Source organism: Paenibacillus sp. FSL W8-0919 (assembly GCF_038003785.1).
Classification (GTDB): domain Bacteria; phylum Bacillota; class Bacilli; order Paenibacillales; family Paenibacillaceae; genus Paenibacillus_AQ; species Paenibacillus_AQ lactis.
In genome coordinates this window covers 3,371,834-3,602,519 of record NZ_JBBOPV010000001.1, presented here as the reverse complement: position 1 = coordinate 3,602,519, position 230,686 = coordinate 3,371,834, and the positions used below count along the sequence as shown (strand labels likewise).

243 protein-coding genes, 4 pseudogenes and 1 riboswitch (2 of these 248 cut by a window edge) are annotated in these 230,686 nt (G+C 51.5%); of the genes and pseudogenes, 53 read left to right on the top strand and 194 right to left on the bottom strand.

Translation table 11 applies throughout. The annotated features are described in order from the left end of the window. The 31 genes from flhA to sucC all read right to left on the bottom strand — a co-directional run. On the bottom strand, positions 1-240 hold the 5' portion of the coding sequence (gene flhA / locus NST44_RS16440) for a flagellar biosynthesis protein FlhA (protein WP_007128738.1). The gene continues 1,794 nt to the left of window position 1, outside the view; the window shows 240 of its 2,034 coding nt (coding positions 1-240); its start codon is at positions 238-240; its stop codon lies beyond the left edge, outside the window. Between the two features lie 24 nt (positions 241-264). Next, positions 265-1,374, bottom strand: a complete 1,110-nt coding sequence (gene flhB, locus NST44_RS16435; protein WP_373872061.1) for a flagellar biosynthesis protein FlhB — start codon at positions 1,372-1,374, stop codon at positions 265-267. After that, positions 1,371-2,168, bottom strand: coding sequence for a flagellar biosynthetic protein FliR (fliR, locus tag NST44_RS16430; RefSeq protein WP_028405675.1), 798 nt, complete (start codon positions 2,166-2,168; stop codon positions 1,371-1,373). Before fliR ends, flhB begins: the two co-directional genes overlap by 4 nt. 11 nt (positions 2,169-2,179) lie before the next feature. Next, the gene (gene fliQ, locus NST44_RS16425; RefSeq protein WP_007128741.1) at positions 2,180-2,449 is read right to left on the bottom strand and encodes a flagellar biosynthesis protein FliQ; all 270 of its coding nucleotides are present in this window, start codon (positions 2,447-2,449) and stop codon (positions 2,180-2,182) included. Between the two features lie 41 nt (positions 2,450-2,490). Further along, positions 2,491-3,243, bottom strand: coding sequence for a flagellar type III secretion system pore protein FliP (gene fliP / locus NST44_RS16420; protein ID WP_007128742.1), 753 nt, complete (start codon positions 3,241-3,243; stop codon positions 2,491-2,493). Continuing rightward, positions 3,240-3,764, bottom strand: coding sequence for a flagellar biosynthetic protein FliO (locus NST44_RS16415; protein ID WP_007128743.1), 525 nt, complete (start codon positions 3,762-3,764; stop codon positions 3,240-3,242). Before NST44_RS16415 ends, fliP begins: the two co-directional genes overlap by 4 nt. 12 nt (positions 3,765-3,776) lie before the next feature. Further along, entirely contained in the window at positions 3,777-4,142 is a 366-nt protein-coding gene (locus NST44_RS16410) for a response regulator (RefSeq protein ID WP_007128744.1), read from the bottom strand. Between the two features lie 28 nt (positions 4,143-4,170). After that, positions 4,171-5,439, bottom strand: coding sequence for a flagellar motor switch phosphatase FliY (gene fliY / locus NST44_RS16405; protein WP_007128745.1), 1,269 nt, complete (start codon positions 5,437-5,439; stop codon positions 4,171-4,173). Continuing rightward, positions 5,429-6,427 (bottom strand): flagellar motor switch protein FliM, encoded by a 999-nt coding sequence (gene fliM, locus NST44_RS16400; RefSeq protein ID WP_007128746.1) that lies wholly within the window; start codon positions 6,425-6,427, stop codon positions 5,429-5,431. The genes fliY and fliM overlap by 11 nt, the downstream gene beginning before the upstream one ends. A 35-nt stretch (positions 6,428-6,462) precedes the next feature. Next, the gene (locus tag NST44_RS16395) at positions 6,463-6,924 is read right to left on the bottom strand and encodes a flagellar basal body-associated FliL family protein (RefSeq protein ID WP_007128747.1); all 462 of its coding nucleotides are present in this window, start codon (positions 6,922-6,924) and stop codon (positions 6,463-6,465) included. Next, entirely contained in the window at positions 6,921-7,145 is a 225-nt protein-coding gene (locus NST44_RS16390) for a flagellar FlbD family protein (RefSeq protein WP_007128748.1), read from the bottom strand. The genes NST44_RS16395 and NST44_RS16390 overlap by 4 nt, the downstream gene beginning before the upstream one ends. A 52-nt stretch (positions 7,146-7,197) precedes the next feature. Then, complete coding sequence (gene flgG / locus NST44_RS16385; RefSeq protein ID WP_007128749.1) at positions 7,198-8,022, bottom strand: flagellar basal body rod protein FlgG; 825 nt, start codon at positions 8,020-8,022, stop codon at positions 7,198-7,200. Between the two features lie 79 nt (positions 8,023-8,101). Further along, complete coding sequence (locus tag NST44_RS16380) at positions 8,102-8,491, bottom strand: TIGR02530 family flagellar biosynthesis protein (RefSeq protein WP_007128750.1); 390 nt, start codon at positions 8,489-8,491, stop codon at positions 8,102-8,104. Continuing rightward, the gene (locus NST44_RS16375) at positions 8,488-9,108 is read right to left on the bottom strand and encodes a flagellar hook capping FlgD N-terminal domain-containing protein (protein ID WP_007128751.1); all 621 of its coding nucleotides are present in this window, start codon (positions 9,106-9,108) and stop codon (positions 8,488-8,490) included. Before NST44_RS16375 ends, NST44_RS16380 begins: the two co-directional genes overlap by 4 nt. A gap of 20 nt (positions 9,109-9,128) precedes the next feature. Then, positions 9,129-10,490 carry a flagellar hook-length control protein FliK gene (locus NST44_RS16370; protein WP_007128752.1) on the bottom strand — a complete coding sequence of 454 codons (1,362 nt, stop codon included), beginning with the start codon at positions 10,488-10,490 and terminating at the stop codon, positions 9,129-9,131. Positions 10,491-10,552: 62 nt separating this feature from the next. Next, complete coding sequence (locus tag NST44_RS16365) at positions 10,553-11,488, bottom strand: MotE family protein (RefSeq protein ID WP_100085182.1); 936 nt, start codon at positions 11,486-11,488, stop codon at positions 10,553-10,555. Between the two features lie 39 nt (positions 11,489-11,527). Further along, positions 11,528-11,971 (bottom strand): flagellar export protein FliJ, encoded by a 444-nt coding sequence (fliJ, locus tag NST44_RS16360; protein WP_007128754.1) that lies wholly within the window; start codon positions 11,969-11,971, stop codon positions 11,528-11,530. Positions 11,972-11,980: 9 nt separating this feature from the next. Further along, the gene (gene fliI / locus NST44_RS16355; protein ID WP_007128755.1) at positions 11,981-13,300 is read right to left on the bottom strand and encodes a flagellar protein export ATPase FliI; all 1,320 of its coding nucleotides are present in this window, start codon (positions 13,298-13,300) and stop codon (positions 11,981-11,983) included. After that, positions 13,284-14,138, bottom strand: a complete 855-nt coding sequence (locus NST44_RS16350) for a FliH/SctL family protein (RefSeq protein WP_040738187.1) — start codon at positions 14,136-14,138, stop codon at positions 13,284-13,286. The genes fliI and NST44_RS16350 overlap by 17 nt, the downstream gene beginning before the upstream one ends. Then, positions 14,131-15,147 carry a flagellar motor switch protein FliG gene (fliG, locus tag NST44_RS16345; protein ID WP_007128757.1) on the bottom strand — a complete coding sequence of 339 codons (1,017 nt, stop codon included), beginning with the start codon at positions 15,145-15,147 and terminating at the stop codon, positions 14,131-14,133. The genes NST44_RS16350 and fliG overlap by 8 nt, the downstream gene beginning before the upstream one ends. A gap of 11 nt (positions 15,148-15,158) precedes the next feature. Further along, positions 15,159-16,739 carry a flagellar basal-body MS-ring/collar protein FliF gene (fliF, locus tag NST44_RS16340; protein WP_007128758.1) on the bottom strand — a complete coding sequence of 527 codons (1,581 nt, stop codon included), beginning with the start codon at positions 16,737-16,739 and terminating at the stop codon, positions 15,159-15,161. Positions 16,740-16,773: 34 nt separating this feature from the next. Then, positions 16,774-17,085 carry a flagellar hook-basal body complex protein FliE gene (gene fliE / locus NST44_RS16335; RefSeq protein ID WP_007128759.1) on the bottom strand — a complete coding sequence of 104 codons (312 nt, stop codon included), beginning with the start codon at positions 17,083-17,085 and terminating at the stop codon, positions 16,774-16,776. Positions 17,086-17,129: 44 nt separating this feature from the next. Next, positions 17,130-17,579 (bottom strand): flagellar basal body rod protein FlgC, encoded by a 450-nt coding sequence (gene flgC, locus NST44_RS16330; RefSeq protein ID WP_007128760.1) that lies wholly within the window; start codon positions 17,577-17,579, stop codon positions 17,130-17,132. Between the two features lie 5 nt (positions 17,580-17,584). Then, positions 17,585-17,992, bottom strand: coding sequence for a flagellar basal body rod protein FlgB (flgB, locus tag NST44_RS16325; protein WP_007128761.1), 408 nt, complete (start codon positions 17,990-17,992; stop codon positions 17,585-17,587). A gap of 434 nt (positions 17,993-18,426) precedes the next feature. After that, a complete protein-coding gene (gene hslU / locus NST44_RS16320) occupies positions 18,427-19,830 on the bottom strand; it encodes an ATP-dependent protease ATPase subunit HslU (RefSeq protein WP_007128762.1) in 1,404 nt (467 codons plus the stop codon). Between the two features lie 49 nt (positions 19,831-19,879). Continuing rightward, a complete protein-coding gene (gene hslV / locus NST44_RS16315; RefSeq protein WP_007128763.1) occupies positions 19,880-20,422 on the bottom strand; it encodes an ATP-dependent protease subunit HslV in 543 nt (180 codons plus the stop codon). 28 nt (positions 20,423-20,450) lie between these two features. Beyond that, a complete protein-coding gene (gene trmFO, locus NST44_RS16310) occupies positions 20,451-21,785 on the bottom strand; it encodes an FADH(2)-oxidizing methylenetetrahydrofolate--tRNA-(uracil(54)-C(5))-methyltransferase TrmFO (protein WP_373872060.1) in 1,335 nt (444 codons plus the stop codon). Between the two features lie 14 nt (positions 21,786-21,799). Beyond that, positions 21,800-23,899 (bottom strand): type I DNA topoisomerase, encoded by a 2,100-nt coding sequence (topA, locus tag NST44_RS16305; RefSeq protein ID WP_007128765.1) that lies wholly within the window; start codon positions 23,897-23,899, stop codon positions 21,800-21,802. Positions 23,900-23,934: 35 nt separating this feature from the next. Further along, positions 23,935-25,110, bottom strand: a complete 1,176-nt coding sequence (dprA, locus tag NST44_RS16300; protein ID WP_007128766.1) for a DNA-processing protein DprA — start codon at positions 25,108-25,110, stop codon at positions 23,935-23,937. A gap of 134 nt (positions 25,111-25,244) precedes the next feature. Next, entirely contained in the window at positions 25,245-26,174 is a 930-nt protein-coding gene (gene sucD, locus NST44_RS16295; RefSeq protein WP_007128767.1) for a succinate--CoA ligase subunit alpha, read from the bottom strand. Positions 26,175-26,273: 99 nt separating this feature from the next. Further along, complete coding sequence (gene sucC, locus NST44_RS16290) at positions 26,274-27,434, bottom strand: ADP-forming succinate--CoA ligase subunit beta (protein ID WP_028405690.1); 1,161 nt, start codon at positions 27,432-27,434, stop codon at positions 26,274-26,276. Positions 27,435-28,455: 1,021 nt separating this feature from the next. On the opposite strand from sucC, the gene NST44_RS16285 reads away from it, so the two are divergent. The 3 genes from NST44_RS16285 (at position 28,456) to NST44_RS16275 (ending at position 32,084) form a co-directional block, all read left to right on the top strand. Beyond that, on the top strand, positions 28,456-28,752 hold the full coding sequence (locus tag NST44_RS16285; RefSeq protein WP_007131733.1) for a transposase: 297 nt from the start codon (positions 28,456-28,458) through the stop codon (positions 28,750-28,752). 11 nt (positions 28,753-28,763) lie between these two features. After that, positions 28,764-29,624, top strand: a complete 861-nt coding sequence (locus tag NST44_RS16280; RefSeq protein WP_244152709.1) for an IS3 family transposase — start codon at positions 28,764-28,766, stop codon at positions 29,622-29,624. Positions 29,625-29,837: 213 nt separating this feature from the next. Continuing rightward, the gene (locus NST44_RS16275; protein WP_213617076.1) at positions 29,838-32,084 is read left to right on the top strand and encodes a helix-turn-helix domain-containing protein; all 2,247 of its coding nucleotides are present in this window, start codon (positions 29,838-29,840) and stop codon (positions 32,082-32,084) included. Positions 32,085-32,104: 20 nt separating this feature from the next. Here NST44_RS16275 and NST44_RS16270 read toward each other — a convergent pair whose 3' ends face one another. The 3 genes from NST44_RS16270 to NST44_RS16260 form a co-directional block, all read right to left on the bottom strand. Next, positions 32,105-32,968: a carbohydrate ABC transporter permease gene (locus tag NST44_RS16270; RefSeq protein ID WP_099479209.1), complete on the bottom strand. Its 864-nt coding sequence runs from the start codon at positions 32,966-32,968 to the stop codon at positions 32,105-32,107. A gap of 15 nt (positions 32,969-32,983) precedes the next feature. Next, the gene (locus tag NST44_RS16265; protein ID WP_099479208.1) at positions 32,984-33,907 is read right to left on the bottom strand and encodes an ABC transporter permease; all 924 of its coding nucleotides are present in this window, start codon (positions 33,905-33,907) and stop codon (positions 32,984-32,986) included. 154 nt (positions 33,908-34,061) lie between these two features. Continuing rightward, entirely contained in the window at positions 34,062-35,594 is a 1,533-nt protein-coding gene (locus tag NST44_RS16260) for an ABC transporter substrate-binding protein (protein ID WP_213617077.1), read from the bottom strand. A 397-nt stretch (positions 35,595-35,991) separates the two neighbouring features. On the opposite strand from NST44_RS16260, the pseudogene NST44_RS16255 reads away from it, so the two are divergent. The 3 genes and pseudogenes from NST44_RS16255 to NST44_RS16245 all read left to right on the top strand — a co-directional run. Further along, positions 35,992-37,113 (top strand): annotated as a pseudogene (locus tag NST44_RS16255) (YifB family Mg chelatase-like AAA ATPase); the annotation flags it as partial. Continuing rightward, complete coding sequence (locus tag NST44_RS16250) at positions 37,100-37,579, top strand: helix-turn-helix transcriptional regulator (protein WP_340901446.1); 480 nt, start codon at positions 37,100-37,102, stop codon at positions 37,577-37,579. The pseudogene NST44_RS16255 and the gene NST44_RS16250, both read left to right, overlap by 14 nt. A 651-nt stretch (positions 37,580-38,230) precedes the next feature. Continuing rightward, entirely contained in the window at positions 38,231-38,605 is a 375-nt protein-coding gene (locus tag NST44_RS16245) for a hypothetical protein (RefSeq protein ID WP_244152798.1), read from the top strand. An 80-nt stretch (positions 38,606-38,685) separates the two neighbouring features. Here the strand turns inward: NST44_RS16245 and NST44_RS16240 are convergent, their stop codons facing one another. Beyond that, positions 38,686-38,964: a hypothetical protein gene (locus tag NST44_RS16240; protein ID WP_007132840.1), complete on the bottom strand. Its 279-nt coding sequence runs from the start codon at positions 38,962-38,964 to the stop codon at positions 38,686-38,688. Between the two features lie 356 nt (positions 38,965-39,320). After that, positions 39,321-39,527: a hypothetical protein gene (locus NST44_RS16235; RefSeq protein ID WP_007132838.1), complete on the bottom strand. Its 207-nt coding sequence runs from the start codon at positions 39,525-39,527 to the stop codon at positions 39,321-39,323. 499 nt (positions 39,528-40,026) lie between these two features. On the opposite strand from NST44_RS16235, the gene NST44_RS16230 reads away from it, so the two are divergent. After that, the gene (locus NST44_RS16230; protein WP_007132837.1) at positions 40,027-40,881 is read left to right on the top strand and encodes an ATP-dependent DNA ligase; all 855 of its coding nucleotides are present in this window, start codon (positions 40,027-40,029) and stop codon (positions 40,879-40,881) included. A 127-nt stretch (positions 40,882-41,008) separates the two neighbouring features. Here the strand turns inward: NST44_RS16230 and NST44_RS16225 are convergent, their stop codons facing one another. The 40 genes from NST44_RS16225 to NST44_RS16030 all read right to left on the bottom strand — a co-directional run bounded on the left by NST44_RS16225 (position 41,009) and on the right by NST44_RS16030 (position 74,608). Continuing rightward, the gene (locus NST44_RS16225) at positions 41,009-41,773 is read right to left on the bottom strand and encodes an HNH endonuclease (RefSeq protein ID WP_007132836.1); all 765 of its coding nucleotides are present in this window, start codon (positions 41,771-41,773) and stop codon (positions 41,009-41,011) included. A 9-nt stretch (positions 41,774-41,782) separates the two neighbouring features. Further along, entirely contained in the window at positions 41,783-42,937 is a 1,155-nt protein-coding gene (locus NST44_RS16220; protein ID WP_007132835.1) for an AAA family ATPase, read from the bottom strand. 84 nt (positions 42,938-43,021) lie between these two features. Next, on the bottom strand, positions 43,022-43,231 hold the full coding sequence (locus tag NST44_RS16215; protein WP_007132834.1) for a hypothetical protein: 210 nt from the start codon (positions 43,229-43,231) through the stop codon (positions 43,022-43,024). A 191-nt stretch (positions 43,232-43,422) separates the two neighbouring features. After that, positions 43,423-43,644 carry a phage holin gene (locus NST44_RS16210; protein ID WP_007132833.1) on the bottom strand — a complete coding sequence of 74 codons (222 nt, stop codon included), beginning with the start codon at positions 43,642-43,644 and terminating at the stop codon, positions 43,423-43,425. A gap of 2 nt (positions 43,645-43,646) precedes the next feature. Beyond that, positions 43,647-44,438, bottom strand: a complete 792-nt coding sequence (locus NST44_RS16205) for a peptidoglycan recognition protein family protein (protein ID WP_007132832.1) — start codon at positions 44,436-44,438, stop codon at positions 43,647-43,649. After that, on the bottom strand, positions 44,383-44,844 hold the full coding sequence (locus tag NST44_RS16200; protein WP_007132831.1) for a phage holin family protein: 462 nt from the start codon (positions 44,842-44,844) through the stop codon (positions 44,383-44,385). Before NST44_RS16200 ends, NST44_RS16205 begins: the two co-directional genes overlap by 56 nt. An 18-nt stretch (positions 44,845-44,862) precedes the next feature. After that, positions 44,863-45,057: a hypothetical protein gene (locus NST44_RS16195; protein ID WP_340900131.1), complete on the bottom strand. Its 195-nt coding sequence runs from the start codon at positions 45,055-45,057 to the stop codon at positions 44,863-44,865. Positions 45,058-45,119: 62 nt separating this feature from the next. Next, entirely contained in the window at positions 45,120-45,653 is a 534-nt protein-coding gene (locus NST44_RS16190) for a stalk domain-containing protein (RefSeq protein WP_340900130.1), read from the bottom strand. A gap of 38 nt (positions 45,654-45,691) precedes the next feature. Continuing rightward, positions 45,692-47,908 (bottom strand): phage tail protein, encoded by a 2,217-nt coding sequence (locus NST44_RS16185; RefSeq protein WP_340900129.1) that lies wholly within the window; start codon positions 47,906-47,908, stop codon positions 45,692-45,694. Positions 47,909-47,920: 12 nt separating this feature from the next. Further along, on the bottom strand, positions 47,921-48,439 hold the full coding sequence (locus NST44_RS16180; RefSeq protein WP_007132827.1) for a phage distal tail protein: 519 nt from the start codon (positions 48,437-48,439) through the stop codon (positions 47,921-47,923). A 25-nt stretch (positions 48,440-48,464) separates the two neighbouring features. Beyond that, positions 48,465-48,608, bottom strand: a complete 144-nt coding sequence (locus NST44_RS16175) for an XkdX family protein (RefSeq protein WP_007132826.1) — start codon at positions 48,606-48,608, stop codon at positions 48,465-48,467. Then, on the bottom strand, positions 48,598-49,389 hold the full coding sequence (locus tag NST44_RS16170; protein ID WP_007132825.1) for a hypothetical protein: 792 nt from the start codon (positions 49,387-49,389) through the stop codon (positions 48,598-48,600). Before NST44_RS16170 ends, NST44_RS16175 begins: the two co-directional genes overlap by 11 nt. A 12-nt stretch (positions 49,390-49,401) precedes the next feature. After that, positions 49,402-52,218 (bottom strand): hypothetical protein, encoded by a 2,817-nt coding sequence (locus NST44_RS16165; protein WP_007132824.1) that lies wholly within the window; start codon positions 52,216-52,218, stop codon positions 49,402-49,404. A gap of 13 nt (positions 52,219-52,231) precedes the next feature. After that, on the bottom strand, positions 52,232-52,669 hold the full coding sequence (locus NST44_RS16160; RefSeq protein WP_007132823.1) for a phage tail fiber protein: 438 nt from the start codon (positions 52,667-52,669) through the stop codon (positions 52,232-52,234). Between the two features lie 7 nt (positions 52,670-52,676). Then, on the bottom strand, positions 52,677-53,213 hold the full coding sequence (locus NST44_RS16155; protein WP_007132822.1) for a phage tail domain-containing protein: 537 nt from the start codon (positions 53,211-53,213) through the stop codon (positions 52,677-52,679). Further along, positions 53,214-57,704: a hypothetical protein gene (locus tag NST44_RS16150; protein WP_340900128.1), complete on the bottom strand. Its 4,491-nt coding sequence runs from the start codon at positions 57,702-57,704 to the stop codon at positions 53,214-53,216. It lies immediately after the preceding gene. Position 57,705: 1 nt separating this feature from the next. After that, positions 57,706-57,987 carry a hypothetical protein gene (locus NST44_RS16145; RefSeq protein ID WP_340900127.1) on the bottom strand — a complete coding sequence of 94 codons (282 nt, stop codon included), beginning with the start codon at positions 57,985-57,987 and terminating at the stop codon, positions 57,706-57,708. A gap of 20 nt (positions 57,988-58,007) precedes the next feature. Beyond that, positions 58,008-58,415, bottom strand: a complete 408-nt coding sequence (locus tag NST44_RS16140; RefSeq protein WP_210094638.1) for a hypothetical protein — start codon at positions 58,413-58,415, stop codon at positions 58,008-58,010. Positions 58,416-58,493: 78 nt separating this feature from the next. Next, positions 58,494-59,045, bottom strand: coding sequence for a hypothetical protein (locus NST44_RS16135; RefSeq protein ID WP_144866263.1), 552 nt, complete (start codon positions 59,043-59,045; stop codon positions 58,494-58,496). Then, positions 59,042-59,455, bottom strand: a complete 414-nt coding sequence (locus tag NST44_RS16130; RefSeq protein ID WP_340900125.1) for a minor capsid protein — start codon at positions 59,453-59,455, stop codon at positions 59,042-59,044. Before NST44_RS16130 ends, NST44_RS16135 begins: the two co-directional genes overlap by 4 nt. 2 nt (positions 59,456-59,457) lie before the next feature. Continuing rightward, positions 59,458-59,910 (bottom strand): HK97 gp10 family phage protein, encoded by a 453-nt coding sequence (locus NST44_RS16125; RefSeq protein ID WP_340900124.1) that lies wholly within the window; start codon positions 59,908-59,910, stop codon positions 59,458-59,460. Further along, on the bottom strand, positions 59,897-60,223 hold the full coding sequence (locus tag NST44_RS16120) for a hypothetical protein (RefSeq protein WP_210094642.1): 327 nt from the start codon (positions 60,221-60,223) through the stop codon (positions 59,897-59,899). The genes NST44_RS16125 and NST44_RS16120 overlap by 14 nt, the downstream gene beginning before the upstream one ends. Then, positions 60,220-60,609, bottom strand: a complete 390-nt coding sequence (locus NST44_RS16115; RefSeq protein WP_340900123.1) for a hypothetical protein — start codon at positions 60,607-60,609, stop codon at positions 60,220-60,222. Before NST44_RS16115 ends, NST44_RS16120 begins: the two co-directional genes overlap by 4 nt. A 9-nt stretch (positions 60,610-60,618) precedes the next feature. After that, the gene (locus NST44_RS16110; protein WP_340900122.1) at positions 60,619-60,987 is read right to left on the bottom strand and encodes a hypothetical protein; all 369 of its coding nucleotides are present in this window, start codon (positions 60,985-60,987) and stop codon (positions 60,619-60,621) included. A 62-nt stretch (positions 60,988-61,049) separates the two neighbouring features. Beyond that, positions 61,050-62,189 carry a major capsid protein gene (locus NST44_RS16105; protein ID WP_340900120.1) on the bottom strand — a complete coding sequence of 380 codons (1,140 nt, stop codon included), beginning with the start codon at positions 62,187-62,189 and terminating at the stop codon, positions 61,050-61,052. Positions 62,190-62,218: 29 nt separating this feature from the next. Next, the gene (locus NST44_RS16100; protein WP_340900119.1) at positions 62,219-62,596 is read right to left on the bottom strand and encodes a head decoration protein; all 378 of its coding nucleotides are present in this window, start codon (positions 62,594-62,596) and stop codon (positions 62,219-62,221) included. A 15-nt stretch (positions 62,597-62,611) separates the two neighbouring features. Next, the gene (locus NST44_RS16095; protein ID WP_340900118.1) at positions 62,612-63,337 is read right to left on the bottom strand and encodes a scaffolding protein; all 726 of its coding nucleotides are present in this window, start codon (positions 63,335-63,337) and stop codon (positions 62,612-62,614) included. Positions 63,338-63,446: 109 nt separating this feature from the next. Beyond that, positions 63,447-63,800, bottom strand: a complete 354-nt coding sequence (locus NST44_RS16090) for a hypothetical protein (RefSeq protein ID WP_340900117.1) — start codon at positions 63,798-63,800, stop codon at positions 63,447-63,449. A gap of 82 nt (positions 63,801-63,882) precedes the next feature. Then, the gene (locus tag NST44_RS16085) at positions 63,883-64,935 is read right to left on the bottom strand and encodes a phage minor capsid protein (RefSeq protein WP_340900115.1); all 1,053 of its coding nucleotides are present in this window, start codon (positions 64,933-64,935) and stop codon (positions 63,883-63,885) included. Beyond that, the gene (locus tag NST44_RS16080; protein ID WP_340900113.1) at positions 64,935-66,434 is read right to left on the bottom strand and encodes a hypothetical protein; all 1,500 of its coding nucleotides are present in this window, start codon (positions 66,432-66,434) and stop codon (positions 64,935-64,937) included. Before NST44_RS16080 ends, NST44_RS16085 begins: the two co-directional genes overlap by 1 nt. A 17-nt stretch (positions 66,435-66,451) precedes the next feature. Beyond that, positions 66,452-67,879: a DEAD/DEAH box helicase family protein gene (locus NST44_RS16075; protein WP_340900111.1), complete on the bottom strand. Its 1,428-nt coding sequence runs from the start codon at positions 67,877-67,879 to the stop codon at positions 66,452-66,454. Then, positions 67,872-68,750 (bottom strand): phage terminase small subunit, encoded by an 879-nt coding sequence (gene terS / locus NST44_RS16070; protein ID WP_340900109.1) that lies wholly within the window; start codon positions 68,748-68,750, stop codon positions 67,872-67,874. The genes NST44_RS16075 and terS overlap by 8 nt, the downstream gene beginning before the upstream one ends. Before the next feature lie 89 nt (positions 68,751-68,839). Next, the gene (locus tag NST44_RS16065; RefSeq protein ID WP_340900107.1) at positions 68,840-69,232 is read right to left on the bottom strand and encodes a YmaF family protein; all 393 of its coding nucleotides are present in this window, start codon (positions 69,230-69,232) and stop codon (positions 68,840-68,842) included. Positions 69,233-69,393: 161 nt separating this feature from the next. Beyond that, positions 69,394-69,609, bottom strand: coding sequence for a hypothetical protein (locus NST44_RS16060; protein ID WP_340900106.1), 216 nt, complete (start codon positions 69,607-69,609; stop codon positions 69,394-69,396). 183 nt (positions 69,610-69,792) lie between these two features. Beyond that, positions 69,793-70,185: a hypothetical protein gene (locus NST44_RS16055; protein ID WP_340900105.1), complete on the bottom strand. Its 393-nt coding sequence runs from the start codon at positions 70,183-70,185 to the stop codon at positions 69,793-69,795. A gap of 64 nt (positions 70,186-70,249) precedes the next feature. Beyond that, positions 70,250-70,681, bottom strand: coding sequence for a DUF3888 domain-containing protein (locus tag NST44_RS16050; RefSeq protein WP_340900104.1), 432 nt, complete (start codon positions 70,679-70,681; stop codon positions 70,250-70,252). A 57-nt stretch (positions 70,682-70,738) separates the two neighbouring features. Next, the gene (locus NST44_RS16045) at positions 70,739-72,028 is read right to left on the bottom strand and encodes a site-specific DNA-methyltransferase (RefSeq protein WP_340900103.1); all 1,290 of its coding nucleotides are present in this window, start codon (positions 72,026-72,028) and stop codon (positions 70,739-70,741) included. Between the two features lie 363 nt (positions 72,029-72,391). Next, positions 72,392-72,943, bottom strand: coding sequence for a hypothetical protein (locus NST44_RS16040; protein WP_340900102.1), 552 nt, complete (start codon positions 72,941-72,943; stop codon positions 72,392-72,394). Positions 72,944-73,208: 265 nt separating this feature from the next. After that, a complete protein-coding gene (locus NST44_RS16035) occupies positions 73,209-74,003 on the bottom strand; it encodes a phage holin family protein (RefSeq protein WP_340900101.1) in 795 nt (264 codons plus the stop codon). Continuing rightward, the gene (locus NST44_RS16030) at positions 74,000-74,608 is read right to left on the bottom strand and encodes a hypothetical protein (protein WP_340900100.1); all 609 of its coding nucleotides are present in this window, start codon (positions 74,606-74,608) and stop codon (positions 74,000-74,002) included. The genes NST44_RS16035 and NST44_RS16030 overlap by 4 nt, the downstream gene beginning before the upstream one ends. Before the next feature lie 444 nt (positions 74,609-75,052). Here NST44_RS16030 and NST44_RS16025 point away from each other — a divergent pair, with 444 nt between their 5' ends. After that, complete coding sequence (locus NST44_RS16025; protein WP_340900099.1) at positions 75,053-75,784, top strand: hypothetical protein; 732 nt, start codon at positions 75,053-75,055, stop codon at positions 75,782-75,784. A 104-nt stretch (positions 75,785-75,888) separates the two neighbouring features. On the opposite strand, the gene NST44_RS16020 is transcribed toward NST44_RS16025, so the two are convergent. Together NST44_RS16020 and NST44_RS16015 are read right to left on the bottom strand one after the other, a co-directional pair. Further along, positions 75,889-76,380, bottom strand: coding sequence for a hypothetical protein (locus NST44_RS16020; RefSeq protein ID WP_340900098.1), 492 nt, complete (start codon positions 76,378-76,380; stop codon positions 75,889-75,891). A gap of 337 nt (positions 76,381-76,717) precedes the next feature. Beyond that, positions 76,718-77,764 carry a DNA-methyltransferase gene (locus tag NST44_RS16015; protein ID WP_340900097.1) on the bottom strand — a complete coding sequence of 349 codons (1,047 nt, stop codon included), beginning with the start codon at positions 77,762-77,764 and terminating at the stop codon, positions 76,718-76,720. A gap of 135 nt (positions 77,765-77,899) precedes the next feature. Between NST44_RS16015 and NST44_RS16010 the strand changes: the two genes are divergently transcribed. Next, complete coding sequence (locus NST44_RS16010) at positions 77,900-78,781, top strand: HNH endonuclease (RefSeq protein ID WP_340900096.1); 882 nt, start codon at positions 77,900-77,902, stop codon at positions 78,779-78,781. Between the two features lie 48 nt (positions 78,782-78,829). Then, on the top strand, positions 78,830-79,126 hold the full coding sequence (locus tag NST44_RS16005) for a hypothetical protein (protein ID WP_340900095.1): 297 nt from the start codon (positions 78,830-78,832) through the stop codon (positions 79,124-79,126). 14 nt (positions 79,127-79,140) lie between these two features. Here the strand turns inward: NST44_RS16005 and NST44_RS16000 are convergent, their stop codons facing one another. The 18 genes from NST44_RS16000 to NST44_RS15920 form a co-directional block, all read right to left on the bottom strand. Continuing rightward, positions 79,141-79,965 carry a hypothetical protein gene (locus tag NST44_RS16000; RefSeq protein ID WP_340900094.1) on the bottom strand — a complete coding sequence of 275 codons (825 nt, stop codon included), beginning with the start codon at positions 79,963-79,965 and terminating at the stop codon, positions 79,141-79,143. A gap of 24 nt (positions 79,966-79,989) precedes the next feature. After that, complete coding sequence (locus NST44_RS15995; protein WP_340900093.1) at positions 79,990-80,403, bottom strand: RusA family crossover junction endodeoxyribonuclease; 414 nt, start codon at positions 80,401-80,403, stop codon at positions 79,990-79,992. A gap of 119 nt (positions 80,404-80,522) precedes the next feature. Then, positions 80,523-80,708 carry a hypothetical protein gene (locus tag NST44_RS15990; RefSeq protein ID WP_340900092.1) on the bottom strand — a complete coding sequence of 62 codons (186 nt, stop codon included), beginning with the start codon at positions 80,706-80,708 and terminating at the stop codon, positions 80,523-80,525. Then, a complete protein-coding gene (locus NST44_RS31085; RefSeq protein WP_445670719.1) occupies positions 80,708-80,866 on the bottom strand; it encodes a DUF6906 family protein in 159 nt (52 codons plus the stop codon). The genes NST44_RS15990 and NST44_RS31085 overlap by 1 nt, the downstream gene beginning before the upstream one ends. A gap of 21 nt (positions 80,867-80,887) precedes the next feature. Next, complete coding sequence (dnaB, locus tag NST44_RS15985) at positions 80,888-82,312, bottom strand: replicative DNA helicase (RefSeq protein WP_340900091.1); 1,425 nt, start codon at positions 82,310-82,312, stop codon at positions 80,888-80,890. Beyond that, positions 82,290-82,625 carry a replicative helicase loader/inhibitor gene (locus NST44_RS15980; RefSeq protein WP_340900089.1) on the bottom strand — a complete coding sequence of 112 codons (336 nt, stop codon included), beginning with the start codon at positions 82,623-82,625 and terminating at the stop codon, positions 82,290-82,292. The genes dnaB and NST44_RS15980 overlap by 23 nt, the downstream gene beginning before the upstream one ends. Continuing rightward, positions 82,612-83,580 (bottom strand): hypothetical protein, encoded by a 969-nt coding sequence (locus tag NST44_RS15975; protein ID WP_340900088.1) that lies wholly within the window; start codon positions 83,578-83,580, stop codon positions 82,612-82,614. Before NST44_RS15975 ends, NST44_RS15980 begins: the two co-directional genes overlap by 14 nt. A 22-nt stretch (positions 83,581-83,602) precedes the next feature. Next, positions 83,603-83,893: a hypothetical protein gene (locus tag NST44_RS15970; RefSeq protein WP_340900087.1), complete on the bottom strand. Its 291-nt coding sequence runs from the start codon at positions 83,891-83,893 to the stop codon at positions 83,603-83,605. Continuing rightward, entirely contained in the window at positions 83,890-84,093 is a 204-nt protein-coding gene (locus tag NST44_RS15965) for a hypothetical protein (RefSeq protein ID WP_340900086.1), read from the bottom strand. Before NST44_RS15965 ends, NST44_RS15970 begins: the two co-directional genes overlap by 4 nt. 190 nt (positions 84,094-84,283) lie before the next feature. Next, a complete protein-coding gene (locus NST44_RS15960) occupies positions 84,284-85,105 on the bottom strand; it encodes a recombinase RecT (protein WP_340900084.1) in 822 nt (273 codons plus the stop codon). Between the two features lie 11 nt (positions 85,106-85,116). Then, positions 85,117-86,061, bottom strand: coding sequence for a YqaJ viral recombinase family nuclease (locus tag NST44_RS15955; protein WP_340900082.1), 945 nt, complete (start codon positions 86,059-86,061; stop codon positions 85,117-85,119). A gap of 191 nt (positions 86,062-86,252) precedes the next feature. Next, positions 86,253-86,528 (bottom strand): hypothetical protein, encoded by a 276-nt coding sequence (locus tag NST44_RS15950; protein ID WP_340900081.1) that lies wholly within the window; start codon positions 86,526-86,528, stop codon positions 86,253-86,255. Positions 86,529-86,668: 140 nt separating this feature from the next. Beyond that, a complete protein-coding gene (locus NST44_RS15945) occupies positions 86,669-86,917 on the bottom strand; it encodes a hypothetical protein (RefSeq protein ID WP_340900080.1) in 249 nt (82 codons plus the stop codon). Continuing rightward, entirely contained in the window at positions 86,914-87,195 is a 282-nt protein-coding gene (locus tag NST44_RS15940) for a hypothetical protein (protein WP_340900079.1), read from the bottom strand. Before NST44_RS15940 ends, NST44_RS15945 begins: the two co-directional genes overlap by 4 nt. A 10-nt stretch (positions 87,196-87,205) precedes the next feature. Then, positions 87,206-87,721, bottom strand: a complete 516-nt coding sequence (locus NST44_RS15935) for an XRE family transcriptional regulator (protein ID WP_340900077.1) — start codon at positions 87,719-87,721, stop codon at positions 87,206-87,208. A 339-nt stretch (positions 87,722-88,060) separates the two neighbouring features. After that, positions 88,061-88,192, bottom strand: a complete 132-nt coding sequence (locus tag NST44_RS15930) for a hypothetical protein (RefSeq protein WP_340900076.1) — start codon at positions 88,190-88,192, stop codon at positions 88,061-88,063. A 15-nt stretch (positions 88,193-88,207) separates the two neighbouring features. Further along, a complete protein-coding gene (locus NST44_RS15925; RefSeq protein ID WP_340900075.1) occupies positions 88,208-88,354 on the bottom strand; it encodes a hypothetical protein in 147 nt (48 codons plus the stop codon). After that, positions 88,355-88,582 carry a helix-turn-helix transcriptional regulator gene (locus NST44_RS15920; protein WP_340900074.1) on the bottom strand — a complete coding sequence of 76 codons (228 nt, stop codon included), beginning with the start codon at positions 88,580-88,582 and terminating at the stop codon, positions 88,355-88,357. A 162-nt stretch (positions 88,583-88,744) separates the two neighbouring features. Here NST44_RS15920 and NST44_RS15915 point away from each other — a divergent pair, with 162 nt between their 5' ends. The 5 genes and pseudogenes from NST44_RS15915 (at position 88,745) to NST44_RS15895 (ending at position 92,671) form a co-directional block, all read left to right on the top strand. Next, a complete protein-coding gene (locus NST44_RS15915) occupies positions 88,745-89,116 on the top strand; it encodes a helix-turn-helix domain-containing protein (protein ID WP_340900073.1) in 372 nt (123 codons plus the stop codon). Positions 89,117-89,189: 73 nt separating this feature from the next. Then, the gene (locus tag NST44_RS15910; RefSeq protein WP_340900071.1) at positions 89,190-90,050 is read left to right on the top strand and encodes an ImmA/IrrE family metallo-endopeptidase; all 861 of its coding nucleotides are present in this window, start codon (positions 89,190-89,192) and stop codon (positions 90,048-90,050) included. A gap of 11 nt (positions 90,051-90,061) precedes the next feature. Then, positions 90,062-91,810, top strand: coding sequence for a recombinase family protein (locus tag NST44_RS15905; RefSeq protein ID WP_340900069.1), 1,749 nt, complete (start codon positions 90,062-90,064; stop codon positions 91,808-91,810). Then, positions 91,711-92,205, top strand: a pseudogene (locus NST44_RS15900) (magnesium chelatase subunit ChlI family protein); the annotation flags it as partial. The gene NST44_RS15905 and the pseudogene NST44_RS15900, both read left to right, overlap by 100 nt. A gap of 109 nt (positions 92,206-92,314) precedes the next feature. Continuing rightward, positions 92,315-92,671, top strand: a complete 357-nt coding sequence (locus NST44_RS15895; protein WP_007132768.1) for a hypothetical protein — start codon at positions 92,315-92,317, stop codon at positions 92,669-92,671. A 470-nt stretch (positions 92,672-93,141) separates the two neighbouring features. Here NST44_RS15895 and NST44_RS15890 read toward each other — a convergent pair whose 3' ends face one another. From NST44_RS15890 to NST44_RS15880, 3 genes are read right to left on the bottom strand one after another with little or no spacing between them, the layout of a single operon-like run. Further along, positions 93,142-93,687, bottom strand: a complete 546-nt coding sequence (locus tag NST44_RS15890) for a hypothetical protein (protein ID WP_007132767.1) — start codon at positions 93,685-93,687, stop codon at positions 93,142-93,144. Positions 93,688-93,689: 2 nt separating this feature from the next. Further along, positions 93,690-94,067: a YpjP family protein gene (locus NST44_RS15885; protein WP_340900068.1), complete on the bottom strand. Its 378-nt coding sequence runs from the start codon at positions 94,065-94,067 to the stop codon at positions 93,690-93,692. After that, on the bottom strand, positions 93,995-94,447 hold the full coding sequence (locus tag NST44_RS15880; protein ID WP_340900067.1) for a hypothetical protein: 453 nt from the start codon (positions 94,445-94,447) through the stop codon (positions 93,995-93,997). The genes NST44_RS15885 and NST44_RS15880 overlap by 73 nt, the downstream gene beginning before the upstream one ends. Positions 94,448-95,164: 717 nt before the next feature. Between NST44_RS15880 and NST44_RS15875 the strand changes: the two genes are divergently transcribed. From NST44_RS15875 to NST44_RS15865, 3 genes and pseudogenes are all read left to right on the top strand, one after another. Next, entirely contained in the window at positions 95,165-96,391 is a 1,227-nt protein-coding gene (locus tag NST44_RS15875) for an AAA family ATPase (RefSeq protein ID WP_340900066.1), read from the top strand. A gap of 332 nt (positions 96,392-96,723) precedes the next feature. Further along, positions 96,724-97,308 (top strand): annotated as a pseudogene (locus NST44_RS31080) (LuxR C-terminal-related transcriptional regulator); the annotation flags it as partial. A 66-nt stretch (positions 97,309-97,374) separates the two neighbouring features. Next, complete coding sequence (locus tag NST44_RS15865; RefSeq protein ID WP_213617081.1) at positions 97,375-98,031, top strand: DUF4386 domain-containing protein; 657 nt, start codon at positions 97,375-97,377, stop codon at positions 98,029-98,031. Between the two features lie 218 nt (positions 98,032-98,249). Here NST44_RS15865 and NST44_RS15860 read toward each other — a convergent pair whose 3' ends face one another. The 6 genes from NST44_RS15860 to NST44_RS15835 all read right to left on the bottom strand — a co-directional run bounded on the left by NST44_RS15860 (position 98,250) and on the right by NST44_RS15835 (position 102,646). Continuing rightward, positions 98,250-98,798 carry a hypothetical protein gene (locus tag NST44_RS15860; RefSeq protein WP_213617105.1) on the bottom strand — a complete coding sequence of 183 codons (549 nt, stop codon included), beginning with the start codon at positions 98,796-98,798 and terminating at the stop codon, positions 98,250-98,252. A 395-nt stretch (positions 98,799-99,193) separates the two neighbouring features. Further along, positions 99,194-99,571: a YraN family protein gene (locus NST44_RS15855; RefSeq protein ID WP_213617083.1), complete on the bottom strand. Its 378-nt coding sequence runs from the start codon at positions 99,569-99,571 to the stop codon at positions 99,194-99,196. Beyond that, positions 99,571-99,873 (bottom strand): EscU/YscU/HrcU family type III secretion system export apparatus switch protein, encoded by a 303-nt coding sequence (locus NST44_RS15850; protein ID WP_213617085.1) that lies wholly within the window; start codon positions 99,871-99,873, stop codon positions 99,571-99,573. Before NST44_RS15850 ends, NST44_RS15855 begins: the two co-directional genes overlap by 1 nt. Then, on the bottom strand, positions 99,870-100,574 hold the full coding sequence (locus tag NST44_RS15845) for a hypothetical protein (protein WP_340900061.1): 705 nt from the start codon (positions 100,572-100,574) through the stop codon (positions 99,870-99,872). The genes NST44_RS15850 and NST44_RS15845 overlap by 4 nt, the downstream gene beginning before the upstream one ends. Then, positions 100,523-101,914: a hypothetical protein gene (locus NST44_RS15840; protein WP_340900060.1), complete on the bottom strand. Its 1,392-nt coding sequence runs from the start codon at positions 101,912-101,914 to the stop codon at positions 100,523-100,525. Before NST44_RS15840 ends, NST44_RS15845 begins: the two co-directional genes overlap by 52 nt. 84 nt (positions 101,915-101,998) lie before the next feature. After that, entirely contained in the window at positions 101,999-102,646 is a 648-nt protein-coding gene (locus NST44_RS15835; protein WP_083832665.1) for a ribonuclease HII, read from the bottom strand. 303 nt (positions 102,647-102,949) lie between these two features. Between NST44_RS15835 and NST44_RS15830 the strand changes: the two genes are divergently transcribed. Beyond that, positions 102,950-103,831 carry an RNA polymerase sigma factor gene (locus NST44_RS15830; protein ID WP_244869302.1) on the top strand — a complete coding sequence of 294 codons (882 nt, stop codon included), beginning with the start codon at positions 102,950-102,952 and terminating at the stop codon, positions 103,829-103,831. 305 nt (positions 103,832-104,136) lie between these two features. On the opposite strand, the gene NST44_RS15825 is transcribed toward NST44_RS15830, so the two are convergent. From NST44_RS15825 to NST44_RS15795, 7 genes are all read right to left on the bottom strand, one after another. Next, entirely contained in the window at positions 104,137-104,706 is a 570-nt protein-coding gene (locus NST44_RS15825; protein ID WP_340901445.1) for a YdcF family protein, read from the bottom strand. A 164-nt stretch (positions 104,707-104,870) separates the two neighbouring features. After that, positions 104,871-108,683 carry a GH32 C-terminal domain-containing protein gene (locus NST44_RS15820; protein ID WP_213617089.1) on the bottom strand — a complete coding sequence of 1,271 codons (3,813 nt, stop codon included), beginning with the start codon at positions 108,681-108,683 and terminating at the stop codon, positions 104,871-104,873. Between the two features lie 144 nt (positions 108,684-108,827). Continuing rightward, on the bottom strand, positions 108,828-109,718 hold the full coding sequence (locus tag NST44_RS15815) for an ROK family protein (protein ID WP_007132087.1): 891 nt from the start codon (positions 109,716-109,718) through the stop codon (positions 108,828-108,830). Between the two features lie 38 nt (positions 109,719-109,756). Then, positions 109,757-111,220, bottom strand: coding sequence for a glycoside hydrolase family 32 protein (locus NST44_RS15810; protein WP_213617091.1), 1,464 nt, complete (start codon positions 111,218-111,220; stop codon positions 109,757-109,759). A gap of 78 nt (positions 111,221-111,298) precedes the next feature. Further along, entirely contained in the window at positions 111,299-112,897 is a 1,599-nt protein-coding gene (locus NST44_RS15805) for an ABC transporter substrate-binding protein (protein ID WP_028406846.1), read from the bottom strand. Between the two features lie 43 nt (positions 112,898-112,940). Beyond that, positions 112,941-113,822 carry a carbohydrate ABC transporter permease gene (locus NST44_RS15800; RefSeq protein ID WP_007132090.1) on the bottom strand — a complete coding sequence of 294 codons (882 nt, stop codon included), beginning with the start codon at positions 113,820-113,822 and terminating at the stop codon, positions 112,941-112,943. A 16-nt stretch (positions 113,823-113,838) separates the two neighbouring features. Further along, a complete protein-coding gene (locus NST44_RS15795; RefSeq protein WP_050954082.1) occupies positions 113,839-114,768 on the bottom strand; it encodes an ABC transporter permease in 930 nt (309 codons plus the stop codon). A 485-nt stretch (positions 114,769-115,253) separates the two neighbouring features. Here NST44_RS15795 and NST44_RS15790 point away from each other — a divergent pair, with 485 nt between their 5' ends. Then, positions 115,254-116,288: a LacI family DNA-binding transcriptional regulator gene (locus tag NST44_RS15790; protein ID WP_007132092.1), complete on the top strand. Its 1,035-nt coding sequence runs from the start codon at positions 115,254-115,256 to the stop codon at positions 116,286-116,288. 126 nt (positions 116,289-116,414) lie between these two features. Here NST44_RS15790 and ylqF read toward each other — a convergent pair whose 3' ends face one another. From ylqF to wecB, 13 genes are all read right to left on the bottom strand, one after another. After that, positions 116,415-117,281 (bottom strand): ribosome biogenesis GTPase YlqF, encoded by an 867-nt coding sequence (gene ylqF / locus NST44_RS15785; RefSeq protein ID WP_007132093.1) that lies wholly within the window; start codon positions 117,279-117,281, stop codon positions 116,415-116,417. 58 nt (positions 117,282-117,339) lie between these two features. Continuing rightward, the gene (gene lepB, locus NST44_RS15780) at positions 117,340-117,951 is read right to left on the bottom strand and encodes a signal peptidase I (protein WP_007132094.1); all 612 of its coding nucleotides are present in this window, start codon (positions 117,949-117,951) and stop codon (positions 117,340-117,342) included. A 101-nt stretch (positions 117,952-118,052) separates the two neighbouring features. Then, positions 118,053-118,397: a 50S ribosomal protein L19 gene (rplS, locus tag NST44_RS15775; RefSeq protein ID WP_007132095.1), complete on the bottom strand. Its 345-nt coding sequence runs from the start codon at positions 118,395-118,397 to the stop codon at positions 118,053-118,055. Positions 118,398-118,625: 228 nt separating this feature from the next. Beyond that, on the bottom strand, positions 118,626-118,769 hold the full coding sequence (locus tag NST44_RS15770; protein ID WP_007132096.1) for a hypothetical protein: 144 nt from the start codon (positions 118,767-118,769) through the stop codon (positions 118,626-118,628). 75 nt (positions 118,770-118,844) lie between these two features. Beyond that, the gene (locus NST44_RS15765) at positions 118,845-120,470 is read right to left on the bottom strand and encodes a collagen-like repeat preface domain-containing protein (RefSeq protein ID WP_007132097.1); all 1,626 of its coding nucleotides are present in this window, start codon (positions 120,468-120,470) and stop codon (positions 118,845-118,847) included. Between the two features lie 229 nt (positions 120,471-120,699). Further along, a complete protein-coding gene (trmD, locus tag NST44_RS15760; protein ID WP_007132098.1) occupies positions 120,700-121,515 on the bottom strand; it encodes a tRNA (guanosine(37)-N1)-methyltransferase TrmD in 816 nt (271 codons plus the stop codon). 3 nt (positions 121,516-121,518) lie between these two features. Then, a complete protein-coding gene (gene rimM, locus NST44_RS15755; RefSeq protein ID WP_007132099.1) occupies positions 121,519-122,040 on the bottom strand; it encodes a ribosome maturation factor RimM in 522 nt (173 codons plus the stop codon). Between the two features lie 112 nt (positions 122,041-122,152). Beyond that, positions 122,153-122,383, bottom strand: a complete 231-nt coding sequence (locus NST44_RS15750; RefSeq protein ID WP_007132100.1) for a KH domain-containing protein — start codon at positions 122,381-122,383, stop codon at positions 122,153-122,155. A gap of 21 nt (positions 122,384-122,404) precedes the next feature. Beyond that, complete coding sequence (gene rpsP / locus NST44_RS15745) at positions 122,405-122,677, bottom strand: 30S ribosomal protein S16 (protein ID WP_007132101.1); 273 nt, start codon at positions 122,675-122,677, stop codon at positions 122,405-122,407. Between the two features lie 45 nt (positions 122,678-122,722). Further along, complete coding sequence (gene ffh, locus NST44_RS15740; protein WP_007132102.1) at positions 122,723-124,102, bottom strand: signal recognition particle protein; 1,380 nt, start codon at positions 124,100-124,102, stop codon at positions 122,723-122,725. A 21-nt stretch (positions 124,103-124,123) separates the two neighbouring features. Then, positions 124,124-124,480 (bottom strand): putative DNA-binding protein, encoded by a 357-nt coding sequence (locus NST44_RS15735; protein WP_007132103.1) that lies wholly within the window; start codon positions 124,478-124,480, stop codon positions 124,124-124,126. A gap of 135 nt (positions 124,481-124,615) precedes the next feature. Then, complete coding sequence (gene trhA / locus NST44_RS15730) at positions 124,616-125,263, bottom strand: PAQR family membrane homeostasis protein TrhA (protein WP_340900058.1); 648 nt, start codon at positions 125,261-125,263, stop codon at positions 124,616-124,618. Between the two features lie 82 nt (positions 125,264-125,345). Continuing rightward, complete coding sequence (wecB, locus tag NST44_RS15725) at positions 125,346-126,461, bottom strand: non-hydrolyzing UDP-N-acetylglucosamine 2-epimerase (protein WP_213617093.1); 1,116 nt, start codon at positions 126,459-126,461, stop codon at positions 125,346-125,348. Positions 126,462-126,653: 192 nt separating this feature from the next. Here wecB and NST44_RS15720 point away from each other — a divergent pair, with 192 nt between their 5' ends. The 5 genes from NST44_RS15720 (at position 126,654) to NST44_RS15700 (ending at position 130,554) form a co-directional block, all read left to right on the top strand. Continuing rightward, the gene (locus NST44_RS15720; protein ID WP_213617095.1) at positions 126,654-127,682 is read left to right on the top strand and encodes a glycosyltransferase; all 1,029 of its coding nucleotides are present in this window, start codon (positions 126,654-126,656) and stop codon (positions 127,680-127,682) included. Continuing rightward, complete coding sequence (locus NST44_RS15715; protein ID WP_213617096.1) at positions 127,679-128,896, top strand: glycosyltransferase family 2 protein; 1,218 nt, start codon at positions 127,679-127,681, stop codon at positions 128,894-128,896. The genes NST44_RS15720 and NST44_RS15715 overlap by 4 nt, the downstream gene beginning before the upstream one ends. 42 nt (positions 128,897-128,938) lie before the next feature. Further along, the gene (locus NST44_RS15710; protein ID WP_213617098.1) at positions 128,939-129,946 is read left to right on the top strand and encodes a polysaccharide pyruvyl transferase family protein; all 1,008 of its coding nucleotides are present in this window, start codon (positions 128,939-128,941) and stop codon (positions 129,944-129,946) included. An 18-nt stretch (positions 129,947-129,964) separates the two neighbouring features. After that, positions 129,965-130,285, top strand: coding sequence for a hypothetical protein (locus NST44_RS15705; RefSeq protein WP_213617100.1), 321 nt, complete (start codon positions 129,965-129,967; stop codon positions 130,283-130,285). A 65-nt stretch (positions 130,286-130,350) separates the two neighbouring features. Beyond that, on the top strand, positions 130,351-130,554 hold the full coding sequence (locus tag NST44_RS15700) for a hypothetical protein (protein WP_340900054.1): 204 nt from the start codon (positions 130,351-130,353) through the stop codon (positions 130,552-130,554). Between the two features lie 157 nt (positions 130,555-130,711). Here the strand turns inward: NST44_RS15700 and ftsY are convergent, their stop codons facing one another. The 12 genes and pseudogenes from ftsY to NST44_RS15640 form a co-directional block, all read right to left on the bottom strand. Next, positions 130,712-131,710 carry a signal recognition particle-docking protein FtsY gene (gene ftsY / locus NST44_RS15695; protein WP_007132112.1) on the bottom strand — a complete coding sequence of 333 codons (999 nt, stop codon included), beginning with the start codon at positions 131,708-131,710 and terminating at the stop codon, positions 130,712-130,714. A gap of 29 nt (positions 131,711-131,739) precedes the next feature. After that, positions 131,740-135,309, bottom strand: coding sequence for a chromosome segregation protein SMC (gene smc / locus NST44_RS15690; protein WP_007132113.1), 3,570 nt, complete (start codon positions 135,307-135,309; stop codon positions 131,740-131,742). Positions 135,310-135,519: 210 nt separating this feature from the next. Continuing rightward, positions 135,520-136,218: a ribonuclease III gene (gene rnc / locus NST44_RS15685; protein ID WP_028406687.1), complete on the bottom strand. Its 699-nt coding sequence runs from the start codon at positions 136,216-136,218 to the stop codon at positions 135,520-135,522. Between the two features lie 12 nt (positions 136,219-136,230). Continuing rightward, the gene (fabF, locus tag NST44_RS15680) at positions 136,231-137,469 is read right to left on the bottom strand and encodes a beta-ketoacyl-ACP synthase II (protein ID WP_007132115.1); all 1,239 of its coding nucleotides are present in this window, start codon (positions 137,467-137,469) and stop codon (positions 136,231-136,233) included. 161 nt (positions 137,470-137,630) lie between these two features. Continuing rightward, on the bottom strand, positions 137,631-137,864 hold the full coding sequence (gene acpP, locus NST44_RS15675; RefSeq protein WP_007132116.1) for an acyl carrier protein: 234 nt from the start codon (positions 137,862-137,864) through the stop codon (positions 137,631-137,633). 113 nt (positions 137,865-137,977) lie between these two features. Next, positions 137,978-138,727, bottom strand: coding sequence for a 3-oxoacyl-[acyl-carrier-protein] reductase (gene fabG / locus NST44_RS15670; RefSeq protein ID WP_007132117.1), 750 nt, complete (start codon positions 138,725-138,727; stop codon positions 137,978-137,980). A 41-nt stretch (positions 138,728-138,768) separates the two neighbouring features. Next, a complete protein-coding gene (gene fabD / locus NST44_RS15665) occupies positions 138,769-139,701 on the bottom strand; it encodes an ACP S-malonyltransferase (RefSeq protein WP_007132118.1) in 933 nt (310 codons plus the stop codon). 52 nt (positions 139,702-139,753) lie between these two features. Continuing rightward, positions 139,754-140,743 (bottom strand): beta-ketoacyl-ACP synthase III, encoded by a 990-nt coding sequence (locus NST44_RS15660; protein ID WP_007132119.1) that lies wholly within the window; start codon positions 140,741-140,743, stop codon positions 139,754-139,756. A gap of 8 nt (positions 140,744-140,751) precedes the next feature. After that, a complete protein-coding gene (gene plsX / locus NST44_RS15655) occupies positions 140,752-141,738 on the bottom strand; it encodes a phosphate acyltransferase PlsX (protein WP_007132120.1) in 987 nt (328 codons plus the stop codon). Then, positions 141,722-142,322: pseudogene (gene fapR, locus NST44_RS15650) on the bottom strand (transcription factor FapR). Before fapR ends, plsX begins: the two are co-directional and overlap by 17 nt. 181 nt (positions 142,323-142,503) lie before the next feature. After that, complete coding sequence (rpmF, locus tag NST44_RS15645) at positions 142,504-142,677, bottom strand: 50S ribosomal protein L32 (RefSeq protein ID WP_006211382.1); 174 nt, start codon at positions 142,675-142,677, stop codon at positions 142,504-142,506. A gap of 52 nt (positions 142,678-142,729) precedes the next feature. Continuing rightward, a complete protein-coding gene (locus tag NST44_RS15640) occupies positions 142,730-143,239 on the bottom strand; it encodes a YceD family protein (protein WP_007132122.1) in 510 nt (169 codons plus the stop codon). A gap of 199 nt (positions 143,240-143,438) precedes the next feature. On the opposite strand from NST44_RS15640, the gene NST44_RS15635 reads away from it, so the two are divergent. Further along, positions 143,439-144,674: a nucleotidyltransferase gene (locus NST44_RS15635; protein WP_007132123.1), complete on the top strand. Its 1,236-nt coding sequence runs from the start codon at positions 143,439-143,441 to the stop codon at positions 144,672-144,674. Here the strand turns inward: NST44_RS15635 and NST44_RS15630 are convergent. Further along, positions 144,664-145,704 carry a SepM family pheromone-processing serine protease gene (locus NST44_RS15630; protein ID WP_007132124.1) on the bottom strand — a complete coding sequence of 347 codons (1,041 nt, stop codon included), beginning with the start codon at positions 145,702-145,704 and terminating at the stop codon, positions 144,664-144,666. The genes NST44_RS15635 and NST44_RS15630 overlap by 11 nt on opposite strands. 110 nt (positions 145,705-145,814) lie before the next feature. On the opposite strand from NST44_RS15630, the gene NST44_RS15625 reads away from it, so the two are divergent. Further along, positions 145,815-147,026, top strand: a complete 1,212-nt coding sequence (locus NST44_RS15625) for a nucleoside recognition domain-containing protein (RefSeq protein ID WP_213617103.1) — start codon at positions 145,815-145,817, stop codon at positions 147,024-147,026. Here the strand turns inward: NST44_RS15625 and coaD are convergent. From coaD to NST44_RS15605, 4 genes are all read right to left on the bottom strand, one after another. Beyond that, a complete protein-coding gene (gene coaD, locus NST44_RS15620) occupies positions 147,004-147,519 on the bottom strand; it encodes a pantetheine-phosphate adenylyltransferase (protein WP_007132126.1) in 516 nt (171 codons plus the stop codon). The genes NST44_RS15625 and coaD overlap by 23 nt on opposite strands. Continuing rightward, positions 147,503-148,114: a 16S rRNA (guanine(966)-N(2))-methyltransferase RsmD gene (gene rsmD, locus NST44_RS15615; protein WP_028406694.1), complete on the bottom strand. Its 612-nt coding sequence runs from the start codon at positions 148,112-148,114 to the stop codon at positions 147,503-147,505. Before rsmD ends, coaD begins: the two co-directional genes overlap by 17 nt. A gap of 478 nt (positions 148,115-148,592) precedes the next feature. Beyond that, positions 148,593-149,953 (bottom strand): IS1182 family transposase gene (locus NST44_RS15610; RefSeq protein WP_213617301.1). Its coding sequence is split into 2 segments (ribosomal slippage): positions 148,593-149,386 and positions 149,386-149,953, totalling 1,362 coding nucleotides; the frame shifts between segments, so codons are not numbered across the junction. A 317-nt stretch (positions 149,954-150,270) separates the two neighbouring features. After that, positions 150,271-150,870: a short chain dehydrogenase gene (locus NST44_RS15605; RefSeq protein ID WP_007132128.1), complete on the bottom strand. Its 600-nt coding sequence runs from the start codon at positions 150,868-150,870 to the stop codon at positions 150,271-150,273. 177 nt (positions 150,871-151,047) lie between these two features. Here NST44_RS15605 and NST44_RS15600 point away from each other — a divergent pair, with 177 nt between their 5' ends. Continuing rightward, positions 151,048-151,731 (top strand): stalk domain-containing protein, encoded by a 684-nt coding sequence (locus NST44_RS15600; protein WP_007132129.1) that lies wholly within the window; start codon positions 151,048-151,050, stop codon positions 151,729-151,731. Between the two features lie 92 nt (positions 151,732-151,823). Here NST44_RS15600 and NST44_RS15595 read toward each other — a convergent pair whose 3' ends face one another. Both NST44_RS15595 and NST44_RS15590 read right to left on the bottom strand, forming a co-directional pair. Then, positions 151,824-151,955 (bottom strand): sporulation protein YjcZ, encoded by a 132-nt coding sequence (locus NST44_RS15595; protein WP_077567186.1) that lies wholly within the window; start codon positions 151,953-151,955, stop codon positions 151,824-151,826. Positions 151,956-152,125: 170 nt separating this feature from the next. Next, positions 152,126-152,368, bottom strand: coding sequence for a helix-turn-helix domain-containing protein (locus NST44_RS15590; protein WP_007132130.1), 243 nt, complete (start codon positions 152,366-152,368; stop codon positions 152,126-152,128). 177 nt (positions 152,369-152,545) lie between these two features. Here NST44_RS15590 and NST44_RS15585 point away from each other — a divergent pair, with 177 nt between their 5' ends. Further along, positions 152,546-153,217, top strand: coding sequence for a tetratricopeptide repeat protein (locus tag NST44_RS15585; RefSeq protein ID WP_007132131.1), 672 nt, complete (start codon positions 152,546-152,548; stop codon positions 153,215-153,217). A gap of 104 nt (positions 153,218-153,321) precedes the next feature. On the opposite strand, the gene NST44_RS15580 is transcribed toward NST44_RS15585, so the two are convergent. The 4 genes from NST44_RS15580 to rpiA form a co-directional block, all read right to left on the bottom strand. Further along, the gene (locus NST44_RS15580; RefSeq protein WP_210094705.1) at positions 153,322-153,957 is read right to left on the bottom strand and encodes a GDSL-type esterase/lipase family protein; all 636 of its coding nucleotides are present in this window, start codon (positions 153,955-153,957) and stop codon (positions 153,322-153,324) included. A 120-nt stretch (positions 153,958-154,077) separates the two neighbouring features. Continuing rightward, positions 154,078-154,515, bottom strand: a complete 438-nt coding sequence (locus NST44_RS15575; protein ID WP_007132133.1) for a GNAT family N-acetyltransferase — start codon at positions 154,513-154,515, stop codon at positions 154,078-154,080. Between the two features lie 51 nt (positions 154,516-154,566). Continuing rightward, positions 154,567-155,016: a MarR family winged helix-turn-helix transcriptional regulator gene (locus NST44_RS15570; RefSeq protein WP_007132134.1), complete on the bottom strand. Its 450-nt coding sequence runs from the start codon at positions 155,014-155,016 to the stop codon at positions 154,567-154,569. A gap of 65 nt (positions 155,017-155,081) precedes the next feature. Continuing rightward, positions 155,082-155,780, bottom strand: coding sequence for a ribose-5-phosphate isomerase RpiA (rpiA, locus tag NST44_RS15565; protein WP_144869081.1), 699 nt, complete (start codon positions 155,778-155,780; stop codon positions 155,082-155,084). A gap of 89 nt (positions 155,781-155,869) precedes the next feature. Here rpiA and NST44_RS15560 point away from each other — a divergent pair, with 89 nt between their 5' ends. Then, a complete protein-coding gene (locus NST44_RS15560; protein ID WP_007132136.1) occupies positions 155,870-156,067 on the top strand; it encodes a hypothetical protein in 198 nt (65 codons plus the stop codon). A gap of 46 nt (positions 156,068-156,113) precedes the next feature. On the opposite strand, the gene NST44_RS15555 is transcribed toward NST44_RS15560, so the two are convergent. From NST44_RS15555 to NST44_RS15535, 5 genes are all read right to left on the bottom strand, one after another. After that, positions 156,114-156,689, bottom strand: a complete 576-nt coding sequence (locus tag NST44_RS15555; RefSeq protein WP_007132137.1) for a macro domain-containing protein — start codon at positions 156,687-156,689, stop codon at positions 156,114-156,116. Between the two features lie 80 nt (positions 156,690-156,769). After that, positions 156,770-157,189 carry a hypothetical protein gene (locus tag NST44_RS15550; RefSeq protein WP_007132138.1) on the bottom strand — a complete coding sequence of 140 codons (420 nt, stop codon included), beginning with the start codon at positions 157,187-157,189 and terminating at the stop codon, positions 156,770-156,772. 64 nt (positions 157,190-157,253) lie between these two features. After that, positions 157,254-157,877 carry a TraX family protein gene (locus tag NST44_RS15545; RefSeq protein WP_007132139.1) on the bottom strand — a complete coding sequence of 208 codons (624 nt, stop codon included), beginning with the start codon at positions 157,875-157,877 and terminating at the stop codon, positions 157,254-157,256. A 302-nt stretch (positions 157,878-158,179) separates the two neighbouring features. Continuing rightward, complete coding sequence (locus NST44_RS15540; RefSeq protein ID WP_007132140.1) at positions 158,180-159,388, bottom strand: SLC45 family MFS transporter; 1,209 nt, start codon at positions 159,386-159,388, stop codon at positions 158,180-158,182. Positions 159,389-159,392: 4 nt separating this feature from the next. Then, a complete protein-coding gene (locus tag NST44_RS15535; RefSeq protein WP_028405334.1) occupies positions 159,393-160,130 on the bottom strand; it encodes a glycerophosphodiester phosphodiesterase in 738 nt (245 codons plus the stop codon). A 222-nt stretch (positions 160,131-160,352) separates the two neighbouring features. Here NST44_RS15535 and NST44_RS15530 point away from each other — a divergent pair, with 222 nt between their 5' ends. Beyond that, complete coding sequence (locus tag NST44_RS15530; RefSeq protein ID WP_276825350.1) at positions 160,353-160,823, top strand: MarR family winged helix-turn-helix transcriptional regulator; 471 nt, start codon at positions 160,353-160,355, stop codon at positions 160,821-160,823. After that, positions 160,810-162,036: an MFS transporter gene (locus NST44_RS15525; protein ID WP_340900041.1), complete on the top strand. Its 1,227-nt coding sequence runs from the start codon at positions 160,810-160,812 to the stop codon at positions 162,034-162,036. The genes NST44_RS15530 and NST44_RS15525 overlap by 14 nt, the downstream gene beginning before the upstream one ends. Before the next feature lie 51 nt (positions 162,037-162,087). Here NST44_RS15525 and NST44_RS15520 read toward each other — a convergent pair whose 3' ends face one another. The 8 genes from NST44_RS15520 to selD all read right to left on the bottom strand — a co-directional run bounded on the left by NST44_RS15520 (position 162,088) and on the right by selD (position 172,409). Next, positions 162,088-163,368, bottom strand: a complete 1,281-nt coding sequence (locus NST44_RS15520; RefSeq protein WP_210094708.1) for an MFS transporter — start codon at positions 163,366-163,368, stop codon at positions 162,088-162,090. Between the two features lie 106 nt (positions 163,369-163,474). Then, positions 163,475-165,178: a methyl-accepting chemotaxis protein gene (locus NST44_RS15515; RefSeq protein WP_340900038.1), complete on the bottom strand. Its 1,704-nt coding sequence runs from the start codon at positions 165,176-165,178 to the stop codon at positions 163,475-163,477. A gap of 220 nt (positions 165,179-165,398) precedes the next feature. Beyond that, positions 165,399-167,732, bottom strand: coding sequence for an RNA polymerase recycling motor HelD (gene helD / locus NST44_RS15510; RefSeq protein ID WP_213614424.1), 2,334 nt, complete (start codon positions 167,730-167,732; stop codon positions 165,399-165,401). A gap of 245 nt (positions 167,733-167,977) precedes the next feature. Continuing rightward, positions 167,978-169,036 carry an FUSC family protein gene (locus NST44_RS15505; protein ID WP_007132147.1) on the bottom strand — a complete coding sequence of 353 codons (1,059 nt, stop codon included), beginning with the start codon at positions 169,034-169,036 and terminating at the stop codon, positions 167,978-167,980. 155 nt (positions 169,037-169,191) lie between these two features. Beyond that, on the bottom strand, positions 169,192-169,749 hold the full coding sequence (locus NST44_RS15500; protein WP_251537487.1) for a phosphatase PAP2 family protein: 558 nt from the start codon (positions 169,747-169,749) through the stop codon (positions 169,192-169,194). 10 nt (positions 169,750-169,759) lie between these two features. After that, positions 169,760-170,044 (bottom strand): hypothetical protein, encoded by a 285-nt coding sequence (locus NST44_RS15495; protein WP_186375702.1) that lies wholly within the window; start codon positions 170,042-170,044, stop codon positions 169,760-169,762. A 211-nt stretch (positions 170,045-170,255) separates the two neighbouring features. Further along, positions 170,256-171,308, bottom strand: coding sequence for a tRNA 2-selenouridine(34) synthase MnmH (gene mnmH / locus NST44_RS15490; RefSeq protein WP_210094711.1), 1,053 nt, complete (start codon positions 171,306-171,308; stop codon positions 170,256-170,258). 48 nt (positions 171,309-171,356) lie between these two features. Next, positions 171,357-172,409, bottom strand: a complete 1,053-nt coding sequence (gene selD, locus NST44_RS15485) for a selenide, water dikinase SelD (protein ID WP_210094712.1) — start codon at positions 172,407-172,409, stop codon at positions 171,357-171,359. A gap of 317 nt (positions 172,410-172,726) precedes the next feature. Here selD and NST44_RS15480 point away from each other — a divergent pair, with 317 nt between their 5' ends. From NST44_RS15480 to NST44_RS15470, 3 genes are all read left to right on the top strand, one after another. Further along, the gene (locus tag NST44_RS15480) at positions 172,727-173,797 is read left to right on the top strand and encodes a permease (RefSeq protein ID WP_007132151.1); all 1,071 of its coding nucleotides are present in this window, start codon (positions 172,727-172,729) and stop codon (positions 173,795-173,797) included. Positions 173,798-173,926: 129 nt separating this feature from the next. Further along, complete coding sequence (locus NST44_RS15475) at positions 173,927-175,084, top strand: peptidylprolyl isomerase (RefSeq protein ID WP_210094713.1); 1,158 nt, start codon at positions 173,927-173,929, stop codon at positions 175,082-175,084. Positions 175,085-175,264: 180 nt separating this feature from the next. Beyond that, positions 175,265-175,612 carry a hypothetical protein gene (locus NST44_RS15470; protein WP_007132153.1) on the top strand — a complete coding sequence of 116 codons (348 nt, stop codon included), beginning with the start codon at positions 175,265-175,267 and terminating at the stop codon, positions 175,610-175,612. A 96-nt stretch (positions 175,613-175,708) separates the two neighbouring features. Here the strand turns inward: NST44_RS15470 and NST44_RS15465 are convergent, their stop codons facing one another. After that, on the bottom strand, positions 175,709-176,644 hold the full coding sequence (locus NST44_RS15465) for a hypothetical protein (protein WP_245255955.1): 936 nt from the start codon (positions 176,642-176,644) through the stop codon (positions 175,709-175,711). Positions 176,645-176,695: 51 nt separating this feature from the next. On the opposite strand from NST44_RS15465, the gene NST44_RS15460 reads away from it, so the two are divergent. Continuing rightward, positions 176,696-177,490, top strand: coding sequence for a YwaF family protein (locus NST44_RS15460; RefSeq protein WP_338112076.1), 795 nt, complete (start codon positions 176,696-176,698; stop codon positions 177,488-177,490). Positions 177,491-177,644: 154 nt separating this feature from the next. Here the strand turns inward: NST44_RS15460 and NST44_RS15455 are convergent, their stop codons facing one another. The 4 genes from NST44_RS15455 to NST44_RS15440 all read right to left on the bottom strand — a co-directional run bounded on the left by NST44_RS15455 (position 177,645) and on the right by NST44_RS15440 (position 183,485). Further along, the gene (locus tag NST44_RS15455; protein WP_007132156.1) at positions 177,645-178,637 is read right to left on the bottom strand and encodes an aldose 1-epimerase; all 993 of its coding nucleotides are present in this window, start codon (positions 178,635-178,637) and stop codon (positions 177,645-177,647) included. Between the two features lie 138 nt (positions 178,638-178,775). After that, a complete protein-coding gene (locus NST44_RS15450; RefSeq protein WP_083832668.1) occupies positions 178,776-180,458 on the bottom strand; it encodes a glycerol-3-phosphate dehydrogenase/oxidase in 1,683 nt (560 codons plus the stop codon). A 260-nt stretch (positions 180,459-180,718) separates the two neighbouring features. Next, entirely contained in the window at positions 180,719-182,209 is a 1,491-nt protein-coding gene (glpK, locus tag NST44_RS15445) for a glycerol kinase GlpK (RefSeq protein WP_210094715.1), read from the bottom strand. A 64-nt stretch (positions 182,210-182,273) separates the two neighbouring features. Further along, positions 182,274-183,485: an ROK family transcriptional regulator gene (locus NST44_RS15440; protein WP_245255968.1), complete on the bottom strand. Its 1,212-nt coding sequence runs from the start codon at positions 183,483-183,485 to the stop codon at positions 182,274-182,276. Between the two features lie 440 nt (positions 183,486-183,925). Here NST44_RS15440 and NST44_RS15435 point away from each other — a divergent pair, with 440 nt between their 5' ends. The 6 genes from NST44_RS15435 (at position 183,926) to NST44_RS15410 (ending at position 190,640) form a co-directional block, all read left to right on the top strand. Further along, on the top strand, positions 183,926-185,185 hold the full coding sequence (locus NST44_RS15435) for an ABC transporter substrate-binding protein (RefSeq protein ID WP_028405352.1): 1,260 nt from the start codon (positions 183,926-183,928) through the stop codon (positions 185,183-185,185). A 100-nt stretch (positions 185,186-185,285) separates the two neighbouring features. Continuing rightward, positions 185,286-186,227 (top strand): carbohydrate ABC transporter permease, encoded by a 942-nt coding sequence (locus tag NST44_RS15430; RefSeq protein ID WP_210094717.1) that lies wholly within the window; start codon positions 185,286-185,288, stop codon positions 186,225-186,227. A gap of 20 nt (positions 186,228-186,247) precedes the next feature. Continuing rightward, on the top strand, positions 186,248-187,084 hold the full coding sequence (locus tag NST44_RS15425; protein WP_007132162.1) for a carbohydrate ABC transporter permease: 837 nt from the start codon (positions 186,248-186,250) through the stop codon (positions 187,082-187,084). 104 nt (positions 187,085-187,188) lie between these two features. Next, positions 187,189-188,235 carry a Gfo/Idh/MocA family protein gene (locus NST44_RS15420; protein ID WP_007132163.1) on the top strand — a complete coding sequence of 349 codons (1,047 nt, stop codon included), beginning with the start codon at positions 187,189-187,191 and terminating at the stop codon, positions 188,233-188,235. After that, positions 188,232-189,218, top strand: coding sequence for a Gfo/Idh/MocA family protein (locus NST44_RS15415; protein WP_144869130.1), 987 nt, complete (start codon positions 188,232-188,234; stop codon positions 189,216-189,218). The genes NST44_RS15420 and NST44_RS15415 overlap by 4 nt, the downstream gene beginning before the upstream one ends. Positions 189,219-189,671: 453 nt before the next feature. After that, positions 189,672-190,640 (top strand): Gfo/Idh/MocA family protein, encoded by a 969-nt coding sequence (locus tag NST44_RS15410; RefSeq protein ID WP_144869142.1) that lies wholly within the window; start codon positions 189,672-189,674, stop codon positions 190,638-190,640. 127 nt (positions 190,641-190,767) lie between these two features. Here NST44_RS15410 and NST44_RS15405 read toward each other — a convergent pair whose 3' ends face one another. From NST44_RS15405 to NST44_RS15385, 5 genes are all read right to left on the bottom strand, one after another. Then, entirely contained in the window at positions 190,768-192,192 is a 1,425-nt protein-coding gene (locus NST44_RS15405; RefSeq protein WP_144869133.1) for an NAD-dependent succinate-semialdehyde dehydrogenase, read from the bottom strand. 413 nt (positions 192,193-192,605) lie between these two features. Continuing rightward, entirely contained in the window at positions 192,606-193,568 is a 963-nt protein-coding gene (locus NST44_RS15400; protein WP_144869136.1) for a siderophore ABC transporter substrate-binding protein, read from the bottom strand. A gap of 364 nt (positions 193,569-193,932) precedes the next feature. Continuing rightward, positions 193,933-194,691, bottom strand: coding sequence for an iron ABC transporter ATP-binding protein (locus NST44_RS15395; protein ID WP_340900036.1), 759 nt, complete (start codon positions 194,689-194,691; stop codon positions 193,933-193,935). Next, entirely contained in the window at positions 194,688-195,635 is a 948-nt protein-coding gene (locus tag NST44_RS15390) for an iron chelate uptake ABC transporter family permease subunit (RefSeq protein WP_007132169.1), read from the bottom strand. The genes NST44_RS15395 and NST44_RS15390 overlap by 4 nt, the downstream gene beginning before the upstream one ends. Then, positions 195,625-196,578: an ABC transporter permease gene (locus NST44_RS15385; protein ID WP_007132170.1), complete on the bottom strand. Its 954-nt coding sequence runs from the start codon at positions 196,576-196,578 to the stop codon at positions 195,625-195,627. Before NST44_RS15385 ends, NST44_RS15390 begins: the two co-directional genes overlap by 11 nt. A 532-nt stretch (positions 196,579-197,110) precedes the next feature. On the opposite strand from NST44_RS15385, the gene NST44_RS15380 reads away from it, so the two are divergent. Together NST44_RS15380 and NST44_RS15375 are read left to right on the top strand one after the other, a co-directional pair. Then, entirely contained in the window at positions 197,111-197,713 is a 603-nt protein-coding gene (locus tag NST44_RS15380) for a nitroreductase family protein (RefSeq protein ID WP_028405360.1), read from the top strand. A gap of 174 nt (positions 197,714-197,887) precedes the next feature. After that, positions 197,888-197,991: riboswitch (TPP riboswitch) on the top strand. 99 nt (positions 197,992-198,090) lie between these two features. Further along, positions 198,091-198,696: a YkoF family thiamine/hydroxymethylpyrimidine-binding protein gene (locus tag NST44_RS15375; RefSeq protein ID WP_028405361.1), complete on the top strand. Its 606-nt coding sequence runs from the start codon at positions 198,091-198,093 to the stop codon at positions 198,694-198,696. A gap of 74 nt (positions 198,697-198,770) precedes the next feature. Here NST44_RS15375 and NST44_RS15370 read toward each other — a convergent pair whose 3' ends face one another. Further along, complete coding sequence (locus NST44_RS15370; RefSeq protein WP_007132173.1) at positions 198,771-198,869, bottom strand: sporulation protein YjcZ; 99 nt, start codon at positions 198,867-198,869, stop codon at positions 198,771-198,773. Positions 198,870-198,985: 116 nt separating this feature from the next. Further along, a complete protein-coding gene (locus tag NST44_RS15365) occupies positions 198,986-199,684 on the bottom strand; it encodes a nucleotidyltransferase domain-containing protein (RefSeq protein WP_028405362.1) in 699 nt (232 codons plus the stop codon). A gap of 139 nt (positions 199,685-199,823) precedes the next feature. Here NST44_RS15365 and NST44_RS15360 point away from each other — a divergent pair, with 139 nt between their 5' ends. Both NST44_RS15360 and NST44_RS15355 read left to right on the top strand, forming a co-directional pair. Beyond that, entirely contained in the window at positions 199,824-200,546 is a 723-nt protein-coding gene (locus NST44_RS15360) for a class I SAM-dependent methyltransferase (protein WP_007132175.1), read from the top strand. A gap of 223 nt (positions 200,547-200,769) precedes the next feature. Continuing rightward, positions 200,770-202,020, top strand: coding sequence for a methyl-accepting chemotaxis protein (locus tag NST44_RS15355; RefSeq protein ID WP_007132176.1), 1,251 nt, complete (start codon positions 200,770-200,772; stop codon positions 202,018-202,020). A 148-nt stretch (positions 202,021-202,168) separates the two neighbouring features. On the opposite strand, the gene NST44_RS15350 is transcribed toward NST44_RS15355, so the two are convergent. The 18 genes from NST44_RS15350 to NST44_RS15265 form a co-directional block, all read right to left on the bottom strand. Further along, positions 202,169-202,654, bottom strand: coding sequence for an NUDIX hydrolase (locus NST44_RS15350; RefSeq protein WP_144870805.1), 486 nt, complete (start codon positions 202,652-202,654; stop codon positions 202,169-202,171). A gap of 2 nt (positions 202,655-202,656) precedes the next feature. Further along, a complete protein-coding gene (locus NST44_RS15345) occupies positions 202,657-203,364 on the bottom strand; it encodes a class I SAM-dependent methyltransferase (protein WP_210094718.1) in 708 nt (235 codons plus the stop codon). A 78-nt stretch (positions 203,365-203,442) separates the two neighbouring features. Continuing rightward, complete coding sequence (locus NST44_RS15340; protein ID WP_210094719.1) at positions 203,443-203,991, bottom strand: nucleotidyltransferase family protein; 549 nt, start codon at positions 203,989-203,991, stop codon at positions 203,443-203,445. 371 nt (positions 203,992-204,362) lie between these two features. Next, on the bottom strand, positions 204,363-204,548 hold the full coding sequence (locus NST44_RS15335) for a hypothetical protein (protein WP_007132180.1): 186 nt from the start codon (positions 204,546-204,548) through the stop codon (positions 204,363-204,365). A gap of 239 nt (positions 204,549-204,787) precedes the next feature. Then, a complete protein-coding gene (gene rbsK, locus NST44_RS15330; RefSeq protein ID WP_210094720.1) occupies positions 204,788-205,717 on the bottom strand; it encodes a ribokinase in 930 nt (309 codons plus the stop codon). A gap of 27 nt (positions 205,718-205,744) precedes the next feature. Further along, positions 205,745-207,856, bottom strand: coding sequence for an ADP-ribosylglycohydrolase family protein (locus NST44_RS15325; RefSeq protein ID WP_210094721.1), 2,112 nt, complete (start codon positions 207,854-207,856; stop codon positions 205,745-205,747). Positions 207,857-208,143: 287 nt separating this feature from the next. After that, positions 208,144-209,307, bottom strand: a complete 1,164-nt coding sequence (locus NST44_RS15320) for an ADP-ribosylglycohydrolase family protein (protein WP_007132183.1) — start codon at positions 209,305-209,307, stop codon at positions 208,144-208,146. 14 nt (positions 209,308-209,321) lie between these two features. Next, positions 209,322-210,821, bottom strand: a complete 1,500-nt coding sequence (locus tag NST44_RS15315; protein ID WP_007132184.1) for an extracellular solute-binding protein — start codon at positions 210,819-210,821, stop codon at positions 209,322-209,324. Between the two features lie 62 nt (positions 210,822-210,883). Further along, entirely contained in the window at positions 210,884-211,756 is an 873-nt protein-coding gene (locus NST44_RS15310) for a carbohydrate ABC transporter permease (RefSeq protein ID WP_007132185.1), read from the bottom strand. A 12-nt stretch (positions 211,757-211,768) separates the two neighbouring features. After that, positions 211,769-212,662 (bottom strand): ABC transporter permease, encoded by an 894-nt coding sequence (locus tag NST44_RS15305; protein WP_007132186.1) that lies wholly within the window; start codon positions 212,660-212,662, stop codon positions 211,769-211,771. 3 nt (positions 212,663-212,665) lie between these two features. After that, entirely contained in the window at positions 212,666-212,992 is a 327-nt protein-coding gene (locus NST44_RS15300) for a DUF4387 domain-containing protein (protein WP_007132187.1), read from the bottom strand. Next, complete coding sequence (locus NST44_RS15295; protein WP_034273300.1) at positions 212,976-214,355, bottom strand: acyclic terpene utilization AtuA family protein; 1,380 nt, start codon at positions 214,353-214,355, stop codon at positions 212,976-212,978. Before NST44_RS15295 ends, NST44_RS15300 begins: the two co-directional genes overlap by 17 nt. 91 nt (positions 214,356-214,446) lie before the next feature. After that, positions 214,447-215,145, bottom strand: a complete 699-nt coding sequence (locus NST44_RS15290) for a FadR/GntR family transcriptional regulator (protein WP_007132189.1) — start codon at positions 215,143-215,145, stop codon at positions 214,447-214,449. 440 nt (positions 215,146-215,585) lie between these two features. After that, entirely contained in the window at positions 215,586-215,870 is a 285-nt protein-coding gene (locus NST44_RS15285; protein WP_007132190.1) for a hypothetical protein, read from the bottom strand. 54 nt (positions 215,871-215,924) lie between these two features. Next, on the bottom strand, positions 215,925-216,716 hold the full coding sequence (locus tag NST44_RS15280; RefSeq protein ID WP_007132191.1) for a lipid II flippase Amj family protein: 792 nt from the start codon (positions 216,714-216,716) through the stop codon (positions 215,925-215,927). Continuing rightward, on the bottom strand, positions 216,713-217,426 hold the full coding sequence (locus NST44_RS15275; protein WP_210094722.1) for a GNAT family N-acetyltransferase: 714 nt from the start codon (positions 217,424-217,426) through the stop codon (positions 216,713-216,715). The genes NST44_RS15280 and NST44_RS15275 overlap by 4 nt, the downstream gene beginning before the upstream one ends. Before the next feature lie 121 nt (positions 217,427-217,547). Then, positions 217,548-218,450 (bottom strand): hypothetical protein, encoded by a 903-nt coding sequence (locus NST44_RS15270; protein ID WP_007132194.1) that lies wholly within the window; start codon positions 218,448-218,450, stop codon positions 217,548-217,550. 1 nt (position 218,451) lies between these two features. Then, the gene (locus tag NST44_RS15265) at positions 218,452-219,558 is read right to left on the bottom strand and encodes a Gfo/Idh/MocA family protein (protein WP_007132195.1); all 1,107 of its coding nucleotides are present in this window, start codon (positions 219,556-219,558) and stop codon (positions 218,452-218,454) included. A gap of 687 nt (positions 219,559-220,245) precedes the next feature. Between NST44_RS15265 and NST44_RS15260 the strand changes: the two genes are divergently transcribed. Both NST44_RS15260 and sstT read left to right on the top strand, forming a co-directional pair. Next, a complete protein-coding gene (locus NST44_RS15260) occupies positions 220,246-220,518 on the top strand; it encodes a hypothetical protein (RefSeq protein ID WP_007132196.1) in 273 nt (90 codons plus the stop codon). 663 nt (positions 220,519-221,181) lie between these two features. Next, the gene (sstT, locus tag NST44_RS15255; RefSeq protein ID WP_007132198.1) at positions 221,182-222,411 is read left to right on the top strand and encodes a serine/threonine transporter SstT; all 1,230 of its coding nucleotides are present in this window, start codon (positions 221,182-221,184) and stop codon (positions 222,409-222,411) included. Positions 222,412-222,857: 446 nt separating this feature from the next. On the opposite strand, the gene NST44_RS15250 is transcribed toward sstT, so the two are convergent. The 3 genes from NST44_RS15250 to NST44_RS15240 form a co-directional block, all read right to left on the bottom strand. Continuing rightward, entirely contained in the window at positions 222,858-223,274 is a 417-nt protein-coding gene (locus tag NST44_RS15250; RefSeq protein ID WP_007132199.1) for a GNAT family N-acetyltransferase, read from the bottom strand. Further along, positions 223,271-223,651: a sensory rhodopsin transducer gene (locus NST44_RS15245; RefSeq protein ID WP_007132200.1), complete on the bottom strand. Its 381-nt coding sequence runs from the start codon at positions 223,649-223,651 to the stop codon at positions 223,271-223,273. Before NST44_RS15245 ends, NST44_RS15250 begins: the two co-directional genes overlap by 4 nt. 162 nt (positions 223,652-223,813) lie before the next feature. Continuing rightward, complete coding sequence (locus NST44_RS15240; RefSeq protein ID WP_007132201.1) at positions 223,814-224,941, bottom strand: rhamnogalacturonan acetylesterase; 1,128 nt, start codon at positions 224,939-224,941, stop codon at positions 223,814-223,816. A 228-nt stretch (positions 224,942-225,169) separates the two neighbouring features. Here NST44_RS15240 and NST44_RS15235 point away from each other — a divergent pair, with 228 nt between their 5' ends. The 5 genes from NST44_RS15235 to NST44_RS15215 form a co-directional block, all read left to right on the top strand. Next, complete coding sequence (locus NST44_RS15235; protein ID WP_007132202.1) at positions 225,170-226,903, top strand: cache domain-containing sensor histidine kinase; 1,734 nt, start codon at positions 225,170-225,172, stop codon at positions 226,901-226,903. A gap of 13 nt (positions 226,904-226,916) precedes the next feature. After that, positions 226,917-228,461 carry a response regulator transcription factor gene (locus NST44_RS15230; protein ID WP_210094723.1) on the top strand — a complete coding sequence of 515 codons (1,545 nt, stop codon included), beginning with the start codon at positions 226,917-226,919 and terminating at the stop codon, positions 228,459-228,461. A 141-nt stretch (positions 228,462-228,602) separates the two neighbouring features. Further along, a complete protein-coding gene (locus NST44_RS15225) occupies positions 228,603-229,940 on the top strand; it encodes an ABC transporter substrate-binding protein (protein ID WP_028405384.1) in 1,338 nt (445 codons plus the stop codon). Positions 229,941-230,009: 69 nt separating this feature from the next. Beyond that, complete coding sequence (locus NST44_RS15220) at positions 230,010-230,177, top strand: hypothetical protein (RefSeq protein WP_186332934.1); 168 nt, start codon at positions 230,010-230,012, stop codon at positions 230,175-230,177. Continuing rightward, positions 230,170-230,686: the 5' portion of a carbohydrate ABC transporter permease gene (locus NST44_RS15215; RefSeq protein WP_028405385.1), read on the top strand. The gene runs 383 nt beyond the window's last position; 517 of the gene's 900 nt are visible here — the first part of the coding sequence; the start codon lies at positions 230,170-230,172; its stop codon lies beyond the right edge, outside the window. Before NST44_RS15220 ends, NST44_RS15215 begins: the two co-directional genes overlap by 8 nt.

The window sequence follows — 230,686 nt, the reverse complement described above, 5'->3', positions numbered from 1 at the left end:
AATCAGCTTGGTTGTCGATATGTTCAGCGCAACCCGAAACAAGGTCGTGATGAGAAGCAGGGAAGGAAATATCGAAAAGTCCAGCGCTTCTTTCGTGTTCATGGCCACCAGCAGGATGATCAGTGCCACCGATATATTGATGATAAGCAGTAAATCCAGCAGCCAGATCGGGATCGGAAGAATCATCATAAGTACGATGCCAATGACACCCGCAAGGACAGATAGATCTTTTATTTTCACTGCACTTAGGCCTCCGGTCCCTAATTATTTCGCTTTACCTTTAAGTTTATATACATAGGCCAGCACTTCCGCTACGGCCTGGAACAGGTCTCCGGGAATGGAATCCCCGATCTCGGACCGTTGGTACAACGCTCGTGCCAGCGGCTTGTTTTCCATCGTTATAATGCCGTGTTCCTTGGCAATTTCCTTAATGCGCAGGGCCATATAGTCCTGGCCTTTCGCGATGATCTGCGGAGCTTCCATAGTAGAACCGTCATATTTGAGCGCAACCGCAAAGTGGGTCGGGTTCGTAATAATGACGTCTGCGTTCGGTACTTCCTGCATCATTCGTTGCAGCGCCATCCGGCGCTGGCGTTCCCTGATTTTTCCTTTGATCAGCGGATCGCCTTCCATTTTCTTAAACTCATCCTTAATGTCCTGCTTTGACATGCGGATGTTTTTTTCGTATTCGTACTTCTGGTACAAATAGTCCAGGACGGACAGGATCAGCAGGCCAGCCCCGATCTTAAAGCCAAGCGACATCGTAACATTCGCTACAAATTGAAAAATAGTATCCGGACTCTTCGTCGACAAGGAGGAGAATTCCCCTCTGGCTCCCCAAAGAGTGGTGTATACGAGGTAGCCAATGATCGTTAATTTAAATATGGATTTAAAAAATTCGATCAAGGACCTCATGGAAAAAATATTTTTAAATCCTTTGATCGGATCGATCTTGCTGAGCTTCATTTTCAAGGGCTCTCCCGTCAGGAGAAAACCGACCTGAATATAATTTACGACCAGCGAGATCACAAACACAGCAACAAACAGCGGTGCGAGCAGCAGCAATATTTGAATGGCATTCTCGCCCAAGAGCTGCATGACATTCTCATTCGTTACGTCCATGGAGAGCCGGTTAAGGTATACGTCCGTAAACAGCCGGACCGTATGGTCTCTCATGTAACCGCCGAACATCAGCATGCACAGGAAAGCGGATAGTAACACCGAGGCGCCCGATACTTCCATACTTTTGGCCACTTGACCCTTTTTACGCGTATCCTGGCGTTTCTTCGGCGTCGCTTTTTCCGTCTTCTCCCCAGCAAACAGCTGCAAATCCACCGGATAACGGTAGGGGGATCGGTTCCGCATCCTCTTCATCCTCCTTGCGCCGTTCCCTCGTGTAAGACGCCGAGCAGCTGCCGGAGCGCCTCGAACATTTGGGCGAACAAATGATCAAATAATGACACAAGTCCCGGCATAAGCAGCATCAGCAGCACTAACCCGACCAGAATCTTAAGAATAATGCCGATGACAAATACGTTGAACTGCGGTGCCGTTCTCGCCAAGAAGCCGAGGCCGACATCGGTCAGAAACAAGGCCGCCACAAGCGGAGCCGCCATTTGAAGGGCAAGCACGAACGAGTGGGCAAAGGTTCTGACAAGAATATCCGTAACGCTGCCGTCTAGAATCTTTGAAAATACGTTGCCCGTTATAGGCACCCAATCATAGCTGTACATAATGGCATCGAGCAGATAATGATGGCCGTTCATGCCAAGGAATACGAGCAATGCGAGATAGTACTTAAAGTTGCCGATCAGCGGCATGGATGCGCCCGTAAACGGATCGATGACGTTGGCCATGCTAAAGCCGATCTGGATATCGATCAGCGCGCCGGCCGTTTGGACGACGGCCATGATCAGATAGGCGGTGAAGCCGAGCAGCAGTCCTACCAGCACTTCCTGGACAATCAGCAGAGCATAGGATAGATCCTGCGGCACCGTTTCTCCTATTCCGAACGTAAGATAAACGATGACTGTAAGCAGAAAGGAAAACCCGATTTTAAATGAAGTCGGGATGCCCCGCGATGTAAATACGGGAGCTATTACAAAAAAAGATGTTATTCGACAAAAAACAAGCATAAAGACAGGTATACTTTGCTGCAACCATTCCATGGACACTCAGCCTATCCGATATATTTGTAGAGATTGTCCAAAATTCCGTGGGTGAAATCCACCAACGTTGTCAATATCCAAGGACCGAACAGCAGGAGCGCGATAAGAACAATTATGATCTTTGGAACGAATGCCAGCGTCTGCTCCTGTATCTGCGTCGTCGCTTGGAAAATACTTATGATAAGTCCCACTACCAGAGCGAGAACCAGCATGGGCGCGCTCACTTGAAGCACAATGTAAACGGCCTGCCCTGCAAGGCCGATAATAAATTCAGAGCTCACGGCGAGTCCCCCTGTATTCGAATTACTTGCCGTTTCAAACGTTACGGATTAAAGCTCATCAGCATGGATTTGACCACCAGATACCAGCCGTCCACAAGGACAAAGAGCAATATTTTGAACGGCAGCGAGATCATGACCGGCGGAAGCATCATCATCCCCATCGCCATCAGAACGCTGGCAACGACAATATCGATGACCAGAAACGGAATGAAGATCATAAAGCCCATCTGAAAGCCTGTCTTCAGCTCACTGATGGCAAAGGCCGGCACCATGACGGTCAACGGGATGTCCTCGTACGACTCCGGCTTCTCTGTTCCCGTGTAATTCATGAACAGCAGCAGATCCTTCTCCCGCGTATGGGAGAACATGAATTTCTTGATCGGATCCTGGGCCTTCTGCAGCGCCTCGGTTTGGCTGATTTCACCCTTGAGATACGGCTGCAGCGCAACCTCGTTCATGGTTGAAAACGTCGGAGCCATAACGAACAAGGTAAGGAAGAGGGCTAACCCGATCAACACTTGGTTCGGCGGAGTTTGCTGTGTTCCAAGAGATGTGCGGACAAACCCGAGTACAATGACGATCCGCGTAAAGCTTGTCATCAGCACGAGCAAGGCCGGTGCAATGCTAAGAACGGTAATCAGGAGGATCAAGGACAACGAGCTTGTCCCCGGAGTCTCCCCTTCCCCGCCGATTTGAATATCGATGTTCGGAATCGGATCTGCAAATGCCGTACGGGATAGCAGCATCCCGGCCAGCATAAACATCGTGATAGCAATCGTAATCTTTTTATTCATGAATCCTTATGATCCTCCCGCAGCAATTCTTCGACCTTTTGTTTCCGGTTCGGTACGCTGCGCAGTTTAGATTCGAACACCTCGTGAAAAGAGGAGCTGTCATCCCATTCGATTTCTTCCGGTTGCTTGTTTTTACGGAGTTTTGCCGCCAATTTGCTTACAAAAGGCGGCAGCGCCCCGCTGTACATTCCTGAATCCTGTTCAAATGCCGCCTGAATCAGCGCGACCTCCGCGGGATCGGAAATTTTGTCCAAGAGCCGAACGTCTTCGCCAACCCCGATCACATAGATGTTGCCCCCGATTTCAACGAGCTGAAGGGATTTGTTAGGGCCCATCCCAACCGCACCGAGCGTACGAATGGAGCGGCCCTGCATCCAGCTCTGATTCTTTTTGCCTAAGAAGCGAATCAGGAGAACGATCAATGCGATGATGATGGCAAGAACGACAAAGACATAAAATAACTGTAAATAATATCCGCCAGTACCACCTGTGCCGATTTCATCGGAAGCCGCCATCATCATAAGAAACAATCCTTATACGCCAAGCGTTTTGTTGATGGCTTCAATGACGCGGTCCGATTGGAACGGCTTAACGATAAAGTCCTTCGCTCCGGCTTGGATGGCATCGATAACCATCGCTTGTTGACCCATCGCGGAACACATGATGACTTTTGCGTTAGGATCAATCTTTTTAATTTCCTTGAGCGCAGCGATCCCATCCATTTCAGGCATCGTAATATCCATCGTAATCAGATCCGGACGAAGCTCTTTAAATTTCTCGATCGCCTGCGAGCCGTCCTGAGCCTCGCCTACAACCTCGAATCCGTTCTTGACCAGAATGTCACGGATCATCATTCTCATAAATGCAGCGTCGTCCACAATCAGAATTCGGTTAGCCATTGATAAAAATCCTCCCTAAATGTTTGTGCTATTGTAATTTTTGAATTCGGTCCCATTGGCTCACGATATCCGTCACACGTACGCCAAAGTTCTCATCGATGACGACAACCTCGCCTTTGGCAATCAGCTTATGATTGACCAGGATGTCTACCGGTTCACCCGCCAGCTTGTCCAGCTCGATAATCGAACCTTGGGACATTTCCAGGATATCCTTAATTTGCTTCTGAGTCCTTCCTAATTCTACGGTGACCTTAAGAGGAATGTCCATCAGCAAGTTCAGATTGTTTTCATCCACCTGCGGGTAAGGCGCCGATTGAAAATTGGCGAACTGCACCGGCTGCACGTTCACATTCCGGCCGTGCATGCCGCCGTAATGCTGCGGCCCCGTCTGCGGAGGCATTTGCGGCTGTCCATACGGCATCGCATTCGGAGCCTGTCCTCCTTGGGGTTGCATGGCCGCATTGTAACCATAATGAGCTTCTTCTTGCGCATTCCCTGCATCCTGTGCATAAGCGGGCGGCTGGGTAGGCTGAGCTGCCGGTTCTTGCGCCGGAGCCGGGGCCGGTGTCTCTACCGCCGCTGCAGTCTCTTGTTTCACAGGCTGAGGCTCATCCGTGCCGTTAATCAGCATGCGAACCATGTCTTTGGAAAATTGAACAGGGAGCAGCTGCATGATGGTCGAATCAATCAAGTCGCCGATAATCAGACGGAACGAAATTTTGATCAAGGTTTCGTCCTGCGGCAGATTGTTGACGCCTTCTCCGCTCACCATGTTCAAAATATCGATGCCCGGCGGCGAAATATTGACAAACCGGTTGAATATCGTGGACATGCTCGTTGCGGAAGAGCCCATCATCTGGTTCATCGCTTCCTGGACGGCACTGATATGGATTTCGTTTAACTCCCCTTCTTCGGGGTTGCCTTCTCCGCCCAGCATCAAGTCTGCGATCACCTGGGCGTCGCGAGTCTTGATCACGAGAGAGTTGATGCCTTCGAAGCCGTCGACATACGTAACATGAACGGCAACATGCGGCTTTGGAAACTCCTCCTCGAACTGGCTTCGCTTGATGATGGACACTCTCGGCGTCGTAATATCTACTTTCTTGCCGAGGAGCGTGGATAAGGCCGTAGCGGCGCTGCCAAAGGTAATGTTACCGATCTCCCCTAGCGCATCCTGCTCCAGAGGCGTCAATACATCATCTACGGTAGCCGCCGAAGAAGAAGGATCCGATGCCATTTCCGACTGCTTCAGCAAGGCGTCGATTTCTTCCTGGGATAAATAATCTTTACTCGTCAAGTTCTTCAGCTCCTTCGATGACAATTTCATCGATTTGTACAGCAACCCGGTCTTTTACCGTTCCGGGACTGCCAATAAACTTCAGTCTGTCGCCGACCTTGATGGATAACCCGTCATGCACCGGCTTGTTCAGTGAAATAACGTCCCCGACCGAGAGTCCTAAAAATTCGGAGACGGTCAGCTGTGAAACGCCAAGCTCGGCAACGATCGGAAGCTGAGCTTTGCTTACCCGCTGCTTAAGCGCGTCCACTTCCTCGGGGATTCTGGCTTTTTTCTCAGAGATGAACCACTGATGCGCGGACAGCTTGGACATGATCGGTTCCAGCACGACATGGGGAATACAGAGATTGATCATTCCCGTGGTATCGCCGATTTTAGTGCTCAGCGAGATCAGCGCAATGGTTTCGTTCGGGGAAACGATCTGCATAAACTGAGGATTCGTTTCCAGCGCCTCAAGCCGCGGAGAAATATCCAGCACCGTTTTCCAGGCCTCCTTGAGGCTGTCGAAAGCCCGGCTGAAAATCCGTTCCATGATAATGGTCTCGATTTCGGTCATCGAGTTGATCGTGGACGGCGCGACCCCGGTTCCTCCCAGCAGGCGGTCCAGCATCGCATAGGCGATGTTTGGATGAACCTCAAGCACCATTCGCCCTTCGAGCGGCTCAGCTTCAAAAATGTTGAGCACCGTCATTTTCGGTATGGAACGTATGAATTCATCGTATGGGAGCTGTTCAACCTGCACCACATTGATTTGCACAAAAGTACGCAGCTGTGCCGAGAAATATGTTGTAAGATAACGTGCGAAATTTTCATGGATACGTGTCAAGCTGCGAATATGGTCCTTTGAGAAGCGAAGCGCTCTTTTGAAATCATAAGAACGAATCTTCTTCTGCGTTTCCTCTTTCTTCAGCTCCTCCGCATCCATCTCACCGGAAGAGAGCGCGGCCAATAGGGCGTCGATCTCATTCTGCGATAATACATCAACCATCTACTCACCCCCTTACAGGTCATCCGACGAACAGTCTAGATTCCGGCGATCAGCACATCGGTCATATCGATTTGAATCAATCTGCCGGACGTTAACGACTTGTTGATCAGATTCTGCAGCTTGGCAGTAAACTGTTCACGGCCCTTCGAATCGTTTAACAGCTCGGGCTCCGTGTCGGCTAACGTCTTGATAATGATCGGTTTGATCTTGATTTCCTTGATTTTGTCGAATTCCGCCTTAGCTTTCTTGTCGCTTAACTGAAATGCAAAAGCCATCTGGGCAATGTACTGTGGATCCGCCAGATTTGTCTTAATGCCGGTAATTTCCGATGTCATCTCCACGATCTCGTCTGCCGACAGATTCGCAGCGGCAGGCTTGTCGCTGGCCGAAGCGGTTTTCGGTTCCTCCGTCAGCTTGTCGGACAACAAGAATATCGCAAGCACGATCAATGTGATGGACAACAAAATCGTAATTAACCAGGGTAGCATCTTTTTCATGAAGGTTCCTCCATTTGCTGCACTTTAATGGTTGCTTGATGAATGCCAACCTCGTGATGATACGCTTTAATGGAAGCTACGATGTCATTTGCACTTTCCAACACAATCAATCGTTTTCCATTAATCAATGTGATATAGGTGTCCGGAGTCTCTTCAACCATTTCGATCAGCAGTGCGTTAAGCCACATCTGCGACCCGTTTAACCTCGTTACCGATATCATGGGCTGCCTCCTTGTTCATAAAAGGGAGGGAGGATCCCCCCCTGATCCAACCTTATCGTTTCAGATTAACGACTTCCTGGAGCACTTCATCGGAGGTGGTGATGATCCGTGAATTGGCCTGGAAGCCGCGCTGTGCCACGATCATCTCGGAGAACTCGCCCGTCAGGTCCACATTGGACATTTCCAGCTGCCCCGAAATGATTGCACCGGTGCCTTCCTCTGCGTTATTGCCTTCGAACATGACAGCCTCGAGGTCTCCGTCCGGCACTGCGTTCAATGTCACGCGATACAGATTGCCGCCAATCTTCTCCAAACCTTCAGGGTTCGGCACCTTCGCTACCCCGATAATCGCGCCTTCAGCCGTTGTTCCGTCACTCATCTTCTGGATGATGGCACCGTTCTGAGCGATCGTGAACGCAGTTACGTCGTCTTCCAGCGTGATCGGCTCGCCACCGGAGTCGAGCACTAGGAAACCGTCAGACGTTACAAGGTTTCGCGCAACGTCGACATGGAAATCGCCGGCACGGGTCAGGAAAGGAACTTCCTGGTCATCGCTCAGCTTGACCATGAAAAATCCGTCCCCGTCGATGCGTAAATCCGTCGGGTTGTTGGTGACCATGGCGCTTCCCGGCGTATGCAGGGTATCGATCGAGCCGATCGTTACACCAAGGCCGATCTGCTTGGCATTAACGCCGCCTGTCGGATCGTCCGTTCCCGGCGTCACGCCGGACACCGTCTGGCTAAGAATATCTTTAAACATTACCCGTCCAGCCTTAAATCCAACGGTATTGACATTGGCAATATTGTTGCCGATTACGTCCAGCTTGGTCTGAAAGCCTCTCATCCCGGAAATACCGGAGTACATGGATCTTAACACAGGGATTCATCCTCCTTCTTATATGGGCCGCTTCTGTCGGTCGGCGGCCGCCTGGCTTCCTGACGGGCCAGCCAGTAAATCATGAAATTATGACTGCGCTGTCGATCTGGGTGAACACATTGTCCTTCATGGCGTTGCCATCCATCGCCGTGACCACCGTCCGGTTCGGAATATTGACAATGAGCGCCATATCCTTCATCAGAATCAGTGATTCCTTACTGCCTTTCGCTGCGGCTTTATCGATCGCGCTCTGGATTTGAACGAGCTGGTCACCCTTGATTTCAATCCCCCGCTGCTCCAGTCGCTTCGCGGCATGGTTGCTGATGCGGAGCAGATTTTCATTTAACAGCTCCTTGAAATTGCCCCTTGGCGCATCGGATGAAGCCGATACCGTTCGCCGCTCGGGCGATAGCGCGGCCGGATGCAATTTTCCGGGGTATAAATGGCCGATCATCATTCGATCACTCATGGCGCATTCCCTCCGGCCGAAGGTTCGCCCTGATCCGATTGCCCGGAATCCGGATCTCCTACGTCGGCAGGTGCCGGTTCAGAAGCAAGCGCGTCAGCCGCACCGGCCTCAGCTCCTCCTTGACTAGGCTCCTCGGGCTCGGCAGCCGGGTTCTCAACCCTCAATATATCGCTGAGCAGCACTTCGCTGCTGCCAACCTTGGCGTAATGAACGCCGTCCCGTACAATAATCGACTCCACGATTCCGGTCTTCATGACTAGGGAATCCGTACCGTCCTTCGGCGTTTCCGTCCAGGTGAGATCATCGGTATTGACCGATTTTTCCATCCAGCTGATCTCTTTGCCGATCAGACTTGAAGCCGAGCCTAGGGATTGACTCATTGCCGTTAACTGCGTGTTGATGTTCATCAGCTGTTCAAGGGAGGTGAATTGGGCCATCTGAGCGATAAATTCCCGGTCCTGCATCGGCTGAAGCGGATCTTGGTGCCGCAGCTGTGTAATCAGGATGCTTAGAAACTGATCCTTTCCCAGCTCTTGCCCTTTACCGCCTTTGTTACTGACATTTCCTTTCGAATAGTTCGGCCACATGTTGCTTGTGGATACTGGATTCGTTGCCATTCGTGTTCACCTCCTCGCAATTAAGCTTTCGCGGTAAATGTTCCGGCTTGAACAGCTTGTCCTTCATCGGCCTGCATCTCGGAAATCCAATCATGCCATTCTTCCGTCAAGCTGGCAGCCAGTACGGCATCATCCGAAGGGGTATCTTTCCCTTTCGAGCGCTGCTGGGACTGCTGCTGACCTGAGCCCGACTGTCGTCCGTCCTGATACATATTGGCTGTGGAAGGCTGACTGCTTTGCGTAACCTCGATTTTCTCCACTTGAAGACCTTGAGCAACGAGCGCTGTGCGAAGCTGCGCCATTTGCTGGTCGATCAGCTCTCTTGCATCCGCCTTAGCGGTCATGAATTGAGCGATCAGCTGTCCGTTTTGCATCGTTAATTTGATATCTACCTGACCTAAATGCTCTGGATTAAGCGATATTCTCGCTTCCGTGAAGCCTTGCTGCTTTACGATTTCGAGCTTGTTTATAATGAAGGAAGTCATTTCACTAGCAAACCGCTCGACCGGTACCGGAGGGGCTGCAGGTTTTACCGCTACCTGAGTTCCTGAACGAAGCGCTAGCTGTCCGGCGGTTACGGTGCCGTGTTCAGGCATCCATGGTTCGCCGCTTCCATTCGAGTCAGCCGCTTTAGCGGAGACTTCTCCGCCTTGGCCAGCATTCGGCAGAAGGCCAGCATTCGGACCAGCTGACGGCGCTGCGTTGGTGGACTGTGTTCTTCCAGCCGTCGCGGTTGCCGCTGCATTGGCCTCAGTCGCAGGTGCAGAACCATTTGCCGCCTGATGTGAAGGTTTCACATGCTCGGCTGCCTGCTTCACATTGCCTGCGCTGTTGCCCATCAAGCTGTGGAACGACTGGACCAGCTGGTGTACCGCGGTCTCCGTTCCCGGACTCACCTTTCCGGCACTGCTAATCAAGGCCTTTATCTGAGTGAGTGTGTCCTGGATTACAAAACGTACCGTGTCCGTATGCTGGGCTAGCGGGGACATTGCCGCGCTGCCATCGGATCCTTGGGCCTGGACGCCGGCGCCGTTTAGCACCATGCTTGCTTGAGCAAGCCAGCTCTGCAGCTCTTCAAGCAAGGCAGGGTCTTCCGCCAATGCCTGGTCCAGTTTATCCAGCTCCCCAAGCAGGCTTTGCAGCATTTCGAGCAATCCCTCAATCGCCTCATTTGTTTCAGCCGGCAAGCCTTGTACCAAACCTTCCAGCTTGACCGTTGTCTCCGAAGCAGCTGTAGAGGAGCCGCCGCCTGCGCTCGACATCTGATATGTCAACGTCGCATCAAATGAAGCGCCCGCTGGTGAGCTGCCTTGTGCGCTCGTCTTGCCGCTTGCCGAAGAGCTGCTGATTGTGGAGGACATGCCTTGCACTGTCATCGTCATCGTCTTATTCACCTCCTCTCCCGTGCGACCGGAAAAGTTCAGACCGTAAGCGGATCTGATGTTTATTTGGAGCCCATAAGTCGATTCAGTATTCTTGCTGCAAGCTCCGGGTCTTTCGAGGACATCGCGTTCATAATTCTGGAACGCGTCGCGTCATCGACCGTATTCAAGATGGTCATGGTCTTGGCCGGGCTGATTTTGTAAGTCTGCATCAGCAGCTCCGCCGCATTGGTCGGCGTCATGCCTGCAAACGTCTGATTCAGCTGATTTTTGTCCAGGTTGCTGCTGCTCGTCTTGCTGCTTGCCGCTTCCGTATCATTTTTCTTGATTCGGGATTGCAGCGCCGCGATCGCCAAGTCCTCGGAGGGCTTGGCATCCTTCAGCATCATCGTGGCTTCCGCCGCTGTCTTTGGGTCCATCTTCTCCAGGATCGCCACCCGGTTGCTGCTCTTCATCTGGCTCAGCATCAGCACCATTTCCTCAAGGGTCAAATTTTGCATGATCGGCGCAGCCTTGCTTGGACTCATGTCCGCATACAGCTTGGCGAGCTCACGGATTTGTTTCGTATACGGATCTTCCTCCTGCTCCGGGCTTCCGGTGTTCTGGTTCTGCAGCGAATCAATCTGGCTCTCCAGCTCTTTCACTTTGTTCTCCTGGGCGGCTTTCTGCTCGGTGACCTCGCTTAGCGTCTCCTCGCGCTCCGCCAGCTGCTTCTTCAGCTCAACGATCGTCGCTTCGGCGCTTTCTTCCTGCTCCTTCGCTTCTTTCAGCTTCTGCTCTTCCGGCGTCAGCACCGGATCGGGAACCCAATCCTTCACAATCGGAATTTTGTTCGCCAGATCGATCATGCCGTCCCGAACATCCGCTCTAAAGAAGATCGCAAGCGCCCCTAGAAGAACGATCGTAAAAATGGCCGGTACGAGAATCAGCAAAATCCGTTCAAATCCACCGCTTGATTCTTCCTTATCGAGCGGCATGTCTTTTCTTGCCACGTTCATTCCTCCTTCGCGGTCTTAACCCGGCTGCCAACGGATTCATTATCGGGCTTTGATCGCAAAACGTACCGTCGCCAGCTCGTCCAGCTCGTTTTGTTCCCGAAGGAGACTTTCATGCCGAAATTTCTCGTGCGATTTGTCTCTTGCTTTTAACCACACTTTTTCATCCAGCATTTTTTCCGATAAAATCTCCTGCTTCTTCGTAACATTTACATGGGCGAGCCGAATATCATTCCGTTTCCGCTCAATACACTGCTCCAAGTACTGAGCATAGCTCTGAATATTGCGGATTTCGGCGATTGCCGCGCACCGCGTAACGGCTTCCTGCTCGGCCGCATACATTTGCTCTCGCATCCGGTACAGCTCGGTCAGGCTTTTCTCCTCCGCCTGCAGCTTCCCGATGGCGCTCGACAGCATCCATTCGGCCTGGGTCTTCTCGTTACTCTTCAGGTCTACGATTTTCTGGAATGCGTATTGAAATTTCATTCTTCAAAGTCATCTCCTTGAAAATTCGGAAATCAGACGTTCCTGAACCTCGGCGAGCGTCGTTTTTTCATTTACTTTCTGCTTCGTATAATCCCATATCCGATGAATGTACTCGATGGATTCGTCGATGTCGGCGTTAGATCCCTGTTGGTAAGCCCCGATGTTAATTAAATCCTCGGAGTCCTTATATATGGCCATCAAGCGTTTTACGTTTTCCGAAGCCTCAATCTGCTCCTCCGGAGCGATGTCCTTCATCACGCGGCTGATACTGGCCAGCACGTCGATCGCAGGGAAATGTCCCTTATTGGCGATGCTCCGGTTCAGCACGATATGACCGTCCAGAATCCCCCGCACCGCATCGGCGATCGGCTCATTCATGTCATCGCCGTCCACCAATACCGTATAGAAGGCCGTAATGGAACCGTTCGGTCCGGTACCAGCGCGTTCAAGCAGCTTTGGAAGGCTTGCAAAGACCGAAGGGGTGTAACCTCTCATTGCCGGCGGCTCCCCGATGGCTAGTCCGACCTCGCGCTGTGCCATTGCATAGCGGGTCACGGAGTCCATCATTAGCATCACATTCAGCCCGCGGTCCCGAAAATATTCGGCAATCGTCGTCGCAATCAAAGCTCCCTTGATCCGGATCAGAGCCGGCTGGTCCGAGGTGGCTACGATGACGACGGAACGCTTCAGACCTTCGGGTCCGAGGTCCCGTTCGATGAAGTCCAGCACCTCGCGCCCGCGTTCTCCGATTAAAGCGATCACGTTCACGTCGGCCGACGTATTACGGGCGATCATTCCCATCAGCGTACTCTTCCCGACGCCCGAACCGGCAAATATGCCGACCCGTTGTCCTTTCCCGATCGAGAGAAGGCCGTCGATGGCTCTCACCCCGATGCTGATCGGCTCCTTCACTCTGGGACGATTCAGCGGATTTTGCGGAACGTTATGGGTTGAATAGTGCGGCATACGGGCCGGGATCAACGAGCCGTCTAACGGCTGCCCCAATCCGTCAAGCACTTTGCCCAGCAGTTCCGAACCGACCTGAACGCTGAGCGGCTTCCCGGTTCCCACCACATCGCATCCCGGTCCTACAGAATGAAGCTCACCGAGCGGCATTAGCAGTACCTTGTTGTCTCTGAAGCCGACAACCTCGGCTTTCAGCGGCTTGGATTGCTTCGTCGGATAGATATAGCACACGTCCCCGATGCTCGCATCCGGGCCTTCGGACTCTACCATCAAGCCGATGACTTGGGTCACTTTTCCGTTGATGCGGACCGGGTCCAAATGTTTTAAATGCTCGATATACCGGGCGCTATTCAGCTTCTTCATCCTGATTTCTCCGTTCTTCGTCATCGAGGGCGACGCGCACCAGTTCCTTCTTGATTTCCGCCAGCTGCGTATCGATTCGTGCATCCACGCTTCCGAAAGACGAGCGGATCACGCAGCCTCGGTCCTTCACCGTAGCATCCGGCAGGATTTGGAGCTCCGCCTGGGAATCGATCGCCAATGATAACTCTTCTCTTGCCGCGTACACAAACTCAAAATGCTCAGGGGCAACGCAGAGCGAAATCAAACCTTTCTCCCGTTTGCGCGCAAGATTCTTCCGAATCAGCTCCAAGGTGAACTCCGGTTCAATCGTCAGCTGATGATCGAGTATTTTCTCGGCAATGCTGCAGCTTAGCTCGACCAGAAACGGTTCAGCCTCCTGGATCAAATCTTCCTTTGCCCGGTGGGCAAGCTGCAGAAGCTCGCTGGCTTCGGCCGTTGCCTTCTCCAGCAGCTCCTTCATTTCCAGCTCGGCTTTGGCAGCTCCCTCGGAGTAGCCTTGGTTGAAGCCCTCTATCTTCAATGTCTCGGACAAATCCTCATCCTGCAGCCTTCGTTCCTTCCACCAAGCATCGATCTGCTGCTCGGCTTCAGCCAGCAGACGCTGGGCTTCCTCGGAGGCCTCGCGTATTTGCCGTTCGGCAAATTCCTGGGCATCGCGCAGCATCTCGCTCTTGATCCGCTCGGCCTCGGCCAGCGTGTGCATGACCGCCGGCGCAGCGGCGGGCGGTGCCGGCTCCGCTTGCGCTTCTTCGGCAGGAGCGGCGTACCGATGCGCTACATCCAACTCTTTCAAGACATCCATCGTTGTATAGTGGGACGGTTTGATCAAGTTAGACAATAATGTCATCTCCTCCGCCGCGGGCAATGATAACCTCGCCCGCTTCTTCGAGTCTTCGGATCGTGCTTACGATCCGTGTCTGAGCTTCCTCCACGTCACGCAGCCGCACAGGGCCCATGTACTCCATCTCTTCGCGGAAGGTTTCCGCCATCCGCTTGGACATATTGCGGAAAATAACATCCCGGACTTCCTCGCTTGCCACCTTAAGCGCAAGCTGCAAATCCGCATTCTCGACATCGCGAATGATGCGCTGGATCGAACGATTGTCGACATTGACGATATCCTCGAATACAAACATCCGCTTCTTGATTTCTTCGGCAAGCTCGGGATCCTGTATTTCGAGCGAATCCAGGATCGTCCGCTCCGTGCCTCGGTCGACTCCGTTCAATATTTGAACGATCGACTCGATGCCGCCTGCGTTGGTGTAATCTTGGGTCACCGTTGCCGACAGCTTCTGCTCCAGCACGCGCTCGACCTGAGCGATAACTTCCGGAGACGTGCTGTCCATGACCGCAACCCGCCGGGCAACCTCGGCCTGCTTCTCTTGAGGAAGCGAGGATAATATCGCCGATGCTTGGTCGTATTGCAGGTAGGAGAGCACAAGCGCGATGGTTTGGGCGTTTTCATTCTGAATGAAATTCAGGATCTGGCTCGGATCAGCCTTGCGGGCAAAATCAAACGGCCTTACCTGAAGCGTTGCGGTCAGGCGATTGATAACCTCCATCGCCTTCTGCTGCCCGAGCGCTTTCTCCAAAATTTCTTTAGCGTAATTAATGCCGCCTTGCGATATATATTCCTGTGCAAGACAAATTTGGTGAAACTCCTGAATGATGCTATCTTTCTCGCCGCTGTCGACCTTGCGCACATTCGCAATCTCCAGCGTCAGCTGCTCGATTTCGTCTTCGCGCAAATGCTTGAATATTTGTGCAGAGACTTCCGGCCCCAGCGTAATCAGCAGTATAGCGGCTTTCTGGCGCCCGGATAATTGTTGGTTGTTTCCCTTAACCAATGCTTCCACCTCTATTCCTCAGCCAGCCATGTACGCAGCAGATTCACGAATTCATCCGGCTTTTTCTTCGCCAACGTTTCGAGCTGCTTTCGGACCTGACTCTCGTTCGTTACACTCTCAAGATTGATCGATGGGAATTCGGTCACCGGCGGAAGCGGAATATCTTCCTCGAATTCTTCCTGCTGTCTTCTGCGTTTGCGAATGAAGAAATACGTGCCTCCCGCGATCAAAGCCAATGCAGCTATGCCGATTCCCCACAGTACCGGCTGGGACAGAACGGTTTTCGAATTTACATCCGGATTTACATTAAATACCTGCGAATTAACCGAAACTTTTTGAAGCAATTGTGCGTCTGTATAGGTAGTACCTGAATCGGCAAGCGAAGCTCTCACAATGTTGATGAGAATGTTCTGGATCGCCGTTCGGGTGTCTTCGTCCAGCGTTTGCTGGCCCGCAGGTGGTTCAACTGCGACATTAATGGTTAAGTCTTTAACAGTATATGGACTCGCAATGATGTCCTTTGTAATGCGATTCACTTCATAGTTGATGGTTGACGACGTCTCTTCCGACGTTGTCTGTCCGCTCTCGGAATCGCTCGGATACCCGGGAACCGCTTCTTCGCCCACACCGGCAACTCCGCCGGCAGGACTGCTGGTTCCGGTATAATTCTTCTGAATTTCCTGTACGCTGAGCTCGATCCCCTTCATCTCTTCTTCATCAACGGGGGTTACGAGATTTTCCTTGCTCTGTACCTGATCGAAATTCAGCTTGGAAGCAACGAGTACGTTCACTTTGCTTGACCCCATGTACTGGGACAGGAACTGTTGCACATTCTGTCGTACTTCGCTTTCAAATTTTTTCTGCAGTGCAAAGTTCTCTTCAACCCTGCCGATCAGTCCGCCCTGACCACCCTTGGCCGTGGCAAGAAGTTCAACTTCATCATTGGTTATGGTTATATTCTCGATCGGAAGGCTGGGTATGGCCGTCTTCACCAGGTTGTAGTAACCGTCGATCACTTCCTGATTCGGCCGGTATCCCGGTTTAAAATGCAGGACAACGGAGGCGCTGGCCTGATCTTCATTGTTGGTCTTGGCAAACACGCTTTCTTTCGGCAGATTGAGCAGCACGGTGGCATCTTGGACGCCCTGCATCTTCTCAAGCAGACGCTCAACCTCGCCGTTCAGTGCATTTACATATTTCACTTCGAACTCATTATCGGTCATGCCGATCGCGGATGCATTTTGCTCGAACGTTTCGAAGCCGATCGTTCCGTTTTGCACCAGGCCCTGTGAGCCGACGTCAATCTGTACTCTGGCCGCCTCGGTGCTCGGTACGGAGATGCTTCGTCCGTCCGGGCTCAGCTTGTAGGAAATACTCTGCGATTCCAGGTGGCTGATAATGCCGGCAGCATCACTGGAATTCAAATCCCGGAAAGCCACCTCGTACTTTGTCTTGGAGAACTGCATCGTCAGTACAACAAGTGCAATCAGTACGAAGACTACAGTAGCGGTCAACATTATTTTTTGCTTATTGCTAAATTGATTCCAATATTGGGTCACTCGATCCCGATATTGGGCGATTCTCTCGTTCACATCGTCACCCCATCCGAAACTTTGCTAGAAACATTTAGATTTGCGTGCGCATGATCTCTTGATAGGCTTCTACCACTTTGTTTCGGACCTGTGTTGTGAGCTGTATGCTCAACAGTGCCTGCTGGGCGGATATCATCGCCTGATCCACGTTGACTTGTCCAATCATCATTTTGTCGCTCATGACATGAGCCTGTTGTTCCTGTGCGGAAACAGAGTTCAACGCATCACTCAAATACGAACCGAAGCTGCGGATGGATTCGGCAGGAGTCTTCTCTGCCACCGTGGCTTGCTCTCGCATTTGAAGGGGCGAAACGCCCGAGGCTTGGAACATTGTGTTTTGAATCATCGATTTCCCCTCCTAATTTTCTGTATCTAAACGCCTACCCTACACTATCTGCCGATCTCCAGCGCCTTCATGATCATGGCTTTCGATGCATTAATGGCAGTCACATTGGCTTCATAGGACCGGGTAGCCGCGATCATATCCACCATCTCTTTTGTGACGTCGACATTAGGCATATAGACATATCCCTCGGCATTCGCGTCCGGATGAGTCGGGTTGTATACCTGCTTAAGCGGAGATGAATCCTCCTTCACGGCAGCCACCCTTACCCCTTGGCCCGCGGTTTCCCCGTTCATCTGGGCTCTAAGCATCCCTTCGAACGACTCGCTCTGCGGCGAAAGAACTACGGTCTTGCGGCGGTATGGTACCGCTTGTCCATTCTCGATCCGGGCTCTTGTCGTTTCCGCATTGGCAAGGTTCGAAGAAATGACGTCCATGCGAAGACGTTGGGCCGTAAGGGCCGATGCATTGATCGAAAAGCCGTTGCTAATATTCATGAACCTTATCTCCCCTCAATCGCTGTACGCATCATGCGAATTTGCTCATTCACCGCTTGTATGTACGAATGGTATCGGAGCTGGTTCTCCGCGAGCAGCACCATTTCCCGATCCGCATCGACATTATTCTCGTTGTTGTTCATAGAGCTGCTGCTGTCATTCGTAATCGAAGCGCTTGGAATGCTGCCGGTTGGACCGATCGGTATATGTCTTGGATCCGTCCTTCTCCCTTGCAGCGTAAGATGAGCTCCCTCCATCTCCTGTTTCAAAAGACTCTCGAAGGATACTTCGGATCTCTTAAAATGAGGCGTATCCGCGTTGGCGATATTGTTGGCAATGACGCTGTTTCTCAGATTCGCTGCGTCCAAACCGCCTTGAAGCCGCTGAAAGGAACTATTGTTCAACAGATTCACTAGCTCATTCCTCCTGACTGGACCTGCAGAAAAGTATTCCACTCTTCCTAGCTAAATCCTCTTTTTTCGACAAAAAACATAATCCGTACGCCCTAATCTAGGTCTTAAGTAGAAAAAGACAGCATGATGTCACATAAACTAAGTTTCTTAAAGATTGGGACTTTTTACAATAAGAAAAAAGCCCTATCTTTTTCCAAGAATAAGGGCTTTTTATTCATTTTCGTTTCGTTTTTTTCTAAAATATTGCAAATCTCAATACTGATTTTGTAAAATTTAAAGTTTTCTTCCCAAGGTATAGGTCCAGGTGCAGGTCCGCTTGTTCACAAAAAATTACGAATTCGGTCCTGATCGCTTCCAACATACGCAAATATTTCGACATCTTGGACTTCATTTGCATCGACAAACATTTACACCTGAGCGCCTTCTTTGCCGAATTACAAAATATATTGGCTCAAATCCCGATCCTGGGCGATGCCGGCCAGCTTTTCTCTCACATATTGGGGCGTAATGACCATGCGCTCCAGCGTGAGCTCAGGCGCCTCAAACGACAGATCCTCCAGCAGCTTCTCCAGTATGGTATGGAGCCTGCGGGCGCCGATATTTTCAGTGTTTTGGTTTACTGAGGCAGCAATCTGGGCAATCTCCCGAATGGCCTCCGGGGAAAATTCCACTTCGAGCTCTTCGGTGCGCAGCAAATTGATATATTGCTTGGTCAGCGCATTCTTCGGTTCGGTCAAAATGGACACAAAATCATCCAGCGTCAAGCTGTTCAGCTCCACGCGGATCGGGAAGCGGCCCTGCAGCTCCGGAATCAGATCTGACGGCTTCGCAATATGGAAAGCGCCTGCGGCGATAAACAGCACGAAATCCGTCTTCACCGGCCCGTACTTCGTCATGATGGTAGAGCCTTCCACGATCGGCAGGATGTCGCGCTGAACGCCTTCCCTGGATACATCCGGTCCCGATTGGCGGCCTTGGCTGGCAACCTTGTCGATCTCATCGATGAAAATAATGCCCGATTGTTCGGCACGCCGGATGGACTCCTGGATGACATCATCCATATCTATCAGCTTGGCCGCCTCCTCTTGCGTAAGCACCTTTCTCGCTTCCTTAACGGACAGCTTGCGCCGCTTCGTCCGCTTCGGCATCAGGCTGCCGAACATCTCCTGCATATTCATGCCCATCTGATCATTCCCCTGCCCCGCGAACATATCAAACATATTCGGAGCGGTGTCCTCGACATCGATTTCGATCGTCTCATCCTCAAGCTTTCCGGACAGCAGATTGAAACGGATCTGTCTCCGTTTCTCCTTCAGGCTTTCGTCTTTATCCTCCGCATCATCCTCTACGGCCTGAGACGGATTGTTGCCTCCGAACAGCATCTCAAACGGATTGCGCTGGCTCTTCTGGCTTTTGGTTGATGGGGCCAGCAGCTGCACGATCCGCTCGTTCGCCATCTCTTCCGCTTTATCCTTGACCTTCTCCGTGCGCTCCAGCTTCACCATGCGAATTGCTGTTTCCACAAGGTCGCGAACCATCGATTCCACGTCGCGTCCCACATACCCGACCTCGGTAAACTTCGTAGCCTCCACCTTCACAAAAGGAGCGTTCACCAGTTTTGCAAGCCTCCGGGCAATTTCCGTTTTGCCGACGCCCGTAGGACCGATCATCAGGATGTTTTTCGGAACGATCTCATCGCGCTCCTCATCGGACAGCAAGCTGCGCCGATAGCGATTGCGAAGCGCAACCGCAACAGATTTCTTCGCTTCCTTCTGGCCGACAATATATTTATCCAACTCGGAAACAATTTGTCTTGGAGTCATAGATTCTTTATTCACCGTGAATACCTCCCGCCCTGATATGGCTATACGCTGCCGTAAAGCATGATTACAGCTCTTCTACAATAATATTGCTGTTCGTATATACGCAAACCTCTGAAGCAATCTGAAGCGCCTCTCGCGCGATATCCTTGGCCTCCATATGCGATGCATGCCGTTTCAGCGCACGTCCTGCCGAGAGCGCAAAGTTGCCTCCCGAGCCGATCGCCAATACATCGTCGTCGGGCTCAATAATTTCGCCCCCGCCGGAGATCAGCAGCATCCCTGTCTTATCCACCACAATCATTAAAGCTTCCAGCTTCCGCAGCACCCGATCCTGGCGCCAGTCCTTGGCCAGCTCCACGGCCGCGCGCTGCAGGTTTCCATGATGCTCCTCCAGCTTGCCCTCAAATTTCTCAAACAACGTAATCGCATCCGCCACAGAACCGGCAAAACCGGCGACAACTTGTCCCCGGTAAAGACGGCGCACTTTTTTGGCGGTCTGCTTCATGACTACACTTTCTCCGAACGTGACTTGGCCGTCGCCGGCAATGGCTGCTTTGCCATTATGCCGTACTGCACAGATCGTCGTAGCGTGAAAAGTCATTTCCATGATGGCGGACCTCCCCTATTTTTAAAAGTTACAGCGTATTCAGTTGGTTGTCATAAATGAATTTGCGAATATGATCAAGAGCGCGATTAGCCAAAGCTTCATTCTTCTCTTTCTTATTCCGGATCCGGGTCTCAAGCTTCGGCAGCAGTCCGAAATTCGCGTTCATCGGCTGGAAATTATCCGGATCGGCGTGCGTAATATAATAGGCCATGCTGCCGATCGTCGATTCCTGCGGGAATACTATCCCTTCTTGTCCACGCGCTGCTCTTGCTGCATTGATGCCTGCAATCAATCCGGAGGCGGCGGACTCAACGTAGCCCTCGACCCCCGTCATCTGTCCGGCGAGATACAGATTCGGACGCGTCTTCACCTGATAGGTTTGCTGAAGCAGCTTCGGCGAATTGACGAACGTATTGCGGTGCATAACGCCATACCGTACGATCTCGGCATTTTCCAGACCCGGGATCATCGAAATAATCCGCTTCTGCTCTCCCCATTTCAGATGGGTCTGGAAGCCTACCAGATTGTACAGCGTGCCGGCTGCATTATCCTGACGCAGCTGAACGACGGCGTAAGGAAGCTTGCCGGTATGCGGGTTCACCAGTCCGACCGGTTTCATCGGGCCGAACAAAGCCGTTTGCTTGCCCCGCTTCATCATGACTTCGATCGGCATGCAGCCCTCGAAATAAATTTCCTTCTCAAACTCTTTGAGCTGGGCAACTTCGGCGTTGACCAGCGCATCGTAGAAAGCATCGAATTCCTCTTCCGTCATCGGGCAATTCAGGTAGGCGGCCTCGCCTTTGTCATAGCGGGAAGCAAGATACACCTTGCTCATATCAATGGAGTCCTTCTCTACGATCGGTGCAGCCGCATCATAGAAGTAGAAGTAGTCTTCGCCCATCAGCTCGCGGATTTGAGCCGACAATGCGGGAGAGGTCAAAGGTCCTGTCGCAATGACAACGATCCCTTCTTCAGGTATATGCTGAATTTCTTCATTTACTACCTCAATTAACGGATGCTGATGAAGCGTCTCCGTGATTTCGCCGGAGAAGCCGTCACGATCCACCGCAAGCGCCCCGCCCGCTGGCACGGCGTTGCGGTCCGCCGAACCGATCACGAGCGAGTTCAACATGCGCATCTCTTCCTTCAAAACGCCGACCGCATTGGTCAACGTATTTGCCCGGAGCGAGTTGCTGCAGACCAGCTCTGCGAACTTGTCTGTATGATGGGCCGGCGTCTTCACGACCGGCCGCATTTCGTATAAGGTAACGGGAATCCCGCGGCTTGCGATCTGCCAAGCCGCTTCACTGCCAGCAAGGCCTGCCCCGATCACCGTTACTCTCTGTGTGTCTGTCAACGTCATTACCCCCTGTATGCCTACATCTCTGATGCTTCGTCCTGTTCCTCAACCATTTCGGAATAGTCGCAGGAAGTGCATTGAAGCTTGACCCCCTGCTTGCTCTTCTTCTCTACCATTAAGCTGCTGCAATTCGGACACGGTTTAGGCGAAGGTTTATCCCAGGATACGAAATCGCATTCCGGATAGCGGTCGCATCCGAAGAAGATACGCCCCTTCTTGCTCCGTCGTTCCACGACATGGCCTTCCTTGCACTTCGGACAAGTTACGCCGATGTCTTTGACGATCGGCTTCGTATTCCGGCAGTCCGGAAAACCGGAGCATGCCAAAAACTTCCCGAATCGTCCAAGCTTATAGACCAATGGCTTGCCGCATTTCTCGCAAATCTCGTCGGAAACCTCGTCTTCAATCTCGATTTCCTTCATTTCTTCCTCAGCAACCTCAAGCCGCTTCTCGAATGATTTATAGAATTCCGACAGCACCTTGACCCAATCCTCGGAGCCTTCCTCGACATGGTCCAGGTCTTCCTCCATGTTTGCCGTAAATTCCACATTCAGAATTTCGGGGAAAAATTGCTCCATCTGCTCGATGACAAGCTCCCCCAGCTCCGTCGGGACAAACTTCTTATCCTCAATGGCAACGTAGCCGCGCTTCTGGATCGTTTCTAGCGTTGGCGCGTAAGTACTCGGCCGTCCGATTCCAAGCTCCTCCAGCGTCCTTACAAGCCGCGCTTCGGTGTAACGCGGAGGCGGCTGGGTAAAGTGCTGCTTCGGCTCGATATCCTGCTTATCCAGCTGGTCGCCCGTATGCAGCTCCGGAAGGTATTTATCCTCTTCGGTCGTCCCGTCGTCATTACCCTCAACATAGACCTTCATGAAGCCCGGAAAGCGAACCTTGGATCCGGTAGCCCGAAAAACGGCAGTACCTGCCGATATATCCACAGAAAGCGTATCCAGTACAGCAGAGGCCATCTGGCTGGCGACAAAGCGTTCCCAGATCAGTTTATACAAGCGAAGCTGATCACGGCTCATGTACGGCTTCACCGATTCCGGATCCCGAAGGACGGACGTAGGCCGGATGGCTTCGTGCGCATCCTGCGCATTTGCCGCTTTCTTTGAATACTGCCTAGGGCTTTCGGGTACGAACGGTTCTCCGTATTTCTCCGTAATGTACTCCTTCGCCTCGTCTTGCGCGGTACCGGATATCCGGGTAGAGTCGGTACGCATGTACGTTATCAAACCGACAGTGCCTTCCTTGCCGAGCTCCACGCCCTCATACAGCTGCTGGGCGACCGACATCGTCTTCGCGGCCCGAAAACCGAGCTTGCGCGCCGCTTCCTGCTGCAATGAGCTTGTCGTGAACGGCGGCGACGGATGACGCTGACGCTCGCGTTCCTTGACTTCGCCGACCGTGAAAGAGGCATCCTTAATCGCTGCAAGCACCTCGTTCACGTCCTCCTGGCTGGACAGCTCCTTCTTCTCCCCGTTCAGCTGCGTAAACTTCGCTTCGAACGAAGAGCCCTTCACGGCCAGCTTCGCCGTGATCGTCCAATATTCTTCCGGCACGAATGCGCTGATTTCGTTCTCGCGATCCAGAATGATCTTGACCGCAACGGATTGAACGCGTCCTGCCGACAGCCCCTTCTTAACTTTCTTCCATAAAAGAGGGCTGATCTTGTAACCCACCAGACGGTCAAGTATCCGCCGAGCCTGCTGGGCGTTAACGAGATCCATATTAATTTTGCGCGGCGTCTTGAAGGCATCCTTGACCGCCGTCTTCGTGATTTCGTTAAATACGACCCGCAGGCTTTGAGATTCATCCAGCTCCAAAGCATGGGCAAGATGCCATGCGATGGCTTCCCCTTCGCGATCGGGGTCAGCTGCGAGGTATACTTTCTTTACCTTTTTGCTAGCATCCTTAAGTTCCTTTAAGACAGAACCTTTTCCGCGGATCGTAATGTATTTCGGATTGAAGTCGTTTTCCACCTCAACCCCGATCTGGCTTTTCGGCAAATCGCGCACATGACCCATCGAAGCCTTCACGATATATTTGCTGCCGAGATATTTGCCAATCGTCTTCGCCTTGGCAGGCGACTCTACGATGACGAGTGAATCCGCCACAGGTTCATCCTCCTCTCCAACATTCAACTTTCCCATTATATGATCTTATATATAGCACCGGGTAATTGGGTTATCTGCTTTTTTATGATTAAAGATAACAGAACTGAATGCAAATGTCCAAAATCCCACTGGGTCCCCTCCAACAACTCATCAAGCGACCCGGGTCCCTGTTCGAGCATATGGTAAACGTGCCGTTCATCGTTTGTCAACCCGGAATCCATGCCGGGGAGGCTCGAATGAGGGGCCTGCCGCTCCTTATTGTATGTATTGGGAGCCCTGTTTGGCAACCAGGAATCATATTCCTCGATAATATCTTGGACGTCCGTCACCATCTTGGCCCCCTGTTTAATGAGGGCAAGCGTTCCCCGGCTCTTGGGAGAAGTGACTTGTCCCGGAACCGAGAAAACATCCCTTCCGGCCTCCAGCGCATAATCTGCTGTGATCAGCGATCCGCTGCGGGCATCCGCCTCCACGACTACGGTTCCAAGGGACAAACCGGCAATGATTCGGTTTCTCCTCGGAAAAAATCCCGGGTGGGCTTTCGTGCCTGGAGGGTACTCGGAAACAATCAATCCCGATTCTGCGATCCGTTCATACAAGGACCGGTGCTCTGCAGGATAGATGACATCAATCCCCGCACCGAGAACCGCAATCGTTGCTCCTCCGCTTGTTAAAGCCGCCTCGTGCGCGGCGCTGTCAATTCCCCTGGCCATTCCGCTTACGACAGCCAGCCCGTACCGCGTCAGCTCCTCGGCCAATAGGCCGGCCATCTTGCGGCCATAAGCAGTCGGCATCCGGGTCCCGACCATGGCAACGCCGGGCTGGTTCAAAAGCTCCGCACGGCCGATCGAATAGATTACCCAAGGAGGCTCGGACATTGAATTCAACCGCTCGGGATATTGATCATCGAGGGCTGTAATAATACGTATTTTGGAACGGTTTGTCAACTTCCATACATCCCCACGGGAATGCCCTGCGCTATCGCCCGCAGCATTTGACATCCGCTCCAGCAATTGTTCGACGCTCGACGGAAACCGTTTCGACAATTTATTCGCCTGCTCGACAGACAATCCACAGCTTCTCCAGTCATTCACACCATAAGAAATCATGCCTTCATGCAGCTGGCCGTGCATCATAATCCGGTGAATCGATTTCCATCCGATGCCTTCACTTTCATGCAATGCTGCCAGCAGCGCGCTCTCCAGCTTCATTCCAGTCTCCTCCTTCAAAATAAACAGAAAAAGCAACCTTTCATCTCCTGAAATCAGGACATAAAAGGTTGCTTACCTAATTTTAATATATTGGGTTGCGCAATTAGGCCAAAAGCTGCCTCGCGTTCATACGATTAATGAGTAGTGCAAGCCTCAAGCAAGCCCTTCTCCTCAAGCACACTGACAAGCGTCGATCCCATTTCGGCCGGTGTCGGAGCGACTTTAATGCCGCAAGCCTCGAGTACAGCAATCTTCTCTTTCGCTGTCCCCTTGCCACCGGAAATGATCGCGCCGGCATGGCCCATGCGTTTGCCTGGAGGCGCAGTTGCCCCGCCAATGAAGCCGACAACCGGTTTGGTCATGTTGGCTTTGATCCACTCGGCAGCTTCTTCCTCGGCCGTACCGCCGATTTCACCGATCATGATAACGGCTTTCGTGTTCGGATCCTCATTGAACAGCTTCAAGACATCGATAAACTCGGTGCCTTTAACAGGGTCTCCGCCGATTCCCACGGCAGACGATTGTCCGATGCCGCGTGCAGTCAGCTGATGAACCGCCTCATAGGTCAGCGTTCCGCTTCGCGATACGACGCCGACATGGCCCGGCGTATGGATGTAGCCCGGCATAATCCCGATCTTGCATTCGCCCGGCGTAATGACACCCGGACAGTTCGGCCCGATCAGGCGGGTCTTCTTGCCTTCCATATAACGTGCAACCTTCACCATGTCCAGCACCGGAATGCCTTCCGTGATGCAGATGACAAGCTCCATCTCGGCATCAACAGCCTCCATGATCGAATCGGCTGCGAATGCAGGCGGAACATAGATTACGCTTGCGGTTGCGCCGGTCTTCGCTTTTGCTTCCTCAACGGTGTTAAACACCGGAAGCTTCACGGTAGTTCCGTTCTCCAGCGTAATTTCCACTTCCGTGCCGCCTTTGCCCGGCGAGGTTCCGCCGACCATTTGCGTACCGTAATCGAGGGCGCCTTTCGCATGGAACAGAGCCGTTTTACCTGTAATCCCTTGTGTGATAACTTTTGTATTTTTATCGATCAAAATACTCACGATTGATTCACATCCCCTATTGTTATTTGAAAATGAAAGCAACCGCACGGCCGGACGGTCGAGCGTCCTTAGGTGCCATGCCTCTTCAGGAATGAATTATTACTGAACGAGGGAGACGATCTTCTGTGCTCCGTCGGCCATGGAATCAGCTGGTACGATGTTAAGACCGGACTCGGCCAAAATCTTCTTGCCGAGGTCAACATTCGTTCCTTCCAAGCGTACAACAAGCGGACGGGTCAAGCCCAGCTGCTTCGCTGCTTCAACTACACCGGTAGCGATCACGTCGCAGCGCATGATGCCGCCGAAAATGTTGACGAAGATTCCCTTAACTTGAGGATCGGACAAAATGATCTTGAAGGCTTCGGTAACCTTCTCGGTCGTTGCACCGCCCCCAACGTCAAGGAAGTTGGCAGGATCGCCGCCATAGTATTTGATGATGTCCATGGTAGCCATCGCAAGACCGGCACCGTTAACCATACAGCCGATGTTGCCGTCCAGAGCTATGTAACTCAAGTCGTATTTCGATGCTTCGATTTCTTTCTCGTCTTCTTCGTCCAGGTCGCGAAGCTCGACAATGTCCTTGTGACGGAAGAGCGCGTTGGAGTCAAAGTTCAGCTTGGCGTCAAGGGCCATGACGTTGCCGTCGCCCGTAACGACCAGTGGATTAATCTCGGCGATCGAGCAGTCCTTCTCCACGAACGCCTTGTACAAGGCCAGCATAAATTGGACGGCTTTGCCGACCAGCTCGTTCGGAATATTAATGGAATACGCCAGCTTCCGCGCTTGGAACGTTTGAAGTCCGACAGCCGGATCGATGACTTCCTTGAAAATTTTCTCAGGCGTTGCCGCTGCAACTTCTTCGATTTCCGTACCGCCTTCTTCGGATGCCATCATGACGACGCGCCCTGTAGCGCGGTCTACAACAACACCGATGTAATACTCTTTGCGAATATCGCAGCCTTCTTCAATAAGGAGGCGCTTGACTTCCTTGCCTTCCGGACCGGTCTGGTGAGTCACCAGCACTTTGCCCAGAATTTCTTCGGCATAGGCGCGAACCTCTTCAAGGCTCTTTGCCACCTTGACGCCGCCGGCTTTACCGCGGCCGCCTGCGTGGATCTGCGCTTTAACAACGGTTACGGGACTTCCCAGGGATTTGGCAGCTTCCACTGCTTCATCCACCGTAAACGCAACCTTGCCGTTCGGAACAGCGACTCCATATTGCTTCAGTACTTGTTTTCCTTGATATTCATGGATATTCATTCTCGAATCCTCCTATCAACATGACTGGAACAAGGCGGGCTGCATGGGAGCGCTTCAATGACGCCGCTGCCCCTGTCAACCTTTATATAGTAAACCCAAGCTATTGTAACATGTTTTTAAAACGCTTACCTTAAAAATGTTCACAGATTCTCCACTCTATTTGATATAGGTATGATTCCTTCTGGAGAATAATTGGAAATTAAAGGTTAAACAAATCGTTATTTTTTTAAAAATGCTTTGAATACTTTGACAGCAACAAATCCGATCACAAATCCGATAACAGCGAGAATCAACAATAGCACAACCAATGTAATAATAATGTTCTCCCACAGGATGTTCATAGCTACCTCCTCTGCAATAAAGATTTCCAATATCATCTAAATATGGATTATAGCATATTTCCCTCCGAAATCCCTTCCATTTCGCTCTATTCTTTGAATTATTTCACGAAGCTGTATAAGCAGTACAAGGGGATGCCTCCTTCTAACTCTCAGTTTGGGGTCTGAAGTTGAATAAGTGGGGGGGTGGGCGTTTTAGTTGGGCGTTTTAGTTGGGCGTTTTAGTTGGGCGTTTTAGTTGGACTTTTTTGGGAGACTTTGGAGGGTAACTTTACATTGGCGCCAGCAAGTCCCTTTTTGGGACTTGCTCCGGGCTTGGAGCTGCTTTTCGCGCCCACAAGTCCCTTTTCGGGACTTGCTCGGGGCTTGGAGCTGCTTTTGGCGCTCACACGTCCCTTTTTGGGACTTGCTCCGGGCTTGGAGTTGCTTTTGCCGCTAGCAAGTCCCTTTTTGGGACTTGCTCCGGGCTTGGAGTTGCTTTTGGCGCCAGCAAGTCCCTTTTCGGGACTTGCTCCGGGCTTGGAGCTGCTTTTGACGCTCACACGTCCCTTTTTGGGACTTGCTCCGGGCTTGGAGTTGCTTTTGGCGCAAGCAAGTCCCTTTTTGCAGCTAGAATAAAAAGTGGACACCCCTTAGTGATAAAACGATAATGAAACAAAGCAGACGAGAGGGTGTCAAAAAAAATGAGTGGCAATAGACAACATTACAACGAGACATTTAAGCGTGAAACCGTAAAGTACGTGCAAGAACAGTCGAAGACGCTGGAGCAGATCGCCGATGAGTTGAACATTAATCCAGGCACATTACGCAACTGGGTCAAAAAGTATCGAACATTCGAGCACGAGCCTGTCAATCATGGGGAAACCTTACGTCAGCAAACCCAACTTATCGAAGATCAGAAACGCGAAATTGATGATTTGAGAGAAGAAATTGCGATCCTAAAAAAGGCCATGCACATCTTCAGCAAAGAAAAGAACTAAGGTTCCAGTTTATCGAAGATCATCGCTCCGAGTTTCGATTGGAGAAGATGTGCGTTCTCTTTCACGTGTCTCGGAGCGGTTATTACAAATGGCGTACCTCTGAAGCTTCTGAACGGGAAAAACGTAAGGCAACGCTGGCTGAACGTGTGAAATGGCACTTCTATGACTCCGATGAAACCTACGGCAGTCCCCGAATACGAAACGAGCTGGTGAAGGAAGGATGGACGGTATCGGAACGTACGGTGGGCCTCATTATGCGCGAACATGGCCTTCGTTCATGCATGGCCCGTAAGTTCCGAGTGGTTACGACCGATTCCAAGCATGATCTCCCGATTGCCCCTAACGTGTTGGAACAAAATTTCAAAGCCACAAAGCCCAACGAAAAGTGGGTCGCTGACATCACGTACATCCCCTGCCGCCAAGGGAAACTCTACCTTGCGAGCATCCTGGATCTGTACACCAAACAAATCGTCGGTTGGAAGCTAAGCGATCGGATGACCACAGACCTTACCCTCGATGCCCTAAAGATGGCGTATGCTGCTAAGAAGCCTCCGAAGGGATTGATTCACCATTCCGACCGCGGTTCGCAATATGCCGCTAAAGAGTACCGTGAACAGTTGAAGCAATTTAACATGAAGCCCAGTATGAGCCGCAAAGGAAACTGCTACGACAACGCCTGTATTGAAGCGTTTCACAGTATCCTAAAGCGAGAATTCATTTACAGCAAACCTAAGTTTAAAACAAAAGAGGAAGCCGGGCAGAAGCTGTACCGGTACCTTGAATTTTTTTACAACCGAAAACGTTCTAACAGTACGATTGGGTATATGTCCCCGGTGCGTTTTGAGCAGTGCTATTACGAGTGTATAGCTTAGCTTAGAGGTGTCTACTTTCTTGACAGAAGAGCATTTTGGGACTTGCTCCAGGCATGGCGCTGCTTTTGGCGCCAGCAAGTCCCTTTTCGGGACTTGCTCTGAGCTTGCAGCAGCTTTTGCCGCTCAAAACTCTTTATCCCGAATGGTTGATCCTGTACAATGGATGACGGTACATAGAAGGTAAGCGGATTCAAACATAAAGGAGATTGCGGCATGCAGTGGTTGACCTCCCGTTTTTCGGTCCATTCCTTATTTTTCAAAATGCTCATTTATTTTCTGATCGTCATCATCCTGCTTTCCTCCTACAACATCTGGTCAATGACGTTTTATACGCGGAATGTCCACAACGAGATCGTAAAATACAATTTGACGCTGATCCGGAATACCGTGGACAGCTTCGAGAAACAGTATACGACTTGGAAGAGCCTGCTCCTTAGCCTTCAGCACAACGAATTCGTGGGGAATATTAACCGGCAAGCCGACAAAGGCGGCAAACAGGCGATCGATTACCTGCAGGTGGACTTGGTGATGGATCAAATCCGCACGATTGTGACGCAGCCGTTTTATCATTTGCAGAACGTGATGATCTACTATCGAAGCCACTCCTTTCTGCTGGAAAGCGACGGTATGGTGGATGATGACCGGATGTTTAGGCACTATTACGTCAGCGAGCAGTATCCGTACGAGTTTTGGATAAAGGATGCAGACAGGTCAGACGCTTTCCTGCAGGCCCTTCCGAGCAGCGGCTTTACCATTGAGCCCAAGAGCAGCGAGGTGGAACTGCTCCCGCTGGTCAGCCATGTCCCTGGAAGCCCATGGGAAATTATCGCATTGGTCAATATGAACAGCTGGTATGAATCCTATAAAGGCATGTCCGGCTCCCGCTTTCTGCTGCTTGATCAGGACGGAACGCCATTGTTTCAATCCGCCCCATCCTCTAAGGATGCCCCGCTGCCTGCATGGAATGGAACATCCGAATGGATTAAGGACAAGGGGAATTACTATTTTTTTGAAAAAGGGGACCGCTCGGGTCTTACGTATGTATCCATCATTCCCCATAATGAGCTGAACCGCAGCATCAGCCGCATGAATTGGATCGCGGCGCTGCTGTTTGCCACGACGCTGCTGATCGGAACGCTGGCATCCTGGTTCTTTACCCGCAACATTAACCGGCCTTTAAAGCGGATGATCACGGGCCTTGGCAAAACCGAACAGCACCTTTATGAGGGCACCATTTCCGAATTCAACGCGATCGCAAGCCATCTGCAGGGATTGCATCATGAACGCAAGCAGATCAAGGCATGGATGGACCATATCAAGCCTCTGCTGACAAGCTATCATTATATGGCTCGCTTCAAAAACATCAACATTGACGCAGCCGCCGCAGCTGAGCTGCCGGTAAGCGAGGGTGCCTTTATGATCGTTGTGTTCCAGCTAAGGTACAGGCATACTCCCTCGGAACTGCTCGATGAAATGCTGACCAAGGCCACCGGCAAAATCAAAGACATTATCAGCCTTCAAGTGCAGGAGGCCTTTCCGTTATCCCATACGCTTCAAATGGACAGCAGAGAGATCTTGTCAATCGTATACACGCAGGAAAGGTCGGAGCGTCTGCTCGCCTGCCTGAACGGTTTGAAGCGGATATTCGATCAAGACCAAGGCACTTACCTGGTTACGATTGCCGTGTCGTCCGTGTTCCAGCATACTTCCCATTTCGATCAGGCCTACACGGAAGCGATGTCGCTGCTGCTTCAAGCGATGCCGGTCGAAGAAACCCAGATTATATGGGAAAAGGCGCCGCGGGAGGACGTGACCGGCTTTACAGCTGAGCAGGAGCATGAATTTTACGTAAACCTGCAAGCAGGCAATGAAGTCAGCTGCCAACAGCTCATCGATCGGGCGTTTGATTCGCTTCATCGCCGGGGCGCGACGGCGGATCAGCTGCATCATTTCGCCCTTGCCGTCCTCAGTCGTATCCGAAAAACGATGGCGCTGCTGAACATCGAATCAAGCCCGCTTCCATCCGATCATCGGCCGCTTGCGCATTGCGTCACTCCCGAACACTACAAACAGGCGCTGCTGAACGAGCTTGCCCGTGCAGCGGAAGCGATTCGACGAAAGCGAGAAGAAAATTACGATATCATTCAGTTTATTGCCCAGTTTATGGAAAACCATATTTCCGAGGAAATATCACTGGAGCTATTGGCGGATAAGCTCAACATGTCGCCGACGTATCTGTCCGGCTATATTAAAGAAAAAACCGGCAGCAACTTCAGCGATCATCTACATGCGATCCGCATCCGGAAAGCGAAGGAGCTTCTCGTAACGACAAATATGCCGGTCCAGGAAGTTGGCGCGCAAATCGGCTATCGTAATGTCACATCCTTTATCCGCATGTTCAAAAAATTAACCGGCCAGCCGCCCGGCGATTACCGGAAAACCCATTGGATCCGGAATTAGCAGGCGGCAGTGCCGGCCGTTTAACCTTTAACGGAGCCGATCAATGCTCCTTTTACGAAATATTTCTGAATGAACGGGTATACCAGCAGGATCGGCACAGTGGACACCATGATGGTGGCAAATTTCAGACCATCCTCCACGACGACGATATCGCCGACCACCGGGCCGTCGGTTCCCGTGAATTGCCCGGATAGCACGATGTTTCTCAAGATGACCTGAAGCGGCTGCATATCGGCATCCCGCAGATAAAGCAGCGGGCCCATAAAATTATTCCACATGCCGACGGCGTAATACAATCCGATCGTCGCCAGCACCGGCTTGGAAAGCGGCAGCACGATCCGGAAGAAAATACCGACCTCGGATAAGCCGTCGATTTTGCCCGACTCCTCCAGCTCTTGCGGCATTCCCATGAAGAAGGTTCTCATGATCAGCAGGTTCCAGGTGCCGACGGCCCCTGGCAGAACCATGCCCCACACCGTATTGACAAAGCCGAGCTCTTTGACCACAAGAAACGTCGGGATCATTCCGCCGTTAAAAAACATCGTGAAGACGATCATCATAAGAATCGGCTTGCCCATAACCATTTTGGTCTTGGACAATGAGTATGCGCCGAGCGCGGTTACCATCAGGGAAATCGCGGTTCCCAGCACGACATAGATGAAGGTGTTTTGGTAACCCTTCAGTACCCTTCCATCTTCAAATACATACCGGTACATATCCAAATTAAAGCCTTTTGGCCACAGCCATACGGTGCCTGACGCAATCGCTGCCGAATCGCTGAGCGAGACGGCCAGCATATAAATGAACGGATACAGACATGCGGTTACTACGCCCAGCAATATCAATGCGTTTAAGACATCGAACCAGTTCCACTTCCATTTCACATTCCATTCCTCCCTCTACCAGATGCTGCTGCCGCTGACCCTTCGGCTGAACCCGTTGGCTGCAATGATGAAGATAAAGCTGATGATTCCGGTAAACAGATCAATTGCCGTGGCGTAACTGTAATTGCCTTGGGTCAAACCGACGCGATAGACATAGGTGGAAATGATGTCAGCGGTTTCATACGTGGCCGGGGTTGCAAGCAAATATACTTTTTCAAAGCCGATCTCGAGAATTTTCCCGATATCCAGAATCAGAATGATGACGATCGCCGGTGCGATTCCGGGAAGCGTTATGTTCAGCGTCTGCTTCCAGCGATTCGCCCCGTCCATGCGTGCGGCTTCGTATAATTGCGGATCAATCGCCGTCAAGGCCGCCAAATAAATAATGGTCCCCCAGCCGATATGCTGCCACACGTCCGTCGTTACATAGATGGTTCTGAACCAGGAGGCCTCCACCAGAAAATTAATGCGTTCAAGACCCAAGGCGCTCAGAAGCTGGTTCACCATCCCTCCGGTAGGCGACAGGAACATGACCGCGATACCCGCCACCACCACATTGGATATGAAATGCGGAAGATAGCTGACGGTCTGGACGAACCGCTTCATGAAGGATCTTCGTACCTCATTGATCAGCAGGGCCAAAATAATGGGTGCAGGAAACCCGAATAACAGCTTATAGAACCCAAGCAGGAACGTGTTTCTCAGCACGGGCCAAAAGTCGGGGGTATGAAAGAACATACTGAAATACTTGAAGCCGACCCAATCGCTCTCGGTGATGCCCTTGAACAAATTGTAATCCATGAAGGCGATCGAGACGCCGAAGATGGGAACGTATTTAAAAATGACGTAATACAGAACGCATGGGAGCAGCAATAACAGCAAATATTTATCCCGTTTCACTTTGCGCAGAAAGCCCGGGCGGCGGGATGCTTGCAACATGAAATCCTCCTTCGTAACGCTTGATCAAGCTAAGCTGGGATGGGAAGCGCATGGCTGCCACGGACCTGGCCGGCACCGGCCGCGGCCACAAACACCACAGCCGGAACGCCGGCCTAGTGGAAGCTGCCCAAGTTAATCCCAACCTTGCGTTTTGCTATTTTCCTTCATTCACGAATTTTTGCGTCCGCTCGTAAGCGCTCTTGTGCACATCCAGCACTTGCTGCACGCCCAGCCGGTTCACCTCGGCCACGTAGGCGTCCCATTCGTCCATCTTTTTCTGTCCCAAAATAAATTTTGCTATTTGCTCTTCATGGTACTTCTTGACGGTTTCTCCCACCATGCTAAGCACTTCATTCTCTTCATTGGTATAGGCCAGCCTCGGCTGCGGTTTCGTTTCATGCTCCGGCGCGATTTTCATAGCTGCCTGCATTTTGGGTGAATACATCGATTCAAATGCGCTCATATCCAGCACCGTATGGGCGCCGATGGTGGCAATGCCCGTCTTCGTACGCAAGTCGCCGAATTCTTTGTAGTCGTCTTTAAACTTACGGACGCCGTTCTGGGTCGTGTAGGTTTCCCCTTCTTTCCCCCAGGTAGCCAGCTCGATTCCTTCCGGCGAGTACAGGAAATCCAAATACTGCAGCAGCGTATCCCGCTCCTTCGAATTGGCCGCTACGGCGAACCCGTCGGTCTGGAGTCCTGCAAACACGTTGTGGGATTTACCGTCCGGCGTTCCGACAGGCGGCAACATGTAATCGAGGCTGAACTCGGATGCCTTGTCGCCCAGCATGAGCGGCAGCTCGTCCATAATGCCGATATAATCGCTTGCGATAAACGCTTTATTCTGAAGAAGCAGATCGTTAAACTGCTTGCGCTTATGCGCCATGAAATCCGGTGCGATCAAGCCCTCGGTATAAAACTTGTTCATGTACTCGACCATGATCCGATAATTGTCCTCCGTCGGTCCGTAGCGCCATTCTTCCTTCTCGTAATCGTAATAATAGCTGCTGCTCGTATTAAACGCCGGCGCCATGTTGACCAGTGGGCTTAAACCGTTGAACACGGCGATCGGGAAGCTGTCCGGATACAGCTCTTTCAGTTTTTTGGCAACCGTATAGAGCTCGTCATAAGTCGTAGGCGGGGTCAAATTATGCTTTTTGAAAATATCATCCCGGTACAGCCAGGATCGCCTGGACTGCTGTTCGAGCCCATACAGCGGCATAAAATAGTTTTTTCCCTCCGGAGACAGAATCGCTGCCTTGACCTCCGGGTGATCCTCGAGAAACTTCTTGTAATTCGGCATCTTGTCCAAATGCTCGAAGTAATCGACGAACGCTCCGCTGGCACCATGGGTGTTCGCGGCGTTCAGGCTGTTGACCATCATCAAATCGGGAATTTCTCCGGATGAAATCGCCAGATTCATCGTCGTTGTATAATCGCTCATGACAGGCTGAACTTTAAACGAGATGCCGGTTGCTTCCTTCAAATATTGATAAATCGGCCAATTTTCTTTATAGGGCCAGTTCGTATGGGAGAAGGTCATCATGTCCAGCGTAATCTCCTTCGTCCCGAGCGCTCCTGCATTTCCCTCCTTTCCTGCTTCACCTTTCGCGCAGCCGCTCAGCAATGCGCCGGTCAGGACCGCAGCGAGAGCGACCCTCCCCCATTTCCGGTTCCAGAATTTCATGTAACCCTCTCCTTCATTTCATATGATCTGCCACGCTCGCCCCCCGCCACCATTTCAGCTTGAAGCTTGGGGCGTTCGTTTACGAGCTTGATTCTATCCGCTGCTTCTCTATTCTGGCTACTTACATTCTTTCCTCTTGCTGCCCGAACCTGCGATTCTGAAAAAGTGGCAATGATCTGAAATCCGGTCAACTCATCGTCGGCAGCCCGCTTCACGACTGGATTCTTTAGACCAATCCGCCTTCATCGAGGAGCTTCTGAATTGACATGTGCCAGGTAAACTTTTACAATACGGACTATACTCGATTGACGAAAATGAGGAAGCACCCTTTTCGTGTGTGCATGATGACCGCATATTGTCATTTACCTAATACGCGAAAGTGAGGTGCTTCTTATTTATGTATGGAAAGCTGCACAGCGCCTGCCTGCACGGCATCGACGGCGTCGTTATTCAGGTGGAAGTCGATCTGGCCAACGGACTTCCGCAAACCAGCATTATCGGACTTCCGGATTCCTCCATCCGTGAATCGGTGGAACGGGTCCGTGCCGCCATCAAAAACTGCGGGTTCGAATATCCTTTGAAGCGTATCACGATTAATCTCGCTCCGGCTGATCTTCGTAAAGAAGGCTCCTCCTTTGACCTGGCCGTCGCCCTCGGCATATTAATCACTAGTGAACAGCTGGAGTTCAAGGATGCCGCCTCGCTCTTAATCATCGGCGAGCTGGCGCTGGACGGAGCGCTTCGGCCGATAACCGGCGTGCTGCCGATGGTAGAGCAGGCGAAGCGGGACGGCTTCCGCGGCGTTCTCTTGCCGATGGAGAACGTGCAAGAAGCCTCCTTAATCGGCGGCATCGAGGTGTACGGCTTGCCGCATTTGAAGGAGCTCGCCGGGGATGATGGGCCAATGCGGTCAAACCCTTCCGGCGCCTCGAAGCTCCCGAGCGCAGCCGTTTCGCTCTCGCGGCTCCGGTATACCGGGCGTTTAGAACACTCGAACGAGGCGGCTGACCGGAGCCGGGAGGAGCCGCTGGAGGATTACAAGGATGTGCTCGGCCACCAGCATATCAAGCGGGCGCTCACCATCGCGGCGGCAGGCATGCATAATATTATGCTGATCGGGCCGCCCGGCACCGGAAAGACGATGCTCATGAAGCGTCTGCCAACCATCCTTCCTCCGCTAGCGGAGGAGGAAGCCCTGACGACTACGAAAATTTTCAGCGCTGCCGGTAAGCTGAAGAAGACTGAGGGCCTCATGACGAAGCGACCGTTTCGCTCTCCCCATCATACGATATCCGCCGCCGGGCTTATTGGAGGCGGAACGATCCCAAAGCCCGGCGAGGTCAGTCTTGCCCACAAAGGCATTCTGTTCCTCGATGAGCTGCCCGAGTTCTCCCGGCATGTGCTGGAGGTTCTCCGCCAGCCGCTCGAGGATCGGGAGGTGACGATCAGCCGGGCGCGGGCCGTATTTACCTTTCCCGCGCATTTTATGCTCGCTTGCTCGATGAATCCGTGTCCGTGCAGAGAACACCTCTGGCATTTATATAACGAAGAAGAAAAGTTTCTCTCATCAAAATACACCTTCTGAACTCAATACTCCTGGTTCGAGAATCCGGGCAGCACGAAATGAAGCCAATTTATCGATCAGGGAAATAGCAGCATTATCCGGACTTACACCAGAAGCTATATCAATGATGGAAAATGGTGTCCATCCTCCTTCTTTAAAAAGTCTAAGGAAGATATCGAATTGTCTTAATCAGCCTATTTATTATTTGGGGTGCTTCGAGGCACTTCCTGAGTTGACATTAGGAGATCGCCTAAAGAAGGCACGATTGTTTTATGGACTTACAAAAGAAGAAGCAGCACAGAAACTCGGAGTTGATGCAAAATCAGTCATGAACTGGGAAGCTAACAAAGTAAATCCATCAAAGAATCATTTATCTGACATAGGCCATTTTGTAAGAATAATTGAAATTTTAAATTTATGACCCTGTTTAATGTGTATAAATTGAATTTTTTTAAAAAAAAGGCCCATGGAACGGGCCCACTTAAGGAAGTGTTTAATCGTTCTCTTGCCAATGTATACAGAACGTCTCCGGTACGTTCAGGCTAAAATGACTACTTTTTAAAAAGACACGATTCCATGTATGTTTTAGCCTGTTTTCAACGAAATCAAACTATAGTCTATTAAATTGTAGGTGTACATCCATGCGCTTAGGGGCATTTCAACATACCCTGCATTAAACCATAAGGAGGTGCCTCTATTGCATCGATCTATAAGTAAATTAAAGAAAAAACCACTAAAAAGAACACTCTCGTCTTGCCACGGGAAAAAGAAAAAAGAGATTGTGGTTAAAAAAAGAAAGGTTATAAACGTAAGCTGCCCTAGACCGAAAATAAATGTTACACCTGTACCTGGACCACAAGGACCACAAGGACCACAAGGCATTCCAGGTCCACAAGGACCAGCCGGAGCTCAAGGCATTCCGGGTCCCGTAGGTCCTGCCGGACCTGCTGGAGCCCCTGGACCTGCTGGACCTACGGGGCCAGCGGGAGGTATCGCATCTTTTGCATTCCTGTGCAGCACCGTATCCCAAACCATTGCAGCCGCTCCTACACCAGGAGGACAGGGTGGAGCAGTGACCTTTGAGAATCCTCCTGTCATCGGCGGCACTGCAGTGACCTTCGCTGCACCATCGACCATTATTATTAATGAAACCGGCACTTATCATATCAGTTTTGAGGTTTTCCCAACCCCAGGTGTTAATGCCTTTGGTTTATTCTTTGATCCCGATGCAGCTGGTCCGGCACCTGCAACGCTGGTTCCATGCAGCAACTATGGTACTAATGCAGGCAACCAACCATATCAAGGTCAGGTTGTTGCAACATTAACGGCTGGTGGCGTCTTGACCTTAAACCGTATGGACAATATGGGGGCATTAACCATACAAGGAGCCATCGGCGGAGGTACTCCGACAGTAAGTGCATCCATCGTTATTGAACGACTGGCATAAAATCGAAATATAACGAAACCAAGAGACCCGGCTTTCGATAATGAAAGTCGGGTCTCTTTCTGTTTTTTAACTCTATTACACTAGTAATCTGTCCAATACTGTGCATTCACCTTTTGTGTTGGCTTTTTATTGGCTTGAGGTTCACGTTCCCAGCCTTCAATGATCTTAATTCCACCCAGGCTGGATTTGTCCTCCCATTCAATGTACCTTTCTTTTTCCAGCATTAATAATGCGTTCTTTATTTCCTGTTGCTTTCGTCCAGTCATTACCTCCAATCCGTGCATTGTGGGTATTCTATGATGCTGACTTACATAATTGTAAAGAATCCTTAGTATTTTACGTTCTAAATCAGGAAGCATCTTTTCCCGCCCCCACCGCCGGCCCCCAAGATAAAACATTATCCATTCTGAAAACCCTTGGCTGATTGGTTTTTAGACATGTTGCACGAATCAAGTTATTACGGATCCTCTGCAACCTAATTTTGCGCTGAGTAATCTTGCCTTTGCGGTCCACGTAAATTAGCTCAATAACCTCGCCAATGTAATTTCTCATCCTGTTCGCCTCCAAGAAGAACATTTGTTTGTATTATATGCGAACATTCGTTCTTTTATCAATGTAAAAATAAGCCACCGGGCATTTTGCCTCGGTGGCCTTATCGTCTACACATTCGATCAATACAGTAAAGTAAGTCAGTCCAAAACTTGTAACAGGGTATTCAGGTGCTCAGGGGGTCAGTGCTTTGCAACAGGAGGGAAGGACCACGGTTAGGCCTTTTCTTTTTACGCCGTACTTGCTTTAAGTACATCTTAAACGAATCATATTCATTGATTAGTGTAATGAATTGCTCTGAATCCAGAAACACCAGCGGCACAATGATATTCCCCTGTACGGCGTAATCAAGATACTGAATGTCTTTAGACATCAGGATCCCTCCTTTATGCCTCTTCTTTGTATTTCGAATATACGACTATAATTCATGAATGCAAACCTTTCATTGAAAAAGCTAAAAATTCTCACCTACCCAGCATACTTAAATGTGCAACTCTCGCGAAGATAACGCGAATCTCCCACTTTGACACTGTCATCAGTAATTTCATATATCCGGCCGCACCCGATCAGCTCGTCCGCTATAAATACGGCGACAGGGGTTTGATCGAGCATGGCCGTATGAAATTGTATGTCCGCAGTCAGCGGCTTCATAAATCGTTTCATCATAAACAAAATATTACCATAATGTACTTGTCTTTGGGATATTTTATGCGCAAAAAGACCAAGCCAGCCAGTAATAGGCTTTACACGTAGCAGTGGGCTCCAGGGAGAGATCGAGCTGCAGGGTATGAACGGACGCAATTTCGAGTACCATTACTTACCGCCCCTTTACCACATAGCTAAGCGCTATAATTCGGTAAAGGGGTGTTTCTATGTTCATCGAACCAATGTTACTTGCGACCGCCCCCAGACCTTATTCCGATCCGAATTACATCTATGAGCCCAAGATAGACGGACACCGGCTTCTGTTCTCACAGGAGGACGGCCAGATCCGGTTATATACCCGGCACGAGACGGACTGTACGCGGCGATATCCTGAGCTCCTGACGCCGTTTGAAGATGATATCCTTCTGGACGGTGAGGTAGCATGTACCGATCCGGAGACGGGGTTGGTTGACTTCGAAAACGTCATGACTCGGTTCCAGACCAAGAAAGAGCAACGCATCCGGCAGCTCATGGGCATATCACCCGTGACATATGTCGTTTTTGATATCCTGCGATACAAGGGGCAAGATCTTCGGAAATTGCCTCTGATGCACCGTAAAGAGATCCTGGCCGGCATCAGCATGCCGAACAAGCATTTCGGCGTTATCCCTTTTGTGGAAGGCGCAGGCGAGGCTTTGTTTGAACAGATGGTGTCTCGGAAACTTGAAGGGATGGTTGGGAAGCGAAAAAACAGCCTTTACGTGAGCCGGCGATCGCCAGACTGGCAGAAGGTAATCAACTGGTCTTATACTAACGTGATCATCACAGGGTATCGTAAAGACGAATTCGGATTGCTTGCGGCTGTCCCTGATGAGTCTGGTCGGCTTCGGCCAACTGGAATTGTGGAGTTTGTAACGCAGACAGCTCGAAAAGAGTTCTATTCGAAAAGTCGGGGACTTGTAATCGGGGAGGATAAGAACTTTGTATATTTGGATCCGAAAATTCAGGGGAAGGTTAAATTTCGAAACTGGACGAAGTCTGGAATGTTACGGACGCCGGTATTAACGGAGCTCATAGAATGAGATGGAATAAAAAAGGACCCTGCATGCAGTTAAGGTGCAGGGTTCTTTTACAGAAGCCATCGAGTTACACCAAGTAGTTCCCATTGAAAAATACTATTACAAGAATTTGGGATAGTTTGCTAATATTCTACTGTACTTTTTCAACTGTCCCTTCGAGCCAATTAACTATAGCGGTCTTCTCTAAATTTTGCAAATTAGGGTCCCAAAGCCCTTTGCTAATGAAAAACTCTTTAACCAGATAATAATTGTCATCGCCAAATAATGCATATGCACAAGTTGCACTATATTCAGAATAACATTGACAAGAATCAAGTAAATTTTCAAGCTTGCCAGTTATCTTATTAATTTCTTTTCGGGAGAGGTTTTCCTTTTGACTATATTCATTAACTAAGTCTGATAAGTCCTCCAATAACTCAGCTATCTCATTTCCGATGGTTGCTCGGGGTAATATTAGTCTTTTTGAATCGTTTAGTGCGAGAATACTTACAGTATCTTTTCCAATTTGGTCTTTACCAACGAATCGGTAATTTATCATTCTTAAATGATTTTTTGGATCATTTACTGTTGGATTAATGATCGGTTCTTTTTTTGTATCGTGATCTAGTTTTTTTACGTTGCATCTTTTGCAAATTGGTAATAAATTTGTCCATTCAATAACTTCATCTGGATATAACGATTTGGGATAAAAATGTTCAACTTCAATATACTTACTCTCCTCGCCAAGTTTACACTCACAGAATATACACTTATTATTGCTCATTTCAAGCAGAGCATTCTTGATGTAATCTACATTCCATACGTTCTTCTTACTTGTCTTATATTCTTGTGTGAGGGCTTGTTTAATATCTTCAGTTAATTCACTGGGGCATTTTGTTCTTTCGACTTTTATCATAAGCTTACCTCACCGTATGCTTCCTAATTGTAATTGATATATTTTTCTCATGGGACTTCTTGGATGTAGCATCTTGTTCAAAATTTCATATGTATATTCTGCTTTAATTATGTCCTCATGTTCAATAGCTCGTTCAAATTCATTTTTCACTTCTAAATAGCGGTTAGATTGAGTTTCTTTTAAACCCATAACATCTTCAAGGATTTCTTCAATTGTCCACCCTTTAAAACCAAATTCTAGCTGATCTAATTCTAACCTCGATACATTGCTATTTTCATCAATTGTAAGTGCAATGATTTCTTTAGCATCAGCTTCTTGAATCATGTGAGGACTATGTGTAGTTGCAATGATTTGAGAACTCGGAAAAACCTCTTTAAGTACTTTTAAAAACCTTCCTTGCCAATATGGATGAAGATGTGCATCGACTTCATCAATTAAAATAACCCCGTCAAACTCATTTACTTTTATTTTTGGATCTTTAAAGTTAAACTCAATTTCCTTAATTATCCCAAGGATAATAAACAAACAAGATTTAAAACCTGTTGACAAGTACTCGAAATAAATTTCACCTCTTGTAGTTTTTAACATTATATCTAAACTATCATGAAGGACATGAGAATACTCTACATTAGGATCTAGTAAGCTAAAACTATTTCGAGCCGTTTGAAGATTATGTTTCTCTTGTGAAGTGAAATTCCCCTGTCTTTCAAATGCAAGTCTATTAATAAACCAATTTTTTATTGAATCTCCATTTAGACCATTTGTGATCCTAGCACTATATTGACTCTGGTCAAAATCATTATCTCTTGAAATACTTTGTAATCTAGAATATTTTAAAGGTCTCTGTTCTTTAACATAAATTATATTCTTTATGGAAGGACCTAAAGGGTTATGATTAACAATCTGTTCCTCAGGTCTAAATATTCTTAGACTGTTTTTAAAGATTGTACCGTCTACACTTATTGTCCATTCACCATATTCAGAGTTTGAATTCCTTCTAAGGCCTTCTGCGGGGTATAACGAAAAGCTACTAACTATACAGTCTAGAATAGTCGATTTACCGACACCATTTATACCACAAATTAAATTCAAACCATCAATGAACTCTAGAGTTAAATTTTTAATACCACCAATATTTTGGATAATTAATTTCTCTACTTTCATAGTTATTCGCCCCATTCCAAATATTCACATATACAGAATAAACCACTACTAAGTAAGGGGCAACAAAATAAAAAATATATATTCTTAAATATAGTCTTTTAAAATATCCTCCTTATCTAAAGTCCAACATTTTCTGAACCAGTCCTTATCTTTTCTACCCATAATCGGTCCAACAAGAACTGTATTTCCATCGAGATCAACTGCAAATAATACTATTTGATGCTTGGTTTTAACATTAGTTATAATCTTATTTATTACAGCGCCAGGAACCAACAAACCTTCAAGTTTATTCATCATTTCACCTCCTCTAATCCATTAATGAAACAGAGCACAAGTTTATTCCTTTTCGAACTAAATCACTTGCAAAGAAATAGTGTAGTTATTTTATAATCATAAAGTTTTTTTGGGGCTAACCTCATAAGTGCATAAAAAGAACCCCACCATCCTAGGCAAGCAGGGTCCTTCAATTACTGAGAGTTTCTATTTTACTTGTCCTTGTCTCTGTACCCTGTTCCCTCTTTAGGGTTGGAGACAATGCCGAGCACGACCAAAACACCAAGCAATGCATTTACTGCAGTCACGATTTCATCGAACTTCTCCGGAGCGATCTGGAAATTAAAAATTGCCCCGAAAGCTTGTACAGCCAGCAAAATTGCTGATACCAACGACACCCACAAACCATAATTTCTCCACTTGCTATTGCTCATAATTAAACGTCTCCCTTCTTAATCATGCCGGCACGATAAAGCACGGCAATGAGTCGATAGAAATCGTAGCTGCTGCCGCTCGGAGTATCAATCAAGCCGGCTGCCAGCGCTTCGTTCACCGCTGTCTTAGCCCAGGAAGGGACCTCCATATAATGCATTCGTTCGAGCTCAGCGATTCGAGCTGATTGCTTTTTGATGGTGGACCCTTGCTCCTGAAGCCCTTTCTTCAATATGTTTTTGCTGTTCTCCAAGCTGGTCACTTTCCGTTCCAACGCTTCAAATGCAGCTTTTTCTGATGCGTTCATACCCTCATCCCTTTCTGATATTTGATCCAAATCATCGCGAAATTTATTCATGTTGATCACCGGGCAAGCCTTCCAGCTGTACCCCGGATACTCGCTGTGGCCTTTGATCTGCTGCGCTGTAGGAATCACCGAACGGAGTTGTCGTACAAGCTCAATCGTTGCCTGATATTGCTCCGGCGTCGGCTGCTGTGATCGGAAGTCTCCAACCAAACAGATCCCTAAGGAATGCTTGTTGCTGTTGCCTACGTGATACGTGACAATCTCTGGATCCCAGCATTTGTATACTGTTCCATCACGCTGAACCACGAAGGCATAAGCAATCCCTGGCCAGCCGTTCGTGCTGACGTGATAAGTCGCAAAAGCCTCTGGAGATCCTGTTAGGGTCAACGAGTGATGAATCGCGATCGATCGAATATCGGTTAGCCGGCGCGTTTTATACCGCTTTGTCTTGTGAATTGGGAGTTTCCCCCGAAGATCGACAAGCTTCATCTCCTTTGACCTCCCCTCCTGCTTTTTCTTCCAATACAGCCACAGCTCTGATTAAGGCGTCGGGAACTTTGAACCCCATCTTCCCGTAATTCTCGATGATGCTCAGGAGCTCGTTTATGATATAAAAGAAAACGACAGCATCCCGGAGATAGTGCATATCCCCTAAGACGCTGTCGATCAGATGTGCCACCGTAACCAGTAGGAATATCCCTACCTTTTTGGCGATTCCAATATAACCTTTCATTGACCGAAGCTCTCCACGCATCCAGGCAACGGCCCAGCCGGTCACAAAATCGATGATAACCAGTACCAGCAATGCATTCATCGCTACCGTCCACCCCCCGAAGAAGTAGCCTGTTACGGCTCCGAAAAATGCTGCAAATCCCCCGTAAAATTTCTCACTCATGGCCATCCCCCTGCCTCTCTACCCTTTTTCTTTCTCAGCTTCATCGGGCGCTTGCAATCTGACGAGAGCCTCGCCGATGTCATGATCAACTGCTTGTAAGATTTCGAGCTGCTTGTCCGGATATGCTTGGAGCATAATGTTGATCACCGCGGCAATTTCTTCTACCGGGGTCGTCAGATCGATAAGCAGTTCCACCTTCGTCATCCTTGCCATGGGGCACCTCCTTTCAAGACAAAATAAAAGAGCCCGGGGTTACCGGACTCTAATGATTATTCTTATTTAAGTGCTGCAAGCGCGGCCTCGGCTTCAGCTATTTCAGCAATTGCTGCCGCAATATCAGTTTCATAGCTGGTTAGTTGTTTCTTTCTTGACTCGATAAGCTCAGGACTCGCCCCTTCCTTCTCAAGCCTGGCGATCTCTGCTAAAATCTCATCACGCCCTACAAGAGTAGGCTCGAGGATTCTCTCATGTATGAGACGGATCGCCTCTTTTATTTCGGACCTAGATTGACCGCTGTACCTATTAGTAACGACGTCTTCTTCCGCCGATTCTGTTGTAATCGTAATTGTCTTTCCACTCACTTTGATATCCGCCCCCAATGATTCAGAAACTGCACGAACAGGGACGTTAGCCTTACCGTCAATGATCGCGCCTTTCTCCGTAAGTTTCTGGCCATTTACAATGACTGTATATTCTCCGGTTACTTTCTTACCAATCATGCTTTTGACACTGTCCGCAAAGACACTAGCGGAAGTTGTTAAGACTAAACCAATCAGAACCCCACCGAATACATATGCTGACTTTTTCATAGATACCTCCATTGGATTGTTTATCCAAAATGATATCATTAGCCCGGTGAGGTTGTGAAGGTTCCGCCCCAGTTTTGGTTATCTCTATTCCCATGGTTGTGGGTCGGAAGAGTAACGCTGTGCGTATGTCCTTTATCGGACTTCCCGTTAATTGCTAACCACAGTGAGTTAATTGTATTTTGGAGGCCAGCTATGTCTGATATCGACAATTGAATACCACTAACCATTCCGTTAAAGCTTACAGAACTATTAAATCGTGCCGGACCTGCAAATGTAGGCGCACCTTGGAAGCTTATTGGATTACCAGTATTATTCGATCCGATGATGAGATTTTCACTATATATCGTAAGTCCGTTGTTCTGATAAGCATTAATCTCACCAGCATAACCGCCGCCAGTGCCATTAAATACAATAGCAGCTACACCACTGTCCGAATCCGTATTGATTCTGATACGGTTACGACCACTGCTGTCATACGTTCGAAGACCGTTGGCGTCCTGTTCAAGCCGGCGTCCATAGGCCGCCGTCCGGATCAGTGCGCCTGTGATAGTCCCTCCTTCAAATGTGGAGGCGGTTATTCTCCCAATAATCTCAGCGCTTTGAGCAACCATATGGCCGGATTGGCTTACTGTAAAGACTCCATTTCCAACATTAATGGACGAGCCGACAATCGCTCCATTCGTGAAGTTGGACGAATAGATATTCGCCGAATTAGCCGTCAACCGGTTGGCCACCACATTCCCCTGCATGTCGACCCGAAACGGAGCGCTGCCAAAGTTTGCATGCCCTGCAGCGATCCCGTTCGTGTTGATCTGAGTGACGTTGTTCCCGCTGCCGATCAGCATCGAAACGAAGCTGCCGAGCTGGCCAATTATCGTCTCGGCCAATATACCGCGGGCCGTAATCGCCGATCGCACCGTCCGCCAGCCGTCCGTAGAGATCCCGAGCCCCTTCGACGTAAGGCGAACCTGCTCCAAAGGGTTCGTCTTCTCTTGGGCAAGAATGCCGCCTTCAGGCGGGAAAATCAGCTCTGTCTTGCTATTGTTAATGTCAACGATCGCCTGTTTCGCTGCAGCTTCGAACACCTCTGTCCGGATCCGACCGCCGGATAGCAGATTGTCCATCACCTTCCGCGACCGCTCCAGGTCGGCGAGCAGATCGATGTCATCCTTCAGGGCGAAGTTGGCCAAGGTCACCTTAGTATGCTGGTCGATAGAGTATGGATACTCCGTCAGCTCCACGATCCGGACACCAATCCGCTGCAGACCCATTTGAGGGTCATACACAGTGGCTGCGTCTCCAAGGTCCGGCGGATGTTCCTCCCGGTCGATCTTGTGGAGATCCGCAGCGGTCAGCGTTACCTCAAGCTGCGGCATCTCCTGCTTCCGGAGTTCTTCCCGGGTAGACTTCAGCAGCTCCACCGGATCCTCGATGTCCTGCTGAATGTTCTCCCCGTCGAAAAACGGGACGCTGTCGCTGCCCCAGTAATTGACGTACGGGGAGAGTAGGTAGTTGATCATAACCTTCCCGTTCTGGATAGCGCCCGGGACAGATTGCAGAAGGCTCCTCTCCTCGGCCGTCAGGTTATCCGCGGACATCCCGACCCAAGTCCGGCCGTCCTTCATCTGAGCGAACATTCGTGTCACAAGACTGGTGCCGTCATCTTTGAATGAGTCGGAGATGATGTTTTTTTTCGTCCGATACTCGTACCTATCCGTCTGGGATCCGATTTTTTTATGGATGTGGATCACGAAGTTATCCGGACGGATCTCCGCGCCGTAAAGGTTCACGACCTGGTTTAGAGCAGCGAGCGCATTGGTCCGTCCGAAGTCTTTGATGTCCCAAAGGTCGAAGGTGTCATGTACCTGGAACGTAAAACGGCCGCCTGTCCACGCGCTGATCTTGTTCAGCAGCGTCGAGATGTGGATCCCGTAAGCCTCATCGATGTACTCGTCATACGGCACCTTGTAATCGTTCAGCTTGAACATCACATGCGTGCAGGTGATTTGTGCCGTGAGCTGCTTATTATCCCGCTGTCGCTGCCGAGTATTGATTACGTAATATTGTCCGCGTTCATCCCGGACGTGACCCTTGATCTGGATCTTTTCAAGATAATCATCACTGGTCATAGGGACCAAAAAAGACAGCTCATAATCAGAATTGAGCCGTCTTCGTCGTTCGATACCATATGCATCAATCAGCGTGCCGGTACGCTTCAGGTTCTTGTCAAAAACCTGCAGTGTTGGATTAGGCAATATATCGCCTCCCTAATACAAAAACTTGTCGCGGTGGGTGATCCGGAAGAGAATCGTCCGCCCGGTCGCCGGATCGGTCCAAGTGAGGTTATTCGTCCCCAGGTTTAAGTCAAAGAAATCCCCGTTATACAAATGGGAGACGTTCTCCCCGTTCCGTGTAATTTTGAATTTCTCGCTGTCGATCACAATAATATCTCCGGGAACGAACGGCCCGGTGAATTCAATCTCGTCGACATGGTAACGGTTTGCCTTGCCCTGCAGGGAGGAAATACCGTGCATAATGGCGGACTGCAGACGCTCCCGGATAAAATCCACGGTCATACCGCTATCCGCTTCCATCTGGGCGGTAAAGGAGATCTCCCGAATAAAGTCAGCCCCCAGACCGCCCTCGCCGGCCAGAATGGCCTGGCCAGCCAACTCGATCGTCGATGCAGCCACAAGCTCGGCGCAGCCGCTGAGGACGGCCCGGCCGAACACAAACATGGTTACGGGACGATTAAACGGCAGCCGGTTAAATGGTCCTCCGAACATGCTCCATCTCCTCTCAGGTCAGGAATTAAGCCTTGTATTCCTTCCCGGTAATCACCTTAAACTCCGACGCTGAAATAACGCCGAACTGTACGTAGAGTCGAAGCTGCACGTCCGAAACCCATTTTTTCTCGTAGTAGTAAGACAATCTTTCGAAATCACTATTGAACATTCGGTTCTCCCCCTGTTCCATTAGCTAGTAGTTTCAATTCCAGCGCGGCCAACATTTGACCTAACGCCTGATTTTGCGACTGCAAATCAAGAATAGCGATATCCTTTTTAACAAGCTCTGCACCCAATACAGCGTTTTGCTGTTTAAGATCAAGGGTCGAGAGGTCGAGCTTTATCTGCTCGGTCCCTAAGGTGCCGATCGTAAGCTGCTGCTCGGCGTTCGCCGCCCTCACTTCGACCAGTTCCGTTCCCGAGGATTCGATTGCTTCCTGCTGCTCAATGGTTTGCTGCCGGATCACCTCGACTTCCTCCGCAAGCAATTCCAGTTCGGTTGGCTCCTTCGGTTGCGGACGCGTAATCTCCTTGATCTCCTCAGGTGTTAACCCTTCGATCCAAAGCGTCGGCATCTTGGGAGGTACGTAAGCCGGCGGTTCTCCGCGCTCGTCCTCCGGCTGCGCTTGCCATTCGTCATAGGCTACACGATAAGCCGATTCCGCGGCCTGCAGCTCGACCTGATACGTCTCCCAAGCTGGGATATCGAAGCGCGGCCGGAATAGACCGGGCGTAACCGGCACACCGATGATGTAACCGGCGATCACGGGATCCGGAGCTTCTCCCGGCTGCTCATCTTCTGGAGCTGGTTCCTGCTCGGTTTCGCCCGGATCGGCTGGCGGCTGCGGCTCAATTTCCGCATAAAAAGGGACGACACCTGAAAAGGCATCGTCCACCAACTCGTCCTCCAAATAGAGTCCGTCTTTATTTACTCTAGGTACAGCTTTCATGTAATGCCTCCTTTATTGTTCGGGTACGAATGATATACCGTCCAAACTAATCCATGCTTCAGAATCCCACGCCCCTGCCCAGTTGAAGTAGATATAACCATCAGCAAGCACATCTACACGATTAGCCCCTGCACTAGTACACACCGGAAATATCAATGGGTGCTTAGGTCGGAACCCCTCAACTAATCTAAATATGGTAGACACTATAGGTCCCCCTTGTACAAGCCCTGTCAGATGGACAATGCCAGCAGAATCTTTGCGGTACCCGACTGTTTGGTAGGATGGATACTGCTTCCAGCCGTTCAATAGTGTTGGTTTGATCAAGACAGCGGGTGTGTCTTTCTCAACCTTCCGCTGCATCAGCACGGATACAGCGGTCGTATTCTGCTGAATTGTTTTCGCCAGGTCTTTCAGCATTGCCTTTTCGTTGGCTGCGTATGATCCGGTGAATGGTACGATAGGCGACGTATCCAGCATCAGGTACGTAACGGAATAGGCAGCGGATGTATCAAAGAGACTATTTTCAATCCTTGCTTGCACTAGTCCGTATATGTCTTGAAATCCCGAATCTACGGGTTCATAGCGCCATCCGGTATTTTGCCGCGCGTTTTTATAAATAGTTAGTATTTTGCTCGGCCTATTTTTCAAAGGATAGCTAGGAATAGTTCTCCCGTTGAGCCACGTATACCCATTCGACCAAACGACAGGGTTTACGCTCTCCCGAACGACCAGCCCCGTCCCAACCTCGATCTGGTTATCGCCTTCATTAAACGTCAGCATGCCTTCGAATACAATAGGCTCGACCGTTGGCGTGGCGAGTTGGTATACGAGTTGGTACGGCTGCCAATAGGTGTTGGTTGGAGCAGGGGTCGTCGGCAATGTAATTCCGACATCCTGCCAACCATCTAAACCTGAAGGTGTACGGTATACCCACGCTTTTGTTCCCGAACCCGTGTAAATAGCGCTACCACTTCCGCCAGCAGGATACATCTTGTACCCCATAAAATACGCCTTAATCTCGTCCACTGTCGGCGCGTAGTTGTCACCCCATCCGCTGTCGGCATTAGATACTGAAATATAAAAATCAGTAAAGCCAGAGGAGGTATTGAAATGCGCCTTATCGCCCTCAGTTAAACTTTCTTTAGGAGAGAGGATAGCCCCGTTAAATTTGGTCAACAAAAAACTGTTCCAATTTACGGAAGGGGCAAGAGATCGTATTGATAGTATCTTATACCCCGGCGCTGACGGTCCATACACCCAATCCTGCCCGCCGTCTAAAACTAACTTTTTCCACTTCGCCAGCTTGAAATACTGCCCGTCCTTCTCGAATACCTCGTCAGCATTCGCACCTGTCAGCGGATCCGCGTATAAATCCGTCTGCAGCGCGAGCATAGAGTCCTCGCGTGGTTTGAAACCTAAGTCTTTTGTTCCATGAAAGAGACGCCAATTTTTAAAATGGTAGTTACCACCTATTAACGAATTATTAATAAGTGAGCCATTGTTCCAGTAAAGCGCTGTTTGATTTGTGATATAAACCCGAATTAATGAACAGCCTACGGGAACGGTTATTGTAGCAGGTATATTTGTTGGGAAATAGTCCGGATTCTTTAACCACTGAGTGTTCGATATTGAGCTAGAGTCCTTAAAATACTCGAATCTTATAAAGGCGTTATCCGCTACTGTGTCCACCGCTGCCGTGTAAGAGTGTCCAGGTATAACTGTGACATCAAAATATACCCCTTTGTCCACATCCTTAGCTACGGCTTCTCCGCTAAACTTTATTTCAAATGGACCAGATACTGTCACAAGAGATACGTCATGGCGCCCGTTGATCTTCGCATCTGGATATCCATAAGCGAGGTTCTCCCCGTACCGGATCGCATACGGATTTCGGACTGGCTGGACGCTATCGACATACGGATACTTGGCGGCGACTTGTTCCGGCGTCATGCCGTCGAGTGCGGCGTATTCTGCAGCTGAGATTTCGTAGGCCCTTAGATTTTTAACCCAAGCATATTGACCTACTTCTCCCTCCGCAACAACCTCTAAACTCCCGGTTAGGTCTGTTAATGGTGCGAACTTTGTTGCTATCGTTACATATTTAGCAGAATCCCGTGACGTTATTAAAGCCGTCATGTTTGATCCTGCCCCCGCCGTTTGTACGACCATCTCTTTTGATAGATTTCCGTTCTTTACTTCTCCCAAAAGAATATACTTTTTTTCAGCTTTGTAATACATAGGTCTTACAGCTATCGCACCAGTACCTACCTGTAGTGTTATCTTTGACGCTCCAGAGTCAGCAACAGCAGTTACCTGATAAAGAGTTAAGGTAGAAGGATTATATGCCCTTCCGATTCGTCCCGCTAAATTAACCAACGTCCGACCCTTAATCCCGCTCAAGGAAAAGGCCGCGTTACGGTGTGCGTTGAGGATCTGCATCCCGGCGTTTAGAACGACGTCTTGGCGCTGCACAGTATCGAATCGGTTCTTGCTCTCATCTCCTAGTGCGGTCAAACCGGCGGAAAGTTCGCTAATGTTGCCAATGGTGGTATCGTGGTCATAGGCGGTAAAGTAGCGCGCAACCTTCGTTCCCATGGCCCAAGACTGCGCAGTCCCTTGAAATCCCCTGGTTACCCCGCTGAGTTCATCCCCGGTCTTTTCGGTATACAGGATCGTTTCGGCTGCTTCGTCCGTTCCGATCGTGAGCAAATTTGGGGCATCCGGAAGAACCGATCCGTCCGCGACCTGGATCGTATCCTGTGTTGCATCGATCGCGGCAGCCAGCTCGGTCCCCGGGCTATTGACTTGCGCCGGATACATTGTCTTCATCTCAACATCCTCCTTACGCCAGCGTCAGTACAATTTGACCGGTCAACATCTTATAGATGTCGTTCGTCAAAATGCTGCGCGGTGTCTCCAATGCTCCGAAGTAGAGCAAATTCCCGCCGGTTGCCGCATCCCGGATCCCGATGTGGGACACCTGCCCCCAGTCCGCCGTGGCTGTCGGCATGACGACATCGGCACTGTTTTTCATGGTCGGCTTCAACACCGTAACCCGTTGACCTGTCGTCGGGTGATAAATGTTGTATGTCTCGATGGTCGGCGCGCCGAACGTAATTTCTTGCCGGGCGTAACCGCCGCCGGTTACCTCTTGGCCCGTGTCAGCTGCCGTCGGGTTGCTGGTGTATAACGCCAAATAGACCTTGGCCGGCCTGGTGTACGCAGTGTTCTGGAACACCTGATTAAGGAGCGCCGAGGCTAAATAATTGGACATGTTCATCTGTCACTCATCCTTCCATGAGGTATTCATTACGGATTTTGAAGCTTTGCAGCGTGGTCGTTCCGATGTTGGTCAGTACAATAACGGGGCTAGCTCGCTCATCCCCGATCGACTGGACATTGACCACCTGGGGCGACCGAGTGATGGTCAGCTCCGTGATCCGCTCGTCGCTCTCTGGGAACGGATCGTACATCTTCAGCGGGATATCGATTACCCGGTTCCCGGTCGACTCGTCCCAGCTCATCGTGCCTCGGTACTGAGCGAAATAATGCTTGCCCGGCCGATCGGAGAATACGAGATCCAGAACGCCGCGCCGGGTGTTGAATTGTCTCATTAGCAGCGATACCGTGGTGTCATAGTCGCCGGTAATAAAAAAAGCCAGACCAATTGGCCGGGCTCCATATGTGCTTCCGAAATCAACCTCACCGTCCCGCTCGGCGATCTCCACGGTGTTCTCCGTCGCTTCCGGCAGGCCGGGGATGCTCCGGCGGACCAGCACCGCCCCCGTTTCGGAAATCCACTCTCCATTCACGGATACATCCATCTATTTCCCACCCCCTGTCATGGCAAGACGTCGGTAAGTCCGCTCTCGTTCGGTGTAAAGGATCTCCGCATCCGCTGGATCCTGCACCTCAACTCGATCTATCGACATATCGATGTGATTGATCGTCTGCATGACCACTGGCTCCGATTTGCTGGCCGTCGGCGCTGCAGCCTGCCCGCTAACCAACTTCCAAAGCGTGTTTTGCTGTTCCGGGTTTAGATACATCTCGCCTGCATGGGCGATCACCGGTACCGCCTCTCCTGGGCGTCCCTGGACGATGCCACCATCCTTGAACGCCTGCAGCTTACCGGTATCCTTATCAATCCCATACAACCTTCGGAGCTCCTCGTTTCGGGCAGTAAGGCGCGCCATCTCCGCCGTATCCCCGCGCGCCTTGGCTGCGGCCCAGGCATCCTTATTCGCATTGTATTCCTGCAGGTCCAGTTCGGCCTGGTTCGTCTTGCTTTGACCAGAAACCTCGGCCATCTTGGACAGTTTAGCATTATACTCCGCGACGAACTGATCGAGATCCGCCAGGATCTGCTGGTTGGCTGATTCATTGGCACCGACCCGGAAATCCTTGATCGCATTCTCGATAAACTGCACGTCATTCTGGTGATTCTCGAAGGCATTCTTCAGCGCTTCATATCGAGCCTCGGTTTCCTGTCTTTCGTCATCGAAAGCTTTCTCTCGCTCGTCCTTCTCATCCACAAGCTTCTGCTTCTGATCTTCCAAGTCTCGCTTGCGGAGCTCCCGGCTACGCTCGAGCTGCATCCGCTCGATCTCCACTGTAATATCGGCCAGTGCCTTCTTACCTTCCGGCGATACAGCAGTACTCAATTCCTGCTGACGGGCTAGTTTTTTGGCTAACTCGGTCTCGTAATCCTCGTCGACATTGAGTTCCTGCTCCTTTGCGATCAAGTCGTCGATTGCCTTAATCTTCTCATTCTGAGCATCGACATAGGCCTTCTTGCGCTTCTCAATCGCATCCAGCTCAGCTTTCAGTGAATCATCCAGACTTTTCTTTTGAGCATTGAAAAAGTCGTCCGTCTCTTTCTTGAGATCCTGCATCTGCGCTTTGCGGGCCTTGTAAACTTCCTCATCCGCACGTTTGTACTCTTCCGAGTTTTTATCGTACCGGTCACGTACTCGAGTCCAAGCAGCCAGCTTCATTTGCTCAATCTCTTTTTCTGTTTTACCGGCCTCTTCCATCCGACGTTCTTCCTTCGCGATCCATTCCTCCGAGTCTGTGAATTGGGCTCGCCATAGCTCTTTCCGAGCGCGATACACCTCTTCATCAGCTTTCTTGTACTCTTCACTGCCCTTTTTGTATCGATCCCGTACTCGAGTCCACGAATCGACTTTCATCTTCGCAATCTGCGACTCAGTCTTGTAGGAATCCTGCATGCGTCGTTCTTCTTTGCTGATCCATTCCGAGGAGGCCTCGTACTGCGCCTTGGCTAGCTCATTCCGGGCCCGATACAATTCCTCGTCGGCCGCTTTATAAAACTCGCTGTCCTTCTTATAGCGATCACGAACCTTGGTCCAAGAGTCCACCTTCATTTGAGCAATTTGGACCTCGCTTTTATATGACTCCTCCATCTTGCGCTCTTGGCGGTCGATCCAAGTGGCCGAAGCTTCATAATTCGACTTGGCGCTATCCTCCTGCAGGCGTTTCATCTGCAGGTTAAGCTCACGTTGGTCCTCAATGGTTTCCTTCAAATGCTGCTTATGATTCGCCTGGATCTTCTTGAGGGCCTTCAGCTGCTGCTCAGCTGTCTGATCGTAAAATTCAGCATTGTACCGTGCCGTGGCCATCGCTGCGTCGAAAGCAGCCTGACGTTGTTCCTTCGCGAGCTCGGCTGCAGACTTGCCTTCTTTCTCTTTCTGTTTTTTCGCTTTCTTCTTTTTCTTTTTATCGTCATCGTCATCACCGCCGCCTCCATAATTCGGCGGTTTGTAGGCAAAGGCGTCCAGGTTACCGGTAGTCAAATTATTCAACGCCCGCTCAGCCTCCAGCTCAGCGTTAGCGTATTTATTCTGCTCCTCTGCCATCTTCGCTGCAGCCGCATTCGCTTGAGCTTGTACACCGGCGGCCAAGATGCCGCCAAGCATCCCCCCGACCCGTGCCAAGGTGCCCTTACCTTCGGTCATCCCAATATCCAGGGCTTTACCAGAGATCGAACTCATCACCCGGGCTAGGGCCTGGTAGTTTTTGATTTGTGCTTCGACCGCTGCCTTTTGAGCAGCGGCAGTCTCCTTCAGATTGGAGATCTGCGCCTTGGCGCTCTCAACAGAGGCCGATACGAGATTCTTCTCAATGCCAATTTGCTGAGCAACCAGATCCACATTGGTGATCCGGATCCGCCCCTCCTCGTCCATGAGCGCATGTAAGCCTGGATATTGTTTCTTCAGTGTATTGGTGATCGCCACAAGCTCCTGTTTCTGGGCTTCATCCACCTTCTGAACGGCGTCCAGCTCCTTGTAACGCTTCAGCGTTTTCTCCATCTCAAGGATTTTGCTGTTCTTAGCCGCGACATCCTGCATTTCTGCCTTGGCCATATCAAGAAGGGCCGGCGTCGATTTCTCCGCTTGTTCCCTCATTTTTTTAAGGGCCACAGCGGCTTCTTCCGCATTGCTGAAATCCATATCTCGGAGCTGCTTGTCGATTTCCTCCAGCGCCTTCCTCGCCTCATTCATCTCTTTGATCGCTTCTGGAGGGATGCTGATCCGGGTTCCAGCAGCAACGTCTGTCGGCATCGCTTTCTGAGCTTCATTCAGGCGCTCCTGAGCTTTGGCCCGCTCCTCCAATAATGCATTCAGAGTCTCCGTATCACTCTGTAATTTCTTTAAATCTTCCGCCGTTCGGTTGGCCGGGGATTCGGCGAGCTTCTTGTTCAGCTCTTCCTGGTTCTGCGCAAAGGTCAAAACCGACTCCGCTGCCGCATCAGCAGCCAATTTGTACGCCCCGACGCCGGCAGCGGCCACTGACAATATCGTCACGACCCAGCCAACTGGCCCCATCGCGATGTTCATAGCTCGTAGCGCCGCCGTAACGGCCCCAATAGCAACCGTCAAGGTTCCCAAAACCGTGACCAGACCCAGTACCGTCACCGAACTGGCTGCGATACCAGCGACCACCTCTTTGTTTGCCTCGGCCCACGTCACAAATTCCTTAATCATCGGCGTAAGCTTTTGCATGATCTGTTCTAAAATCGGAAGAAAAGCTTCACCAAGCTCCACCCGAGCCATTTCGACCGTTTGGTTGAAAGTAGCCTGCGTTCCCGTATAACCGGTCATTGCCGAGTCCGCGTTGCCGGCGAACATCGCCGATTCCTGCATAATGCCGTTGTAAGCCGCTTGGATCTTCTGCGCCTCGGTCAGCTTGGCTGCTGTTGTGCCAATGGATTTCGCGTATCGGTCATACATCACGGACAGGTTGGTCGTAATGCCAGCCGCGTCGGTCAGATCGGAGTTCCCCATCTTAATCCCCTGGGCCACCTGGCGGATCGCTTCGTCCCAAGTCAGATGCGCTTCCCGGTTGTATACGGCAGCGTCAGCTGTGGCTGTCATGATCTCCTTGGTTTGTTCTAGCGTTAATCCGGCAGTAAGGTACGTCTTTACGGTATCCGCCATAGCCGTTCGGCTCAGCCCCCAGCGATCCGACAGCTCCTCGGCCAGACCAATCGACTGCTCTGTATCGAGATTAAGCGACTTGGATACCTCCGTTAGGCCTTGGTAAGATTGTGCCAGCTTATGCGCCTCGTCAGACAATACCTTCATGGTCTGCGCGAGCTTCATAGTGGCCATGCCAGTCCCAAGGGATGTCAAGCCGGTTGCTAAACCGTCGAGCCCCCGCTGAGTCTCTTTCGCTTCACGGGTCGTTTCCTTCAGCTCTTGTTCAATCTTATCGATGTGCTTAGCATCCAGGCCAATCAAACGAAGCTGCTCCCGAACCTGCTCTAATTGCTCCTCGAGCAATTCCGGATTGGTGCTTTGGATGGCCTTATTGATCTTGTCGATCTGGCCAGAGCTAAGGCCGATCTCTTTCAAGACCTGGTTCAATCCCTCCAAGCCATCCCCGGCCTTCTGCGCCTGATCTTCAAGATCCCAAATTTTCTGCGCCGTCTGGTCCGAGGCTTGGGTCAGTTTTAATAGTGCTGTTTCCGTGCTCAAGATCTGCTCCTGCAACTTGCTCTTCCGCTGTTCATTAAACGTATTATCATACGATTCTTTGAGCTCGCTGAGCTTTTTCCGCTGGAGATCAATTTTGGCGTTGGTATTATCCAGTTCCGCCGTGAGCCGGGTGATTTGGTCCTTAGAAGAGCCAATCTTACTGAAAGCCGAGTCCATGCTTTTAATTTCCGTCGCCGTCTTCTTACCTTGATCACCGAGCCCGGCAATCTCGTTTTTCACCGCTTTAATCTCGGCCTTGAGCCCCTGTGCTTCCGCTGTCATACGAGCTCGCAGCTCTCCGATCTCCACAGCCATCCTACATGCCTCCCTCCATCCGCGCCAGCTGCGCTTGATATTGTTCCTCCGCCGATTTTGGCGACTCTGCCGGCGGCTTCGGCAGCATGCTGGTGATCCGCTTAACGATCGTTCCCCTCGCCTTTTTGTCCACCAGATGAGGGTACGATACGATGTCGATCTGCATCAGCAGTTCTTCGGCCCGGGTCTGATCCTTCATAATCAGCATCTTAGGAAGGTCGACGAAATAGTACTCGTTCTCGACTTCGTTCTGGGTCTTTCCGAGCACCGCGCAGCAGCGCAAAACAAATTCATCGTAGGTTATTAAACGTCGGCCCGATCCATCCGCTTGACGATGCTCTGAATGAACTGCTGCGCTATCGGAGGAATCAGGCCGTTCAAGTTTTTTAGAGCTTCGTTCATGTCGTTCTTTTCCCAAGTCAGCCGGAGAAACTCCGTGCATTCCCCTAAGGCGGCATGCTCATCCAAGTACTCTAGGGGAAGATCACTGAGGAGCGAAGTCAATTCATAAATTTCATCTATGGTAACGTCCGCGGCGGCCACAATGAACACCGCTCGATCATTTTCGGGAGTCAGGAAAAGCTTAACGAGGTAATCGCCAATGGTACCAATATGGTCCGTCAGCTTCTTGAGTCGATTTCGGGTTAGCTTGGGGATCATAACCCGCTTGCTGCCAAGCATGACATGCTCTTTTTTTCCAAGGTTAAACATCCTTGATCATTCCTCTCTCAGGAAATAAGAAAAAAGGAGAAGGCCTGATGATTAGCCCCCTCCTTGCGTAAGAATCGATTATGCCGTTGCTGTAATGTCGCCCCATGTATAGAGCAGACCTTTCGGCGTTGCCGTAAGCGACGGGTAAGCCATTGCCGATACGGTCAAGCGTAGGTTGTTGTCCAGAACAAAGGCTGCGTTCATGTCGAACTTAATGCCAACTGACTCGATGTAAATGTAACGCGCTGGATCCAAAACTCCCTGCGGCTTGATCACGGCGCGGCGACGAGGCAGTTCTTTGCCCGCTAATCCGGTGACTTGGTACTTCACCTTGTCCGGATCGGTAGCGTCAACAATCTTAGAAGAGTTGGGGTTGTATTTGATGACTTTTTCGAAGTCCATGTCTGGCGTCTCAAAGTCGATGGACCCGGTCGTTCCTGTCGAAATAGATTTGACAGGAGCCGTGCCAGTCTGGTCCGTGGTAGGCTCGAAATAGGTTGTCGTCGTGGCGAACGTAATGCCGCCTTGGGTCAGATCGATGACGATGCCGTCGGGTTCAAGCAAGCCGTCTTCGCCCACGCCCCATTCGAAAATACCAGGGCCTGCGTAAATCTGATTCACATCACTCATGGTTGTTGCTCCTCCTTAACGTAAAATACAAAATTGGTTGAATACATCGGTCGGTCCTGGTCGTCGAGTCCGAGCGGTATCGGACTGGACTGAGCGGCTGTACTGGAATAGACATGCGTGTTACCGGCCATGTAATTGCTCCGTCGATGCAACAGCCTGATCAGCTGCTTGGCAAGCGACTCAGCGGCCGCCATGTTTTCCGGCAACGCCTTGTATGATTTGCCCTTCACGATGATCTGAAAGGTCAGCCGCTCGGTCGGTACATACTCATGCGGAGCGTAGCCTCCGGTTCCGAAAATGAACAGGCAGGGAAGTTTGGATTCCGGCAGCTCGGCCGGAATGAAGTTCGGGTCCGGAAATACGGAAAAACCGGCATCTGTCAGATACGTAATCAAGTCATTTGCGAGCATGTTTATCCTCCCTCCAGGACGCTCTTCAGCTCCTGCAGAATGAGGTCTTCATTCATCTTCAGGGCGTTCTCCAAGAACTTCTTCCCCGGCATATAGCCTCCATGAGACGGTTTGCTCCTTGTCTTCTCACCTGGTGTCATTTCCACGATCGCGCCGCTTTTCGTGCGACGGAAGCCTTCATGCTGGACCACAGCGTATCCATCGACTTCAGGGCTTGTCCCTATGTCAATGTACAACCCCGTAATCGCTCGCATGACCTCACCTACGATAAGAGCAGCCTCAAGATCGCCTTCATCGACCGGGGCCAGTCGCTTCGCATCATGGATTACTTTTAAGGCCAGTCGGGTCAGCACGGTCTCCAAGCGGCGATCCAAATCGTCCTCCATCCTCTCCAACCGATCGACCATTGCCTCAATCCCCTCGAGGCTGAAGCTAAACAATTTATGGTCGGCCATAAACGATCACCTTCTTCACGTCGTCGGTACCGAGATACTTCCTGACTTCAAAATGAGCGACATCGCAACGGATCTTCATGCCGAGTTCATTCTCATATTCAAAATAATCGTCGAAGGTGACAGCTTGCGGGCCTTCCAGATGAATCTCGTATCCGATCATAATCTCCTCGCCGCGGGCATTCCGGATCAAACGCTGCTCCTCGACCACCTTCGCCGCCTTGACGGCACTGGTAGGCGGTTGCGGCCTTCCCCAGTCGTCTTTACCTCCAACGTGCCAATGCGTCACCGTGGCTGGGTATCCAAACAGGCTCATATCAAGGCACCGCCATATTGCCGCTGCGCCGCTTCTTCGGCTGCCTCCTCGGCCAGTTCGTCTGCGGTAGGCCCGAGCAAGGCGCGGACGTCTGGGGCAACGTCAGGGCGTTCACCGTCCTTGTAGCTGATCGACTCACCATTATCCGTCACCGTCTTGACGTTATGCTTCTGGTACTTGAGCGCTGGGTCGATCCCCTGCAGCTCCCATACCGTTTGAAACGCAACGATCGAAACGGCCATCGGAGTAATGTCAGGGTACCAGCGAGCCAGATTCCGCTCGGCCTGAACGACAGCCACAGACTGTTTCTTCTCCGTGGCACGATCCCAAGCGTCCGTATCCAGCATATTGGCCGAGATCCAGGCGCCAACCTCTTGAGGATCCATACCTATCACCTACTTCTGTTCGGCTGCTTCGATTTCTTTGGCGAGCGTCGCAGCATCCTTTTCATAAGCATCCGCGATACCAAGCTCGAACGCTTTTTCCTGCAGCTCCTTGAGCTTGAGCTCAGCCTCCTTCTCGGCGATGCCTTCCTTCAGCTTGGCCTCTCCAAGACGGCCGGCGTTTTGTACGCCCAACGTTTTTGCCCGCTCTCGTAATTCCTGCAGCTCCTGGTCGCCGTCGCCTTCTTTATCAAGAGAATCTATTTCCACGGCAACCTCCGCCGAAACAAGCGACTTGCCGATTTCGTCTTCGACCTTGCGGAGTTCATCACCGGGCTTTTTCCAGTCACCCTTGTACTTCGCCACTCCTGTGATTTTCAAGTCCACTGCCTTCACCCTTTCCCCTATTTTTATCAAAAGAAAAAGAGCCCTCGAAAGAGCTCTTACAGAACTTTTGCCGATACGACCGAATCAGCCCAAGCAAACGCTGGGAAGTTCAACGCGACGCCTGCCGTCCGGAGTCGGATCGGGTTCTTCGTTACATCGCGGAATACAAACAGGCCCATGTCGCCGGTTTGCTCCGCTTCGATCTCGGCCATCATTTCCTCGGTTGTCTTCGCCCAGAGGTAGTTCCCCAGTGGACCATCCGGCAGGAGAATGAAGCGATCTTCTGGAACCATTCGAACCGTTTTGAAGGACAATTTGCCCCCAGTCAAAGCCCGGTCCTCTGTACGTGCTTGTGTGTCGTAAGCTGCCAGAACCGGGAATTCCATCGATTCAAAAACAGTGTCCAATTGAGCCTTCGTGAGTTGCGGAGGCTGCGCGTTGCCGCTAGGGTCGCCGTGGTAAGCCTTCCGGATCGACAGGTTCCGGCGCAGGAGGGTGATGATTTTCTGAGAGGTCAACGCCCGACGCAATCGAATGCCTTTAGCTCTCCATTGGTCAACCCAAAGCTGGATATCATCCAGTGGCGTGGAGTTTACAATATCGCTCCAAAGATCCGTGCCGCTAAGGACCGGCTTTTGCTCTGCAGTATAACCGAAGTCAACGTCAACCTTCACGTTACCTTCGGTATAAACCACCTTACCGCTCCAAATGCTCGTCATGGCGATCCACTCACGGCGCGCGCGGATGGCATCAACTGCATATTGAGCATCGTTAAGCTGCCGGTTACGCAACTGGTTACGCTCCTCGCTGCGAAGGCCGTAGCTTTGAGACGCTTGGAGTGCCATGCGGACAAGCTTCTCATCCATGTAACGCCCCCGCTGAATCTTCGGAATCTCAATGCGCGATCCCTTCAGACCTTCCCGGGAACCGTATTCGACTTCGGTACCGAGTTCGGCGATTTGGGCCATGACCGGCAGTCGCGGCGACTCTTCCTGGATGACATCGACCGTAAGCTCCGCAGTTTCCCGCGGAGGAAACAACAGCGGATGCAAATATTCATTTGAGACTTCGAGGTTCCGGGAATAAACGAGCAGGTCTTCCCCAGTCAAAGCCTCATCCAGTGTCAGATCGATCGGATCATCGCCGGCAAAGGTCTGCAGATCTAGTTTGTAACGCAATTTATACGACTTTCTCATATATGTTCAATCCTTTCCGTGTTTGGATATTAGGCAAAGACGATATGCGGCATCTTCTGGCGCAGGGTGTCGTCTACGGTGACCGGAATTCGGTCAGCGATTACCTTTGCCACCTCGTAACCGCCGACAACATGATCGCCGTCTTTAACGTTGACCGTACGTTTCAGGATGACGGTTGGGTTCTCGCTGCCATTGGTGCCTGCAGGATCGTAAGGCACAAATTTCCCGGAGGCGGTGAGTTTCGCCATCGGCATGCCTTTTTTGATAATCTTGTCACCGTTAGCATCCGCAGTGACAGCTGCCGAATCAATTGTGATACCGTTGGTTACCTCCCGGATCACCTCAAAGGATGCCAGGATTTCGTAATCATCATGGACAGTTACTCTTTGTCTTGGTTGCAGTCTCATGAGTACATTCCCTCCTTATTTTCTTGCCCACGGGTCATTTACGGCTTGTCCTCCGATCGTCCCGCGATTCTTGGCTAAATTGATGATTTCTTCCTGCCGTTTCTTCTTGTCGTCGGGGCTTCCGCCGCCGATATCGGCGCCGATCCGGCCGCTGCCGGATTTCGCCTTCAGGAGGTGCGGCTTTTTCTTGGCCAGCTCCTCGAGCGCTTCCTTCACGCCTTCCAGCTCACCCTTGTCGTTCTCCTTCACGGCAGACAGATCGGCGAGCACCGCAGCGTCCTCCCAATCGGCGAACCCGAGTTCATTCGCCAGCACCTTAACCTCGGCGTTGAGCAAGCGCTTGAATGTCTTGTCACTCTGTTCCTTCTCGCGGGCCTTGATCTTCTCGTCAACCAAACGGTCGATTTCCTCGGGGTCAAGTTTCCCGAATTCCTTCTCCTGCTCTTGGTCTTTCGGCTTCAGGGCGGCTTGCATGGCTTCCACTGAGTCGAAACCCAGTTGCTTAGCCAGAGTTTTCTGAGCAGCCTTTTCTGCACGCGATAGACGTTGCTGCACGAGCTGGTCGAGTTCCGCCTGTGTGAACGTCTTCTCGCCGTTGCCGGCGTCGCCGTCACCACCATTCCCCCCAGCTCCATCTCTGCCACTGCCCTCGCCGCTTGCTCCACCGCTGGCACCGCTATCAGCTGCAAATAGCTGCAGATCCAATACCAAAGGAAACCGTCTTGCAATATATTCGTGCATCTTTATCCTCCTGTTTTACGTCCGGGTGGACATCCTCGAATAGCAGTTTTACGTCATGCCACGGTTTGGACAAAAGAAAAAGCCGCTCTAATATGAGCGACTCTGTGGTTTATATTCGTGTAAAACCAAGCTCTTGTATTCGATGTATGAAAGCTTCATATTGTTCTGAGTAAGTTTGATTTGTTTGCATGATACCTTCAGCAATACCAGTAAGTTGATTAATAGTATATTGACCTTCTAGGGTGAAGTTAACTTCACACCCAGTTTCATTCCATTCGAAAATTTGATTAGAATAGCCTACGGAGCTCTCCTCTCCAGGGGCTAATTGTTCAAAGTGTTCCACTACTAAGTATGGTATATCTACCCCACCAACGTTTCTAGGCTCTTCTCGCCATACTTTAAAGGCAATATGATCGTCTGGACGATACGGAAATTTGTTAACTCTTAAAAAATACTTTGTCACAAAACCACATCCTTATGATTGATACCTACTTTCTAACCTCTTAATGGATGCATGTCAATAGGCTATATTTTCAGGGGCACTTCTATAAGGTCAACTTCTTATTTTTTATGTTTGCCCTTTGATAAAATTCCTGCAGATCCTTGTATGCCTGCCCGCCTCTTGCTTTCAGCCAGGCGAATGTCCTCAAATCCGGCGTATCGTTTGGCAACACAGCCTTATACCGCATCCACTGCTTGCGCGTTTCATTCTTCCGCACCTTGTCCCGCTGGATCTCGTTGTACCGCCGGATGTTCGATTCGGTGCGGTTATCGGTAAACGGCCGGTTCGATGCGGCCAGCATCCGCTCCACCTCATCAGGCGACTGATACTCCTCGATCCAGGCACTAATGGAATGGACGCAATGAGCATGGTACGGGGGCCGGATCTCCAGTTTCGGGAATCGTGAATCAGCACCACTGATGCTGTACACCCGCCCTTGATACTTAGCACAATACTCGCAGGTTATTCCCACATAATTCACATAGATCAGGTCGAGACCGTTTTGAACAATCGTGTTCTCGGCTCCTGTGACGTGGGCCTTGCGAAGATTGTACTGAACAACGCCGTTCATGTACTTATCCGCCGGGATCCTCGCCCCGTTCTTGGCTATAATGCCCGTGATACCCTGCTCGGTCATCTTGGCGACAGCTTCTTTGGTAGCCTGCCGCCGGCTAACACCTTCAGTCAGCATACGCTCCGTCGCGGTACTCACGATCTCCTCCACCCGACGTTTCGCGTCTTGGGACATATTGTCGGTCGCCTCGAGGATCCGGAAAAAGGAATCATCCATGATCGCCTGCACGGCCTGCTGATGGATAATCGGTTCAAGGGCGGTGTTGACTTGGTTCTCGGGCATTCCCTGAGCGATCAAGCTGTTGACCGCCTCTTGGGATCCGGCTTTATACGAATCGGCCAACAGTTCGGACATACTTTGCGCAGCTCCGTCTGTCAGTTCAGCAAGGATCTCTTCGATCTGCTTCAGGATTCGCTCCTTCCGTCGTCGCGTGTAGCTTCCGGACTCGAGGGAGCGTATCAGTTCGAGCAGTCGTTCACCGGCCTGGCTGTAAAGTGCGATTAGTTTGTCCGCATCAGCCATCAGCTACCACCCAGATTCATTCGCGGTGGCTGCGTAAAGGTTGGGTTCATGGAGTCAGCCGTCTGCTCGTCCTGAATCTTCTGGATCTCGGCCATGATTGCCTCCTCGGACCAGTCCGGATGCATACGGCGAACTGTCGTCTCCAGCGACTGAACACCGCCGGCATACTTCTCGATTTCTTCTGTGTCCTTCTCGCTATCCGCCTTCGGCAGCAGTTCGCCCCATTCGACCACGGGATCGGTTATCTTAAGGTTCTGCCCGCCGATCGCATTCTCGAGGATCATGCATTTCCGAATGGCAGCCTTGATCGCCGCGTCAAACTTGTCTTTGATTGCCTCGGCCTTGATCACGGATTGAATCCAAAGATAAAGGAGCGCGACGCCGGATTCGCCTTTGCCTTCCTCGAGGCCGGCAGCTTGCGGAGACGTCTTGCTGATGGCCAACATGTACTTGATCAGCCGAGTGACATGTTCGAAGCTCTGCTGCGTCTTGGCGTCCCAAGTGATATACATCGGGACCGCCCCCGTCTTGTCGTCATAGGATACGACCTCTAGGTCAGCGTTCCGTACAAAACGCCCGCCATAGTCCCGCTGATTTTGAGACGCGACCGTATCCCACAGCGCCCGGGGAATAGCGAGTTTCGGCTTGCCGTGCTTATCAAACACGATGCTGTCCCGGGTTATGGTCCAGTTGATCTCCTCCTGCAGTCCGTCAATGTTTCGGAGTGCGGATCTCCCCCGGGGATACGTGAGCGTCTCGTCGTTGGTGACCATTCCACAAAGCAGCTCGTTCACGCCCGGTAGCTCAACGTCTTCTGGGATATCCAACTCGTAATCCGAAGCGTACTGGCCAATATCGAGTTGGTCGCCCACATTATCGCCATCCATCTTGAAGACCAGCTGCTGAATGGTGAGCCCTTCGACCTCAAGTCGTTGTCGCTCAACACGAAGGAATCGGTCCTTGCGATTTTCGTTTCCCCGCTCTTCAAACCATACGACATCCGCGCCGCGGCCGTCATCGTGTGGAAGGTACTGGTCCCCCAGGATCCACTCAAACCATACATTCCCGGATTCGTTCCGTCGAACCCGGTAAGCTACCCTGCCATCAACCTGGTGCTGGGTAATCGCCGACCAAACCTTCTCATTTGGTTTGCTGGCCGTTACAACCGAAGATACGAAGTCCAACTCTGGACCTTCCTCCGTATCCGCCGAGATGTTTCCAAGTGACCGGTTCAGGAGATCCGCAGGCACCTCTGCAACGAGGCTACTGAAGTTGGCCACGATGTATTGATGATCCGCGCTGAACACCTTTTCCACCTTACGCCAGGATCGAACGCCGACACGGCGGTGAACGGAACGCTTTTCTGTAACAACAGAGCGCGCCCTCGGGAAGATCTCGGCATGCTCACCTTCATACAGCAGCCGGTAATACAGCATCATGCCGATCTCTTGATCAAACGGCGGCGGCGGGAAACTCCTCTTTGAATAAACAATCGTCAAAAGTATTCACCTTCTTTCTACCAGCCTGCCGGCCGTTGACTGGTGTAATGGACTACTTTCTCGGTGACGAACGAAAGCACGACTGCATCAGCTCGGTCAGGGGAATCAAGCCCGCGCTTCTTCATGTCCTCTTTACGCTCGAGCGCAAGCTTCCCTTTGCTGGTCATTCTGTATTTGCGCTGCGTCAGCTGGGTGATTAGTCGTTCGTCATTGGGCAGTTCAATGCTGACCGGCTCCCCCTGCAGGTGCTTCGAAAAGCATTCCTGAAGCACATCCCGAATAACGGCCCAGGCCTCCGTTCCGCGATTTTCATAATGCTCGATTTCATCGTCAGTAGGTTTGCTGCCGTTGTTCACTGGAATGACCCGCCATCCATACAGCCCCTCTTCCCTAATCACCTCGTTCAGTCGGTCGGTGACACCCCCGCCGACCCCGCTGTCATCGACTTTGATTTCGACGAATTGCAACTGCGGATAGGAACTCAGCATTTCCTTACCGATATTCAGAACCCGGCCAGCGGTCTCCATCGTGTCCTGTTTGTTGTAACACCGTAGTGTAAAGACCTTCATCCCAATTCGCGGCGCTATTACCGTCTCGTCATCACCAAATCGTGCTACGTCCACACCTAAATGCAACGTTTCACCGACAGCGTCTACGGTCGCGCTGGCGGCCAGCTCGGCAAGCTCGAGGGCGATAAAGGCGTCCGCCTCCGCTTTAGGGAACTCTCCATAAACCCTGACCCGTACGACGTCGCTCTCGGCGCCGTACTTGTCGATCAGCATCTGGATGTTCTCTTTGCTGGCCCGTTTGCTGTTCCGGCTATCGACCTTGTGCGTCCGGAACCGGCTACGGTCCCGGTTATGAGAATCATAAAAAACCCCACTCGTACGAGTCGGGTTTCCGCACATTAATAATTTGTTTTCAGCCCCGGATAATGTACCGAGGATCGCTTCCATGATCGGATCCGCAACACCAGAAGCCTCATCGACCACGAATAACATGAAGTCTTCGTGAAACCCCTGCATGTTTTCCGGCTTATTCGCCGTCCGAGCAGTCGCAAACCACCGCTGTTCATGGCCAATCATATAGACCTTGGTTTTGGTCCACTTTAGGAGGTTTTTGACCATAGAGTTCTCAAGCCATTTGGCAACCTCGGCCCAAAGCACATCATGCAGCTGCTGCTTCGTTGGGGCCGTACACACAACCTTTGGATTGGGACGGCAGCAGAGGAACCAAATAACCAATGCAGCCTCAAGACCCGTTTTCCCTACACCTTGGCCGGACCTGACGCTCGTCCTTGGATATTGAGCAACATCTATCATCACATGGCGTTGCCAATCGTCCGGATCAAAACCGAGCATATCTTCTGCAAATGACACAGGATCATCCCAGTAAAGGTCGAGCAGTTGCTCGATTCCTGCAATCACGTTAAATGGCTTACTCATCTGCTTTCACCTTTGCTCTACGCCGTTCAGCGATAACCTGAAGGGCATCTGTCCAGCTTTGAGTCGCGCCGGCTCCTCCCTGGAGCTGCTGCAGCTCGATCTGTAGGATAGCTGTACGGACTTGTTTCTCCTCATCGACAGCGATCAGCCTGTTCATTAGCTCAACAGCCTTTAGCTTCTTGTCCGTCACTCGAGTCAGGGCTTCTTCGATCTTAAGGATATCATCGACGGCACGGTATTCTGTTTCTTCGACTTCCGATTCAACCATTTCGGTTCTGGTAACCGGGATTGTTTTGGTGAGTCCGGACTTTTCATCATGGACCGTCATTACATCCTTGATTGCTTTTAGTTCATTCAGGACTCGCCGCTGCTTCTCGGTCAGGCCATTCATTAGCTTTCCGATGCGCTGAAGCATGCGTCGCTCACGGATAGCCAGTAGCTTAATGGACTCGGCTGCCTGTTGGATTGGATCTGTGTCAACAAGATCGACAAGGTCCTGCTCGTCCTCTTCCAGTGCATCCATCCATATCGTCTCGTATTCGCCGGTCGTGACCGCCTTTTTATTTCGGGCAGGACCGCCCGGCCCGCCGCGGTTACCCTTGGCATTCTGATTTCCAGGGGGAGCACCACCGCGATTTCCGGTTGCATTTTTGTTCCCTTTGGGAGCGCCGCGTTTAGTAACGTTACCTTTCGTTTCATTGGTAACGTTACCTTTCAAATCGGCAGCCCACTTATCTTGAGACTTCCACTTTCTGACCTGTGTCTCCCCAATAGAAAGAGCAGCGGCGATGTCTTTTAGCTTCATCGTCCCGCCGCTCTCAAGCCACATTTGTTTTGCCTTGTCCCGGTCGGGACTTCTTTCTCTCGCCATGCTACACCATCACCACCCCCAACAAAAAAGGACAAGCTACAAGAGCTTATCCTTTTCTAATTTCATCACCGCAACTAAGTTTATTCAGTTTAACTTTTTTCCTTTATGAGAGGTGATTGAATCAATGTCGCAAAATTGAATTGATGTACGTGACCATCATTTAGTGTAGTTTGACCAGTAACAAAATGAACGTGTTTGCCTTTTCCTACTGGAATAGCTGGTCCTGTTCTAATCTTCTTCAATTCATGAAAATGGTCCACAGAGTCAGTTCTTTCTAAATCAATTTCGTGTACATGACTTCTCCCCACACGAATAGCTTGCCCTGTAACACCTGCAAACCGATGGTTATGTCGATCTTGACCTTTTTCAGCTAGTTTAGTGCTACCTACAAATTCATGTACGTGGATTTGTACGCGTTTAGAGCCTGTTATTCTTGTCTTCACTCGCCTTATTGCCTTCTTTGAAGGCCGTTTCTTCAGCATCCGTTGTTTGCCTCCTTTAAAATAAAGCGACTTCAAAACATCTTATTGAGGCAAACCTAGGAAAGTGCAAGGCCATTATTAGGAATTCAATTTCTTTGATTACACACTAACTGCTAACAGTCTATTTACTATCCAATACCGAAGCACAAAAAAGTACTCAATCATAGTTCATCCTTCTGTAATTCTATATCTATTTCAATCAGCTTTTTCAGGTCGTCCACCGTTTTGATTTCAATTCTACCTTCCTGAAAATCTTTGACCCATTTGGCTATGCCGGCCTTTACGATCTTGCGGTATTGTTCTTTACTCTCGAGGATTCCTTCCATGATTTGAAGCTCATGCTGCAGAAGCAAATCTTTATTCTCAGGTGTTCCCATTGTCGTTCCCCTCGGCTTTCCGTTATGATGGAATGCGAGATAGCGGATGTCAGCTAAATGCCGCGCGCGGCGGGCCGCTATCTCAGCCGGGGGATACCCTGGACCATGGGAGGGCGTGTCAGCGCCCTCCCTTTTTATGTCTCAGCAAATGAAAAAACCGCCCCTAGGCGGTTGGTCTAAAATCTAATATATTCTGTATCCTACAAGATGATATCGAGCATCTACAGTATCATTCCACAGGTCCATTTCAACAGTTCGCCCATCAGGTCTGCGCAAACTAATCCTTATCTCAAAATACTGTGTACCATGGATCGCATCCACAGGCCTTGCTTTTTCATTTTTCATATTAGCTGTTACACGCTCATTAATCGAGAGTATTTGTTCTCGATCGAATTTTGAATATTTCTCTTTGAAAATCATATTTAACGATGCGATAATCTCTGGTTTCAATTGCTGTAGTAGTGCTCTTTCAGTGACTTCTAGTTTGGGGTCTGAATGGGCCGAAGCTTGTGCCCCCAATAAAGGAAAACTTCCAAGGAAAACAACGACGATTACTAATACAAATTTTATCTTCACTTAATCACCTGACCATTTTTTTCTTAGTATGGCCCTGCTAAGAAAAGATATGTAGACGGCTGATTTAGTTTCTTAATATATCTAAATAATTTGGAGGAAAGTCATCCTTATCAGGATCCTTTAAGTGCTGTACGCTAATAAGCTTCACTTCTCGAAACGATACTTCAAAGGTGAACCTATCTTTTCCGACTGGGATATGTGGGCCTATAAACGGAACAGCTTCTAACGTTATTAAGAAAATGAACCCTCGAAACCCGTTTACTCGTTCAACGCTTATTACATCAACAAAATTGGGATAAAATAGTGGTACTTCAGTTAGCAATGGCGCATAAATTTCTGGAAGCTGCTCTTGCATATATGGTAATAGGAAAATCATTAGCATGTCTTGGAACTGGAGTTCTCTCGATTCTTGGGGCTTATTTATTTCGCCATAGCAAACTCCTGTTTGCAGAACGAAACTAAGTATCAAAGAACATACAATCTGCCTTTTTATCATTGAAAGCACCATCCTTCTAAGGAATAACAACTTTATCCTTTGAAGGATATCAAAGAATTATACTTCGCGATGAATAAGAACAGGCTCGTAACCAGTAGCTGCCTGGTACCGCTGCTTAATGACGTCACAGAATACTGGATCGAGTTCCAATGTCCGACACACACGCCCCAATTGGTCACAGGTCATTAGAGTACTGCCGGATCCGCCAAACAAATCGACGACCAAATCCCCCTTCTGGCTGCTGTTACCTATCGGTATGGCCAGCAGCTCCAGCGGCTTCTGTGTGGGATGAACGTATTTGCCAACATCTCCTCTGGAGACCTCCCAGACCGTCGCAGGTTCAGCGGGCTCACCAGGAAGGCCGGCGCGCCACACCGTCGATTGGCGGCGGTCGCCATACCAAGCAGGAGCCTTGCCGCGCAGATGGGCATAAAAGACCGGTTCATGCTGCCATCGGTATTGCGACCAGCCAAAGGATGCTGCATTTTTCACCCAAATGCACTGGCTTCGAACAACGATGCCTGCCGCGTTCATGGCATCCTCGAATTCTCGCTGATAAGACGATGGGTGAAAAACATAGATAGCGGCCGTCGCCTCCATAATCGACGAGTACCGTTCAAATATGGCTTGCAAAAAGCCCGCAAATTCCTCTGCGGGCATGTTGTCGTTCATTATGCTGCTGCGACCATCAGCGGCCAGGCGCTCCGAATCGCTCTCTACGGCCACATTGTACGGCGGATCCGTGACAACTAGGGCCGCTTTTGCTCCTTCCATCAATCGTTCAACGTCTGCCGGATCCGTAGCATCTCCACAGACCAACCAATGGGGGCCGAGCTGCCAGACATCGCCGCGCTGGGTCTCCGGTTCTTTGATGTCATCCAATGCCTTCCCTATGTCGAAATCGTCCTCAACGACCGGCTCTTCAATATCCGGAACTTCAGGCAGAGCGCTGACAAGGTCCTCGATCTCCTCCTGGTCGAAACCGGACAAATAGAGATCTGCGCCTGACTCCTGCAGTTCGTCCAATAGCCTGGCCAGCGCTTCCTCATCCCATCTTCCAGATACCTTATTCAGCGCCAGATTAAGCAGCCGTTCCTGCTGATCGTCCAGGTCAACGACTGAAACCGAGAGCTCGGTCCGGCCCAGCTCATGGACCATGATCTTATATCGTTGATGCCCGCCGACCATGTTGCCGGTACGTTCGTTCCAGACGATTGGCTCGACATATCCAAACTCCTCGATGCTACTCTTCAGCTTTTCATATTCTGGATCCCCCGGCTGCAGATCGATCCTCGGGTTGTAAGCAGCTGCGTTAATCTGATCTATCGAGATGACTCTGATGTCCATAGTTGTACCCCTTTTATTTTTTTACACAAAAAAGGCCGCTTTAGTTAGGAAGCGGCAAACCCCTGCGATCCACACTTTACCCGCTGCAGTCACGGATCTTGAGAAGAAGACAATTCAGTACAAGAGTGGAGTTTTAAAAGCATATGCACAGAACCTGGCGTTATTCATTAAAGCCAATAATTGAGTTGAGTTTGTTTAGTAAAACGTGCACAGTAAACAGGTGCACACGCCAACGCTATTCCCCTTCTCTGCCGTTTTCCGATCCCGTGCCTACATTCGCCTGCATCATATAGAAGGCCCCTTAAATCGACGCATATTCGGCCCCTTAATTCAAAAGAAAAAGCACCCGAAGGTGCTTGGATATTAAATAGCATCATTATTTCTTAAATTAATCATTAGTTGAGGATTATCTTTCTCTACGCTGTAAAAAAACACTTCGTCTACTTTGTTCTCGACATCCCATTCTTTTATGCTCCACTCATTGGTAGTAATCAGTATGACTTTTCTCGATTTTGTGTTGTTAAGTTCCGTCAAAAAATTATCATAACGCTTAGAATCATCTAGTACTGTTTGAACAGGAAAAAATACCGTGAAACTACTATCGTTACCTTTAGGATTACTCCTTGTAGAAGTAACATAACTGTTTATATTTACAGTCATCCTTCCTAAATTGTAAGTAGTTGTTGACTTAATCGTATTCGGTAAAAGCCTTTTGTTAAATGCACGGTTGATAAAGTCTGGTATATCAGACATAGAAGAAGTTCTAATAATTCCTCTATCAAATTCTCTATTCAAACAAGATAGAACAACCTTTAATTTAGCTTGATTATCATAACCTCTTACCAGAAGTATCTTTTTGGAGTCATCTTTCAAGAAATTTAGAACAGCTTCAATAGCCTTTTTTTCATCACTCACAGCTCTCACCCCCTGTCATTTATAACTTATACTTCGGTAACCGGAAACAATTTCCTCCCATCTAAGAACTGTACCATGACATTCTCTATTTGAGTTGAGTTGGTTTCTAATAAGTTGCACGACAGGCATGCCCATCGCTGCCGGTTTTCCTGCCTCATGATACTTCTACACGAATCTTGATCGAGGGCCGCAAAACGGATTATTACGTCGTATAAAAAGAATAAGCACCCATTAGGGTGCATCTTAAATGCCCATCATTAACATTTCAAAGAGGAGGATCAATGTTTTGATTGTTGTTTTTTATCATTTTCTCGATAAATGGTGGAATAGGCAAGCCAGTTACGGCCATATTTTCTATAGTTCCTTTCAATTCCCCATAAACTAACCAAACTAATAACAATGCATAAAAGGTACCCTCTGGTAAACCATCAAATGAGATTACTTGACTTAGCATATTTCCAACAAATAGCCAAAAGTAAGGATGAATGAATATTTGAATATTACGATTAAATTGTATGTATTGATCAGTTTCACGTCGATAATTGTTGGCCCATAAACGTGAGATAAAATGAGCAACTGTTAAACCAATAAAAACCCAACTTAGTGTATTAAATTCTCCAAGCAACAACGTTAAACAAGCACCTAAAACTGAAAAGAATAATTTAAAACTATGTACCTCTGAAAATTCATTCCAAGATCGTTGTACATCATGAAAACTGAGTGGTAGAAATGCCGCTAATTTCCTCACTAACTTACCTCCCTTTTCTTCGGGATGGTAATTAATATGCACGGGCTTGGTATTTATGCTTTGATTGTGTTCAACAATTGCCTCACTTGTGCAATGTAAATATTCCATTGCTTTTTCAATTACACCAAGATAATTATCATCTATTTCTTTGTTTCTACTTGTATCAAGTACTTGCCAATATAAAGACCTTGATTCTTTAAGTACAGATTCAATGTTTTGCTCTATTTCATTATTTAAGTGATGTTCCGCTTTATTTTTGCTTGCAGAAATTTCGGATAATAACAGTAATTTTGTTGCTGTGTTATCATTCATATTGTTTGGACCTCAGAACTATTCTCTTCTACACTAAAATACTCAGCAGCTATATTTGTTAAGTTCATTCTATAATACTCAATACAATCGAACAACTCTTGGTTATCACTGATTTTTTTGTTCGGGCTCCCATTAATTATAAGAGCAGTTCCATCTATGTTATTAGAATCAATCAATCTGAAATTAACTGGAGTATCATCTTTACTGATAATAGAAAAATGAATATTAACATCTTCTATGACATCTGTTTCTTTAAACTCTAAATTAATAAATCTACTGTTGTTTTTCTTTTCTTCAAAAAATGTTAACTCTGTCTGAGTAATTGTTATTTTCTTGAAATCTAGGTGAGGTGTTAGAATTGAGAAAAATTCCTTGATATAATCTATAGACCCCTTCTTTATTGCGAAAGAGATCTCAATGCTATCTTGTTTAAACTGAATTCTTAATAACGGAAAAGCATCAATCAAATCAATACTATTAATATTTATATCAGTTTCTTTGAAGTTATATTTTTCCTTTATGGTTCTTAGCCACTCAAATTCCACTTGTTTAAGATCAAGTTTATGAAAAGACAGGCTAACTTCGACAACTAAAGGACGAAACATATAAAATTCCCCCCTACATTCAGCATAACAACGTTGAACTAGTACTTTTTATCTAATATCTCATCATTACCAAGATGTGTCAATCGTGAAACACCTAATCTATTAATTACATTCCTTAATAATTGCTTTGACTTTATATTGGATAACCGTTGCTTGAATCTAATCAAACCAATTTCAGAAACATATTATACTCCCTGCCCTTTATAAAGAAAAAAAGCGAGAAGAGGAACGCCCAGGTGCCGCATTCATGCGACTCCTGCGTGTCATTCTCGCCTTTTTCTATGGTTACATCCTATCACTGAAAAATAGTCGTATGGTGTTCAACTTAGGGTCATTTTATGTTCACTTTACAGTCACAATCGTCCATGTACTTCTAATGCAACAAAAGAAGGTTTACGATAATAATATATAAACATATTTTACTTATTGATAGGAGTGCTTAATATGCGGCCGTTTATTTACTTGCCCCCCCGGCTTAAAAATGACTTTAAGAAAGAAATTGGGTTGTTTGTCACTACGTATATAGAGAGAATTTCACCTGTCTTTTCTTCAATTGATGATGAATCTCAACAAAAAGCTGAAGAATACTACAGTGAAATTGGTTGTTACTTTGACCCGGAACGCGATGACCCAGCTGAGTATGCACAAAGAGCACATGAGTTTGGTTATGAATACTGGGCTGGAATGATGCTCATGCAGTACAATACACGTCTCATGAATATATCAACACTATACCAGTACTGGGAACAACAACTCAGGAGATTTTTTTACTCAGAGTTGACGAGGCAACACAGACTTTTTGATACAAAAGGGCGTCAGTACGAATTCAAAAATTTCTGTACTAACATAACCCAGATTGAGAATGTATTGTTGCAATGTGGAGTTGACAAAAACTCTCTCAATTCATGGACTAAGATTAACGAGCTACGATTGGTGCAGAATGTCATTAAACATGGGGATGGTAAGTCCGCAGAAGACTTAGAAATAAGTCGACCTGATATATTCCGAACAGTTGCTGATAGTGAAACACGAATTAAAGACTTGTATCTGTCGATATTGAATGAACGAGCACTTGATATTGATGATTCTGAATTCATAAAATACGGTGAAGCACTACAAGAATTTTGGGATGAACTCCCGGAACATATGTACCTAGAAATCAATGATGAAGCATAATCTCACTGTCCGAAAATAGATTCTTCTAAACATAGAAACTTCAAATTCCTTAAAGCAACGGCGGACTAAGATTGTGCACTATCTAGTCCGCCGTTTTTTTATTCTCAATATTCTGCATCATCTTGCTCGAAAAACCCCATAAGCTTAAGGGTATTTGCCATACTTTCAGTACCTTCAGCTATCTTGCGGCGAATAGTACTTTCACTCAGACCGTGCCGGAAGAACAACAACGTCTCCTTGTAGGAGTAACCCTGCATGTACCTGTAATCGACAGCCTCCCTTTCATCATCGTCCTGAATCAAACTGAAAGCTCTGCGAAGCTGATGAGTATAAAACTGATATCTCTGATATACCCAACGCTGCTTTTCAATCAGAATCGTAGCGTTAGCCGTCTTATCAGCATGCAGATCCTCCTGATCGATTCGACGAGCCACCTCGCCGTCAATTGTCGTCTGCTTCAACTCTTTCTCAAACTTTTCGAAATCCTGCATGAGCATAGTCATCTCTTTATATTTACCGAGTAGGAACTTTGTTCGCTGGATCTCCGCTTCATTTGCTTTTGGAAAGAGCTCTGCTTGTCCCCATGCCATCGCCATTCCCCTCATTCCCCTTTATGCTATAATGGTGAGAGGAATTAATAACTTCTGACCCCCGCCCCTGCCACGGATTTGGGGGTCTTTTCATTTTATTAATTATCTCCTCCGTACTCATTTATTTTTTGTTGTATCCTATCCTTGAGCAGTTAATTTATATATCAGATCGCAGCCTATATATTCTTTCCGAGATGAAAATGATGAATGGTAAGAAGTTTGTTATAGTTATGACTCTTGTTTAGCTAGTAATATGCGCTTGCTCTTTAGTCGCAGCACAACTCCTTAATTCTCTTTAAAGAATGTGGGTTTTCTCTTCTCGTCCAACGTTCGTCTCTTCCATTCATATATTCAAGGTCGGCTGAATCACTGCTGTCCGACGCTCGGCAATCTCTACATACTGCGGTCCCATCTCGATGATGGTGCATTCCCGGTTATTCTCCAGAGCAACCTTCAGTGTGGTTCCGGATCCTCCAAAAGGATCGAGGACCCTTCCGCCGACGGGTGCGCCCGCCAAAATACATGGCTTAATTAGCCATTCAGGAAAAACAGCGAAGTGAGCTTCAGTGAAAGAAGCTGTCGGTCCTGTAAATACTGATCGTCTATTACGCATCTTTGGTAGAACGAACGGTTTCTCTCCATTCCGTCTAGCAGAATTCAGTGGTTTATTATAGACTCCACGAGAGCCGCGGACTGAAAACAGGGCTTTCATGGCTCCATTCACTTTGGCACCTCCTGCAGCTCGTTTAGATCCTTGTTGAGCTTCAACGTTCTGCGCTAATCGAGCGACGGACGTTTCGGCTAAAAGTTCCAATACAGCATCGCGATCATAATAGTAGCGTTCAGACTTCGCCAGCAAGAAAATATATTCATGCGCCTTTGTAGGACGGTCTCGAACGCTTTCCGGCATCGGATTTGTCTTATTCCAGACATTATCCATCCGCAAATACCAACCGTCAGCCTGTAATGCAAAGGCTACACGCCAAGGTATTCCGACCAGGTCCTTTCTCTTCAACCCTTCCGGTGGCTTTCTCCATCCATTCTTGCTTGATCGCCCTTTCCATGCCCGCCGTTCATCCATGAAGGCACCACCTCCACCATTTCCTCCGGCCGCATAGGAATCCCCATAATTTAGCCAGAGTGTGCCGTCCTTTCGAAGCAACCGCCATACTTCCCTGAACACGAGAACCATATGAGCGACGAACATTTCTGGCGTTGGCTCCAAACCAAGGCATCCAGTCCACTCCGAAACGGTCATGGGAGGCAGCCCCGGCATTGGTGTGTACGTCACTTCTGGCCAGTAAGTCGGCTTCAACCCGTAATCTCTCAGCCCAAAATATGGAGGGGAAGTCACGCAGGTGTGAAATGATTCAGCCTCGAGCTGTGGCATGACTTCTATGCAGTTTCCTTGTATTATCACTCCATTTCCCCAACTTTCTTTAATTAATCTTGCAAATATGTCATGATTCTCTTAATAATTCCGATACAAATTAATATAAAAATAACTTAGAGTTGGTGACATTACTTGACTAATCAGATACAAAGTGAAATTTCACGTCGTTTAGAAATGTGGAGCACGCTTACCAGAGCAGTAGATGCTAATAACGTCCCTCCAAAGTTATTGCGAGATCTCAATTTTTTTTCTGGTCAAGCCGGAATATACAGAGACATCAAGCGAACAAAACAATGCACAGTTGATGGCGCCGGAATAGCTCTATCACTGTTACATACTGGACGACATTATCCGGACGATCTCTCAGATACCGAAATCATCTATCACTACCCAGAGACTTCACGTATTGGGAATACAGACCAGAACGAAATTCAATCTGCAAAAAATGCATCCAAATTCGATGTCCCTGTGTTTGTCATTTCTATGCATGGTACTAACAGAAAAGTTCAGTTAGCAAAAATCACTTCGTGGGACGACACAACTAAAACTTTTTTGGTGTTATTTAAGACCGACCAGCCAATGTTCATGACCTACGATGAAAATACAGATGATACACCATTTGTATTAAAATCTGATCCTAAACACATACAAGGGACTACCGTTGTCAAAAGCCGTCCTGGGCAACCCAGTTTTAAATTTAATGTTTTTAAACGTTATGGCGCAGTGTGTGCAGTATGTGATATAAGACTCCCTAATCTCCTACAAGCGGCTCATATTGTACCGAAAAAGTATCAAGGTTCAGATGATCCTCGCAATGGTTTAGTGTTGTGTGCAAACCATCATCTAGCCTTTGATTCAGGGCTTCTTAAAATAAATCCTGAAACGACCGCCATTGAGGTTACACCTAAATACACTGCTTCAATGATGGGTATCACCCGTTCCAATCTAAATCATTTACCAAATCAACCTCACCCAGATGCACTTAAATGGCGAGAGACAGAAGGAGCTAAGTAATGGAATCAGCTCAGCCTTTTACGAACATGAATAAGGAGATAGTTGAGCATGAAAAATATTAAACGCAGTGCTAGAATTTTCTTCGGATGTGTCTACATTCTTGCAGTACTTAGCTTCCTTGTTCTTTTTGGCCTGTTGCTTTATTTCGCCTTTATTGATGATCAAATTGTTTTAAATACAAAAATCATGAGTAGAATGTCCCTCATACTAGCCGCTATATCATTACCAGGAATAGTAGTGCAATTACTATCTCTCCTAACTATCAACGATAAAAAGAAATACATAGCTGAAACTAAATGCCCTAATTGCAAACATACTGTGGATATAAAACTCATAGAAGAATAATAGTGAGAAGCGGCTCAAGCCGCTCCTCCATCCTTCATCATTTTGGTGACCATTTCCTTATATTTTTTCCACTTTGGCTGAAGCTGGCTTGATGGTACACCTGCAATCTTTGAAATCTCAACCCAAGTCTTACCTTCATTCAGTCGTTTTTCTAAAAACAAAGGAAAATCCAACGGGATATCTTCGAAAGAAGGGCGTTCTTTCAGAATGTACTGTTCCAGTTCCTCCTTGCTGATCTCTTGATCGCTAGGAGTCCGGCTTTCCTCAGTTTCATAGTTCTCGTTCGTTTCTGGATCCTGATCAGCGTCCTCAAAACTCATCTCCTGTCCACCAGACTGCTCATGCTGTTCATGCATCCATTCCGGAAGATCAGAACCTTCTTGCTTCGAACCCTCGCCTATGATTTCCTTTTCGTAATCGTTCAGCTCGTCGCCATCTTCTGCCGGAGTGTCTTCTGCCGGCGGTTCCCCTTCCGGATCTCCTGCCTGATCCTCGCCACGATCCGCTTCTTCTCCTGTTACCGGTTCATCAAGCTGCAGCTCCGCCTGGTTCTCATCCTTCTCAGGCTGCTCGACCGATGTCACCACGCCGGAAGCATCCGAAGTCACTCGGCGGCCGCCCGTGTAAAGCTTATACGCGTCATCCTCCTCATCAAAATCGAATGACATTTGCGGATCCCCAAGGAATACGTTAAGCTCTTCCCCTTGGTTGTTACTTAAGAAGACCAAATGCGGTAATGCTGCTTTAAGTGGGAAGGTCAGTTTTATCTCAATGGACGATTCCCCAATTTTGATGCCTTTTGCTAATTCTCCAGTAAGCTTCGCAAAATCTTTCCCCATATCGATCACTTTCCCTTCGAATTTTTATGATAAGTCCTTGATTTTGACTTCAATGCGCGGCCGGCTGCTGTATCTCTTTTGAACAAACACCTCGACCACTTGGCTGTCATCCTTCCAGATTACCCCCTTCAAGGCATCCTTTACGCCCTTCAGGTAGTTGTCCACGTCAGGCTTCGTAGTTGGCCGCAGCTCCCCGGCCTCCGCCGCCGCTGCCTTCCGCTTGCTAAAGCTCTTGGGCATTGATCGGTAAATGGTGAGCATCATCCCGATCGGCCCTTCCAAAAGATTAGCCGGCGCGTGCTCTGCTGCAGCGAGCCTTACATAATCCTTGTAATTCCTAGACTTTGCCGGGTCATATGCCTTAACGAACCCACCGGCTGTGCTGAACTTTGGCCTTGCCTGAGCGACGGGTTCTCCGTACACGGTGAACTGGATCATATGGCGTCGCCTCCCTTCTCGATTCCCCTATCAGCACAAAAACTTCACCTATCAGGCAGCCAGAGTCATCAAAAATGATGTCGTACGGCGTCTCTTGAAAAAATGGATCCAATCTCTTGCTACTTCGCAATGGCTCCGCCCCCGATCGACATGACCAAATTGAATTCCTTCACGCCTTCTTCGATAAGAGCCAGCTCAATATCAGCAAATTCGGCTAGCAGTTCCTGCCGATCCGGCACCAGGCCGGTATGGATGTACCGTTGCCTCATGTACTCGTAAACGTGCCAGTGACTCCACCTGCTCATCACGCACCCCGCCGGATCGTCCGCGAACTGCCAGTGTACCGATGAATCAGGACCATAGTTGCAGGTGTATCTCGCTCTACTAGCCAGTTTTCGGGGTTGAGTCCCCGATCTTTGATTTCATTTCTTTGCCGCCTCGTCGGCCGCTTTCCGTTCTTCATCTCCCATTAGCCTCCTTTGGCTCACGCCCATTGGCGCTTATCCATATTGACTACCTTGTTCTGTTTTGGCGGCTGTGGACCGGGATCCGAATGCACCCGGTCATAGTTAACAAATTTGTTGAACTGCTTTAGGAATACCAGTTCGACGGTTCCAACCGGCCCGTTACGCTGCTTGGCAATAATAATCTCGATGATGTTCTTCTTCTCGGTCTCCGCGTTGTAGTAGTCATCCCGGTAAAGGAAGGCCACAATGTCGGCGTCCTGCTCGATTGATCCGGATTCCCGAAGGTCGCTCATCATCGGACGCTTGTCCTGCCGCTGCTCAACGCCCCGGCTGAGCTGGGAAAGTGCAATGATCGGAACATCCAATTCCCGGGCCAAGTGCTTCAGCGTCCGGGAGATCTCCGATACCTCCTGCTGCCGGTTCTCCGGCCCTCTACCCTTGCTGACGCTTGCGATCAGCTGCAGGTAATCGATCACGACCAGACCGAGTCCCTCCTGTTTCTTGAGGCGCCGACATTTCGAGCGGATATCATGGACCGTGATTCCGGCCGAGTCGTCGATCAAAATATTCGTACCGCCGAGGACGCCTGCGGCATCGGCCATCTTTGTCCAATCCTCAGCCCCCATATCCCCGATTCGGAGTTTGCTCGCTTCGAGTATGCCCTCAGCACTGACCATCCGAGTGACCAACTGCTCAGCTGACATTTCCAGACTGAAAATAGCAACTGGATCCTGGACACGAGTGGCCACATTCTGAGCGATATTCAGGGCGAAAGCTGTTTTCCCGACCGACGGCCGGGCTGCCACAATGATTAGATCGCTATTTTGCAATCCTCCTAGGATGGCATCCAAGTCCGTGTAACCCGTCGCGATCCCGGTGACCTTCCCGGTTTTATACACTTCGGCCTTGTTCTCGGTCGACTCAATGACATCGATCAAAACATCTCTGACACGCTTGAAATCCTGTTTGGGAGCTGCCCGATCCGTTAGCTTGGCTGCGGCCGTCTGCATCTCCGCGGCAATGGTTTGGATGCTTCCCCCGGCCGTTGCCGCGGCGATCTGGGACTGAGCCGTTCGAATAAGCTCTCGCAGCAAATACTTCTCCTCAACGGAAGCAACATAGCTTTCGATGTTCGCCGCTGTCGGCACGGCATGAGCCAATTTCGAGAGATAACTAACGCCTCCAATGTCCTCCAGCTCGCCATTGTTCTGCAGCCGGGAAGCCAGTGTCACAATATCAATTGGCTCGGCTTCCTCTGCAAGTTCTGCCATCCGTCCGAAGATGATCTGATGCTCTTTGCGATAAAAGGCTTTAGGATCCAGAGCCTCAGCGTGTTCGTAGACGTCTGGCTTCACCAATATGGCCCCGATCACTGAGCACTCAGCAGCCAAGTCATGCGGCATTTCTGGCATGATCATGTTAAGCACGTCCGAGTTTTGCATAAATAGACTCCTTCCAGCCTGGCGGCGGTGGGCACGCTTCTTGTTTAGCCCGAGCACGCTCGGTAAAATACTCTTGCGTGTAGGATTTCATGCGGTCACGCTCGATCTGTTCGCCGAGGCTTCCTCTGATTTCTGAGATACCGGGCGGCCGTTTACTTGTCTTGATGTGCTGCTCGACATTACGCAAAGCTGCTTCAAATGGAAAATCCTTGAGATATTTGTAGTGGCGGTCGACCTCGTCGTCGCTGTCGTTAAAATATGGGTACTCTTGCTTGATTTCGATGAAAAGGTCGATTACCTCAGCTCTGTTCACGCTGTCGTTCCTCCCTTGCTCGTCTTCTTAAATCCTCAAGAGCCTGCTGCTGCTTGCTCATTCGTTTCGGTTGCTCTGGCGTTCCCTGGGCGACTCCAGCCATCGGCGGACTGGTAGTTTGGGAATTGCGCCAAGCTTCGTTGATTCCATCCACGTAGTATAAAAAGCTCGTCGGGCACTTGAAGTCTTTCCCTTCACGATCACGCTTTGCCTGAAGCAGGCTCTCCATAGTTGAGATGGTAAAGGGTACCGGCATCCCCCCGGCGACCATCCTACCCATGGCTTCGCGTTCACGTGGTTTTACGTGAAAATCCAACTTGCCATGCAATTTGCAATAAGCATTTAAAATGACGATCATTCCGTCAGCCTGAGATGGCGATCCAGGCTCATCCTCAAACCACTCTCCGTCAGTAGTAGTAATAGGAGTAGTAGTAGTAATATCTTTTAGATCAGACATTTCTGTCCGATCACTGGCTAAATTTTGCTCATGATCGGACATATTTGTCTGTTCACTAGGCGACTGATCGGACAAATATGTCTTATCACTGCGTTTGTGATCGGACATATTTGTCTCTTCACTTTTGGGGTGATCGGACACTTTTGTCTTCTCACTTTCGACTGATCGGACATTTTTGTCCGGCCACTTCTTCGAATTCCGAACCGATAAGATCAATCCACGTGCTGCCCTGGTTACTCGTATGTATTCATGCTGCTCTAAGGTGTCCATCCAGCGGCTCACGGTCTTGTCATTGACTCCGAAGTACCCAGCAATCTCGGATAGTTTTAGGGGCCTACCACCAAGGACGATGCCCCAGACTGTTCCCCCCTCCTCAAGCTCCCTTGTTGTGGAGCTGATGCACCAGAGGAAAAGCCATATCGAGCTGCCTATGTTCTTGTAGTGTTCTGGCTCCAGCAATCCGGAGTACATCGGAAAAGGGTAACTGCCTTCGGGCATTCGCTCATCCCCTAACTAGGATTCAATCTCTTACGACTTTGATGAAGGTTCCTTTTACACCCTTGCCTTGGGCGCCTGTCTGCAGCCCGTCCGTGAGGGAATCAAGCATTGTTCCGAGCATTGGGCCATACCCTTCAGGTTCAAAGTCAAATCCGATCAAAGAGCCAAGTGTAAAGGCAACAGAAGTATAGAAGTGACCGTGCTGCTCGACCCCCGCCTTCTTCGCTTCCTCGTTTTTATCAGTAAGGAAGTCCACGATCTCCTTCGTACGCTGATGAAGCTCCTCTTTTGTCATTTCTTTCATTCGGTTCATATCGCACGCTCCTTCTTGATTCTCTGTTTCCATTCCTTGTCGCCCAAGCATTGGCCGGGAGTGACCTCAAAGTACCGACGCCCGCATACGAAGGAGACAAACTTCCCAGTCGCCCGTTCGTAATACATTCCGTTTAAAGCCGGTTGTTCGGGCTTTTCCTCATAATCTCCGAAGAGATCTAACTGTACGGGTTCTTTCAACTCTGCCGCCCCCTGTCATCCCTTAAAAACACGAAAGGGTATTTGACTTTTACCACAGTCCATCCAGGGTACCCCAGGGCGAAGTAGGCCCGGGTCTTCCGTTTGAACTCTTCCGGATTGGATGACATTAGCCGCCAGATCCGATTGCCCATCATGCTGCGCATGAGGGGAGAGCCGGTTAAGTTCTCCATCATTCAAAGTCCAGTTCGTCCTGAGTCTGGCCAACCTGATCATCTTGTTCATCACCGACACTGTAATCCTCTGGTGTCAGGTCGATCGGGATCTCTTCACTCCCGTCTTGGCTCGTTGGTGATGCTTCAATCTCTTTGCTGTAAGCCTCCTGCATCTCGATCGAGAGGATCCCCCACTTGGAGAGCATGTTGCGGATCACCGTTTTCTTCGCCATAGCGTCGTAATCTTTCTTCCAACCGAAATCAGACTTAGAAAACTTTTTGCGATGAGCCTCAATCTGATCTTTCGTCCAGTACACGGACTTCCGGAACCCGTTTACGAGCTCGAAATAACCGGCATAACCAATCACGGCATCTGACTTGCGCTTCTCAAAATCGAGTTCCAGTGCTTCTGTCAGAGGGTTCCACTTGATCAACTCGCCCTCATAAACCTCGATGACGTTGATGGCCTTGTATTGGGCCGTGCGCAGCGCCAACTGGATGTAGCCCTTGTAGCCGAGCTGGAACTGCGCTTTGCCTGAATAAGGGACGATCCATGCGTACCCGAGGTTCTTGTCCACCGGAAGGTCCAGTGTCGCAGCGACAATGCAGGATGAAATTACGCTCATCGGCTCCGCCTTTTGCAGCATCGCGTCCGAATTGTAGAGGTTGACGATCGATGTCATGTACTGGGCTGAGCGCTTATCCAGCAGCTCCTCAAACCGCTTCTTGATCGCCGGAGAGTTCAACAATGATTTAAGGCTTGTCCCTTGCGCTTTCGCCGGTGCGGTGCCGCCAGCGGCCCGCTCCTGCAACTTGTTTTCTAATGATGTCTTTGCCATTTAGGTCCTCCTCACTTCACCAAAAAACGTCTCGAGGACGAGGTGACAGCATATTTTTGATAAAGATCCGGTTGTTCTTTCTTCAGCCGACTTGTGTCCAATCTGGTACTAGTGGTCGACTTCCAAGTCGCGACTGGTTCGCCCTTAAACAGGGCCGTCTCGTTCTCACCAATAATCGATTTGAGCTCATTTTCGTATGCTTTGACCAACTCCTCAGCAGCTTTAGCATCCTCCTTCGCCGCCCGGAGATTCAAAACCAGTTCGGCTTGTGCCGCCGTAAGTTCGATCTCGCTGGCTGGCTTAGACTCGGGATACAACTTGTTCAGTAGATCCACCGAAGCCTGGCTACCGTCGATCGCCGGCGGTATGCCCTTCAAGACGTTTTCGTTCCAAAACTCCTTCTCAATCTTGACCAAGGAATCGATAATGCCGGGATTCCGCTCAACATACCGGTATTCAAACTTGTTTCCACCGATCAGGACTGCGAAGAACCCGTAATCCACGCCCAGGACCGCCATGTAATGCTGCAGCTGGATGGTGTACTCATCCGGCACCCGGTCTCCTTGCCATTCGTCCGCCTTGTATGCGCTGGTTGTCTTGCACTCCAGCACTCCGCGGCGCTTGTGTTCATCGGTAATCAACCGATCGACATTCCCAAGCATCCAAGGATATTCCGGATGCTTGTACATCTTGTTGCTGCGCTGCACCCGGAGACCAGTGCGAGCCATAAACTCCTTGGCAACCAGATCCTCAAGCTGCGTCCCCCAGTATGCCGCTTCGCCGGCTTCTTCCGGCTCGATCTGCCCTGTTTTCTCCATGAATACGGCAACCGGGGACTTGTAACGGTTCAGGCCAGCGACAGCTGAAGCATCGCTGCCGCCGATCCCCTTCTGACGCAATTTCAACCATTCTGAGCGTTCCAGACCCTTTGTCAGGGCCGCAACGGTCATTGCCATGAAAATATCCCCCTTCAAATAAAGTCGCTGATTCTCATACCGACTTCGGCAAGTTGTTCCTCCAATGATGGCCAGCGGAAAGCATTCTCTTCTTCGCAGTCATGCTCATCCAAGTAAAGATCATGTTCGTCCATGGGATATCCTCCCTCTTGTGTGATTCGCCCCCATCTGCTAATATGGGGGCATCGAAATTAATTTTTGGCACCAGATATGACCCGTTCCCGCGGGTCATTTTCTGTTTGGTCGTGTTCAGCGATCGTTTGCCATTCCACGATCACCGGACAGTTTTCGATGCTGGCGATCAGGCCGCCATCTTCATCCAAAACGTGAAGCTCTGAATGTATTCCAGTTTCAAATTCATATCCCACCTGCTTGATTTCGATGACCTCCCGGCCGTTAGCTTCAGTTCCGACCTCAAAGATCCGAGTCGGATTACTGACAACCGTAATCTTCTGAATCACATTCACGGCATTTCCTCCTTTCATATGTATTGCAAGGCGGACCAGGGGGCGGGCACCGCCTTGGATGCGTCAGCCGCATCTCTCGACGCCAGACAGGAGGAAGGTTATGATACTGTCCGACGCCGGGAGACAGGGCCGAAGCTCTGTCATTCGTACGAAAGTGTTGACTCGATTTGCTCCAACACTTCAGCCAACTCAGGAATTGATAAGCGTTTCAACATGGACGCTGCATTGATCCAATTCTCATAAGCTTCTTCTCGCAGCTTGTGGAGCTCATTTAATCTCTGGAGGTTATCCGGCTCTTCCTGAATAAATTTAATAATTGCATCTGTGCTAGCCCTAAGGGTCAAAGTAGAAGAAACGTACATTTCTGCTGATAACTGTGAGGTTTTCACAGTTCAATCCCCTTGCGCTTCTGACGCTGGCCGATTAAAATAGACACCAAGAGACCCTTAAGATGTGTTCTCAAACCTAATGTCCGCCCTGCCCGGCGGGCATTTTTCATTTCCAGCTCACTTTCTGCAAATCGAATCATGCTGTTTAGATAGGCAATCCCATCCACTAATTTGTTTGGATGAATCATTTTTTCTGGGTTACGAACGATGATCTGCAGGTTGTGCTCGGCGTTTCTCCCTGCTTCCAAAGCTTGCTTTGCTAATGTATCTCTTAACAATTCGAATCCCTCATTTCATATATTTTTTGGCCTTCATCATTGACCGGTGCTCTTTCCATGTCGCTAACCAGCTGAAGGAATACTCCTTACAGAGCACTGCCGCCAGATGGGTCAGCGCGGTGATCGCCTCGATCGTCTCCATTAAAAGTCGTTTAATCTGCTGCCGTTCCGATTCGTCAATTTGCTCATTTGTCTTGCTGATTGGAGCTTGTCCAGATACAGCGAGCACTTCCTTGATTTCCTCGACACTCTTGATCAGGACGCTCGCCCTATGTAAATCCACATTGTTGAGCCAGGGAGCAAAAGCACCACCGGTGACCTCCCCGGCTGCCGCAATGTAAAGCTGGCCGTCATCGTAATGTTTGGCCGTGGAGGTCATAACTTCCTTAGAAGGCTTCCTCGTGCCCTTTACGATCTTCCCGATCAGGGAAGCATCTACATGAGCTGCAGCACCGGCTGAAGCCCGTGTCTCCCCTTTTCGTTTCAGCACTTCCTCAAGTGCTGGCCCAAATTGTCTAATTGCCATTGCTTTATCAATCTCCTTTGTCCGATTTAATGGGAGATGACGGACAAGGATCTGATGTAATATGAAGTTGTGAGCAAAACCTTCCCCTCTCGTCATCCCCTCCGCCGCTGACAGCTGGTACCGCTCTGGCGGCTTTCTTCTATCCTCTTCAAATTTTTCATTGCTTCCTTCAGCACTCGTTTTCGCTCAAGCTTTGATAAGCTTTCAGGATTTACGGCATAATGCGGAAGCGACATGTCCAATGCGATTTCAACATCAATGTTTTTTAGCAAGCTTCTGGTTACAGTTGCTGATACACAGGCGGATCGAGATGTTTGACGCATCCATCTAAATCGCATTTTAGGCTCCTTCCTCGAACTCTTCCTTTTTCTCTGGTTCAGGAGCCTCGTGTACGATTCTTAGGGCCTCGACCATCCTTTCCATGTCTGGTACATATTCGGGTTTATAGGTGATGCCTGAAGGTGTTTTCATCGTGTCATCCCTCCTTTACTTGAATTTCACAAGCACATAACGAGTCTTATTGTGATCCGGCCACATACTATGCAAGGTCCAACCTTCTGAAAGCAACTTGTTCACCTTCTCAGGATCATTTGTTTCATTGACTGCCCTCGCTTCAGATAATTGATGTTCCATTTACCCGACCTCCTCACCAGAATGTTCTTTAAAGGAACATTTATCGTTAAAAAAATTTTCCCATGGTACTCCTAACACCATTGCTATTGATTTTGCCGCCTTCACCGATGGTGTTTTTGTTCCGCTCTCAATATTAGTGTAGTAACTTCGAGAAATAATAGCTTTTTCAGCAACTTGTTCATGTGTCATTGCTGCTTTTTCTCGAGCTATCTTTAACCACAATCTCAACAGACTCACCTCCAATTGTTCCTTTTAGTAACTTTATGTCACTATAATACGTTACCGAAAGGAACATGTCAACCATTAATGTGCCTTTTAGGAACATTACTTTAAAGTTTCTTTTAGGAACATTATAATAGCCTTATCCTTTAAAAGTTGGTGTAAATGTAGATGGAGATTTTTTCGAAGAGGCTTAAAGCTGAAAGAGAATCCTACAAGCAAAATAATCCTAAGTGGACACAAGAATATATGGCTGATCTAGTGGGAGTTGCACGAACTACATATACCGCTTATGAGAATGGCACAAAGCTCCCCCCAATGGATACTTTAAGTAAACTAGCAGATATATTCGATGTCGATACCGATTACTTGCTTGGTAGAACTTCTATCAGAAAAAAACCAGAGTCTAGTATGTCCTTTTTCGGCGGCCCCGAAAAGTACACTCCTGATGAAATTGAGGAAATGGAAGCAGCTCTTGAAAGATATCGTGAAATGAAGCGTAGAGCAACAGAACAAGCCGAAAAAGAAAAGAAAAGCAAATAATTTAGAATGGCCAGCTATGGCTTTTCTTTTTAACCAAAAAACGAACATATATTCCCTAAGTGAGGTGTATTTCATGATTTTTCCCAACTACTACGAAACCACACTGGAACAGTGGATATCTGATCGTTATCGAATAAATAATATCATTCACCCTGAAGACCTCGATTTAGATCGGATTAGTGACGCATTTCTTGTCGATCTCCAATATGACCAATGTCCACCGTTTTCAGATAATGAAGATAGAGTTATCTTCTTAAACAAGAAAGACCCCTATCCTATCGCACGGATGGTATTCTTCCATGAGCTTTGCCACGTGCTCAGGCATGCTGGCGATCAACGAAGGATGAACAAACTCTTTAGAGATGGCCAGGAGGCTGATGCAAAAGCCTTCATGTTGTACGCGTCAATGCCTTACTACATGATCTCTCAACTTGACATTCCTGAAAACCAAAGTGACGCAATATATTATCTGGCAAAGACGTTTCGTGTACCTCCAAAACTCGCTAAGCAGCGCCTCCTTCAAATTCAAAGAAGAGAGCTCCAAAGCACCCTGATGTTGTCTCAGACACCTATTGCAGGTGAGGTGCTTATTGACGTACCAGCAGAAACACAAATCTATGCATATTACGATCCAGCGGGCAATCTCGAGTACCCATCACAATTGATACTACATATTGACGAACACACCTTACATACATGTGATGAGCTTCTGTTTTCTATAGACGATTCCCTTGCCCACATTGATGAGAGTGAACTACAGGCTTTTGCTAATTGTCAGCCTGTGTTAAGTGATGACCTAGATTACAAAGACGGCAAATTCAGCTTAAAACTTGGTCAGCTCACAAGCAGATATCGTTACGCTGCACAGAGTTTTGTAATCCAGATGAAAGAACTCAAAACTGTAATGGAATTTCACGGAGCATATTGCACATAAGGAGGATCCCCATGATTAATTTTGCTGAAAACCAATTTAAAGACGTAGTGATATATCCCCGTGTTTCAAGTGATGATCAGCAAGAACGGGAAACAATTCAAAGTCAGATCGAGTTTGCAATTAAGTATTGTGAACTCCATGGTTTGAATATCACTGATTGGTATAAGGATGATGGTATCTCCGGGACAATTCCTTTAGACGAAAGACCAGAAGGTAAGAGATTATTAGAAGACGCCAAGGCGGGTAAGATCAAAACCGTCTTAATCTATAACATGAAACGACTTGGACGTAAGGCCCGAATCACTTTGGATGCTATATATCAACTTGAAGAGTACGGTGTAACCATCAAATCGATGACTGAGCCATTTGACACCAGTACACCAATGGGCCGTTTTGTTATTACATTATTAGCCGGTCAAGCGGAGTTTGATCGAGATACCCTGCTTGAAACCTTATGGCATGGAGCAAACCGAGTTGCTCGCTTAGGCCAATGGCTCGGAGGGATTGTTCCATATGGATATCAGGTAATTGATAAGTTCCTGCAGATCAATGAGGAGCCGCTGCCTGGTAAGGAAGATTTATCTGAAGCGGCAGTAATTCGTTTAATGTACCACCTGGTAGGTGATGAAAAGTGGTCAACGGTGCAAGTAGCTGATTACTTTAATTCTTTGAAAATCCCGCCTTCGTATGTGAAAGATGGACGTAAGATTAAAAAGGGAAAACGTAAGGTAAACACCGCTGGCGTATGGACACCAGGCAGAATTCGTAACATGATTGTAAGCACGACATATAAAGGGATTCATGTTTACGGGAAACGATCAAAAAAAGATCGGGAACTCATTAAACGAGAAGTGCCTGCAATTGTATCCGAAGATCAGTGGAATAAAGCCCAGCAGGCATTACACGATAACCAGATTGAGGCTTTCCGAAATCAGAATCGGGACAATCTTTTGCGAAGTCTTATCAAATGTGGAAGCTGTGGCTTAACTTATCACGGAGCTTCTTATGCAGGCTCTGGTCGTAAACCAACGGCCTATTATATCTGCGGTGGTAAGACAGTCTACAGAGGCCCCCTACAAGGCAAATGTCAATCCAAAAACATTCCGGCTGAATGGATTGACAACATGGTCTGGGAGGAATGTGTCCGATTTATACGTAATCCTGGTGATGCGATTAAGGAAATGAACACGGGGATGGAAATCCAAAAATCGAAGGTTGGGGGGTATTTATCTGAGAGAGAGATGGTCCAGAAAAGTATAGATGATAAACAAAACGAGCGTCAGGATATCCTCTCTCTCTACAGGCAAAAAATGATAACTGCATTAGATGTAGAGAAACAACTCCAGGAAATCATGACCGAAACTGTATCACTCGAAAACAGATTGAGAGAAATTGACAATCTTATCAGGGCCGAAGATAATCTGAGTAGAGATTTCAGCTCGGCGGAGGAATTACTACTGAGTCTAAGAAGCAAAATTGATGATAACCCATCTTTCGAGATTCGGCGCGAAATTGTCAAAACGTTGGTTAAATCTGTTATCGTTGAAACCATACCTTCTCCAACTGGAGGCAGACCTAAAGCAAACGTTATTGTGAATTACTCATTTAACAAAACAGTTCCAGCCGATTTAACATTTGCCCAAGGTAAAAATCACACGGTTGTCCGTGCGGCTATTACGGCAGCGACCATCCGGCACAGCAATGCACCTGCAGCGTGGCGAGGATCGCCCAATACCGCGCGCGGATATCCGGCCCCTTAATGGACCGGATCGATCTGCAGGTTGACGTGCCAAGGCCCAAAGAATGGCCGGGAAGCACGCCGCCGCTGTCCTCGAAGGCGATGCGCGACCAGGTTTATGCCGCCCAGACCATTCAGCTGGAGCGATACCGCCGCCTTCCGATCCGCTGGAACAGCGAATTGTTCGGCAGCTATTTAAGAACCCACGCTGCACTCGATAAAGCTTCAGCGGAGCTTCTCCAAGTAACGCTCGATTCCCTGGGGCTCAGCATGCGGGCATATGACCGGATATTGAAGCTGGCACGGACGATTGCGGATCTGGAGGCTTCCGCCGACATCCAGAGCCGCCATGTTGCCGAAGCCATTCAATACCGCCAGCTGGATCGGCAGTACATCGTTACGGAGGAGCCTCTATAAATCTGATAGGTTCAAAGCATAGTAGCTGTTGGCGATACTTCAACTCATATACATAAAGAACTCTCATGGCTGAATGTGCCTTGGAATCTTGCTTATCTATGGAGGGATTATGAAGAGAAAATGGTCAATCATGTTATTCCTATTCTTATTAGTTCTGGTTGGATGCTCTTCTTCCGCTGGAAGTTTCCCGTCGAATAACATGATTAAAATAAAAAAAGAGGTATACATTGCAAGCAATGACACAATTCCTAAGGATGAAATAGCCGATCACATAGGTGAGATTGAGGTATCCTCTACAGATGTAAGGGATCATGATGATGATCATATAATAAGCTCCAACTCCTATGAAGCAGGAACTAGACTATTCAAAATTAAAGATAAGAACCATATGGATATGATTGCAGTAGAAGAGTCTGAAGAACAATATGTGATCGCTTATAATACCAAGTATAAAAAGAGTAAGTAAAGAAAAAATGCCCCCTTAAGGATAATTTCCTTTTGTGTGGCATTTTTCACTCTCTTTGTGCCAATTGATCCTTGTCGAGTCAAGGAGATCCTATTGACAGTGTATTCTATTATAGCATTATCGGCCTTCCAGACTCCTCCATTGTGAAACGTGGAACGAGTTCGGACTGCGATCAAAAACTGATGGGTCGGATTATCTCCTGAATTAATCACGATTTAATCTCGCACCGGCAGGTCTTCGCAAGGAGATCCCCTCCTCTGAACAGGCCTTCGCCCTCGCAAAGGGCTGCCAAAAATATTCCGAATATCTAGGGTGAGTTGAACTACATATGGAAAGTGAAGCAATATCAATACCATTAACGAAGATTAGTCATATTATGAGAGAATTCTCAATCTCCCTAGTTAGTTGAAGAACATAGTAAGACCCTGCGAATGTTAAAGTGCAGGGTCTTAACTCTTTTAATTATTTTTTCATTGCATATTAATCAGCTTTTTTATCCATTTAATCGTAATTTCGTCTTGTACCTCTGGATTCATATCTGCAGGAAACTGTAAATATTGTTCTTCCTCTGGCAACTTATGCAGTTGACTCTGAATAGTAGCATCAGCCGTGCTGTCATTGTAATATTCCGGGAAGCGAAATTCTTGTCCTTGAAGTGACTGATAAACATGAAAACTGTACTTAATCCCATTCACTTCGCAAAAAGCATGTCCTTGAACTTTCGGATCACACCAGACATGCGTACCCTTCAATTTTTGCAAGGAAAGCATAAACCCATTCTTCTGCGCTTCCGTTAAATGAAAATCTTCCAAATAATACTTCATTGACACTCGATTAAAATTCGTATCGATAATCTGGTAGTTCAGAATTAACTCAGCGCCTCTTTTAAGAACAGGATTGAAATAATCCTCCTGAATCCTCCCCCTATACTTAAACAGTCGGCTCTGGACCAAGTAGTCGATATTGCTATGGTCTAAATTCCGACCAAATGTTAATAAAAATCTTCTCTTTTCCACTTTTATTCCGAACCCCATTTTGGAAGTGAATTATGATACAGGTCAACATTTCCCTTATGATCTTTCCAATCATCTTTAGTATGATAATGCCACCGAGTATGATTTCTAGATTGGGAAGTATAAACATCTAGCCTCAAGTATTCCTTACCATTTTGGCCGTATAAAGAGATTATATGTTCACCTTGTCTAATCCCGTTGGCTTCTGTAGCAGATTCTGGCCCGACGTTTCTAGAATAACCATTAATTTCGTACTCTCTTTTAATTCCTGGTTCTATCTTCGGCCATACTACCTCATCAAATTGTCTACCTATTTGCTGAACGATTTTTTCCCCATCTTCTTCTTTACTGCTGCTTTTATTATAGCAGAAACAACAGCCCAAACAATGGGCCAAACAGCTGGCGAAATTTCACTCTGAATATTGGAGTCTGACAAATGACTTATTGTAGATGTCTGGCTACTTGCTATATCTGCAAATGCAAGTATCATGGCAAATTCTCTGCTATATTCATTATATTGATCAATTTTCGCTCTTAAGTTATCGTCTGCCTCGATTGCTTCCTCTATACTGGTAGAGTTCTCTTGGATGAATAATAGAAGTTCTTGAATCTCGCTTTCAGTTAGGTTTAATTCATCTTGGATTTGCTGAAGTTCATTATGTGTTGGGAGGGCAGATACTGTAATTGCAGCGAATGCTGTATTTAACAACATTACCAAAACTAAAACCGATGCTATTTTCTTGATACTACGCCAAAAACTCAAATAAACCATCTCCTTATATATATTGTTTGTCACCACCTAGAAAATTACTATATATTCTATTTATTTACAAATGATGAAAGTTCTATTTTATTATATTGTTCTTTAATGAATATTAAATGGTATTTTTGGTATATTAAAATAGTTTCACTTCCAATATTTACATATAGGTTTAGCTAGCTAATTTCAGTCACTTTTCCAGATCAACTTGTTGATCACGATTACCAGTGATCTGCCTGAGGAAGTTATTCCCTATCATGTTAAACACAACCGCTATTACATCTTGAGTATCCGCGCTTCAGGCCGGCTACCGTCAACCTTACCATTCTATGTCTTCTCAACCATCCTCATATCACGAAACAACAGACTTTGAAACTCCCACGTGATACTTTCCAAACAGTGTACCCTGTCACGATCCCAGTGACATCCCGGGTAATATAGACTTCAGCTTGTTCAGGATGACTCGATGACTTCGTCCAACATATCGCTGATCATTTAATTCCTGCTTAGAGATTGACCGGAGTCCGTACCTTTGCCGAGCCCTACTGCATCTTCACAAAAGTGCCCGTACCTTTCCCCGACAACCGCCTCAGCTACCTGAGACCGAGTTGTCCGAATATTCTCCCGCAGTTTCCCGATCACTTGTCTTATTTCTTGAGGATTCTGCACGAAACGATTTACCCCATTGATGGTAAAAATCGTTTGGAGTAGTATGAAGCTATGAGTACACCTAATATAACCAAATTTTATATCCCCACGCCTCGGCCGCATGCGGTTTTCCGGCGGCGATTGACCGAGAGGCTCAGCAAGGGGTGTTACCGCAAGTTAACCTTGATCTCTGCACCCGCGGGCTATGGCAAAACGACGTTAGTCAGCGAATGGCTCAACAGCTGCGGGCGGGCGGCTGCATGGATATCGCTCGAAGAAGGGGACAGCGAACTTACACGCTTTTTGACCTGTTGGATTACTTCATTACAGACACTTAAGGAGAATATAGGGGAAGGCATACTTGCTGTGCTTCAAACTCCCCAACCGCCGCCGACCGAGTGGATCCTGACCGCTCTTCTTCATGAAATCTCTGCGATTTCATCTCCGTTCATCCTTGTTCTAGACGATTATCACGCAGTGAAATCGGAAGCGGTCGATGCTGCTTTGCTCTTCATGCTGAACCATTTTCCCTCACAAATGCATCTTGTCATAACCACCCGCGAAGACCCAAACATCCCGCTGGCTCGATTTCGGGTTCGGGACCAATTGAACGAGCTGCGTGCAGCCGATTTAAGATTTACGTTCTCCGAATCCGAGGATTTTTTGAACAATGGCATGAGCCTTGAATTATCCGGGGATCAAATAGCCTCATTGGAATCGCGTACCGAAGGCTGGATAGCCGGTCTGCATCTGGCAGCGCTTTCCATCCAGGGAGATCGTGACGCCGTTCGGCTCATTCCGTCTTTTAACGGCCGCCATCATTTCGTCCTCGATTATCTGGTAGAAGAAGTCCTGGATCGGCAGCCGATGGCCGTTCAAGCCTTTTTGCTGCGGACATCCATCCTCGAGCGGCTCTGCGGGTCTTTATGTGACGATGTCATGTTCGAGGAGTCGGTTTCCAGTAATGAAACATTATTGGAGCTTGAGCTTAAGAATCTGTTCGTCGTGCCGTTGGATCATGAACGACAATGGTATCGCTATCATCATTTGTTTGCCGATTTACTCCGCAAAAGGCTGCAGGAAAGTCTTGATGATAGCCATATTGCTGAATTGCATAGACGAGCGAGTGCCTGGTACGAACACAATGGCTACGAAATCGAAGCATTCCGCCACGCCGTGGAATCCAACGACATGGATCGCGCCGCATTGCTGCTCGAAGGCAATGGAATGCCGCTGCATCTTCGCGGGGCTGCGAGCATTTCCTTGACTGGCTGGCGTCATTGCCTGCTGCCGAATTGAACGCCAGACCTGCATTGTGGGTGATGTATGGTTCAGCGTTGCTGATCACGGGCAAGCTGACAGGCGTTGAGCACAAGCTGGCTGCAGCAGAGGCGGCTTTGGCAGGTGCTGAAGAAGACGTCCGTGTCAGGGATCTGATCGGAGTGATTGCCGCCACTCGAGCGACATTGGCATCATTGGTGTTGGCCGGCAGCCCTTCCGATGCGGTCAACAAATTAAGGAAAGCCGAAACGGCGATGCAAATTACACGGCCAGACGATAAGACGAATGATCTTGTCGAGCTGATTGCACCCGCAAGGGATGCCGGGGTAAGTGAACATCAAGAAATCGACCATCCAATCGACCAAGTAATTGTTCAGGCACGCCGTGCACTCTCTTATCTGCGACCGGATAATCTTCCCGTGCGGACGGCAGCCGCTTGGATGCTGGGCGTCGCCAGCCAGCGGCGCGGAGTTTATTCCGACGCTCGTGACGCCTATAACGAAGTCATATCGAACAGCCGAATGATGGGGCATCAGCTGATGGCAGTAATCGCCATCACGGGACTAGGGCAAATCGAGGAAGCTGAACATCGAACCCGCACAGCGGCGGAATATTACGAAGAGGCTCTGCGATTGGGCGGAGATTTGCCACTTCCGGCTCTTCGTGAAGCGCAGCGCGGGCTAGCACGAATGCGCAAAAATGCAGTGACGAGCAGCCTCATTGAGCCGCTCAGTCAGCGGGAGCTCGAAGTGCTTGGGCTCATTGCAAAGGGGCTTTCAAACAAGGAAATCGGCGAGAAACTCTTTTTGGCCTTGGACACGGTCAAAGGGCATAATCGCAGGATTTTTGAAAAACTCCAGGTGCAAAGACGAACGGAAGCGATCGCGCGAGCCGCTGAATTGAATCTGCTCCCGAACCACCGAGAACCACACTAAAGTGTCTACAGGCACCACTCCTCTTGGAGCTATACTGCATATAAAATGAGCCAGGGGGAAATCAACATGAAAAGAATGGCAAAGGTTGCAGGGGCTTTGTTTCTAGTATCGACGTGTGCTTACATGATCGGGAGCGGAATTTTGGATCCTGTGCTGCATCGCCCGGATTTTCTTACACATCTGTATTCCGACCGAATAAATGTGGTCATGGGTTCGTTGTTGGAATTGATCAACGCCGTAGCGGTTATGGGGATTGCCATGCTTCTGTACCCCATTTTAAAGAAGCATAACGAACCGTTTGCGCTCGGATACTTCGGATCCCGAATCGTTGAGTCTGTGCTGCTGATCATAAGTACAGTCGCGCCGCTTATACTTATTGCACTGAGTCATCATTCCATTTCGGCAGGTACGGCCATGCATCCTTACTTTGAAACGATAGGCAATGTATTGCTAGAAGCGCATTCTATGCTCTTTCAAATAGCCATGATCGTACTGAGCTTGGGCAGCTTGCTGCTTTGTGATGTCCTCTATCGATCGAGGCTGGTGCCGCGGTTTTTGTCAGTCATCGGTTTCATCGGGTATGCCGCCTTGTTGGCCAGCAGCTGTCTGGCGATCATCGGTCAAGACATCGGACCCGTTCTGTACGTTCCAGGGGCCATATTCGAAGTCATGTTTCCCATTTGGATCATGATTAAAGGATTTCGTCTTCATGCGGCGCATTAGTAATGAAGGGGATTGCGAAGAAAAAGAACATGGAGCTCGAATAGGAATTTGACTCAGAGACGAGTGCTTTGAATAAACAAGGATCGAAATCCCGCTCATCTAGAGTCGTGGACCGGGCCGGTGAAGATTCACCTCGGTAAACATGACAAAGAAGTCATGCTTGGAATAAAGCCCCCTGCACTTCCGGGAGGTTTTGCAGGGCCTTACTCTTTTATTATTTACTTCATGCTAATCAGTCTGTTAATCCATCTGATCGTTATTTCATCCTTGACCTCTCGACTCCAATCGGAAGGGAACTGTAAATATTGTTCTTCTTCAGGCATTTTATGCAGTTGACGATGCACAATAGGATCAGCATTTTCATCATCACTGTAATATTGGGGAAACCGGTATTCTTGTCCTTCCAGTGATCGATAGACATAAAAACTGTACTCGATTTCGTCCACTACACAAAAGGCATGGCCTTGTACTCTCGGATCGCACCAGACATGGGTCCCCTTTAGCTTTTTCAAAGTAAGCAGGAACCCGTTCTTCTGCGCTTCCGTAACATGATAGTCATCCAAATAATATTTAGATGAGATTCGGTCAAAGTTCGTATCGATGATCTGGTAGTTGAGAATCACGTCGGCCCCCTTATGAAGAATGGGGTTAAAATAATCCTTCTGGATCCCGCCCTTATACTTGGATAATCGGCTCTTTACCAAGTAGTCGATATTACTGTGATCCAAATTCCGGCCAAAGGTTAAAAGAAATCGTCGCTTTTCCACTTTTACTCCAATCCCCATTTTTGGAATCAAATTATACAACCTATCATTTTTACCCACTTTGTGATTACGGCTTTAAGTATAACAGGACCAATCATCTAAACAATAGGTCAAATTGCAGGTGAAAGGTCGCTTTGGATTCACATTAACGATAGCGGGAGCATGAAAAAGGTCCATTCCATTTGCAGCTTTCACCCTAAAAAAGGGCAATGGCTGAGCCGCATATCGGATCATTCCTATGCTCTCCATGCTCTCCGAGGCTTCTCCAGGAAAACGCTGATCCATTCCAGAGGTTGAAGGCTGTTGGATACAGTACGTAGATTTGAGCAAGCCAAAAAGGTGATCGGGTTTCCCCACCCACCACCTTCTCTTTCATTATCTCGTTCGGCCACGGTCCCTTAAAACGCATCCGGAATATGCTCCAGCGCATCTACCGTCATATCGTCGCGAAGCAGGATCGAAATGACATCAAAACGAACCGGGGAGTCATGCAGCCTTTTGGAATGGACATACTGCTGCGCGGTATTTCGAACCTGCACAATTTTACGGGCATTCACGGACTCGGACGGCATTCCAAAGCCCGGCGCTCCACTTCGGCTGCGCACTTCAATAAAGATAAGCGCACCTTTCCATTCGGCAACGATATCCAGTTCGCCGAATCGGCATCGCCAATTCCGGTCCAGCACCCGATAGCCCTTCTCCTGCAGCCAGATGGCCGCGGCTTCCTCGGCGGCTGCTCCCTTTTGCCTTCGGTTGTCCTTTCCCGCCTGCGGCATTATGGCATTCCCCCTTCCCCGGCTTGTCGATCCGCCCGATATATATAGGTCAGCACTTCTGCCACCAGTTGATACAGCTCCGGCGGAATCTGTTGATCCAAATCCAGCTTCGACAAAATTTCAACCAACGCCGCGTCTTCCTGTACCGGCACGCCATGCTCTTTTGCCTTCTCAAGGATCGATTCTGCCAGCTTGCCCTGTCCTTTGGCTACGACAACCGGCGCATCGCTCTCTCCGGGCGTATATTTAAGGGCGACGGCTTTCTTTCTTGCCGTGATAAGCCCATTTTGCTGCTCGTTCATATCCGCATGTCCACCCCTTTATAGGTCTGCGGCATATAATCCGCAGCGGTGCCCTGCACCGCCTGTTCGCCGATCTGCTGCGGTCCTTCCGGCATCGGCTCGGTCTTGACGCTCAGCAGCTGATAGCCGATCGAAGCGATGCCCGAGGCAAGCTCCTGCCTCATGGCCTGGAACAGCTCTGCGGTCCATTCCTGATTATTCCGGAAGCTCAAGCTGACGATCCGGTCAACAACCTGCACATCGATCAAGGTATGACCCAGATGCTTCATATCCAGATCAAACAGCAGCCGGCAGTTGGTTGCATCCAGTTCTCCTTTGCGCCCCCTGCGCGACTGGATATGGACGGATGCGGTCTGCTCGCCTCCCGGCCCGTGCAGGGGAATGAACATCGTGACTTGCGCAAACGGAGCCGTCCTGTCCGTATTCAGCAGAAGCTGCTGCCCCGTCAAATGCTGTACGATTTGTTGGGCCGCTTCTTTGAGTGCAGGCGGGGCATCCGGACTAGCGATCACCTGCAGCAGCACCCCTTTCAGCGAATCCTGCAGAGCCGCTGGCGATTCGCCGGCCGCTCCGGCTGCAGCGATCCCGGATGCGGGCGGCTGCAGCTGCGGAGATGCCTGTACCCTATTAGAGGCCGGCCCCTGACCGTTCACGCCTGGCGCCGGGGCTTGCGATGCGGCCGGGTGGCTTGCAGGGGCCAAGCCGACGCCGCCGCTGTCCGGCCGGGCTGCCGAGGGCGATGCTGCCGCGCTAGCAGCAGCAGGTGCCTGCCCGCCTGGAGCAGCGGCAGCAAGCCCCCGGTGCCGGGGGCTTGCCCGGCCACGGCGCCTGCGGGGGCTTGCCCCGCTGGGCCTGCCGGTGCACCGCCGGCATTGGCGGCGGCAGGGCCGGCCGCCCCGGCGGACCCGCCTGCGGCCGGGCCGCCGCTTCCGGGCAGCGCTACCGCCTGCTGCCCGCCGGGCTGTGCGGCGCTCGCTGCGCGCGCCGCCTCTCCCGCGGGGCTGCTGCCTGCCCCGCGCAGGGCCTGCTGCTCGTGCTCCGCACCGAGCAGCTTCAACAGCCGCCCCACCCATGGCTCCGCGCCAGGGGTGGGCGGCTTTGGCGAAGGGCCTGCGGCCCCTTCGCCCGGCGCCGCCGTTGCCGCAGGCGCGGCGGCATGGCCTGCGGCCGGCGCGGCCGCGGGCTGCGCCGCGTGAGCCGGCAGCTGCGCAAGCTCGCCGCGCAGCTGGTGCAGCAGGCTCTGCAGCTTCGTCAGCAGAGCCTGCGGGCCGGCAGCCTGCGTTTGCCCGGCTGGCACTCCGCTGCCCGCCGCTGCACTGCCCTGGGCGGCCCCGGCTTGCGCGCTCGGCGCTGGTTCCGGCCCTTGGGTATGGCTTGGCATTGCTGCAGGTGAAGCCGCCGGGAAGCCGCTTCCTGCTCCGGCCGCCCCTCCGGCTGCGGTCCCCCCCTGCAGCGCATGCGCAAGCTGCCCTTCGAGGCTTTGCAGCAGCTGATGCAGCTGCGGGCCGAACACCGCCTGATGCAGTCCTCTCACACTCTCCGCGGTAACCGGCAGTCCACGGTGGAACGCAATCGCCGCCGATTCCGCCCATTCCGCGGCGGGCACTTGGGGAGGCTTAGCCATCATGGCTTCTTTAAACGAAGCGATATGCTCCTTGGTCAATGGGACTCCCGCTTGCTGCATGCTGCGGATCATTTCCCGGTTCTCTTTCGTATCCGGGAGTCCGGCGAATTCCAATACCTCCGACATTGACGATGGCGACAACGGCTGGCCGGGCATTTGAGATAACGGTTTAAGAACCGCGGTTCCCCCTTCACCCGGCGGCTGGACCTGAAGCAGCGCCGTTTCGCCGGCACGCAGCGGAGTCTCCAGCTTGGCCTTCACCTGCACCCCTTGAATTTGTACGACGGCTTCCTGCCCGTCATCCGATACATTCATTACAACTCCGCGAACGACCTGACCCGGTTTCAGCTCCAGCGCCTTGACGTCTCCCGGCTTCTGCTCTCCCAGCAGCCCGCGTATCAACGATCCGATGTTCACGATGCTTCCTCCAAACGTTCCTTTTCCTATTTATATCGGCAGCAGCCCGCCTTTTGACAAGGGCGGGCTGCTAGCGGGATAAAGTTAGAACAGCGATAATTGCTCGATCTCCATATTTTTCAGAAAGCTTCTTCGGTGCATCGGCGTAGGTCCGTGCAGCTGCAGCTGCTCCCGGTGCGTCTTCGTGGCATAACCTTTATGTACGGCAATCCCGTATCCGGGGTACTGTGCCTCCCATTCCCCTTCGCATAACCGATCGCGGGTCACCTTGGCGATGATCGAAGCCGCCGCAATCGACTGGCTGTTCGCATCTCCCTTGATGATCGCCTGCTGCGGGATATCGCAATCGACCCGTTCGGCATCGACAAGCAGGAACTCGGGAGTGACAACAAGCTGATCCAAGGCCATTTTCATCGCGAGCCGGGCGGCCTGCTTAATATTAATACGATCGATCGTCTCGGCATCCACTCTCCCGACGCCTACGGCCAGCGCCTGGTCCATGATCTGTTCATAGAGGGCATCCCGCTTCTTCGCGCTCAGCTTCTTAGAATCATTGATCCCCTCAATCACAAGACCCTCCGGCAAAATAACGGCAGCAGCGACAACATCTCCGAACAAACAGCCGCGCCCGACCTCATCAACACCTGCAATATGTAAATAACGGGGCCAATACTCCCGCTCGTACATCAATAAATCTGTCATTTGCGATAGCTCCTTAGTACTCCTATACAAAGCATGATGGCTTCACTCTAGCTTGAGGATTATTTTCTCGCTTTCTAGCAGTTTCGTACGAGATCGATCTCCCCTTTTACTAGAGTATCATATCCCTAGGCCAGCGTCATCCCATCCGATTGGATCGATCACCTTGGTTCGACTGGTTTTACCATCCTTCCATCTTGACATATCTTCTGATCGTGTCATGATTCAGGCAATGAAGGATAGGAACGATGTATTCATATATTTTTTTGCAAGTACGTGGCTTTTTGGTTCTCTTCGGTGTCTAATTCATTGTAAATCAAGAGGAGGTTCTATAAAATGGCAGGAGCTCAGGACACCAAGTCTGTTTATCCGGATAAGCAGGCTAGCATTACAAGCTTTGAAAGCACGTATAAGCTGTATCGTCAAAGAATCCGCACCTACTTTTCGGTGAAATTGAACCCCATGGCCGCGGATGATTTGACGCAGCAGATCTTTTTGAAGGCTGTCGAAAATTTTCACAACTTTAGAGCCGGCTCTAATGTATTCACATGGATCTTCAAGATTGCCCAGAATACGTTAAAAAACGAATATCGGAGACTGTCGCGAAAAAAAGAAGCTCCATTCGATTTTACGGCTTTCGAATCACAATCGATCTCCCTTGAATTTACGAAATATGTTGATTATCGGATTGATATTGGAGCCGCGTTTAAAGCATGTAATGAGCTCGACCAAGAAAGCATTGCATTACGCTTTTTTGTGGACTGCACGCTGCCTGAAGTCGCCAAGATCGTTGGCATGCGTGAAAGCGCGGTGAAGAACAGATTGTACCGCTCTCTGGAAAAACTAAGGACAGAACTGAAAGAATGGGGGGACATCACCATCATGTCGATTCAAGATTTTATTTCCATTGTCAATAAGGGTGACGGCGAGGGGACGCACCAGCGTCTGAATAAGGTGCATCATGACTTGTTCGTTGAACTCGGGAACCATGTTGAACGAGTCTCGTCGAAATACCATCACGATCCATTGCGAAAAGTAATCATTGAAATATACCCCGATCTGCCAACCTTCCATCGGGCAGTAGGAGAAGCCGATGCGCCGAATTGGTTTATGGACACTTATGAGGGGAATATTCTTAAAATCGTATCTCCGTTGAACCCGGGACCCGAGCATACGTATCAATCTATCTTGAAAAGTACCGTCCACTTGTTCAAATGAATTGAATAACGATACCTGGGACTTCGAAACGATGAAAGGATTTCAGTTCTCCTATAGGTTCGTGGAATTTGTGATTGAGCAATATGGAATCGATACGTTAAACGAAGTGATCCGTAATCCTCATGATTTTAACCGGATCTTCCAATGCTCCGAGCTTGAATTGCACCAGAGGATGGTTGATTATTTAAAAAGGTAATCGGTATACAAACACAAAAAGCCCGGCAATGTACCGGGCTTTTTGCTCTTCTTAGATTCTCGAAACGGGGCATCCATTTCCCCTTGACCGTTTGCCGATCGTTGAACTTCTAACTGTTGCTTCTACTCGACCCCAGTCGGTATATAGCCGGTCTGAAATACTTCCCTACTTTTTCAAGCTCGTTCATTACGTATTTGATTTTTTCTTCATCTTGATGCCAGTTGTCTTTAGAAGTCCCCGTCTTGTCGATCACTGGGCTTACATAAAAAACCGTCTCGCTTGGAAATACAAATTGATAGGTTAAAAGCGCTCTTCGAGCATGATAGTTTTTACAGACCAGTACTACCTTCCTGGGATGAATGCCATGTTGCTGCAATACTTCCAGTGACAAGCGCGCATTTTCAAAGGTGTTCGCTGCTTTATCTTCCTTCAGGATGGATTCTGGAGGAACGCCTAGTGAAACTCCAACATTTCTCAGAAACTCCCATTCCGTTGCTTCGACATGCGGCGTGGAGCCGCCAGAAGGCAGGATACATGGAGCGATGCCCTGATGAAATAACATTGCAGCCCTTTCCATAAGTTGAGGATGGCTGGCACCTGGTATTAAAATAACATCGGATTGGTCCACCTCTGATTCAAAAAACATGAAGTCGCTAATACAGTCGAATGGAAATGGCATCATAGCCCCTCCTGTCATTGGCTGCGTATTTTCCCCGTTTAGATTAACTAGTAAACGTTCGAAACGGCCCTGATTTATATTCGTTCCTTACAGGATACCGAAGGGAGTAAACGAACATGTTTTTCTTATTCGACATGGCGTCCTCATGTTCCTTGCTATTTGAGTTACGGCGTCTCCAGCCTCCACGCTTGCCTGCGCTGCCCCGCCGGTTCGCCAAGCTGGAGCTTCGTGCCGTCTTCCGACACTTCCAGCGCTTGCCCGTTATGGAGAGAAACAATGGCCACGGTTCCGTCCTGATTGGGTTCAAGCCTCCAGCGCTGGTTGTTGAATCCGAGGTAGCTGTAAAGTTGAAGCCGATTTTGGCCCGTGTCCAAATCCAGCGCCTTCCCTTCGAGCGTTCGAATCGAATAGGTCCCGCTCCCTGCCGGAACGAGCATCCACTGCTGATGCTCCGATCCGTCAGGGGCTTGCACCGTAACCGGCTCCCCGTTCTGGGAACGATCCGCATGCAGCGCTTTGGGCATGGCGGCATTTTCAATCTTGGTCACTTCAAGCTCGGCATTCGACATATGGCTGGCATAGAGATGCTGGAAAGCCGCTTGGCCGCCGAACACGTGCACGCCGAAGCGGCCTTCAGCAAATGTGCCGTCCTCCAAGTCCGCGAGCTCCTGGCCATCCACCTCTACCCGGATATGCGGTCCGTTCGCCTCGACTTTAATCCGATACGTTCTTCCCGACTGAAGAAACGACGCCTTTCTTGCGAGCACCTGGCGCTCCTCGAACCTCCCCTCCACCTTGTAAAACAGCCGGATCGCCTTGAGATTCGGATCGAGATTCACATAATATCCGCTGCGACCGTCCCTACTGGCACGGAATAGAAGGGATCCGGCACCCCCGCTGTCTCCAAGCCTTATTTCTCCCTCATACGTAAAATTGCCTGCGGATATGTCCGACATATATGCGGCATCGCCGATATGGCCGCCCCGGATGCCGTCCTTGGTCAGCACCCATCGGGATGCTGAGACGTCCGACTTCCAACCGGTAAGGTTCGTATGAAAGACACCGCTGGTCACATTCACGCGCGTGCCGGACGATACTTTTCCGTTCGGCGTCGAGGCGGTAATGAGAGCAGTTCCCTCTCCTTTCGCCACGATCACCGTGCTCGAATGTCCAGATGACGTTACCTCCGCAACCTTTGGATCGCTCGACGACCAAACGATCCCGTCTGCCCCTTTACCCTGTCCGTTATCAATGGAAGCAAAGAGCGGTTTGGTCTGTCCCAAGGATAGCTCAAGCGTCTCGGTATCCATAACGACCCGCGGCTCTTTCGCCTCATCCTCCCTCCAAATATGCTGCAATGCATGGACTTGAAGCGATACCACCTTCACCTTCCCGCCCTCACTGTAAAAGCTCATGCCTCTGCTGGCCGGATCCGGGAAGATGACATCGGAGAATACGACCCTGCCGTCATTGCCGAACACTTCTACCGAGGATTCATCCACCAATATTCGCAGCTTGATCCGGTTGCCTTCAGGCTTGAGCGGGGCTTCGTGCAGCGTAGAGAACAAGTCCGAGAAATCCGTCATGCCGGATGCGGAGCGGTCTACGAACATCTTGCTGCCGGCTGCGCGGTAACCGACAAGCGTCCTCTGCCCGTCACCTTCACGCAGCCGGAACCCAAATTCGGAGGCGGCTCCGGTTGGCGGCAGCTCCAGCTCCGCCTCGATTTCATAAGCGCCTGATGTGATCCCTTTGAGCAGATTTTCGCCGGAAGTCCCCACCTCGCGGTTGGTGATGTGCAGAACGGGGCTTCGGAGCTGAGCGAGCTCTTCAATCGGAGTCTGATGCATCCGGATTCCCTCCTCCGTCTCCTTAAGCGACACTTGTCTCGGAATGCTCAGCTGCCCCTTCCACCCCGTTGTCGGAAAGCTGAACGGATAATCCCAATTGGTCATCCAGGCCAGCATGATTCTTCGCCCGTCCGGCATATCGGAGAAAGACATCGATGCATAGTATTCTTTGCCCCAATCCGTCTTCAGGACAGTGCCTGCCGGATTGTCGTTAATGAATTTGCCTTCGGGCGTCAAGTCACCGATGAAATATTCGGCATCGGAGCCCTGCGTGTTCGGATTGGCACCGGTGCTGATCATCAGCACCCATTTGCGCTTTTTGCTCCCTTCGACCGGAAGCTGAAACAGGTCCGGACATTCCCATACGCCTCCGCGGATGTAAGCTCCGTATCCGAATTGATCGGTCAAGGTCCAATTCAGCAGATTGGTAGAGGTGAACAACCGGATATGGTCGCCGCCCGATACAACCATCACCCAGCGATTATTGGCCTCATCCCGGACGACCTTCGGATCGCGGAAATCCCATCCGCCCGGATCCTCGCCGGTCTTCCCCGGATTTTCAATGACAACGGGATGCTCTTCCGAGTACTTCCAAGTCCGCCCGCGGTCGGTGCTGTACGCAAGACCGATTTTTTGATTGCCGTTATGCCGGTCCGGATTGTAGGAGGTATAGTAGGCGATCAGTCCTTTGCCTCCGGAGCTTCCGAACAAACCCGAAGCGTTCGTTGTATCGGCAACCGCGGAGCCGGACCAGACATGACCGAGATCATTCCATGGCAGGGCAATCGGCAGCCGTTTCCAATGAATCAGATCCCGGCTGACAGCATGCGCCCACTGTCCGCCGTCCTGGTGAAAGAGATGATACTCCCCTTCAAAATATACCAGTCCGTTCGGATCGCTTGCCGAGCCCCGAATCGGACTGTAATGATACTGCGGCCGATACTTCTCGGTATAGTAGCTGGCATAGGGCGTTATATAAACGTCTTGAAAATAAGCGATTCCGGAGCTGGCCATAACACCGTGATATCCGCTAGGGAAGGCCGTATCGACCATGTCGATCGCAGCCGGCTCATAACCGTCTACGAATATTTGAATCCGTTCCCCGATCGCTTTTACTTCCAGATGATGCCGGCTTTCCCGTTGACTCGGATAAGTCACACGGGATTCGTGAAGGATCGTCCCGTCGGCCTTTTTTAAATAGACCCTTACCCGCTCCCCCTCTCCCTGAAGAACAGCGGCATACCCTTCCGTTCCCTGCGCATTGCTTCTGAATAATAAGCCGGCCGAGCCTTGCCCGTTCAGGATCAGATCGCCTTCAAGCACAACATCCGCCTCATGGTTCCGGAATACTTTCTTGGCTTCCAGCCCGTCCTCTCCCGTGCCTTTGAGCCCCTTCAAATCCGGCTGCCATAATCCTTGGGAGGAGATGGGCTCCAACGTATTGCCAGACATATCGCTGACCCGGATGTTTTGAAACAGCGCTGAACCGTTCCAGACGTGCAGCCCGAGGCGGCCCGTCCGATGCGCAGCGGCTTCCGTATCAATGACCGGTTCATATTGCTGCCCCCAGTAAACCTGAAGCCGGGTTCCTTCCGCTTTGACTCTTAGATGGTATATGTCTCCCGGTTTCGCTTCGACCTTCCGTTCGACATTAAGGACACCTTCCCCGCCGCTAGCATCCTTCAGGCGGATAACGCCGGCACCGAGAGCGAGCTGCAGCATGTACGAGCTCCACCCGTCTTCACCGGAGCGGAACAGAAGGGTGGCATCTGCCTGGGGATCCGTTACCATAACATCGGCCTCATAAATAAAATCGTCGGCGACCGTTTCCGATATGGCCATCACATTCTCTTGCGGATCCGATGTTAGCCGAAGTCCCTCCCCTGTTACCTCCATCCGCCCTTTGCCATGCAGCTTCCATCCCGTTACATTCGAGTTGATTGCGCTTTCATTAATCATCGCGCTTTTCCCTTCTGCAGCTTCCGAAGCTGCGCTGTCCAGCTGGGTAACCAAACTGGCATGGGTATCCAAGCTCGAATTGGAAGCGCCGAACGATATTGCAGCGCTCGAAGCAGCCATCACGACAGCCAAGCTTAGAGACAGGATTAATTTTGCGAACCATTTCATCATACTCCCTCCAAATCCAACCTTGTATTTAAAACTTCCCTATTCGCAGCTGATGATCTTGCACTCCTTTTTCGTAATCTTCCCCGTCCCTATGACGAAAGCTGCCCTGCGGCTGCAGAGCAGCCATCGCATAAGAAATCGCTGCTAAACGGCGGAACGGCGGTCTTGAATCGCCTTTAATCCCAGTGCCAGCGCACCGTAAAGTCCGGCTTGAGAGCCCAAACCGGGTGGAATGATATATTCCTCGATCCGGTTCATAATTTCATCCGCCTGCACATAGCCGTTTAATATCCGTTGAACTTCGGAACGGACCAGCGGAAACAGATGGGCCTGCTGCATGACGCCGCCGCCCAGAATGATCTTCTCCGGGGAATGCGTCAAAATGATCCCTGCAACGGCCTGGGCGATATAGTAGGCTTCCATAGGCCAGGCCGGGTGGTCTGCCGGCAGCTGATCGCCTTTCACGCCCCAGCGCGCTTCGATCGCCGGGCCGGCAGCCATGCCCTCGAAGCAATCTCCGTGATAAGGACAAGCCCCTGCATATTGATCGTCAGGATGGCGTCTTATCAGGACATGGCCTCCTTCCGGATGAACCAGTCCATGGACGAGCCTGCCTTCGGCATATACGCCGACCCCTACGCCGGTACCGATCGTTATATAAACGCAGCTGCCCAGGCCTTTTGCCGCTCCCCACACCGTTTCGCCGTAGGCTGCCGCGTTCACGTCCGTATCCCAACCGTATGGCACATCATAATGTTTCTTCAGTTTCCCGAGCACGTCGCAATGTCCCCAGCCCTGCTTCGGCGTCGTTGTCACGAACCCGTATGTAGTGCTGCTGGGCTTCAAATCGATCGGGCCGAATGAGCCGATGCCGATCGCATCCACATTTTTTTCGCTGAAGTAGGAAATGACGCGGGACAGCGTAACATCCGGATGCTCTGTCGGAAAATGGACGACATCCTCCATGATCCCAAGCTCATTGCCAACGCCGCAGAGAAACTTGGTGCCTCCTGCCTCAATTGCTCCGATACGCATATCTTCATGCTCCTAACCTGGCTATATATTTTTGCGTGTTACAACGACAATTCGTAGAGACGAAGAGATCGGATCACTTCTGCTTGCTCGGCGTCGCCCGCTTCTACGGTCAAGCTCATCGATGCTTTATCCGGATAGATCAGGTCCGTGAAGACGATCTGACCGCCGCCTGCAAACACTTCGACGGAGGAACGGTCGACCAATATCCGAAGCTCCACATGCTCATCCTTGGTTTTCATTTGCGCTGCGTGTCTTCCGGGAAACGCGGGGTGGAAATCCGAAATGCCGGACCTGGACCGATCCACATAAACCTCGGATGCTGGGCCGTTGTACCCGATGACCGTCTCCTGCTCCGGCCCGATTCTTATTTTAAACGCAATGGCGCTGTCAGCTTTGATGACCGCATGGATTTCATAGCTGTCCAGCCGGAGCTTCGACAGCTTTGCAGCCACCGTAGCTGCGTCTGCCCGCTCAATGGACACAACCGGTCTCCGGTAACGCTCCAGCTCACGCGCCGGCTGCTGAATCAGTTCCGCCACGCCGTCGCGTTCTTCCAGCTTCAGCTCGCGTACCGTGGTCATGGCCCCCCGATAGCCGGAAGTCGGTGTCTGGTTTGCATACTTCCAGTTGCTCATCCAGCCGATAAATAGACGCCTGCCATCCGCTTCCGGGATATCCGACCAGCTGACGCCGGCGTAATTATCCCGTCCGTGATCGAGCCAGCGGATCCGGCTAGCCGACGCTTCATCGGGCTTAAAGCACGCTCCGTCGAACTCACCGGTAAAAAACTGCGTTCGGGAGCCTTCGGCATACGCCGGATTGTCGCCGATGCTAACGAGCATCACCCACTTCGTCATCCCTTCGCCGACCGGCAGCGGGAACAGGTCCGGACACTCCCATACCCCGTCGTGGGATCCGATCCCTTCACCGAACTCGCTTCCAAAAGCCCAATCCTTCAAATCAGGAGACGTAAAGATGCAGACCGTCTGTCCGCATGCCACGATCATGACCCATCTCTTCGTCGCTTCATGCCAGAATACCTTGGGATCGCGAAAGTCAACGTAGCTCTCATGCTTCAGTACCGGATTTCCGGCATATTTCGTCCACGTCCTCCCGCTGTCTTTGCTGTAAGCGAGGCTTTGGTACTGCTTGACTTCGGTGCCGCCGGCAGCTTCGACATGATGCGTAAAGATGGCAACCAGTCCCGGCTCGTCATCGAAGAACCCGGTCGTATTGTGCCAATCGACAACGGCGCTGCCGGAAAATATCATGCCGTGCTCATCGGGCAAGAGCGCGATCGGAAGCTCTTCCCATGCCACCAAATCCTTGCTGACCGCATGCCCCCAATGCATCGGTCCCCAAGTCGTACCGAACGGATGATGCTGATAAAATAAATGGTACTCTCCCTTGAAAAAGACCATCCCGTTCGGATCGTTCATCCAATTCTGCTTCGGGGAAAAATGATATACGCCCCGGTAGTTATCCTGTGTAATCGTTGACATGATCTGTGCTCCTTTAGTTGTAGTCATATAAAAGAGCAGCCGTGAGCCATATTCGGAAACCGCACGGCTGCTGAGTCCTTATTTCGTGCTGCGATCATATCCCGCCTGTTTGATGGACAGCCATTCCTGCAGTCCAAGACGGTCCAGCTCCTTCAGATAAGCATCCCATTCCTGATCGATTTTTCCGTTCTGGTACCATTCGGTGCGCATTCTCTCCAGGTACGGGAATAAATCCGTTTCGATGGTGGACAACCGGTCCAGCTCCTCGATGGAGAAGAACACCTTCGGATACGTATTCTCCGCTTTCATATGCGGTACCATGACATCCTTCATCAGCTTCAGCCTCCATGCCGCGTCATCCGGCATCGTGGTATATTTGCCGTAATATTCGTCGAGGATTGCGAGCGGCCCCGCAATGCTCGTTTTTTGACGCAGTTCGACCGGGGCGGTTCCTTCAAGCGGAAGATGCTTCAGCATTCCCTTCTCCTCGTCCAGCTCGAAGATATTCTGCTGCGTATCGTCTCCGTATGTCCCCCAGTTGTTCTGTACCGACTGCAGCGGCTCATACAGCTGATCGACCCATTTAGCGGTCTCTTCCAGATGCTTGTTGCTGCTTGTAATGACCATTCGGCCGCGGTCAAGACCGATTCCGTTCGTGCGGGTGACATTCTTCTCCCCGCTCGGACCGGCAAGCGGCGGCATCAGATCATAAGCATCGTTCATGCCGGTAATGTTCGCTTTATCCCAAGTGAAGTACAATCCGTATCGATGGTCTTTGCCTTTGGCGAGATAGGTGTTCCAATCCTGCTGGAACGCTTCGATATCGATAAGTCCTTCCTCGTACAGCTCATTCACAAACTTCACGGCATCTTTATAGCCTTCTTCCGCTGCGGTGAAGACGACCTTTCCATCGTCGGTGACCACGGTATGATCCCAGTTCTCTCCAAGCCCGAATGATGCAAAAAGGAAGGTCAGATCCTCGCCGCCCGGCTTATTGATGAACGATAGCGGAATTTCATCCGCTTGTCCGTTTCCGTTCGGGTCCTGCGTCTTGAACGCGATCAGCACCTCTTTCAACTCCTCGGTCGTCGTCGGCATCTCAAGCCCGAGCTTGTTCAGCCACTCGACATTGATCCACGGGAAGTTATCGACCGATTGAATGCGCTCCTTGCCGGATCCCAGCTCTTCGATCCACGGAAACGAATAAATATGTCCATCCGGTGCCGTAATCAAACTTCGGTATTCTGGGGCTTGCTCCAGCACCTTTTTGAAATTCGGCATATGCTGGTCGATCAAATCCTCGACGGGGATGATGACCCCGTCCTTGGCCAGCTTCAGCAGATCGTAATCGCCGTATCCGGCGTCAAAGATCGCGTCCGGGAGATCGCCGCTGGCTACGGCCAAATTCCGTTTCTCCGCAAAAACGTCGCTGGTGTAATTTTTCCAGTTGATATGAATGCCCGTCTTCTCCTCCAGTCGCTTGTTGATCAATTTGTCGTTCGGGTCGGCCGGCGCGAGCGGCGAGCTTTGCGTCAGGAAGTTGAGCGTTACCTTCCCGTCCGGCGATTCGCTCTCCGCCTTGCCGCCCCCGCCGCAGCCGGAAAGGAGCAGCAGCGCAGCGAGCGCCGATATCGACATGACCTTGCCTGCGGTTCTTTGGGTTCTTGTCTTTTTCATTCGAATGACCTCCATATCATTGCTATTTATGCTCAGGGGGTGCCTATTTCAAGGAACCGACCATGACGCCTTTCTCGAAGTATTTCTGGAAGAACGGGTACATGACAAGCAGCGGAAGGCTTGAGATGACAATCGCGGAGTACTTGATCATCTCGGACAGCCGCTTCAGCTCTGCCATGGCAAGCTGGTCGTTGATCATGCCGGGAGCCGCCTGGTTTTGGATCAGGATCGACCGGAGCACCAGCTGCAGCGGGTGCAGCTTCGGATCCTCCAGGTAGATCATGGCATCGAAGAATGCGTTCCACTGGCCGACAAATGCATATAGGGCAAGGACAAAAATGATCGGCTTCGATAAAGGCAGCACGATTCCGAAGAAAATCCGCTTATCCGATGCTCCATCCACATTGGCCGCCTCTTTCAGCTCCTTCGGGATGCCCTTGAAGAAGGTTCTGGACAAAATAATATTCCACACGTTGACGGCTCCAGGTATGATGACAGCCCATACCGTATTCAGCATGCCCAGCTCCCTTACCAGCAGGTATGTAGGAATCAGTCCGCCGCCGAAGAACATCGTGATGATAAACAAGGTCATGAATACATGCCGGCCGGCGAGCCTATTTTCGGAAAGGGCATATCCGGCACAGACCGATACGGTTACGGTGACAAACGCAAAGGCTGCCGAATAAAACACGGCGTTCCCGAACCCTCGAACCATCGCAGGATTGGACAGAATTTTTTTGTAGCCTTCGAGGCTCCAATCCGACAAGTTAAACGAGAGTCCCTTGCTCAGCAGCACCGTCGGATCCATAAACGAAGCCACGACAATGTAAACCAGCGGCACGACGACGATGAGGACGGCAAGAGTAAGAAAAATTCCGATGATCGTTAACAGAAAACGGTCGAACCGCGAGTGCTTGACGGCCATACAATTTAACTCCTTCCTAGTAGAGGCCTTCTCCCTCATTTAGTTTCTTGACGATGAAGTTTACCGAGATCAGCAGGATGACGTTAATGACCGAGTTAAAGAGTCCCACCGCGGCGGAATAGGCATAGTCACCCGATTGCAAGCCGACCTTGTACACATAGGTTGCGATAATCTCGGAAGCCGGAAGGTTCATCGAGGTTTGCATCAAGTAGGCCTTTTCAAACCCGATCGACATGATGCCGCCGGCCGCGAGAATGAATACGATGGCCATGATCGGCCGGATCGTCGGAAGATCGATGTTGCGGATTCGTTGGAGCAGATTGGCGCCGTCCAGGCTAGCAGCGTTATGCAGCTCCGGATCGACGTTCGCGAGTGCCGCCACATAAATGATCGATGCCCATCCGGCTCCCTGCCAAATATCCGATAATATATAAATCCATCGGAAATACTCCGGCTTCGACATGAACATGAGAGGCTCGCCCGTGATCCAGATCACGAACTGGTTAATCGGACCGGTCGGCGACAAGAAGATGAAGAGCATCCCGACAATGACGACAACCGAAATAAAATTGGGGGCGTACAGGAAGAGCTGAATATTTTTCTTCACGGATGCTCTGCGGATCTGATTCAGCATCAGCGCCAAAATGATAGGCACCGGGAAGCTGAAGATGAGGCCGAAAAAGCTTAGTTTAAGCGTATTCATAAAAATGACATCGAAATTAGGCGAAGATAGAAACTTCTCGAAATGCTTCAGCCCCACCCATTCGCTCCCCAAAATCCCTTTGATCGGGCTGAAGTCCTTGAAGGCAATGATCGCGCCGTACATCGGCACATATTTGAAAATAAGGGTCAGTATAAGCGCCGGAGCAAGCAGGATGTACAGAAAGTAGTTTTTTTTCAGGAATTCGAGCCCCTTCCCCGCGGATCGCCTCTCTCTGCGCACCATAGACTGTTGATCGATTTCTGCCGAGCTTTCCAAACCTTCTACCTCCGTTTCACTCAAAAAAGTTTACAGTAAGGGTTTTCATTTTCCCACTGCGGTTGTTCATTGCTTTTACAATTTAACAAAGGATGCCCAACGAGTCAATAACTTTTGTAAATTTATTTTTGTGCATTTGATAATAAATAAATGTTCAATATGTTTAGCTTATACACTGAAATGTCTGTTAAATCATGAATTAAAGCTTGGTAGGGAACGCCCCCCCAAACCCCTTGTTAAGTGATACATAATAAAAAATCCAGGCTGATTGCCCTGCTTTATATCACTTTATCAGCGTGTGTAAATGTAAATATAATTGTGCATTTGTAAAGTTTAAGTTGCTATTTTGTCTGATCTATTATACATTGGACATAAGGTAATCAAGCCGCAAGTCATAACGGCCGCCCTGCGGACTTTAGGTTTGAATTTGAATTCGAGGTGAACTCCCGTACATGGCAAAAGAGAAAGTCACAATCCAGGACATCGCCGATGCGCTCGGCATTTCTAGGAACACGGCGTCCAAGGCGCTCAACGGCAGCGCCAGCATCCCGGACGAGACCCGCAATAAGGTCATTAAGAAAGCGATCGAGCTAAAATATAAGCAGTTTGCGTACATGGAATCGGACAATCTTATGACAAAACCTCCGGGCAATATCGCATTGCTCACGGCGAATATGCCGAGCAACTCCCACTTTGGCTCACGGCTCATCAGCGGATTGGAGAAGCGGATCAGCGCCGAAGGCTATAATTTATCCATTCATATCGTCAGGGACATCGATCGGGCCTCGCTCATGCTGCCCAACAATTTCGAGGCCTCCAAGGTGGACGGGATGATCTGCATTGAGCTGTTTGATTTGGAGTACAGCAAGAAGATTACAAGCCTCGGCCTGCCGACCATCTTCATCGACTGCGCGGCAGACCTGTTCTACCCTGATCTGGAGGCCGACCTGCTGCTGATGGAGAACGAGCACAGCACGTACCGTTTAACGAAGCAGCTGATCGATAAGGGGTGCAGAACTTTAGGATTTATCGGGGATTATCATCATTGCAAAAGCTTCCATGAGCGCTGGACGGGCTTCACGCGCGCATTGAACGAGAAGGGCATTTCCTTGGACCTTAACCAGTGCGTCTTGAACCCGGACCGGGAATTTTTCTCCGATTCCGATTGGATGGACAAGCGGCTGGGTGAGATGAAGCATCTGCCTTCCGGCTTCGTATGCGCCAATGATTTTATTGCGGTGAATGTCATGAAAGCGCTCAAAAACAAAGACCTTCACATTCCGGAGGACATCGTCGTCACCGGATTTGACAACGCCAACGAATCGCGCATCGTTGAGCCTCATTTGACGACGGTCCACATTTACAGCAACGAAATGGGGATTACGGCAGCAAACATGCTGTTATCCCGGATCAAAGAGCCTTCACAGCCTTACCAAGTCACCCATATCCAGACCAAGCCGATCTTTCGCGAATCGACAGGGGACTAAGGATTGCCAGCTCTTCACTATTCTTCAGGACAAAAAAAACCGACCTGTCGGCTAACACCGAAGGACGGTTTTTTTGATCTTTACCGGGCTCGCAGCTCTTGCATGCGAACGGTTATGATGAACGGCTTAATATGGGGATTCCATGGAGTAGCGGCCCAGCTTCCCTGCACGCAGCTCGCGCAGGAAGATGCTGGAGGCCTTCTCCAGATCCACCCTTCCTCCGCTCACGATGCATCCCCGCTTCCGGCCGATGGCCTCCATGACGGACACGATCTCATCCGGATTCTCGAAATCGCTCGGACGCTCCTTCAGATCGAAGCGCTCGCTCATCGCGTCCCAATAGTACTTGGAGAAATATTTGATTGCAAAGAACGCAATATCCTCCACGTTCAAAATTTCCTCTTTGATCGCTCCGGTCACGGCCAACCGGTATCCTACATTCTGATCCTCGAATTTCGGCCACAGGATACCCGGGGTATCCAGCAGCTCCATCTCGCCGCCGGTAACCTTGATCCATTGCTGGCCCTTGGTGACTCCCGGCCGATCTCCCGTCTCCGCAATGTTCCGGCCGGCTAGCCGATTGATCAGGGTAGATTTGCCCACATTCGGTATGCCCACGATCAAGACGCGCATCGCGCGCGGGTTCATGCCCTTGGCGATCTGCTTGTCGATCTTCTCCTTGAGCAGCAGCTTGATCTGGCCGGGAATCTCCTTGACTCCCGTTCCGGTGGAAGCGTCAACCGGGAAGGCCGGCTGTCCTTGTTCTTTGAAATAAGCGATCCACTGCCGCGTAACTTCGGGATCCGCCAAATCGGCTTTATTCATGAGCATCAGCCGCGGCTTGCCCTGCAGAATCTCATCAACCATCGGGTTTCGGCTGGAGAGTGGAAGCCTGGCATCGATCAGCTCGATGACCGCATCGATGAGCTTCAGCTTCTCCTGAATTTGGCGGCGCGCTTTGGTCATATGTCCGGGGAACCATTGTATTGTCAAACGTCGTCACCTCACTATACTCTGAAAACAACTTGTACTGTAAACTAGATCGAAACCGTTAATGATTGACGATCCCAATATCTTTCAGCGGCCAAAAAACCAAATCGGCCCGACCAATAATATCCCCCAAAGGGACATATCCAATCATCCGGCTGTCGGTGCTGTTCGACCGGTTGTCTCCCATCACAAATACATGCCCTTCAGGCACGACCCCTTCCGTTACGAAGGAATTCGGGAAATCCGTATTGTTGTATAATCTGCCTTCAGCATGGGCCTGATCAATTGCTTCCTGTATGTAGGTTTCATTGATTTGCTCTCCATTGACAAACACCTTATCGCCTTCCACTTTTACAGTGTCTCCTGCAACGGCGATGACACGCTTAATGAAATCCCTGCCTTCGTCCGGTACATGGAACACAATGACTTCCCCCCGCTCCGGCTTGCGGAAATCGTACAGGATCTCATTTACGATCAGCTTTTGATTGGATACAAAGTTAGGCTCCATAGATGGACCTTGTACGATAAACGGTTTGAAGAGAAGCCAGCGAATCAGAACAACGAGTACCAGCGCGATGAGAAGTGCCTTCAGCCATTCCAATAACTCATTCTTTGCCTTCTTGGCTGGTTTCTCCACACCAGGATCCATTGCTCCCTCATGATTTTTCTGCATAATCCACCGTCCTTCTCTAACGATTACTTCGTTCTATCGCAAATTTTGGATATACAAAAGGGGCTTGTATATACGCACAAGCCCCCTTTACCGCCTTGTAATTAACGACGAATTTCTTTAATTCTCGCTGCTTTACCGCGCAGTTCACGAAGATAATAAAGCTTCGCACGACGCACTTTACCACGGCGAGCCACTTCGATTTTCTCGATTTTTGGCGAGTTGATTGGGAAAGTTCTTTCCACACCAACACCGTAAGAAATTTTACGAACTGTAAAAGTCTCACTGATTCCGCCACCGCGACGTTTAATTACTACACCTTCGAACAGCTGGATACGCTCACGAGATCCCTCGATAACCTTAACGTGCACTTTCAAAGTGTCACCAGGACGAAAGCTCGGAATATCCTTGCGCAGTTGTTCTTGAGTAATCGCTTGTACGATATTCATCTAGGACTCCCTCCTCTCACACAGGCGTTCTTGCATCTTCCGGAAATCATGTATTGTTTCCTTCATTATCCGCAGCGGACCACCGTACTCACAACAAAAGAAATATTAACATATTTTATGGGCTGAATCAAGTGAAATTGTTAATCAGCCTCCTCGGTCATCCATATCCTGGCATCGCCGAATTAAAAAACCACCGCCGGCTAACACCGAAAGTGGCTTTGGGATTCATTAGTTTACGGATTCTTTTGTATCCTGGATGCCTTTATGGCGCTTGCTGTAATATTCGAGGATGTCGTCCACCGTGCGGAATTGGACATCGGCATTTTCGTTTTTTTCGCTGCTGGATTCGTAATGATTGGTACGTTCCGTCATTTCCGTATACCTCCTAGTACTTCTCGTTGATCACAAATACTTATTACCCAACAGATAGAACGATGCACCAACAAACTAATTTCTGATTTTGGATATCGATAGTTGGGAGGCTTTTACCGTTACTGCTGCCTCCGATCGATTATAAAGGGCAAGGGTATTGCCAACACTACAATTCAAGACGGCGGATCCTGACACTAAGGCTTTGCCCGAATTCGAAGAAAGGCCTGCCGTGCCGCTCTTATTACCATCGATTACAATCCCGAACGAGCTAGGCGCTGTTTGGCCGGGCGGGAGTGATATCCTCCATTCCAAGTAGTAAAAGCCCGCTGACCTAATCGTTAACGAATCGGTGCCGTTAAAAGACACCCCTTGCAGTGTACTGGCGGTAAAAGCGACAGGCGAATGGGGCATGACATGCTGGCTTCCGCCATCACCGGTATACAGCACGGTGCCTCCGACCACCGGATCGGATACGCCCGATCCTGCCGGTCCGGTCGCTTCGATACGGGCAGGATTTGCTTGATCCGTTTCGCTTTTCTGGCCATGCGGTCCCCTTGAGCTGGATGCTCTTGTAGACTCGGCATCCTCAATCGATTCAGAGGCCCCTGCAGGCCTGTTTAAGCCTGCTGAACCGGTAACCGCGACTGGACGATTCACTGCTCCTCCGGAGGCGCTGCCAGGTCCCTGCTGAGGCGCAGGCGAGACGGTCTCTGTTGTTCTCGCTTCCTCTTCCCCCGATCCCTCCTCCGGTTCTGTTGGAGCTACCGGTAATGTCTTCCCCTCAGGAACGGTCGGCCCCGACATCCCTATTGCAGCTGTGCGCCCCTGGCCATCAGCGATACCTGGCTCCTTCTCATGCCTTCTCTGCAAGCCTTCTGGGTGCTCCTGGACGGTATCCTTCCGAGCAGCCTCTGAACTTGTCCTTGCGGCAGGCAGTAAAGCGTGCGGTGCCGTTTCCGGAGCATTGGCTTGCTTATCCTGCTCAGCGATTTCCCCCGCATGCGCGTGTGCGCCGCTCATCAGCTGTTGATCTAAACGCTCCGATACCGTTTCCGACTCATTAGGCTGCTGAAGCGTATACATCTCTTCCGTAGACTGCTTGGGCAGTGCAGGCTGCTGAGAGGAGTCGTCGTCGAAGCGGCCCGGCTGTTCGTCCATCTCTTGCACGACGGCGCTAAGACGCATTCTCGTCCCCTGTTCAGCCTCTTTATCAGCTGCTGTACGATCAAGCCGGGACGGGTTCGTCAGATTCACTGGCTCTGCTTGATCGGTGCCGGACATTCCCTCTCCCGGAGCAACATCCTGTAAACCGGTTAAAGCCTGGATAATCACCTCTCCAACACCGATGCGCTCCCCGTAAGACCGAATCAGAGCAAGCACGGCATCGATTCTCGTCCATATATGCGGCAAGTTATTCGTATTGGGAATCGTAGCTACCTGCTGCACACTCTGCCGGAAAACCCGTCGCTCCTTAGACGTAAATCCCATCCCGGAGACAAGCTCATTCAAGCTTTGCAGCGTCGTCTTGATTCTGGTAAAATCCTCGTATTCCGGCTGCTGCGCGAAGGCGTTGAGCAATCCTGCTATCTGCTCCGTCAACGTAATATACTGGGTCAATTGCGCCTTCCTTACTCGAATTGTGCCTGTTCCAACCTCCTGGATTCCTGCTCTCAGCCGCCCGCCGTTTCTTCTCCCCCGCATAAGTCCTTCTCACCCCTACGCTCCGTTGTCGCTCCCCATAAAACTACTTAAAGCACAGTACTCATCCTTATAGAATATGCCGGCAACTGAAGCAGCCGTGCCATGGACACCGTACGATTTCATGACCCTCTCAACAAGTCAGACTATCATTACTGTATGTAAAGCACGGCCTTTGTATTATGAGAAAAACGAAAAAAAGGCCCTTTTACTCCAGGCCTCTTTCTCAATGCTATGATTCGGTTGGTGCTTCCGCTTTGCTGCGCAGCTTGTCCAGAAAGGCTTGATCCTTCTTGGACAGCTCAAGCCGCTCCAGCAATTCGGGACGCCGCTGCCATGTGCGCAGAAGCGCCTGCTCACGCCGCCATTGGTCGATATTGGCATGATGCCCGCTGAGCAGAATATCCGGGACCTTCCAGCCGCGGAATTCAGCCGGTCTGGTATAATGCGGATATTCAAGCAGTCCGGTGCTGAACGAGTCCGTTACGGCCGATGTCTCATTGCCCAGCACACCAGGCAGAAGTCTGACGACGGAATCGATAATCACCATGGCCGGCAGCTCCCCGCCGGTGAGAACATAATCCCCGATGGACAGCTCATCGGTCACGAGATGTTCCCGAATTCGCTCGTCATAGCCCTCATAATGACCGCAGATAAAGATGAGATGCTCCTCCTGCGACAGCTCCTCCGCTTTGCTCTGGGTAAAGGTCTCCCCTTGCGGGCACATCAGAATAATCCGCGGCCGCTTCTGCTCTCCGGGTTCCATGAAAGCATCAGCATTCGCTTGGGGCGAGTCCTGTCCCTCCGGAAGCTCTGTCCTTGACAAGATATCCTCCACCGCTGCGAAGATCGGGTCCGGCTTCAACACCATACCGCCTCCCCCGCCGTACGGAGTATCATCCACTGTACCGTGCTTATTGCCCGCATAAGGACGGAAGTTGATGGCGTTCAGCTTCACAATCTCCTTCTCGGCAGCCTTGCCCAGAATACTCGAATGAAAAACGCCATCGAACATCTCCGGGAACAGTGTCAACACATCGATCTTCATTGTTTATAACAGCCCTTCCATCAGATGAACACGTACCAGCTTGGCTTCTTTATCCACATCTAGCACGACATCAGGGATTGCCGGAAGCAAAATCTGTTTGCCCTTCGGTGTCTTTACGACCCAGACATCATTAGCACCCGGGGTCAAGATCTCGGAGATGACGCCGAGTTCCTCGGGCGGCTCCTCATCCGTGACGACACGGCATCCGATGATTTCATGGAAGTAATACTCGTTCTCCGGAAGCTCCTCTTGAAGATCGGCCGTAATTTTCAAGAGAGCTCCCTTGAATTTCTCGACCTCGTTAATGCCGTGAAGCTCCTTGAATTTCACAATATACATATTCTTATGAAAGCGGGACGTGTCCACCGTCACCTCAATCGGGCTTCCCTGCTCCGGAACGATGTGCAGCTGACTTTTGCTCGCAAATCGCTGGTCTGCAAAATCCGAATACGGCATCACTTTGACTTCTCCGCGAATGCCGTGCGTGTTTACGATTTTACCTACCGTAAGTAACTTCTCTGACATGGTGTTCCTCCTGCACACATAATGAATGATCGCTGACATGAGGGTAACCCCGGTTTCTTCAGCATGTACGAAAAAGGGCTAGGACATGCATCCTAACCCCCTTTCGTATATTTTAAGAAATGATATCAACGGTCACCCGTTTATCCATTTTGACTGCCGCTGATGTTACGACTGTACGCAGTGATTTGGCAATACGCCCCTGCTTGCCTATGACCTTCCCGACATCGTCAGGATGCACGTGCAGCTCATATACAATCAGATGCTCCTTCTCAACTGTCTTTACAGTCACATCTTCTGGATGATCCACTAAAGCCTTAGCAATAACGCGAACTAATTCTTCCATAGATAACCCTCGCGATCAGTCTTATTTCTGATGCTTCAGCTCATGGAACTTCTTCATAACGCCCGCTTTGCTCAGCAAGTTGCGAACGGTATCGGATGCTTGCGCACCGTTTTGAAGCCACTGAAGAGCTTTTTCCTCATCGATCTTAACTTCAACCGGTTGTGCAACCGGATTGTAATAACCGATTTCCTCGATAAAACGACCATCACGCGGGGAACGGGAATCAGAAACCACCACGCGGTAGAAAGGAGCCTTGTGAGCACCCATGCGTTTCAGACGAATACGTACTGCCATTTCAACATTCACCTCCTTCAACAGATGTCCTTGCATCTATCCTTCTTAACGGAAAGGAAACTTCATTCCTTTGCCGGTTAATCCTTTAAGCTGTTTCAGTGCCTTGTTCTTGCCGCCCTTAGGGCCCATCATATCCGAAAACTGCTTCATGACGCGCCGCATCTCGTCGAATTGCTTGATGAGACGGTTCACCTCGGCGAGCGATGTTCCGCTGCCAGCGGCAATCCGCTTCCGGCGGTTATGGTTGATGATGTCAGGCTGCTGCTTCTCTTCGGTCGTCATCGAATGCACGATCGCCTCGATGCGCCCCATCTGCTTCTCATCCACCTTCAGATCCTTTGCCTGCTTCATCTTGCCCATGCCGGGGATCATATCCATCAGCTGATCAAGCGGGCCAAGCTTCTTCACCTGCTCCATCTGCTCCAAGAAATCCTCGAACGTAAACTCCGCGTTGCGCATTTTACGTTCCATTTCCTTCGCTTTCTCGGCGTCGATGTTCGACTGCGCCTTCTCGATCAAGGAAAGCATATCGCCCATGCCGAGAATCCGGGAAGCCATCCGTTCCGGATGGAAAGGCTCAAGCGCATCGATCTTCTCGCCGAGTGCGGCGAATTTGATCGGACATCCTGTGACGGCCTTGACCGACAAGGCCGCGCCGCCGCGGGTATCGCCGTCGAGCTTGGTCAGCACGACGCCGGTCAGAGTAAGCTGCTGATTGAAGCTCTCAGCCACATTCACCGCATCCTGACCCGTCATGGCATCCACCACGAGCAGAACCTCATCCGGGTTCACCGCGCTGTGGATTTGCTTCAGCTCCTCCATCAGCTCTTCATCGACATGAAGGCGTCCGGCAGTATCGATGATGACATAATCATGGCCGTTGTCCTTGGCATGCTGCAAGCCCTGCTTCGCAATCTCCACCGGGCTTGTCTTGTCTCCGAGCGAAAACACCGGCACTTTAATCTGTTCGCCAAGCACCTGGAGCTGCTTGATCGCAGCCGGGCGGTAAATATCGCCTGCGACGAGCAGCGGGCGGCTGTTCTGCTTCTGCAGCAGCTTCGCCAGCTTGCCCGAGGTCGTCGTCTTACCTGCACCTTGCAGACCCGCCATCATGATTACCGTAGGCGGCTTGCTGCTCTTGGCCAGCTTCGACTGGGTTCCGCCCATCAGCTCGGTCAATTCCTTATTAACGATATCGATGATGACCATGCCGGGCGTGAAGCTGTCCATCACTTCTTTCCCGATGGCCTTCTCCTTCACCTTGGCCACAAAATCCTTAACCACTTTGAAGTTAACATCGGCTTCCAATAGCGCGAGCCGAACCTCACGCATGGCGGCTGTTACATCTTCCTCGGATACCTTGCCCTTGCCGCGAAGCTTGCTGAATACGTTCTGCAGTCTGCTGGTCAATCCTTCAAACGCCATATCCGCCACCTCCGTTCGTACTTAATCCCATATCTTCAATCGTTCAACCATATCGGTCATCACGTGTTTCTCTTCATCATTCAATCCGCTGACCGCGAGCCGTTCCTGAAGCTTATCCAGCTCACGGATCCGCGCGTCGTGCTTCTTCAGAAGCCCAAGCTTCTCCTCATAGGACTCCAGCACCTGCTCCGCGCGTTTAATATGCTCGTAAACGGCCTGACGGCTGATTTCAAATTCTCCTGCGATTTCCCCCAGGGAAAAATCATCCAGGAAGTAATATTTCAGAAAGGTCCGCTGCTTCTCTGTCAGCAGCTGCTCATAGAAATCGAACAACAGATTGATCCGATTCGTCTTCTCGAGCCGATTCTCCTGACTCATGCAGGGCACCCCCTCGTCAAGGAAAAACACTTTACAGTTCACTTAACGAAACTTATCATACATAAAACAAAGAAGGATGTCAAGATATTTCCCTTGTCATCCTTCAATTTGGTGATCAACGGTTTATGCGGCCCTTCATCCGATCGGAAGAAGGTATATCAAAATTGCAAAGAAATGAAGCACCGAACCGGCCAGCACGAACAAATGCCAGATGGCATGGTGATACGGGAAGCCGCGCCATACATAGAAAATCGTGCCCAGCGTGTACAGAAGGCCGCCAATAACAAGCAGGTTTATGCCTTGGGGCGCAACCACGGCGGTCAGCGGATTCCAGACAATAACGATCAGCCAGCCCATTGCAATGTAAAAGATGGTCGACAGAAACAGAAACTTTTTCACAAAGAACGCTTTAAATATGCAGCCTGCGATCGCGATTCCCCATACCACGCCGAACAGGCTCCAGCCAAGCGTGCCGCGGACGGCGACAAGCAGAAACGGCGTATAGGTTCCGGCAATGAACAAGTAGATGGAGGAATGATCCATAAACTCGAAAAAATCCTTTGCCTTCCCCTCCTTGAGGCTGTGCACGAGCGTGGAATTCAAATACAGCAGCAGCATCGTCGTACCGTAAATCGTGAAGCTCACCACATGCCAAGCCGTGCCTTTCAGACTGGAAAACACGATCAGGAGCACCAGCGCGGCCACGCTGAGCGCCGCCCCTATGCCATGGGTAATGGCATTAGCGATTTCCTCCCTGCGCGGATAAACGTGCGTATTTGCCATAGCTAAAAAATCCTTTCGCTTTAGATCTTAGCCTCTATTATAAACCCCTGCGGGAGGCAAAATCCAGCGAGCTGCTTAGAACCTACTCACCGGATGCGTCAAAATAGTTGCGGATTGCGCTTACGATCTGCGCGGAGGCGGTGCCGTCCCCGAACGGATTGGCCGCCTTGGCCATGGCCGCATATGCCCTCGGATCGAATAACAGTTCCTTGATTCCCTTTACAACGGCTCGCGTATCTGTCCCGACACATTTCAAGGTTCCCGCAATTACGCCTTCCGGCCTCTCCGTCTTGTCGCGCAGAACAAGGACCGGTTTGCCTAGAGAAGGGGCTTCCTCCTGAATGCCTCCGGAATCCGTCAACACCATGTACGAGCGCTTCATGATATGATGCAGATCCACGACGTCCAGCGGCGCAGTCAGGTGTACCCGATCCTCTCCCGCCAATCCATCCGATACCGCCTTCTGAATCGCAGGGTTCGGATGAACCGGATAGATCACCTCGATGTCCGGATTTTCCCGGATCAGCTGTTTGATCGCTTGAAACACATGGCTCATCGGCTCGCCCCAATTCTCTCTGCGATGCATGGTCATCAGAATCCAGCGCGTATCCTTTCTGAGCTTGTGCTGCAGCGGATGCGTAAACGGCGCGCTCAACGTCCATTTCATCGCATCGATCCCCGTGTTTCCCGTTACATAGATATGCCGGGTCCGATTCTCCTTCATCAGATGCTCAGCCGCCAGCCTTGTCGGGGCAAAATGCATGTCCGCAACCCGGCCGATCCACTCCCGGTTCATTTCCTCAGGAAAAGGCGCGTACTTGTCATAGGTTCTAAGGCCCGCCTCCACATGGCCGATCGGCACCTTTGCATAATAGGCCGCCAACGCTCCAATGAAAGCCGTTGTCGTATCCCCATGGACGAGGACCATATCATATTTATTCTTCTGAAAGACCATTTCCATCCCCCGGAGCAGATCCGCACTTAAGCTGTACAGGCTTTGCCCTTCCTTCATCATATTCAAATCCATGTCAGCATGAATATCGAAAAATTGAAGCACCTGATCGAGCATCTCCCGATGCTGCCCGGTGACGCAGACAACCGGCGTAAAGCCCGGAGTCTGCTCTAACTCCTTGACCAAGGGAGCCATTTTGATGGCTTCCGGTCGCGTACCGAAAACGACAAGCACCTTTTTATCCACAAATCTCACTCCTCACTCGCAATGGATATCATCATCCCGAGCATTATATGAAAAATTGGTAGAATCGTTCCGATTCTGGTGCCGTCCCTAGCATCATAATCAACCATTTTCGCTTATTTTGTTCAATCGTCCAATCTTAAAAGCTATCAATGCATATAGTAACCCTAGAACCAAAGAAAGGAGGAAAACCTCTTGGCTGTTATCATTTACCCGAGAACGATGAACTGGTCATATATGAAGCAAAGACCGCAGCAGCTTATGACTCAATTAGGCGCACTAGGTCATCAGGTTTTCTTCGAAAACCTGGCACCGCTGGATTCAGAGTTTACAGAGATTGAAGAGAATGTCTATCTATTTACGGATACGAAGGCGTTCTTGTACAAGAAGCTTCCTGCTCTTCGCAAGGAGCACCCGGTTGTCGTCTGGACGACCTGGTCCAAGCTCCGCACACGCATTGAGACGCTGTTCAAGCCGGACATTACGATCTATGACTGCTGTGATGAATTTCCGCACTGGGCGAAATACGAGCCGAAGATGATCGAATCGGCAGACCATGTTGTGTGCACGGCCGATGTGATCCACACCCGTCTTTCTCTTGCGTACCCGGAAAAACCACTGACCTTGATTCCAAACGGAGCAGATCCTTCATTCTTTCATATCCCGGCAACGGAGCGTCCCGCCGACCTGCCGGAAGGTCCCGTGGCCGCTTATATCGGCGCCTGGGCTTATTGGGTGGATCATGAGCTGTTTGCTAAGGCGGCTGCCGCATATCCCCATGTCCATTTCGTTTCGATCGGCGCTCCTTACGGCAGCTCGGGAGATTACTCGCACCTTCCCAATGTGCATATTCTCGGTGAAAAGCCCCACTATGAGCTCAAGCGCTATCTTCGCCATATCGATGTTGCCTTAATCCCGTTTCAATATCATCCGATAACGCTTGCCACCAATCCGGTAAAAGCCTACGAGTATATGGCAGCAGGCGTCCGCGTATTATCGACCGCCCTGCCGGAGTGCATCGCCATGGAACCGCATGTGAGAACCGCGACCACCCATGAGGATTTCATCTCGAAACTTGGCGATATTCTACAGCACCCGGATTCGGAGGAGAGCAAGCAGGCCAGAATCGCCTATGCACGCAGCAACCGCTGGATCGAGCGCGGGAAGGCGGCGGATCAGGTCATTGCGGAAACGATTCGTCTCAGAGGGCTCGGCGGGAGATGAAGCCGCTTGACATCCTTCATTCCCGGCCCTTCGGCTTCACCCGGGACGAGATTGCCGCCTATCGCGACCGGATTCTCGAGGAAGCGCGCCGGTCCGGCAGCGAGTGGGTAATATCAAGCAGCATGAGCCTTCCTGCCCATAGGCAATGGCTCCGATCCTATGACTGGGCTTCCGATATACCGCAGGAAGCTGTCTGTATATGTGTGGACGGGATCCCCTGCTTATGGCGGAGGGAATGGCTCCGAAACCGCCTGTCGGAATGGAACAGCCGCCTTCCGGCTACACGCTTTCTTCAGGATGATCTGATGCCAGTTGACGAGAACCAAATCTTCCGGATGGAAACGTCTTTTTCGGAAGGCTCAAGCATCGAAGGCTCCGGAAGCCGAAATCTCACCAGCCGAATCCCGATTTCTCAGCTTCATGATCGCGAATATATTGCCCCTCTCCTTGCCGCTACACAGCAGCATCCGTCCCATTTGCATGTTCCTTCACAACAAGCAGCATGTTCTGTTATCCGAGTGAAGCCGGCTGTTTCGATTCTCATGAGCGTTCACAATATGCGAGACACCATGGGCTGGAGCATTCGCTCGGTGCTCGCGCAGTCCAGCGAGGATTGGGAGCTGATCATCGGCGATGATGCCTCGGATGACGACACCCTTGAAGAAGCATGCTTCTATTCCGACCCCCGCATTAAGATTCTCCTGCATTCGCACAATCGCGGCAAGGCGGTCATGATGAACCGGCTGCTTGAAGAAGCCAGGGGCCGCTATATTCTGGAGCTGGACGGCGATGACTGGCTTGCTCCCGATACGGTGCGGCTGCTGTCCGAAGCCCTTGACCAGGCGCCGGAAGCCGGCATGGCGACAGCCTCCTATGCGTGGTGGATCCGTACGAGACAAATGGGACCGGTCTGGAAAGGCACCATCAGCAGCGCGAACCCGCCGGAGCAGGCCCTTTCTTCGCAACATTTCGCGCAGGCCCATCCCCTCGTTCCCCGGATGTACCGAGCAGCATCGCTGAAGGCGATCGGAGGGTGGTGGGACCGGGAGGACCGCTTCGGCCGGATATTTGAAGATATCGATCTAACCTCCCGCTTGCTTGAACATCACCTTCTCGTTCAGGTTCCGGCTGTGTTATATCACCGCGTAATTTACGGGAGCAGCATCAGCCAGCGCAGCCGGGACCTGTTCCCGGCCTGGCGTAAATCCCGTTAACGTCGATGCGGTTCGGCTTGACTATAAAGGAGGTGAAACGTTATGAAAATTGCCGCTTCCGGATATTACGGAATGGGGAATTTCGGGGACGATCTGTTCCTTCATACCCTCCGCCAGGTTTTTGACAATCACCATGTCTACCCTTGGAATTCCCGGCTGGACCCGAATCAGACCGATGCATTCATCATCGGCGGAGGCGATCTGATCACGCCTTATTCCTTCAACAACTATTATTTCCCTGAACAGCTCAAGGGAAGGCCTACCTGGGTCTATGGCGTTGGCATTGTGGACGCTTACCCCGAGCACACCTGGCCGGAGGATCAGGTCTCCGCTTACCGGGATATAATCTCGGCGGCCCAGCGTGCGGTGTTCCGGGATGAGAGGTCCCAAGCGATCGCGCAGCGGGCTAGGTTTCACCGAAATGTCGAGGTCGCTCCGGATATCGTGTTCGGATACCGACAGCCGGCCATTCCCGTAAAGCGTTTCTCGAGACGTCCGACGATCGGCGTGGTCGTGTTCTCGTATTCTTCCTTCCCGATGGACAATATGACGAAGCTGCTTACGCATTTGAACCAAAAGGGGTACCACTTGGCACTCATACCGGTCATCCATCATCCGGGAAATGCCTATTCCGACTACAGCACATGCTTGCAGCTGCAGCAGAAGGTGAAGGAGCTGTCGCCGCACGCATCGATCGAAACGCTTCCTTTTCTGATGGATATCGAGCTGACGTACAGCTTCATTCAATCCGTCGATTATTTAATCTCTTTCAAGCTTCACCCGTCCCTTGCGGCCCTTCGGGGAGGTAAGCCTGTCCTGGCCTTCAGCACGATGGGCAAAGTGCACAGTCTTCTGTGCTCTTTCGGGCTTGGGCAGTACGTGGTCGATTACCGGCAGCCGCCGGACGAATTGGTTGAGCGCACCGAGCGCTTTTTGAAATACGGGCCCGGCCACGTGCACGGCGCACTTCCGCTCATCCAGAGCACCGAGCAGCGAAGCCTGGCTTCCCTGCTCGAGCTAAAGTCTGACATTGAACAATACAAACGATAACAGAAAGGAGAATGACCCATGTGCTGTTTCCTGTTCGGCAGACGACTTGCTGCCAAAGTAAAGGCGTTATCGCGCCAAGTTGAGCTTCTCAGCCGGCAAACCGAACACTTAACCGAACGGGTAGAATCGCTGGAGGACCAGGTTCGAACCGGGTTGATCATCATTCCGGAGCTGATTGAATATTTCGGAGCCCGGATCGGCCAGAGGGTACGTGTAGGCACGACCTTCGTTACCCTGGAAGGCGTCGTTCTGGCGACGGCCGACGACGGAGTCCAGCTCCGGGAGGCTTCAGGCGATCTCGTTCTGATTCCTTTTGCCAATATTACGTCCGTGCAGTAACGTTTGCTCGAGAGAGACTGATTGGATTCACTGTTCATGATTTTGAAAAAGGAGGCGAACCCCTTATGCGTTTTGTAGATTGGCTCGAAGGCTTTATCGGATCCGAAACCGAGGTGGCGGTGTCCGGCGATATCATCGTCGGGACGTTAACCGCGGTCGAAGACAGCACCGTGACGTTAAAGGTGCCGCCGATCATTTATGGCCCTCCGACCGATACGGCGATCATTCCGCTCCGGTCGATCGAATTCGTACGCATCGTTTCGTCCTGATCGGGTTCCTGTAACTTAGACAGTAAAAGGATGGGAGGCATGGCGCGCCCGCATGCCTTGCCAAATAATAAAGAGGCGGCCCTTAGGTCACAGACCTTGAGGCTCGCCTCTTTGTTATGCTTCACGATGTATTCCATAACGGATTAGCGAATACAGATCAATTCGAGTCCGCAGGGCCTTCTTCTTCTTTGATCAGCCCGGCGAACAGCGCATGCACGAACTGCTCGGAATCGAAGGTCTGCAGATCCTCCATCTTCTCCCCGAGGCCTACGAGCTTCACCGGCAGGTTCAGCTCCTGGCGGATGGCGATAACGATGCCGCCCTTTGCCGTTCCATCGAGCTTTGTGAGGACAAGTCCGGTTACGCCGCTCTTCTCGCCGAACAGCTTCGCCTGACTCAGCGCATTCTGGCCTGTCGTAGCATCCAGCACCATCAGCACTTCATGCGGCGCACTCGGAATTTCCCGCTGGATCACGCGGAAGATCTTGTTAAGCTCTTCCATCAGATTCGTTTTGTTCTGGAGGCGTCCAGCCGTATCGCAGAGCAGGACATCCGCTTGCCGCTGCTTGGCCGCTTGTACGGCGTCAAACATGACGGCCGCCGGGTCCGATCCCGCCTGCTGCTTGATGACTTCAACGCCAACCCGCTCGCCCCAAACCTCGAGCTGCTCGATCGCCCCTGCGCGGAAGGTATCTCCTGCCGCCAGCAGCACTTTTTTCCCTTGCTGCTTGTAGCGGTGTGCCAGCTTGCCGATCGTTGTGGTCTTGCCGACGCCGTTGACGCCGACAAACAGGATCACCGTAATGCCGTCCGGATTTTCGCGGAGCTCGTTGCTGCTGTCATCGCGAAGCAGCTCCATCAGCTTCTCGGACAATACCGGCTGCAAATCCGCCGCATCTTCGATCCGGCGCTTCTTGACCTCCGCCCGGAGGTCGTCCATCAGATCCATCACCGTATTGACGCCGACATCGGCACCGATCAGGATCTCCTCCAGCTCCTCATAGAACTCCTCGTCTATTTTTTTACGCCGGGTTACAAGATCCGATACCTTCTCGATGAATCCCTTCCGCGTTTTTTCGAGTCCGTCGCGGAACTGCTTCGTTACATTCTCGGTCTTGCTCGAAATGCTCTCTTTCAGTCTCTTAAAAAAGCTCATAGTTCCCTCCACACATGTTAAATGTTCTATCAGGCAATTTCCGCTTCTTCATTCTCCAGCTTGACGGACACGAGCTTCGATACGCCGCCTTCCTCCATCGTGACCCCGTACAGCACGTCCGCTTCTTCCATCGTTCCTTTACGGTGAGTGACCACGATAAACTGCGTCTGCTCGGAAAACTCGCGCAAATACTGGGCAAAGCGCACAACGTTCGCTTCATCCAGTGCCGCCTCGACCTCATCCAGCACGCAGAACGGCACCGGCTTCACATGCAGAATGGCGAATAGAAGCGCCATGGCGGTCAGCGCACGTTCTCCGCCTGACAGCAGCTGCAGATTTTGCAGCTTCTTGCCCGGCGGCTGCGCGACGATATCGATACCCGTCTCCAAGAGACGATCCGGATCGATCAGAACAAGGTCTGCGCGCCCGCCTCCGAACAGCTTCGTAAATACGGTTCCGAACTCGCGGCGAATCGCATCAAAGGTCTGCTTAAAGCGCCTTGACATCTCATCATCCATTTCTTTGATGACTTGATACAGCGTCGTTTTCGCCTCGACCAGGTCCGCCTTCTGTTCGCTGAGGAACTGATAGCGTTCATTGACGCGCTGGTATTCCTCAATCGCGCCGAGGTTCACGTCCCCGAGGCCAGCAATGGAGCGCTTCAAATCCCGCACTTCATGCTGCGCGGACGTCACGTCCTCCGGCACCGGGTAGCGCTGCTTGGCCAGCTCATAGCTGAGCTCGTAATCCTCGCTTAATTTCTTAAGAATATTCTCCAGCTCCACATCGAGCCGGTTAACTCCGATTTCGGTCTCGCGGAGCTTATCTTCCACCGCTTTCAGCTGGATGCGCTGCTCCTTTGTCTCGCTCTCCGCTAGCTCCAGCTTTCGGCCAAGAGCCGTGCGCGCCGCCCGCTTAAACTCAAGCTGCTGCGCCGCCTCTTCCTTCTTCAGCTTGTACTCGTTCAAATTCTCGATCTGCTTGACGCTTTCGCGCTCATTCTGCTCGAGGTCGGCTTGAACCGAGGCCAGCATCGTACGGTTCTGCTTTTGTTGTTTCTCATGATTATCGACATCGGATTGCAGCCGCTTCAGCTGCTCCTCCAATGAGAAGGTCTCCTGATCCAGCTTGCCCTCACGGACTTTGAGCAGCGTAAGCTGGCTCTGCAGCTCTTCCTTGGCCGACTCATTGGCCTTGCGGGCAAATTCCGCGGCTTGAATGGCCTGATGCGTCGCCTTCTCCTCTTCCTCCAGCTGCTGCAGGAGCTTCTCCGCGCGGGCTCTCGCCTCCTGAATCTGCTTCGCTTCCTGCTCCTGGCTGCTCTTCTCCTCGCCGGCAAGCTCTGCCTGCTCCAGCACGTGACGCAGCTCATGCTCCAGCTGCTTCCGGTCTCCAGCCGCCTGCTGCTCTTCAATGCGCTTGTCGTCCCCTGCTTTACGCAGCGAATCCAGCTTATCCTGAGATTCCAGCATTTGCGTTCGTACGCCTTCGATGCCTTGGCGAAGCTTGTCCAGCTGGCGCTCGGTTTCCGTAATCTCTTGATCCAGCTGCTCCAGCTGGCGTTTGCGGCCAAGCAGGCTGTTCGTTTTCTTATGATGGCTTCCGCCGGTCATCGAACCGCCCGCATTGACGACATCTCCTTCCAGCGTCACGACACGGAAGCGGTAGGAGAACCGCGCTGCAATCTTGTTGGCCTGCTCCAGCGTCTCGGCAATCACGACATTGCCGAGCAAGCTGCCGACGATGTTGCTGTAACGCGGATCGTACTGCACGAGCTCGGAGCCGAAGCCGACAAACCCTGGCTCCCCTTCGGCCAGCGACCGGTCCGATCCGGAGACATTCCGCGGCCGGATGACGTCCAGCGGCAGAAATGTCGCCCGTCCTAGCTGCCGCTGCTTCAGGAAGGAGATCGCCTGCCGCGATACCGCTTCGTTATCCATAACGATATGCTGTACCGATGCTCCGAGCGCCGTTTCCATGGCCAGCTCCAGCCTTTCCGGCACGCGGATCAGCTCCGCCACCGCCCCATGGACACCCTGGAGCACCGATTTGCGCGATGCCTTCAGCACTTCCTTAACGCCCAGCATGAAGCCGTCAAAGTCATCCTGCAGCTCTTTCATGGTATCCCTGCGGGCAATTTGAGCTTCCCGCTTCTGCTCCCATTTCCGTAGCGCGCCCTGCGTCTCATCGAGCAGCTTCTGCAGCGACTGGTAACGCTCGCTCTCGCTGATGTACCCGCTGCGCAGATCGGCGATTTCCTTACCGAAGCGTTCGATGCTGCGGTCGATGCTCTCCTTGCGGCGAAGCAGATCCTCTTTCAAGGCCTCCCATTTGCCGGATTCCTCCTGTGCGCGATTCATCCGACGCTCCAGCGCTTCCTGCTGTTGATCCGCATAACGGATTTCATTGCGCGCTTGGGCCATCCGGTTCATCAGCTCGAGCAAATTGCCTTTCAGGCTCTCCTCCTGCTCCTGGCTGATCCCGCCGGTGACGCCGACCAGCTTGGCTTCTTCCGCCGAGAGCTGATCCCGAACCTGAATCAGCTCCTGCTTCAGCTCCGACAGCTTGCTCTTCATGCGTTCAAGCTCTCCTACCCGCTCGGCAAGATGGGTATCGCCCGAATGGAGGCTGTCCTCCAGCTGCTCCCGCGTGCGCTCCAGATTCCGGCGGCGCTCCTTGAGCACTTCCCCGTACCCCTCGCTCTTCTCGAACAGCTCGCTGTATTGCAGAAGCTGGCTCTGGATGTCCTCCACTTCCTGCTCCAGCTGCCGCAGCGCCGATCGGTCGCTCTCCAGCTTGGCATCATGCGCGGAAACGACCGTTGACAGGGCAAGCTGCTCTTCCTTCAGCTGCTCGAGCTTTGCATTCGCTTCGCTCCATGCGTTATGAATCTGCTCAATTTGGTATACGTACAGCGATATTTCCTTATGCTTCAGCTCCTCGCGGAGCTCCTTGTAACGGACCGCTTTCTCGGACTGCTCCTTCAGCGGTCCGATCTGATCCTCAAGCTCTGTGACAAGATCGTGGATGCGGAGCAGGTTCTGCTCCGTCTCATCCAGCTTGCGCACGGATTCTTTTTTGCGCGATTTATATTTAACAATACCGGAAGCTTCCTCAAAAATGCCCCTGCGGTCTTCCGATCTTGTGCTTAAGATCTCTTCGATACGCCCCTGTCCAATGATGGAATAGGCTTCCTTGCCGATCCCCGTGTCCATGAACAGCTCCGTAATATCCTTGAGCCTGCAGGACTGCCTGTTGATGAAATATTCGCTGTCGCCGCTTCGGTGCACCCGTCTGGTCACCGTTACCTCGTGAAAATCAAGCGGAAGCACATGATCCTCATTGTCGAGCGTAAGCGATACTTCGCCATAGTTGACCGCCTTACGCGCATCGCTGCCGGCAAAAATAATGTCCTCCATCTTCCCGCCGCGAAGCGATTTGGCGCTCTGCTCCCCAAGGACCCAGCGGATCCCGTCGGAGATGTTGCTCTTGCCGCTGCCATTCGGACCTACGACAGCCGTAATGCCGCGTACGAATTCCATCTCCGTTTTATCGGCAAACGACTTAAATCCTGCTAGCTCAATCCGTTTCAAAAACATATACGACCCATCACCTCTTTACGCTATTGTACCACAAGCAGAATCGGCTTTTCCGCTGTCTATGGACGGAGTTTTTCTTCCGAAAAAAGTCGACTCTCCTATCAGGATAGCTGGACAACGAAAAGAGCAAAAAACAGTCATTTCATCCGGATCCGGTTATCTGCCTGACTGCTCTTTGCTCTTTGTTTGTCCTATTCCTAAAGCGAAGCATCAGCCGTCCGAGCGCTTCAGCTGCTTGAGCGCTACCGCCGCCGCTTGCTGCTCGGCTTCCTTCTTGGATCTTCCGCTTCCGCGTCCAAGACATTTGCTTCCCATGTATACCTCTGAGACAAACTCCCGCTCATGTGCCGGTCCTCGCTCCTCAACGATGCGATATTCCAGCGCACCCATGCTGTGATGCTGCGTCAGTTCTTGAAGCTCGGTCTTATAATCGCTCATCTGCGGACGGCCATTGACGGTGATTGAAGGAAATACATGATCGTGCAAAAATTGACGCACCGCCTCCAGTCCTTGATCCAGATAAAGCGCCCCCACAAACGATTCGAATACATCAGCCAGAAGAGCCGGGCGGGTACGTCCGCCCGTCATTTCCTCTCCCTTGCCGAGCAATACGTACCGTCCGAAATCCAGACGCAGGGCGAACTGCACAAGCGAAGGCTCGCATACGATGGAAGCCCGAAGCTTGGTCAGCTCTCCTTCCGGCCGGTCCGGAAACAGATTGTATAGAAACTCGCTGACGGTCAGCTCCAGAACCGCATCGCCCAAAAATTCGAGGCGTTCATTGTCCTGGTTCTGACTGAAGCGGTGTTCGTTTACATAAGATGCGTGGGTAAAGGCCTGCTTCAGCAGCATTGCATTTCGAAATTGAATATGGAGTTTATGCTGTAACTGCTTCAGATCTCCACTCAACACACTATCTCCTTACTCGGCGTATTTTTTCAGGATAATCGTTGCATTATGACCGCCGAACCCGAAGGAGTTGGACATGACGACGTCCAGATCGGCTTCGCGCGGATGATTTGGTACATAGTCGAGATCGCATTCTGGATCCTGATTCTCCAGATTGATCGTCGGCGCGATGCGCTGATGCTTCAGGCTCAGACCGCAAATAACCGCCTCAACCCCGCCGGCGGCTCCCAGCAGATGACCTGTCATCGATTTAGTGGAGCTTACCGCCACTTTATACGCATGATCGCCGAGCGCAAGCTTGACGGCTTGGGTCTCGGACCGGTCACCGACCGGCGTCGACGTGCCGTGGGCATTAATGTAATCCACTTCCTCCGGCGAGATGCCCGCGTCGCGGATCGCCATCTTCATGCAGCGTGCCGCTCCGTCAGGATCAGGCTCGGTAATGTGGTGAGCGTCTGCGCTAAGGCCGTAGCCAATGACCTCGGCATAGATTTTCGCTCCGCGCGCCTGAGCATGCTCCAGCGATTCGAGCACAAGCACTCCGGCGCCTTCACCCATGACAAATCCGTCGCGGCCCGTATCAAACGGCCGGCTTGCCTTCTCCGGCTCATCGTTGCGGGTCGACATCGCGCGCATCGCGCAGAAGCCCGCCATGCCGGTCGGACGGATCGTAGCCTCAGCTCCGCCGCAAATCATGACATCCGCATCGCCGCGCTGGATCAAACGGAACGAATCCCCGATCGAGTGCGTCCCGGTTGCGCAAGCCGTAACCTGTGTCGTATTCGGGCCTTTGGCTCCAAGGTTAATGGACATTTGACCGGAAGCCATGTTCGCGATCATCATCGGAATGAAGAACGGGCTGACGCGCTTCGGTCCCTTTTCAAGCAAAATGTTATGCTGGTCTTCCCAAGTACCGAGACCGCCGATGCCCGATCCGATCGACACGCCGACACGCTCTGCATCAACATTGCTTCCGATCTCGAGCCCGCTGTCCTCCAGCGCCTTCGAGCCTGCAGCAACGGCGAACTGTACGAAACGGTCCATTTTGCGGGCTTCCTTCCGGTCCATGTAATCCTCCGGATTGAAGTCCTTCATCGACGCTGCAATCTGCGTGGTGTATTCACTGACATCAAAGGATTCAATGCGGGATACACCCGATTTTCCTTCCATCAGGCTGTTCCAAAATGTGTCCAAGTCCTGACCGAGAGCTGTCATGACTCCCATTCCTGTTACAACGACTCTACGTTTCATCAAGCTCACCTCTATATGGACTGCTTGTCCCTCCCCTTCATCCGGTCAAGGATTCAACGAGAAGGGACATCGCAGCAATAATCTATCATTGGTTGCATGAATACGGCGATTGAATGAGGAGAAGTCCCGCCTGGCTAAAGAACGGGACTTAACTTTATGACTTAGGTATGAGATTGTATGTAGTTTACAACTTCACCTACGGTCGTAATTTTCTCCGCATCTTCATCAGAGATCTCCATATCAAACTCATCTTCCAATTCCATCACCAATTCCACTACATCGAGAGAATCAGCTCCAAGGTCATCTTTGAAAGATGCTTCTAGTGTCACGTCGGCTTCGTCAACACCCAGGCGGTCGACAACGATGCGTTTCACGCGTTCCAATACATCGGACATCCGGCTCACCTCCTCTTGGTAATTATACGAGATATGACTTCAAATTGCCATAGAAGGCATTTGAAAACGTTATAGTTTCGACGCCCTAGGCGTCTAGGCTGCGAAAGCGGCTTCTACATATACATGCCGCCATCCACATGAAGCACCTGGCCGGTCATATAAGAGGCGCTTTCGGATGCCAGAAAAGCAACAACTCCGGCAACCTCCTCCGGCTGACCCAGCCGGGCAAGCGGAATGCCGCCAAGCAGCCCCTCTCTCATATCCTCAGACAGCTCCCGCGTCATGTCGGTATCGATAAAGCCCGGTGCCACTGCATTCACGGTAATGCCCCGTGATGCCAATTCGCGGGCGGCCGACTTCGTCAAACCGATGACGCCGGCCTTCGCGGCCACATAGTTGGCCTGGCCCGGATTGCCGAGCGCTCCGACGACGGAGGAAATATTGATGATCCGACCGTAGCGCTGCTTCATCATCGGACGGGTTACCGCCTTCAGGCAGTTGAACACCCCTTTAAGATTCGTCTCAATCACCTGATCGAATTCCTCTTCCTTCATGCGCATGATTAAATTATCTCTAGTAATCCCTGCATTATTCACAAGGATATCTATTCGACCAAATGCATCCAATACCTGCTTCACCATGGCATCCGCTTCATCAGCCCGTCCAACGTTGGATTGAATCGCGATGGCTGATACGCCTTTCGCGCGGACCGCTTCCACGACTTCCGCAGCGGCAGCTTCACTCCCTGCATAATTGACAGCGACGTTAGCGCCAAGATCGGCGAGCGCAAGCGCGATGCTGCGGCCGATGCCGCGGGAAGCACCCGTAACAAGCGCAGTCTGCCCCTTCAGTCCCTCATTCATACCTGTACCTCCTTTCAAAAAGGATCTCTCTTCATTCGAATTCACATCAAGGATTCGAGTTTTTCAGCGTTCTCCAGGCTGTTCACATTAACCACCTTGACGGATTTGTCAATCTTTCGGATGAGTCCGCTAAGCACGCTGCCCGGACCAATCTCGACAAAAGTATCGACGCCTTGCGCGATCATCCATTCAACGCTGTCCTGCCACAATACCGGAGAGTATACCTGCTCGACCAGCAGACCGCGGATCTCCGAAGCATCCTCCACCGGACGGGCCGTCACGTTCGCCACAACCGGCACGGCTGGAGAATGGAAGGTCGCTGTCTCCAGCTTGTCTCCAAGCCGGCTGGCTGCATCCTTCATCAGCGAGGAATGGAAGGGCCCGCTTACTTCAAGCGGAATGGCGCGTTTGCCGCCTGCTTCCTTCACTCGTTCCGCCGCGGCAGCGACGCCCTCGGCGGAGCCGGAAATAACGATCTGCCCCGGGCAGTTCATATTCGCAAGCTCAACCACATGCCCGTCGGCCGTAATGCTGCTGCACAGCTCGGCCAGCGCCTGACGTTCGGCGCCTAGCACAGCCGCCATGGAGCCTTGCCCGCCCGGAACGGCCGCCTCCATATATTCACCGCGCGCCCTTACGATCGAAACCGCTTCTTCGAATGTCAGGACGCCGGCGCATACAAGCGCGCTGTATTCGCCCAGGGAATGGCCTGCGACAAAGTCGGGCTTAATCCCTTTGCCGCGAATCGCTTCCAGATAGGCCATGCTCGTCGTCAGAAGAGCCGGCTGCGTATTCGCCGTTTGCTTAAGCTCTTCATCAGGCCCGTTGAAAATAATGGAGCTGAGCGAAAAACCCAGCTTGTCATCCGCAGTTTGAAAAATGTCCCGTGCAGAGGGGACCGCGTTGAATGCATCCTGTCCCATCCCCACGGACTGGGCGCCCTGCCCCGGAAATATAAATGCTGTTTTCCCCACAATCGTCGGCTCCCTTCATGCGCGAAGATCCATTCGCGCTAAATGTGCGATGTCACCAGATGAGTACGGACGAGCCCCAGGTTAATCCGCCGCCAAAGCCTACCATGAGCACTTTATCGCCTGGCTTCAACCGGCCGGACTCCTGTGCTTCGACTAGAGCCAGGGGCACGGATGCGGCTGACGTATTCGCATACTTGTCGACATTGATGACAACCTTTTCTTCAGGAAGCTCAAGCCGTTCCATCGCCGATTTGATAATCCGGATATTCGCCTGATGCGGAATGAATAAGTCGATGTCCTTCTTATCGATCCCCGCCTTGGCCAATACGGCCTCCGTTGCGCTTCCCATGACCCGTACCGCAAATTTAAACACTTCGCGTCCGTTCATATAAATGTAATGTTTATTCGTATTTACCGTCTCCGCCGATGCCGGCAGTCTTGAACCTCCAGCCTCGATGTACAGATGCGCGCCGCCTGCGCCTTCGGCGCCAAGATCAAAGGCTTGGAACCCTCGGCCTTCCGGCACTTCTCCGACAATCGCTGCGCCGGCTCCGTCGCCGAACAGCACGCAGGTGTTCCGATCGCTGTAATCCGTGATTCGCGACAGGCAGTCTACACCGATCACCAAGGCATTGTTGTACATGCCCGTTTTCACGAAATTCGTGGCAGTAGCCAGTCCGTATACAAATCCGGAGCAGGCTGCCGAAAGGTCAAATGCCGCCGCCTTCTTGGCGCCTAAACGATCCTGCAGCAGGCAGGCCGTTGACGGGAAGAACATGTCGGGAGTAATGGTAGCCACGATAATCAGCTCCAGATCCTCCGCATGCATGCCCGCCGATTTCAGGGCGTTCACGGCAGCATGATAGGCCAGATCCGATGTTGCCTCATGCTCGGCTGCAACATGACGCTCCTTGATGCCGGTACGGGAGACGATCCACTCATCGCTCGTATCCACCATCTTCTCCAGATCCTGGTTAGTTAAAATCTTCTCCGGCACATATTTGCCGGTGCCAATAATTCCGACCGGACGCAACTTGTTCATATCCTCACTCACTTCCCGCTGATTTCCTTCGAAATGCTCTCTACCAACTGATTCTGCAAAGCTGTGCGCGCCTGGCGGATCCCGTTCTTCACCGCGTTCGCATCCGATGAGCCATGGCTCTTCACAACGAGGCCGCCAAGACCGAGAAGCGGAGCCCCGCCGTGCTCCTTGTAATCCAGCATCGACTTCAAGCTGCGCAGCTCCGGCATCATGAGCGCGGCGGCGAGCTTGGTTTTGAGCGATTTGCCGAACTGCTCCTTGAGCAGCGAGAACAGCGCGCCGGCCGTTCCTTCAATGGATTTAAGCAATATGTTGCCGGCAAAACCGTCGCACACCAGCACATCGCATACGCCGTTCATCACATCACGCGATTCCACGTTGCCGACAAAATGGATCGGCAGCTCCTCAAGCAAAGGGTACGCGTGCTTCGTCAGCTCGTTTCCTTTGCCGGCCTCCGTCCCGACGTTGAGCAATCCGACGCGGGGCTTGGCGATTCCATGCACCTTCTCGCGGTATAGGCTGCCCATTAGCGCGTACTGCTGCAAATGCTCGGGCTTCGAATCCATGTTCGCGCCAAGATCCAGCGCAAGCATTCCCTTGCCGTCAAGCGTCGGAATCATGGGTGCCAGCGCCGGGCGCTCGATTCCGTTCATCCGGCCGACGACGAGCAGCCCCGTTGTCATCAAGGCGCCCGTGTTGCCCGCGGAGATCATGGCGTCTGCCTCCCCTTCGCGGATCATTCGTCCCGCAACGACCATCGAGGCATCCTTCTTCCGGCGCACAGCCTTCACGGGCTCATCCTCCGCCTCGATGACCTCACTGGCATGGACGATCTTCAGATTGGAGGGACGCTCCTGCAGCAGACCTTCGATCCGCGCCTGATCGCCAACGAGGATAACCTCCGTATCCGTCCATTCCTTCGCCGCGAGCAGCGCGCCTTCCACATTGCTGTTCGGCGCATGGTCACCGCCCATCGCATCAACGACAATTCTCATGCCTATTTCCTCCTTCACTTATGTCATTCCCCTGCAGATCGGTATATTACGAAATTCCCCTGGAACACCATTTCATCGGAGACATAAGTAAACACTTCCACCTTCGCCTTCTGCCCCGCAATGTTCCGGACATAAGCCTTGGCTATGCATTTCTCCCCGAGCTTAACCTGTCTCAAAAATCGGATGTCCGCCGAGGAAGTCAGTGCGATTTCGTCGTTTATTACTGCCACAGCAAGTGAATTGGCCTGAGCGAACACATAGTGTCCGCGCGCAATCCGGGTTTTGCTGAATACATGCTCCTCACGAATTTCGAATATTGATATTCCGCTCTTGTCTAATTGCAAGTCAACAACGTCTCCGATGACTTCCTCAAGCGACAACGAGCGAACCTGATCGTAGGAATGCTCGGCCATCTGCTTCATTCGCTCCCGAAGCTCCGGGATGCCGAGTTCCATCCGGTCCAGGCGAATCGTCTGAATGCTGACTTTAAGCTGGCGCGTCAACTCGCGGTCCGTAACAAAGGGATTCTCGTCGATCAGCTGGACCAGCCGCTTGTGACGGTCTTTCTTAGATAAACGATCGATGACGAAACAACTCCTTCTGCCGCTATTATAGCCGCCATACTTCAAACCTATATGTAAATTAGTCGCAAATATTAGAACCTGGTACTAATGTTAAGTATAAATGATGTCACGTTAAAAAGAAAGAGGACCGGGACAAAAAAAATAGCACCTCACCAGAGATGAAGTACTACTTATGAAAAGACTATTGTTTGATGATCTCTCTTGCCTTATACGTTCCGCATACTTTACATACGCGATGAGCAAGCTTCAGTTCTCCGCATTGCTCGCATTTCACCATGCCCGGCACAGCCAGCTTAAAGTGAGTACGACGCTTGTCACGACGTGTTTTGGACGTTCTACGTTGAGGTACTGCCATGTTCCCACCTCCTTATCGGTTCAACCCGCTTTCACGGGTATCCTATCCATCATCATTTAAAGAAGTCCTTTAGCCCGGCCAATCTCGGATCAATTACTTCCGTGTCGCAATCGCAGGCGCCTTCATTAAGATCTTTGCCGCAATTGTGGCAAAGTCCCTTGCAGTCGTCCCTGCATACCGGAGCTAGCGGCAGTTGAAGAAGAAATGCTTCCTCCACATATGGAGCGAGATCCACACTCTCGCCTTGCACATATGTCGTGTCGTCATCTTCGTCCTGAATGGATTCAGGATTCTCCACCTGCTGGAATACTTCATGAAAAGGGATGTGCAGATGTTCGTTGACCGGCTTCAAGCAGCGGGAGCATTTCATCTCCAGCTCAGCTTCCAAGCTTCCCCGAACGTCTACCGAGCCTGCAACGGACGGAACTGCCTTCAAATCCACTTGCAGCGGCTGAACGGCGACGATATCCTTCCGACCCTTTACGGCATTCGTAACATCCACGGTTTGATGGAACTGTAACGGTTGATCGCTGGTTGTCAATTTACGAAATTGAATAAGCATATCCATCACTCCAAACAAACAAAGATTATTATACCGATTCAGCCGGAGTTTTGTCAACAGGATTACCTTTAAGAACCTTGCGGATATCCTTTTTTTGCGCCGCGGCAGGCACTGCATGCAACGCCGCTTACGCATGCGTTTATTCTTGCAGTTTCGGCATCGAATTATGTTATATTCTTAAGCAAGGAGTTGAAGTACAGTGAAAACGGTTGGAATCGTGGTTGAATATAACCCCTTACATAACGGCCATGAGCTGCATTTTCATAAATCCAAAAAAATCACGCGCGCGGATGCGGTAGTCGCCGTCATGAGCGGTCCGTTCCTCCAGCGCGGCGAGCCCGCCATTGCCAGCAAGCGCGCCCGAACGGAAATGGCGCTTGCCATGGGGGTCGACCTCGTGCTCGAGCTGCCGGTCACCTATGCGGTGCAGCCGGCGGAATGGTTCGCATACGGCGCCGTCGCCACCCTTCATGCAACAGGCGTCGTGGACTGCCTGTCATTCGGATCGGAGAGCGGTACGCTGGAGCAGCTTCTCCCTCTCTCCCGCATCCTCGCCAGGGAACCGGACAGACTTCGCGCGGAGCTTGACCAGCGCCTTGCGGAAGGGCTAAGCTTCCCGTCCGCCTACGGCGCCGCGGCTGCCGCCGCCTTTGGCGTTTCCGAAGAAGACGCTGCCGGGCTGCGGGAACTGCTTACGAAGCCGAATAATTCCTTAGGGCTGCATTACCTGATCGCGCTTCACCGGTTAGGGAGCTCCATAGAGCCCTTCACCATCTCCAGGGAAAGCGCCCAGTATCATGACCCCGAGCCAGGGACCGGATCCATCGCCAGCGCAACGGCGGTCCGCAGGATCATTGCCAACCAAGGCATTGAAGCGGCTGCTCCGTATATTCCCGAATATACGCTGCGGATCCTGGAACGCGAAATCCGATCGGGCAGAGCCCCGATGAACTGGGACAGGTTCCGCCAGCCGCTGTTCCAGACCTTGCTCACATCTCCCCCGGCCCAGCTTGCGCAGTGTCTGGAAGTGACCGAAGGGCTTGAGTATCGAATCCGCCGAATGCTCCCCAAGCTCGATAACAGCTCCGTGGATGCGCTGCTGGATTCGCTCAAGACCAAACGATACACCCGTACCAAGCTGCAGCGCATGCTGGTGCATATTATGCTGAACCACCAGAAAGCCGGGATGAATCCCGGCGAGCTTGTCCGTGGCCCGGGCTATATCCGTGTGCTTGGGTTCAATGAGACTGGAAAAAAACTGCTGAGAACGATGAGGAAGACCGCTTCCCTTCCGGTCGTCATTAAACCGGCCTCGCTGGATCATCCCCAGCTTACGCGCGACCTTCAAGCAGCCGCCGTGTACGCCAACGCCTACCCGAATGCGGACGCCCGCGACCTCTACCATGACTATCGGCTGCCGCCCCTTACTCTTTAGGCGGCAGCTGCTCCAGATAGTCCAGCGCATCCTGCAGGCGCTCGACTTGTACAAGCTTCATGTCCGTTCCGATCCGGTCGGCCCGCTTCTTGGCTTCCTCGTAGTTCTTCGTCGGCACGAAGAAGATTTCGGCTCCCTCCCTGTCGGCCGCAACAATTTTGTGCTTCACGCCGCCGATGGGACCAACCTTGCCCGACTTGTCGATCGTGCCCGTTCCGGCGATCCGGTAGCCCTTGCTCAAATCGCCCGGCGTGAGCTGATTGTAAATTTCCAGCGTGAAGATCAATCCGGCCGAAGGTCCCCCGATGTTGGTATCCGCAAAGTTGATCACGTAATCCGGGTTGCTCGGCGCAACCTTCTGCATGGTGGCGATCATGACCCCAAGACCCGGGCGCTCCGCTCCCGTCTTTTCGTCCTTGATGCTGACGAGAGACACATCCTCCTTCAAGGTTTTACCTCCACGCTCCAGCTCCACCGACACCTTGTCTCCGACTTGCTTGCCGCTTAACAATGCGGCGATTTTCTCGTTGTCCTTCGCAGGCTGTCCGTCAATCCGGATCAGTTTGTCTCCCGGCCGAAAATGATCCGCATTGGCGGAATCGTCAGGGATCGACATCACGAACACGTAGGCCGGCTCAATGGCATATTCAACGCCGGCTGCCTGATAGGCAGCCTCCATAGCGGACGATTGGGAGGAGTTCATGTAATAGACCTGGGTGGCCGCGTATTCCTCCTTGCTCTGATCCCCCATCTTTTCAGCCTTTTGCACAACCTCGGCATTCGGATTGAACGTCGACATCATCAGCAAGGCAAGGTTCGCATAACTGGCCGATACGGTCGTCATCATGAACGTCCCCTCTTCCTCGGGATCGCTCTTCTCGACGCGGATCATCGGCCGCACCTCCTCGGCGCTGCCCGGCTGATAAATCAAATAAGGTGTCGGCATGTACACGACCAGGTACACCATTAATCCAACCATCAATAAATACAGTATAATTCTTGAGCCATTCGGTTTAACAGTCTTCTTCATCGCATTCTCCCTCGCCTTCTAAATCCGGGCCTCGCGCCAAGATTGGTCTGACGGTTGTCTCCCTTGCATAAAGTTGTACTAGCTATGTTTACGTCGAAAGGAGATTCCTTATGAATAAAGGCAACGCCACCAAAACCCAGTCCGGATTCGCCAGCACCGTCCTGCTGGGGGCAGCCGCCTTCTTGCTGGTGCTGGCCGTCGTCAGCGCGCCCGAGCCCGCCTTTCAGGCCACCCTGCAAGCTTTGAAATTATGGTGGAACATCGTATTTCCCGCACTGCTGCCGTTTCTTGTCCTTGTGGAAATATTGATGGCCTACGGCTTCGCCCATGGTGCAGGCGTTCTGCTCGATCCGCTCATGCGAAAGCTATTCAAGCTGCCGGGCAGCGGCGGCTGGGTGCTCATTACAGGGATGACCGCCGGATTTCCGGCCGGCGCTCAAGCCGCCGCCTCCATGCACAGGCAGGGCGACCTCGGCCCAGGCGAAGCGGGAAGGCTTGCCGCCATGGCCCACTTCTGCAATCCGATGACGATTCTGGTTGTCATCGGAACCGGGCTGCTCCATCAGCCAGCGGCGGGGTACCTGCTCCTTATCGTGCACTGGATTACCGGCCTCCTGGCCGCGTGGCTGTTCAGTTTTTTCAGAAGAACACCGCATGGACGAAACGATGTTGCAAAACCGAACAAGCCTGCCCGGCAAGTTCCGCTATTAAAGCGAGCCGCTGCGGCTGCATTGGAAGCCCACAAACGGGACGGGCGCAGCTTTGGCAGACTGCTGGGAGACTCCGTCACCCGCTCTGTCCAAACCTTAATGATGTCCGGCGGCTTCATCCTGTTATTTGCCGTGCTTACCCGGGTACTGTCCGAAAACGTGCTGCCCTTGCTTCCTTCTTATTTTACCTCGGGATTGCTGGAAATCCACCTTGCATCCGCATCGATCAGCAGCTCCGCCTTTACGAACAGCGCCATGCAGCTTGCCGTCTTATCCGCCGTACTCGCCTGGAGCGGCATTAGCGCCCAGCTGCAAAGCCTCTCCCTTATGCGGGATGCCGGCCTTTCGTGGAGCTACTTTATCCTGAAGCGAATCGTTCATTCCTTGCTCGCATTCTTGGTTATGCTGGTATGCTGGAAGCCCGCAAGCAGCCTGTCTGCCGCCATCGTCCCGGCCTTCAGAACGGAGCCGCCGCAGACTGGACAGAACGGGAATATCTTCAACCTGTGGACAGGATTTCCGTCCGTTCTTCAAACACAAATTGCCTTTTTCTTGCTGATTGCGGCAGCGCTATGGGTGATTTCATCCATTATTGTTCGCGTGCGGCGTTGAATTTACGGCGCAAAGCCGCATCCACCTCGGGACTGACCAGGTCGGTCGTATCGCCGTTGAAGTGTGCGATCTCTTTAACCAGACTTGAGCTGAGAAAGGAATATTTCGGATGGGTCATCATGAAGATCGTCTCCGCATCGGGATTCAGCTTATGATTGGTCGAGGCGAGCTGCAGCTCATACTCGAAATCCGTAACGGTCCGGATCCCGCGGACGATCACTTGCGCATTCCGCTGACGCACATAATTGGCTAACAGATCGCGGAAGCTGTCGATTTCCACGTTCGGCAGATGACGGGTAGCCTCTCTCAACAGATCCTTCCGCTCCTCCACCGTAAACAGCGGGTTTTTGCTTAAGTTGTTTAGAACGGCCACGATCAGCAAGTCAAACTGCTTTGAAGCCCTCGTAATGATATCCATATGCCCCATCGTCACAGGATCAAAGCTGCCGGGATAAACGGCAATTCGATATGTACTATTATTCTCGGTTGTCATCGTGTGATTCCTCCTCATCCGCACCGGCAGCTTGTCCTTGTACGGTTTCGTATCTGTATATGGTGACGGCGGTTTCGCCGTACCTCGCTGTTCGCATGCCGTGAAAATGGCCGAAGCTCTCCGGATATTCATAGCCCGACTCATATTCCAGAACAATAACGGCTCCCTCGCGTAGAAGCTTGCGCTCCGCCATATCATTCATGAGCTCATCCCCATTTTTGAACTTATAGGGAGGGTCCAGAAACACCAGATCGAATGCCGCGCCCCGCTTCTCCAGCACCTTAAGCGCTCTTGCCGCATCGTTGCGATATACCTCTGCCGCCTCTTGCAGGCGTACAGCCTTCAGATTATCCTTGATCGTCTCAATGCTCCGCTGCTCCACGTCAATAAAAACAGCACGATCCATTCCCCGGCTTAACGCCTCGATGCCAAGGCCGCCCGTGCCCGCAAACAGGTCAAGGACGGTTCCCCCGTCAAAGTAGGGGCCGATCATACTGAATATCGCTTCCTTCACTTTATCCGTCGTCGGACGGGTGCTCATGCCGGGAACGCTTTTCAGCGGTCGGCCTTTTGCACTTCCGGATACTACTCTCACTGCTCGATTCACCCGTTTCATCACATCAAGATTCATGGCCATGACGGCCATAGCATTGATTATCGTAACATAATCCTGCCGCATATGAAAAATGAAACATGCCCCCTCTTCATTTTTTTTCAAACTCAGGTATATTTCCGCTCCTGCCGGGCATCCTAAAGATATCGACATCAATGAATGTCGTAGACAACCGCGGAGAAGACTTACGTTTCCCCATAAGCTCTTCGTCCGGTTTCTCCTCTCCCATGAGGGAGTCTCTTCGGAGGCTCCCGAAAACAATCCCTGCAGTATCAGGATTTTACTGTAGGGATTGTTTTCTTTTTTTGTTCCATTTCGATGGATTTCGGCTCGGTATCTTAATTAAAAAAAACCGCTCATTTAAGATGAGCGGCCAGATTGTCGAGAAACCCTGTCCTTTTAAAGGATCAGGGTTTCTCTGTATTTCCAAAGTAACTAAGTTAAGAAAAATATGAGGGGGCTACCCCCGTTTTTCCAGGCGATCCAGGTGGATCGCCATCTTCTTCATGTTCTGCACGGCTGCCGTCATCAAGGCCTGTTCCCTGACGTTCTGCAAACCGCGCAAACGGCAATAGCGAAACCCATGGAGCTCTTTGGCATCCGCGAAGCTTCGCTCAATCGTTTCTTTTCGTTTTCGGTAGAGATATTTCCCGGATCGACTCAACCGGTTGCCTCGCACCCACTCTTTGCTGTCCTCCCAGACATGACGGGTTACCACCTTTCGGTGGTTGCGAGACCGTGTGCATTCGTTTAATAACGGGCAGTTCTTGCAATGCTGTGGATCCGAAGCGTACTGCCGGTATCCCTCGCGGTTGGTCGTCGTGTACGGTAATTCGTGCTTCGCTGGACAGACATAAACATTACGCTGTGCGTCATAAGTGAACTTCCATTTTGGGAATAAACCTTGGGTTGAGTGAAATCTTCGGTGAGCAATAACGGCAAAAATATTTCGGCTTTGCAGCCCTTTGCAAATGGGTGAAGTCAAATACCCGGAGTCCAGAGCAACGGCTTCGACTTTAAAACCAAATCGTTGTTGTTGACGATCCAAACGGGATAAATACGGTACAGAATCATGGACATTTCCAGCGGTGACATGTACATCCGTAATCATATTGTATTTCAGGTCCACAGTACGGTGATCTAAGTAGAAAAATCCTTCCGGTTTCCCATCACGGATCATATAACCGCTGTCGGGATCTGTCGTGCTCACTTTGACTTCCTTTTCCTCGATCACGTCCTCTCTAGGCTTTAGCGCTTTTTTCCATGTGCATTCCGGTCAGCCTCCACGGCAGCATTAAGTTCACTCACATAGTCACGGGTGTTTTGTAAAACCTGCTCCTTTGTGTATTTATGCTTGTTCGCACTCGCTTTGACGTGGGTTGAATCGGTAACTAAGACACGTCCGCCCACCATACGGTGCTGGATAGCTTGAAGCACAATCTCATCGAAGATCTCCTGAAAAATCTCGGTGTCTTTAAAGCGAGTGCGACGATTCCAGCTAATCGTAGAATGGTCAGGCACTTTGTCGGTTAGACCTAACCCCAAAAACCAGCGGTAAGCAAGATTGGTTTGAATCTCACGTTCGAGTTGGCGTTCGGAACGGATGCCATAAAAATAACCGAGGAAAATCATTTTAAATAACACGACAGGGTCGATAGCTGGCCGCCCATTATCAGCACAGTAAAGCGGACGAACCTTTTCGTCGATGAAAGAGAAATCGATATACTTGTCCACTTTACGGAGCAGATGATCTTGAGGAACCAATTCTTCAATCGAAACAAATTCGTAAGCCTGCTGTTTTTCTCGATTCGAACGCAACATATGTAACACCCTTCCGAACGGTTTATTTAATACCATTATACAACATTAACGCGGTGTCGTGTTGAATTAAATTCACAAGAAAATAGCTGTCGAGACTTTCTCGACAGCCTGACCGCTCATTTAAGATGAGCGGCTTCTTTTAACTGAGTTGCTATCATCACCGTGATTCTTAACATACCCCCGGATGTCGTTGAGCAGTTCATCGTCATCTTCCACCAGCTGTAACCGTCCCGCTCCTACGTTCGTGTAACCCAAAAGCGGAAGCGAACCTATTTTTTCCGATGTTTTACTTAGCAACATTTCAGGTTACGCGTTGCTCAATAAACCGTGTACGTTTGTCCGGTTTGGGCACCCTCAACGCTCTTTCGGTAGGCAAGCGCGGCTCTCCCGGCAGATACGGGCTCAAACCCCGGGAAGTATGGACCGTATGTATCCATCGATTCCTTAAGTACATTGGGGCTGACATTGTTGATACGTATCCCTCGCGGCATTTCAATGGCTGCAGCCTGAACGAAGGCTTTAATCGCTCCTCCAGCCATGGCGGAAGATATACCTCCAATAATGGGACTGTCCATAATAATGCCGGTGGTTAACGTAAAGCTTCCCCGATCATGAACATGGTCCAGCCCGAGCAAAACAAGATTGATTTGCCCCTTCAATTTACCCATAATCGCGATTTCATTCAGCTCCGGCGTCAATTCGTGGAGAGGACCAAAGTAAGCCTGGCCTGCGGTACAGACCACTGCATCTACGGAGCCGACAGCCTTATACATACTCGCGATACTTTCAGGAACGGACATATCCATGGTGATATCAGCACCTTTGCGTCCAGCTGTTATAATTTCATGATGCTGCCCCAGTTCTTTGCGAACCGCTGTCCCCAGTGTTCCGGATGCGCCCACCATCAAAATTTTCATGACCCTATTCCTCCATCCTGTTGGTCTGTATATGTCAATAATTGGACAAGTCAAATCGTATCACATGGAATTGCTATATGCCAGATCGGGGAGCCTTGCTGTTCTATTCTTCAATTATGTATAATGGCCTGGCATGCCCTTACATAGGGGAAAGAGTAAAAAGGAGGAAATGAAACATTGAAGAAAAGGTTTGTAGCATTACTGTCTGCGGCAACATTGGTCGGCGGGATGACGATTGGTGTAAGTGCAGCTCCCGTCCTTGAGAAGATCACAGCTCATTTGAACTGGGGCATTGCCTACGAGGTGAATGGAAAGCAATGGACGCCGAAGGATCAGTCGGGGAACCGCATCGCCGCCATTTCTTATAACAACACGACTTACCTACCTGTCCGAGCGGTATCGGATGCACTGGGCGTTGCAGTGGAATATGATAATAAAGCTCAGAAAATCAAACTGGGCGAAAAATCGGATCTAACCCCGATTACATCGGAAGAGATTAAATTGTCATATGCCTCTGTTATAACCAAGGACAAGCAGCACACCGTACATAATGGTAAAGATTATGGTTCAGGAGTCATCCTCAATAGCATTAATGGGGTAGAAAAAGGATTCACGTTAAGACCTGGAGGCAAACACCAAACCCTCGAATTGTCCGTATTCCCTGTATCGGTTAACAAAGATATCGTGGTAAAAATCATGAGTGGGGGCGTGCTCCTGAAAGAAGTCGTTATCACTCCGAGCGACAGCATTGAAACAGTCACCGTTGATATTGATGGAGCCAAAGAAATCGAGGTTTCGGCTAAGTACCCAAAAGTCGAAATTGGCGACGATATTCTATTCTTCGCTGGAACTTATAAGTAAACGATAATGGAAGAAGAGCCCCTGCCATCGGCAGGGGCTCTTCTAGCGCTTTCAGCAGGTCGTGATTACTCTGTTCACTATAAAAGAATGGATTAGATAAATGCGCGAGTAATGATCACCAACAAGATGAATAATACCAAGATAGCACCTACTGAAGAGCCGTATCCATAACCACCATATCCTCCAGCTACTCCGCTCACATGTATCCCTCCTTTTTTGAACATACACCATACTATGACGCTTCCGCTAAAATGAACTGGGCGATCAACCTGACCGGACAATAATAATGAAAATGCCCCCGGGTCCAGGGGTCCATCCGTCATTAAAACAAAGACGCCAGGGCGCTTCTACTCCCTCGCGTCTTCCGTATATAGGCCTCTAATAAAGGCGGTTGTTATTCTTCTTCTTCGATCAATCGGTTGGGATCCGCCGGATTCAATAATTTCCTGCGCCGGTCAATCAGCCCTTCCTCCCCATGCTCGCGGAATTTGCGCATCCATACCTTTAGCCGCCCGATGTCTGAAATTTGCAAGGCGGATGCCACCTCTTTCTTCGTTTTACCCGCAAGCCGCATGGCGACTGCCTTCTTCTTCGTTTCGAAACTGTAGGTATGAAATGTCTGCCCCTTTTTCGCCATGATTATCACCTCTTTACTATGTATATCGGCCGAGGCCGCCCGTATTTCAATACCCCGGGTACTCCGGGCAAGTCACGCCTGAGCAGAGCCTTTGAAATCGAAATATGATCTTCCAAGGACCCCAGGATATGGTATAATTTCGTAAGAATTCATGAACTAGAAATTGGGGGATCATCCTTGGGGAAATTCATTATTTTTGGCATGCTGTTTTATATTTTCGGCAATCCGTTCATCGCCATTATTGTTCTTCTGCTTATCGTTTACGTCCTGGACCGCAGATTTGTCGGGGTGTTTCCCAGCATTACGCGTCCGATTCAGCGGGCAAGACAGATATCCAAGCTGCGAAAAAATATCGCAGCCAGTCCCAGCGACGTCTCCTCGCGACATGAGCTGGCAAGGCTGCTGATCGAGCGCCGCAAATACGGGGAGGCGCTGAAGCTGCTGGAGTCCATCTCGGAAAGCTTGCAGGATTCGGCGGAATACTGGGATGATATCGGCACCGCCCGCCTGAAGACCGGAAATACCGCTCAAGGAGAAGCGGATATCCTTCAAGCGCTGGATATCAATCCCCGGGTAAAATACGGCCGGCCATACCTAAGGCTTGCCGACGCGTTCCGCACGGCGGATTCCGCGAAAGCGCTCGATTATTTACAGAAGTTTCATACCATGCACTCTTCTTCTTCTGAAGCATACTACCTCCTGGGAACCATGTATCGGGTTCTGGGACAGCGTCAGGAAGCCAAGGAAGCCTTCTCGGAGTCGATGAGCGTATACCGATCCCTTCCCAAGTACAAGCGGCGCCAAGAACGCAAGTGGGCGGTTCGGAGCTTTTGGCGGAACTTATTCTAAACGTGCCTGAAATCCATTATAAGAAGCTCCGCAGCAAGTTCATCCCTTCGAAGCATAACAAGACCCGCCGGCGATTTGCCAGCGGGCCTTGTCATGCTTCTATGTTATACCAGCGGCTTGTACCCAAGCCGATGCAGCTGCTCGGCGACAATCCGGTAGCCTTTCCCGTTCGGATGAAGCCCATCCACCGATAGCAGCTCCTTCTCTTTGCCTGCAAATGCGGCATTCACATCGGCAATCCGGAAGTACACGTCGCTGAGGCTATGAAGATATCGATTAAACCGCGATACGTATTCCCCTGCTTCCCCGGAAGCAGGATACGGATTGTACAGCCCGACGGCACGGATGAAATAAGCTTTGCCGCCTCCTGCCTTAATATTTCGAATATGCTTGACGGTGTTAGACATGTAATACTGGCAACGGAGCAGCGCCCGATCCAGAGATTCCCGGTCAGGACGGCCGCCGGCGGATTTCACGGCTCTGATCAAGTCGTTGCCGCCAATCGTTATGGTTATGATATGAGCCTGCTGCAAATGGTAACGATAGGCCGGATTTTGAACGATCCGCTCATACAGCCCCTCGGATGTTAATCCGTTGATCCCCATATTTTCGTGAGCCACAAATTGCTGAAGTCTCTCTTCCGCCATCCGGCGATATAGCGGAACAAAGCCGCTGCCAGGCATCGCCCCGAACCCGAAGGTCAGCGAATCGCCGACAGCGGTATAATGGTACACCAACATGTTCACCCCCTGTCCCGCTCGTTATGACATTATATGAGCGGGAGCATCGGTTGTGAAACGGGACAGTGCCTCGGATAAAAAGAATACAGGCTGATGCTTGTTCTTCGGATTACAGGACCCTTAATCCGATGTCTCCTCATCGACCTCATAAATACAACGGAACCGTTCAACCCCAGGATATTTCTCGCCGAGGCTGTGCACTTCAAAGCCGATATTCCGGTAAAAGTCCACCGCTTCATCGTCGGTCTCCGCGATAACTCGCTTAGGCTTAGGATCGAGCTGAAGCAGCAGCTCCAATATCATCCCCCGTCCATAGCCTTTCCCCCGGTTCTCCGGGAGTACGGCAAGATGTCTGATCGTAACTTCATCCCGCTGAATATCACAGCCGATAATGCCGACGAGAAGCCCCTCCTCAACGTAACCATAGAGCTTGCTCCCGCCTTCGGCCTTATAAAGTGAAACGGCCTTCTCTACCTGATCCGGATCGGGAAAAACCGAATAGCCAAGCAGCTCCCTTACCTCCAGCTTAGCCGCTTGGGATGTCATTTCCTTGAGCATACCTTGTATCCCCCATCATTCATTGTGTGTACGAACAGACGAAAGCCTGTGCTAGAGCATTTCCTCCGCGCTTCGGCCTAGCTTCTTCAGAAGCTTGACCGCCTCTGCCTTTTCTTGATCGGTCAAGCCGCTGAGCGCCTTGATCATCAGCTGCTGGTGGCCGGGAAAGATCGATTCGAAGAACGCTTTGCCCTCCGGGGTCAGCTCCGCATATATCACGCGGCGATCCTCTGCTGATGCCCGCCGCACGAGGAGATTTTTCTTCTGCAGCTTGTCTACCACATATGTAATATTGCCGCTCGAGATCAGCACTTTTTCACCGATTTTCTGCAGCGGCTGCGGTCCTTTGTGGTACAGAACATCCAGGACGCCGAATTCCGTGGAATTCAACCCGTGACTCTGAATGCTGCGGTTGGAATGCGTCATAACCGCATTATAGGCTCTTGCCAAAATAACCATCAAATGCAATGGATAATCCTCTTGTTCTTGAATATCCGACATATTTCACCCTCCGAAAGTTGTCATGTATTAAGGTTAATGAACGCAAGGCTCAACTGTCAAATGGATTATTCACTCGCCGAGTCAGCTCCGATAATCCGCACCGACCCGTCCCGGCATCCAATGATCGCTTGATCGGCCATCCCTAGAAACAAGCCGTGCTCGACCACGCCCGGAATGCCCGTCAGCCGGGCAGCCAGCTCTTCAGGCTCGGAGATCCGCCCAAAGCTGCAGTCTGCAATATAGTTGCCATTATCCGTCTCATAGACGGCTCCTTCGCGGTCACGGCGGATTTGTACAGAGCATCCAAGCTCCTTCAAGGATTGAACGGTCCATTCGTAGGCGAAAGGAATGATTTCGACCGGTAGCGGAAACGCCCCCAGAACGGGCACCTCCTTCGTCTCATCGGCAATGATAATCAGCTTGTCGCTGCGGTACGCCGTCATTTTCTCACGCAGCAGCGCTCCTCCTCCGCCCTTGATTAGCCGTAGCATCCCGTCAAGCTCATCCGCTCCGTCAATCGTCAAATCCAGTCGGTCGATATCCCGGACCGGGGTGAACGGAATCCCCTGCTGAACCGCGAGCTCCTCGGAAGCCCGAGAGGTCGCTACAGCTTGGATATCGAGCCCCGCCCGGACCATTTCCCCGATTTTGAGAATGGCGTAATAAGCCGTTGAACCGGTTCCGAGACCGACCTTCATCCCGCTTTGGACATAACCGGCAGCACGCTCCGCCGCAATTTGCTTCATATTGTATTCCGTGTTCATACCGTGATCTCACCTTTCTACATCATGGTGCAACCCATGCTATAATATTCAATTATACCGACTTATTTCGTTCAACACGGAGGTTGAATATGCGAACCGAGAATCAGATCAAGTCCAAGCTCAATGAGCTTACCATGCAAAAAAAACTGCTGCACGCCCGTATTGCACAGCTGGACGAGAGCAGTCCGCAGCGCGCTGCCCTAGTTCAACAGGAGGCCCGCCTCGACGATATGATGATCATGCTGGAATGGGTGCTGAACGAGCCGGAAGGCTCCTACCATATGTAATCAAGTATACCGAAATAACGAGAGGGGCGCCTTGGCGCCCCTGCCCTTATATTTGAGCCTCCTTCTCCCGCGTGAAGCGTTCGAGCCAGTTCTCATAGAGCTCGGCGTTCTCGGGAGAATAACACACAAAGTCAATCCGCTCCAGCCGGTTATCCGGAAGGTCCTCCTCCAGCAGCTTCGTAACAGCCGTGAGGGCAACATCGCAGGCCGGGGCTTTCGGGTATTCATAGATGCCGGTGCTGATATTAGGAAAGGCGATGCTTCGTGCGCCTACCTCAATGGCAAGCAGAAGACTGTTTCGGTAGCATTCCGCAAGCGTGTGCTCCTCGCGGCGCCCGCCTCCTTCCCAGATCGGGCCGACGGTGTGAATGATATGCTGTGCAGCCAAGCGCCCCGCACCTGTAATAACGGCGTTGCCGGGCGGGCACCCGCCCTGCTGCTTGCGAATCTCCATGCACTGTTCCATAATTTCGGGTCCGCCGGCACTGTGAATTGCACCGTCGACCCCTTTTCCGCCCAGCAATCCCGAATTTGCCGCATTTACGATAATGTCGCCCGTCCATGTCGTAATATCGCCTATAATGACGGAGACCGATGTCCTTCCGATTTTAAATGTTTTCATTCGGAAAATCTCCTTTCGGTCTTTTAACCCTTTATTACCCCGCCTGAGGGGCGGTTGACCCTGAATGCCCCGGCTTGGTGTTATCTTTTTTTGGCGACCGCCGTTAGCCGTTCGGTCAGCCGGATCTCATCCTGGCCCTGGAGCGCTTCCTCAACCGTCCGGTAGAACCGGAGCGTCCCCCGGTCCCGCGCGGCTTTCAGATGGGAGAGAAATACATCCCCCGCCTCCTCCAGCTTCAGATCCTCGGCTTTATGCCGAACCCGGCATAAGTACACCTTCATGGGACCTTGAGGATCCTCATATTCCATAACGCCGATCGGTGTCAGGGTCCGTTCATCCTCCCTCGTGAATTGGGGTGTCTTATAAACGGTATATTCCGAAGCCGGCGGAGGAATGTATGCTTCCCGCTTTTTATCTGCGATCAATCTGGAATTCATGAACGCAAGATAACCTGCTGCCGCAAATAAAATTACGGCCGCAGCAATGGCAATATTCATCATCAATAAAGCCTCTCCTTCTAATGGTTCGTATCGATCCACTCCTCTGGGGCGACCGTGCGTCGATCTACATGAAAATCCGCATTACTGCGATGACGAGCAGATGCAGCGGATAAAAGGAACGCCACACCCAGCGGCTTACCCGGACGGTTTCAAGCTTTCTCCAAATCTGCGGACCATAAGTAATAAGCACTGTAGGAATAACGCTCCACATTTGAAGCTCCCAGTTGTTGACGAACAGGAACAGCAGATTCAGCAGCATATGAAGCGGGGCGAGCCAGCTCGGCTTCGCATATCGAAAGATGAGAATCAGCATGAGTCCATAAGCACCGTAATCAAATGGAAGATCATTCAAGAGCGTGCATGCGGCTATGATGAGCATCGACGACAGTATCCACGATTTCGAGCGTTCCAGCAGATAGAGCACCAGTGCCCCAACAAACAGCGTAACGACCACGTTCAAGCCTCGGGTATCAAGCGCCAGCTGATAGGGGATTTGGGATATAACCGCAATAACGGCAAGTCGCAGCATGTAACGCGGTCTCGAGGAGGTATAACGATGCCCTTGAACCAGGGCGTAAGCGTAGATGGGAAAGGCGATGCGTCCGATGATCCGCCAAAATTCCTGATTCGGATAAAATACGAGCCCCACATGATCAATCAGCATCGTCAGCATAGCGATCCATTGCATCACGGCCCTCCTCCTTTGTACAGCTTTCGAGTACGCTATGTATTTTCGGAACCCAGCATATCTATTATCGGTTGCTTTGGGGACGGTTGCAAGTAGCGTTGAGGCTTGCCGAGTAAAACCTGATCATGCTGCCCGGAACTGCGGGGCTGCTGCAGCGAGATCCTCTGCTGAGGTGTATGCCAAGAAGGTCAGCCTAATGATCCGGCGAACGGGCTTTCAGCATTTAAAAAAACCACCCGGCTGATGTGCCGGATGGCTGCAATATCCCTTATTCATGGGAGAAGATTCAGGACTTCGTACGCTTACGGCGCCCCGGCCGAAGCCGCTTGCGGCTTGTTATGGCTCGATGACTCGGGATGGCGGATCATCAGGACGCAGATGAGCGCCAGCAGCATGCTGCCCGCCGCACAATAGAACAATATCGAATAGCCCATGCCGTCGATCAGCTTGCCGAGGAGAGGCGGCGAGGATATGGCGGCAAGTGAAGATACAAGATAGTACATCCCCGTTCTCGTGCCGATGCTATCCTCCGAGCCGGTAGAAACAACGAACGGGTAGGAATTGATGTTGATGCACGCCCAGAACAATCCTCCCACGGTCAGCAGGATCCGCAGCACAAGCAGCGACTCGATCAGCGGCACGAGGGAGAATACAATAAGCAATCCCAGGACGCCTATGCTGATAACACGCTTCTTCCCGAACCTGCTGCCGAGCCATCCGCTGGGAATCGCGAACAGCACAAACGCCAGCGAGAAGAAGGTCAAGGAAAAGGACGCCTGTGACTCCGTCAGTCCCATTTCATTTTTACCGTACAGGGTAAACAGCGTCTCTACGCCTTGATAGGCAACAAACCAGAAGAAGATGGCAGCAAGCAGAAGCGCCGTCGTACGATTCAGCTGTTTCTTGAAGGATACCGCGGACTTGGCTTCCGTCTGGGCTTGATAACCTGGAGCATCTCTCCGTTCTTTAATAAACACCGTCAAGATAAGAAGGGACGCCAAGGTGACGACTGCGGCGGCGATGAATGGCAGCGACGGATGGGCATTATAGAGAATGGATCCGGCACCGAATGCCAGTATCGAACCGACGCCTCCCATGAAGTTAATGATCCCGTTGGCGCGCGTACGGCGTCGCTCTTCCGTAATATCGGGCATCAAGGATACGGTTGGCGAGCGGTACAAGCTCATGGCGAGGTTCATCAGCACCATGAACAGGAGCAGCGTCGCCAGTCCGTTATGAAAGGGGATGATTGCCGTAAACAATGCGCCAAGCGGCATCCCGATCAGCAGATAAGGCATCCTTCTTCCGAACCTTGTATGCGTCCGGTCACTCCGACTTCCGATCCATGGCTGCAAAAATAAGGCAAAGTAATTGTCGATTGTCATGAAAAAACCGATCAACGCGACACTGGAGATGTACCGCTCCAGAAAATAAGGCACAAAAGCGTTATACAGTGCCCAGGTGATGCTAATGCTGAAAAAACCGAAGCCCAGCAGCCATGTTTTTCTCAAAAGCTCACACTCCCTTAGTCTGCAGCAATCCGGAGAGCACGTCCGGATAATCGGTAATAATGCCGGCTACTCCGGCTTCAATCAATGATTTCATCTCGTTCTCGTCGTTAACGGTAAACGGATGGTATACGACGCCGTTCCGTTGTGCTTCCGCCACCCATTCAGGAAGAACAGCCTTCTTGTAGGCATGAAGCGCATCGGCTTGAATGCGCTTGGCGTATTCCCAAGGCTCGTACAAGCCTTCCATATATAAAATGCCCGTCCGGATCTCCGAATCCACGCGCTTGCAATGAAGGAGCGAATAGTGATTGAAGCTGGATATGACGATACGATCGCCCATCTTAAATTGGTTGACCGCCTCGATCACCTTTTCCTCGAGACCCGGATACGGTACCGAGCTGTTCTTCAGCTCGATATTGACGATCGTGCCGCGGCTTTGGGTAAGCTCGAGCAGCTCCTCCAGCAGCGGAATGCGCTCCCCTTGGAATGCCTCACCGAACCATCCGCCTGCGTCCAGCTTCGACAGCTCCTCGTAGGTGTAATCCTTAACGAATCCTTCCGCTCCGGCGGTACGCTTCAGCGTCTCGTCATGGATGAGGACGAGTCTTCCATCCTTCGTCATCTGTACATCGGTCTCAATGCCGGTGGCACCAAGCTCCAGGCTTTTTTCAAAAGCCGCCATCGTATTTTCCGGGCAGACTGCCGAAGCCCCGCGATGGGCAAAATTGATTAATTGCGGCATGTTTTCCTTCGCCTCCTGAATGGTATAAAAGTTTGTCATTTTAACTATAGCTCGCAATTGTTAGAACTATGTTATCCCTCTTCTCATATTCCACAAGAAATGGGAAATCCCTGTCATGAAAGCGATTTATTTTATTTGGGATTGACGTCAAACGAATGTCATACATATAATTGTTAAGACAACTATTTTTGAAAGCGTGAAATGAAAGGTGTGACTTGTTTCTTGAAAAAACCTGCCTCCACTCCCTCCATCGGCTTTTACCTCGGCTACACCTATCGGCGGGCCTCCCAATGGTTCGGTCATGCTTTGAAGCCGTATGACATAACGCCCGAGCAGTGGCTCGTCCTGTATCGCATTTGGGAGCATGAAGGGCTGAATCAGAAAGAGGTCGCGGCGAAGGCCGATAAGGATCAGCCTACGACGACCCGGATTTTGGATTTGCTCGAGAAGAAGGGCTATACGCGAAAGACAGTCTCACCGCATGACCGCAGAGCTTTCCAGCTGTATCTGACCGAAACCGGCAAGCAATTGATTGACGCTACGGCGGAGATCGAACGCGAGTGCGGCCGGCAGATCATCGAAGGAATCGACAGCCGGCAGCTGGAGCTATTCTGGGATACGCTCTCACGCATCAATGATAATCTTCAACATCTACAGAACAACAGGAGAGATAGCCTACATGAACCCGAATAACAACCCGAAACAACCATTATGGACCAAAGAATTCATTACCCTGATGGTCAGCAACCTGTTCCTGTTCCTGACCCTGCAGATGATGCTGACCACGCTGCCCGCATATGCGCAGGATGCCTTTACGGCCAGCCCGCTTCAGGTCAGCCTCATTACAAGTCTATTTGCATTCAGTGCGATTCTATCAAGATTCGTCTCAAGCAAAGCTTTGGAGAAAGGCAAGCTCCGGCTTCTGCTGTATGTCGGCCTTGTCATCTCCTTGGCGGCAACCCTTGGTTATTATTGGGCCACCGGTATCGTCTTTTTGCTCATGATGCGCATCCTGTTCGGGATCGGCTTCGGCATGACGAGCACCTCGTTCCCGACGATGGCATCCAACGTGATCCCGCCCAAACGGATGGGCGAAGGCATGGGGTATTTCGGTCTATCGACGACGCTGGCCATGTCCATCGGTCCGATGATCGGACTTACGATGCTTCAGGACGGAGGCTTTACGCCGCTCGTGATGCTTACCGTGCTGATTAATATTCTGATCTTCCCGCTGGCCTTCATCCTGTTATCCAAGAAACCGAAGGCGGAGGCCTCGCCGGTGTCTAAGGCGCAGGCGGATGATATGCCGACCGGATTTAACCGCAAACTGATCCTCCCGAGCGTACTGAACTTTTTAATGTCGATTACGTACGGCGGACTGCTCAGCTTTATGGCGTTATATGGCCATGAGGCCCATCTCAGCAATCCCCAATACTTCTTTCTGTTCAATGCGCTGGCCATCATTCTCGTTCGCCCGTTCTCCGGCAAAATTTATGATCGCTACGGGCATAAAGCGCTGATGGTTCCGGCTGCCATTCTTATGATTGCAGGCCTGCTGCTGCTGACCTTTGCCACTTCAACGGGTTCGCTGCTGTCGGCACTATGCTACGGCCTGGGCTACGGAGCAATGCAGCCATCGATTCAGACCTGGATGATCCAGGAGGTTCATCCGAAGCAGCGCGGCATGGCTAACGGCATGTTCTTCAACTCGCTCGACTTCGGCGTAGCGGTCGGCTCGATTGTGCTGGGGTCGATTGCCAAGGCAACATCCTACGGCATGATGTACCGGTTCTCTGCCATCTCGTTGGTGCTGCTTATCGTGATATATGGCATCATGAAGCTGGTGCGGGGGACTGCGGCAGCTCCTCCTGCCTTAAACGAGTCGAATCAGAGCGCTGCCGGATAACTCGCCCTGCAGCTCTTTCATGTGCATAAAAGAAAAAAAGGTCTTGTCCACTCACTTGTGGACAAGACCTTTTTTCTTAATTCCCTTCGGCTTCTTGAATTCCACCCGATAGGATCCGCCCCCCGGATCATCCTTCTTGGCTTCGGGTTTCACGGCAAACAGCGTAAGCAATCCGCCTACCGCAGCGATGGCTGCAAGCGTGCCGAACATGACCCCGTGATGCGTTCCCAGCAGCAAGGAGACGACGGGCGGTCCCAGCGATACGCCGATAAACCGCATGCTGCTGTATAGCGACGTGATCGTTCCCCGCTGCTCCTTGTCAACCCCCTCGGTCAGCAGGGTATCCATACATGGGAGAACCATTCCGATCCCGATTCCGCCGATGGTCATCATGCCGATCACGAAATAGATCTGATCGCTGAATCCGATCACGAGCAGCGAAGCCGTTAAGAGACACATTCCGGCAAACCCCGTCCACTTCATCCCTCGTTTGTTTTTTCCGGTGAATTTCCCTGCCAAGTAGGAAGCCAAACACAACAGGGCAAGAGGGATGGCAAGCACCAAGCCTTTAACGACTCCCTGCAGGCGGTATGTGCTTTCCAGCGTCTCGGATAAATAGAACAGCATGCCAAACACGCCAAACATGGCAATGCCTCCGATCGCAAATATGGCATACATCCACCGTCCCTTCTCGCGAAGCACCTCACGGGTTGTCTTTAGAAACTCGCCGAGGGATCGCTCATCATGATTATCTCCCTTGGGCGCCTTCACCAGAAAGATGACGAGCACCAACGAGATCAAACACAGGACCGGAATGGCGATAAACGGCAGAAACCAAAGAAAGCTACCTAGCAGCGCCCCTAGGATTGGACTTATAACCTTGCCGAACGTATTGGATGTTTCGATAATACCCAAGCTTTTACTGACCTTCTCTTCGTCATTGAACATATCGCTGACCAGCGGAATCACGATCGGAAATGCGCCCGCCGCACCGATTCCCTGAAGAAACCGGCCAGCCAGAATAACATAATAAGATGTCGTTCCCGCGAGCAGCCATGCTGCCACGGCAGAGACCGCTCCGCCCGCCGCCGCAATGATTAAACTCGGTATGATGATCTTCTTGCGCCCGAACCGGTCCGATAAATAGCCTGCGATCGGAATCAGCAAAATGGCTACCACGGCATAAACCGTAATCAGCATGCTAACTTGAAAGGAGCTTATTCCCAGGACTTTAGATATTTGCGGCAAAATGGGAATCAGCATGGAGTTGCCGAGCGTCATAATGAGCGGTATGGAAGCAAGCGCAACCAGGTCCCATTTTTTACTTTCCATGAGAAGACCACCTTTATGTTATCAGTATCCATATTGTAGGTTCTTTCGCCTAGAATATGCATCCGATCAAGGTGGTCGATTTTACCCGAATAAATTATGGTACTGCCTACACTTTAAACCCGGACATCAGCTCCGTCAGCTGCTTCGACATGCTGCTCAGATCCTCTACGGAGCCCGCAATCTCCTCCATCGAAGCCAGCTGCTCTTCGGTCGCCGCGCTTACGCTTTGAGTTCCCGCTGCCGTTGTTTCCGTTACGTCCTGTATTCTGCGGATGGTGTGCACCAGCTCTTCGGCTCCGGCATTCATCTCTTCCGTTGCCACGGTCACGCCATACATCTGACCGTTCAATTCCTCGATGGCCCGCTCGATGTCTTTGAACGCCCGTTCCGCCCCTTGCGCGACATCCATGCCCTCGGAGACCTCGCGGGTGCTTCGTTCCATCACATTCGCAAGCTCATAGATGTCCTGCTGGAGCTGTTGAACAAATTGGCGGATTTCGATCGAAGAATTCGAAGCCTGGTCGGCCAGCTTTCGGACCTCGGCCGCAACGACCGCGAAGCCTCTGCCGTGTTCGCCCGCCCTGGCGGCTTCGATGGAAGCGTTCATCGCAAGCAGCGAGGTCTGCTCGGCAATTTCGATGATCACCTGACCCATGACTCCGATGCTGGAGGCTCGCTCGCCAAGGTGGCGTACGGATTGCGCCGACTGGTCCACGCTTGTACGGATGCCCTTCATTTGATTCAACGTCTGTACGATCGCCTGCTCTCCATCGGCGGCCAGCCTGTTGGCTGTCGATGCAAGTCCGGACACCTCTTGCGCCGTCATTGCGATATGCTTCATTCCTTCAGCCATATCGGTTACGGTTGTTGTCGTTTCCTCCGTATCCTGAAGCTGACTCTCTACCCCTGCAGCCACTTGCTCCATAATGCTTGAGGTTTGATGCGTGGCTTGGCGAATCTCCTCGGTCGTCGTATGCAGAAGAGACGCGGATGCGCCGACTTGGCCTGCCGTATCTTGAATTTTCACCACCATGTCTCTAAAGCCCTGTACCAGCTTATTATATGCGTCGGCGACATCCCGGATTTCATCCTTCGTCGTAATATGCAGCCGTGTTACGAGATCGCCGCCTCCCTCCGCAATTTTCAACAGTTGATCCTTCATCCGGTTCAAAGGCTGAATCGAACGGGTCAGCAGATATCCCTGTACGGCAAAATACGCGATTGCGGCAAGTCCTATCAATAGAATGACGTTATTCTGGAATCGGCTGGCTTCGGCAATTCGGTTCGCCTGCTTGGCCAGCGCTGCATTTTTGCTGGCTGTAAAATCGGTAACGAGCGTTTCAAACGATTTGCGTAGCTCCCGCTCACGATTGAAGGCCTCCTCATAGATTCGGAAAGGCACCGCTTTATAGAATCCGGAATCATAGCCGAGCTTATTCAATACCTCGGTGACCGCACCGGTATAATCGGCGAATCCCGCTTCGATGCCCTCAATCACCTTCTTGTCCTCGGCGGAGGTCATCAATCCCTTCGTCTCCTCCATCAACGCTGCGATGGACTGCTGCTTCGATTTCAACGAGTTGACATACTCATCGTCGCCGGTTAACAAATAACCCCGTTCATCATTCGATATGCCGGTTAATAAATATTCCAGCTGGGTCAGGTTATAGATGATCTTCTGATCCACATCGATGATTTGACTGAACTTTCTCTCTGTCGAATTTGTGGAAATAAATGCAATGACCATGATTACCGCCGTGACCGCGGCAAGAATCGTAGATGAAAGTATGAGTTTCGTTTTTATTTTCATCCGTGAGCACCCGACCTTTTGTATGAATTTATATTCCCAAGGTATTTTTCGGCAAAAAAGCTCATGAAATGAATAGATCATCAGACGGATGAAACGCAAAACTTTACGGAAAACACCTACTTAATTGTCCACTGGCCAAATGTTTTATCAAAAAAAGAGGCTGACGGCCTAAACTGGCACATCAACCTCATTGCATTCCTAGCAGAGGATACCGCCTCTTCTAATTTGTTGAATCCGGAATAAAACGGCTTTTCTCGCCGACATGGTAAATGTGAAGCCGGTGCATGGCTCGCGTGCATGCGGTGTAGAACAGCTTCCGGTCACTTTCCCGGCGGTATACTTCCTCAGAACCGTTGTAGATGATCACCGCGTCAAATTCTACGCCTTTGGCCAGATACGCCGGAACCACAAGCGTTCCCTTCTCAAAGGCAGGCGTGTTCTTGGTGATAAGCCGAACCTGGACGCTCTCCGACAGCTGCCGGTGCACGCGCCGGCTCTCCTCATCCGTTCGGCAGATCACAGCGACATATTCATATCCTTGGGCATGAAGCTCGGCGATGTCTTGAATCACCGCCTGCTCAAGCGCTGCTTCATCCTTGACCGGGATGACCTGCGGTGCCTCGCCGCTTCGATTGAATGGAACGATCCGGTCTCCGCCGGGGATCATCTGCCGCGTAAATTCCACGATTTCATGCGTTGAACGATAACTCTGAGTGAGGTTAATGACCTCGGTCTCTTCTTCACCGTACAGGCTGACCAGATTTTCCAAACTTCCTAGCTCCTCGCCATGCGCATAGATCGCCTGGTTCAAGTCCCCCAGCACCGTCATCTTCGCCCGCGGGAACAGCCGTTTCAGGAATTCCAGCTGAAAGGCGGAATAATCCTGAACCTCGTCGACAATGACATGCCGGATCGACGTGTTGGTCCGGAAGCCCTGAAGCAGCTCCTTCAGATAGAGAAACGGCGTAGCATCTTCATACATCAGCCGTTTCTCATGCAATGCCTGAACGGTGAGATTGCAGATCTGCTCCCAATACTTCGGCAAAGAACCCGTGTTTCCGGCAGCCCGGCGGAATAATGCTTCGTCCTGGAACAGCTTTCGGTACATACCCGATACATCGACGTATCGATACCGCTTGATCCAGCGACGGATCGGCTTCAGGCTGTCGCTGACGACCATTTTGGCCAGAATATCCCGCTCTTTCTCGAAATCGTCAAAGGTCGTTTCCTTACTATTCTGCTTTCTCCGCATCGTCTGGTAAGCGCGTTGATAATCCTCCGAATCGAGCAGATCGATTTTCTCCTCCACCCAAGGTGCGCTTTTCTCTTGCTGGGCGAACTCGGACAGCCGCTTCAACAGCCATTCCTTCATGAGATCAATGCGGCCGGCCAGCTTAACGGCAGAGTCGTAGCTGTAAAACTGCGCCGCCATCTCATCGGAACTCACGATTACTTTGCCTTGGAACACCGCCGGCTTGAAGAGCATTCCTTCCTTCTCGAGCAATTCCTTATAACGCCGAATCGTATCCAGATATGCACCCGAGGACTTAAAGGCGATGCCTTCAAGCCTGGCTTTATACTCCGGCGAGTCTTCTTCATTTAGAAGGGTTTCCGTCTGGGTAAACACATCCTCCAAATCAAACTCCTTGCCCAGCCGAAACTCAAGATAAGACTGAAACGTCGTCTGCTGCATATTGTCCTCGCCCAGCTCAGGCAGAACGGTGGACACATAGCTGTTGAAGAGCGGGTTGGGCGAGAACAGGATCATCTGATCCGCCCGCAGCGTCTCCCGATATTTATACAATAGGTATGCGACCCGCTGCAGTGCAGCCGAGGTCTTTCCGCTGCCTGCAGCCCCTTGGACAATGAGCATGCGCGTTTTATCGTTGCGGATGACCGCATTTTGCTCTTTTTGAATCGTAGCGACAATGGATTTCATCCGATCATCCGCGCTATGGCTGAGCACCTGCTGGAGAAGCTCGTCGCCGATCGTCATGCCTGTATCGAACAGCACCTGGATCTTGGCGTCATGGATGACAAACTGACGTTTAAGCAGCATCTCTCCGGTCACCATGCCCGAAGGCGTCTCGTACTGGGCCGGTCCCGGCGCTCCGTCATAATAAAGACTGGAAATCGGTGCCCGCCAGTCATACACCAGGAAGGTCTCCATATCCTCGTCCATGAAGGAGCCTGTTCCCAAATAGATCGACTCCGTCTCCGGCCATCCGTCTTCCTGAAAATCAATCCGTCCGAAATAAGGGGAATCGACAAGCTTCCGGTATTTCTTGAGCAGCTTGCTTGATTGCAGATGGGCGCGTTCCCGTTCCGACAACACCTGGGATTGCTGTCTCAGGTTCGTTGACGTCTCGCCCAAATCATCGGGGTTACTGAAGTTCACGGTTACCTCGTCCCAGAAATCCTTCCGCATTTCGATGACTTCTTCGCGTATCCCTCCGACATCTGCTTCCAACTCCGAAATCTTCCGTCCGATCTTGCCTGTAACTTCTGTAACTCGCCCTTGTTCCTCTTGCCAATCCTGTTCGCTGATAGCCATTGCTCATCCCCCTAATCTACTGGTTGACAGCGTAAGAAATCTGTGATACAATATAATTGTCATATTATGACCATTTATGTCTTATTAATGACAGAACATTGCTTATTATAGCAGTGTGATGAAGTGGAATCAATATTATAATGAACATTAGGAGCCGGCTGCGAAGCCGGCTTTTTTGCTGCCTTCCATGACCTCTTCGTAACGTATAGGGTTCGGAGCGGGTTCAACGGAACCCGTTCGTCACCTTATTTTTTCAGCCACGAAAATAAAGGCTCCTCCTGCCCGTCATCCTCTACCACGCGTTCCACATGCTCCGCTACCCGGTTCAGACGATCAAGCTGGTACCCGTAATCGTACATTGCCGCGGCAACAACGGAAAGACGAAGCCCGCCGGGCTCTCCTCCAGGGCCGCACATGACGTGCGCCATAAATTCCTCATTGTTCTCAACCATCGTCTCGGCTTCATCCTCGTTCGGCTTCAGTTTGCCCTCGAATTTCCATAAGATGTGCTCATGGTACTTCATCAAGCGCTCCAAATTGGCATCGAACTGCTGGTCGATCTCCTCCGTACGCTCGGCTTGGAAATAATGGTTCTCAACCGCATCCAGCACTTCGAAGCCCTTGCGAAGCGATTGAAGCAGCTGCTTATATACCACAAGCTGTCTCGCCTGGCTGTATTTCGCCCGCTTCAGCTTCTTCTGCTCCTCTTCAAACAAGTTGTATTTGTCGGATAACGATTTAATCGCAGACTCGAGTTCCTTCTTCTCCGCACGATACACCGAATCCTTCATTTCATGGGAAATCGCGGTGCGCAGCAGGAGCGACATTTTCCCGAATACCGTATGAATTCGCGTAATGTACTGCTCCTTCGGTTTGGGCGGAAAGACGAGAATGTTAATGAGGAAGGCAGATATAATTCCAATAAGCGTTAAAATGAACCGGTTCAAAGCAAAATCCCATTGACCGGATGCCTCCATGACCGAGATGACCGTAACCAATGTCAGTCCAATCGTTTCTCCCATCTTCAGCTTCATACAGATCATAATGACGACAATGCAGATCAGGCCGACCGAGATCGGCTGATTGGACAGGAAATAGCCGCCAAGCATGGCCAGAATCGCTCCAAGCGTGCTTGTCTGCAGCTGATCCAGGAAGTATCTCCACGATCGGTAAATCGAAGGCTGCATGGCGAATATGGCGGCGATTGCGGCAACGACCGGCGATTTGAAATCCAGCAGCATCGCCATATACAACGCCAAGGTTACGGCGAGACCGGTTTTGAACATTCTTGCTCCGAATGCCATAGGCAGCCCTCCTTATCTGTTACATCATTAAACCTCACGCTACACCTATTAAACTCAGCAATGAACACAATGATACATACTCCTTCACAAGAACCGCTATGACTTGAATTACCTTTTTAGCATCCGAATACGATGCGCGCGAGTCCGGGGGATGACTAGCCTGACCCGCGAATCATTCCGGCATCCTTTCGACGGAAGCGCTCCATGAACCTCTCATACTGCCCGACCGACAAGGCTAACCAGAAGCACGCAGCCAAATACCCCCCAACGATATCGCTGGGATAGTGAACGCCAAGATAAACCCTGCTCAAGCCGATACTCCCGATCATAAGGATGGCAATAACGATCAGCACGATCCGGCCTTTTCCGGACTCAATATGCCTCCACAGCAAATAGGCCAAAACACCGTAGAACGAGAAGGCAACCATCGAATGACCGCTGGGAAAGCTGTAGCCGGTTACCTCAATCAATCGGTGGATATCCGGTCTCATCCGCTGGAACGCAAGCTTCAATAGAAGATTTAGAATCGAGGAGCCGGCAATGACTCCGATAAGCAGCAAAATCTCAGTTCGATGCTTGAGCAGTACATACTGTAAAGCGATCGCAATCAGGCACAAAACAATAATCGGATCTCTCGAGCCAATAAAAGAAAGCCAGACTGCGATATCCGTGATCCACGACTGTTCGAAGCTTTGAACATATCGACTAATCACATGGTCCCAATCATCTATTCTCTTGTGCTTCACTAGAGCAGCCAATAGGACGAAAGCTAATAAAGTACTTAGCGAAATGAAACCAATCCACCGCCTTCGCACCCTCAGCCGATTTAACTGTTCCTGCACAATGACGTTCTCCTTTTAATCGAATGGAATCGTATCCGAGACAAATGGGCGAATCAAGATCATACCATTTTCCTGCCATGAAGAAAAGGAGCTGTGGATCTGTTCTTCCCGATATTTTCATAGTCTTTGTCAAATCACGGCGGAATACACCCTTTAAAATAAACAATCGCCCTCCCTGAGTTGGACTACTTAAGCATCCGCTCCAGGCTAGGGCGATTGAAGTTGTGTTCTGTCATGAGAACAAAACACCAGGATCGCAAGTAAAAATTGGTCAACGCGGCGATCTTTTCCTATTCATCCAATGATTTGGATGATCGATTCGCCGCTGCTAACCGTTCCATTATCTGTCTAAGTGAGGGGGGCGACCATGCGGAGCTCTAAGCACCGGTTTTTAGCTGTCCGCGCTTTGTCAGGATCTCCTTCACGGCATCGGCCGCTTCGTTTACGCTCCTTACCGAGACAGTAACCGGCTCACTGTCTTGATACTGGCTTGCGGTGTAATTGTACTTCGGATCATAATAATGCTCCAGCAGCATCCGGATCCCTTCGGCGAAACGCCCTTCCTCCAGATGCTTTCCGATTTCGGCAGCGATCGGCGTATGGATCCGTCCCTTGATCAGACGATACGCTTCCAAATATTGCTGCTGATATTCCTCGGGACGATAGTCCTCCATAATTTGGCGAATGCGCTCCTCCATCGGAAGCTCAAGTACAATCGCGACCCCTTTCTCCTTCATCTGCATAAGAAAATCGGGAACGACAATCTTGCCGATCCGCTTGCTCTCCGCTTCAAACACAATATACGGGGCATGCTCCAGCTGTTTCAACCGCTCGAACAGCTTGGCGTCAAACGACTTCTGATTGCTCGCATTAAGTCCGATGTGGCCGAAGATCGAGCCGCGGTGCCCGGCCAGCCCCTCCAGATCGAGCACCGGGTAGCCTTCCTCCTGCAGCTGTTTGAGCACCGCTGTCTTACCGGTTCCCGTCAGGCCATGCAGCACGAAGGATTCGTCAGGGAGCTTCAGGCGCTCCATCGTATCCAGCACATACTTACGGTATGCCTTGATTCCGCCCGAAATCCGGCTGACATGGATATCCATCAGGGAAAGCACGGTCGCTGCGGTTCGGCTGCGCATGCCTCCGCGCCAGCAATATACCGCTTTATCCCCCTCGATTTCTTTAAACTGCTTCACGAATGCGGGCAGCTTGGCGGACATGATCGCCAGCCCGCGCTCCTTCGCCGCATCAACCCCGACCTGCTTGTACAGCGTTCCGATTTCAGCCCGCTCCTCGTCATTGAATACCGGGATATTCAGGCTGCCGGGAATGGTCGCATCCGTATATTCCGAAGGGGAACGGACATCGATCAATGTCAGCTTCTTATTCCGCTGAAGTTCCATAAGTTCTTCTACCGTGATGTCTTGAAACATGTCTGTTCGCTCCTTATATCGATTCGCCTGCAAGCGGTCCTTGCTTGCTTACCATTCAACCGAGATCCGTCCGCCATGCTCGGAAACGACCTCTCCGATCCGGCCGGCCTCTAATCCCGCAGCCTGCAGCTCTTGAAGAAGCGCGTCCGCCTGGGAGCCCTCCACCGCAATCAAAAGGCCTCCAGATGTGACGGCATCACTCAGAATCCACTTATCGTATTGGTCCATTCCGTCCGGAAAATCAACGGAGTCCTTCACATGGTCGAAGTTGTTCTTCGTTCCTCCCGGAATGACGCCGAGTTCGGCAAGCTCCCTTACCCGTTCCAATACCGGCACAGCGGATTTGATAATCCGGATTCCCGCTCCGCTTCCCTTCGCCATTTCAAGCGTATGACCGAGGAGACCGAAGCCGGTAACGTCCGTGCACGCATGCACTTGATAAGGCTCCATGATTTCAGCGGCGGTTTTATTTAAAGCAGCCATAACTGCCGTGACACGGCGGATCTCATCATCGCTTAACAAATCCTTCTTCATGGAGCTGGACATAATGCCGACGCCGATCGGCTTGGTCAAGATCAGGGCATCGCCCGGCTTAGCGCCGGCGTTTGTTCTGATCTTATCCGGATGAACAGTCCCTGTAACGGCCAAGCCGAATTTCGGCTCCTTGTCGTCGATCGAATGACCGCCGACCAGCGTAACGCCCGCTTCTTTCAGCTTATCGCCCGCACCGCGGAGGATGTCGGCCAGTACCTGCTTGTCCAGCGTCGAAATCGGAAATGCCACAATATTCAGCGCCGTCAGCGGCTTGCCGCCCATCGCGTAAATGTCGCTGATTGCATTGGCTGCGGCCACTTGCCCGAAATCGTAAGGATCATCAACGATAGGCGTAAAGAAATCGACCGTCTGCACCATGGCGAGGTCATCCGTAAGACGATAGACGCCGGCATCATCGCTCGTATCCAGCCCGACGAGCAAATTCGGATTCGGCTCCGTTTGGGGCAGCTTGCGTATGACCTGCGCCAAGTCGGCCGGGCCGATCTTGCAGCCGCAGCCGCCTTTGGAGGAATAAGAGGTTAGCTTTATTTTGTCGGATTGACTCATTTCTAGGACTTCCCTTCATTATATATATTACGGCGGTTACCCCCGTTAGGGATTCAACATGCAACAACCCCGGATATGAGGTGCCGGTGAAACACAGCTCAAGGACTCCGGGGAAAAACAATTTCGTTTATTACGCTACGCATTTACCTCAGGATTTGCAAAACCCTCCTTTCTATTATAAAAAATCAACCGCAGGAAGTCTAATCCTGGTTCGCGTATCTGATTCCCTGGTAAAATAGTTGCTTATGCTTGATTTATGGTATAATAATGGATTGGAATATGTTTATCATCCCAGATATATCGGAGGAATCTCGACTATGACTCACACCAATGATGGCCGAATGCCGCTTCATCATACAGACCGCAGAAAAACCTTATGGTTTATCGTCCTGTTTATCATGATCGCGGCGGCAGGATTGACATATGTAAAATGGTGGCCGTATTACAATAAAGCCCTTAAAGCGATCGTAGATCACAGTATCGGCTCATCCATCCTGAACTTTCAACCGGATAACACCTTACCGTCTTGGCAAGCGGCCTGGGACTATGCCGTCACCTACTTTAAAGCCGTATGGAAAGCCGCCGTGCTCGGCATTTTGCTGGGAAGCCTCGTGCAATCTCTGCTCCCGCAAGGCTGGCTTCTGCGCGTGCTGGGCAAATCCAGCTTCGGCAGCACAGCAATCGGAGGCCTGGCATCCATACCGGGCATGATGTGCTCCTGCTGCGCGGCTCCAATCGCGGTCGGCTTGCGTAAGAAAAAGGTATCCGTCGGCTCGGCCCTCGCCTTCTGGATCGGCAATCCGACCATTAACCCGGCTACACTCGTATTCATGACCTTTGTGCTGTCCTGGAAATTCACGCTGCTGCGGCTCGTGTTCGGGATCCTTCTGACCTTTGGTGTCAGCTACCTGGCCAACCGGATCTCGAAGGAAGCAGCTCCTGTAGAGATCGACGCCGCGGAGCAGCCTGACGAGACCGACCATCGTCCGCTGTGGAAACGCTGGATGTCGAGCATCGCCGACATGGTCATCCGGGTCGTTCCCTCGTACTTCATTGCCGTGCTGCTGCTCGGAGCGCTGCAGGTGTGGATGTTCCCTCAGCTCGGTGAAGCTGCCGGCGGCGGCATATTGGCGATCATGTTCTTCGCCGTGATGGGCATGCTCTTCGTCATCCCGACGGCAGCGGAGATCCCGATCATCCAAGCCTTCATGGCGGCTGGACTTGGAGCGGGGCCTGCGGCGGCTCTTCTCTTGACGCTGCCGGCGATCAGTCTGCCGTCCTTGTTTATGGTAAGACGATCCTTCCCCCGCAAGGTGCTCTGGTTCGTGGCGGGCTCCGTCGTGATCCTGGGCATAGTCTGCGGATTGGCGGGCAAGCTGTTCCTATAGTTTAGGGGGCATTCCATCCCTGATTTCATATTTTTTATTTTTTCTTAAGGTAAAGCCCGGACATATCTGGTACAGTGGTTACAGAATGATCCAACATATTATTTGGAATCGAAGGGAGTCAATTACTGAATGAAAGATAATGATTTGCAGCCAAATCTTCCGGGAGAGCCCGATGAGAAAAGCGGACAAGCCGAGGAGAATATTCAGCAAGAGAGCCATTCCGGGGAGGATTTCCGCGACTCGGGCAGCTTGGATTTGTCCAAAGAGGATGACAAGGTTGGACTGATGATCCCGGATGATCAGCCTTCGCAAGAGGAAGCAGCCCCTTCCGGCGGCGGCGGAAACGGCAGCAAAGGATGGATGATCGCCTCCCTCGTACTCGCGGCGGCACTGATTGTCGTCCTCATCGTGCCTCCGTTTGCCAAAGGATCCGGTAACGAAGCAGTAGCGAATGTCAACGGTGTCAGCATTACGAAGGATCGGTTGTACGATGCGCTGGTGCAAGCCGGAGGACCACAAACGCTTGACGGCATTATCCGAGATGAGCTGATTGATCAGGAGATGAACAAGAAGTCCCTCACCGTAACCGACGAAGAGGTAACGGCCGAGGTTGCCGCCCTCAAGGCAAGCTACCCATCGGAGGACCAGTTCAACATGGCGCTCATGCAGGCCGGCATGACGGAAGAGGATCTAAGCAAGCAAATGCGTGAGCAAGTGAAGCTCAAGAAGCTGCTTGGCGACAAAGTCAAAGTTACCGATGATGAAGTGAAGGAAATTTTTGAGCAGAACAAGGAAAGCTTCGCTACGCCTGAACAGGTGCGGGCTTCCCACATTCTGGTCGAAACGAAGGAAGAAGCCGACAAGATTTACAAGGAGCTGCAGGAAGGCGCAGACTTCGCTGCGATCGCCAAGGAGAAGAACCAGGATGCAACGAAGGATACTGGCGGCGACCTGGACTTCTTCGGACGCGGCGAGATGGACCCTGCCTTTGAGGAAGCGGCATTCAAGCTGAAGAAGGGCGAGATCAGCCTGCCGGTTAGGAGCTCCTTCGGTTACCATATCATTAAGCTGACCGACCGCAAGGAAGCAACCAACCCGACCTTCGAGGAGAAGAAGGAAGAAATCCGCGGCCAGATGGTCAACCAAAAGGTGTATCAGGAGTCCCCGGCTTATATCCAGGAGCTTAAGGACAAAGCGAAAATCACCAACACGCTCGATAAAAGCTCTGCAGATGCCGAAGGCAAGGATACAGCAGCCGATGACACAGCAGCAACGCCGGCTAAATAACACCAATAAAAGTCTTATCAGGAGGATTGCCCAAGCTAGGCCATCCCCTGCAAATAAAACCCTGTACCGAACGGTACAGGGTTTTTTAGCGGCATTTCGAAAAAGTTCTTTAATCCCAGAATAAAACATGATAAAATGTAAGCGTTATCAATAGTTGATCAAGGAAAAGGGGGAAGCAGAATGACGAAGCGCGTATCGGAATCCCGCAACATGTATGAGGACTTCGTGGTGGAGACAGACATTCTGTTCTTTAAAACCGGATCGCACGGTTTGGTCAGCTTTCACGGCAGGAACTATAATATAAAAAAGAGAATGACTGCCGACAACATCAATTCCCTGGTCTCGGGCAAACAATTCTACTATGTCGGAGGCAACTGTTACGTCAATATCGACAAGGTGACGGACGTCGAGCAAGGCATCGTATACTTCGGGGAGAAGGCTCCCTCCGCCAAGCATCTTCGAATCCCGAGATGGAAGCAGGAGCCGCTCAAGCGGCTGGTCGCCGAAGCGAGACAGCCGGTCCTGTAAGACGACGAGCTTACGCTCCTGTCCTACGCGCAAAGCACCCGCCTTCCTGTTATAGGAAAGCGGGTGCTTTTGTGCTATTAGGACCGCCGATTCATGTTACAGCTTCAGCTTTTTCAAATTGACGATGTAGAGGTTTTTCAAGGGCAGCGCCCCGTTCCGATACTTCCTCGCCCCGGACTCGAACAGGACATACAGATCGTTGCCGCGGAGCGCGATATTCTCGGACATCGGCGGCATCGCCAGCGGTGTCGCCGCCGGCTTGCCCGAGGTCCCGCGGGTATAAATCAGGAGCGTGCTTGCGTTGTTGCGGCCGCATGACTGGCTGTACAGCACCCGCGATTTGGTCACCACCGCTCCCTGCACCCTGTCCGGTGTCGTCCAGGTGTAAGATGGCTTGCGGCCAGGCGGCAACAGATCGCTGCCAGTCAGCTTATACCCCCGCAGCTTGCCCTTTGGTCCCGGGGCGCACTGCTTCTTCCCGATATCTTCTCCGTCCATATATTCGCCTACCCACAGAACCCCATCAGCATAGGTTGCATAGGAGGCTTTATGTCCGAGCGAATATTTGCTCATGACGATATTGCTGTAATCCTTCTTGCTGCTGAGCGTGCTTAGCGGAATGCGGTAGACATTTTTACCCGATGCGATCCACAGATGCTTCTTGCTTACCGCAAGTCCGCCAACATGTCCGGTATGCTTCTTGCCTCCGCTCTCATATAAATAAAGCGTCTTGATCCGTTTATTCGTTTTGCTGTTTGTGATCGAGATGGAGCTGGCTTGATTTTTGTTTTTGTTGCCCCAGTAATGGGATATGATAATCCAGTTTTTGCTTGGCACGAGCGCCAGCCCCTGAGGCACCCACTCCTTGTTTCCGCTCAGCCCCGGGGTCGGCGCTCCCTTTCTGCTGACATCGAAAAACTTCTTGTATTTGGAGGCCGCATCAGCTTTCCCGGATGCCGTAAGCCCGCTCATCCCGAGCAGCAGCACCGCGCATAACATCGTGAGTGTAAACCGCTTTATCGCTCGAAGCATGGTCATCCAACACCAGCCTTTCTTTCAAAATGTAAGGATGATAATATTTAGATACTACGTTTTCGGAAAGGATGTTATGTCATCGAAACGATCTTTGATCCGGACGTCTCACAATCCTTTGCCGCCTTCTCCCCCTGGCACTTCGTCGCTATCGGGATGCTGGCCGGCCTCGGACTGCTGCTGTTTCTGTTCCGGTACAGGATTCGAAGCCGTCCTTGGCTTCGGCAAGGGGTACGGATCGGCCTGTTGGCTGCATTGGTATTGCCTGAAGCAGCCCTTCATGTTTGGTACGGCGTCACCGGGATATGGGATCCGGCCACGTCCCTGCCGCTTGAGCTCTGCAGCCTTACATTATTTCTATCAGCTGCAGTGCTGCTAACGGATTCGGCAAAGCTGTATCCGCTCGTCTATTTTGCAGGCATCGGCGGGGCGCTTCAGGCCATTCTGACGCCCAATCTCGATTATCCATTCCCGCATTTCCGCTTCTTTCATTTCTTTATCGTCCATATAGCCATTATCTTAACGGCACTGTATATGACTTGGATTCGCGGATACCGTCCGACCTGGAAATCGATCGGCCACACCATGCTGTTCCTGAACGCCGCTGCACTTGTGGTCGGACTGGCAAATGCAGCGCTGGGGTCCAACTACATGTTTTTGATGCATAAGCCGAATACCCCTTCCCTGCTTGATCTCCTAGGGCCGCATCCCTATTACATTCTCGCAGAGGAGCTCATTGCGCTGTGCCTGTTTGTCGTCATGCATATTGCGTTCTTTGCCATTCCGGAGCGCGTGCGGAAAAGACGGAGCCAGGCTAACCCATCCTCTTTCAGCTTGAAAGGGTAGCCTCAAGCGGTGACGCTGCTGCTGCCCGACGATTATCGCGGGACTCGGACAACGCGCCATATTGGCCAGCTGTAAAAAAAGCGTACGGACATGTCAACCCGTAAACCGGGTGGTTCCAATACGCTTTTTTTCACTCGATTGAAAGTCTTGTCGATCAGTTCTTCATGTATAAGCGCGAGGTGGATTCCCAGATCTCGCCCGGCGCCAGCCCGAACAGGCCGATTTCGTCGGCCGGCAGATCCACATTCGGCGCGTTGACGAGGTTGACCTGCGGCTCCGGACAGAAAAACTTCCCACATGCCTTGTTGTTCCAAACCATCCACTGCTTATAGGAAGTGCCTACATCGTATACGAATGTTTTGCCGATGCGCGTATCGGTCAGCTCCATGCGGTTTCTCCCGTTTTGCTGAGCAGCCGTATAATGATTGTCCATCTCGGCAAAATACGGGCTGACTCCATCGCCGCGGAGCTTCTCCTCGTCCGGAGTCAGCGGCTGGAAGCGACCGGTCGGCAGCATGCGTTCATTGAGCTCCCAACGCTCGCCGATGGTCATGCGGACAACCACATCGTCTGCCGTGCTCCCTGGCGCAAACGGCGCCATGATCGCTGTATGGAAGGCGAGCAGGCAAGGCATGTCGCTGTCGCCTTCGTTGCGAATCAAGACATGCTGGGACAGACCGTCTTGATTAAGCGTGTAGCGCAGACGGAAGGTGAAGCGGTGAGGCAGCATCGCATATACCGGATGGTCTTCATCGACCTTGACCGATACGACGACATAGCTGCCCGCTTCCGTGCTGCCATACTCCTCGACCCACCACGGAGTCGTATGTAAAAAGCCATGCAGATGATTGCCCGTTGCCTCCTCATTCACCGGAAACTGATAGGTCTTGCCTTTCCATGGGAACCGTCCGTCCTCATAGCGGTTTGGCGGAAACAGGACAGGGATTCCGTGTACGCCGGGATTCTCCTTGAACGACTCCATTTCGTCCGCTTCCGGCTCCCGCAGAAACCGGTAACCGCTTTCGATATCCCGGTAGGCTATAAGATTACCGCCGACTGCGGGCAAAATTGCCGCTTCATAAGGGCCGTGCTGCAGCCATACCGCAGGCTCGCCGTGGAACGTGCCTTCATACGCTTTGTGGTTCATCGGTTGATCTCTCCTCTCATATTTGACGACGTATATAGAATATCACACCGATGCCCATGCTTCTATAACTTGACCGATCAAAACAAGACCAACTCCCGCTTCACGCGCCCGGGAGCTGGTTGAACATTAGGGATGGATTCAGGATGACAGCTTGCTTGCAGAAGCCGCCGCGGCTTCCAGCCCGCTCTCCTCGGAAGGTGCGGCATGCTCCGCCCTGGCAAGCTCCTCTTGCAGCTCTAAAGTGTACATCTCCTTCTCATCATTGCTCCAGCCGAGTAACGAAGCCATATAATCGATGACCGGCTCCTTCCATCTCTTGGTCCATTCGATATTGAACAGCAATGAACCTGTCCGGCGGATAAAGAAGTCGACCGGCTTCACGGCCATTTCGTGCTCGATCGCATACCGCAGCGGAACGAGCACCGACAGCGGCAGCGCCTCCGCTTCCTCCTGTGCTCCCGTGCCCGCGGCTTCCTCCCCTGCCAAGCGGAACAATTCTGCCACATTGGAGCCGTACATTTTCGCCCACTGCTCTGCAAGCTTCCGTTCAATCCCAAGCGCCGCGCCCTGATCGGCTTGAATGCGCACATAATCCGGGAATTGAGCGGAACCGCCAACCTTGCCGCCGGATATCGGAAGCTCACGGGTTATGCCGGCGCCGTAAGACTTGCCGCCTCTCTCTTGAAGACGCTTTGCAACAAGGTCGACGACGGTTTCCGCCATCTTCCGGTAGCCGGTCAGCTTGCCGCCCGCAATCGTAATAAGCCCCGACGGAGATTCCCAGATCTCATCCTTGCGGGATATTTCCGAAGGGCTTTTGCCTTCTTCCAGAATGAGCGGCCGAACGCCGGCCCAGCCTGACTCTACGTCGGACGGAGACAGCTTGATGTCCGGGAACATATATGATATCGCCTTAAGGATGTAATCCCGGTCCTGGATTGTAATGAACGGCCGTGCGGGATCAGCTTTATATACCGTATCCGTAGTCCCGACGTATGTCTTTCCATCCCTTGGAATCGCAAACACCATCCGTCCGTCCGGCGTATCGAAGTATACGGCTTGACGAAGCGGGAACTTCGATTGATCGATCACCAGATGCACGCCTTTGGTCAGCTGCAGCATTTTTCCTTTCTTGGATTTATCCATTTCCCGCACGCGGTCGACCCACGGCCCCGATGCATTCACAATCTGACTGCCGGTCACCTGCCGAACCTCACCATCGAGCATGTCTCTGGCCGTGACGCCGGTAATGCGTCCGTTCGCATCGTAATTCAGCGATTCGGCCTTTACATAATTGAACACGTTCGCGCCTCTGGCCGCCGCTTCCTTCATGACTTCCAGCGTCAGTCTGGCGTCATCCGTCCGGTATTCCACGTAATATCCGCCGCCCTTCAAGCCGTCCCGCTTGAGGAGAGGCTCCCTCTTCAGCGTCTCCTCCGAGGAGAGCATCGAGCGCCGCTCTCCCCGCTTGACGCCGGCGAGGAAATCATACACCATCAGCCCGATCGACGTGCTGAATTTGCCGAACGTGCCGCCTTGGTGAATCGGAAGCAGCATCCATTCCGGCGTCGTGACATGGGGACCGTTCTCATAAACCACCGCTCGTTCCTTGCCGACCTCGGCTACCATTCCGACCTCGAACTGCTTCAGATAACGAAGCCCGCCGTGCACCAGCTTGGTCGAACGGCTGCTCGTGCCGGATGCAAAATCCTGCATTTCCAGCAGCAGCACTGACATGCCGCGGGTTGCTGCATCGAGCGCGATGCCTGCTCCCGTAATTCCTCCGCCAATGACGATTAATTCGTAATGCGTGGTATCCATCTCCCGGAATCGCTTCTTGCGGTCCAGGCTTGAAAATGTCCGTAAATGCTTCACAACTGATCCCTCCCTGTATGTTTTACCCGAGCTCTATATACCCTAAATTCCTGAATTCCTAATATCTAGAGGCGACTAAAAAGACAACAAAAAAGAGACCACAAACACACAACGATATCCCCGTCTGCCGGGTTTTTGTGTGTCCAGTGGTCTCTCCAAGTCTCCAGACATGTATTCACTTAATATTTATTATAGCATAATTCCCGTCAATGAAAAGCCATTGTCGCATAAACGGCTTTTTTCCACCCGTTGTACAGCTTCTCCCTGGTCTCCTCCGGCATCTTCGGCTCGAACCGCTGCCCGGCAGACCACAGACTGCGGATTTCGTCCTGGTCCTTCCAGAACCCGACTGCAAGGCCGGCGAGATAGGCCGCTCCGAGCGCCGTCGTCTCCAGGATGTCCGGCCGTTCGACCGGCACGTTCAGAATATCGCTCTGAAACTCCATGATGAATGTGTTGGCAGCCGCGCCGCCATCCACCCGCAAAGCCGGAATCCGGTACCCGGAGTCCTCAATCATGACAGACAGCACGTCCCGCGTCTGGTAGGCGAGCGATTCCAGTGTTGCACGGATAAAATGCTCCTTCGACGTGCCTCTCGTCAGGCCGAAAACAGCACCGCGCGCTTCGCTGTTCCAATAAGGGCTCCCGAGTCCGACGAAAGCGGGAACGACGTACACGCCATCCGTTGAATCTACCCGGCGTGCATACGGCTCGCTATCCTTCGCCTCCCGGAACATCCGGAGTCCGTCGCGCAGCCACTGAATCGCGGAGCCGGCAACGAATACGCTGCCCTCCAGAGCGTACTGCACCTTGCCTTCCAAGCCCCAGGCGATCGTCGTAATCAGGCCATGCTCGGAATTAACGGGCTTATCCCCCGTATTCATCAGCATGAAGCTGCCCGTGCCGTAAGTCGTCTTGACCATCCCTTCCGAGAAGCAGGCCTGACCGAACAGCGCCGCCTGCTGGTCCCCGGCCGCTCCCGCAATCGGAACCTCGCGCCCGAAGAAATGATACGACACCGTGTTCGCGTATACCTGTGAGGAAGGCTTCACCTCCGGCAGCATCACGGCCGGAATATCGAGAAGCGCAAGCAGCTCTTCATCCCATTTCAGTTCATGAATGTTATACAGCATCGTCCGCGATGCATTGGAATAATCGGTCACGTGGGCCTTGCCCCCGGACAGCTTCCAGATGAGCCAAGTGTCGATCGTACCGAAGAGAAGCTCTCCACGCTCCGCGCGCTCACGGGCCCCCTCAACATGATCCAGCAGCCATTTGATCTTCGTTCCTGAGAAATACGGATCAATCAGGAGTCCTGTCTTCTCCCTAACCATCGAATCATGTCCGTCCGCAATCAGCTGCTCGCACAAGCTTGCGGTCTGGCGCGATTGCCAAACAATCGCATGGTAGATCGGATCACCGGTCTTCCGGTCCCATATGACCGCGGTCTCCCGCTGGTTCGTGATGCCGATGCCGGCAATCTGCTCCGTCTTGACTCCTGCTTCCGACAAGCAGGTGGCGATCACGGCAAGCACCGAGCCCCAAATTTCGTTGGCGTTCTGCTCCACCCAGCCCGGCTGAGGGAAGTACTGCGGAAATTCCTTTTGGGCGGAATGCACGATTTGCCCTTTCCGGTCAAATAATATCGCCCGCGAGCTTGTCGTTCCCTGATCCAGCGACAGTATATATTGCTCCAATTCGTCAGCTCCCCTTCCGATTGAGATTCATGTACCCCAAGATTACGTGCTGATGGAAACGTTGTCAAATCGAAGATTCGATCAGCGAGAAGCCGAACAGATCTTGCAGCAGGACGGCCGCTGCGCCGATCAGCTTGTCGTCACCGCCCAGCGAGGCGAGCCCGAATACCATGTCATTCGCGAGGATCGGCATGGCATGCCGGCCAATATAGTTGCGAACCATCGCCAGCAGCTCCTCGTTCCCCAAAGCCATTTCTCCTCCGAGAATAAGCGCCTCCGGATTAAACATATTCACAAGGTTCACGATGCCCGCACCCAGATGCTCCGCCACCTCCTCGTTAATCGAGATCGCCAGGCGGTCACCGCGCCGAAGCGCCTCCTTGTACATCGAAGGGTCAATTTTTGCATAGTCGCCGCCGCTTAGCTCCTGGATCAAGGTCGGCCGCCCCGTAGCGATCGCCGTTATGATGCGGGAATAGATCGCCACCCAGCTGATGCTGGTATCCAGGCAGCCGATATTTCCGCATTCGCAGCGGATGCCGTTCCAGTTCACGCTGGTATGGCCGAACTCCCCCGCTCCTCCATGCTTGCCGCGAAGCAGGGTATCGTTAATGAGAATCCCGGATCCGAGGCCATCGCCGATCGAAATGTAAATCAGGTTGGAGTAGGCATAATTGCCGAACCGCCGCTCAGCCAGAGCCACCGAGTTCATATCGTTCTCTACCCATACCCGTAAACCGTACTGCTCCTCCATGATCCGTTTCAGCGGGACGTTCTCCATCCGCAGCTTGGTGTTGTAGTAGACGACGCCCTGAGTATCGCTGACGATTCCGGGCACGGTAACGGATAGGCCAACGCATTGTCCTCCGCCGCCGTAGGATCGGATAAAATCATCCGTAAGCTGCAGGAGCCGCTCAACGAGCTCTTTTCCCTGAAGTCCGTCGATCGGAAAAGTGGCCTTTTTCAATATGCTCGCTTCCAGGTTCATCGCCGCCAGAATGATGAGGGAATTCGTGATCGCAACCGCAAACAGATAGTGGTTATTGGGATTGAATTGAAGCAGGATCGGCTTTCTGCCCCCGCTGGAGGAGCCGGTTCCGATTTCAACGACGTAGCCGTCCTTGATTAATTCCTGCACGGCGGACGCCACCGTTGAAGGACTGATGTTGTTCTTCTTGGCCAGGTCGATCCGGGAGATCGGACCCTCCGTCCTTATCTTGTTTAGCACCTTGGACCGATTCAGCGCCTGGATCAGCTTGTGGTCGCCTTTTTTCATATTGTTCAAGCAAGTTCAACCTTTCTTTCGTTTCATCATCGCTTCGTTCCCGGTTGGTACCCTGGGAGCTGGCGGATCAAGCGCTAGTTACACTATACCATTTCGGGGAATCTGTTATAAACTTATTCCATTAACGAAAATAACTCAAGTTCCACAGGTGCAGCAGCGACATCATAAAATGTGAAAAAAATAATTTAAAACAAAATGAAACCGCTGTCTTGAAATATTTTGAATCAAAATATATAATCTTTCGCAACAGAAGCATCGTTATTCCACTCAAAACATTGCATACCTGTGTCAACTTTTTTCGATCACTGGAATAACTATGACTTTTTAATCACAGATAAAGGGGGCAATGCAAGAGGAGTCATTTTCAAGCCAAGCGTCAAGTTGGAGTCACGTGTTGGATCAAACCAAGTTCCTTAGGGAGGTTTTATGTGATGAGAAAAAGAATGGCGGTCCTGTTTTCCGTAATCCTGATGCTCGCAGCCGTTCTGTCCGCTTGCGGCGGCAATGCGTCCGGCGGAGAGAATGGCAAGAAAGTGATCAATGTCGCCTTGTGGGATGAAAATGTGCGGGAGACGCTGGATCAATCGATCAAAATCTTCAACCAGAAGCATCCGAATGTCGAGGTCAAGGTGACGTACACGCCATGGGCGGATTACTGGACCAAGCTGAAAACAAGCCTGGCCGGCAACAGCGGCCCGGATGTGTATTGGATGAACGGTCCCAACTTCCACTCGTACGCTTCCTCGGGTCTCATCAAAGACCTGTCCCCGCTCATTGAACAAAGCGGTCTGGATACTTCGGTCTATAACGAAGCGCTGATCGACATGTATACGTATCAGGGCAAGCTCCACGGCCTTCCTTACTTCCAGGATTCCATCGGTCTGTACTACAACAAGGAATTGTTTGATAAGGCCGGTCTTGCCTACCCGGATGAAACCTGGACCTGGGAGACGCTGGAAGAGAATGCCGCCAAGCTCACCGACAAGGCGAACGGCATCTACGGCTATATTGCCCCGATCGACAGCCAAATCGGATATTACAACTATATCTCCCAAGCGGGAGGCTACGTCATCTCCGAGGATAAGACAACCTCCGGCTTCAATACGCCGGAAGCGCTGGAGGCGTTCAAATGGCAGCAGAGCTTGATCGATAAGGGCTATTCCCCTACGGCTCAGCAGCAGCTCGAGACGAAATCCCGCCAGCTGTTCGGTTCAGGCAAAGCCGCCATGTTCCCGGGGATTTCGGTCAATTCGCCGGAGCTCTACGAGCTGCTTGGAGACAAGCTTGGCGTTGCGGTCCTCCCGGCGGGCAAGGAGAAGGCCTCCATCGTTCATGGCCTGAGCTGGGCGATCAACGGAAAGACCAAGGTCGAGCAGGAAGCCTGGGAGCTGATCCAGGTTCTGTCCGGGAAAGAGGGGCAAGAGCTGCTGGCGAAATCGGGCTTCTCGATGCCTGCCTATAAGGGAACGGAAGAAGGCTGGCTCAAATCGATTCCGTCCTTGGACCTGCAGGTGTTCGTAGACAGTCTGGATTTTGCCGTCCCGTATCCCGTTTCCCAGAAAACCGCGGAATGGCAGGATGCCGAGGTTAAGGAAATCCAGGCAGCCTTCCTGGGCAAAAAGTCATTTGAAGAAGCTCTCAAAAATGCCGGGGATCAGATGAACGCTATTTTGGCTACCGAAACGAAATAGGAGCTCATTGGCTTTTCTGATCATGAAGTGACACCAGCTCTTCTAGCAACTCGCTAATCCGAATTACTCGATAACGAATGAAGAAAGGACGGTGCTGCTTGTGAGCTCTCCTGTAACAGTCACCACGGATCCGCCGGGAACGTCCGCCAAACGAAAGCCCTCCAAGCTTTCGATCAACGAGGCCATCTGGGGTTATGTCTTCATCCTGCCTGTGGTGCTCGGCCTGGGTCTGTTCTACATGGCTCCTTCCGCCGCATCGCTGTTCCTGTCGTTTACCGCATGGGACGGGTTGACCTCTCCCCGGTTTATCGGCATCGACAATTTTGTCAATCTGATGCAGGACGACAAGTTTACGGGATCCTTGCTGAACACGCTCCTGTATACCGTCGGCACGGTCCCCTTGTCCGTCGCGCTGGCAACGGTGCTGGCGGTGCTGCTGAACCAGAAAATCAAAGGGATGGTCTTCTACCGGACGCTGTATTTCATCCCTGTCATCACGATGCCGATTGCGGTCGGCATGGTATGGAAATGGCTGTACAACTCGGAATTCGGCTTGATTAACTATGTGCTGGGCGCGATGAATTTACCGCAGCCGAATTGGCTGTTCGATGAGAAATTCGCCCTCTTCTCCATCGTCCTTGTCAGTGTATGGAGCAGCATCGGCTACAATGCCGTCATCCTGCTGTCGGGATTGCAGGGAATCTCGGGGAGCTACTACGAGGCGGCCTCCTTGGACGGGGCCGGGACGCTGTATAAGTTTTTCCGGATTACGCTGCCGCTGCTGACGCCAAGCTTGTTTTTTGTACTGGTTATGTCCTTCATCAATTCCTTTCAGGTGTTCGATCTGATCTTTATCATGATGGACCAGCAGGCCACGATGCTCGAATCCACCCGGACGGTCGTATACAGCATATGGGAGGACGGCTTCAAGTACTTTAATATGGGCTATGCATCCGCCCAGGCCTTCATCTTGTTCATTGTCATTCTGGTGATTACGATGGTCCAGATGTATATCCAAAAGCGCTGGGTTCATTACCAATAACGGGAGGAGGAGTATACGACGTGAAAACGACAACCCGAACCGATAAAACGAGCCGTCTGGCTGCCCATCTCCTGTTAGCTGTCGGCGCGCTGGTCATGATCATGCCCTTTCTGTGGATGCTCTCCACCTCGGTCAAATCGTTCGCGGACTCCATGTCCGTCCCGCCGAAATGGCTCCCGACCGAATGGCGCTTTGATAACTATGCCCGGGTGATCGACAGCATAGATTTCGGCACGTATTACTTGAATACGGTCATAGTCACGCTCGGGCGAACCGCCGGCCAGCTCGTGCTGTGCTCCCTTGCCGCCTATGCCTTCGCAAGCCTGCGGTTCCCGTTCAAAAATACGATATTCCTCGCGCTGCTGGCCGTGCTGATGGTGCCATCGCAGGTCGTCATGATTCCGAGCTTCGTCATCATGCGCGAGTTCGAATGGCTCGATACGTTCTACGTGCTGATTGTGCCCGGCATATTCAGCGCCTTCGGCACATTCCTGTTAAGGCAGTTTTTCATGACGCTGCCGAAGGATCTTGAGGAGGCCGCCAAAATCGACGGCTGCAGTTATTTCCGCATCTACTGGAACATCTATTTGCCACTGTCCAAGGCCGCGCTCGTCTCCCTTGCCATCTTTACGATACTGGCATCCTGGAACGATCTGCTGTGGCCGCTGATCATGACCAGCTCCGAGGAAATGCGGGTGCTCTCCATCGGTATTTCCAGCTTCCAGGGACAGCATTCCACCGATTACCCGCTGCTGATGGCTGGCGCGGTAATGGCCACGCTTCCGATCATCATCCTGTTCATTTTCCTTCAGCGCTATTTCATTGAGGGGATTGCGATGAACGGTATTAAGGGTTAACGGTTAAGCGGCTTGTTCTGCCGAAAATTTGATTGTAGTTCACATGGTTTACGAGCCCGGCCGACAAGAGCGTCGCCGGTCTCATCTATAAAGGAGTGTATGAAGTGATACGTGTATTAGTTATCGGGGCGGGCACCATGGGAAGAGCCCACGCTTCAGCCTATGCCGTGATGCCTGGCGTGAAGCTTGTCGGCATCGCGGACATCCAGGCGGACAAAGCGAGCGGTCTGGCTGCCAAATGGAGCACCCGAGCGTTCCCTTCCTTCGAGGAAGCGGTGCAGGAGCTTGGCCTTGCCGGTATCGATGTTATCGACATTTGCCTGCCAACCCCTCTCCATAAGGAATATGTCGTGAAGTCGGCCGATGCCGGCAAACACGTCATCTGCGAAAAGCCGATCGCCCGCAGCGCGGAGGATGCCGCATTCATGATCCGCTATTGCCGCGAGAAGGGGGTTCGATTGTTCGTCGGGCATGTGCTTCGGTTCTTTCCGGAGTATGTTAAAGCCAAAGCGCTGCTGGACCAGGGATCGATCGGCAAGCCAGCCGTCATCCGGGCCGGCCGCGGCGGCGGTTATCCGATCGGCTGGAATGACTGGTACAGCGACTTCAGCGCCAGCGGCGGCGTTACGCTCGATGCGATGATCCATGATTTCGACTATTTGCGCTGGTGCTTCGGCGAGGTTGAGCGCGTATACGCCAAGGGGCTTCACGGCCGCCATCAGGCCCAGCTCGATTATGCGCTCGTGACCCTGCGGTTCCGAAGCGGAGTCATCGCCCATGTCGAAGGGACTTGGGCCCATGAGGGCTTCTCCATGCATTTCGAAATAGCCGGAACGAAGGGCGTTATAGATTACGACAGCCGGACGGACACCCCGATCGTATACAAATCGCGCCGCCGTTCGGAGACGGTCCCGGGCGTCATCGTCCCGGAAAGCCCGCTCGCCCAGAGCCCGTATTACCGCGAGCTTGCCCACTTCATGTCCTGCATTCAGGACGGAAGCGACCCGCTGGTCACGGCGGAGGATGCGCTCGAGGCATTGCGCATCGCGCTGGCGGCACTGTCGTCCATGTCTTCCGGTCAGCCGGTTCTGATAGATGCAGATTCCGGAGCCTTAGTCGGTGCTCATTCATATAGAGGGGTGATGTCATGAAGATTGGCGTTATAAGCTTTGCACATATGCATGCATTCAGCTACACGAAGGCGCTGCTCCAGATTGACGGCGTGGAGCTGGCCGGAATCGCCGATACCGATGCGGAGCGTGGAGCCAAGTATGCGGAATATTTCGGAACGACCTATTATCCGGATTACCGGGAGCTGCTGGCGCAAGGCATTGACGGTGTCATCGTCACTTCCGAGAATGCCCGTCACAAAGAGCATACTCTTGCCGCTGCCAAGGCCGGTGTCCATGTTCTCTGCGAAAAACCGCTATCCACCAATATAGCGGATGCCCAAGAGATGATTGAAGCATGCAAGGCAAGCGGGGTGCTGCTGCAGACCGCCTTCCCCGTCCGCTATAATTCCACGGTCATCCGCGCCAAGCAATTGGTGGATGACGGTGCATTAGGCCGCATCCTGGCCATGAAGGGGACCAACCGGGGGCGCAATCCCGGGGGCTGGTTCATCGACCCGGCTCTCTCCGGAGGCGGCGCCGTCATCGATCATACGGTGCATGTAGCAGACATTATGCGCTGGATCTCCGGCGCAGAGGTAAAGGATGTCTACGCCGAGGTCGGCCATTTGATTTCGGAGAAGCCGATCGATGATTGCGGCATGCTGACCATGGAATTTGAAAACGGCGTGTTCGCGACGCTAGACTGCAGCTGGTCCCGCAATAAGGAATACCCGACCTGGGGCGACGTTACCTTGGAAATTATCGGCTCGCAGGGGACGATCAGCGTGAATGCGACCAGCCAGAAGCTGCACGTCTACACCGATGAGTCCGGCTACCGCCATCATGCATGGGGTGACAGCATGGATGCCGAGCTGATCCGTGATTTTATATCGGCCATCTCCTCCGGCGCAGCCGAAGCATCAGTCACCGGCGAGGACGGATTACACGCACTCGCGGTTGCTGTAGCTGCATACCGTTCATCGGAGCAGGGACGGACCGTGACCATGCAGGAATTGGACTAATCCTAGGGGCATTGCAAGGGTAATTACAGACGGCAGCCTCATAAAGCTTGAGTTTGTCACCGTACGCTCGGTGCGTGGAGCTAGCATGTGTTTCGCACTGGCATGTGCGTGGAGTTGGCGTGTGCTTCGAGCTGGCATGTGCTTCGAGCCGGCTGTGCTTCGAGCTGGCATGTGCTTCGAGCCGGCTGTGCTTCAAGCTGGCATATGCATGCAGCTGGCATGTGCATTCAGCTGGCGCGTGCTTCAAGCTGACATGTGCTTTGAGCCGGCATGTGCATGAATCCGTGCATCCCTAAATGCCCCCATGCTTCCTATGGCTTTATATCGGCTGTCTTCCGGTATTAAGAGAAAATTACCGTGTTGAATAATATGGAAATCAGGGATATAATCACGAGGACTACGTACCGAACGGGTGTGGTACGTTAACCTAACCACTAGGAGTGATCAATGCCAATGATTAAAGCAGGCGTAATCGGGGCCGGGGGGATGGGCGCCGTACACATCAAAAATCTCCACGAGCATGAGCATGTGCAGCTCGCCGCCATTTGCGATTCCAACGAAGCACTCGCCAAGGCACAGGCGGAGCAATACGGAGCCGCTTATTATACGGACGGCAGCGTCATGATCGAACAGGAGCCGCTCGATGTGCTGTATATCTGCATCCCGCCGTTCTGCCACGGCGATCTGGAAGAGCGAGCGGCAGCGAAAGGCATTCATTTGATGGTAGAGAAGCCGCTCGGACTTGATCTCGAAGCTGTCCGCAGCAAAGCGAAAGCCATCGCGGACAGCGGAATTATTGCCGCTTCCGGCTATTGCTTGCGTTATTTGGATACGGTTGCAATCGCAAAGGATTATCTCAAGGACAAGAAAATCGGAATGGTTCGCGCCCATTACATCACCGTGCCTGTACCAACACCATGGTGGCGCAAGAAAGAGCTATCGGGCGGCCAGCTCGTGGAACAATCTACGCATACCTTGGACCTGGTCCGCTATTTATGCGGCGACATTACCAATCTGTACGCGAATATGGATCTGCTTCTCGTGAAGGATATCCCGGATCTGGACATTCCGGATGTCGGCGTCATCCAGTTCGTGCTCGAATCCGGAGCGCTTGGACAGATGCAAACCGGATTCATCCAATTCGACCATCGCACAGGCGTCGAAATCATGGGACGGAATTTCCGCCTTGTTCTCGACGGTACGACGCTGTCCATTGTCGAGAAGGGGAAGGAAACGATTTACCGCAGCAACTCCAACTTTTATAAAAACCTGACTGATGCGCTGGTCGAAGCCATCCGGCAAAAAAATCCCAGCCTGGTTCTGGCATCCTATGAGGAAGGCCTCAAGACGCTTGAAGCGACGCTGGCCGCGAACGAATCCGCAGAGACCGGCCAGGTTATTCAGCTATCATCTAATAAATAAAATCATGCATGGCAATAAGGGCGATCCCGCAGCGTCAACGGGGATCGCCCTTCTTAGATCCGTTCTCCAATGCCAATATACGAACAAATCATAAACATAAATGAACTGCAATTACACTGCCATCAAACTACAAACCAAGCGAAATGTACTTGACCTCCAAAAACTCATCGATCCCGTAATGCCCGCCTTCCCGTCCAAGCCCGCTTTCCTTGAAGCCTCCAAACGGCGCTTGGGCTGTAGACGGAACGGGATCGTTCACGCCCACGATGCCGTAGTCCAGCGCTTCGGCGATTCGCACCGCTTCCCCGAGATGCTGCGTGAATACATAAGCCGCCAGCCCGTACGGACTGTTGTTGGCGCGCTTAATCGCCTCCTCGATGGCGGTGAAGGTGGTGATCGGCGCCAGCGGCCCGAATGTTTCCTCCTGCATGCACGCCATGTCATCGGTAGCGTTCATAATGACGGTCGGTTCCACGAAGCGACCGCCGAGCTCAGGCAGCTTCTTTCCGCCGGTCAGCACGATGCCTCCCTTCGCCTTCGCATCCTGAATCTGCTTCACCACTTTATCCACTGCGTCCTCGTTAATGAGTGGTCCAATATCGGTACCTTCCTGCAGGCCGTTACCTACCTTCAGCTCGGAAGCAAGCCGCGCAACGCATTCCGCAAACTCTTCAGCTACTCGCTCCTCGACATAAATCCGGTTCGCGCAGACGCAGGTCTGTCCCCCGTTGCGGAACTTGGACGCGATCAAACCCGAAGCCGCCTGCTCCAAATCAGCATGCGCCGTCACGATAAACGGCGCGTGTCCGCCGAGCTCCAGCGATATTTTCTTCACATTCGCGGCCGCCCCGGCCATCAGCTTCTTGCCGACCTCGGTCGAGCCGGTAAAGGACAATTTGCGCACCCGGCCGTCCTGCTGCCACGCCTCCGCGATTTCACCAGAGGGACCTGTCACGAGGTTGATCACTCCTGCCGGAATGCCTGCTTGCTCCGCAAGCTCAACCAGCTTGATGGCGGTAAACGGCGTCTCGCTTGAAGGCTTGATGACCACGGTGCAGCCCGCAGCCAGCGCCGGCGCGACCTTACGGGTTATCATCGAGGCCGGAAAGTTCCAAGGCGTAATCGCAGCAACGACTCCGACCGGCTGTTTGGTTACGATAATCCGCTTCTTGTTCGACGAAGCGGGAATCGTCTCGCCATAGATGCGTTTGCCCTCCTCCGCATACCAGGAGACAAAGCTGTTCGCATAGGCAATCTCCCCTGCCGCCTCCTTCAGCGGCTTGCCCTGCTCCATCGTCATGATCCGCGCCAGCTCATCGGTATGCTCGCTGATCCGTTCAAACCAGCGGCGAAGCAGATCCCCGCGCTCCTGGGCCGTCAGTCCCGACCAATGCCCGAATGCTTCAGCCGCGGCATCCACGGCTTGTTCGGCCTCGATTCTGCCGGCCTTCGGCACGGTCCCGATCACCTTGCCGTCCGCCGGATTATACACCTCAATCGACTTGTCCGTCCGGATCCATTGTCCGCCGATGTATATTTGATCTCGAAACATCTATATAACCTCCTGTCTTCCTGCAAGACTGCAGCCATCCTGCAACTTAAACCCTGATTCGACGAATGCTGCCATATTCTTTATTATCCGATAATCGATGATCCAAAGCAAAGAAACTAACATACGGGAAGGGACGACAAGACCATAGCTTTAGCCGGACCCCCGCGCCTTATATGTAAATTCTGTTCGTCGGACCGAGGGTTTGCCTCCGGCTTTCTTCAGATTCCGCCTCGCGGCGGACACCCTTGCCCTTGGCTAACATTTCCTACTGCCAAGCCTGTAGCGGACTTTCACCGCCGAGTTATCGCCCATGCCGGGCGCACACAACGAAAGATGGCGGGACACGGAATAATCCGGTACCGCCATCTTTTGAATTGAGCTTGTATTATGAATGAGTCTTCATGTCCTCACTATTACTTGATGGCCGCGTCTACTTCTTTAACCATTTCGGATACGGAAGTCAATCCGCCGCCGGACAGGTACCAGAAGTCAGGGTCCAAGTACACGATGTTTCCTTCTTTCGCAGCATTCGTTGTATTGACGAGCTCGTTCTCCACGACTGCTTTAGCGCCGGATTCGCCGTTTCCTGTAGCTACGGCAGCGCCGCGGTCAACGACAAACAGATAGTCCGGATTTTTCTCTACAATATACTCGTTCGAGATGTCCTTACCATGAGTGCTTACTTCAATGTTGCTGTCCACCGCTTTAAATCCGAACACATCATGCAGGATGCCGAAGCGCGATCCTGGTCCGTATGCGCTGATTTTGCCTTCGTTCGCAAGAATGATCAGTGCGTTTTTGCCTGTTGCCGTTGCTTTTTCATTCAGTGCCTTAATGCTGTCTTCAATCGTTTTCAGCTCTTGCTCAACCTCGGCTTCCTTGCCGAAAATTTGTCCGAGCGTGTTCATGTTCTCTTCAAAGGATTCCATGTATTTGCTTGTATCCACGCCCAAGAAGATCGTAGGCGCAATTTCCTGAAGCTCCTCATAGGCTTCCTGCTGTCTTCCGGAAATGATGATCAGGTCCGGTTTGATGCTGTTGATTTTTTCGAAGTCAGGCTCTTTCAAGCTGCCGACATTCTCGTATTTCTTGTCTTCGAATTTGGATAGGTACGAAGGAATATTCGCTTGCGGCACGCCTAACACCTCTACGCCGAGCTTATCCAGGGAATCCAGAATACCGAAATCGAATACGACAACGCGCGTAGGATTCTTCTTCACAGGCGTTTCGCCAAGCTGATGCTTAATCGTAATCTTCTCGGAAGCTGGCGTGTTCGTATCACCGCCGGCTGCTCCCGTTGCCTCCTTATCCTGTCCGCATGCTGCGAGTACAAAAGTGAACATTGCTACCATAACTAACGCTAACCATTTTTTCATTGCTTCCACCCCGTTTGAATGATTTTTTATATTTCGTAAAACATGGTTTATGACCTCATGTCGTGCTTATGCGTTGATGTTTGTCGCATACAACCCTTTGGTCAAGCCCGGTTAAGCTTATCCTACCCAACGTTATGATCCTATGTATAACCGTTCATCCCTCCTGGCTGTAATCAAGAACAATATGGATATACATGTATTTTGAATATTTGGTTGATTTTGTAATACAAAGAGGGCGTATAGAACCGTGCCGTCCTTCTAAAAGGCAGCCAGGTCTGTCCGGACGGATAGGAACTCGCTAGAACCGCACCTCTCGCGGTCTGCTCCGGGCTCGTATCCTCCGAACACATATTCCAACCTTATGTTAGGCGTAGTATACACACACTCTGTTATCGTTAATCTCTTCGATCTCAATGTCCATATCATAGATGCCGCGAAGAACGTTGCTCTGAATAATATGCTCTGTCCGGCCTTCGCTCTCGATCGCCCCATCCTTCAGCGCCACGATGTAATCGGAGTAAAAAGACGCGAAGTTGATATCATGAATGACGATGACAATCGTTTTGTTCAGATCGGTGACAAGCTTTCTGAGTATTTTCATAATCTGCACCGAATGCTTCATATCCAGATTGTTCAGCGGTTCATCAAGCAGGATATACTCGGTGTTCTGGGAAATGACCATCGCGATGTAGGCGCGCTGGGTTTGACCGCCGCTGAGCTGGTGCAGGTATTTATGCTGCATATCCTGAAGCTCCATATACGCGATCGCTTCATCCACATACTTCTCATCTTCCGCCGTCAGCCTGCCTTGGGAGTAAGGAAAACGTCCGAAGGATACGAGCTCGCGTACCGTCAGGCGGAGGCTGATGTGGTTCGACTGCTTCAAGATCGAAACCTTCTTCGCCAGATCGCCGCTCTTCCATTGGCTGACCTCTTTGCCGTCCACCATGATCTGTCCGCTATCCTTGCCCGTCAATCTGCTGATCATGGACAGCAATGTACTCTTACCGGCCCCGTTCGGACCGATAAAGGACGTGATTTGGCCCTTCGGGATCGTAACCGACACGTTGTCGACGACTTTTTTGCCGCCATAGACTTTCGATACGTTCGTAACCTGGATCATGCTTTACTCTCCTTTAATAGCAGGTATATAAAGTAAACACCGCCGATGAAATTGATGATGACGCTGAGCGTCGTGGAGAAGGTAAACACCCGTTCTACAATCAATTGACCGCCAACCAATGCGATGACGCTGATCAGTATGGAAGCTGATATCAAGTAGGAATGACGGTAGGTTTTCATAAATTCATAAGCAACGTTAACGACCAGCAGTCCAAGGAATGTGATTGGACCCACCAGCGCGGTAGCAACCGAGATCAGCACTGCCACGACGATCAACAGCCGCTTTACAACATAATCGTAGTTCACGCCGAGGTTGATCGCCTGCTCCCGCCCGAGCGCAAGCACGTTCAGATACTTGGTGAATCTTGCGAAGTACAGGAGCGTAACGGCAACGACAATGCTCGCCATGATCAGCAGATCGGTCTTCACATTGTTAAAGCTGGCGAACATTTTATCCGCTACGTATTGGAACTCGTTCGGATCGATCAGCACCTCCATGAAGGAGGACATGCTGGAGAACAAGGTTCCGAAGATCATGCCGATTAGGAGGAGGAAGTAAATATTGTTGCCTTCCCTCCGGAACAGAAGCCGGTATAACACGCCGGCGAACAGAATCATGGCCCCGACATTGATCAGGAAATTTGCGTTGCTGCCCAGTTTGTACAGCGTAAAGGAACCGAATACGAAGATGACTGTCGTCTGAATCAAAATATATAAAGAATCCAATCCCATGACGCTCGGCGTCAAAATCCGGTTATTCGTGACCGTTTGGAACACCGTGGTAGACAGGGCGATCGCCCCGCCGGTCAGAATAATGGCCAGCACCTTCTTGATTCTTCGCGGGAAGGCGTAATCCCAACTGCCGCCAAGATCGATGAACAGAAAGGCCGCCACCAGGATAATTGCCACCGCGGCCAGCAGGCCGATTTTGGCTCTATAAGTCATAAGCCTTTCTCCTCATCAGTAAGTAAATGAAAATACCGCTTCCGAGCACGCCCACGGTCAGACTGATCGGAATTTCGTATGGGTATATGATGATCCGGCCAAGGATATCGCAGAACAGAACGAATCCGGCCCCTAGCAGCGCGGTATGGGAAAGGCTTTTTTTCAAATGGTCTCCCAGATACAGGCTTACAATATTCGGTATGATCAAACCGAGAAAAGGAATCACGCCGACCGTCAACACGACGGATGCGGTTACCAGCGCTACAATGACCAAGCCCAAATTAACGACGCGCCGGTAATGAAGTCCAAGGTTCGTGGCGAATTCCTCACCCATGCCGGCAACCGTGAATTTGTTGGCGAACAGGTAGGCCAGAATGACCAGCGGAACGCTGATATACAGAAGTTCGTACTGTCCCTTGATGATCATGGAAAAATCGCCTTGAAGCCATGCGGACATGTTCTGAATGAGATCATATTTATAAGCGAAGAACGTAGCGATCGAGCTTACGATGTTCCCGAACATGAGTCCAACGAGCGGAATAAAGATCGCATCCTTGAACTTGATCCGGTCCAGGATCTTCATGAAGATAAACGTGCCGGCCAGAGCGAATACAAAAGCCACCAGCATTTTCACAAGCGGTCCGCTTGTCGTGAATACGAGCATCGCAACGAGAATTCCCAGTCTTGCGGAATCCATGGTTCCCGCCGTTGTCGGCGATACGAATTTGTTGCGGCTAAGCTGCTGCATGATCAATCCGCAGATACTCATGCTGACTCCCGCCAGAATTAGACTGACTAGACGCGGCAAGCGGCTGACGAGCATAATATGCTGTTGTTGTTCCGTCATGGAGAATAAGTCCAGCGGCGAAATATCCTTGACTCCGATAAATAAGGAGACGATGGAAAGCGCCACAACGGCTGCGGCTAAGTAAATGATCTTCATGGCTCTTCCTTCTATGCATATGTCTCTAAATCATTTCGTCAGCTCGTAATTCAGTTATCATTCTCATTGAGATTGATTATCAATTACGTTCTGATAAGCATTATATCACCCTCATTCTCAACCGACAAGTATAATTGAGAATCAAACTCAATTAAATTATTAATCTTTGCATGATTTGTTCATCAATTGTTCATAATATGAAGCTTGGCAGAAATTAGCCGTTGTTGTCCTCAATCCTTCCATTGTTCTCCTCGCCCTCTCTTATAAATAGGAAATAAAAAATCCCTTCCCCTGTTTTAGCTCCCAATCACGGGGTATTTCATCTATAAATTCTCAATCACAGGGTTGACAATGACCAATGTGATATAATAACATACTAACGGAAGTATTATTTCTTACAATTAGTAAGTTGTTAAGGAATAATAATTCAACATATTTCAGCGATCACCTTAATGCATATTTGCTTGAATGATAGGACATCTTTTTATCAGGCGTATGCAATCCAAACCATGACTCAGGAGGGTTTATCAACATGTCTAAAGACTTCCTTACCGCACTTAAAAATCGCCGTTCCTACTATGCGATCAGCAAGGATTCCGTCATCTCCGATGAGCGTATCCAAGAAATCGTGAAAGATGCCGTGAAATACACGCCTTCTTCCTTCAACTCCCAAAGCGCACGCGCGGTCGTTCTGCTTGGTGAGCAGCATGACAAGCTGTGGAATATTACGGAAGGCATTCTGAAGGAAGTGGTGGGCGACGAGCAAGCATTCAAATCCACCGCTGAGAAAATGGCCTCTTTCCGCGCAGGCTATGGCACCGTGCTGTTCTTCGAGGACAACGATGTCATCGCAGGGCTTCAGCAAAACTTTGCGCTCTATGCCGACAACTTCCCGGTATGGGCGAATCAGTCGAACGGCATGCTTCAGCTCGTCGTTTGGACAATGCTGGAAGCCGAAGGACTGGGTGCTTCCCTGCAGCATTACAACCCGCTGATCGACGAAAAAGTAAAAGCTGAATGGAACATTCCTGAAAACTGGAAGCTGATTGCACAAATGCCATTCGGCAAGCCGGCTGCTGAGCCAGGGGACAAGGAATTTGCTCCGCTTGAAGATCGCGTGAAAGTTTACAAGTAAGCGAAACAAGACCAAGAGCCGCCATCAGGAAGCCTATTAAAGCTCCTCATGGCGGTTTTTTGCTGCAGTGACATTGTTTTTTCGATGCCGAGACGTTACAATTACCAAGTAAGAAGCCGCCCTCTTTCGAAAGCTTGGACCGGCCGGCATCTAAGCAAAATTTCATATCTTGTGTTGCTGTACTAGGGGTGCCTTGTGCTGAGAAACGGCAGGACCGCCGTTAACCCTTACTACCCGATCTAGGTCATGCTAGCGTGGGGAAGTGTAGCGTTCATGTTTATGTATTTTTCGCGTAGACATCGCCGCACTTATCCCTTAGGGTGCGGTTTTTTGCGTTATTTTGCATTCTCAAATTTATGCTGCAGGAGGAATCTACAATGAATGAGTTAGCATGCGGAACCAGCCGGATTGTTGGCTGCCGGTTCTCGGTATTTCCGATGACGGACCGCTTCGTCGAAGTGATTGTGGGGGCGTTGGAGTCTGTGCATACGGATAAGGTATGGATTCATACCGATGATGTCAGTACTTGTGTTCGCGGACGTGCCGAGCACGTATTTGACGTTACCCGTGCGATATTCGCCCATGCGGCAGCTTCCGGCGTACATACAGTCTTTAATGGGACCTACTCCATCGGCTGCCCAGGCGATACGGATGCGGATGTCTATATGTCTGAGGATTCCGGGGTGTTAAACAGCGAGCTTGGACCACACGCGGATATTGAAACCGCCTGCCAGTTCGCCTTGTATCCGCTCGGAACCGAGCATTATATGGATATTATCTACGGAGAAGTGCAGCGCGCCAAGGAAAAGGGAACCTTCGGGGGCAGCGTCCATTACGCAAGCCGTCTCGACGGAACGCTCACTCGCGTATTCGAATCCCTCGAGGATGCGTTCAAGCATGCCATCCAGACAGATACCAGCCACCTCGTGATGACCGCTGTCGTCTCCGCGCACAGTCCATCGCCAAAGCAGAATAGCGTATAATATGCACGCTTAAGCAGACAAGGACCCGGCGATATGCCGAGTCCTTGTGCTATCCACCGCGTATCCTTGATGAATTAAACCCAAGCAAGCGAGATGATTACGAGCAGGATAAAGAGAACCAGTATAATACCCGTTGATGTGCCCCAAACATCTCCACCATATGCTCCGCTCATGACGATCCCTCCTGGATTTATTGAAATACGTGATGTCATCACATATTAAGGTATGAGCCGGAAAGAACGACGGTCACGGCAGCTGTACCGCTTGTCTTTTCCCCCAGCCGATGGCCTTATTCTTCATATCCGACAAGCAGCTGGCCTCCGTAAGGGAGCAAAACCTGCTCGCACAGCTTCATGAGCTGATGCGATTGCCGGGTACGGTACATCGCCTCCAGCGCTTGCACCAACCGCTCGCTAAAATGCGGATCGAAGCCGGAGACCAGCCGGAACAGCGTCTTCCCTTCCCCCGTCCATTGCCGGTTCACCCTCAGGACAAACTCGCAGAGCAAAGTCGATATTTTTTGAACGGTAAACCAGGCTTCCCCGTCCCCTTTGGCCTGCTTAAGATCCATCATGTATTCGGTGATCATGTACCGGGCTGCGTCAATATCGGACATCGTTAATGGCAGCGGGCCGTAATCCAGATCAGCCTGGGCCTCCCCGCGAATGGCTTCCCCTTCCGGTAGCGAGCAGAGAACAACGCCTTCAGCCATGATCCGCTGCAACGTCGGATTCGCCGCAACGATGCCTGCGTCAAAATCTTCGCGATAGCCGGAGCTAGATAAAATAAACAGCTCTACGATCCAGCCGGCAGCTTCAATCGTCCTTCTCCTCAGCCCTTCGCCTTCTCTCTCTACAATGATCACGTCAAGGTCTGAGTGCTCGTTATGCTCTCCCCTGGAAGCACTGCCCCCCAGTACAGCCAGCAGACAATCCGGATATTGTTCCGACACGACCTTCCTTGCGGCCTGAATCGGCTCCATCTTCATGCGTATTTCCCCCAAACCGCTCATATCTTCAAAAAAAGGGCTCAAAATAGTAAATTCAGCGAAAACCCCAAACGTACCTCAATCATATGGTAAATAAACAAATATCCTTATGCAGATAACGAAAGTAGGGATCCATTCGATGAATTACATTAACATGCTGTCCAAATTAGGGATGGGCAGCGCCCACCCCGGGGGATTCGAGGCCACTCTGAGAATGCTGAATTCGTACCCTATCAGGCCGAGCAGCCGAATTCTGGAGGTTGGCTGCGGAACCGGCCGAACGGCCTGTCACCTAGCCGGCCTAGGCTACCAAGTGACGGCCATTGATCTGAATGAGCATATGATTACAAAAGCAAAAGCAAGAGCAGCGGCGATGGGCAGTGATGTGGAATTTCTTCAGGCAGACGTATGCTCGCTGCCTTTTCCGGACAATCAATTCGATGTCATTCTGGCCGAGTCGGTCACCGTCTTCACCGATACGTCGCGCTCCATTCCGGAATATTACCGCGTTCTGGATGCCGGCGGAATTTTAATGGACAGGGAGCTGATTCTGGATAAGAGCATGCCTGAACCGCAGCTCAACGAGCTGCTTGCCTTCTTCGGCATCCCCCGCCTCATGGACCGGGAGAAATGGCGCGATGCGCTGCTGGGCAGCGGCTTCAAGCAGGCCGAGGTGCTGGAATACAATCATTTCAACGAGAAGTTGAAGGAGGAACAGACACGCCATCTGGATGCCTATGAGCAGCGGGATAAAGGAATATTGCTCGACCTTGCACTCTGGGAGACGGTCTTCAAGCATGACCGCATGATTCTCGATAACACCGAATATTTGGCCTCCGCATTGTTCCGGGCAGAGAAATAGACAATCGTTGGAGCGGGTTTGTAGCGCATAAGCGTTCACAAATCCGCTCTCTTTTTCACGAGTTCTGTACGAGGATAACATTAGATCAGAATCTTCCGGGTTTCATTCAGGGTCTTTAGACTCACCTGATTGAAAATTTTGTAATTCCTTGTATCTACTTTTGTCGCACGATGATATAATCATGGTAAAAATATCCTATATAGCTTGAGGAGGATTCATTCGTATGGCATGGTTCAACAGACTCCCGATCGCTCAAAAAATCACAGCAGCCTGTTATCTCATTGCCGCCTTGTTCGCGCTTCCAATGCTGATCGCCTTTATACTCGTAGGCAAAGCGGTCATTGGTATCGTACTTGTTGCGGTGCTAATCGGACTCACTTATCCACTTTCCCGTGTCATTGAGAGAGCGCTTACGAGCACGTTCTCCGAAATCTCCAGCGTCTCCGCCAAAATTGCCAAAGGAGATTTTACCTTCCAGGTAGAAGAGATGGGCGGAATGAATGATCTCAGCAGAACCTTCAACAGCATGGTGGACAAGCTCCGCAAAATCCTTCAGGAAACCTCCGACATCACCCGCAGCGTCATGGCTTCAAGCCGGAATATATCAACGAAAAATCAGGAGCTTATCCAGGTCATGAACCAGGTATCGCTTTCTGCAGGAGAGCTGGCCGTCGGAGCAGGCGAAATATCGGAGGACGTGTCCGCAATGACCGACTCGATCAAGGAAATCGAGGAGAAGGTCGGCAATTACACCCACTCAACCCATGAAATGAACTCCCGGTCGATGGCAACTTTGCAGCTGGTGGAGCAAGGAAGAGAATCGGTATCCCGGCAATCGGCCGGCATGCTGCGAAATATCGAGGCAACGGCCAAAGTATCCGAATCCATTGATGCGCTCGCGCGAAACGCCAAAGGCATTACGAAAATTACCGAAACGATATCCGAGCTGGCCGATCAGACGAATCTGCTGTCATTAAACGCTTCAATCGAGGCGGCCCGTGCCGGCGAGCACGGCGCCGGCTTTGCCGTTGTAGCCCAGGAGGTTCGAAAGCTCGCGGAGGAATCGACCTCCTCCACGCGTGAAGTGTTCAATCTGGTTCGCAGCATTGAGGCAGACATTAAGCATGCGACCCAGAACATTAAGATCAATGAGGATGTCGTGCGCCAACAAACGGAGCTGATCCGGGAAGCCGAGGAAGTCTTCATGCAGATCGTAAGCAGCGTGCAGTACATCACCGAGCAGATTGCCGCCTTCTCCAAGGAAAGCGAGTCCATGCTGGAGAGCGCGCAGAGCATATCCGCCGCCATTCAGAACATTTCGGCCATTACCCAGCAGTCCGCAGCAGGGACGGAGCAGGTATCCGCCTCCATGAACGAGGGGATTACCTCAATCAAGAAGATGGCCGAAGAAGCAGAGGCAATGAACAACGCTGTCTTCCAGCTGCAGAAGACGATCAATATTTTCAAATTCTAGCTGAATTACATACAGAAGCAGGCCTGAATCGGCTTCACTCCGATTCGGGCCTGCTTTTTGCATTTCACGATGCTCCTCCTGGTTCGATGATCCTGGATCGCGGAAGCCGTATTTTACGTTTCACAAGAAAATACTTTGGAAAAACCAATTATTCCTCGCTCATGTGCGGCTTGAGATCATTCTTCGTGATCCGCTTATCGTCCTCGCCCATGATCTGTTCAGCCATCATCTCCGCAAACGGCGTCAGCGGCAGCCCGCTCAGCTGCTCCAGCGGAATCCATGCCGCGCCTAACGAATCCTCGCCGTCCCCTTCCGATTTCAAACCTGCCGGCTCATCCGCCAGCTGAACATCATAGATGATCCCGATATGATGGAGCTCCTCCAGCCTGTTCTCATCATATTGATAGATCATCGTATAGGAGACCGCAGTCCGAATCGTTCCCTGGACGGACGATAGGCCTGTCTCCTCCAGAAATTCACGCTGCAGCGTTCGCTCGGGCTCTTCTCCGAACTCGACCGATCCGCCGGGCAGATCCCATTTCCCCCGATGAGGACCCCGGGCTTTCTGAACCAGCAATAGGCGCTGACTGCGAATCAATACGCCATAAATGCCGAGATGGGTATATTTCTCCAAACTTACCGCGCTCCTTTTCGTGCAGTGAAGGTAATCCATTCGCCGCAAAACATTATATCCCTGCCGTCGTGGACCTCGGGAATTTCCTGATGGACCTGCCGCTCACATAGGATCTCCCAATCGGCATATAAACGATGCAGGATCGAGAAGGCGCGTTCCGTTGGAAGATTCAGTTCGATCAAGCCCTCCTGCTCCTTGCCCGTCTCCACATCTATTTCCTTTACATTCGTGTTGATCATGATGCAGTGGATACCAAGGGGAGCGGTGCCTTCCTGCATCTCTTCGAGCTTGGCAACGAACGCTTCCTCCGAGGTGAGGTGCTCGAGGCAGGAGCAAGCCACAATATAATGATACATGCCCGGCGTGATTCGAAAATACTGGGCATCCGCCACGTGCGTCTCGATATGGGACGCAACGCCATACTGCTCGGCATACTGCCGCAGCTTCGTGATTGCCGACTCGAGCAGATCCACACAGACGACCGTCCCGTTCATGTCCTGGATCCGCTGAGCCATCGGAATGCTGTTCCGGCCGACGCCGCAGCCTAAATCCAAAACCCGCATGTTCTGGACCTTCAGCAGCTCCAGATGATCCATAACCGCGGCTACTGGCCGCGCCAGCCAGGTCCCCTGCTCAAACAATGCGGTTTGATCGTAAAACTGCTCGTGATAAGCTATTTCCTTCTCGCGGGCTTGCTGAAAATCACTCATCTCGATCTCTCCCTTCCTGTTGCGGCATAGCTTAGGCGATGTCCACATGTGCCGCTAAATGAGGGCAGGCTTCAAGCGCTAATCCTCAAAAATCGTAAGCAGCGGCCACTGGCTCGCCCACTCCTTTCTTAGTACCCTTTCCAGATAATACTCACGCTTTAAGAATGCGGGGGAGCGCCTGACGCGAAGCCCGAATAAATCTTCCAGTCCATACGGGCAGATCAGCTCGATTCCTCCAGCCGGATTTAGCCTAGCCCCGATGGCCGTAGCGGTTTCGGGCCACATCGACATCGCATCTGCTGTTGACTGGTAAGGCCCGTCCCCATTCTTGATATGCATTCGGGCCTGATTCTTGACGGACCACTTGGGATTCAGCGTCTCTTCCTTTAGTCTCCGCTCCAGATGCTCGTCCCGGTCCTCGGAAGCATCGTCCGGATCAAAAAACACCACATCGATATCGCTGTGCCGATCGGAACGATCATATCCATGGAGAATATCCCACGCATAGTTGCGGATATAGCCTGCAGCAATATAGCATTGCGGCAGGTCCAGCTCCCGCACCCGCTGCAAATCAGCCATTAATGGCTGATGCTCCCTGATCCAGCTCTTTAAGCGTTCCTCTAACATTCCATTCACCTCCTGCAAGCATGCCGTAACATCCAAGTTTTGAAAACAAGACTGATTTTAACCGAGCGCACAACTTTAAGGCTTAGCTGCATTTTCAGAAAAATAGTTACAGAAGGAATAACGGCGAAGGCTCGTCCGAACGATTACATCCTCCCGCGAAAAAGCCAAAGACCGCCTCCTAATGGAAAACGGTCTATGCTCAGTCAACAAGTAAACCTATTATATTCCAGTTAATCCCTGCCGGCAATACAGCAAAGTTCACAAGATATTCCTTTAAGCAAACGAAAGCCCCTTAGTAGATCGAGACTCCACCCGAGCAGGATTTGAGGCTTGATTACAATCAAATCGCCTTTGAGTACCGCAACCGCCGGTCAGACCGCCGCGTCAATTCGCTCCTGTGATGCGACGTCGCAGCGCTTGCACACCTTCAGTGCCGTTCCGTCCGTCTTCGTCCGCGGATACAGCAGCTTCGTTCGCGTGCTTCCGCACACCGGACACGTGCCCCGGGCTCGGCTGGGCAGATGCCACAGCGCCTTTCCTCTTTTTTGCTTGGCCATTACATTCAATCCCCCGTTTCATTCATCATTTCGCTGACTCTACATTGTATGAACGGGGGTGCCGCAACATGTTGCAAGAACATGGCTGAATGAGTACATACTTAAAATTTGAACATTGTTCAAGCCGCCCAGTCTTAAGAAAAAGCCAAAAAACCATAGAGGGAGCTTTAAGTAAACGTCCTCTATAGCTTATTGGCTATTGGCTGCTTAGGGTAAATCCTCCGAACAGAAGTGCTCCATCAATGAGCTGATGCCGGCTGCTTCTCCAAGAACAACTCGATTTCCTGCTTGGACGGGATGGAAGCCTGTGCACCGGGCCGTGTGACCGTTAACGCGGCGGCAGCTGCAGCGAATCGAAGCGCAGCTTCGGTTGCCATGCCCCCTGAACTCGCTGCCGCATATGCACCGATAAAGGTATCGCCTGCGGCCGTCGTATCCACGGGCTTCACGCGGCAAGCCGGCACGGTGATCCGTTCTCCTCGGCGATTTGCATAGAAGCATCCCTGCTCTCCCAGTGTAACGATCACGTTCTCCGTTCCCAGGCCTAACAATTTCCCTGCGGCAAGCTCGGCCGTCATCGGGTCTTCCACCTTCACGCCGCTGACGGCAGCCGCCTCCGTCTCATTCAGAATCAATGTATCCAGCAGCGGAAACAGCGACGGAGGCAAAGCCCGAGCAGGAGCCGGGTTCAGCCAGACGCGAACCCCCGCTGCACTCGCAGACTGAATGACAGCCACGTTTGTCTCCCACGGGATTTCATTTTGCAGCAGGACTGCATAAACATCCTCAAAGCGGACCTCCGCTTGGACATCAGCCTCCGTTAATTGGCCGTTGGCTCCCGCTGACAACACGATATGATTCTCGCCTTCTTCATTAACCGTAATAATCGCCATGCCCGAGGTGCCTTCCTTGGCTAGAACGGACTTCACCTCTACTCCCCGATCCTCCAGGGAAGAAACGAGCGTATCGCCAAACGGATCTTGGCCGACCGCTCCGATCATCGCACACTCCGCGCCGGCCATTGCGGCGGCCACGGCCTGATTCGCCCCTTTCCCTCCGGGGAAGAAGGACGTTCCGCTGCTGTGAATCGTCTCCCCCGGCAGCGGGAACTGCGATACGCTGCTGACCACATCCATGTTGATGCTGCCAATGACGTACAGCTTACCCACATCGATCTCCTCCCTTGTTGTCTCTAGTTACGATACGGACGTTCGGACCTGAACCTTTCGAATTTCGAGCTCCCCATCCTCCAGACAGCCGAACCCGAACATGCCGTGTTCAAATGCAGCGTCCTTGCACTCCAGAACACTTTCTCCATTGATATACAAAGTGAAATGATCCTTCTGCGCTTTCAGCTTGAAATGATATTCCTGCCCATGCTCCCAATCGTATCTTGCGGTGATGAGCCGTTTCACTCCGAAATCCTGCTTGATAAACGATACGGCGTTCGGACCGTCAAAGCCGGCCAAATAGTGCCTCATCACGCCCTGCGCTCTTACGATGAGACAATGGCTGTCCCCCGAGATCGGCGTGATAACCGCTTCGACCTCCATGTCCTTCGCATAGTAATTGCCAGAGTAGGATGAGGCATCCCCTTCTGCCTTCCCCCAGAGTGCGCCATCGCGCAGCTCCCATACTCCCCGATGGTGGGAGAACGGGGTGACTGAGCCGAATTCCTTGGCCTGCTTGGAAAAATCGATGGCGTATTTCGCCTCGCCCGTAATGCGGAACTGTCCGATGAACAGCCGGCCGATGGCTCGGTCTGCGAGAGGGGAAGGGCTCTCCAAGATCCAGCCGATCTCATCGATCATGGCCCCATTGGTATCCGGAATCACCCATTCGACATCGTTCCACTTTCCATTCTCCGGCGTAACCGGGCTCAGCAATATTTCTTCTCTATTATAAGTGTTGCGTACGTATGGTGTCAGCGTGACCGGCTCACCCTCCCATTGATCCGCATAGATTTTCGCAGAAACGGTTTGACCGCTATAGGCCAGCGGAGCAAAGGTCGGCTTATATTTCTCGTCATTGAACTCGGCTCTTCGGTAGAACGGCTTGTAATAAATTTTGCTGCTGTCACCCTCAACCAATCGGTCAAACACAATTTCGAGCGAGCCCCTGCCGTCATATGAATGCTGCACCGAGTGCCTGACAACAGGCGTCTTGAACGGATTGCTGGTGCGGAAGCCGTGGGTTGAGCCCGGCAGATCAAAATCGAAGTACACCTCGCCCGGCTTCACGCGCTCCACCAAATCCTGAGGGGCCGTTTCTCCGTTCAGCCGATAGCCGAGCAGCGCAAGCTCCCTGGCGAAGGTGGGGAAGTCGACCAGATTCAAATAGCCGGATACGCTCGAGGCAACGATAAAATCATTGATCGGCTTGCGATAGTGGTCCGGAATGCCGGCCAGACCGCCGTATACACCAAGAATGCTGCCGACATTGCCTGCGTTGCAGTCTGTATCCCAGCCGCACATCGACGCGATCTCGACCGTACGGGCGAAATCCCCTTCGCCATACAGCAGGGCAAGCACGCATACGCCGGCATTCGGGATAATATGGCACACCCCGGTGTATTTATCATAGCCCCAGTGGTCCTCCAGGTATTGCCGGCATGCCCTGAAATCTTCGGGATGCTCGCGATGGAAATCCAGGACCGCATGCACGACGCGTGCATACGTAGAATCTGCCGGAATCATGCGCAGCCCTTCGCTTATGATTTCACCGACGGAAGCTGCATCGAAAGCTTTGGCGATGCACGCAGCCATGAAGCGTGCGCCATAGAGCCCGTTGCCGTCATGGGATACGCTCGCCGCCTTCTCCGCGTATTCGGCGGCCTTCTCCGCCCGCCCGGGGAACAGCAGCCCCCAGGAGTCGATGAAGATCTGGCCTCCGATCTGCTCCGCCATTTCCTCTCCGTTCACCTCGATCGAGCCGGACTTCGGAGCGGGGATTCCTTTGCGGAGGTTCACGTAGGCACGATGCTCCGTGCTGACATCCTCCCCGCCCCACCAGAACATGCCGATGCCTTCGCGGGCATAATTGAGCCAAGCTCTGCCGACATCCTCCGGCTCCAATTCCCGGTCTGCTGCATCGTCATAAAGCGCCCGTATAAAAAACACCGGCCCGTTCGCATCATCATCTGCCGCAAACGTGGTATACGGCTTCACATAATCGCGGATATCCCCATATACGTCACGTATACGTTCGTAGGTCCAAGCCACTGGCTCAATGGGTGCTCCCAGCCGAATGCCGATGTTCATGCCGATAAATCCGGCATAGACCGACTCTACATAATTCTCAGGTAACATAAACGTCCACTCTCCCTCCCAGCCAGTTGAACAAGTTGTGCCAAGGCCAGTCATGTTCCTTCTTTCATTCCTTGATCGGGGCGGCAAGCTCGGTAGCCTCGTGTAATACCGATGTCTCCCTCAAAATAAGCCTTACCGCCCCTGGCAAGTCCGGCAAGTCACAGTCCGGATTTCCTGCTCTCTTGGATAACGAAATCCTGCTGAAACGACCGACAATTCTTCAGATCAGGTTGCTTGATAACGGTTCGAATCTAACGGTTCATATTCAACGCTTTAAATTCAAAGGTTTAAAGCAACTCATCCATCCATACTCGTTTTCTGCTTTCATAAATCCGCAGATCCTCCTCGATGATTCCGGCTGCGATTTCGGAGAAGCGGTCGGCGATGCCGCATAGATCCAGACGGTTCACCTTGTTTAACTGCTCGATGTCCTCGGTCCGAATCACTTCATAGCCATGCATAGCGCCAAGGATGACGCCGGCCATAACGCCGATGGAGTCGGTATCCCGGCCGGAATTGACGCCGTCCAGAATCGTCCGGTAATACTCGCCGTCATTCAGCACCATAAAGGCAAGCGCAAGCGGCAGCTCCTCAATCGACCACAGCCGGCTCGGTGTGTAATGGTTGCTTGGAACGCCCAACTTGTCGATATGACGGCTGACGTCATCGCCCATCGGCGAGTACTTCAGCAGGATCTCTTGGAACGTCTCAACGACCCTGTCCATATCGTCCCGGAACGGACGCAAGCCTCGGGCCGCTTCCGTCAGTTCGGCGATCGCAGCTTTTGTGCCGTCCTTCGCGAGGGCGATCGCCGTACGGACGATATCGTCCACCGTCACGCCCGGCTCGAAGGCTTTGGCAACGCAGGCTGCAAGCACACCGGCAGCCTCCAGTCCGTAGCTGCTCTGATGGCCCATCGCGAACAGAATCGCTTCATCATAAGCCGCTTTTGGATGGCAAGCATTGACGATTCCGATCGGGGCGATGTACATCGCCGCACCGCAGTTGACCATATTGCCGATGCCGCCCTCCCGCGGATCGCAGTTTGCCAGCACATGGCGCATGAAGATATATTTTTCCGGGTAAAACAGCCGATCAATAATCAGCGTCTCTTGATCCAGCTCCGGGACGTAGGTCTTGCGAAATGCGATTTCCTTCACGAATTCATTGCCCATGTCGTAGGCGTCCAAATGCCTGCCCTCGGTCATATACACCTTCATCAGCGCGATGGTCATCAGCGTATCGTCCGTAACGATGCCGTCCCCCCGCATCCTGCCAAGCCGGACATCGGCGGGAAGATCCGCCTTATGCCACTTGGTCATCAGCGACTCCACCCGGCCGTATTTGGACTTGATCTCCGCATAGGTCAGCTTCTCGACGGGAGCCCCCAAGGCATCCCCGAGCGCAGTCGATAGGACCACGCCCCTTACTCGGTCACGAAAGGATGTCATCAGCTTCAAGCTCCTTACTTGATGTTCTCGTTAGCATATTTCGTTATTTCCGTACCTCCGGCAGCATACCAAGCTTCAACAAATTCATCGAACTGGGACAGGTCCTTCTTGCCGGTAATGAAATCGGTCGAGTATTCCTTATACAGATTGTTCATCGCATCCCAGTTGGCAACGAATTGATCGGGAATCAGGAAATTGTTGTCCTCGGTGTAAAACTCCGAAGCCATGCTCAGCGACTCCGTTCCCGGCTTGCCAAGCAGCGGCGTCTTCAGCGGCGTTTCCGATTTCATCTCGGTCGGCTCCCAGAAGCGTGCATACCACTCGCTGTAATATTTGTCGTTCAGCACAATCTCGCCGTTCTCCACGGTAAAATGCTCGTTCTCGAATCCCAAACGGTCCAGCATTTGTCCTTTCGGGCTTGCCAAGTAATCAAACACCTGGAAGGCAATATCCTTGTGAGGGGACTGCGAAGAAATCGCGAGTCCGCGGGATTCCTTCGTTACGTCGGTTGCCCCGAAGCCCTGGCCTCCGTCTCCCTTGGCAGGCGGCAGCACGATCAGCTCGGCCTCCTTGCCTCCCAGATCCTGCATTCTTCCGTCGTACAGATCCAAGATTTTGCCGACGGTGCCTGTAATTACGGCCGCATCTCCTTTATAGAAGGCATCCTCCTTCGTGTCCCACTGCTTCGTGATGAATTGCGGGTCCAGCAAACCTTCCTTGTAAAGCTTGTTATAGAAGGTCAGCTTTTCCTTCTCGTTCTGGGATACCTTGGAATATTCATACGTTCCGTCAGCCTTCTTGAGCCAAGTCGTGTCAAGGCCGAAAGCGGTATTGAAAATGAAATTGATCTCGGCAATATCGCCGGCGGCGGTCAGCGCATAACTAGGCTTGCCTTCGCCCGGCTTTTTCTCCACCAGCTCTTTAAAGAAGGCGTAATAATTGTCGACGGTCGGATTTTCGATCAGCGCTTTCGAGCTGTCCATCGCATTGAACCAGTCGGCGCGGATCACCGGCGCTTTCGGCGCGAGCGGCTTGATCCACATTAGATACGGATAGCTCTCCATGCGGGTTTTGTTATGCGGCTCCATGATGTCCTTGATGTACTTGGATTTTTCGATATACGGCGTCAGATCCTCCAGCAGTCCCTGCTCCGAGATTTGCTGGTCGCCGCCCTGGAAATAGATGATGTCCGGAATCGTGCCGCCGAGCAGCAGCAGATTCAAATTCTCGGCATAGCTGCCTTGCGCCAGATCGACGAGCTCAAACTTTACGTTCAGCCCCTCATCTTCTGCCAATGCTTTCTCCAGCGTTTCGAAAAATTTTACGGAGACCGGATTGGCCGTCCCCTCATCCTTATACACGATCTTCAGCGTCACGGGATCCCCGCTTCCGTCAGGCTTTGCCGCTTCCGGCTCCTGCCCGGCGCCCGGCGCGTTCGAGTTAGAGTTCGATGTGCATGCGGACATGACCATAACCAGCATGGCAACGATTAACAACAGGCTTACCTTTTTCATTGGTTTGTTCTCCCCTTTTTAGAAAATGAACGTACGCGGCGGATACATCTTGCCTTCCCGGCTTAATCCTTGACCCCTCCTTCAAGCTCGCCCTTGGCGTAATATTTCAAAATGAAAGGATATAGGAACAGCAGCGGCACGATCGCGATGATGATCGTCCCTGCCTGCAAGGAAGCAAAATCGAAATTGATGGCGCTGTCGAACATATTCTGATTGCCCATCAAGGACGTGTTGTCCTTGCGGACGACGAACTGCCGCAACACCACCTGAAGCGGCCATTTGCCCGGCTCCGAGATGTACAGCGTCGCCCGAAAATATTCGTTCCAGTGGTACACGCCGTAGAACAGTCCCAGCGTGGCAAGCCCCGGCTTCGACAGCGGCAGAATGATCCGGGTGTAGAGCCGGAAATGCCCGGCGCCATCCATCCGGGAGGCTTCCAATATCTCCTCCGGAATATCCTGAATGAACCGCATCAAGATAAACAGGTAGTACACGTTAATCGCCTTATACAGAATCAAAGAGGTAAGCGTATTCATAAGTCCAAGATCTTTAATCAGCAGATACTCCGGAATCATGCCCGGCTCGAATACCATAATGACGATCAGGAGAAACAGCACCGCTTTTTTGCCGATAAACTCCGTTCTCGCCAGCACATATGCGGCCATGGACGTCAGCAGCAGATTCAGAAACGTCCCCGCAGCGGTTATCCACACCGAATTCATGATGCTGCCTGTAATCAGCGGATTGGCAAACAGCAGCTGATAATTGATCGTTGTGAAGCCTTTCGGCACGATATCCAGACCGCCCATCAGGTGGGCCTTGCCCGGGTCCGTCAAGGATAGCGCCAGCAGGTTCAGGATGGGAACCAGCACCATGAGCGTGAACAGGAACAGCAAGACATATATGACGATTTTCGAAAACTCCAGCCGTCTCATCATTCTCCCCCTTTACCAGACGCCCTTGCCCGAGATGCGTTTCGAAATGAAATGCGTGCCCAGGATGAGGACGATCCCGATGACGCCTTTGAACAGACTAGCCGCGGTTGCATACGCAAACTGCCCGTTTCCGATACCGATCCGGTATACGTAGGTGTCCAGAATGTCCACCACGCTGATGATGGAATCGTTCATAAAGTTAAACACTTGGTCGAAGCCCGCATTCATGAAGAAGCCGAGGTTCAGAATGAAGACGGTTACAATCGTGCTGTACAAATGAGGAAGCGTAATGTACCGCATTTGCTGGAGCCGGGTGGCGCCGTCGATTTTTGCGGCCTCGTATAATCCCGGGCTGATCTTCATGATCGCGGCCAGATAAATGATGGAATCCCAGCCTGCGCTCCGCCAAATTTCGGAGAAAACAAGCACCCAGCGGATATGCTCTTTGCTGGTCATATAATCGACCGACGGCAATCGAAAGAAATTCGCAATCAGATTGACCGCGCCGTCCGCCGGATTCAGCAGGCTGATCCAGATCCCCGCGATGACGACCCAGGACAGAAAGTGCGGCAGATAGACGACGGATTGCACATACTTGCGGTATTTGCTGCTGCGCACTTCATTAATGAGCAGGGACAGCATGATCGGAATCGGGAATACGAAGATGATTTTCATCAAGCTGATAATGATCGTGTTCTCCAGTACGCTGGTGAAGGCCGGCGAACTGAACAAGGTCTTGAAATGCTTCCAGCCGACCCAGACATGGTCGCCCAGAATGCGATAATCCTGGAAGGCGAGCTTCATGCCATAGAGCGGAATCAGGTGAAAGATGAAAAAGTAGAGCAGAGGTAAGGCCAGCATGGCGTACAATACCCAATCCTGCCTCAAGCGTCTGAGCACCTTCATCGTCTACTCCTCCTCTGATTGATGGATGGCCAGCTTCATCAGCGGAGCATGCTGCTGTGCTCCGTACACATCGCGGTCGCCGACGCTGCCCGACGAAATATCCCGCGAGATGGTCACTTTGAAGCCGAGTGCCTGGTCAAAAAACACCAGATGGTGAATCTGTTCCTCCTTGACCCGGTACAGATCGCAGATGGTTCGTTTCGTAATGCAGCCGGATTGTTTAACTCTGTCATAATCGTCTTTGGAATCAAACAGGACGTCCAATGTAATCTCGAAGGGGCCGGAGTTCTTGCTCCGCAGCACCTTCGCCACGTCACCGAGCACGGTCATGCTTATAACCTCCCTTTCGAAACTCGATACGGAACGCATTGTCGGTCAATTCCATCAGGTGATACACGGAGAATTCGTAAACAGGGCCGAACTCGATATCGCTTGGGGCGAATGGAAACGCCAGATTGCCGGCCGTTGCCTTCCGGCCCTCATAGCCGTAATGCAGGAAGGTCGATCGGACGGTGGCGCATATGCTGCTAGCCAGCTCCTGCGTCCTCGCAACCACTTCGAACATCACCCCGACCTCGTGCCCCTGGAAGGGCTCCGTCTCTTTGCTGCCGAGTACGCCGTTCTTCCCGTAATTGTAAAACCGGATCTGGTAATCCGATTCGGGAATTTCGCTGTAATACTCTCTCGCCTGACTTCGGACGTAATCCTCGACCTCCTCCAGCTTCCCGATCAGAATCGGGTCGCGGATCCCCGCAATCACGAAGGTGCGGTAGGCGACGCGCCTTGCTCCTTCCAATTTGACGAAGTATTTCTCGGCAGGAAGGTACCGGCTTCCGCTGACGCGGACGATGCCGGGCTCCGTCTCTTCGAACCGGCAATCCTCCAGATCCAGCGTAAAGCCGGGCCCGTGCAGGATGTACGGATGCTCCTTCTCATAGAAGGTATGGGCCGCAACGCTGGTTGGACTGCAGGTGCGTGCCGGATTCAGGGACTGAACGGTAAAGCTGTCTTCCCCTATGGTGCCAAGTATGCTGTCCTTCGTCGTGCCGGGCTCTGCACACAGCGCGCCGCATTCGAGAATTTTGCCGAGATGGTAGGAGAGCCCCGGGTCCTTCCCGTGGAATATGCCGATCGCTGCGAAAGGGGACGGATCATAAGCGCGGCCGCAGACAATGATCTCGCTGCCGGCTTGAAGCGCTTCCACGATAGGCTCATGTCCCATTTGGGCCACGATGCTCTTTGTCGTATCGATCATCTCATCCGTCAGCGGCGGGATGTTCGGGCTAAGCGGCTGAATGCGTCCTTCCCTCTTCGCCTGATGGATTTCGTCTTGCGTGAAGTCCGCCCAGATTACCGATACCTTCGCCTCCATCTCAAGCTCGCTCAATATTTCGTCAATGATCGCAAGCGTCCAATTGACATGCGTTCTGGCGCCGGAACCGCCGGCTGAGCCGATGATGATCGGGATGTTCCGGGGGAGGCCGGCAGATAGCATGATCTTCAGGTCTTTCTTTACCGCGCGCTTGCTGACGATGGATACGCCGGCGCCCAGCTTATGCGGTCCCCCGTCGGTTGAGCCAGCATCGACCACAATGCCGTGCAGCTCGTACTTCAATCCGTTCATGAAGGATTGCTCCGGAAACCCGTATCCAAGCATCCCGCAGGGGGATAAAATTCGAATGTCTGTATTCATCTGCAGTCCCTCTTTACCAAAATATTCACTCATGCCCATTGGATAATTGGATTATCCAATTTGTGTTAAAAAAGGGGAAGCCACTCCCCTGCTATGCATGAATGTAATTGTTCTGTATGTTCTCCTTCACCCGGCTCAGATGGTTCAGCAAGGCGAGCTTTGCCTTCACCGGATCGCGTTCCTTAATCGCCTGTAAAATAAGCAGATGCTCCTCATAGACCTCGCTTTTGCGACCGGGGATCGCTTGGGTCTTGTTCAAGGTGCGCTGGAGCAGGTCCATGTGCAGCTCGATCATATTCACGAGCACGACGTTATGCGTGGCCTTCGCGATCGATAAATGGAAGGCCTGATCCGGCTTGGAACGGTCTTCGTCATCTAACCCGACCTGTCCCCACTTCTCAAAGGCCGCCTCGATGTCGGCGATATCCTCTTCCGTTGCCCGCTTGGCCGCCAGCTCCACAATGCCCGTCTCGAACAGCTCCCGGGCTTCCAGCAGCTCAATGATCGTCGCCCGTTCGATATTGTCGAGAATCCGGCTTCGGTCCTCCGCAACATCCAGCGCCTTGCTGAGAAAACGCCCCCCTCCGGGCCTTGCTTCGATCAGCCCTTCCCGCTCGAGAATGCGGAAGGCCTCCCGCAGCGTTCCGCGACTGATCCCGAACGATTGCGCCAGCTCACGCTCGGTCGGCAGAACATCGCCGGGGCTCAGATTTCCTTCTAAAATCAAATTTTTGATCTGTTCAATGACGTCCTCATATACCCGATGATATTTAATCTTCTTAATGGTCATATGATTTCCCTCTCTATCCTTCATGACAATCACTAATTGGGTCATCCAATGGACCGCAGATTTAGCATAAACCGTTCACAATTGGGCTGTCAAGCAAAAAATATAGCGCTTACATATTAATTCAGACCCGTTTATTCGAATTTCCGGCATCGTTCCAGAGTAATTGGGTGATCCAATTCGCGAAGAACTGCGGCTATAATATCCTGATCGTTCATGGCTTTGTGAGCCTCCGAAATAAAACAAGCTTCTTCTACAGTGCGCCTAAATACTGCAAAGCACAACCCCCGTTTCTTAGGCGGGGGCATCTTAGGTGTAATATATTAACGATTTATTGTTCGAACGTGCTCCCTCCCTGTCGCATGGGATTGGCCACCTGCATGTGACGACTTATGCCGCTATCCTGAGAGCCGCTAAAAACCAAGCGAAAAAAATGCTGCGAGTCAGCGCTTCCGCCTGGCAAACGCATATCTTATGCTTCCATACAAGCCGCACAGCATCAGAAATAGGGCCGCGCCCTGTACCGTAATTAGTTTTCCACCGCGCAGTACAGCGCCGAAGGATACCTGGGACTGCAGATGTTCAACATGTTCATACTGGCTTTGAATGTCGGGCACATAGGTTTGAGTCAATATCATTCCCTGGAAGACCCCGAACAACATATATCCGCCGCATACCGCGATGGCGAACAATACTGATTCAAGCGCGATCCGTTTCCATGAAATCATAGCATCATCATCCTCCATCATTGCATCCCATAATCCCGGATAGGTTGACTTCCTCTAAAGCCAGCCGACAATAACGCTGATCATATATCCAGCGGGAACGATGACGAGCTGGGCCAGCATCGTTCCGAAGAATCGCGAAACCATGAGCATGGTATACACCTTGCCCAGCTGATTCTTCGCTTCTTCATCCCGCGTAGCTTTATCGGTGATCAGGCCTAGCTGAGGGTCGATAAAAATCGTTAAAATAATGGTAGCCATGCCGTTGATTAACCCCGAGGCTTGGGAGGCCATGGTGCTATGCGCGGGCACGAGATGAGCCGCATACAACGACGAAAGCACCCCGACGGTATAAAAAGCGGTCACGACGACATGAAGTAAAATAAAGCGGTTGGGCACGCCCAAATATCGAAACTGGCTCAAGCTGAGATTGGGCTTCTTTATGTAATGCCTTGTATTTTTGAGCTGACCGACCGTCACGCTCGAGATCAGCTTCGGGATGGAGCCGGCTACTTCAAGCTTGTTGATGATTCGTCCGAACAGGTTGACGAAGGTCGGGAACAGCGCAATGGCTGCGATGGTGCCGATCGAAGCGGCAAGCAATATGATCCGAAAATAGGAGAGCACGTCAAATGACGTGTGTTCTTCGGCGTAATCCACGAATTTGGCGGTGAGCGGGGCCTGGATTAAATTCGAGGTCCGCGACACCAGCAGGACGATGCCCGTCAGTGACAGCGCTACCGCTATTTTATTCAGCTTAACGCCTGCATAACGGATCGAGTAGGACAATGTTTCCGCCGTATGAATGACCATCGTTAGGACAAAGACGACAATCAGCGTTTGAATCATAAGCGATTCCTCTGAATGGTGATATGAAAATCCGTCCCGTACTGATAAAGGTCCAATTTGCGGGCAATTCGCTGTGAGCTCAGATTGTCCCAAGCCGTGCTGTATAGCGGAATACGCCCCAACCGCCGAATCTCCCAGCCCCATCGTGCTGCCGCTTTGGCAGCGAGTCCCCGCCCCCTGAAATCGGAGGCCGTGCTGAGACTTGCCTCCGCCGCCTTGGCGGAAGTCCGGGCCGAGCAGCAGACGGATACGGCCGTATCGCCGATCACACAGCCTATGACCGGCAGGCGTTCCTCAAGCTCCGACTTGATCTCTGAAAAGTAGGTCTCCAGCAAGTCTGCGTTGGATTGATCAATGAACACGATGCCCGGATCGGCTGCTGGCTCGATCGGTTTGTCCGGGAACACATAGGCCGGCCCGACCCATATCTGCTTTACCGGCATGTATGTCTCGATCGTCTTGCTCATCTGCACGATGCTCATGTTAGTCCCCCGTTCGCATTGCATCCGCAGCTCTTCCTCCATGGGGTCCGGCATATCTGCCGCTACCAGCACCTCCCGTCCGAAGCGTGTTGTGCCAACGAACACTGCCGTTTCGGCGGCTTGCGACGGCTCATTGATGCCGATGATCCGCCTTCGGCCGTCCAGCAGGTATAACGTCTCCGACTGGATCCGCATCAGCTCCGCATCATCGTATGCGGCATAGGGCATAAGTTTCCCTCCATCCTTCGCGTTATCATTACGTAACGGATACCTTCCAGCTGAACCAGGTTCGTGCTTTAGCAAGCCTACATGGCATGAGAGGCCTTGGTCAGCTGGAATGCGGCCTTGGTCAGCTGGAATGCGGTAAGCTCTCCTTCTCTTTGAGAAGTGCAGCGGTTCGCCGATAAATCGCATCCAGCTCCTGCCTGCTGACAAGACTGGCATCGTGCTCAAACGTCACATGAAATTGATGATTCCTCGTCGCTGCGTATTCCAAATAGGCATATGCGTCGCCGAACCGCTCATCCTCGTCATGCTCGGGCAGCACCGGGAGATGATGCTTGAACGTACCGCCCTCATAACGGACATTGCTGTAGTGGACCACATCGATTTGCGGCGCGAGCGCCTCCATAAAGGAATACGGGGCGAATCCGGGAAAAGCCCTGCGGGCGATATCCAGCCTTGCCGTATCCAGCACGAAACGAATCTCCGGATAGGCCAGAAATGCATCGATCACGATGTCACCGTAATCCCCGAAGAAGTCATGCTCCAACACGATCCGCTGCTTAAAGCGCTGCTGCAGCTCGGCGAGATGTTCAAACAAGGTTATGGAGATATCCCTGAACTGCCCTCTGCCCAGCTGTTCGCAGCTGTAGCGGTGTCCAATGTCGGGAAGCCGCGGAAAGGGCGTGAAGGGCTCTTGAAACACCGGATAAAACGGATAGTGGAACAGGATGTAGTCCGCATCGTAGGATGAAGCCAGCTCAACCTCGGAGGTTATGTACTGCAGCTCTTCCTTAAACTGCCGGGGGGCGGGTGCATTTAACACAGGCAGGCGGTATCCGTCTTCCGCAAGCACCGGTCCATGGATTCCATATCCAAGCCCGTGCTGACGGCAGAAATCCCGGACCTGGGCTAAAGCGGCTCGATCCGGCAGGCAGCATACCTCCATCCCGGTGATCAGCGGCATGGCCAGCTGCTCCCACCGATCGGGGCTAAATTGCTCCCACATGCCGATCTGCAATCGTCTCATGCTAGGCCTCCCCCCTCGCGGCAATGGCCTGATTCCAAGGGGATAGATCATCGATCTGTACCCGCGAACCCGTTTCGGATGAACGAAGGATTGCATCCATGACCGCCTGGGTTCGGTGTCCGTCCGCAACGTTCGGGATTTCGAGCGGCGACGGCTTGTCTGTCAGCTTCCTATAGATGCTGTCGATCATCGGATAGAAGCCGCCGTAGTAATGAACGGCCGGAACCGTCAATCCCTTCGGCGGTTCTACGCCCTCAATCTGAACTGGCTCCAATGCTCCTCCTCTGCTGAATTCCAACATACGGTCATCTCGCATAACGAGCGTCCCCTCATCCCCGTATATCTCCAGTCTCCATCCCGTACCGGTTCTGCCAGGCAGGAATACGTCCACCGCCAAGCTCGCACCGCTGCGGAACCGGCCCGTGAATGCAAATGCATCGTCGGCATTGCGCACCTCACGGCCGTCGCTGCCTTCATAACTCGGAATATGCGTCCTGAGATCTCCCTGAACCTCGGCAATCTCTTCTCCCATCCACCACATCAGGGAATCGATCATATGGGACCCGACGGCGAACAGGAAGCCGCCTCCCTCCTCGCTTCGGCCCTCCCAGCCACGCTGCCCTCCCGCCAGAGTGGAATAGCCCGAGAAGCTGCCGCAATACCGAATATGCTGAATCCGGCCCAGTAGTCCTTGGTCCAGCATGGCTTTAATCCGCTGCCGAAGGGGTGTAAGCCGCCATAAGAAATTAACGAATGCGCATCGCTTCAGCCGATTCGCCTCTTCGACCAGCTCCAGGGTTTGTCCGGCATTTATGGCGAGCGGCTTCTCTACCAGCACATGATGCCCGGTTCGGAGGGCTTGCAGCGCCATGCCGTGATGCTGTGCGGGCGTGGAGGCAATCGATACCAAATCCAGCTCCTCCGATTCCAGCATTTCACGCCAGTTGCTGTAAAAGGCGATGTCCTGAAACGAACGCTTCGCTCCATGATCGCTTCGATATACGCTGGCGATCGATTTCAGTTGAAAGCCCGGATGCAGCCGGAAGATGGGGGCGTGAACCTCGGCGCCGAAGCCGGTGCCGATAATTCCGACATTGATTTTGTTCATGGATACGCTCCTTACCGCGTGATATTGCTGATTAGTTCAACTGACTATTTCCACGTTAATCCCTGACGACCTTCCTCAATAACTTCCCGTCTCTACCAAAAATTCCTATCGCGTAACCTCGTACCCAGAAGCTTCCGGCAGGACATCGAGGTTCCACGCCCGCATCGTCCTTCGAAGGCTAAAACGGCGGAATGGATTCATCGCATGCTCTGCCTGGGCATGGCGTATAAACAAAAGCTCCATCGTTACTCTCACCGGTACCTGTCTTGAAGAACCGATGCTAATTTATGATGCTGCGTTTGCCTGTGTTCATGCTTTGACCCAAGCTGGCGGGTCATGCTATGAATGTACATGCCAGCCTTCTAACTCGCTTCCATTTTAACATTATTTACCTCCGATGTGTCTGTTTGTGCTAAAAATCTGTTGGGGCTCCACCATCGAGGAAATCATCTGAAACTTTTACCAGATCAGAGTCGTTACAAAAACATGAAGCATTGCAAACCTATCCAGAGGATTGCAAAGCTACCGAGCAACTTCGAGCAGCTCGAATAGGAGCAAAATGACGGGCATGTGACATAATTATTAACCTTTGTTGTATGATTTCTAATGACCGGTTCAACGGAAACAATAGAAACTTATTTTTCAACGCAATTAATAGACACTTATCCATTGCCAAGGAGGTTTCCCGTGCGAAAAAATCTGATTGCGTTCCTGGTGCTCGTCATGTTCGCCTTAACGATCGGCTGCGCATCATCCCCCAAGCCTGTTGTTATCAACGAATACAAGATGTCGTCCGTTCATGAGGACTTCCCTGTCCCTGAGCAAGCGCTGGAGCGTGAGGCGACGTTCGGGAATCCGAATATCGCGGAGGGTGCAAAGTACGAGTTGGAAAATATCGGAGGCGAGCAGGGATTATATCCGCCGAAGGCTTACCTGGAGGAGATCAGAGCTTCCGGCTAAACCGAGATCTAGGAAGAGCGTCTGGGTCATGTGCATTTTTTTCGTAAGGATGATACGAAGATCGCCTTGGAAATTCGAGAGGATTCGATTGACGTGTATGAGCTGAAACAAGTTGACGCCCCTTAGAGACTCGAATCTGTTATGATACGCCGGTTGACGCACACCACGTCCCGTTTTAGGGGAACGCCGTTAGCTGCTGCCCTACTTCCTCGCCTCGACTCCAGCAAGTCCCGAAACGGAACTTGTTCTTCCTTTTGCGGGCCTCCTGGCCTCTGCAAGTCCTTAAATAGGACTTGTTCTGCCCTACTTCCTCGCCTCGGCCCCAACGAGTCCCGAAACGGGATTTGTTCTGTCTTTTGCGGCGCTCCTGACCCCTGCAAATCCTTAAATAGGACTTGTTCTGCCCTACTTCCTCGCCTCGGCCCCAACGAGTCCCGAAAGCTGTCCCAGGTCTATACATACTCTGGTAACACCTCCAATATTATCGCATGACGGCTTTGCTCATTCCGACCGCCCCCTTGAATTCTAACTTCTGGAAACAATCATATATATTACCAGTTATATACAATCTTCACTTTACATGATAAACTAGCGCTATATTACATTGCAGCGTCGAGGCGGTGCGTTTTGATATTTTGAAATTGCATATTTCGGAGGAGTAAGATGAAAGCAATTATTCTCAAGTGGAACCAAATAAGTCTTGTAAAACGAATTTTGGCGGGGATCATTGCAGGGATTATCCTTGCCCTGATTGTTCCCGGTGCGACTGGAGTCGGTTTATTCGGTACTTTATTTGTATCCGCGTTAAAAGCGGTTGCCCCTGTATTGGTGCTGTTCCTCGTCATGTCCGCCATCTCGAACCATGCGAAAGGCCGTCAGACGAATATGAAATCGATCCTTGTCCTGTACGGTATAAGCACATTTCTGGCGGGGCTGGTGGCGGTCATCGCCAGTTTTATTTTTCCGGTAAGCTTGTCGCTGGTCACGGGATCGACGGACCTGACTCCGCCAGAGGGCATTCTCGAAGTGCTGAGGACCTTGCTGTTACAGGTTGTCGATAATCCGGTCAACGCACTGATGAAAGCCAATTATATCGGAATCCTGGCATGGGCGATCCTGCTGGGCCTGGCTCTGCGAAGCGCTAAGGAGGGAACGAAAAGCCTGCTGACAAATGTCTCGGATGCGGTATCCCAAATCGTCAAATGGGTGATCCAGCTTGCTCCGTTCGGTATTATGGGGCTTGTCTTCGAATCCATTACCGCAAACGGACTAGCGTCCCTGCTCGATTACGGGAAACTGCTGCTCCTGCTTGTCGGATGCATGCTGTTTATCGCGCTTGTCGTGAACCCGCTCATTGTCTATGCAAGGCTGCGCAAAAATCCGTATCCGCTGGTGCTGACCTGCCTTCGGGAAAGCGGCATTACCGCGTTCTTCACCCGCAGCTCTGCGGCCAACATACCGATCAATATGCGATTATGCGAGAAATTAAAGCTGAACCCGGATACGTATTCGGTATCCATCCCGCTAGGCGCCACGATCAATATGGCGGGGGCAGCGGTGACGATCTCGGTCTTGACGCTGGCAGCGGTCCATACGCTCGGGATTCAGGTGGATTTTGGCACAGCGCTTATTCTCAGCATTTTATCGGCGATTGCCGCAGCAGGCGCTTCCGGGGTGGCTGGGGGGTCGCTGCTGCTCATTCCGCTGGCATGCAGCTTGTTCGGCATTTCGAATGACATTGCCATGCAGGTAGTTGGCGTAGGCTTTATTATCGGCGTTTTGCAAGACTCTTGCGAAACCGCGCTGAATTCTTCCTCTGACGTGCTGTTTACGGCCACGGCGGAGTATGCGAAGAAGCGTAAAGAAGAAAACGCAACGATTGCGAAAGCCTAATGAAAGCAGTCGGTCTGTGAACTGTCCTTCCATGGCTTGTAGTGGATAATTAGGGAAGTCAATTTGGTATTATCCCCTTATGGTATACAGTGAAAGAAGAGTTCTTATTCCAATGAATTCAACGCTGTAGATCTGAGGGGATTTTTTTATTCCCCAAGAAACGACAAGCCTCAAACCGATGTAACAAAGGAACTATAAATAGGGGCGCGCCTACGATTGGAGGAAAATTGGAGTTACTCCATGATCATCGGGACGCTAGGGATCAGGAGAGATAGAATTTGTCGGATGCTGCACGAATGATGGCAGAGCGGCAGAACACATGGCTTACTACAACGAGAGATGTTCGCAAAACAAATTGGCGATCTATCCCCGTAGAATGCCGGGAACAAATCGCCGCTTAAACTTCCTTTTTGTTGTCTGCGGTAGCAGGGCTACGACCTATTGACCTAGCGCGCTATGTGTTTTTTCATGCCGATCGTAAATGCCGTAAAACCCAGCCTTTCATAATAGCCTTCCAATTCTTGTTCGCACAGCAGCTGGGGGATGACTCCAAACTTCTCGCACTGCATGACGAGCCTTTGAACGATACCGGTGCCGATCCCTCTGGCCTGAACATCCGGATGCACACAAATGCCGCATAGAAGTCCGGTAAGGACTCCGTCCGAAATGACACGTCCCATGCCCACGAGGCGCTTCCCTTCATAGGCATAAACACTATACCAGCTTCCTGCGCACATGGCTTGAAGGTCTCCAATGTTCAAGTTCAGGAAGTTCCAGCCTAATGTCTCATATAATTCGAGCAGCGCCGTAAAGTCCCCGGGCAGCTCCGACGTATAAGTAACTGCAGGCTCAACCTGGCTCATATGCTCCCGCTCCCCTTGACGGGGTACGCCATAACGCTCATAAGCGCATTTTCCGCCTGGGTAGCATCGAGGCGGCTGTACTGCACATAGACGGGCCCGCTGCAGACGACCTCCATGGCGTACGGCACGCCTGCGGGAATCGTCCGGCCATCAGCGCTTAGCGAGCTCGTACGAATGTGACGGGTACGTCTCCCCGGCACGATCGTTTCCATGCCCATCAGCGGCTCGCGATCCTCGAAATAGGCATGAATGGTCACCGTCACGTCTTCCTCCGATGTATTCAGCACGCATACCGACTCATGACTCGTCAGTTCCCCGCTGCTCTGCGGCGGGATATAGCCATCGGGAATGATCCACAAAGTCTCGCCTTTTGACATTCGAAAAACACCTCCTGACGCATTTTTAGCTCTCGCTTTATAGTAAACATTCGTCGCACAGGGCATCGGCTCCTCTACAACCTTTAAGGCATTGGCGAAAAGAGAGGAGCACGCTTCTACCTTTCGGTTGCCGTTAGATTACGATAGGTCATCAGCTGACGCTCATCCCTGCTGCATCCGCAAAAACAAGGACAACGGCTGAAGCGCCAAGGACTTCAAACCCTCGGCCACCAGTTCGGCCAGACGAAGAGCTCCCCTCTCCTGAAAATGCGTATTGTCCGAAACCCCGAGCGGAAAGTTCATCCACTCTCCCGGCGCTCCCCACATGAAGATCGAACGTGTACCTTCCGGACCGAGCTCGTTGAACAGCCCCATGCTGATTGCAGCCAGATCGACAAGCGGCACCTGCTCTTCCTGCGCGAGCTCGCGGACCGCGGTAACATAATCTCCATGCGTGTCCTTCAGCCGGACGTTATCATCAAAAAAACGCCGGTGAACCGAGGTGACCAGAATCGGCACGGCCTTTCTCTCCCTGCAGCCGTCGATGTACATCCTCAAATGCTCCTTGTATGTCGAAAAAGGCTCCGTATATCGACTAGGGTCAGACTTCTGGTCATTGTGGCCGAATTGGATCAACAGATAATCCCCCGGCCGCATGCAAGTCCATATCCGGTCCAGCCTGCCTTCGTCCACAAAGCTTTTCGAGCTTCGACCGGAAGCGGCGGCATTGATTACAGCTGCATCCTGCTTCATCCAGGCCGGCAGCATCTGGCCCCAGCCGGCATAGGGATAGCCATCGGCAGGCTGATTCGCCACGGTTGAATCCCCTGCGATGAACAACGTGCAAGCATCCGGTGCCGGTGCCAGTTCCAATCCGTTCAATCGCGGCGCTCTTCCAGAAAAATAAAGCACGATCCGCCTCTCGACTGCCGGCAACGTTACGCTGAAACGCTCCATATAACCGGGCGGCGTCCGCAGCTGATACAACAGCATCTGTCCGTCCGTTCCCTTGACCGTCGTCTCGGTCGCAAACCACGGGTCGCCGATCGTCAAACGAAGCGTATATAATCCGTCCTTCGGCACGTCCACCCGAAAGGCGGCTTCAAGCGGGATGACAAAGTCAGCGCCCAGTCCCGTCTCCCCCTCCCTTCGTATTCCCGTAAGGCCAGAAGCGGATAAGAAACCGTACCCCCGCTCCGGCTCGTACAGCGTGTCGGACATAATTTTCACGTAATCCAAGGCAGGCTCCCCGGTTCCGAAATCAAAAGCATAGCGGTCCTCGCTCTGCATCATAGCACCCTCCCGTTAAATCGCTCTTTCCCCATTATGCACGATCCCAAATGCGCAATTCCATCTATTTATCCGGCTATTTTGTTTAAATTTCCGGTCAACTGCCAAAGGCCGAAGCGGCACCTCGCAAGCCGGATACCGACGCTGGATAACCATGTTGACAGCGTTTACAACCCGGTACATAATGTGTACACAACATTTCAACTCCAAGGTAAGGAGACGGATGCCGTGAGGAAGTGGACCACAGTCTACAAAAATATGAAAATCAAAAACAAGCTGTCGCTCCTCATCGCGCTGATCGTGGCCATGGCATTCACTTTCGCGGTCATCGTTCAGCAGTATGCCTTCTCCATCTACGACGGGCAGCTGTACCTCAAATCGTCCAAGGTCCTACACTTGTCCTCATCAGCCATCGAATCCGAGCTTGAGCGAATCGAGCAGTTATCTTTCAACATGGTTACCGACACGGAGATCCAGCAAATATTACGGGCGATTTCCAACAGCGACTCCGACTATGACCGGCTCACCTTGAGACAGCGCCTTGTCGATCGGCTCCTCAACTACGTGGGATCCGAGCCTATGCTCTACTCCATCCACCTGATCGACTCCTTCAACAAACAGTACGATGTCGGCAGCGTCATACCGATCGCTCCCTCCAAGATGCAGCATATCATGCAGCTTGCGGGCGATGCCGATGGTGAAGAGCGCTGGTTCTCCCCCGATGAACACGACCCGGCCCTGCTGCTGTCCAGGGAGATCCGCTCCTATTCAGGAACCCTGTTCGACCTTCAATATCTGGGCACGATCGTAGTTCGGGTCAATATCGACAAGCTTGTACGTACATCTGCAGCTGAGGAGGGAGAGCTGATCATGACCTCGGGAACGGACGTCATCTACCCGACCCGGCCGAACTTCGACCCGGCGTCCATCCAGGCTGACGTATCATCCGGCAGCGGATATTTTACCCGGGAGATTGAAGGGCACACGTATTTTGTTGCATATAACCGTTCCTTCAATACGGGCTGGACTTATATTAATGCTACCCCCTTCAATCAGGCCTTTAGGCAAATCATTTTTATCAAAGAGCTTGTCATCATGGTATTCGGCATGATATTCGCCGTCGCCATTCTGCTGGGCATTCGGTTCAGCCGGGGCCTGACCAAGCCGATCGAAAGCTTGATCGCCCGGATGAAGCTGGCCGAGAAAGGGAATTTCGCTGAAGCTAACGTACTCCCCCAAGACGCGGCGCCCGTCGCGATGGATGAGCTCGGTCTGCTGCACCGGACGTTTCGTCTGATGGTGGAGAGAATCAATGTCCTGATCACCGAAAATTATGCGAGCCGGCTGCTCGTCAAGGAGACCGAATTCAAGGCCCTCCAAGCCCAAATCAATCCACATTTCCTTTACAACACGCTCGAGTCGGTCAACTGGCTTGCAAAAATCAACAAGCAGACGCAAATCTCCGATATGGTACAGGCGCTGGCCTTCCTCCTTCGCAACTCCGTCAGCCTGAAGGAGCCGATTCTTTCTCTACGAGAAGAGCTCGAAATCGTCAAGAACTATATCATCATCCAGAAGTTTCGTTTTGAGGACCGGCTCGAGTTTAGCATGAACGTACCGGATGAGGACCTGGAGCGCAGACTTCCGAAGCTGTCCCTGCAGCCGCTGCTTGAAAATGCAATCCACTACGCGCTGGAGCCATCGGTCGAGCCATGCAGAATCGCCCTGTACACCCGGCGGGAGGAGCATGCCTTCTGCGTCATCGTTGAGGATGACGGACCGGGCATGGCTCCGGACACCCTCGACCGGCTTCGAAGCGGAAGCCTGCAGACGACAGGCAACGGCATCGGACTGCTTAACATCGACGAACGCCTGAAGCTCGCCTTCGGCGACAATTACGGTTTATATATCGAGAGCCGACCTGGGCTCGGCGCCCGCATCATTCTATCACTGCCACTATAACGGAGGGATTCCCATGTACAAAGTTCTGCTCGTAGACGATGAGCGCATCATTCTGGATGGTATTTCCCGCATGGTGGACTGGTCCGCCTATCAAACCGAGCTTGCGGGAACCGCTCAGAACGGCATCCAGGCCTACGAAAAAATCGTTAGCGATTCTCCGGATATCGTCGTGTGCGATATCCGCATGCCCGGCCTTGACGGGCTCGAGCTCGTGGCCAAAACCTATGCAAGCCATCCCCACATCAAATTCGTGCTGCTGTCCGGCTTCGGCGAATTCGAATACGCCAACCGCGCCATGCAGTACGGGGTCAAGCATTATTTGCTGAAGCCGACCGATGAGTCTAAGATCGGGGAAGCGCTGCAGGAGGTTACCTTTGACCTGGCGGATCACCGCCGCAAGGAAGCTTTCATTCAGGATATGAAGCACCGTTTCGAGAAAGTGCTTCCCCATGTGAAGGAGCAGGTGCTGAAAGAATTCGTGACGAACAAGACTTACGGTCATAATGACTTGGAGGAATATCGCAGACTGTTCCAATACGACTTCGACCGGCCGGTGCAGCTGCTGCTGTTCCAGCTGGAAGGCGAGGCGGATTACGAGCATCTATTCGCCGTGAAGAATATTGCCGAGGATCTGCTGGACACCACCCTTCTTAGCACCACCATCGGCCCGCATGTGCTGGTTCTCATTGAGGAGCGTCCCGGGCTTCAACTCCATGACCGGATCCAGGACATCCGCTGTACGTTCAAGCAGTATTACAAGCTGGACGTGACGGTTGCCATCAGCGATCCTGGGCCCGTAACGCTGGCCCGCAAGCTGTACCGCGACACGCTGCAGTGCCTGAATTACCGCTTCTACCTGGACGAGAGCGGCATCATTACGACGAACGACACGCTGCAATCCGAAGACGACAGCGGTGCATTTTCCTTCGACGAGCAGCGTCTGTGCATGCCGGTGCGGTCCGGTCACCACCAAGAGGCCCGGCAGGCGCTGAATGAATTCATCCATGAACTGAAGAGGGCCCAGCTGAGCATTGAGATGACCAAGTCCCACGCCATATCGCAGTATGTATCCCTCATTCGGCTGACGGATCCCGAGGAGATGGCGGAACGATACGAACGGATACCGGTCATCGCGGAAATGACGACTCTCCAGTCGATCCAGGCATTTCTGGAAGAAACGGTCATCGAAATTACCCAGCGGAATTATGAACGGAACACCATGAAATATAATGCGATCGTCCGGAGAATGATCGAGATTATCGAGGAACAGCTTGGCAATTCGGAGCTGACCCTGAACCTGGTCGCATGCAGCATGCTGTACATGAATGCCGACTATCTCGGAAAGCTGTTCAAAAAAGAGACCGGCGAGAAATTCTCGAATTACGTCATGAAGCTGCGCATCAAGCGCGCGACCGAGCTGATGGCGAAGGACCCGGATATCAAAATTTTCGAAATGGCCGAGCAGCTCGGCTTCGGCGACAATCCCCAGTACTTCAGCCAGGTGTTTAAGAAGCAAATGGGCTGCACGCCTTCGGAATACATGAAAAAAGAGGGCTAGGCTTGTACGTACATATCTGCTTTTTGAACAAAGTGCACGGTTTTTTTCCTTACTCTTTCCCTTGTTACACATAATAATTGGGAATGTAAGCACTATCAAACGAGTCACAGATGGGTTCATCAACCAAGGGGAGGAAATGGAATGAGAAAAGTGTTAACCGCAGTGCTCATGTGCTCCTTGCTCGGAAGCCTGATCGGCTGCTCCGGCGGGAATTCGGCCGATCAGCCTGCAAGCGCCGGAACCGATACAGCGCCGTCCGCAGCCGCCAGCGACGAGAAGGAGCCGGTAAAGCTGCGCATCGCCTGGTGGGGCGGACAGTCCCGGCACGATTACACGTTGAAGGTCATTGAAATGTATCAGGAGCAGAACCCGCACGTCACCATCGAGCCCGAATACGCCCCGTTCGACGATTACTGGAAGAAGCTTGCTCCGCAGGCGGTAGCCGGCGGTCTTCCGGACATTATTCAGATGGACATCTCCTATCTGAACCAATATGCCGGCCGCAATCAGCTTGCCGATCTGAAGCCGTTCACCGACAGCGGAGTCCTGGACGTTTCGGACGTCAGCGAGAATGCCCTGAGCGGAGGCGAGGTCAACGGCAAGCTGGTAGCGATGAACCTTGGCGTCAACGCACTCCAGACGACATTCGACGTAGAGACGATGAAGAAGAACGGCATCGATATTCCCGGCAAGGACTGGACCTGGGACGACATGGACAAAATGGGCGCGCAAGCGAAGGAAAAAGGATTTCTCATCGGTGGCTTCGCCTACCGGCATGACGTCTTCTTCCCGTATTATCTGAGAACGATCGGCCAAAAAATGTACAGCGCGGACGGCAAAACGATCGGCTATGCCGATGATCAGGCCTTTATCGATTATTTCACCCGCTACCAGAAGTGGTATGACAATGGGTACATCCTGTCGTTGGATAAGGAAGCCCAGAAGAAAGGCGTCGCGGAGGAGGATGAAATCGTGCTTGGCAACGCCATTTCCGGCACGGGCTGGTCCAACCAGTTTCTCGCCGTTGCCAATCTCGTTCCCGATCGTCCGCTGGAGCTGAATCCGATGCCGGGACCGGGCACGAAGGAAGGGCTCTTCCTGAAGCCGTCCATGTATTTCTCCGTCACGGAGACGTCGAAGCATAAGGAAGAAGCGGCGAAATTCATCAGCTTCTTCATCAACGACATCGAGGCAAATAAGCTGATCAAGGGCGAGCGTGGCGTGCCGGTATCCGCTAAAGTCAAGGAAGCGCTGAAGCCGCTGCTCTCCGAGAATGAGGCGAAAATATTCGATTACGTCACCTGGGCCGAGGCGAACAGCAGCCCTGGCGATCCGCCGAATCCGATCGGTGCCGTGGAAATCGAGAAGCTGCTTCGCGATCTCAGCGAGCGCATCCTGTACAAGAAAATATCGGTGGAGGATGCGGCTGCCGAATTCCGCAAGGAAGCGAATGCGATCCTGGCCAGATCCCAGCAGTAGTTCCGGATGCACCTAACTTGAGGCATCCCCTTTCAAACGTACGTCAGGTACGGGGCAGGGGGTGCCTTTATGATGACACCGGACCGGGCGGACCTCTGGTTTTTAAACAAAATGGACGGTTTTCTTCATAACGCCCTCTCGGTCAGACTTTCTATAATGGAACTATCCGCCAGCGAATTCGCCCGCCGGACGGGCGCTGTCAAATTTGAAAGACGAGGGGTTGAAAATGATGAATAGACTTCGCGAGAACGAGCATATCACCGGATACGTATTCTCCGCTCCGTTCGTTCTTGGCTTTCTGATCTTTACGCTGTATCCGATCCTGTCGTCCCTCTACTATTCGTTCACCAACTATAACCTGATGGAGGCGCCAAGCTGGCTCGGCCTCGGCAATTATGAGCGGATGTTCACGGAGGACGATAAAATCGGAAAATCGTTTCAGGTGACCTTTACATACGTATTCGCCAGCGTCCCGCTTCGGCTTATCTTTGCACTCTTCGTGGCAATGATCCTGAATACGGCGACCAAGGCGGTCGGGCTGTACCGCTCGGCCTTTTACCTGCCGTCCCTGATCGGCGGCAGCGTCGCGGTCGCGATTATGTGGCAGCAAATCTTCGGCGACCAAGGGCTCGTCAACTCCGCCCTCTCGCTCTTCGGCATCGAATCCAGCACATCCTGGATCGGCAATCCGAGCACGGCGCTGTGGACACTCATCGCCTTGTCGGTCTGGCAGTTCGGCTCATCGA

Excerpts from the sequence above, each read along its gene's own strand:
- flhB (WP_373872061.1), bottom strand. The coding sequence starts at position 1,374 with ATGAAGAGGATGCGGAACCGATCCCCCTACCGTTATCCGGTGGATTTG.
- fliR (WP_028405675.1), bottom strand. The coding sequence starts at position 2,168 with ATGGAATGGTTGCAGCAAAGTATACCTGTCTTTATGCTTGTTTTTTGT.
- fliP (WP_007128742.1), bottom strand. The coding sequence starts at position 3,243 with ATGAATAAAAAGATTACGATTGCTATCACGATGTTTATGCTGGCCGGG.
- NST44_RS16415 (WP_007128743.1), bottom strand. The coding sequence starts at position 3,764 with ATGATGATGGCGGCTTCCGATGAAATCGGCACAGGTGGTACTGGCGGA.
- NST44_RS16410 (WP_007128744.1), bottom strand. The coding sequence starts at position 4,142 with ATGGCTAACCGAATTCTGATTGTGGACGACGCTGCATTTATGAGAATG.
- fliM (WP_007128746.1), bottom strand. The coding sequence starts at position 6,427 with ATGGTTGATGTATTATCGCAGAATGAGATCGACGCCCTATTGGCCGCG.
- NST44_RS16395 (WP_007128747.1), bottom strand. The coding sequence starts at position 6,924 with ATGAAAAAGATGCTACCCTGGTTAATTACGATTTTGTTGTCCATCACA.
- NST44_RS16390 (WP_007128748.1), bottom strand. The coding sequence starts at position 7,145 with ATGATATCGGTAACGAGGTTAAACGGGTCGCAGATGTGGCTTAACGCA.
- NST44_RS16380 (WP_007128750.1), bottom strand. The coding sequence starts at position 8,491 with ATGAGTGATCGAATGATGATCGGCCATTTATACCCCGGAAAATTGCAT.
- NST44_RS16375 (WP_007128751.1), bottom strand. The coding sequence starts at position 9,108 with ATGGCAACGAATCCAGTATCCACAAGCAACATGTGGCCGAACTATTCG.
- NST44_RS16370 (WP_007128752.1), bottom strand. The coding sequence starts at position 10,490 with ATGACGATGACAGTGCAAGGCATGTCCTCCACAATCAGCAGCTCTTCG.
- NST44_RS16365 (WP_100085182.1), bottom strand. The coding sequence starts at position 11,488 with ATGAACGTGGCAAGAAAAGACATGCCGCTCGATAAGGAAGAATCAAGC.
- fliJ (WP_007128754.1), bottom strand. The coding sequence starts at position 11,971 with ATGAAATTTCAATACGCATTCCAGAAAATCGTAGACCTGAAGAGTAAC.
- fliI (WP_007128755.1), bottom strand. The coding sequence starts at position 13,300 with ATGAAGAAGCTGAATAGCGCCCGGTATATCGAGCATTTAAAACATTTG.
- fliE (WP_007128759.1), bottom strand. The coding sequence starts at position 17,085 with ATGATTCAAAACACAATGTTCCAAGCCTCGGGCGTTTCGCCCCTTCAA.
- flgC (WP_007128760.1), bottom strand. The coding sequence starts at position 17,579 with ATGAATATTAGCAACGGCTTTTCGATCAATGCATCGGCCCTTACGGCC.
- hslV (WP_007128763.1), bottom strand. The coding sequence starts at position 20,422 with ATGGAAATGACTTTTCACGCTACGACGATCTGTGCAGTACGGCATAAT.
- trmFO (WP_373872060.1), bottom strand. The coding sequence starts at position 21,785 with ATGACGTTGACAGACACACAGAGAGTAACGGTGATCGGGGCAGGCCTT.
- dprA (WP_007128766.1), bottom strand. The coding sequence starts at position 25,110 with ATGAAGCTGGAGAGCGCGCTGCTGGCAGCATTGCATGAAAGTGAAGGC.
- sucC (WP_028405690.1), bottom strand. The coding sequence starts at position 27,434 with ATGAATATCCATGAATATCAAGGAAAACAAGTACTGAAGCAATATGGA.
- NST44_RS16285 (WP_007131733.1), top strand. The coding sequence starts at position 28,456 with ATGAGTGGCAATAGACAACATTACAACGAGACATTTAAGCGTGAAACC.
- NST44_RS16275 (WP_213617076.1), top strand. The coding sequence starts at position 29,838 with ATGCAGTGGTTGACCTCCCGTTTTTCGGTCCATTCCTTATTTTTCAAA.
- NST44_RS16265 (WP_099479208.1), bottom strand. The coding sequence starts at position 33,907 with ATGTTGCAAGCATCCCGCCGCCCGGGCTTTCTGCGCAAAGTGAAACGG.
- NST44_RS16260 (WP_213617077.1), bottom strand. The coding sequence starts at position 35,594 with ATGAAATTCTGGAACCGGAAATGGGGGAGGGTCGCTCTCGCTGCGGTC.
- NST44_RS16240 (WP_007132840.1), bottom strand. The coding sequence starts at position 38,964 with ATGCTTCCTGATTTAGAACGTAAAATACTAAGGATTCTTTACAATTAT.
- NST44_RS16235 (WP_007132838.1), bottom strand. The coding sequence starts at position 39,527 with ATGTCTAAAGACATTCAGTATCTTGATTACGCCGTACAGGGGAATATC.
- NST44_RS16230 (WP_007132837.1), top strand. The coding sequence starts at position 40,027 with ATGTTCATCGAACCAATGTTACTTGCGACCGCCCCCAGACCTTATTCC.
- NST44_RS16225 (WP_007132836.1), bottom strand. The coding sequence starts at position 41,773 with ATGATAAAAGTCGAAAGAACAAAATGCCCCAGTGAATTAACTGAAGAT.
- NST44_RS16220 (WP_007132835.1), bottom strand. The coding sequence starts at position 42,937 with ATGAAAGTAGAGAAATTAATTATCCAAAATATTGGTGGTATTAAAAAT.
- NST44_RS16215 (WP_007132834.1), bottom strand. The coding sequence starts at position 43,231 with ATGAATAAACTTGAAGGTTTGTTGGTTCCTGGCGCTGTAATAAATAAG.
- NST44_RS16210 (WP_007132833.1), bottom strand. The coding sequence starts at position 43,644 with ATGAGCAATAGCAAGTGGAGAAATTATGGTTTGTGGGTGTCGTTGGTA.
- NST44_RS16205 (WP_007132832.1), bottom strand. The coding sequence starts at position 44,438 with ATGAAGCTTGTCGATCTTCGGGGGAAACTCCCAATTCACAAGACAAAG.
- NST44_RS16200 (WP_007132831.1), bottom strand. The coding sequence starts at position 44,844 with ATGAGTGAGAAATTTTACGGGGGATTTGCAGCATTTTTCGGAGCCGTA.
- NST44_RS16195 (WP_340900131.1), bottom strand. The coding sequence starts at position 45,057 with ATGGCAAGGATGACGAAGGTGGAACTGCTTATCGATCTGACGACCCCG.
- NST44_RS16190 (WP_340900130.1), bottom strand. The coding sequence starts at position 45,653 with ATGAAAAAGTCAGCATATGTATTCGGTGGGGTTCTGATTGGTTTAGTC.
- NST44_RS16180 (WP_007132827.1), bottom strand. The coding sequence starts at position 48,439 with ATGTTCGGAGGACCATTTAACCGGCTGCCGTTTAATCGTCCCGTAACC.
- NST44_RS16175 (WP_007132826.1), bottom strand. The coding sequence starts at position 48,608 with ATGTTCAATAGTGATTTCGAAAGATTGTCTTACTACTACGAGAAAAAA.
- NST44_RS16170 (WP_007132825.1), bottom strand. The coding sequence starts at position 49,389 with ATGAAAGCTGTACCTAGAGTAAATAAAGACGGACTCTATTTGGAGGAC.
- NST44_RS16165 (WP_007132824.1), bottom strand. The coding sequence starts at position 52,218 with ATGAAGACAATGTATCCGGCGCAAGTCAATAGCCCGGGGACCGAGCTG.
- NST44_RS16160 (WP_007132823.1), bottom strand. The coding sequence starts at position 52,669 with ATGAACATGTCCAATTATTTAGCCTCGGCGCTCCTTAATCAGGTGTTC.
- NST44_RS16155 (WP_007132822.1), bottom strand. The coding sequence starts at position 53,213 with ATGGATGTATCCGTGAATGGAGAGTGGATTTCCGAAACGGGGGCGGTG.
- NST44_RS16150 (WP_340900128.1), bottom strand. The coding sequence starts at position 57,704 with ATGGCTGTGGAGATCGGAGAGCTGCGAGCTCGTATGACAGCGGAAGCA.
- NST44_RS16140 (WP_210094638.1), bottom strand. The coding sequence starts at position 58,415 with ATGTTTAACCTTGGAAAAAAAGAGCATGTCATGCTTGGCAGCAAGCGG.
- NST44_RS16135 (WP_144866263.1), bottom strand. The coding sequence starts at position 59,045 with ATGAGTGATGTGAATCAGATTTACGCAGGCCCTGGTATTTTCGAATGG.
- NST44_RS16130 (WP_340900125.1), bottom strand. The coding sequence starts at position 59,455 with ATGCTCGCAAATGACTTGATTACGTATCTGACAGATGCCGGTTTTTCC.
- NST44_RS16125 (WP_340900124.1), bottom strand. The coding sequence starts at position 59,910 with ATGGCCGACCATAAATTGTTTAGCTTCAGCCTCGAGGGGATTGAGGCA.
- NST44_RS16120 (WP_210094642.1), bottom strand. The coding sequence starts at position 60,223 with ATGAGCCTGTTTGGATACCCAGCCACGGTGACGCATTGGCACGTTGGA.
- NST44_RS16115 (WP_340900123.1), bottom strand. The coding sequence starts at position 60,609 with ATGGATCCTCAAGAGGTTGGCGCCTGGATCTCGGCCAATATGCTGGAT.
- NST44_RS16105 (WP_340900120.1), bottom strand. The coding sequence starts at position 62,189 with ATGAGAAAGTCGTATAAATTGCGTTACAAACTAGATCTGCAGACCTTT.
- NST44_RS16100 (WP_340900119.1), bottom strand. The coding sequence starts at position 62,596 with ATGAGACTGCAACCAAGACAAAGAGTAACTGTCCATGATGATTACGAA.
- NST44_RS16095 (WP_340900118.1), bottom strand. The coding sequence starts at position 63,337 with ATGCACGAATATATTGCAAGACGGTTTCCTTTGGTATTGGATCTGCAG.
- NST44_RS16085 (WP_340900115.1), bottom strand. The coding sequence starts at position 64,935 with ATGGCTGATGCGGACAAACTAATCGCACTTTACAGCCAGGCCGGTGAA.
- NST44_RS16075 (WP_340900111.1), bottom strand. The coding sequence starts at position 67,879 with ATGAGTAAGCCATTTAACGTGATTGCAGGAATCGAGCAACTGCTCGAC.
- terS (WP_340900109.1), bottom strand. The coding sequence starts at position 68,750 with ATGGCGAGAGAAAGAAGTCCCGACCGGGACAAGGCAAAACAAATGTGG.
- NST44_RS16065 (WP_340900107.1), bottom strand. The coding sequence starts at position 69,232 with ATGCTGAAGAAACGGCCTTCAAAGAAGGCAATAAGGCGAGTGAAGACA.
- NST44_RS16060 (WP_340900106.1), bottom strand. The coding sequence starts at position 69,609 with ATGGGAACACCTGAGAATAAAGATTTGCTTCTGCAGCATGAGCTTCAA.
- NST44_RS16050 (WP_340900104.1), bottom strand. The coding sequence starts at position 70,681 with ATGATAAAAAGGCAGATTGTATGTTCTTTGATACTTAGTTTCGTTCTG.
- NST44_RS16045 (WP_340900103.1), bottom strand. The coding sequence starts at position 72,028 with ATGGACATCAGAGTCATCTCGATAGATCAGATTAACGCAGCTGCTTAC.
- NST44_RS16035 (WP_340900101.1), bottom strand. The coding sequence starts at position 74,003 with ATGAATGATAACACAGCAACAAAATTACTGTTATTATCCGAAATTTCT.
- NST44_RS16030 (WP_340900100.1), bottom strand. The coding sequence starts at position 74,608 with ATGTTTCGTCCTTTAGTTGTCGAAGTTAGCCTGTCTTTTCATAAACTT.
- NST44_RS16025 (WP_340900099.1), top strand. The coding sequence starts at position 75,053 with ATGCGGCCGTTTATTTACTTGCCCCCCCGGCTTAAAAATGACTTTAAG.
- NST44_RS16020 (WP_340900098.1), bottom strand. The coding sequence starts at position 76,380 with ATGGCGATGGCATGGGGACAAGCAGAGCTCTTTCCAAAAGCAAATGAA.
- NST44_RS16015 (WP_340900097.1), bottom strand. The coding sequence starts at position 77,764 with ATGCCACAGCTCGAGGCTGAATCATTTCACACCTGCGTGACTTCCCCT.
- NST44_RS16005 (WP_340900095.1), top strand. The coding sequence starts at position 78,830 with ATGAAAAATATTAAACGCAGTGCTAGAATTTTCTTCGGATGTGTCTAC.
- NST44_RS16000 (WP_340900094.1), bottom strand. The coding sequence starts at position 79,965 with ATGGGGAAAGATTTTGCGAAGCTTACTGGAGAATTAGCAAAAGGCATC.
- NST44_RS15995 (WP_340900093.1), bottom strand. The coding sequence starts at position 80,403 with ATGATCCAGTTCACCGTGTACGGAGAACCCGTCGCTCAGGCAAGGCCA.
- NST44_RS15990 (WP_340900092.1), bottom strand. The coding sequence starts at position 80,708 with ATGAGCAGGTGGAGTCACTGGCACGTTTACGAGTACATGAGGCAACGG.
- NST44_RS31085 (WP_445670719.1), bottom strand. The coding sequence starts at position 80,866 with ATGAAGAACGGAAAGCGGCCGACGAGGCGGCAAAGAAATGAAATCAAA.
- dnaB (WP_340900091.1), bottom strand. The coding sequence starts at position 82,312 with ATGCAAAACTCGGACGTGCTTAACATGATCATGCCAGAAATGCCGCAT.
- NST44_RS15975 (WP_340900088.1), bottom strand. The coding sequence starts at position 83,580 with ATGCCCGAAGGCAGTTACCCTTTTCCGATGTACTCCGGATTGCTGGAG.
- NST44_RS15970 (WP_340900087.1), bottom strand. The coding sequence starts at position 83,893 with ATGAACCGAATGAAAGAAATGACAAAAGAGGAGCTTCATCAGCGTACG.
- NST44_RS15960 (WP_340900084.1), bottom strand. The coding sequence starts at position 85,105 with ATGGCAAAGACATCATTAGAAAACAAGTTGCAGGAGCGGGCCGCTGGC.
- NST44_RS15955 (WP_340900082.1), bottom strand. The coding sequence starts at position 86,061 with ATGGCAATGACCGTTGCGGCCCTGACAAAGGGTCTGGAACGCTCAGAA.
- NST44_RS15935 (WP_340900077.1), bottom strand. The coding sequence starts at position 87,721 with ATGGCAATTAGACAATTTGGGCCAGCACTTGAGGAAGTGCTGAAACGA.
- NST44_RS15930 (WP_340900076.1), bottom strand. The coding sequence starts at position 88,192 with ATGAAAACACCTTCAGGCATCACCTATAAACCCGAATATGTACCAGAC.
- NST44_RS15925 (WP_340900075.1), bottom strand. The coding sequence starts at position 88,354 with ATGGAACATCAATTATCTGAAGCGAGGGCAGTCAATGAAACAAATGAT.
- NST44_RS15915 (WP_340900073.1), top strand. The coding sequence starts at position 88,745 with ATGGAGATTTTTTCGAAGAGGCTTAAAGCTGAAAGAGAATCCTACAAG.
- NST44_RS15910 (WP_340900071.1), top strand. The coding sequence starts at position 89,190 with ATGATTTTTCCCAACTACTACGAAACCACACTGGAACAGTGGATATCT.
- NST44_RS15905 (WP_340900069.1), top strand. The coding sequence starts at position 90,062 with ATGATTAATTTTGCTGAAAACCAATTTAAAGACGTAGTGATATATCCC.
- NST44_RS15895 (WP_007132768.1), top strand. The coding sequence starts at position 92,315 with ATGAAGAGAAAATGGTCAATCATGTTATTCCTATTCTTATTAGTTCTG.
- NST44_RS15875 (WP_340900066.1), top strand. The coding sequence starts at position 95,165 with ATGAGTACACCTAATATAACCAAATTTTATATCCCCACGCCTCGGCCG.
- NST44_RS15865 (WP_213617081.1), top strand. The coding sequence starts at position 97,375 with ATGAAAAGAATGGCAAAGGTTGCAGGGGCTTTGTTTCTAGTATCGACG.
- NST44_RS15855 (WP_213617083.1), bottom strand. The coding sequence starts at position 99,571 with ATGCCGCAGGCGGGAAAGGACAACCGAAGGCAAAAGGGAGCAGCCGCC.
- NST44_RS15850 (WP_213617085.1), bottom strand. The coding sequence starts at position 99,873 with ATGAACGAGCAGCAAAATGGGCTTATCACGGCAAGAAAGAAAGCCGTC.
- NST44_RS15830 (WP_244869302.1), top strand. The coding sequence starts at position 102,950 with ATGGCAGGAGCTCAGGACACCAAGTCTGTTTATCCGGATAAGCAGGCT.
- NST44_RS15825 (WP_340901445.1), bottom strand. The coding sequence starts at position 104,706 with ATGCCATTTCCATTCGACTGTATTAGCGACTTCATGTTTTTTGAATCA.
- NST44_RS15820 (WP_213617089.1), bottom strand. The coding sequence starts at position 108,683 with ATGAAATGGTTCGCAAAATTAATCCTGTCTCTAAGCTTGGCTGTCGTG.
- NST44_RS15815 (WP_007132087.1), bottom strand. The coding sequence starts at position 109,718 with ATGCGTATCGGAGCAATTGAGGCAGGAGGCACCAAGTTTCTCTGCGGC.
- NST44_RS15810 (WP_213617091.1), bottom strand. The coding sequence starts at position 111,220 with ATGTCAACGATTACACAGGATAACTACCGGGGCGTATATCATTTTTCC.
- NST44_RS15805 (WP_028406846.1), bottom strand. The coding sequence starts at position 112,897 with ATGAAAAAGACAAGAACCCAAAGAACCGCAGGCAAGGTCATGTCGATA.
- NST44_RS15800 (WP_007132090.1), bottom strand. The coding sequence starts at position 113,822 with ATGGCCGTCAAGCACTCGCGGTTCGACCGTTTTCTGTTAACGATCATC.
- NST44_RS15795 (WP_050954082.1), bottom strand. The coding sequence starts at position 114,768 with ATGGTGCGCAGAGAGAGGCGATCCGCGGGGAAGGGGCTCGAATTCCTG.
- NST44_RS15790 (WP_007132092.1), top strand. The coding sequence starts at position 115,254 with ATGGCAAAAGAGAAAGTCACAATCCAGGACATCGCCGATGCGCTCGGC.
- lepB (WP_007132094.1), bottom strand. The coding sequence starts at position 117,951 with ATGCAGAAAAATCATGAGGGAGCAATGGATCCTGGTGTGGAGAAACCA.
- rplS (WP_007132095.1), bottom strand. The coding sequence starts at position 118,397 with ATGAATATCGTACAAGCGATTACTCAAGAACAACTGCGCAAGGATATT.
- NST44_RS15770 (WP_007132096.1), bottom strand. The coding sequence starts at position 118,769 with ATGACGGAACGTACCAATCATTACGAATCCAGCAGCGAAAAAAACGAA.
- NST44_RS15765 (WP_007132097.1), bottom strand. The coding sequence starts at position 120,470 with ATGCGGGGGAGAAGAAACGGCGGGCGGCTGAGAGCAGGAATCCAGGAG.
- trmD (WP_007132098.1), bottom strand. The coding sequence starts at position 121,515 with ATGAAGATCGATGTGTTGACACTGTTCCCGGAGATGTTCGATGGCGTT.
- rimM (WP_007132099.1), bottom strand. The coding sequence starts at position 122,040 with ATGTCAGAGAAGTTACTTACGGTAGGTAAAATCGTAAACACGCACGGC.
- NST44_RS15750 (WP_007132100.1), bottom strand. The coding sequence starts at position 122,383 with ATGGAAGAATTAGTTCGCGTTATTGCTAAGGCTTTAGTGGATCATCCA.
- rpsP (WP_007132101.1), bottom strand. The coding sequence starts at position 122,677 with ATGGCAGTACGTATTCGTCTGAAACGCATGGGTGCTCACAAGGCTCCT.
- ffh (WP_007132102.1), bottom strand. The coding sequence starts at position 124,102 with ATGGCGTTTGAAGGATTGACCAGCAGACTGCAGAACGTATTCAGCAAG.
- NST44_RS15735 (WP_007132103.1), bottom strand. The coding sequence starts at position 124,480 with ATGAGTCAGGAGAATCGGCTCGAGAAGACGAATCGGATCAATCTGTTG.
- trhA (WP_340900058.1), bottom strand. The coding sequence starts at position 125,263 with ATGGCAAATACGCACGTTTATCCGCGCAGGGAGGAAATCGCTAATGCC.
- NST44_RS15715 (WP_213617096.1), top strand. The coding sequence starts at position 127,679 with ATGAAGCCGCTTGACATCCTTCATTCCCGGCCCTTCGGCTTCACCCGG.
- NST44_RS15710 (WP_213617098.1), top strand. The coding sequence starts at position 128,939 with ATGAAAATTGCCGCTTCCGGATATTACGGAATGGGGAATTTCGGGGAC.
- NST44_RS15705 (WP_213617100.1), top strand. The coding sequence starts at position 129,965 with ATGTGCTGTTTCCTGTTCGGCAGACGACTTGCTGCCAAAGTAAAGGCG.
- NST44_RS15700 (WP_340900054.1), top strand. The coding sequence starts at position 130,351 with ATGCGTTTTGTAGATTGGCTCGAAGGCTTTATCGGATCCGAAACCGAG.
- ftsY (WP_007132112.1), bottom strand. The coding sequence starts at position 131,710 with ATGAGCTTTTTTAAGAGACTGAAAGAGAGCATTTCGAGCAAGACCGAG.
- smc (WP_007132113.1), bottom strand. The coding sequence starts at position 135,309 with ATGTTTTTGAAACGGATTGAGCTAGCAGGATTTAAGTCGTTTGCCGAT.
- fabF (WP_007132115.1), bottom strand. The coding sequence starts at position 137,469 with ATGAAACGTAGAGTCGTTGTAACAGGAATGGGAGTCATGACAGCTCTC.
- acpP (WP_007132116.1), bottom strand. The coding sequence starts at position 137,864 with ATGTCCGATGTATTGGAACGCGTGAAACGCATCGTTGTCGACCGCCTG.
- fabG (WP_007132117.1), bottom strand. The coding sequence starts at position 138,727 with ATGAATGAGGGACTGAAGGGGCAGACTGCGCTTGTTACGGGTGCTTCC.
- NST44_RS15660 (WP_007132119.1), bottom strand. The coding sequence starts at position 140,743 with ATGAACAAGTTGCGTCCGGTCGGAATTATTGGCACCGGCAAATATGTG.
- plsX (WP_007132120.1), bottom strand. The coding sequence starts at position 141,738 with ATGAGAATTGTCGTTGATGCGATGGGCGGTGACCATGCGCCGAACAGC.
- rpmF (WP_006211382.1), bottom strand. The coding sequence starts at position 142,677 with ATGGCAGTACCTCAACGTAGAACGTCCAAAACACGTCGTGACAAGCGT.
- NST44_RS15640 (WP_007132122.1), bottom strand. The coding sequence starts at position 143,239 with ATGCTTATTCAATTTCGTAAATTGACAACCAGCGATCAACCGTTACAG.
- NST44_RS15630 (WP_007132124.1), bottom strand. The coding sequence starts at position 145,704 with ATGAAGAAGACTGTTAAACCGAATGGCTCAAGAATTATACTGTATTTA.
- NST44_RS15625 (WP_213617103.1), top strand. The coding sequence starts at position 145,815 with ATGAATAAAGGCAACGCCACCAAAACCCAGTCCGGATTCGCCAGCACC.
- coaD (WP_007132126.1), bottom strand. The coding sequence starts at position 147,519 with ATGACAACCGAGAATAATAGTACATATCGAATTGCCGTTTATCCCGGC.
- NST44_RS15605 (WP_007132128.1), bottom strand. The coding sequence starts at position 150,870 with ATGAAAATTTTGATGGTGGGCGCATCCGGAACACTGGGGACAGCGGTT.
- NST44_RS15595 (WP_077567186.1), bottom strand. The coding sequence starts at position 151,955 with ATGTTCAAAAAAGGAGGGATACATGTGAGCGGAGTAGCTGGAGGATAT.
- NST44_RS15590 (WP_007132130.1), bottom strand. The coding sequence starts at position 152,368 with ATGGCGAAAAAGGGGCAGACATTTCATACCTACAGTTTCGAAACGAAG.
- NST44_RS15580 (WP_210094705.1), bottom strand. The coding sequence starts at position 153,957 with ATGTTGGTGTACCATTATACCGCTGTCGGCGATTCGCTGACCTTCGGG.
- NST44_RS15575 (WP_007132133.1), bottom strand. The coding sequence starts at position 154,515 with ATGCTCAAGGAAATGACATCCCAAGCGGCTAAGCTGGAGGTAAGGGAG.
- NST44_RS15570 (WP_007132134.1), bottom strand. The coding sequence starts at position 155,016 with ATGTCGGATATTCAAGAACAAGAGGATTATCCATTGCATTTGATGGTT.
- rpiA (WP_144869081.1), bottom strand. The coding sequence starts at position 155,780 with ATGAACACGGAATACAATATGAAGCAAATTGCGGCGGAGCGTGCTGCC.
- NST44_RS15560 (WP_007132136.1), top strand. The coding sequence starts at position 155,870 with ATGCGAACCGAGAATCAGATCAAGTCCAAGCTCAATGAGCTTACCATG.
- NST44_RS15555 (WP_007132137.1), bottom strand. The coding sequence starts at position 156,689 with ATGAAAACATTTAAAATCGGAAGGACATCGGTCTCCGTCATTATAGGC.
- NST44_RS15550 (WP_007132138.1), bottom strand. The coding sequence starts at position 157,189 with ATGATGAATATTGCCATTGCTGCGGCCGTAATTTTATTTGCGGCAGCA.
- NST44_RS15545 (WP_007132139.1), bottom strand. The coding sequence starts at position 157,877 with ATGCAATGGATCGCTATGCTGACGATGCTGATTGATCATGTGGGGCTC.
- NST44_RS15535 (WP_028405334.1), bottom strand. The coding sequence starts at position 160,130 with ATGCCGCAATTAATCAATTTTGCCCATCGCGGGGCTTCGGCAGTCTGC.
- NST44_RS15525 (WP_340900041.1), top strand. The coding sequence starts at position 160,810 with ATGAACCCGAATAACAACCCGAAACAACCATTATGGACCAAAGAATTC.
- NST44_RS15520 (WP_210094708.1), bottom strand. The coding sequence starts at position 163,368 with ATGGAAAGTAAAAAATGGGACCTGGTTGCGCTTGCTTCCATACCGCTC.
- NST44_RS15515 (WP_340900038.1), bottom strand. The coding sequence starts at position 165,178 with ATGAAAATAAAAACGAAACTCATACTTTCATCTACGATTCTTGCCGCG.
- helD (WP_213614424.1), bottom strand. The coding sequence starts at position 167,732 with ATGGCTATCAGCGAACAGGATTGGCAAGAGGAACAAGGGCGAGTTACA.
- NST44_RS15505 (WP_007132147.1), bottom strand. The coding sequence starts at position 169,036 with ATGGCATTCGGAGCAAGAATGTTCAAAACCGGTCTCGCCGTAACCTTG.
- mnmH (WP_210094711.1), bottom strand. The coding sequence starts at position 171,308 with ATGTTTCAAGACATCACGGTAGAAGAACTTATGGAACTTCAGCGGAAT.
- selD (WP_210094712.1), bottom strand. The coding sequence starts at position 172,409 with ATGAGTCAATCCGACAAAATAAAGCTAACCTCTTATTCCTCCAAAGGC.
- NST44_RS15480 (WP_007132151.1), top strand. The coding sequence starts at position 172,727 with ATGACTCACACCAATGATGGCCGAATGCCGCTTCATCATACAGACCGC.
- NST44_RS15475 (WP_210094713.1), top strand. The coding sequence starts at position 173,927 with ATGAAAGATAATGATTTGCAGCCAAATCTTCCGGGAGAGCCCGATGAG.
- NST44_RS15470 (WP_007132153.1), top strand. The coding sequence starts at position 175,265 with ATGACGAAGCGCGTATCGGAATCCCGCAACATGTATGAGGACTTCGTG.
- NST44_RS15465 (WP_245255955.1), bottom strand. The coding sequence starts at position 176,644 with ATGCTTCGAGCGATAAAGCGGTTTACACTCACGATGTTATGCGCGGTG.
- NST44_RS15455 (WP_007132156.1), bottom strand. The coding sequence starts at position 178,637 with ATGAACCACAAAGCGTATGAAGGCACGTTCCACGGCGAGCCTGCGGTA.
- NST44_RS15450 (WP_083832668.1), bottom strand. The coding sequence starts at position 180,458 with ATGGATACCACGCATTACGAATTAATCGTCATTGGCGGAGGAATTACG.
- NST44_RS15440 (WP_245255968.1), bottom strand. The coding sequence starts at position 183,485 with ATGAAAAAAGGCGACCACAAGCTGATCCAGGCGCTGAATCGGTCCAAG.
- NST44_RS15435 (WP_028405352.1), top strand. The coding sequence starts at position 183,926 with ATGAGAAAAAGAATGGCGGTCCTGTTTTCCGTAATCCTGATGCTCGCA.
- NST44_RS15415 (WP_144869130.1), top strand. The coding sequence starts at position 188,232 with ATGAAGATTGGCGTTATAAGCTTTGCACATATGCATGCATTCAGCTAC.
- NST44_RS15410 (WP_144869142.1), top strand. The coding sequence starts at position 189,672 with ATGATTAAAGCAGGCGTAATCGGGGCCGGGGGGATGGGCGCCGTACAC.
- NST44_RS15405 (WP_144869133.1), bottom strand. The coding sequence starts at position 192,192 with ATGTTTCGAGATCAAATATACATCGGCGGACAATGGATCCGGACGGAC.
- NST44_RS15400 (WP_144869136.1), bottom strand. The coding sequence starts at position 193,568 with ATGAAAAAATGGTTAGCGTTAGTTATGGTAGCAATGTTCACTTTTGTA.
- NST44_RS15395 (WP_340900036.1), bottom strand. The coding sequence starts at position 194,691 with ATGATCCAGGTTACGAACGTATCGAAAGTCTATGGCGGCAAAAAAGTC.
- NST44_RS15390 (WP_007132169.1), bottom strand. The coding sequence starts at position 195,635 with ATGACTTATAGAGCCAAAATCGGCCTGCTGGCCGCGGTGGCAATTATC.
- NST44_RS15385 (WP_007132170.1), bottom strand. The coding sequence starts at position 196,578 with ATGAAGATCATTTACTTAGCCGCAGCCGTTGTGGCGCTTTCCATCGTC.
- NST44_RS15380 (WP_028405360.1), top strand. The coding sequence starts at position 197,111 with ATGTCTAAAGACTTCCTTACCGCACTTAAAAATCGCCGTTCCTACTAT.
- NST44_RS15375 (WP_028405361.1), top strand. The coding sequence starts at position 198,091 with ATGAATGAGTTAGCATGCGGAACCAGCCGGATTGTTGGCTGCCGGTTC.
- NST44_RS15370 (WP_007132173.1), bottom strand. The coding sequence starts at position 198,869 with ATGAGCGGAGCATATGGTGGAGATGTTTGGGGCACATCAACGGGTATT.
- NST44_RS15365 (WP_028405362.1), bottom strand. The coding sequence starts at position 199,684 with ATGAAGATGGAGCCGATTCAGGCCGCAAGGAAGGTCGTGTCGGAACAA.
- NST44_RS15360 (WP_007132175.1), top strand. The coding sequence starts at position 199,824 with ATGAATTACATTAACATGCTGTCCAAATTAGGGATGGGCAGCGCCCAC.
- NST44_RS15355 (WP_007132176.1), top strand. The coding sequence starts at position 200,770 with ATGGCATGGTTCAACAGACTCCCGATCGCTCAAAAAATCACAGCAGCC.
- NST44_RS15345 (WP_210094718.1), bottom strand. The coding sequence starts at position 203,364 with ATGAGTGATTTTCAGCAAGCCCGCGAGAAGGAAATAGCTTATCACGAG.
- NST44_RS15340 (WP_210094719.1), bottom strand. The coding sequence starts at position 203,991 with ATGTTAGAGGAACGCTTAAAGAGCTGGATCAGGGAGCATCAGCCATTA.
- NST44_RS15335 (WP_007132180.1), bottom strand. The coding sequence starts at position 204,548 with ATGGCCAAGCAAAAAAGAGGAAAGGCGCTGTGGCATCTGCCCAGCCGA.
- NST44_RS15325 (WP_210094721.1), bottom strand. The coding sequence starts at position 207,856 with ATGTTACCTGAGAATTATGTAGAGTCGGTCTATGCCGGATTTATCGGC.
- NST44_RS15320 (WP_007132183.1), bottom strand. The coding sequence starts at position 209,307 with ATGACATCCTTTCGTGACCGAGTAAGGGGCGTGGTCCTATCGACTGCG.
- NST44_RS15315 (WP_007132184.1), bottom strand. The coding sequence starts at position 210,821 with ATGAAAAAGGTAAGCCTGTTGTTAATCGTTGCCATGCTGGTTATGGTC.
- NST44_RS15310 (WP_007132185.1), bottom strand. The coding sequence starts at position 211,756 with ATGAGACGGCTGGAGTTTTCGAAAATCGTCATATATGTCTTGCTGTTC.
- NST44_RS15305 (WP_007132186.1), bottom strand. The coding sequence starts at position 212,662 with ATGAAGGTGCTCAGACGCTTGAGGCAGGATTGGGTATTGTACGCCATG.
- NST44_RS15300 (WP_007132187.1), bottom strand. The coding sequence starts at position 212,992 with ATGACCGTGCTCGGTGACGTGGCGAAGGTGCTGCGGAGCAAGAACTCC.
- NST44_RS15295 (WP_034273300.1), bottom strand. The coding sequence starts at position 214,355 with ATGAATACAGACATTCGAATTTTATCCCCCTGCGGGATGCTTGGATAC.
- NST44_RS15290 (WP_007132189.1), bottom strand. The coding sequence starts at position 215,145 with ATGACCATTAAGAAGATTAAATATCATCGGGTATATGAGGACGTCATT.
- NST44_RS15285 (WP_007132190.1), bottom strand. The coding sequence starts at position 215,870 with ATGATTTCATGGAAACGGATCGCGCTTGAATCAGTATTGTTCGCCATC.
- NST44_RS15280 (WP_007132191.1), bottom strand. The coding sequence starts at position 216,716 with ATGATTCAAACGCTGATTGTCGTCTTTGTCCTAACGATGGTCATTCAT.
- NST44_RS15275 (WP_210094722.1), bottom strand. The coding sequence starts at position 217,426 with ATGCCCTATGCCGCATACGATGATGCGGAGCTGATGCGGATCCAGTCG.
- NST44_RS15270 (WP_007132194.1), bottom strand. The coding sequence starts at position 218,450 with ATGAGACGATTGCAGATCGGCATGTGGGAGCAATTTAGCCCCGATCGG.
- NST44_RS15265 (WP_007132195.1), bottom strand. The coding sequence starts at position 219,558 with ATGAACAAAATCAATGTCGGAATTATCGGCACCGGCTTCGGCGCCGAG.
- sstT (WP_007132198.1), top strand. The coding sequence starts at position 221,182 with ATGAAAGCAATTATTCTCAAGTGGAACCAAATAAGTCTTGTAAAACGA.
- NST44_RS15250 (WP_007132199.1), bottom strand. The coding sequence starts at position 223,274 with ATGAGCCAGGTTGAGCCTGCAGTTACTTATACGTCGGAGCTGCCCGGG.
- NST44_RS15245 (WP_007132200.1), bottom strand. The coding sequence starts at position 223,651 with ATGTCAAAAGGCGAGACTTTGTGGATCATTCCCGATGGCTATATCCCG.
- NST44_RS15240 (WP_007132201.1), bottom strand. The coding sequence starts at position 224,941 with ATGCAGAGCGAGGACCGCTATGCTTTTGATTTCGGAACCGGGGAGCCT.
- NST44_RS15230 (WP_210094723.1), top strand. The coding sequence starts at position 226,917 with ATGTACAAAGTTCTGCTCGTAGACGATGAGCGCATCATTCTGGATGGT.
- NST44_RS15225 (WP_028405384.1), top strand. The coding sequence starts at position 228,603 with ATGAGAAAAGTGTTAACCGCAGTGCTCATGTGCTCCTTGCTCGGAAGC.
- NST44_RS15220 (WP_186332934.1), top strand. The coding sequence starts at position 230,010 with ATGATGACACCGGACCGGGCGGACCTCTGGTTTTTAAACAAAATGGAC.